Origin of the sequence: Enterobacter sp. SENG-6 (assembly GCF_001605945.1) — a bacterium.
In the GTDB taxonomy this organism is placed as follows: Bacteria; Pseudomonadota; Gammaproteobacteria; order Enterobacterales; family Enterobacteriaceae; genus Enterobacter; species Enterobacter cloacae.
In genome coordinates this window covers 1-168,667 of the sequence record NZ_LOMM01000001.1, presented here as the reverse complement: position 1 = coordinate 168,667, position 168,667 = coordinate 1, and the positions used below count along the sequence as shown (strand labels likewise).

Here is a 168,667-nt window from a genome sequence, read left to right as displayed (position 1 = left end):
TGGTGTTAGTGTTAGACATATATTCAAGCCTATCTCTTATCTGGAGATACAGCTACTGTCTGGTGTTTCAGGGGGCTACATCAAATATCAGGTGAATACATGCGGGTCAGTTAATAGCCTGCAATCTGTCGTTGATGCGGCTCAGGTCGTAAACCCGGCGTTCAATATCCAGCATCAGGAAATTGTGGATCTCGGCCTGCTCAGGATTATCAGACTCTCTGGCCTGTAATAGCAATTCATTGTAACCATGCAAGCCGCCTGAGTTTTCCGCCGGGGTGGTGCCTTTCCCACGCAGGCAGCTAATGGGCTGATTACTCGTATCGTGTGTTTGCTTCTCCAGCACAATGACGCAATCCCACCAGTCGCCAAAGTCATACGTGTAAACCAGCTTGTCACCATCATTCTGGAGCGCTGCCCATAGTGGTGTGATTGCCGCATTACCCATGCTTTCATCCTCACCCCATACGCGATACTCGCTACCGGGATCACCTTTACGCCCTTTCTCGAACATATACAGATGTTCGTCATTCCAGCCAAAAGCCAACTGGATCACCGCGTGAAGTTCACTAAAGGGGATTTGCTCTGGAACCAGCACACGCCGCCATATAGGTGGTTTGCTGTCTCGGATGGTTATCTTTAGCTGGTACATGCAAATCCTGAATAAATGCGAATCGGAAGGATAACGATACTGACGCACTCACAATTCTGTAAAGGTGAATAAAGGAAATTTGCTTAATACGCATAAGTTACATGCGGAATAATCCCGTATCTACCTGCGCGGCGCTGGCTTCCTCCACTGGTAGGCGGGTGATCGCATCATCTCCCCGAACCGTTTGCGCCGGGCTGTATCAGCTTCAATAATGCGCTCCATTTCCCGAACCTCTGCCGGGGTAAGCTGGCGGCCTTCATGCTCCAGTTTAGCGGCTGTCAGTGCTGCTATCTCCTGTGGTGTCACTATGGCAGCTCCTGCTATGGTGGGTAACTGGCTGATTTTACATAATTATGTCAGAAAACCAGAATATCGCTACAACTCCAGCCCTATAGCTCGCGCCGCTTTCCCCGCCTTACGCTCAATCACGCCCGTGATTCTATCTACTACCGGACTGAATGCCTGCCAGTAAGCCACCTCCATTGCTGACAACTCTGCCCGCTTCCTGTCAAACGTAGCCCAGCGCATCCCCTTTGGTTTTGGGAACATGCGAATATCATTAAACAGGTTGTTGGTAAGGTCATTGTTGCCCCATATCGCGTATCGCTGTTGGCGTATCTTCATGCGCATCCTGTCCAGTTTGTCGGCGCTCTGGCTTTTATAGTGAAGTTTCCAGCACGCCCGGCAGCCAATGTCTTTCTTGCCGATATACAGCTTCGCTACCCGTTTCACGCAATGGGGGCAAACGTACCATTCCCGCACGCCATACCCGGCCTGTGTGGTTGTGGTGCGAATCGCCCGCGTCACGCCGTTGATTGTCATGGCGTAGCTGTCGGCTTGCCGGAAGGTATACAACGTTCCGCTTTCGGTCTGGGTATAAAGCTGCGTACCCTGTTCAGCGTCCGCCAGCCTGCTACGCATGTTCGCAAGGAATGGCAAGCCTATACGGGGCAGGTCGGTGGTATAGCTGCGCGTTCTGTCTCTCACTGGCTGGCCTCCTGCGAATTACTGCGCATTAACTACGAACGGTGCGCAAAAATGAATACGAAATAATATGCGTATTTGACTGCGAATTGTGCACTATTTTGCGCACTGTATATCTATAAATCCAGTAATGGAGCGGGTTTCAGGATGGTTTGCGCATTGGTATCCGTTTCGTTTTGCGCAGATTTTTTGTGAACTGCGCAATTCGCAATTTACTGCGCAATATTCGGGTTTCGTATTTGGAGGATTTTTCACTTTGCGTACTGCTTTCGACTGTAGAAACCCAGCGATAATGCGGCTTACAGGCTGGTACGCAACTGCGAATCGGTTTCGTATCACGCAATTTTACGCACCTGTGAACACTGGCAGGAAATAAAGTTTCTCAACCACTCCCTGCGCAATTTACGACGCATTCGCAATGCCGCCGTTAGAATTCGTCAGATGGTACGCACGCTGAATGCGCAGTTTTGCTGCGTACCTGACTGCGTACTGCGAACCAATGGCGCGAACCAGAATATTTTTGACAACCTAAATCACGTTCTGGCTTCCAGCCCACGACTGGCGCGGGTTTAGCGCTACTAGGGTTTAAAATCTGTCAAGAACAGTCCAGAATTTACAGCCGTTCTGGTGCGAACCTTACTGCGAACTGTCGCTCCCGCTGGTGGTCTGTCGTTGCTTCTTACCGCCATTTAACCGGAAGGCGTTACCGTTCGGTTGCGCTATCCCCATGCGGTGTTGTGTCTCAGTGACTGCTTTATGCAGATCGCCGTAATCATCGGTTTTCACTGGCGGGCGCTTCACGTTCGTCAGACACATATCACGGCGCTGCTTTACCCATTCCCGATCATCGTCCTTAGCACAAAGCATCATGACTTCCTGCCAGCGTGTAGCTGCCCTGCGATACAGCCCCTTTGCCTCCAAAGCCCCGGCTTTGCTGTCGTTTACCATGCTTATATCCCTCAGAATGGATCTTCATCATCAAACGGCGGGCGCTGGTCAAAATCATCAGGGGTGTTATATAACTCCCATCCCGGCGCGGATTGTGTTGCGTGGCCTCTGCTGGCTCCGCTTGCTTTGACTGATTCGGCCCGCTTCCCGCCGGGGCGTACCGTTCTGGCGCTGATCACGCTGTCGGCTACTACCTGATAGCCTTGCTGTGTACCGCCATCCTTGCCCGCCCACTGATTGACCTGCATCGCTCCGGCAACACTGACTAAATCGCCTTTAACGTGTCCTGCCAGTGCGTCGGCCTGTTTGCCGAATGCCACCACGCCCAGCCAGAAAGTAACCTCTCCGCCCTCTGCTGCATGGCAGGGCAGTGCCACCGCCAACCGTCCCATCGCCATGCTTGTACCGTTTGCTGTGGTGCGGGTCTGCGGGTCTGCGACTAAACGCCCGTAGGCTGATATCTGTGCTGTCATTTTGCGAATACCTCGAATTATTAGTTTTGCTAATGAAGATTACCCGGCTCCGTCTTATTGTGGGACACCTTCGCCAGATTTTTTTGTATATAAACAAAAAAGTTGGTGGTTCAGGTGGTTCAGTGGTTCAGTATCCCTCTAGGTCGCGCCAGCTCTGGGTTTTGCTGAACCACCTTTTTAATTTATCTGGTGGTTCAGTCGCCCTGCTTGGTGGTTCACTTCCAGCCAGTGAAAATAATCCGTTTCTCTCTGGTGGTTCAAAATACCCGTTTGGTGGTTCAGTGGTGGTTCACTTTCTTACAAAAAAACATTATAAATCAATAATAATTACTTACTGAACCACCTGAACCACCTGAACTACCACAAAAAACCTCGCACGTGAAAAAGATTATTGCTCTGGCTGGCTTTCCTCCCCATCCGGCAGGAATTGCAAAACGTAAACGTTAATCTGCCTCCCCTGAATGCGCGGGCTTTTCCTCTGAAATTTTTTTCCGTCTGCCGAAGGGGTAAGCATCCCCGATTCTTTCAGGACGCGGGCCACCTGCTGCCTGTTAAACCCCTTAGCAATATCCTTATCGAAAGTGTCGGGGAACGTGTAAAACGTTATCGGTGAATCGTCATGATTTCCGCGCTGCCTGTATCCAGCCAGATTATGAATCGGCAGGCTGGCGGGGTCGTAAGGCAGCGGCGCGAATCGACTCAGCCCATAGGCATTTAAAAACGCCTCCGTCTGCTCGATGATCTGCTGGTGCTCTTTGTTCCCCGTGCCGAACTCTTTCAGCCATGCGTTGTAGCTTTGCTGTATCGCATCCCGACACGTTTGAGCATCCCAGCCAGTAACCACGCCACCCATCAGTAAAGCGGCCTCCAGAATGGCAAATCTTGCCCCTACACGGTGAACCTGTTCCCCATAGTCGGCAGGGATTAGACTGCGCCAGCGGGCCTCACACTCACGAACGGCATCAATCGCCTGTTGCTGGTGGTCTGAAAGCCATCTGATCCACTCCCTCCCGGCAGCGCCATGATGGTGCTGATAAGCATCTTTCAGCGCGTCGGCGTGTTCTTTCCCTGTCTGGTGTTCATGAAAGCGCACCGCCTTACTTAACGGGATATTCAGCAAGCGCACCAGTTGCCCCGCTTTTGTCTTGCGTCCTGCGGTGGCGATAAACGTTTCTAAATCCATTTCCCCGGTACTGATTGCCACGGTACGCCAGCGCTTTAGATCCCGGTTGCCGCCTTCCTTTGCTCCCTGCAATTTCCCCACGCCGTTAAAAAGAGCATAGGCAGACTGTGAAACGCTTATCGGGTCTGCGCCCTGTCCGACTTCATCCAGTGGCATCAGCCCGTCATTGTGGGCGGCGGCCTCGTTTATCAGCCCCAGCGCCGTCCCGTACCACGTCAGGCGCAAGGCATCAGGGTTGCCGTAAAGACTGCTCGCCACGTTCTGCGTGGTTGTTTTCCCGGCGCTCGATTGCTCATAAAAATGAATCCCGAATCCGTCACGATCTGCCACCCCGATTAATGGCGCTGCCAGTGCTGCGGCGATGCCTGTCATCATCGCGTAATTACCGTATGCCAGCCGCGCAACACTGTTACGCCAGCTTTCCGGCGTTCCTGCTACGGTATACCCGGCAGCGGCTGAACTGCGCCCGCTGAACAAAACAGGGCGCCCAGGTGTGCCGATAATTTCCCCGTCCGGCATGATGTATGCCCCGCACTGCCAGCCTGTAGCATGAGCAACGCGCCACAATTCACGCGAGCCGCTTCGCTGTAACCAGTCGGCAAGAATCGCCCGTAAGCTGTTTTTCGTTGTGACGTTGACGCCACCAGCTTTCAGGGTGCGCCAGCCTTCACGCTCGCCAATATCAGCCAGCGGGATAGCCGCTGTTGTCGGTATGCCTGCACCGAATGCCAGCCATGAGATAATAAGATACTGATCTTTGTCGTCGCGTCCCGTGCCGATAACCTCCAACGGTGAACATAACCAGCTTTCAGCGTTGATGATCTCCCCGCTTTCCTTGTCCACCTTCGGCGTTACCCAGAAAACGCCATCTTTGCGGCTCTCAATGTGGGGTTTTAGTGGGTCTTTCTCTGGATGGTCAGTTTTACCGCCCTCAATGGCCTGCAATCGTGGTTTCACGGCTTCCCCTTGAATCTGGTACATCGAATCGTTAAACGCAGCCGTAGCGACTTCCAGCCCGTTTTTCTGGTGGTGGTCGTTCCAGTCGGCTTTGTAGTCTGTCGGTGGCATTGATACCCAGCCAGCCACGGATAAGGCGGCTTTCTCTGCGGCCTCCCTGCCTGTATTGGCTTCTCCGTTTTGGTGGTGGTCGTTGTCTGCGGCGATAATAATTTGCGCCTTCGGGTGTTTACGGCGCATCACTTCGGCAACGGGTAGCAGGTTGCCCGCGTCAATTGCTGCCACTGCCAGCGCGTCCGGGCGCATCAGGTGAACTGAAAGGGCCGTCGCCAGCCCTTCGGCAATTAAAACGCTCTGCGGCGATTCTGGCGCGTTTACGGCGTGATATGCCCCGCGCTTTGCTGAACCTGTCAGGAGTCGCTTTTCTCCATGCGGTGTAATGGTCTGCGCTGCTGCCACTGCGCCGGACTCGTCCACCAGCTCCAGCAATAACGAACCATCGGGCATAAGCGGGTATTTAAACCCGGTCAGCCCTTTTGATTGCAGGTACTCAGATTCTCCCTGTATGGATCTCAGGCGCATTCCGGTATACAGACGGGCAAACGTAGCCCTTCGCTGCTCTGCGTCCTCTGCTGCCTGTTTCTGGCGCTCCTGCTCACGCTGCTGGCGGTCTGCGGCTAACTGCGTCTGTCTCTGGCTGGCAGCGTCTGGTGCTGATTCTGCGGCCCGGTAATCAATACCCAGCACATCGGCGGCAAGGTGCGCCGCCTCTGTGGTGTCGCAGTTGTTCACCCGTTTGATTAAGTCCAGCCCGTCGCCAGCGCCGCATTGGTTGCAGATAAAGCTACCGCGCCCGTTGTCGTCGAATCTGAAACGGTCTTTTCCACCACATGCAGGGCATGGGGAATGGCGGCGCGATGAATCAGGCACGTCGATAGACAGGCCAGCCAGTACATAAGGCCAGCGCCCTGCTGCGGCGCTGGTCACTTCGCGGATAAGGTCGATATTACGCATTCGTGTTACCTCCCTCAGTGCGCCGCTGGCATTTCAGGCAAGCCGTTTTCATTCAGATCGGCAATGAATCCATCGTGTAGCTCTGCCAGCGTCTGACGCCCGAACGGGGTCAACTCGCCGCGCTCCGTGTCGATCATGGCCTGATAAAAAACAATGGCGTTCGCTGTTCCCTGCTCAATGCCGTAGCGCTCAATCATTGCGCCCTCCATATTGTTAGCCATCGCCAGACGTTCCGCGAACGGGTAAACCACAATCCCCTCCGTGCCATTTGAATAAAACGTCACCAGCGACGATTTGCCGTCATCCTCCGTGATGGTTGTTGTGCCGTTTTCGCGCTTCATCTCAGAAATGAACGTCGCAGCAACCAGCCATCGCCACATGGTGACGTTATGCTGCGCGGTGAAGTCGAACCAGCCACGCGCCCCGCCATCAGCAACGGCAAAATGAATGGCGTATCCGATATCTGGCTTGTCGTCGTACTCTCCGGCGTCAAGGCCGTTCACGGCGCTCTCGTAGCTGATAAGAGCAACCTGCTCATATCCCCCGGCATCATTGCGGGTCATGATATTGACGCCGTGCGGTGTGGCTTCGGCGTGTAATAAGTCGGCATTTCCCGATTTAATGGTCGGTGCGTTGCTCATGCGCTGCCCTCCGCATCAATTCTGGCTATATCGACAATCGTCAGGACTTTACTCAACCAGCAATACACGATAGCGGCCTGTTCATCGTTTAGTTGAGTGGCTAAATCGGTCATAACGTGAGCCAGCCCATTACGGGCGCGGGTCATACGTTCTGCTGTTCGGTCTGCCAGCGTAAAATCATCCGGGTAAGCCTGCTCGCGGGATAACATCGCTTCGGCTTCAAGCTCGGACGGATGGCGGTATAAGGCGTTAATGTTCATGCTGCCACCTCCTGACGGATACGGCCTGCAAAGAAACAGACGTGATCCCGCGACAGCGTGCGGCGGGCTTCGCGCTCAGATTCAGCAGCGATATGATGGATTTTGGCGGTAATTGTCGGCATGTCGCGGCGAACGGCTGCGATTAACCAGATGAATTGCGGATTTTGGGTAGGGGTAGTAGCCAGCATAGCGGCAGCCTCCATTCGATTTGGGATTAACCCACCACCGAAGAGACCAATCTTGCTGGTGGTGGACTGCGCAGAGTTGGTCTTACCGGCTCGAATGGTCACCGGCGCTTCCGAAGAAGCCCCCACGCAGCCCACCATAATTTTGCGAGCGACACGGATAATACCCGTACCGCTGAAAAAGAGGTGTACTGAGCTAACGGCACAAAAAAAGACGCTAGGCGCGTCGTGTGTCGCCATTCGATTTACCGGGAGACCAATCCCGGCACCAGATTCTGCTGGTGCGCTATAACCATAAACCGGGTTGGCGATAGTCGGCAAGCCCTTTTTTATGGACTCCAGAAACTCACCTTCGCGCACGCGCGTACTTCTCCGAAAACTCACGCCAGTAGAATGATTTCCCCCTGGCGTAGTGATGTCAGAAAAACCTTCCTCGCGTGCGCGTACTGGTGCAAAAAGTCCCGTGCGCGTACTGGTCTCGAAACTCTCCTCGTCACCACGACGAGAAAATGAGGAGCTGGCATTAGCTGGCACTGTTATGCCAGCTTTACCCTCGTGCGTGTGCGCGATCCCGCGCAAGGTACACATCAGGCCAGCCAGGGGAAAGACTTTATTCTGGACGGCGGCATTAAGCATGATTAGCCCCCAGATGTTTAGCTAACCAGCGCTGAGAAAGGCGGATTAGCTCGGCTTTACGCTGGTCATATCCCATACCCATATCAATCAGCGTAATGTTGGTACTCTCCAGGTAGGTGAGGTGTTCCAGTTGCCCGGCGTTCATGCTGTCGCGTGGTTCGCCAGTAATGCTATTCGCCTGCGCCCACTGCTTCGCCGTCATGCCACCCAAAACAATGCGGGCGATCATATTACTCTCGTTGCTGTAGTGGCGAGCCTGCGTCTGTTTACCCTGTTCTGCGCGGGCGCTTTCCAGTGCTACGCACATCGGTTTAAACAGGCTGGCGGCACCGATACGGGCTTTGAGCTGGCGGCGATACTGAGCGGCAATCTCTGGCACGCTGCGCTGTAGGGCTTCTTCACACTGAATAAAGTAACGGCGAACGGCGCGACCTTGTTCGTTTCGCTCAACCATTGCCAGTTCTTTAGCCATTCCCAGAGAAAGGCCATAATCTTTACTGCGACGGTCGCCGCCACGCTTTGTCACCCATCCGGGGCTACCCTGTTCAAAATTTGAACTTTGATTCCTGAAATCTGAGGAATCAAAAACTACGTAATCAGCACTCAGGCTAAAGCCATATTCATCAATGCGTAGTTTGATCCAGGTTGAAAAGTCGTTACCTACTCCGAGCGCTTTATGCAGTGCCTTAGCGCTAACAATACTGGCCTCACGCCCGCCAATTTGACCGGAAATAACGGGAACAATCGCGGCAAAGTCATTATTGCTATGTTCGCCCTGGCAAGCATTGGATTGTGGGGCGGCCTCCGAATTGAATCGGCTTTTTTCGATAGTCATGTTTTCGGCTCCGTTATGCGGCGTTAAATGCGTCCGGGTAGAGGTTCAGAATGTCGGCAATATCCTGCTGAGATAACCCGTGATGTTCATTAATGGTGGCGTTATGGTTCACAAGTTGGATCACCTTGAGAACGTCGCCACGGCAGGAAAAGCGGTAGCGCAGGTGTGCGCCGATACCATCCGGGTTTTTCTCGTCGATACGCTCTAGTTGAATATCAAGCTGGCGCTCCAGTTCAGACGCATAATTACGCCCGGATGAAAGACGGCAGTAGCGCAGAATATCATTTTCTGTCCATCCCTCTACGCCAGTGCGCAGCATATAGACGCGGGCGCGGTGTTTCTTTGGGGTACGCTTAGGTACTTGTACCGGGCTGGTGGTCGGCGTAATATCAGACGTGCGAATATCTGAGTTAGCCGCCTGCTGTACGGGGCGGTTTTTCTTTTCCATTACGCCACCTCGCCACGCGACTCAGCGATGCGCTGATTAATCCACTCGTCAATTTCACTTTCAATAAAAGCGATAGAGCGGGAACCAATTTTAATTGCTGCGGGAAAGCGTTTCTCGCTCATAAGACGGTATAACCACGCCTTACTATAGCCAGTACGCTTTTGTACCTCGGCAAATCTAATTAATGACTGAGACATATTTACCTCGTAACGTCCATTGCGGTTTACGAGATTAATGATGGCATGAAAAAAGCTAAAAAAATCATACCCTCAGGCATGAGGGATTTTTCTTAGTTATAAACCCTAAGGGCTAAGGGTAATCGGCGAATCTATTTGTAATCGTACCCTCAGGGTAAGCCAGGTGCTGCCATGAGGGTACGGATAAAATTTCATTTTCACCCTGAGGGTAAGCATCATGCAGCATAATCCCTGAGGGTGTTAATTGCTTAACGTTTAATTGGGCAGGCGACCATTTCGATTGCTTTGGCCTGGACATTCGAAAAACCCTTATCCTCCAGGTCTTTCACAATCGCTGTTTGGTTGCCTCTTGTTTGCCTATCATTCTCAGGATCGTACTTTGCCCATTCTTGGTTCCGAATTTTAATCGCAAGGTATAGAGGGTCATCTTCCCGATACCTGTTAATTAAAATAGGGCGTTCATTTTCGAGCTTTCTAACCTGCTTTTTAAGTGTGTCAATTTCCATTTTCAGGATCTCAACATCAGCTTCACTAAGTGGTTTTTGCTCAACACCATTCAGTGGTGTGGGCTTAACCTCCTCAAGAGGAGTTGAAAGGTCAATTCCAAGCTTATCCGCTAACTGCTTCAACTCGGAGCGCCTAAAGCCATAAGTATCAAATGCTGGTGCTGACCAATGGTCTTTCACCGGCTGTCCCCATCCCGCCATAACATTAACCTCCAGATCTAGAATGGAATATCATCATCGAAGTCCATAGGAGGCTCAGATGGCGGAGTCACCTCAGGCATATGCCCTTCCTCATGAATAACTTTCAGGAGAGTTACCAATTCTGAATCCTGGTATCCACCATCGGTTCCTTCAATCGTGCTTGCAATACCTTGCTTCACCCACTCAGGGAGCGCTCTATCACTATTTTCAATGTAAAGAAAACTTGCGATATCGGATTCACTGACATGTGGTTGCTGTAGTCTGATACGAGTAATCAATTCTCTTAAACTGATAAACTCATTTTCTCGTGCTTTGAGCACTTCAGCGATATCTAACATAACGCCACCTCGCGCCCTCTGATTTTGGGGGCTATGTCAGCCCGCAGAGGTGTACGGGTTTTCGGGGATCAGCCTAGACATAGCCTATTCTTTGTTCGTCTACTGAAGTCTACCCGCATCAGCTATCACTGTCTATTCATCCAGTCATGAGGATTTACCAAAACGCCCATGAACCACGTTTTCATGGTGTTCCAGCGCATCCATATAGTCGGCATACCATTGAAGCATTTCCCGGCGGCCATCGAGATATTGAGCGTGGTTGTATGTGCCTCGAATAGAGTTTTTATCGACGTGGGCGAGCTGCGTTTCAATCCATGCGGTGTTATAGCCCTGTTCGTGGAGAATGGTACTCATGGTGTGGCGGAAACCGTGGCCTGTTACTCTCCCGGCATACCCGATGCGTTTAAAAACCTGGTTAATGCTGGCTTCACTCATGGTTTTACGCGGATCATTACGCCCAGGGAATATATAGGGATAGCGGCCTGTCATTTCCCGGATACGCATGATTATGGCTTGCGCCTGTAATGACAATGGCACTATGTGTGGGCGGCGCATCTTCATTCGTTCCGCCGGAATCTCCCAAACAGCAGCATCAACGTCGATTTCCTGCCATGTAGCTCCTCGGAGTTCACCTGTTCTTAAACCAGTGATGATCAGCAAACGCGCGGCCAATACCACCAGCTCACTACCTGAGTAACGTGATAGCGCCTCAAAAAATGCGGGAAGCTCAGGCGCATTCAGGAAAGGATAGTGGCTGGATTCATGCCCCTGCATAGCGCTGGTGAGATCTGGCGCTGGATTGTATTCAGCCCGGCCAGTAACAATGGCATAGCGAAAAACTTCACCGCAGCGCTGCCTAACCTTCTTAGCCTTCTCCGTTGCCCCTCTCCCCTCCATTCGGCGAAGCACATTAAGCAATTCTAGCGGTTTGATTTCCGAGATCGGTTTTTTACCAATGTACGGAAAAACATCCTTATTGAATGCTTCCATAATGTCCGAGGCGTACCCCTCAGACCATTTATAGAGCTTGCTGGAATGCCATTCGCAGGCTATTTCCTGAAATGTATTCCTGACATTTAACTCTCGGGATATCTTTTCTTCCCGCTTTGCTTCGCTAGGGTCGATGCCCCCGGCGATCCCCCTTTTTGCCTCATCACGTTTAGCCCGCGCATCTGCGAGGGTAACGTCTGGATATACCCCCAGAGCCAGCAGCTTTTCTTTGCCTGCTACACGATACTTAAGCCGCCAGTATCGTGCACCATTTGGGTTAACCAGAAGATAAAGCCCACCACCATCAGCAAGTTTATAGGGTTTATCTTTTGGTTTAGCGGTATCAACCTGGCGGGCGTTGAGCTTCATTGGGGGTATCTCCACAAGACCTAACAGCACATACCCCCGAATGTACCCCCAGAAGCATGTAGATTTTGGGGTATGTCGGTAGACGTAAAAATACTATCAGGAGCGACACAATGCAGAGTATAAGGGGTTTGAGTGAACTTTAGTAGACGTTAGAAGATGTTTGAATGGTGCCGATAATAGGAGTCGAACCTACGACCTTCGCATTACGAATGCGAAGTTATTATACTTTTACCCCTTTAAAAACCTACTCTTAAAACAATTATTTCATTATAAAACATTAACTTATAAAAAACACCTGTTGATAAAAATTGACAGGTGTTGATGTGTATTTCCCCAATTTACTTACACCAGCCGTTACATTATGGTGATGTAACCTTTCTCATCTGGAGACCAAAAATGGCACTTCCGAGACAAAAACTCACCTTCGAGCGCATTCGAAAATTTGCTTTAACTGAAGGTAAAAACCAAGCATTTCTTTGGGATGCGGATGTACCAACTCTGGCATGCCGGGCAACTCGCGGAACAAAAGCTTTTGTGTTCCAAAGCGTATATGCGGGAAAAACCCTTCGCATGACCATTGGCAACATTAACGATTGGAGGATTGATGATGCCAGGGCCGAAGCCAGGCGGCTGCAAACATTAATCGATACTGGGATAGATCCGCGTATAGCTAAAGCAGAAAAAATTGCTGAAGCGGAATCACAGCAGGCTGAATCTCGTAAAACGAAGGTAACCTTCTCAAGCGCTTGGGAAGATTATCTTCAAGAATTGAGAACCGGAATCAGCGCAAAAACTAAACGTCCTTACTCTGCACGTTATATTGCCGATCACGTGAACTTGTCCAGCCGTGGAGGCGAAAGTAAAAAAAGAGGCCGGGGCCCAACCTCGTCTGGACCATTGGCTAGCTTACTCGACCTACCGTTATCGGAACTAACACCAGAGAACATTGCCGTATGGCTAAGTACAGAGAGACAAAATCGGCCTACCGTCACTGCTCATGCCTACCGTCTGTTGCGTGCATTTATCAAATGGGCTAATTACCAGAAAAAATATCAGGGAATAATCCATGGCGATCTTGCACAAGATCATAACGTGAGAAAAATGGTTCCAGTATCAGCGAGTAAAGCGGGAGATTGCTTACAAAAAGAACAGTTAAAAAGCTGGTTCAGTGCCGTACGTAGCCTCAATAATCCCATTGCATCGGCCTATCTCCAGGTACTTTTGCTCACCGGTGCACGGCGTGAAGAAATTGCGTCACTTCGGTGGTCTGACGTAGATTTCAAATGGTCAAGCATGAGGATTAAAGACAAGATCGAAGGCGAACGTATCATCCCTCTCACTCCTTATGTTTCTGAGCTGTTAAGTGCACTAGTGCAATTCCCAAATTCTGACGTAAATAAGGAGTGTTGGGTTTTCAGAAGTAACAGCAAAAGTGGCAAAATTATTGAACCGCGTTCAGCACACAACAGAGCGTTAGCTCGAGCTGAGTTGCCACATATCAGCCTTCACGGCTTACGCCGTAGTTTTGGAACCCTGGCAGAATGGGTTGAAGTGCCAACAGGTATTGTTGCTCAAATTATGGGACACAAACCAAGTGCACTGGCGGAAAAACACTACCGCCGTCGTCCCTTAGATCTGTTGCGCAAATGGCATGAAAAAATTGAGACTTGGATCTTAGAACAAACCAAAACCAGTAAAAAAAAGAATGTTGAGTTGCGTTGATATTCAATATTATCAATAAGTTAAACGGAGTGTGGATATATTGACAGGAATACAAACTTAGATGAAAATCGACTCATAAACCTCAACCATAAAGGAGATGTATCAGAATGTTTGATTCAAAGACCAGCGCTTTAGACAATGACCAAGAGATTCTGGCGAACATGCTGGGATTAAATAATGCGGCTTTTGAAATCTATTACCATGCCCCATCAGCAGATGCAGGACCACTCGCTCAATGGTTTAAAAATCATTACAAGAAAGTTGCTCTTCATGCAATGAACCTTGCTATGAAACGGAAACACGTAAGAATTAAGTCACTTAGCATTGCATTTCAGAATGTAATTTTTCGGAGTGTGCCTCATACAGGCTCGGCTGCAAGGTCACGTCGCAGCACCACCAAATCAGTTAAAAATTCTTTGTCTTCTAGTTCTAGCGATGGAAGTGATCCCGAACCTGCTGAGGCTTTTGGTTCCATATTCCCTTCTTGTTTTTGTCATATAAATTTCCTCTTTAATTCATTTGCCAACAACTCTTTTACAGAGGTGGCAGCATGAATCAATCTAAAATGTTACACTCATTAGATCTAGATAATATTTCCTTGGTATCTACTACTGAGTTAGCTGATTTTCTAAAGCGCAAACCTCAAACGATAAGAATGTGGTTGCATGAAGATCGCCTTCCCTTCGGTCTAGTCAGACCAATCAAAATTAACAATAGAAATTATTGGTTTGAAGATGATGTTAAAAATTATCTAAAAACGTTAAAAACAGCCAACGTTAAATGTTTGTGAGATATTTATTCATCATTAAAAATGATTCTGGAAATATTTCTTAGTCCATCAACTTGGCTTTTCATTGGTAGGATGGCGGTCCACTTCTATAGATAAGTGGACTGCTTCAAAAACAGTATAATTTTTCTAAAAAAGAGGAGCTATACAATGCATGTCTAAGGAAAAAAAATCTAAGCAAAATAAAGAACTTTGTCTGGAGTTTCATACGCTGCCCACTTTTGCACAGCGATTGATAAGTTACATACATTACAAAACAGGAGCTCCCATTGAGCTTATTTTAATAGTATTACTTGGGGTAATGGCATTTTCCTGTCAGGATAAATTTGATGTTCAGCTTAAAAATGGGAGAACATTTACATCACTTTATCTCCTTTTATTAGCACGGTCAGGTAGCAGGAAGTCAACGGTATTCAAAGCACTGATGGAAACAATCCATCAAATGGAAAAGGGAATGAAGAATATCTTTCTGGAAAAGGAAAAAATTTATGAACTGAAAAAAGTATCTTGGGATACGGAATTAAAAGAACTTAAAAAGCAATTTAGCAAAGCTGTTCGCCAGAAGGTTGATGTAGCTGAAACACGCGAAGCACTGGAGGAATGTCAGAAAAGTGGACCGGTAGCACCGGTTAGAAAGTATCTTACTAAAAATGATTCAACAAGCGAGGGACTTAAAAAGACATTAGCTCTGGGATCTCCGTCCTTGATGCTCGGTTCTGATGAAGCCGGAGGGGTGTTTGACAGTAGCCTTTTTCGCGATATATCAGTTCTCAACTCTCTTTGGGGAGAAGGGAGAATTTCAGACAGCAGAGCATCTCGTGACAGCTACGATGTTGATGATGTCCGGCTGACCATATTGCTGTTACTGCAACCTGCAATATTTAACGATTTCCTAAGCAAGCAAGGAAAAAAATTAAGAAACTCAGGGTTCTTAGCCCGTTTATTATTAATTGATCTGGAGCAAGTACCTGAACCATGCGATATCCCTGATGTATGTTCATGGTCTGATGAACCAGGGCTTGATGGTTTTTTCTCTATTCTTGTTAAGCACTTGCAAGACGGCATACAGCGTAGAGAAAACAATGAAGAACGTATCTGTATTACTTTATCTGAAGAGGCGAAAGCATTATGGGAAACACAAAATAAGCGAATCAGGGAACTTATGCAATCAGGAGGTGAGTTGCATCACTATGATGATTTTGGTTCCAGAATAATGGAACAAGCTACGCGAATCGCAGCAGTAATGCAAATGTTTATTACACCCGACTCACCAATAATTACTAGGGATACTTTTCTGTCAGCAGCTAAAATAAGTGAATGGTGTATTACCCACTTAATTTTAAAAGTAGATTCTACCAGAAAACCTAGCGAGAAAGAAAAGTTGCTATTTTGGCTTGAGGAACATGTTATCAGTAATAAATCTTACGATTTTAGGAGGCACACTATTCGTAGAGATGGTCCATACTCTCTTAGAAACATAGAGCGTCTGATACCCGTTTTAAAGGAACTTGAGAAAGATGGCATAGTGCAGTTATTTAAAATGGACGGCGTTGACTATGTAAAATATATTGGTTCAGACGTGCATCCTTTTGATATGGCTAAAGCATCAAACATACCTTTAATTTCATCTGGATCTGTTGCTTTTAATAAACTACCAAAGAACGAATAACTTCAGAGTAGCTAAGTTTTTCTGGATAATATTTTTTTGTTCTAAAGCTCAATAATCCTGCGGCCTCAACTTAAATGACTAGGGAGGGCAACTCATGATTTTAAGGTGGTATATGTAATATACCTTAATTAAGGTTCTATACCTAATCAGTACTTATCAATAGTAATAATAACTCCCCTACAGGAGTTATATCCAACATCACATGGGTAGCGTGAGGGCTACCCATTAGCCAAAGATTATTATTTACATACTTAAGGATTATTATGGAATCACAATATACACTTACCAACGAAGAAATTGATGACTTGGTAGAAATAGCCTCCAAAAAGTATAGATCACCTATCGACCGCGATATTCTCATCCCACTACTTAACATGGTCTACGGCGCACTAGTGCAGAATAACCGAATACTAGGTATTCGTTCTGATCTGAGATTTGCCCAGTCCCATGTACTGGGAGAGCCTGATCTACCCCTCTGCTTCCAGCGCGATGATACGCAGGCAATCACTCGCTTCTTCGAGTCACTGAAAAGTCAGCTACGGGTAGATCATAACCGGTCCAAGAGACCGGGTGACCCGACATTTCCATCTTATGGGTGGTGTAGAGAACGTGACACAAGTGAGCATCCCCATTACCACCTGATGCTGTTATTTAATGCGGATGTGTATGGATACTTGGGCAATTACCAAGAACTCAATGCTAAAAATATGGCAACCCGAATACAGAAAGCTTGGTGCAGTGCTATAGGGCTTGCTCACGAAGAGTACGCGACATTAGCTGAATTCCCACCTAATGCTGTTTACAGGTTTAGCAGATTCGATGCTTTGGATCGTAACTCAGTCTACTGGGATTTCCTGATTCGACTGGCGTACTTGGCCAAAACCAGAACTAAGGATGTCCACTGCGGTTACCGCAACTTTGGTACAAGCCAATGTCCGCGGTTAAGCGGATTAGCCAGTTGATAGCTCTCTAGCTGAGGTATTTATCCTCATTCTGTCAATTAACATAATTGACACATTTCTCAGTGAAATTTTTATAGTTTGCCTCGGTACCCTGCTACAACCTGCTACATGTAGCAGGTTGTAGCAGTTTCTAGGAAGCGATAAATACCATTACCACATTTGCTTGTTATTCAACAAAGATGCCTACTACCATCACGGTGTTTACAATCATGAAGACAACATAGGAGATATGATTATCGGGGCATGGCACAGCACCCAAGGCTGGAACTCGAAGAGCATTAAGGTCAGGTGCATTTTCCAGATGGTTGCCACTTCGTGCTGGACACCAACAACCCTGACTTCAACAAGCATTTTAAGGGACGCTTGAACGTCGGAATTATCTGTGCACAGCCAAAACCAAAAATTTTTGAGAAGATGTGAGTTTATCTAAGCACTTAATAACTACACAGTCTTCTTAAATTATCAGCAAGCTGAGCTTTAACATCCTTCAGGCTCACCCCCCATAATGCGGCTAACTGAGTCTCGGCTATCTCACTATCCCATGGCATTAGTGGAACATTATGAAACTTACCAAATGGCCCATCGGTTTCTGTAAGAATGCGTGATTTAGGAATTTTCAAAACTAACGCTTTCCCCTTAATTGTTTCGAGCATAGCGGGTCCTACGGAGAACCAACACCCTAAATCAATTGCTCTTTCTAGCTGCTTTGGAGTCCCAGTAAACCAATGTAATATCGCTATACCATCAATATTTTCAATCTCATCAATAGTATCTGATGCACATCCCCGACTGTGAATAGTCATAATCTTACCTCCGGCACGATGCACACTATTAAGTATGTGTCGAAATACCTTCAGCTGGACGTCCCAATGTTCTTTAAACCCCTTACCTCCATCAAGCCCTATTTCGCCAACATACCTGGTCTCCGAAAGTAACGAATCAAACAGCTCTAACTCATGAGATCTTTGATGCGCAATTTGGGGATGAAGCCCAAGAGCAGTTCGGATTCGTTGGCTTCCTTTAGCCAGTAAAGAAGTCCCATGCCATGCTCTCGGTGTCGTTGTAACCGACAGTATATAAGTCCCTCGACGTCTGCACTCCTCAGCCACTTGTTCTGGCTGAGGATATAAGTCAAGATGACAGTGCATGTCGATACTCACACAATGCCCTCACTCAATAAGTAGTTTTCGACCTCATTTAGCCCTTCCATAAACACTTGCTTAAAATTACTGAAAGCGGCCACAGGCAAGGGACCGCTCTTGGCGACCCATGCTCCTATTTTCAAAGTGGATTTCTGGGCGATTGCAATCCTTAGAGCGATAAGGTCATCCCTACGATCAATTTCATTCATTACTTTAGCCAGGGACTGGAAAGTGTAACCAGCGTCTCTATTAATTCCCCCTGCATGAAGCGATGCCCGTCGAATGATGCACGGTACACATACCCCGCACTGCTGATTAGTGCGTTTCCAATGACTGCAAGATACTGTACTTTCTACAATTTCAGTCAATAGTGGCTTGTTCAAACATTGATAAGCCATTTGCCCTTTTGTTTTGAACTGATATGGGTTGATTATTTGGCAAGGAATTCCGACCGCATCAAACAGCTGTTGGATGCTGGCAATAAAATATGGATGTGTTGTTCGTGTGCTCAACGTACCGATCCGGCGTGGGGTTAGTGGTGCATTTAACGAGATAAACCCGTTTTCGGGCACAAAAATATCGACCTTTTTTTGTTGAGATACTTCTTGAATAGCACAAGCGCCCACTGCCGCAAAAGCAAGAAAATTGAGGCTCCGCGTTCGCATCGTAATGTCAGTCACACCTTGATAGTGATGCGGATCAGCATTAATTTCAAACCGTGAATATCGACCATTTAATCTTTCAGCGATTTGATCTTGGCGTGACTTATCTCCTTTATAAGCATGACTAACTAAAAGCGGAGCGCGCCCCATTGTCAGAAGATCTATTGCGCCAATAGCCGAATCTAATCCTCCCGAAAACAAGCAGACACAATCAAGTTCTTTGAGCTTGATTAGGTGAAATCTTGAATGTTGACTATAGGGTTCTGGCGGTGCATAACCACCAGTGCAAAACTCGAAATCCCAGATGTCTCCGCTAAGGAAATGCAAAGCGCTTTCAAGTTCCTTCTTTAGAGCAATCCATCGAGATGGCTCATGAAGGGGAAGTCGTAGCGAGAATTGACGAGTCCAACCATCCTCAGAGCTTTCACGCTGAACGAAGGTATCAGCCGCTGTAACCGCTAGTGCGATGCTCAAAAAATCCATGACCTGAGCTGGAATTTTGACTCCCAAGCGCTTAATTCGCTCAATCGCAGGATTCCCAATAATGGATATATCACCCCGCCCCTGCCCACTTAATCCATAAAGCTGTACGGGCAACAAGTTCTCACTTGCTGGCGGTAAGAGACGATGATCATGATGAAAAACTAAGTGTGTCATTGATAGGCCTCCCATTCTTGCCAAGCCTCAGTAATTACCTGACGCTCGATTTTAACCATTTGGTTTTTCGTAAAAGTCCTAATGTTACCGACAAGTTTTGGAGCCATATGCTTATCAACAACAACTTTGATCAATTCTCGAAGTTCAATTTCTGCATGAATGGCCTTTGAAGGAGTGTCCGCTTTATTCCATGCCTTGTTAGAATCCATGACCATTTGCAGAAAAATGCTTTCAGCTAAATAACAAATCATTGTGTCAACGATCACACTATCAGTTATTTTTTGAGGATCGAAAATTGCCACACCATCGAGAGCTTCCACTAAGGCATGATTCATGGCAGCACAAATCTTTTCTGAATCACCATCCTGTGATGTTAAAGCTTGAGCAATAGCCGATATTGCTATTTCACATGGAAGGCCAGCCAAGCTTCCCAAATCAATGCTTGGTTCTCCTGGAGCCGCTTGCACTCCCGCCAGAGCCCCAAACAATCCGCCCCCAGCCTGTGTGACACTCCCTAGTCGTCGAGCTGCACTACTGCTCCCTCCAGACGCTTTTCGCGCGTAATGCCCTATTGCTTTTCTAAAGTCTGCTCTATTGCCGTTTGAAACTGCATTTCCCAAAGACTCCCTAAAAGGCGCAAACCTTCGTTCTTGTGGCGGGGTTAAGGGTTGCTGTGGCTGATCATCAGCCCATGGTGGAACCAGTGGAGAACCACCACCCGGGCCTATACTTGATTGTGAAGTTCCCATTAAGCGTCCTTATTCCATTGCTCATCTTTCAATGCTGCAGCCATCCATACAGGTGGCTTCGTTCCCTGCTGCAATTCCTGCAAGTAACGAATTAATATACTGGCAGCATCTGCCGAGTGGCGAGCCAAAAGGCATGCACCAGAAAACCCCTTAGGTCTACGAGTCCAATCCGATGCTTGCCTTAACTGGCTAATTAAACCTTCCATTACAGGCACTTGTTCCTCACGAGGAAGCGTTTCCAAAAGAGCTTCTGCTGCGGGAGAACTGGTATTTTTCATTTCAATGAGTGCATTCAGTGCTTCCCGCCCATACGACGATAAACCAACCACATATGCACCTATTGGCATAGTTTCTCTGGACAGATATATGGCGGCTCTCAAATCGATTCCACCAAGGCGCGGTTCAAGCTGAGCCCATTGAGCAATGAAAGCTTTAGTTGTTGGATTATCAGTCCATGTCTTTGGCGCTTCAGTAGGTATTTGACCGTCAGCTTCCTCAAGCTGTTTAAGCAACTGTGGTATACCTTGTTCAATATCCACTAGATGATATAAGTCAGCGGTACCATCTACTCCAACACATCGCTCAAAGATTACTAACTTAGTGATGATTGCTTCATCCAAAGGCATTGCTCGCCGCTTGGCAATTTGAGATCGCATTTTGACAACATTCAACAAGCGCTTAACGATTCTAGGATTGCCATGGATAATTGGCGAATTGGCTAACACAGGAGCAATACGGTCCGCACGAGCAAATGCCAAAGCGAGGTTACTATCCTCAGACTCACCAGTCATTTTCAGAGCGTCCTGGCGTGTAATAGGTTCATCTTTCCAAGATTGCTGTAATGCCTTTTCTAGGCCGTCACGGAGCGTAGTAAGTTTTTCGCCTTTTAAGCCATGTTCAATGGCATAAAGCATGAACAGATATGAACGAATCTCACGAACCCCAGCTTTTGGCACCCGAATAGGAACTTGGATGAGCTTATCAAGATAGTCTATTTGATGCCGCTGTGATGCTCCCTTGAAGTAATCAGCTACTGAAGAACGAATCATGTCCTCATCTGCTGCAATGATAAAGGCTGTATTAGTTAAGAAAAGGAATAACCTGATTGCTTCAAGTGTATGGATAGCATTAGCCGGTAGGCAGCGGTCGAGGTTATCAATTACCACAATGAGTGGCTTACCAAGCTCTTCTAAAATTTCTCCATATTCCTTACGAAATGCATCAATCTGCTGAGGAGGGCTTTTTTTAGCCTCAGGTTTAATCAAACCACCAGCCTTCTCTTTGCCTTCTTTAGCCAGATTGCCCAAAGCCTCATATTCTTCCTGGCTTTGGATACCGTCGGTAACATTCCTAAACGCGCCAATTCCCCTAGAAAGTAAACCGCCAGTAGGGACTCCAGCAAATAAAGCAGCTCCTTCCGCCAGAAGCCCCATTGCTCTAAACCCATCAACTCGGCTCAGAAGTCTCTTCGCTTTTGAGATGAGAGGCGTATTTCCATCAGCAGCTTTTGTCAATGCTGTAGCGATGACTTCAAGTAGAGCTGCTCGCGCATCGTCATAGCCCTGATAGAGCCAGGAGTCAAAGTTAATTACAATCCAATCTTTTTTATCTTGCTCAAGTTTTTGCTCTATCAATTTCAAAAGTGAAGATTTGCCTGCCCCCCAATTCCCAAAAATGCCGATTGATACTGGTAACATGTTTTCGGTAGTAAGCACGTCTACAGCTAACTGGGATACTTCACCAAAATTTAGGTAATCCTCTGATGATTCCTTATCTGACCACATCTATTTATCCTTTTTTCTCTTGGCTGATGGAAGATTCAAATCCCAGGGCAAGGTTTATTAAAGATGTCGCCTCGGTTATCAACTTGTTAAAAATTGCAACTCAACTACCTGATTATATTTTCAATTCTCGGATAAGTGATATGCCCAATGATCGCACAAATCAACCTGTAATCGGCTACATAGAAGACCTCATGGTCCTCAGTACTTTGCTCACCGATGAAGAAAATCTGAGCCCTGTCTTTTAGCTTTTTCTTCCCCGCATCTTTCGCTTCTTCCTGGGCGGCCTCCAACTCGTTACGAAGTGCTGTGCGTTTAGCTTGGGACCAGCCGCTCCATTCCACATGGAGTTTATAACTTCGAGAAGGCTTGAGCTTTCCGGATTCATCTTTAACCCATTCTCCCGAAAGCGGAATGACAATCCGATTCTCATCTTGCTCAAATTTCTGCCACAACAACTGTGAGTAGAAAACTCGCAGTTCCGGATAGGGCTGAATCGGATCTTTAAGTTTTTTAAAGACAGTCATGTAAGTATCGGCATCAATATCCGGTATATGTAGTGACATACCTCGATCATACGGGAAACGAATAAACGCTCTACAAATCTGACGAATAGCATTAACCGGACGACGCGATTGCCGTGTTGGGGGATTGCCTTTACTGGATGTTGATGATGCAGAACGCGTTGTGCTCGAATTGTTTTCACCACCCGTTGTGTCAGGATCAACAACCGGGCGTTTTTCAATCAACTTTAACCCTGCAGGCATCAAACCCGGTGCACTGTCCAAGAGATGGCGGACGCTTTTCTTCTGGCCCTGCTTAACAACAGTGCTCTCAGCATCAGCATCGCAGTTGATGTGTTCTTTTCCTGGCATTTTATTAAACGACGGTCTTTTCTTACTGCCTTTTTGCCAGGCGGAAGGATACATTTCGATTCCGCATCCCCAGCAAACATAACCACTGGTATCAACGATATCCAACAACCAGAGCTCTTCAGCATCCACTTTTTCTCCGGTGCGTTTGTCACGAGCAGATTCCATCCTTTCCTCCTAAAATGAACAGCCCTCGAGTTTTCTCAGGTTGAGATCCTAACAGCCCTGCTTTATCACCTGGCCCAGCGCTGTTAGGTTACCTGGTTATCCGCATCTCAGATGCCGTCACCCCTTCAGGTGTAGGAACGAGTGACCACAAGCGTGCATCAATGCCATCATTTTGCAGTTTGCGCATGAAATAACGCGCCTGAAGGGCATCATGTGTTGCAATTACAACCTGGAAGCCATGATCAACTATGTAATCACGCAGTAAATCGAATACGGACGCTGCGTGGACCAAGTCATGATGCTGTGTTGGGTCATCCAGAAGCAGGCAGCGCCATGAGGACCACTGGTGTTCCAATGCCATGGAGAGCAAGAAGGTAAGCTGTAGATCAGTAAGCTGAGCTTCGCTTGCTATCGCCGGAACCGGTACTGACTCCCCATGTAACGGAACAGATACTTCAGCATGTTCCTTTCTGTAGATACTGCGAAAACCCAAACTGGTGCCAGTAAAGCGCTGTTCTCTGACTACGCGTTTGAGCAAAGCCTGCCACCTTGGAACGACAGAGAGCACATGTTTTTGTACATTCGAGATCTCAGTAGATAGGCATCGATTGAGCGTCTCCATCGCTTCAGATAATTGCAGCAACTGCATCTGATTTGTTCTCTCGTTATCAATTCGCTGGCTAAGACTTGTAGCGAATTCCTGCTCAGATGATGTTCCTCGGCGACGATCTATAAGCCCTTGTGCCAAACGAGTCTGTTCCAGCTTGTTCCAAGTGCCAATCTCAATTTTGAGTGTTTGTAACTGTTCTGAATGTCGGGACAGGTCAGCAACGGATGACTGCAGTTGAATCTCTTTACTGCTCGCCACTTCGAGAGCGGGATCGCCGGGAAAGGACAGTTGTCTCCATGAATACCGAATTGAGGCTAGCTGAGCATGAGCGTCAGTGATCTGCTTTTCGAGGCCATTTATCTTATTATTAACTTCAGCTAAAGGGATATTCTGTCTATCCAATGCAGATTGCCCAGCCTCAATTTTTGATTTTAATTCAGCTAGTTGAATCGTATTTTTGTTTTGTTCAGTGGATAAATCAGCCAACGTTTTTGAAGGGAGTGCCCCTGCTGTTATTGCAGCTAATGCAGCGGTTGTTTGTTCAAGGCTAGCCAAGGCTCCGGCCCGATTATGCCGCGCAGTATCCAGTTCGCGAGTCGACAATTGGTATGCGTTTTTAGACGCTTCCAATATTTCAGGTGTCGGTAAGGGGGCAAGGTTAAGCTGTTTTTCGTCAATCTGCTGTTTCGCTGAAGCATTTGATTCTTCGCGACGTTGGATAGATGCTTTCGCTAGTTGTACCGTATCTCCGTCAAGAAGGATGTTTGTTTTGAGTTGATTGATCTCTGCTACTGAGCGAACGATATCGCCTCGCAATTCAACAATTTTACTCTGGCACGCTTTCAATTCTGTTTCGGTATGCGTCACTGTTTCTATGCATTTCCGCAAGTGATCGGATGCTGTTTTAACGCGCTGTTCTGCTTCGATGACTTTGGGGTCTATAGCCTCTAATGATCTAGTAATGCGTTTATGAAGAACGGCAGCGCCATGTTCCACTCCACATAAAGGGCAGTCCCCGCGATCCTCTGGTAAATGTGCGGCAATGGTGGCTACGGATTGCCTTATAGAGTCAGCAGTAGACGTGAGCATCTCATGGAACTGCTTCGCTGAAAGCTCATCTGTTTCAGCTGATACCTTTAACGAATTCGCGGTATGAAGATGCTCCTGAAGTACACGCTCCTGAATTTCCTCATTGCTAACCAAGTCGGTAATTGTCGCAATGTGTTGAAGAATGTCTTCCCAGCGCTTGATAAGTTGATGAGCAGTGAGTACTTCACTATCTACAAGCTGCAGAGACTTACGCTGTTTATTTATAAGTTCATGTTCAATACGTAGCTGTTCGTTCCCCTCATGTATGTGACGCAAGGTTGATGCCAGAGACTGGGCGTCGGCCAACGCTTTGTCAGCTGACGCCAAGTCAAGCTTACATTGCTCGAAGGCCTCTTTGGTTCGCGCCTCACTATTGAGCCGGTTAAGCTGCTGTATAATTACATCACGTTCTGCTTCAGCTGTGACAAGTTCCTTCTGGAGTTTATCTTTTTTATCAACTAGCTGGGCTCGTTCCTGTTGTTTTTGTGTCAGTTCCTCTTTAGCAGTTATAAGCGCATTGCCAAGCTGCTCAGAACGCGCTTGCTCAGAAACGAACCGGCCAATTAGTCCATCCACTTCCATAAGCGCAGTAATCTGTTCGCGAAGTCGGTTCAGCTTTGCTTGTACTGTTTGCTCTAATGCCTCGTGCATTGTTTCCAGATTGCTGATACCCACTGGCGGAACCAGTAAACCTACTGGCAATTGTTCTGCACTCTGAGTATTGCGAGCTATGTCTGAGATTGATTCTGCGATGTTTTCTTTACTGCGCAGGGCCCCCTGAGATTGTGATGCCGCCTGGTCCCGATCAAGAATCAGACTTTGCCACTCCCCAAACTCAGCTTCGAGCGCCTCAAGGGCTCCCTTTGCTTGCTTCAGCTTTTCAGTGAGAACGCGGCGAATGCCGCCAAGAGCATTACTAACTAGGGTTCCATCTTTACCGATTGGCAAGCGAGCCAGTTGAGCGCCCGCAACTTTTGCATCCGCTTTGACCAGCCATTGGCCCTCGCGCTGATCCAGTAAGTGGGTAAGTCTTAATAAAAAGGGGATGTCCTCCGAATTCGTATCCGGAAAAAGAGAGCTTAAATCACCAGTCCTTTCGACGTCACCTTCGTTGCTCACCTGCGCAGAGGCTTGTACATCCCCAAAATCCAAGACCACCTTAGCGACAGTCTGGCTGTCCCTGATAATGGGTGAAAGATTCTCGCCTAGACGAGAAATATTACCCGTGAGACTAAATTCGATCGCTTCGAAGAAGGCCGTTTTCCCCGTACCGTTAGGGGCCAGTAAAATGGTTGCACCGCCACTGAGCTCAATTTTGGTGTCGGTACCGTATCGGCGGACATTTGAGAGCGTGATAGATTTAAGTTGTTTCATTGAAAGTCCTTCTCTCCAAACATCATATCCCTCAGCGCATTAACAATTTCATCGCCAGATTTCTCAGAGAGCAACAATTCACGCCATGTTTCGAGATGAGGTTCTACCCAAGAGTGTGCTTGCCCCATCGAGTTCAGAGACGCTAGCAGAGGATCGCTGATATCATTCCCACCTCTCGCAGGTGTTAAAGACGCCAGAAAACTTCGATCAAGGAAGGAGTCAATATCTTCCTGCTTTCTGAGCACCACCTTCCTGCAAAATCGATCGTCCGTTTCAAAACGGGCAGCATCTTCTGACTCAACTCCATCGATGAGCATAAACATGTAAAGGTCTGCTGTCTGAGGCTCTGCAAGTATGTCTCGGATATCAGCGGCCCATCGGAAAGCACTCTGGATATTATCCACGTTACTAGGAAATGCTGTGATCAGCACTGTTCGCCATCCAGCATTCTCCCGATTAATGCGTCTGAGTTGTATTGCAGTCATGCCGATATCAATTGAGGGTGAAACCATTTCGTCCACATCTGGAAAATGAACTTCATAGCGGCCCTTAGCACGCTTGGTTATAGCAGTAACGAGTTCTTGGATTGTCGGCATTTCAGGATCCCTTCGCATTCTTCTCAATGGCCGATTCACGAGCGAGCTTTCGATCTTGCCACTGCTTAGTGAAATGTTGGCGTACGGAGTCAAGTGTTCCGTTATGTAAATGACGAAACATACCAGACCGCGTGACGAGCAGGTGAGGTTGACGCTCCGCGGCCATACTGGTCGCAGTCTCTGCGTCGTCAGCCATACCTATATTCAATAATTCTGATGGGGATGTACTCACACCCGATAAGATAACGATGGGATCCGGATTAGGGCCAATAACGTCTATTAACGGATCGTCAGAAAGCTCACGTACTCCCGAAAAACCACCCGCAGGACCAGACCAGTACTTAAGAGCAATGCTCAATACTGGGCCACCTTCCTGAAAAGATTCCCAGTTATTACTGTCCTCAGGCAAACCCACAGCAACCAGTAATAAGGTTTCAACAGCGGTAACAAGAAGATTTAAAGTACGAAGGCCCAGGCGAAGCGCATGTCTTTCATTTTTTTTCTCCGTTTTCGGATAGAGAAGCTGCTCCATGAATTTTCGGCGTTTTTCTGGTGCAGCTGCGAACCCGCTCAGCCATGACTGCCAAACCGTCTCCATCGCATCTGCTAGCGCCGAATCTGAGATTGAGCCAAGCTTTTCTGAAACCCCTTGAAGAAGGCGTTGCCACAGCACGTCGTCCATAGCTTTAGCAAGCGCTTCAGCTTCTCCTCGAGCAGCATTTACTGTCTTAAATTCATAATCCTGTGCACAGGATAGGCGTTCGGCATTTTCAAGCCAAGGTAGGTCGCTGAAGTCATGTTCTGCACAGCCAAGTGTGTGTCCAATTTCATGACCAATGCTACTACGCCACGCTGGTTCACCTAACATCAGCCCCTGACTGCCTTGGGGTAAATGCAAAGCCATACGCACAATGGCAGAAAGAAGAGTCAGATTATCGCCTGCAGGGGGGGAGTAATTGGCATAAACTCTGAGTTTGCGGTTGCCGGGCTCACGACTCCACATGTGCTCAACGACCCCTTTTGCGGACCTTTCTGTTGAACCGGCAAGATCAAGCGTTCCGGCTAATGACCAAGTTTTACCAGCCATAGTAGAACCGTCGCTTAACTGATACTGCACCCAGGTTTCAACATCAGGGCGCAGTTCACTTCGCAGTTCCTGGACGACGTCATGGCATCCCAAGGCTGCTACGTCAGATGTTTCTGCCGCGATATAGGTAATTAAACGGTCCAGTGTACGATTCGGATCGCTGAAGTAACGACCAAGCGAGTGAATTGTCCGATCTTTTAATGTCGCATCGTTACCGATACAATTGATTTTAACCCGGCGAAGTACATTTCGTATCTGACTCCAGTCTTCGAATCCACACCAGGTTGTTAGCCATAAATAAGCCCTCGTGGTTGGACCATCCTGACGCTTAGCTAATTCCTCTATACTGAGTCCATTTTGACGACAAAGATCACAGACTTCTTCTAAATGATTGACTGAAAAACTATCTTTTATTTGTAGATGCAGACCCACGAGGGTGAGTCTAAACTCACGGTTAGGAGATTCATCAAGTTTTCCCGCTTTCGCGATTCTGGCAAGACTGGAAAATGCCGAGTCTAAAACGGAATTGGTCGGGGAGATGGGCGAGGAACCCTTTCTGGGTTTTTTAGCGAGTTGTACAGCTTTATCAGGATCTTTGGTACAAAAGTCAGTCGACTGACGCTTAATCTGTAAATGCTCATAGTGGTCTGCGGTGTGCATGATTACCACATCGTCCCACTCCTCAATGCCACCTTGTTCAGCACCAATCGACAGAGGTGCCAGCCTTCCACTTAAGAATTTCTCAAGCATGTCCGCCAGACGCTGAGCAATTACCAGCTTTTCATAGTCAGACTTCCGCTCTAACCGGAACCTTCTGAGCATTCAGATTTTCCTTATTGCATTTTCTGCCCTAAAAAAATTAGGGATATGCTAACCGAATTAGCAAGGGTTTTATAGTGAGCTTGATTTCATCTTGCAGTAAGAATTAAACGTTTTTTATGGTTCTTGGTGGCTTACAACGCTGATAACTTCTTGATGATATATAAATTGAGTGGAGTACCAGTTGTCAGTGCTACCTTTCTGTGAGGTGTGATAGAAGTTATGCAGGTATCTACGTTGTCGGGTTTAATGATTTAAACTTTTGGGGATACCCTGAATCACTTCAAAGTGTAATTATCAGGGTTCGAATAGCTGTACATCGCTCATAACAGATCCCTCGTTGCTTCAGACGGTTCGCTAGTGCCGTGAGTCCAACGAATGGAAACGCATACCAGCATTATAAAAAACTTCAGACAGATATCACCTCCCTGAACATACCCCTTAACGGCAGAACCTTATGGTTCTGCCGTTTTTGTATTCTTTTTCAGAGGAGCAGTAATGAAACAATTTGACGGTCTGCAGTCACTGCAGCAAACGCTTTCCGGCCTGCCCCAGTGGGTCTCTGAACGCATTCTGCAGCAGATAAATCAGTTAACCCACTACGAGCCTACAATAGGCATTATGGGGAAAACCGGCGCAGGCAAGAGCAGTCTGTGCAATGCGCTGTTTGCCGGGGACGTTTCACCGGTCAGCGACGTGGCCGCCTGCACACGTGAACCTTTGCGCTTTCGCCTGCAGCTGGGAAAGCGCTATATGACCATCGTGGATCTGCCCGGTGTGGGCGAAAGTAGCGTTCGCGATAACGAGTATGCCGCGCTGTATTGTCAACAGCTTCCCCGGCTCGACCTGGTGCTGTGGTTGATCAAGGCCGATGACCGGGCACTGGCGGTGGATGAGCATTTTTATCATCAGGTGATTGGCGGGGCATACCGGCAAAAGGTGCTCTTTGTTATCAGTCAGTCCGACAAGGTTGACCCCACCTGCGGTGGTGAAAAGCTGTCAACAGAACAGAAACAAAATATCAGCCGCAAAATCTGTCTATTGCATGAGTTGTTCCAACCTGTAAACCCTGTCTGTGCGGTGTCGGTACGTTTGCAGTGGGGACTGCGGGTGATGGCTGAACGGATGATTCGTTGCCTGCCGCGGGAGGCCAGTAGTCCGGTAGCGGTACAGCTTAGTGCTCCACTTCGTACCGATACCGTTAATAAAAAAGCCCGTGACGATTTTGGTGAAACGGTCGGCTCGGTACTGGACACAGTAAGTTCCATGCCCCTGATACCGGCCCCGGTTCGGACAGTCATCCAGTCTGTACGCGACATCGTGGTATCAGTCGCTCGTGCAGTCTGGAATTTCTTCTTCTGAAAATTAACCCTTCTAATCTAACCCGTAGTTTCCTGAGCCCTGCCGCGACTTTGCGGCAGGGCTTTTTGTATTTATTTTCCATCATGAGGAGTCTGCTTATGACCCGTCTGGCTTCGCGCTTTGGCGCAGTAAATCTTATCCGTCGCGACCGTCCGTTAACCCGCGAAGAACTGTTTCTTGTGGTGCCCAGCGTTTTCAGCGAGGACAAACACGAATCCCGCAGTGAACGATACACATATATACCCACGATTTCTCTCCTCGACAGCCTGCAGCGCGAAGGCTTTCAGCCCTTCTTTGCCTGTCAGACCAGAGTGCGTGACCCAGGTCGCCGCGATCACACAAAGCACATGCTGCGCCTGCGCCGAGAAGGGCAGATTACCGGCAAGCAAGTCCCGGAAATCATTCTGCTGAACTCTCATGACGGCACCAGCTCGTATCAGATGCTGCCGGGATTATTCCGCGCGGTATGCCAGAACGGGCTCGTCTGCGGCGAGTCGTTTGGCGAGGTGCGGGTGCCGCACAAAGGAGATGTCGTAAGCCAGGTGATTGAGGGAGCGTATGAGGTGCTGGGGATTTTTGACCGTGTGGAAGAGAAGCGGGATGCCATGCAGTCGCTGATGCTGCCGCCACCTGCACAACAGGCTCTGGCACAGGCTGCACTGACGTACCGTTTCGGTGAGGACCACCAGCCGGTGACAGCACCTCAGATACTCTCCCCACGCCGCTGGCAGGATGAGAGCAACGACCTGTGGACCACATACCAGCGTATTCAGGAGAACCTGATTAAGGGCGGGCTCAGTGGCCGGAGTGCGAAAGGTGGGCGAACGCATACCCGCGCCGTGCGTGGTATTGACGGAGATGTGAAGCTCAACCGGGCTCTCTGGGTGATGGCGGAAGCGATGCTGAATGGGCTTCAGTCCTGAGCTTGTTATCAGCATGTTGGGAAGGGACACTCCCTGTCCGTTTTACCTCCATTGGGTTGGGTGTTTTATCACCGTATTCTACGGAATGCCGCGTCGGGCCTGCCTTCGGTGGCAGATAAAAAATAGTTCATTCCATGTCCATACCCTGTCCGCCCCCCTCTTTAGAATCATTTCATATTCAGTCAGTTAATTATTACGGAGATTTAAGATGACACAGGCAGAGCGCCGTCATGACCGACTGGCTGTCAGGCTGTCACTGATAATCAGCCGCCTGGTTGCCGGTGAGACGCTGAACATGGCCCGACTGGCTGCTGAGTTTGGTGTGTCAGTCCGTACCCTGCGACGGGATTTTCGCGAACGGCTGATGTATCTGGACCTGGAGTATCTACGGGGGCAATGCCGCCTGCGCAGCACCGGTGGAGGCGTACAGGGTGAACTGGATGCGCTGACCTTTGCTCACCGGGCTGGACTGGCCGATATTTTTCCGGGGCTGGACCGGCGTCTGGCGGGCATGCTGCTCACTGCAGGAGGGATGCCGTGTCTGGTATGGCAGCCGCCACAGTCAGTGTCACCGGCCAGCTCACTGGTCTTCTACCGTCTTGTCAGTGCCATTACTGCCTGCCAGCGGGTCCTGCTGCTGGCCGAGGGAGAGCGCTGTGACGGGCTGGCCCCGTACCGCCTGATATCACTCGACGGCTGCTGGTACCTCACCGGTGAACTTAACGGGTATATCACCGTGCACCCTCTGGCGACCATCCATGCGGTGACAGTCCTGAACACCACTTTTACCCCGCGAAAACGTCTCAGCCAGTTAACCACACAGGCGGGCTTTATCCGGGCTCTTCCGCACTTCAGTTGTATTCGCGAAGTCCTGTCTTCTGGAGCCTCTGAGGAGGAGCAGGGCAACACACTGATTTAATGACCTCTGTTAAGAAGGAAAAACAATGACCTGGCATTACGAGAAAAATGGCATACGTCACGACAATGTGACCGAAGATGACATCACTGACCTGATTGCGCGCGGTGAACTCACCGCTGCCACGCTGGTGTGGCGACAGGGTATGACGGATTGGCAACCGGTCTCCGCCACCCCGCTTGCTACAGTACTGCAGCAAAGCACCATCCCGCCCGCACTGCCGGGGCACCGCATTCCCGGCGGAGTGGTATGGACGCTGGCATTTGCTCCCTTCATTGGTTATGCGCTTGAGCTGTGGACGGCAGGGTTGAACGGTATGTCCTTTGACGAGGCATATGATGCTGTCTCGGGCGGACAGTACTGGTTTATCACGCTGCTGCTCAATATCGCATTGGGGTATCTCGATGAGCGACGTCTGCGTAAGGCCGGAGTGGACACCATCACGTTCGGCAAACTGGCGTGGCTGGTACCGTTCTATCTGTGGCGACGGGCGAAAACCCTCGGTCAGAAACCGGCTTACTTCTGGGTATGGCTGGCAATGCTGGTTCTGACCGTTATGGCCTGAATCCTGCTCAGACAACAACATGCCTATATGATGCAATAAAAGGATATCACGATGAAAAGAAGACTCACTACTCTGGCTGTTACAGGGCTCCTGCTGCTCACGACCAGCGCACATGCCTACGATGTCACCGGTCGTCTCACCAACTGGTACGACATGAAGAAAAGCGGCTGGACCTCTGCGGATGGCTATGATGATGTGAAAATGCTCAATGCGCTTGGGTTGAAGGCTGACATCATTGGTTATTATCCGTGGACGAATACATTTTTGCTGCGCCAGGCCTATAACACCCCTCTGTATCTAGCTGACAAAAAAACAAAAACCGTCCGTTATCTGAACCTGAAAACGGCTAGCGGATATGCTTCTGATCTTGATGTGGTGTACCAGGGTGAGGATAACGGTAAAGGGTGTTACTTCAGTATCGTCGATACACAGGTGCAGCTTGAGATGGTTAATAAAAAGGCGGAGCCCCGTGTATTGATGGTGCTGCCTGAAAGCTGCACAAATAAACAACAACTGGCTGCCATTAAGGCCAGGCAGACAGAAAAGGATCGCCAACTGCAACAGTGGGCCTCTCAGCAAAGCCTGAAAGAACTGTGCCGCCGTACCGGTAACTGCTGAGCATCTGATTAAAGACGTTTTAAATCACACCAGATGCCCTGCAAATATATCGGGTGTCATCTGGCACCCATTAATTCAGGAAGAATGCCATGTTAAGTATTATCACTTCAGCCATATCCGCCCTCATTCTGTTGCTCGCCACCTTCAGTGCCAGTGCCGCTCAGCTTCCGGCAAACCTGATGGATAAAGACAATCCAGGCCAGGAGTACTGGTGCCAGGGAAACGACATCAATACTTCCATGTGTTCACTGACCGGTGTCAGCGACGACCATAAATTTGCCCTGATTCAGGACCTGCCGGGCCCGGCCTGTGAAGACCTTAGCTTCGGGGTTATCGACCTGGTGCGCCAGACCGGTGTCAATATTCCTTACGATGGTGGTGACTGTAAGGGCGATGTGCAGGCCGGATTTGTGCGCAGCACGAAAGATAATGCCCTGTATGTGAAAATTGTCCGGGGTAGCAAAACCCTGCGGCTGTATAAGGTACAAACCGGTTACTGATTATCACCCCACACCTGCATACACCCACAACCCCTGACGCGGCAGCGTCAGGGGTTTTTGCTTTTAAGGTACATCGAATGCCTGAATCTCACATGCTGCCACCGGGACCTTTTACCCGACAGCAGGCCGAAGCGATTACCCGCAGGTATCGCAACATCAGCATTGAAGACGACCAGGGCACACACTTCCGCCTGGTGGTTCGTGACTCTGAAGGTCGAATGATCTGGCGGGCGTGGTGCTTTGAACCGGATGCCGGTGAAGGGCTTAACCGTTATATCCGCAAGTCAGGCATGCTCAGAGCATCCTCCTCCTGACCACACCCATTCATCATCCCTGTATATCCTTTATTTCCCATACGCCAACCATCGTTGCTGGCGTTTTTATTGACGGAGAGTATCCATGACGACACAAACTCAATGCGAATTGGTACCCGCTAATGAACCTCAATTTGCCCTTACTGCAACACCAGTACCTGACGAACAGCGTCTCGATTTCTGGCCGCAGTACTTTGGCTCTATCCCACGATGGATAACGCTGGAACCCCGCATTTTCGCCTGGATGGACCGCTTCTGTGATGAGTACAGCGGTGGTATCTGGTCCTTTTACACGCTCAGCAATGGCGGCGCGTTTATGGCTCCTGATGCTGACAGTGACGATAAATGGCATCTGCTCAACGGCATGAACGGCAATGGTGCGGAAATGAGCGCAGAAGCCGCAGGTATTGCTATCTGCCTGATTGAATACAGCCATCACGCCTGTCGTACAGAATGTGACGCAATGAACGCACACTATTATCGCCTGCGGGACTATGCCCTGCAGCATCCTGAAGCTTACGCCATTCTGCGCATCATCGACTGACCGGAGGTACAACGAATGAAACAGCTTTCCTTTTTACCCGGCGAGATAACGCCACAGGACCGGCGTCTCATCCAGCGCGCCCTCAGGATTCTGGACCGGCATCTGCATGAGCCCGGGGTAGCCTTCACCTCCACCCACGCCGTACGTGAATGGCTGCGACTGCATATGGCCGCGCTTGAGCGGGAAGAGTTCCGGGTGTTGTATCTGGACAACCAGAATCAGCTTATTGCCCATGAGACGCTCTTTAGCGGCACGATTAACCGCACCGAGGTCCATCCCCGGGAGGTGGTCAAGCGCGCCCTGTATTTCAACGCGGCGGCGGTAATACTGGCGCATAACCATCCTTCCGGCGAGACGACGCCCAGCCAGGCGGACAAAGCCCTTACGCAGCGACTGGTTCAGGTACTTCAGTTGGTTGACATCCGCATCCCTGACCATCTGATTGTCGGTGGCAGGAAAATCTATTCATTCGCTGAACATGGTTTGCTTTGAGGTATGACATGAAAATTATCAGTAAACGCCGGGCGATGACAATTTACCGTCAACATCCGGCCTCCCGCATTTTTCGATACTGCACCGGCAGATACCAGTGGCACGGTAGCGTCTGTCATTACACCGGTAAGGTAGTTCCTGACATTCCCGGCGTGCTGGCGGTATACGCCGAACGCCGCCAGGACCGCAACGGACCTTATACCTGTCTGATGAGTATCACCCTGAACTGACAATAAAGAGGTTATAAATGAGCAACACTACATGGGGCCTGCAGCGGGATATCACGCCGCGCCTGGGAGCACGTCTGGTGCAGGATGGCAACCGGCTGCACTATCTGGCTGACCGGGCCAGTATCACCGGTAAGTTTAGTGACGCCGAATGTCTTAAGCTGGATGTGGTATTTCCACATTTTATCAGCCTGATAGAGTCGATGCTGACCACTGGTGAACTGAATCCCCGTCATGCCTACTGCGTCATCCTGTACCACAACGATTTTACCTGCGAAGCCGATACTCTTGGTAGTTGCGGCTACGTATACATCGCTGTTTATCCCACTCAACGCTAACTAATTTCACGAGAGCAAGCATGAAAACTCTACCTGCTACAATTTCGCGGGCGGCGAAGCCCTGTCTGTTGCCCGTGGCTGTCTGGAAAATGTTACTGACACGCCTGCTTGAACAGCACTATGGCCTGACACTGAACGACACCCCGTTCAGTGATGAAACTGTGATTCAGGAACACATTGATGCCGGTATCACGATGGCTGATGCCGTTAACTTTCTGGTGGATAAGTACGAGCTGGTTCGTATCGATCGCAGAGGGTTTAGTTGGCAAGAACAATCACCTTATCTTCGGGCCGTTGATATTCTGCGAGCTCGACAGGCAACTGGCTTGTTACGACAAAGCCGAAGTGACCTAGAACGCTGAATTCTACGAGCAGCATTCCCAATCTTCATCACCAATATTTCTCCTTTATTTACTCCTTGCATAATGCGTCTGCTACTTACAGTGGACGCAATACATCTTACGGACAAAATATCATGTAAACAGATAGTAAGACCTTTCGTGATCAACTGAGACAGTTTGTCTCAGCCAGCACTAGACAACAAGCTCTGATCAAGATGATGCCCCTAACACTATTAAATGCTACTCATTTGATAAATTGAGGGTTCCATAACAAAGTAGTAGATTGCCTTGTCATACAGTAATCAAGTAACTAAGCTGACCGGCTTAATGGCGGTAGTACTGCTTGTTTTGTACAATTAGTTGCGTAATGGTCTCTGATCAGATAAATATACAACTGTTTTTATATACAGGTTTAATGGCATGTTACAATATACATCTGTAGAGATTTGCGCAGGAGCAGGAGGTCAAGCCTTAGGGTTACATAACGCTGGCTTCGCTCACCGCGCACTAGTCGAGATTGATCCAGCTGCCTGCGAAACTCTTCGCCTCAACAATGAGCTCCATTCTTTGGGTTGGGGAGATATCGTAGAAGGTTGCGTTAAGCATTTTGCTGAACACACTGCATATAGTTTTTCTGATGTTGATTTGGTTGCAGGGGGAGTTCCTTGCCCACCATTCTCAAAAGCAGGGAAGCAACTTGGCAAAGATGATGAACGTGATTTGTTTCCGACGGCGCTCAAAATTGTGAACACCATTAAGCCAAAAGCAGTAATGATTGAAAATGTTTCTGGTTTACTAGACCCAAAGTTTAAGCAATACCGGCAAGAACTAGATCATGCTTTCTCTGCAATGGGCTATAAAACCTTTTGGAAACTTCATCATGCCTCTGATTACGGAGTTCCTCAGCTTCGCCCACGTGTTCTTTTAGTGGCATTGCGTGGTGAATATGCAGCTCATTTTCATTGGCCGAGTGAAACGTTGATACCGCCGACTGTGGGTGATGCCCTCTTTGACTTAATGTCAATGGGAGGTTGGGAAGGAGCTGAAGCCTGGAGAAAGGCAGCAGATAATATAGCTCCTACACTTGTTGGCGGCTCCCATAAGCATGGTGGGCCAGATCTTGGCCCGACAAGAGCCAAAAGATCCTGGCAAGCGCTTGGAGTCAATGGACATTCCATAGCGGATAATGGCCCTGAAAAGGGGTTTATCGGGTATGTTGGAAGAGACGGAAAAATTCGGACTGGTTTTGAAAATATGCCTCGTTTGACTGTAAGAATGGCTGCACGAATCCAAGGTTTCCCCGACTGGTGGAAATTCTCTGGTAAAAAAACAGCTGCTTATCGTCAAGTCGGTAACGCTTTCCCCCCCCCTGTTGCCGAGGCAACAGGAAGGCAAATCCGTAAAGCACTCGAAGCTGTTGACATCATGAAAAAACAACAGTTGGCGTTACCACTCGAGTCAAATGATATTCAGAGCTTGCGTATTGCGTAGGCAACGATTTCGTCTAATGAAATCCCATCTGCATCGGCTAGCTGCTGAGCTTTTCTTAAAGCAGCTTCTGGCAGATGGAGCATTGTTGTTATCCCGAACTTTTCAGGGAATGCCCATGAGCATGTGTAACAATCATCAGTGCATCCCTCACATGCTCTTCTCTTACCTACGTTGCAATTGTGGCAAAGAGCTTGCCAATTGGTTAACTCATTTCCACCACCACGTGACAAAGGTATTTTGTGATCCGCTTGTAGCCCCCTGACCCCAGCAGCAACAGTTTTACCACATGTTGCACATGTGTTGCTGTGGTTAGAAAATAAACCAGATCGTTGTGATTCTGTCAGGTATTCCCTTTCCATTGGTGGGGCAATCATATTTGATTTTAGCCGCCAAGCATGCCCCGAGAACTCCGCAATGTACGAGCTTTCGAGATCACAGCCTAGTTCATCTCGCAATTCTCTTGTTCGTCTATCGAAGTACTTTTGCCCTGTCAGTTCCAGTAGTTCTATTGATGAGACCCAAGGTTTAGGAAAATCAATATCATCCGAGCCCCATAATCTCTTCAGGATAGTCAACTTGACTTCACTCAATCGCTTTTTTTTAGGTAACGTTGACAAATAATTTTCGAATAATTCCATGCTATCTCTCGAAAGAAACCTTAAAATCACAAGGGATTACACCACAGATGGAAGTGTACAGGGAAGGGCTATCTTAAAATCAGGCATACCTAAACAGGCTAAGAACCAAAGCTTCACAATACGTATTTTTCAAAAAAATCGTTCTGATATCACTACTAATGAACATCCTATCATCAATGTGAAAAATCGACAGGAATGAGCCAACCTGAAATTGCATATATCAACTGTTGATGTAGGTCGATGAAAATCACTTACACATACAGTTACACGCGAAAAAATTATAATATAAGCAAAGAGAGTTTTTAACGTAACTAATTGATTTTGATGGTGCCGATAATAGGAGTCGAACCTACGACCTTCGCATTACGAATTAGTAGAATCACATTTAACTAACTGTTTTACATACACATTTCCGCATTCACAAAAGATAACTTAACGGCACATGATGCATGGTGATGAATGCAGCCTTACCATATGTGACACAAAAATGGCACATGCCTTTGATGTAAGCACCCCTTGACCGAAAAGGGTTTTACGCCTTTAATACTGTACATTCAAACAGTATAATGAGGTGCGACATGATCGTCGAACTGGTTTATGACAAACGTAACGTTGAAGGGCTGGCAGGAGCCAGAGAGATTATCCTGGCAGAGCTGACGAAGCGAGTGCACCAGATTTTCCCTGCTGCCGAAGTGAGGGTGAAGCCGATGCAGGCGAATGGCTTGAATAGCGATGCCAGTAAAAGCGATCGGGAAAAGCTGAACCGCATGCTGGAGGAGATGTTTGAAGAGGCCGATATGTGGCTGGTTTCCGAGTTCCCGACAGTTCGCCAGGTTGGACTTTAAGTATTACTCGGGTAACACTCCCTTCGATTTCTCGCGATGAATACTTGGCAGCCAGCCGCAGTCATTTCTTGCATACTCGGGACTGCGGCATCTAAAATATTTACGCTCCACTAATTCAGCCAGAACAAACAAATCAGCAAGAGAAATTATATGAAAGATAGTTTGGCGGGGAATCTAAACAACAGACTCGATTCACTGCATACAATGCGCGGTCTGGCAGCAGTTACAGTAATGCTTTTTCATTTTAGCTGGATTTTAGATTCTGCGTATGATGGGCTAGGTAAGAGTTTAATGAAATATGGTTACCTTGGTGTAGATATATTTTTTATTATTAGCGGATTCGTCATAGCGATGTCTACTAGCAAGGTAAACTATGACATTAATGGTTGCTTTGTATTTGTTAAGCATCGTCTGAAACGTGTGCTGCCTGCATATTATTTTTGGTTATTTATTGCATTCATAACTGGTGGGGCAATGAGTACGTTCCATTATTCAGAAAAAGTAGAAAATTTGATTAGCGCATTCACATTAACACCAGTTACATCTCAGAACGGGCCGCTTTATCTAAACAATGAAAGTATGTACGGAATCAGATGGTCACTGATATACGAAATTTATTTTTACTTACTTGTTTCATTATCTATTTTTATTAAAAACAGAACTTTTGCTTTAGCCTTAATCATTATAGCAATGGTATTTGCCGTTCCTGCAATGATTGGCTTCTCACCAACTTTAAGTGACATTGGTATTGAGTCAGATAACAAATTCATTAATCTGGCAACAAATCCCATAATTATTTTATTTCTTTATGGTGTTATTTTTCAAAAGGCATATAGTCATATAATTATTTTCCCAGCACTCGCCAGAAGAATAATTGGAATTTTATTGTTGATAAGTTCTATAAGCAGTGTCCATTTTTCACAGAGCATTACTCACGGCCCATTATCGGGAGGTTTGTATATGCTATTCCTTTTTGTAGCTTTAACTATAAATGAAGATCTTTTTAAAAACAAAACTCCGAAATTCGCTCTATTCTTAGGTGACATTTCTTACTCTCTTTACCTGATACACACATTAATGAATTCAGGATTAGACAAGCGCCTTACTGAAATAGGATTTCCTAACGGGTGGTTGAAATTTGGTTTGTATTGCTTTATTTCAATCATTCTTGCATATGCTTCATATAATTATATCGAGAAACCTTTTTTTAAAAAGAATGCAAAGCATGCGGTGTCTGGTTAAGTAATAAATGCAGGGGGTTATAGTAATTCCCCCTGCAATCAAAGAATTCTTAATCAGACGGGGATTTCAGGCCAGTCGATGTCCGGTGCCGTTGTTAAATCAAGTCGACGTAATGAAAGGCGATAAGTTTTCCATTTTGCCAGTAATTTTCTTTCATCATCGGTAATTGTTCCATCAGACTCTGCATCCATCAACATATCAATTTCAAGGCTAGCTTTTGCAGTAAGCGTATTACGATTAGCTTCTGCATTTCGTATCAGCAGTTCCTTTGAAGGTTCAGGTGGCGTCACCCATGCAGGAAGACCATCACTACCGACACCTCTGATCATCCCGTTTTCATTCTGGAAGGCAGCAAACTCGTTAAATACATCGTCTGATACCTCTACAGCATCACTAGGCCAGTTCCCCGCTCTGACATATGTAATCAAGTCAGTAATAAGGTAGAAAACATTTTTTGAAGCTGACCATGCATAATTGTTATAACCACTAATGGAATACTGTTTTGTATCTTTATTATAAATCGCCATATTAAACTCCTATTGCCTCGAAATACACGCCCGTATAACTACCCTGAAAATTAGCAGACAGCCCAACACCAAATGTAGTGTTGCTGGTGATTTGCCCATGCGCGGATAGAACATACTCACCCGCAATCCGTCCTGCTGCACTTGGAGTAACGTTAAGACACAAGAAGGAAGAAGGAAACGCTAGCGGTAAGTTTACGCTGACAAAATCATTATCGCTAACAGCAACATATCCCCATTGTCGAATTACACCCGTTTCAAGGTTTTTTTCCCATGAAATGGTATTCAGCGATTTGCTGAATTTATTAGGCGGTGGGTTGTTTGGGCTATAGACACGCTGGCCATTTTCATAAATATTTCGAGATGCCCAGATATCATTTTGTGATACCACATCCTTACCAGCACCTGAGCGAACAAAGCCACCAGCATCGACGTTTCCCGTAACACCAACGCTGCCTCCAACAGTCAAATCAGAACCGACTGAGGCAATGGAGGTCACGCTTAAATTTCGGTGAGCATAGATATCTCTTCCTGCCCATAAATCCTGAGCTGATGAAATATCTTTCCCGGCCCCAGATGTTACGCTGCCCGTAGCGGACATATTGCCGTTAAGAATGCCACCAGTTAAAGGATATGCCCCTACATCACTGGCCGTTGGTTTCCTTTGGTCATGGTAAAGCTCCGTCGTTTCAGGCTGACCTGAATATGATTTGTGAGCAGCAAAAACTCGAATAGCAGCACCATAGGAAACCGCAAACTGCCCCCACTCCTGAGTTGTGGGGCCTGCGGATTCGATGGCAACAACACTATCTGGATAAAGGGTGCCAGGCTGAAAGGGCTCGTAGAAAAAACTACCAACATGCTCTTTGCTGGCCGCGCTCTGGCTATCCCGTGACCCTAACCCATAAGAACCCTTAACCAGGGCATTTTGTAATCCGAGATATTGCACTACCTCGCTGACAGACCCTTTTCCTATAATATTTCTCCCCACTACAGTCAGGTCTGTCAGTGCCGCAATATCCGCGTCCGTAAAATAGGGGACTTTATTAGGGCCAGTTTGCAACCCGGCGAGCGCTGTAAGCGTGGCATCCAGCGGCTGTGAAAGTGCATTAAGGGCTGCAATCAGTTTCGTTTCAAACCCAGACAGACTGCCATCGTCCAGTACATTACTATTGGTTTTGTCACTGATAAACTGAGCGAGTGCAGCTGCAACGAAAGATGCCTGCCGCAGGACTTTGTTAATTTCGTTAGCCTTTGCCACTCCTGAGGTGAATCCGGTTGACAGGGCTGCCAAGACCTCATAGTCAGCCTGTGAAATAACGTTAGCCCCGCCCGCAGTGGAGAAGGGTTTAAACTCGTTTTTTGCCATTTATTAGCTCCAGTATCCGGCGTCATAACCGGCTATAGCGATACTCTGTGTGTCAAAACCGAATAGAGGACGAGCGGGATCAATGACATTGAGGTTTTTAACTCTCACGCCACCGGCTTTGATATTCAGCTCGCCTGCTTTGATAACGGAAATAAGCTCAGCCGATGTGTTTGCTATTCCATTAATGGCGATAGCATTTATCGTGATGCTCATGTCCTGGTTGTCGATGATCTGCATTTCTATTCCGGAACCGGCAAAGATGGTTTCGAGAATGTCCTCAAGATGGCCGATCGTGCCATCCCAGGTGTTAATCGCGATTTGCGCTTTCAGTACCACACGGTACGTATCGTCACTCAGACGGGTGAAACCCGTATCAGGGTCGAATGGCCCTTGCCAGCTACCTTGATCCCATCCAAGCCCTTCAGTGTCCCAGGAGAAATAGACGTCCGCGATAGGTACGCTCACTGTTCTGCCACGCCCCACCCATTCCCCAACGACGTCGAGCTGCACACCCACGGCCCGATCGAGGTCAAACGCAGCTATAAAGCTTTCCTGTGATTTTACGATGTCGGTTAATGGCCGGGTTATCAGGTCAACGTGTTGTTCAAAAAGAGGCTTAGTAGCGTGGTAATTCGTTATTCTTTCCGTGTATTTGCTCATACCGGTGTCACCTTAATGTTGGCAACTTCCCCAGCAGCGGCTTCGTTAAACAGAATGTCCACGTTCGCCGCACTTACCCCGTTGGCCGTCTTACCAATTTTCAGTGAGGTGATATCGTAATAACGGCTGGCCCCTCCACTCATTACCCCGAGGTTGGCAGGTGAATAAATCCGGCTGATGAGTACATTCTCGCCAATACCAAGACTGTTGATGTACTTTGCAATCTCCACCTTCATCTGATCTGCAATCTGCGATGTATAGCCCGGGTAAGTGGTCAGTTCAATATCAACAAATATGTTGACGATTGTTGGCCTGCTGAACCTGATTGTTTTCGGTTCACCGTACTTTCCGGTGATGTCGACGGCGGTAGTACCAAAGGTGAAAGTCCCCTGGTCCTTCTTCTTAGACAGGACAGTGGCTATTTCAGTAGCGTCGCCGCCTTCCACCACTGCACATATCGAGTGTTGTGGCAGACCATTGCTGTCAGTGGTGTCCGTGTCGTTCTCGTAAATACGTACACGTGTTACACCGGAAATATCCAGCAAAGACCCATCCATCCCATCAATGGTCGTCTTGGAAGGTAATGCTGTGCTTCTTGACTGCCTGACACGTAGCTGCGGATCGTTTTCCCCGGGTTGCCCGAGCGTGGCCGCTGCCGGGTTGGTGGCCGTTCGCCAGCCGCGGGTAGGGGTTGCAATGTTCCTGATGGTGCCAGCCAGCGCAGCAACGGCTCCGGGTGTCGTACACGTAGCGGTTACGGTCACGGTCTCCGATGGCGGAATATTGATGTTTGTTGGTAGAGCCCATAGTTTCCCATTTTCATCTCGCACCATGCCTGCAGTGATGAGCGTTCCGGGCTCACCTTCCAGAACAAGATCTGAAGTTGAGTTGGTGGCTCCCTTCCTGACAATACCGTTGATTTTTACGTTGCTTGAAAGTGCGCGACCGATACCTGTTGACGGAGAAAAGGAGTTATAGACCGCTATAGCTGTATTGTTGGCATCGTGAATAGCCAGAGCATATATAGCCACCATCTGGCCGTCTTTGCTGTCTGGCTCCAGATAAGCATCACTGCCGTAAATCTGCTGGAAATAGCTCGTCAGAGTATCGAGTATCGTCTGGTAATCAGGCGCACTGATCCCCTCAGCTGTTACCGTTGCCGATAAGCCGAGTGTGTCCAAATTGAGGGCCATTTATGCCTCGCTGGTTACTGTCGTTGTTCCGTAGATGGTGTCGATTTCAGCGAAGAACTGGACGCGGCGCGTCGTAGTGTTCACTGTCGTATTGAAAGAGAGGATGGATTTAACGCCCCGCGTTTCGAGGATGCGCTTACGGATCGCCAGGTTATAGGTTTCCGGCTTCTGCTTACCGAGTACCGACTGAATCCACGGTGCCCCCTCGGTGGTGTCGAGAAACCATTGCCCATACCACAATTCGAATCGCGTTTTTACAGCCTGCGCCACGGCCTCAGGTGAGTTAATCAGCCAGGTATCATCGCCGCTGCCAAAGGTGTAATCACCGTCGGCGTCTTCACGTCTGTATCGCATCAGTTAGGCGCTCCTGTGTTACCGCCGCCGGTCTGTACTCCGCCGTGCGTATGCGTCATCAGGCTCTTACCACCGGCTTTTACATCGTTAGTCACCGTGACAGGGCCGAGCATCGTCGCGGCACCGCCGCTTTCGCCCATACCCTGAGAGAGGTTCCCGTTTATAGTCACGTTGCCGTTTAGCGTAATGGTGGGTGATGTAATCGTGGTTCCTCCTTCTGCTGTCGCCGTCAACGCGCCGGGGGTTTTAACCGTGATGTTATGGCCTGCGGCCACTTCCACAAACGCAGCGCCATCATCAGTACGCAGTTGCGCGGCGCTGGTGCTGATTCCGCTGATTTTCTGCGCCTGTGACTGCGGCCCGACGATACAGAACGCATCCGATAAGTCATGCACCCGGTCGTCGACAGGCTCCTGCACCCCGCCGTTCTGCCACCAGAAATCGATGCAGCGATCGGCGAAAATCACCAGGCATTCATCACCGGCTTTAACCGGGAACGTTAGCGTGCATCCTCCGCCGCGCGGAAATATCACCGGCACATCCACCAGCAGCGGTAATGTCGTCGACTGGTTGACGCCGTTTGAATCAGGCTCGTAGCCTTTGATAGCGGGTTGGACAACTGCCGTTACAGTGTCTGGATCAAATGACTGAACAATTCCAGGCATAGAAACGCGTAACGCTGACATGATGGAACCTGCGAGGCTTGCATCAGCCTGCTCTTTGCTACCCAGTTGGGAGGAAAGTGAAACTGGCATATTTTCTCCAGACATAAAAAAACCCGCTCGGAGGCGGGTTTGATACGGTTAATTTTCTTTCTATGGAAGTAATGCAAACACCGCTTTAGCATTCGCTATCGCGGTAGCCTTATCAGTGTTGTTGATGGTCATGTTCAGCTTATAATCGGCTTTTGTTCTGAGTTGCTTTGACAGGCTAAGTAATCCTGCAATTTCAAGCTGCACGTCATGACTAATTCCGTTATTTAAGTCACTGCACGCCCCATTGTTCAGGCCGTTAATCAAACGGGCGTGTACACCGCCATTAACTTTAGGAAGCGGCAAATTCAAAGCAACCACTTTTTTATTAACATGCAAATAGCCTGAATAGTAGGCCCTGCTAACAGCATTTCGATTAAGCATTTCATCAGAAACTGGTAGGTCGGAAGCTACAGCAAGAAAATCCCTTGGCGTTACTGGCATTGCAGCATGTCCTCTTTATTATGAGCGACATAAACCCCACCAACACTCCAGTCGGTTAACCCAGAACGTACGCGAGCTGAAATAAGCTCAACATTCATGGCTGCGCATGTTTCTGCATCAGCCTTATTTACATACATTTCAAAAATAAGTTCTGGCTCTTCGCCGTCCTCAGTAACATCAAGAAGGCGAACGGCAGAGTCCAGCTTTTGCACCAAATCCAGTTTTTCATACATCAAAGCTGAGATGTTTTTGATCACATCTTCTTTGTTGTACCGACGGGCTATATTGGCATACTCCAGGCTCCGCAACATATCAGGCTCCTGATCTTGTTCCCTGAATTTCTCGTACATTTCTGTGCGTAAAAGGAACTCGCGCATTTCGAGAAAGTATGAAAAATCCGCAACTGAAGACGAATAGTAATATGCGTCACTGGCAAGAATTGGACTATTGGTCGCATCAAATCCGCGCTTAGCCACATTTAAAGCCTCAACTGCACCGCAACGCCAGAACAGTCCTAAAGTGTAGTGCCGCCATGCTACAGTATCTGTAGGTAGATATTTCAACGTTTCTTCCGCATGAGATTTACCACGTTCGATATCTCCCAGGGTGAAGTAGAAAACGGATAATGCAGAGCATTTTAGCCCCGGGTCCTGTATCTCTTCGATCTGCTTCGCAGTGCGCTCTTTTACGAAAACGGTAATATCCTGTTCAAAACACAAGTAAGGTCGCAGAGTCATAACCACTCTGTTAACTGTTTGAATATCCTTAGATTCTTGTGTTTTTGGTTGCATAGTCGACGCCAGTTTCCATATTTTGACCGGACAATAGTAACACCTATGCAGTTTAACACCAATTGTAGGGCTGCCTAAACAACGTCGAACTCACTTCACCTTCCGGCAGTCATAAGTCCAGAATTCTCGCGGCTCGTCCATGTTCTTACGCACAACTTCGACGTTCAGGATCGGCTTGCCATTTCTGGCTACAAAATCCATACCTAACCAGCGTCCATTCCCCGGTACCATCCATTGGATGTTCACATTGTCATAATCACCCTTTTGTTTAAGAAAAGTGATTTTCTGGGTTTCCGGTTTCAGGCCATTAACCCTTGCGAGTCCATCTTGCGCTTTCCAGTTGATCGTGAATGGGCCGCATCCAGTATCAGCAAAAGAGGCGGAAGACATACCGACGAGCAAAAACGCCAATAATAGTTTTTTCATGTGTATTGCGCCGCATCAATCCCTTTCGAGTTAAGCAATTCTTTGCCACCTTTAGCCAGGCAAAGCAGGTCCATATACCACGCCTGCCCGCGAGTATCGCCAGTATAGTCGATGCTGCCCACAATGTAATCACCATCAGTATTAACGCTGGCAGGTTGCGACATACCAGGAAGACCATTAACGTAGAGATTGCCGTCGCTTTCCGATTCTCCCAATGGTGCCGGGGATTGGGCTATCTGGTCATTGCTCAGAGACGCACGATAAACAGATGCCTGATCCAGGCGGATAAGACTACCCATCTTTATATTCGGGTTAATCAGGCATCGAACGTTTACGCCAGCCCCCATTGTTTGTTGCGGCATGCCGATTAACCCCGTATTGGCATTCAGTACCGTAGCAACGCCAATGTAGTTATTCTCAGGCACGATGTTGACCTGATTGTTCTCATACCACCAGTTGGCCTTACACTGGCCGGCAATGTGATTCATCAGCCTTGCTGTGTTCTGGTACACAACTCGCCCTCGAGGGAAAACTGTCTCGGGCATATCCGGAACTGCGCCGGATTCAATGCCATAAGGACCGAAAGATTTCATGCCCAGACTGAACAGGTCGCTGTACTTCCACCCTGCCGCCACCGTGGTTTTCACACTGGCGTTCAGATGACCTTCCCAACTGTCGATACACTGCAGCATGATCCAGCTGTCAGTAGCATTGTCTTTTCCCGTGATAGTGAAACGAATATCACCGTTAAATATCATGCCAATATTTTCGTCCGGATAATTACCCGTTGCATCAGGCAGCCCCTTATAACCGGCAATAACCTGTATGCGCGAGAATTCCTTCTGCGTAATCCGGTTCTGAGTAGTAGGGGACAGATTATAAACTTTAAAATTACCAACGAACCCATTAAATATGGTTGCTGGCATTTTCTGAATATTGAAAGTAACTTTAAGCTCGGAAATTTTTATTCCATCGCCCTTATCGTCAACAAGCAATAATTCAAAGTGACGCATCCAGTTTTTTGACATTGCTACTCCGTAAAGACGTAAAGATGTGAGAACGTCCCGAGATCAAATTGCGTTGGGTTTTCCTGTCCCGCTACGTCGCAGAGCACCACCAGCGAGAACCCAAGATTCATATACCGATACTGCGCCAGCAGGTCAGCCCCCGTAATCATCGGCATACCGGAGATGATGGTAGCCCCGTTACCATCGGCAAGATCCAGAACCCAGTACACGCCGCGCCAGGTGATAGACAGATGGTAAAGTGCACCATTAATGGTAGTGGCAAACGTCTGATTGTCGGCCACCAGCGGGATTTCTACAGCATTCATCAATCACCCTCCAAGAAATAAATCACTCAGATATCCATCCACGCTGGTAATACCTTTTTGCGCCATCTGTGGCAGTGATTTTAGAATGGAATTATTCGGTGGAACCGTTGTTTTGGTTCCCGTATTCTGCACAGCAGACGTACCTACCCCCTCGGTCATATTGTTTTTCGAGGCCACATTAACCGTCTGCGTAGAGGTAATGATCACTTCCCGCAGAGTGAGGGTCGCCAAAAGGACATTCTCGCTGTTCTTATCAGTCGTAACCTCCAGCGTCTTTATCAACATGTTGTTGTAAATACGCTTGCCGGTTGTCACGTCGAAAGGAATTCGATCTCGCTGCAGATTAAGCAGCTCCTGATACACCTCTTTCGGGCTCAGCCCAAGCGAAAGACCAATAGCTGAGGTATCGGCGAAATCAAGCAACGAACCGCCGCCGGAAAAGCCGGTTTCCATGACAACTTCAGATGGTCGTCTGAAAGCGTGCTCTGATATATAGCCTGCCCCCTCACCACTGGCTCCAGCATTGGTAGGCTGCTCGACAGGATGCTCCGTGATCTCCAGAGCATCGCTATGTTTTTCAGTGATAACCACATCAGGGATGATAATCCCTATCGAGCGGGTTCGCTGTTGCAGCAAAACAGATAAAAAGTCCATTATGCAGGTCCTTTCAATTGCTGTACCGCCCTGGCGTTAACGGCTCCTTGCTTGTCGGCAACCAGATTGGCTGCTTCCTGAGGGCTGTTTACGCCATGGACGTTTATTACTGTCTGCTGGTTGAGGCTTGCCTTCCCGGGCATGTTGCTCATTACTTTGGGGATATAGTTACGCGTTTCCTGAGGCATAAGGGCCATCCCGTGCTTCTGCACGTTCCCGATCCCCCAGTTGTATGAGGCCAGCGCCTTGCTCAGGTCACCGCCGTTCGCCTGCAGCAGCTGTGAAAGATACTTGGCGGCTGCCTTCGCGGCCTTCTCCGGGTCGAAAACATCATTCCCGCGCAGCCCCATATCGCGCGCCGTGCCGTCCATGAACTGAAACAGACCTTTAGCGCCAGCGCCAGAAACGGCGAATTGATTACCGCCCGATTCCGTGATGGCCACACTGCGCAGCAAACCTTCCGGAAGCCGGTAGAGCTGCTCCAGGCTGGAAAGCATCGGCTGCATCCAGCCCAGTAACTGAGATCCCGCCTTTGTTGGCTGTGGTCGTTTAACTGACTGGCCGTACTGTTCTGGCTCTGCGCCGGGGATATCAGACTGGATATTATCCCCGTACACAACGCCATTACTCTGCGCCTGACGGATAACTTTACCAGGCCCGCCATGTAACCAGTCCATCCACGCTGGCCACTCACGAACTTCGCTGACATCTTTATGACCGATGTCGGTTTTAATGCCGACAGCAGCCAGAGTGTCGCCAATAATTCGCTTCGTGTAATTCAATGATGACTGGGCACTGTCCTTGATATTCTCTTTATCAGAGGCAAGATAACCGGCGTAAAGCGCCCACAATTTAAGCCAGGGAGGGATCGGCAGGCCTGATATTTTTCCGAAAGCACCCAAAACTTTGGATACCCACACTCCAGCGATGAATGTACCGAGGATTTCGAATGATTTTTGCCATCCCCCCACGCTGTCTTTCAGTTCGAGTAATTTGTCGCGGAACCAGGTAATCGCATTCTTCGCTTTGTCTATCGCTGGCTGCCATTTTTCCCAGTCAATAAGACTGTTACCACCTTCTTTCCATGTTTTGTAGTCTTCCCACAAAAGACCTAGCGCCACGATCAGGCCAGTAATCAGCCCTATAGGTGACATCCAGAAAGTAGAGTTAAGTATCCGCATGGCGACAACCAGACCACCGATAACCTCTATCAGGGTTTTCGTTTCTTTATCCAGTTTTCCCCACCAGTCGATAATATCCCCTACACCTTCAACAATTCGAAACGCCACGCGCCCGACGATATCCCCCAGCCAGAGAATCCCCTTCACAATCTTTGTGATAGTGGTTTCAATTTTGGGGAAATTTTCGAGTATGCGTTTGCGAAGATTATCGATCGAACCAGCCATTCCTTCAGCAAGGTTAGAGCCGATTTTGTCTCGGGCCATTCCGGCCATTTCGCCGAATGCTTTTAGTGAGGTCATAAACCGATTTGACGACACGGCGGCCTGCTCCGCATTGAAGCCAATCGCCTTTGTCATTTCAGAATACTGAGCGCTGAACTGACCGATCCCGCGCCGCATTGCCATCAGCGTATTTTCATCGATGCCGAGCATTTGGGCATACTGATTCGCCCGATAGTACGGCATGTTGCTGAGCTTCTGGCCGACGCCCGTGAAAATGGCGGCCATGTCGCGCATGTTACCGCTGGCATCACGGGTCTGTACGCCCAGGCGGTTCAGGAATCCTTCTGCACCGGGGTTGGTTCGCACAAATCGGGCCAGGCTTTCCAGTGAGCCTTTTGCCGCTTCAGCATTTCCGCCGACCTGCGAAACCGCATAGCCAATAGACTGAATCCCCTGAACCGTCGCGCCGGTGCGCTGTGACGCCCAGTAGAGATTATCCAGCCCCGAGGCGATCTTAGCCGTGAAGGCCACCACGGTAAGCGCGGCACCTTCGACGGCCAGCCCCATTTTGATAGCGTTTGCGGTCGTACCGGCGAGAACTGAGTCGAATTTTGATGCACCCGCTTCGTCGATATCAAAACCGAGCGAGACGAGGAAATCTTTAATAGTCTCAGCGTTCATTATCCTCTCTCCATTTCTCAATACGGCGCTGGTTGTCTGCCTTAACGGCCAGGTGGTCATTCATCAGCGCGATATCGCACAGATCAACCGATCCATCCTTCAGCGCGTAATAAGGGATTAACCCGGCGTCAACCGGGTCAAGGAGATAAGAAAGCCCGTCAGGCAGGCTGTTAAGGGTTAACCCTGAGGCTGGCCCGGCGTCGCGCTGGTAGGGCTCACGGGCAAAAAATTTCCCAGCGAATCGGCGACCACCCGCGCCACCAGCTGCAGCATGGTCAGCAGGTCGATATCATCGAACATCAGCTGACCGCTGTTGAATACCGGCGTCCATCCGTCCATGTGCTTGCGTGATACCACGGCCAGGCACGGATGAATAATCGCGTTGGTGTCTTCTTCAGTCAGGGAAGACAGTTCCTCAGCGATGCGTGGGAGCAGGGTTTCAAACACCGGTTTCAGCTGATCGAATTTCACGGTGTCGATTTTGCCATCAGCAGGCAGAAGGGAGCGAATGCTCCCGAAATCTGACATCATGCCCGCCAGCACCGGCAGCAGTTTGCGGGTCACTTTCAGCTGATCAAAAACGCTGAGTTTTGCCACGCGGTAATCGTGGCCTTTGATTGAGCATTCCATCTGTTAAAACTCTCCGAGAACCTGGTCGATTTTGCCGCAGTCAAACACCCAGGGCATCGTATTACCGGCTTTAGCATTGGCGTTATCCGGCTGTTTCTGGAACGCCACGCTGCGCGCCGTGATGATGTCTCCGCTCACCTTGTTTCGGATCACAATGACGTTGTTTCCCCAGGTTCCTGAGGACTGACTCTGCGCGTTGTACGCCAGCGACAGCTTTTTGTTTGTCGGTGAGGTCTTCAGCAGGTTGACGGTTACCGTGCCGCTTTTATCCGCGTGCAGGCTGTGCATCACTTCGCCGTCAGCGCCGATGGTCATGGTATTTTTGGGGCCGCCCATTGCAACGGTGATCCCCTCCTCTGAACTGGCGGAACCGTAGCCCAGATCAATCTCGCCGGTCGGGCCGGAGAGGGACGCCGTGACGTCCATAAAAGAATAAGTAGCCATTCATGTTCTCCTTAGCGAACGACGTTGATCTGCACATCAGCGAAATGAACCGCACCCGCCAGCTTACAGGCCACCTGAATAACAGGTGCCTTACGTGCTTCACGGTCAGCCTGCGCCTGCTCGGAAATCGGCTGCGCGTAGACGTAATAGCCTTTTGTCAGCGTGTCGCCGGAATCCAGCTGCCCAATCGGGCCACCGTTCCATACGCCAGCAGCCACCAGCCCGTTCGTGACGGACTGATCCATCGACTGCTCAACATTGGAAAGCAGACGCGTAACGCCAGCATCGGTCTGTGGGACTTTGGTTGTGCTGGTGTAGAGCAGGTTGTACAAGTTGGTCTGAACGTAGTTCTGCAGCCAGTCGAGCCCGTGGCGTTCGTCGAAGAAATCACCGCTGGACATGACGCCCTGCTGCAGGATGGCCGTATCGTTCTGGTAGTACACAAATACGTTGCAGTTTTTGGCATCCAGCGCCGCCGCCTGATTGGTGGTCAGGGTTTCATAGGTGATCCCCGGCTCCTGCTTGAATTTCAGGGTAATGGTGGTGTTGCTGCCGTTGAAATTCACCGTGAACGCGCGACCGAAAGCTGAAACCGCTGCATAAGAGCTGCTGGTGGAATATTGAATAAAGGTACGGGCATACTTGCCAGCCTTTAATTTCGACGCAACATCGGTCGTCGAAGTCGTGCTGATAATATCGGCGTCGGCAGAAGTTACCCCGAAAATGCGGCTCAAACTGGACGCTTCGATGAGTTTAGCAACCTCAATCACGTCGTCAGCATCAAGCACATCAGCGCCATCAGCAACATCATCAGCGACAATCAGCCCATACCAGTTGGTATATTGCAGGCAGGCATTAACAGCTTGCACAATGGTTTCCACGCTTCCACCCTCGGAAGAGGTCAGAGTCTTCGCCCAGCGGCCAACATAAACCTGCGTCGGCTTCGGCGACTGGCTGAAGAAAACCTGCGCCGCTTCATATTCCGGGCTGTCGACTCCGAAGTCCTCGCCAATGTCCTCAACGGACGCATAAAGGCGAACGCGCTCCTGCACCGGAATGACAGTGGAAGAACCGAGAATCAGCAGCGCGCCGAAGTTACGACCAGTAGCCGCTTTCGGCGAGATGATCACATCAACGTTTACAACGTTGGATACAGGTAAGCCCTGCGTCATAGTTTATTCTCCAAAAAAGGTGACTGGCGCTTCCACCAGCGATTTGATGCCGTACTCGCGCACAACCTTCCGGCGCAGGCGCACCGTCATGTCGTAGCGGCGAACCCATTGCTGGTTGATAAGCTCGGGGAAAGGGGTCAGACCGGTATAGTCGCCCAGGGATAAACCGAGCGCGTTCAGCTCAGCATTATTTTGCGGGACAGATATGCCATCGCGAAAACGGGACGCATAAGACATACCCGCCGGGCCATAGAACGACGCCATGCACTCGAACGTTTCATGCCGCCAGAGCTGAGCGCCCTCGTCGGTCTGCCTGGTGAATGCAGGACTGTTATCAATGGGCCATCCGGTAACGCCGAACGCGCACCAGTTCGTTTCAACTGGTGGAAGTGGCGGCTGGTCTTTCTGCCAGCGCGGGCGAACCACCCCAGCAGGCAAGCCGGAAACGTTGCGCACCCACTGGCTTAATAGCCTGTCGAGCGCTTCGTCATAATCCGGATCGCCGCTGGTGGGTGTCAGCCATCCGCGCTCTGTGCTGGTGTTATTGCTCAACGGGATTACCCCCATCAAACGGCAACAGTTCACAATGTGCCTGGACGAAGCCAGCACCGTAAGCGGTATACGGGTCGACGAACGTCACACGATAATCACGGTTCTGATACGTCACGATATCGGCATCACGGCCAGTATGCCCCTGCGTGAGTCGCTCAGTCGTCACGATAAGAATCGCCCCGCTGATAACCTGCCCGGCCTGCATGCGGCGGTTTTCAAGAGAGCGGTCAACGGTAACAACCCCTGCAAACTGCGTTTTAACTTCGCTGTCGCTGCCGATCCCGTCCTCGTCCACCGTTTGTGCGCGACGCGTTACCCACAGGTTGAAGTCGCAAAAATCGGGGTCAAAAAGCACATCTGTTACATCAAGAGTCGGCATCTTTATCCCTCACAACGTGGGTAATGGCTCTGCGGTACTGCCCGGTGTCGATTAGTGGTTTTACCAGATCGGTTCCGGGCGGCTCGCCAGCAGCGCGGCGGGCAAGCTCCGCTTTAGCCCCTTTACGCCCGCGACGCGCGCGTGCTTCAACGGTGCTATCAGCAAGCGGCGTAAAGCCGGTAATGGTCATATAACGCCTGACACCATTAGCGGCCAGCATGCCAGCCTGGTTGAGGGCTCTTTCCGCGCCATCTGTATTACCATCAAGCGCAGCCTGCGCCGCTGCTTTGAGCTGCGGCACAGTCTGTTCCTCTACCGATTTAACGCCGGGGATCAGGTGCGGGCGTGGGGGGATGTTTTGCGCCGGTGAGCCGTATTCATTGACATAACCGATCCCGGCATTACCAAACGGAACATCTTCACGATCGCTGTCTTCCGAAGGAATGCCGACCAGTACATCCTTTTTGGTTAAAGACTTGAGTGCTTCGAGAATGGACTGAGCATTATCAACCCGCGTGGTTACGCCGCTTTTCATAGCTGGCGGCCGCCAGCGCCGAACATCGTGATCAGCTGATAGAATTCAGCGCCATATCGGGTGTTATTCCAGAAGCCCGCGTCAGGATTCAGCGTCATGCTGGTGTCATAGCTGACGCTTACCTTGTCAACGGATTTGGAGGACTGCACACCATTGGTTGAACCACCCGGACCGCCAACCAGCATCGCCCGGCTATCTGCCGCCCAGAGCGTCATGTAGTGAGCCACGAACAACTCGGCAAAGTACGGAAACAACTCTTTTCCGGTGACGTTTTCGCTCAGCAGCACATCGGCCAGATTCAGACGAAACTGGATTTGCGCTTCGGGATATTTGGCAGGGTCAGCAAACTGCGGGAAGTCGCGGCGAAAATCACTTACTGTTGGCAGGCTTTGATTCTTTGGCATCTTTCGCCCCATTACCGCCAGTCTGGGCGGCAGCAATCTGCGCTTGCAGGCTGTCGTTCTGCTCTTGCAGCTTGAGCAGCGCTTCTCGCAGATCGGCAATCAACTGATCTTTATCGATAATCTGCTTATCTTTGTCGGCAATCTGAGCTTGCAGGCTGTCGATAATGGGTTGCAGATCATCGGTGTCGCTAATCACGCTTTCGGAAAGCTCGGAGTGCGCCTGGGTGAACCAGTGCGACGCGACCTCTTCCGGTACGTTATGCCGTCCCCGGCCAAACTCCCTTTTTGACTGATCGCCGAGCGTCAGCGTAAACGGGGTGTGAACATGGATGGTAACCAGCTTTTCTTTCGCCATTTTCAGTTCCCTTCTGGCCCCTTTCGGGGCCGTTCTGGTTATCAGATACCGTCCACGTAGGACAGGGTTTCTTTGTACACTGGCTCAACCGCACCGAGCTTGCCGTAGTAGGTCGCAATCTGATACAGACCGCGATACTGGACAGGAACGCTCTGCAACGGCACCAGCGGATAGCGCACGTATTTCTTGTCGTTGGTGTAGGCGATCATACGGTCTTTACCGCCAACCCCACGCCCTTTCAGCCATTTGACCGCTTTGATTTCAAGCGGAACGCCGTTCTGGTGGAAAGCGATAGTGTTCACAGCCAGATAGGTCAGCAGTGACTGGTTACCCGCTTCGGAAACCTTACGGCTCGCCAGCAGTGAATACTGCTCTGGCGGAATGCGCAGATCAGAAGGCACGATGGAATAACCGGATGCTGCCCAGGCATTAGACAGAATGCTGTTCACGCTATCGAGGATCTCGTCGTTGGTTGAGTTCGCCCAGGTCTTCGGCGCGTTGTTCAGCGTCACACCGACGAGGTTTGCCAGACCTTTCAGGCCGAGTGCGTCATCACCGATGTAAACCTGCTCGTCGTTGTCCATCTGCCATTTGAGCTGCATCCCGTCGTACTTCTGGGTATCAATCGGGCGGCCTACCTGCTGAGCAGCTGCCAGCTCTACAACGGTCCAGCCCAGTTCCATACCCCAGAGGTTCAGTGGATTGCCGTCTTTGCTGATATCCACGTTCACGCCAGCAATAGCGGTGGAGTCTTTGCCTACCCAGTTTTTACCGTTCGGATTTGCGCCAGTACCCGCAGCGCCAAAACTGGTGTTAGTCCAGCTGGAAATGTCATCTGCGATAGAAACGTCTTCACGCAGCTGAATATCGCGGGTCCAGGTGTAACCCACCAGCGGCAGGTTCAACGTCTGGTCGAGTCGCTCCAGCTCCCCGATGAGAAAGGCACCAGAGCCATCAACGGTTGCCTGATCAAAAGTAATCATTCGTCTGTTCCTTAAATCTTCCAGGAGATTTCTACATTGCCGTTAGCGTCACCGGCCCCTGTGAATTCGGCGTTGGTCAGCGCCACGTTTTTGCCACTGACAGACGTGGACATGAAACCGCCCAGCGGCACGTCAATGGTTGAGTCGAGCGAAACAACCACATAGACAGGTGCGCCTTTTTTGATGGTGCTGGCATCGAAGCCAGATCCGAGGTTAACGGTCATGTAGCCACGCTTCATGGCGTCGCCCGGGAAATTCTTATCCGTCCCCACCTGGCGAATCATGTCTGGCTGCGATGTGGTCGGATACGGACGAACGTAGATCCCCTTCACCTTGTCGGCGGTGTCACCGTCCGCCAGCGGCACGAAAAAGCCGTCAGCGTCGTATTTGCCAGCCAGACCATAGGCAGCGAAGGCGTTAGCGGATTTAAGGATCACCGGTTCGACGGTTAAGTCCTGCGGGCGAGAGATAGCCCCGGCAATGCCAACAGGCATCCGGTACAGATATGCAGTCATTGGATTATCCTTTGCGGTTAGACCAGAAGTCGGCGTTTTGTTTGTTCAGGGAAGCGATGCTGGTCATGCCCATATTTGGACGGTGTGCATCGCCCGTGGTGCTGCGGGTGTTTCGCCCTTTTGCAATCTCAGACACGGCGTTAAACGCCATATCTACCGATTGCTTGGGCAATTTGCGGATATCCGCATCACCGACAACCTGGCGAACCAGTGTTTTGTCAGCGGCAGCCAGCACATCACGTTTGAACGCGGTCGGTTTCACCTTACGGCTCAGATCGATACCCGGGACGATAACCTCGGCACGCCAGGCAGAGTCACCGGTAATCGTGGTTTCCACTTCGTCGCCCTCGCCGTCGCAGGTCGGATCTTTTTTGTCTTTTTCATCAGGCTTATTGTCGTTATCGCAAGTCGCATTTCCTTCCAGCTTAGCCAGCAGGGCTTTGAGCAAGGTTTTGATATCGTCCTCGCCGTCGCCGGTTGGCTCTCCGCCCATTTCCGGCTTTTTGTCCGGCAATGGTTGCTGCGGTGAAAGGTTAATGTTGAGGTTAACGCCGCTCGGCAGATCCCCTTCGTCACCCGTTACCGCCGCTGGCGCAGAGTCCAGCAGTTCGTTCATGGTGTCAGCGTCACCCGTTTTGATGGCCGTGCGCATGCGGGTCCACCAGCTTTTCTTTTGATTTGCCATTGTGTCTCTGTCTCCAATTGCACAACGATTTCCGGCTCTGCCTTTAGGGACAAGAGCCACATGGTTTCCGGTAATATCGACCTGCTCGGCTTTACCTGGCTCGGTCTGCTCGTACTCCGCGTCATAGCCGCACGACACTTCACGCAGGCCATCTTCGATAAGCTGAATGGCGTTTTCGTCTTTGACGATAAGGTCAGCCAGCATCAAATCAGACTGCTCACCCGTCCCGCGCCGGACATTCTGGAGGTGCCCGACAGCAAGCTCTTTCCAGTTCTCGGGATTTACCAGCCGCACATTCCCGTTTTCATCTTCAGGATGCAGGATCGTGATGCTCATCCCTTCGAATGAGGCGAGCGTGGCCGGATGGAATACCTGCTCAGGAGAGCGCGTTACGACTATCTCGCCGAGCTTGTCGGGTTTGAGGTTTGGCAGATCGGCAGCGCCGTAGAGCTGTTTACCCGTTCGACCTATCGGCACGTCTTTACACAACAGAGAGCCGTCAGCCAGCTGATAGCGGGTTTCCCCCAGCCGGGTATTGAAAAAATATTTCATGGTTTACCTGCGATTCAGGCGAGATAAGAATGAGGGTTGGGGAAGACGATCTCTTTGTAACAGCGGCAGTTCGGGAGCTCGCCAGCATGACCGGTCATGCCGTCAAGCGTTGGAGGTCGGCCCCATTCGACAAACTTGCCCTCCATCTCACGATGAGAGTGCCGGACGTCGCCATCTTCGGCTGTACGCCAGATATAACCATTCGAACCAATTGACAGCGCACGCGCCTGATCGAGCGCGCCGGTTGCACGTCCAAGCTCGGTACGGGCGATAAGGTTCGCTCGTGAGCGTGACACGTCACCGGACGCTGCTATCTCTTTCGCGAATGGCTCAGCGCGGCCACCAGTCACAACGGCCTCGATGGCTTTGTTCTGAATGTCATACACCCGATCGGCGGCCTCAAGAGGTAGCGATTTGATGTACTTAATCTGCTCGGCAACGATGGATTTCATCACCTGGCCTACCGGGGCGCGGTCAACCATGTTGCGCAGCTCTGCGCTGATGTTCCGGCTGTGCTGACGCCACTGCTTTTCATTCTGGCGCGCAATGTCTGCGGTGAAGTTCTCAGCAACCTTCGTCGCCCAAGGGGTGATGATTTCGCTGTAGCGCTCCAGCGCATCCATTATCTCGGTGACGCTATCATTTGAACCATCGTAGCGCCCATTTACGATATCCCCGACCGCCCGCGCTATCTGCCGTAGGCTCGTTCGATATCGGATCTCCGCCTGGCGACTCTGGCGGTTTGTTGCCAAGTTCGCCGATGCCTGGCGGCGCTTCGTCTTCGGCATTCTCGATATCCTCGTCGGTAATGGATGCCCCGATGCCAGTGACGTCAGAGTTTTCGCGCAGGTCGGTCATCGCCGCCTTACGCGTCATTAATCCGTCGCTCAGCGCGGTGCTGATCGCGTTTGTGGTGTTTACGGCCACCGTTGAGCGGTCAACGTCAGACATTTGCCATAGCGGGTTAAACTCAAACGTGAAATCGTCCGGCAGCGGCTTACCGAGTTCCGAGCGGTGCATAATGTCCAGTATCCGGCGCATCGGCAGCCGTAAGCGGCGCTCCTGCAATGAGCTCACCCGGTCGTAATAGTTGGCGAGGTCTGCGTCACCAGTAGAGAAGCCTTTCGGGGACTGCCCGAACAGGCGCACCAGCGGGATACCAACGGCACCGCTGATCTGCTCAGCGAACTGCGAAAGAATGTCATCCAGACCGCTGAAGCTGTACTGATGGGTTTCGAACTTATCTCGCGAGTCCATGAGCGTCATGCCTTCATTACTCTGGAACTGGCGGATCAGGTCGAAGTTCTTCAGCAGCGCTTCGAACGCGGGGCCACCAAGCGCGATAAGCTCGCGCAGCTTCTCCACACTGTAGGTACGCAGATGCGCTTTGTAGACCAGTTGCGCCGCGCCGACAGTGGCGCTGTCGAACGCAGTAAGCCGATCCCAGATACGCTCTACAACCGACATTCCCCATTCGTTTTCGGTCATCTTCTGCTGGAATGGCAGCGTGACGCCATCAAAGCGGATCAGGCGGCTGTGATGGATGCGCCAGGCCGGAATGCCCGTTGCGGTGGTCACCACGTCGTAAAACTCAGGCTTGCCGAGGTCCGGCCCCATCTCTTTAATGCGGCGTGTCAGCACCGGGTTAATCATCCAGCGGTCGAGCGGGAGAATGCCCTTAAACTTGCCCTCGCCAATGGTTTCGAGCCGCAGCGGGGTCATTGGTGCCTGCCCCTCAATCATGATGAAGCCAACCGCGCCGCCGTAGAGACGCGACCATTTCAGCACGTCGTTCAGCGCATCCCAGATCTGCAACTCATCCAGCTGCGCTTCGAGGGTGCCACGGTCTTTGGCGTCAATCTCCGAGGTGATGCGAATGCCTTTGCGGGTCATATCGTCCGGGATAGCGTCGACCGCTTCGCCGATAACCCACGAACCGCGATAGGACCATTCCACCAGCATGCGGTTGCGGCTGGTGAAGTTCGCCCGGTAGGTCGATGCTGAGTGCTGGTTAGGCGTCTGCATCCCCACGCGGGCGACAAAGTTCTCGTAGCCATCAGCGGTGGCCTGCGCCGTTCGCTGAGAGGCTTGCTTGTTTCGTGCCATCAGGCCTGTCTCCCTAGCAGCTCCCAGATGTTCAGGGCTGAATTCATTGGCGCGTAGCTGATCATCACCGAGTCGGCGAGGTTCGGCGACTTGGTGCCGTCAGGCTGTTTATCAACAACGATTTTCCCCACACCGTTAATGGAGTAGGTCGGCTGCGACAGCTCGATGATGAGTTTGTCTTTGTTCGCCATAGTGCCGCTGATTGAGATGATTTCGTCCGGGTTGTAAGCCATCTTTTCAACCACAGCGCGATAGGTGTTCTGGAAAAGTTTGCGCAGACGCCACCAGCTCTGAGCCTTGGCGTTAGCGAAGAAGTCCTTGTTAAGGCGGGCGGCCTGTCCGTTGTCGCCGCGCACCGCTTCGTCGTCCGGATCAAACACCGCGCCGCTACCGCGAAACGGTGTGGCGAGTATTGACGGTCGGCGCGCAGCGTTACGCAGTTCGTTGATAGCGCGCGCATCTCCGCGAACGCCAGCACCCAGACCGTCCTCGTCGAAGCGAAACTCTTCGAGGTTGTCCTGTTCACAAAAGCCGAAGACCTTCTCAACAGACTGGTAAATGTCGCTGCCCACGCCGGACCATTCCCGCACGTTCTCCAGGAGGAAGCCGTGACGGGTCGAAAAGGCGTTTTTGTCCCGGCCTTCGTCGGCGACGTCCATCGCGCCCAGCCGTTTGCCCGTTGGCTGAATGCCCAGCTTGATATGCGCGTCGACGGCAGCCTGTACCCAGTCGGACGGGATCAGGACACCTTCCGCTGATGCGCTGTAGTTCAGGTCAAGTTCCTGCGCCACCACCACCGGATTGTCGATTTTCTCGCATTCCCTGCGATACCACTCTTCATCCTTGCGCGGGTCGTTTCGCCAGTGGAATGTGAATACCGGTATCTTCCCGCCGTGACGCTTCTGCGCGAACGGGTTCGCCATGCCGTTAACCGAGCTCAGGTCGATACGGCAGCGGGTGGTTTGCGACAGCGCCGCGTCAATCAGCAGAGGACGCTGGAGGAATGCAGCCTCATCCACCAGGTAGAGGGTGGTACGGTCACCACGACCGATATTGTCGCCAGCCTCGCCTTTGATGACCGCGCCAGTATCGGGAAACTCAACGCGCATGTACGGCGCGTGCTTCTTCTCGTCCCACGAACCGCGAAACTCGACGGGCAGCGTTTCCACGAACTTGCGCGCCTTCCAGAACAGCGCCTTCGGGTCTCCGGTGCTGTCGACGTATTCCTCTTTACGGGAGCCGAAGCCGATGACCATTTCTTTGTTGAAGAGGCAGAGCGAACAGGCCAGCCCGATCGCCGTCCAGCTGAGCCCCATTTCGCGGCTCTTTTCGGTGATGCCGTTCTCCAGCCGTTCGCGCCGCTCAATGATCCAGTGAATCCACTCTTCCTGTTTCGGAAACAGCAGAAAAGGGATGGTGACCGGCAGGCCATAATCGATGTTACGCGGGTCAGTAGTCATCCCCCAGTCGATGATGAACTGTGCCGGGTTGGTGCGGTAAAACTGCTTTAGCGCTGGCAGCATTTCAGGGTTCTGGCGAATGCGCTGTAAGCGCTCCATCCGCCATTCAAAAACCATCTGGTAATCAGGGTTTCTGAAATCGAATTCAAACGGGAGAGGCATGATCACCCCATCATCTTGCGGTAAATCTCTGCGGCCTGATCTGCGGTGAGGCTGGTCGTCTCGGTCTTGATCGGGCCGCCATCCTTGCCAGTGCTTTCAACCTTCAGCTTATTGGTGTAAGCGTCTCCAACCTCTTTCGCGGCCTGTTCAATCAGCTGCGCCGTCAGGGAGAAGTTTTTCATCCCCTCGGTTTTGGTTGCCATGCGGTCAAGCACGCGGAGCCGATAGGATTTGTTCGCTATCGGAATGTCACTGGTTTCGGTCAGGAATCGTTCGCGTGTCGCGTGGAACATCTCGATCCACTTCTTGGCTAAACCTTTGCTACTAGCCTTGGTTGGGTCGTGTGCTTCGGCTTGCTGGCGAGAAATAGTTAACCCAAACTCTTTCTTGACGGATTCGACAACTTGAGAAGGAGTATCAAAGCACGCAAGCGATTGAATGATGAAGGCTTTTACTTCCGGTTTTAAAGCAGCCATATTTCACCATCCGTCCATACCAGTCTAGAATTCACGCCAGCTTTAACATGCACGTCCCGCACGCTCTGGCAATATCGAGATGAGCAACCTCCGCTGGCTGATTCGCCGCATCAATCATTTCCTGCACGTCCCGGCTCGCACCGTAACGGCGAACCACGCCCACAAACTCTTCCACGTCATGGCCGCGCAGCTTCAGCTTTGGCTGCCCTTCCTGCGTGAACTTCGGCGCGCCAAATTCATCTGTCGCGTGGCAGATGTGATAAAGCTCGTGCTCTATCAGCGCGCAGAACTCCAGATCGGAACATTGCGAACAGTAATCGGCGGCGAGCGTGATGATGAACTGCGGCACCCTGCCGAACCATTCATACATCTGCTGCTCCATCCGCGCTTTCTGCCAGCCTCCAGCCCGCATTGCCACTTCTTCCGCCTGCCCCAGCACGGAACGCCCTTTCTTCTCGAAAGCGTTCGACGCCCAGAGAAAGCACAGATCCGCTTCAAGCAAATGCCGGTGATCAGGGTTGTAGAGGTCACCCTCATCGCTCAGGATGTGCTGATTCAGCCACTCGCCAACGTCATTAGCGGGCATAATGCTGATGTACGGCTTCGGGTCAGGTGGCATCGTAAAATGCGCTGGTGGGTGTGGTCTGTTCATGAATAATTCCAGTGCTCCATTATCGAAGCCCCTCAATGAAGGGCTTCTGTAATGCCGCGATCAGCCAATAAGTAATTCCGGCTGCGTTACCTGCATGATGTGCTCATGTTCGAGCTCCAGGACGCGCTTCTCTTTCTTCCGCTCGTTCATCAAACGGCTTCCGATCGTGCCTTTCAGCTTTGAGCGCGTTTCTTTGATGGCGTAGCGATGCTGCAATTCTTCACCCATCGCCATGCGCCGGTTTAGCTGCTCGGCCATCCAGTTGAAGGCATTGATGTAACACTCCTTCACTGCGGCAGCTGTTTTGCCAGTGAATCCCATCACTAGCATCATGCATCCGTCGCGGGTGATGTTATACATAGGTTGAACATCACCATTTTTATCAATGAAATCAATGGGCGCAAAATTGCGCTGGGTGAAGTCTTCGGAGCATTTCAGGTTACGTATGGCGCGCAAAACGTCTTTGTGTCGCTTACCAAAGTAGTCCGCTACCTTGAGTGATGTGGTGATTATCTTGTTATCGAAAGTCGTGACCATTTCACGAAAATCGAAAGCCGGAATAACTGACGGATTATTCATAGCGTGTACCTTTCTTTGAGATGAACCTTTGCCGCATAGGAAATCAGCCCGTCGAGGCTCGCCAGCACTAACTGACTTCCTCAAAGGCTCATTTCAAAGGGTATGGTTCGACGTGGTTTGAATGCGCTGCGGTGCGCGGTTTACTGCGGGCATAAAAAAGCCCGACCGAAGTCAGGCTCTGTTATTTGGGTAACGAATCATTTAAGACACTGCTCTTTGATGTAGTCCTGCATGCCGCGAATCATTTTGTCAGCGGTTGCGATTCCGTCCCGGTGATCGAAATAATTCCGTCGAGCGTCTGGAGTAAGTTCGGGGGATCCTGCATCATCCACGCCGGAGGCGGAGGTGGCTTTGGACACTCCAGGGCAGGTTGCAGCGATGCGCAGCCGTTTAGCGCCAGAATCGACATCCCGACGCAAATCGTTAATGGTTTTTTTCGCATCGGACAATTCCTTCGTGTATTTGGCATCCAGTGCAGCGACATCACGCTGACGTGTCTGCATGTCTTTGATGGTAGCGTGAGCCAGGCTGAGTTTCTCAGTGGCTTTATCGCGCTGGTCTTTATAGGTGATGGCGTTGTCGCGGTAGTGGTTAACGAAGAACGCCAGCACGCCGATTACCGACACCACAATCAGTTGCAGCCAGTAACGCTTAACCAGCGCGCCAATCATGATAGGAACAGAGTCCGCTCTGCCTCCCGCCGACGAGTCAGCCCGTTAAGGACCTTACCACCCGCTTTATTCCAGCGCAGGAACTCATCGGCAGCGCCAGCGTAATCTCCGGCGTTGAGTTTTCGCAGAAGAGTCGATGTCGACAGTGACCGGGCTCCGAGGTTGTACGTGAACGACACCAGGGCGTCGAATTGCCCCTGAGTCAGGCCGACTTTAACCAGGCGGGAAACGTCGCTTTCGTAGCTGACCAGTCCTGTCTTCAGCAGACGCTCTGCCGTTTCCTGCTTGATAGTCATCCCGGCGCGGATTGGTTTTCCATCCACAGGTTGAGTCCAGCCATAGCCGATCGTCCATACGCCCACGCTGTCCTGGTAAGCGGTGAGTCTACAGCCTTCGAATTCTTTGATTAGGGCAATGCCCTTTTCGCTGGTTTGCATGGACTACTCCGTTATAACGACCTTCGCCAGGTTCCCACGCGCCAGCCACACCGCCATGCAGATGACGGAGTTAAGCAGCAGATCGCCTAGATTAACCTGAACGTAGTGGCCGAGAAGAATGTTGAAGGCGTTGAATCCGGCGGCAAGGATGACCAGATAGGCCAGTACCGCGACACTCAGGCGATGACGCTTTCCCTCCTTACGGAAAAACATCAGCCTGACCATTATTAACAGGCAAACTATGGCGTTTGCATCCATCAGAAGAAGCTGCCATGTCATTTATCTTCCTCCCCCAGCCCCGGCATCTTCCCGCTTTTGGATTTGCGGAGAATGCGCAGCAGGACTGCCACGGAAATGGAAGCAGTGACAATTGCACCGACAGCTGGCGATACTTCAATGCTGGCCGGTGGCTTCATCAGGCTTAACGGCGTGTTGATGATTCCGGCCATGATTTTCGCCATGGGCACGGAGAAGAACACTCCACTGATAAACGATATCAGCGCAAAGATAGCCTGCTTCCAGAGTTGATGGGGATCTGATGTCAGAACGTATAGCGCCGTTCCGGCGAGTGATCCGAGCATCACTGCTGGAGTCGCCTCCGGAAACAGCGTGGCAAAGGTTACACCGACTGATGACGATGTAAGACCAACGCCTACGATAGTGAAGGTCTCAGACATATTTATTCCGTGTGTAGTTGATTCAGGCCCTCGGGACGATTTAACAAGTAGGCGTGTCGATGATGGTTCCCGGAGCCTGAAATAAAAAAGCCCACGGCGCGGTGGGCAATAGAGGGTAGTGCGTTGAGCTTTTGCTCTTATGGTCCTGGTAGGTATTTGGCGGGACAGGAAGGATTCGAACCTTCGACCAATCGGTTAACAGCCGATCTCACAACCTCTGTGCTTCTGACCCTGAATGCAAAAAGCCCCTGCATTTCTGCAAGGGCTTAAATGTGGTTCACACCGCTCCGCGCAAGGCATCTCCGCTGGTGGGTAAGCTCTTTCGCCTTTGACGTCCGAGCATATCTGAATTATGCAGTTTCAAAACTCGTTTTCAAGTCTTTTTCGCAAGTTTTTGCATTTTCGAAGCCAAATTCATCTTTTAACGTGAAGAAGACAGCAGAATTAAACAACTCAATACACCAGCGCACGCGGTCAATACATTGCTTTTCGGTCAGAAACGGCGCGTAGTAATATTGCATCCACCGTGCCATGTCATTAATGGTTTTCCTCCAGGTGTAATAGTCCTTCCCTATCTCATACACGGGATTCCCCGGCTTGAAGGACTTCATGATGATAGCCTCCATGAATGCAGCTTCCTCTTGATCCCCGGCGTTGCCGATCAGGTCAGAAAGTAATTTCTTCGGCCAGATGATGGCTTTAGCCTGCTCAAACAACGCATCTCCGGTATAGCCAATTTTACGCAGACCAGACAGTACGGTAGCGATCCGCTCCTGCTGTTCGCCAGTCCAGCCGGTCAATATCATTGACCACATACCACCGCCACCAGAAAGGTGCTCTGTTCCGCTGCCCCCGTACATGCCGCCCCAGTGGTTCAGCAACGAACGAACCCAACGACTTTGCGATGGTGTCAGTCGACGGTATTTCCCCAGGTAAGATCTGCGCGGTGCTGCTGCCAGCGTCACCCAGGCGTTTTGCGGGTTGGTACGCTCAACAGACGCTTTCTGGTAATTGTTAATGTCGTTGCGTGTCATTCTGCATTCTCCTGGATAATGATCTGGCCTGTCTCTCCCCATCGTTTCGTTACCCTGCCGTCCCATATCCGACAGTCATCATCGAATATCGCATCCAGTAACGCTTTCTCCAGATTGTCCTTATCCGGCTTGGTCTGGTGTGGCTGTCCGTCATGCTGCTGACGCTTCTTCTTGCTCCAGCTTTTCGGCATGGGCAAAACGAATGTTATGTGGTAACCGGATTCCGGGAGGGTTATACCGAGACGGCGAACCTGAGCTTTAAAGAACCAGTAAGCGGAGGTTTCCGGCCTGCTGCGCCAGCGATCGCTCCGAGTCATGCGGGGCTTGCCGATCGGCGTGATATCGTAAATTTTCATGCTGGCACCACCAGCCCAAGGCGGGCGATCTGGATAACGGTCAGAACGATAGCGCGGTCCATCAGCTGGCGGCGTTCGTCGCGCGATAGCTTGCTCCCGTTGTCGATGCTGTCGTGGCAGCAAACGCAGATCGCCGCCGTGGCGCAATCATCGGCTTTCAGGCCCATGCCTTTACCTTCATTGCGATGCGCTACCTGCGTCCCCCACGAGCCGCATAACACGCACTGTTCGATCTGCCCGACAGCAGCGAGCCATTTTTTGCTTCGGTAGGTTCTCTGATTGGGGTTATTTCGCATTGCTTTCCCCCCAGCGCTTTGCCCACTCGATTTCATTGCGGGATTGTTCGCTGAATGTGACGCCCTGCTGGGTGCCGAACCAGTAAATTGCCTCTATGACTTCTACCATCTGGGGGATGGTCATTTTGCTGGTGCGTTGGCCGAACATCACGACGCCGCCATCAAGCCCGGGGGCCATTCGCTGTTCCTGCTTTTTGGTCTTCGCCACCAGCGCGGTGATGAGGTCTTTCCAGTCGTCGGAATCGTATTTATTGCCGAACCAGAGAACCTGGTCGGAAAGGTCTTTCAGTAGCGGCCACATCTTGCGGTTTTGAATGGCGGTGCGCGTCGATTCTTTCACGTCCAGAATCAGCGGGCGCTTGCTGTCGACCGGCAACTGACGAATGTAGTTGATAGCGTTCTGCTTAACGCTTTCATTAACGAGGTGGAATTGTTGGCTCACGCGTCACCCCCGAAGAGGTTAAGCGACAGATACGACAAATCGCTGACGTCGGATAACGTCAGGCGATTGTGTTTAAGCTGGTGGTGCTGCGCCATGGTGTTCTCCGTGGCGCGAATGTCCGGGTGTCAGTTGTTCAGGCTGACAGGGATATTATGGCTGGGCATTGTGGCAAAAGCAATTTAACGCCGACAAAAAAAGCCTCCGAAGAGGCTTGTATGTTATTGATTACATTGTGACATGTCACACCGATAGTTTAGTTTCATGCCAGCCACGCGTAAGCCAGCATTGCGAATCACCGTCGCACGGACACGACTTAACCGGCAGGCTGTCACCACACTTCCCGCACCGGTTAGCACTGATGGCTTTAATGCGACCGCGCACCCGGGCATCATCCTGGCGGATCAGAAGCGCAATGTATTCGCTCAGTTCGTATGGGTCACGACCCGGGCGCCGCCCAGCGCAGTTCCGCGCCAGCATCTCCAGTTCCTGCGTATCAAGCATGAGCTAAAATTTACGACCACCAGCAGCAGCTTGCCGGGCTCGCTGGGCGGCTTTGCGTTCAGCGGCAGATTTAGCCATGACCGGACTCCTGAATAGCGGCACGACAGGCTTGTTCAACATGTGTGCGTACCATTTCCCGGCAATCTTCCGCATTGTCGGCATAAGTTGCCATAATTCCATTTACTGCTGCGCTGATCACAGAATCAGGCACTGTCTGCGGCGCTGGCTTAAGATGCTGGCGCGGCTCTCCGTCCTTCGGCTCCGGCCACTGGCGCGCCATGTTCACTTTCAGCTTTTCTTCCATCGCAGCTGTGATTTCACCGTCACTGATACCGGCGCGCCGCTGGGCGTCCCATAACAGGAACTGCATGTCAGCCCACTCGCTGAGGTCGTCAGGTTCTGCGGCAGCTTCCAGCGCCTCTTTCGACAGGTGTTTAAGCGGGCCAACGGGACCAACATCGCCGAAAGTCTTATCTGACCATTCAGCGTGTTCACGGCGAACCTGTTCGCGCTTACTTACAGGTTGGCTACCCTGAAGCATGGCGGCGTGGCAGGCATCCTCAACGTTCTTCACTGCATCTGCGCAGTAGTTATAGCGATTGCATTCCACTAACTTCTGCTTGAGATTTTCAATTGCTTGCGCGACATCAGCCTGTATTGGCGGAACGGCTGTCTGCTGCTCTCGAACGTCATTAGTCGCTATCGGTTCTGCTGCCAACTGACTGGCATATTTGTTAATGGTAACGATAAGCTCTTGCTCGGCCTCATCCAGACAATCACCGATACCTCGTCTGTCGCCGTCGAAATGATCGAAGTCTGTGCGAATTCTGGCGACTTTACGGATTGCTGATAACACCTCATCAGGAATCACCGGAGAGTTGCCACCCTGAACAGTAGGCATATCCGGACCTTTGCGAATCGCCCTGGCAAGATCGATTGGGTCATCGTACAACCAGTCACCTGTTTGCGGATGATTGGCTTCTGCCAATTGTGCAGCCCACTCCAGGCCGTCTTTGTGTCCTTGCAGATAGTCCAGCGGTAACTCATCACTATTACTTACAGGTTCGGCCTGAAGCATGGCTGCGCGATAGGCGTTCCAGCCGACAGCTTTTCCGTGTTCAAACGCGCTGTCAAAGTCATCATCCATTTCCATCGCATCAGGCACAGATACCGGCGCTGGCGGGGCGGTGTAAAAATACTCATCCTCAATCCCATCAACGGGCTTTGAGAAGCCGATAAAATCACCATAATGCCAAGGATAGGGGCCGTATGGTTCAGAGGTCACCCGACGCCAGCGGTGAATGGCAGGCTCCGCTTCGAGCGATGCCAGCGCGATACGCGCATTATTAATCAGGAGGCTATCAGCAGGAGATAAAACAACATGAGCGTTACCCTCCGCATCAATTTCAGAATTCGTAATTTTTCTGAACAGCTTTGCCAGTTCTCTGGTAATAGTGCTCATGGGCGAATCTCCGTCCTGCCACCAAGTAAGCGGATTGCCACTCGTTCCCGGAAGGTAAGCGGTCGATGGTGTCCGCGGGCATTAACAATTTCAGGCTTTCCATTAGGCGGATAATTGACCCTGACCGATTGACCATCTAGCGCGTGAGAAGCCTCGAGTAGTGCTGACTTTAAGTGCGCAGGGCACTCTTTCTGCACCCGCTCGCCGTCTGAAATGACACCTGCAATCCCCTGAAGCATGCTGGCTAAATTGCTGAGATAATTTTTCACATTCACTCTCCTTTACCGGTGCCATAGGCAGATAAGCACTCTTCAAATCCAGCCTGATTATCCGTTTGACCTAAACTGAAGCCATGCTGAAGACCATGACGAAATGCGCTATCTTGCAATTTATCTGCGCTATCGAGCTTCGCTTCCAGCTCAGCAATCCGCTTCTCTGCGGCTTCCAGCTCATCCAGCAGCGCCAGCACGGTGGCGGGGTTGGCTGCGGCGATAAATGCAGCATCACGCGCTTCGTTTTCACTGAATACCATGGCTATTTGCTCATGGTTCACGCCGTCAGTGGAGTAAATCTCATCGTCGAACTCAACAGCCCACCGGCCTTTCGTCGCCTTCTCCGCTGCTTCCCGTAATCCACGTTTGTCGATGTTGCTCATTGGGCGGCCTCCTGAATAACAGCACCTTTGGATTCAATGCGCTTATGGCGCTCACGAAACCACTGGTGAAGATCCATCAGCTCTTTGTCGAGTGGCGCGTATTCGCGGTCAAAATAGGCCTGAGCGTCTTTCTCGTCCTCGTTGGGTAGCTCGCCGGGACCAAGCAGGGTGTTAAAAATCCAGGCCATCCCGTTCTTGGCGTCGCCGGTGGTGCGCCAGTCGATAACAGCCGCTTGCATGACAAGCAGGTTCTTACCGAACATCCGATCAAGCTCTTTGAAGCGATTGCGGATGTACTCATTCTCGTCTTTCAGCTCGGTGTTCTGCTTATCTGCGTCAGCCAACACATCAGCGCGAGCACGCTGCACATCCAGCTGCGTCGCCAGTTCGCGCACCAGCGCGGCAGACTCAGCGCAATGCAGCTCTTTCGCCAGCGCATGCCCGGCAGCTACGAGTTCTTTGGTTTTGTTGGTCATACCGCACTCTCCTGATGAATGATTTCCAGATCCAGCTTTTGAGCCAGAGCGTGTTCCGCTTTTGCGCCTGCGGAGTTCTGCCAGCCGGACAGCAGGAAAATGCCGTCAGCGCAGCGGAGCATAGCGAGACAAATATCCATGTACTCTGGCTGGCTCAGGCCATCGGGAAGCGTCGCGGGGTTTAACACCACATGGCCTTCCGAAGCCAGGCGCAAAGCCTCAAAATGGAACGCAGGGCGGTTATATTTCGGGATGCCGGTCATTGGCCCAGCAATGTAAATTTTCATCAAAATTCCCTCTTTTTGTTGGGTCTGGCATCATTCGCGCGGCGTTTCTGCTCAGCAGCAGCCTGGTCACAGTCGTAGATCGCACCGTTGCGCTGGTCGCAATACACAACGCCGGTCGGACCGTGGCGGTTCAGTCGCAACAGCAATTCGGTAGCCGCCTGATCTGCGTTTTCGTCGTATGCGCCTTCGCGGTAGATGCCGATCCAGTAATCGCAATCCTGCTCAATCTGCCCGGTGTCGCGGGAATCACTCGGCATCGGGCGTTTGTTGGTGCGCTTCTCCAGATCGCGGTTCAGCTGGGTAAGCAGCACCACGATGCAGTTCAGTTCCTTCGCCAGGTTCTTCAGCCCCTTAGTTATAATCCCGTAGGCCAGGTCGTTACGGTCTGCCTTGTCGGCTGTCATCAAGGTCAGGTAGTCCACCAGCACCATGCCGACAGCGCCGCGTTCGCGTTTAATGCGTCGTGACTCTGCGACAATGTGCGCCAGCGTGATCCCGGGAGTGTCGTCGACGTACAGATTCCCGGTCTGGGCAAGACGTCCACCAGCGGCAAAAGCCATTGCCACCTGCGCGTCGTCGTACCGATCGCCATAAAACACGTCGGTATTCACGCGGCTTACCTGCCCGATCATGCGCTCCACAATCTGCTTATCCGGCATTTCGAGGCTGAACATCAGCGCGGGGAGCAGCTCAACCTCGGCACAGTTGACGGCCAGCTGGCTATACAGCGTGGTTTTACCCATCTTTGGACGTGCGCCGATCACCATCAGAGCGCCTTTAACCAGCCCTTTCGGTTGCAGCAGGTCATCCAGCGAGCCGATCCCCGTCGACAGTCCACGCGTTGCGTCTGAGTCGCTCCAGCGAGCTTCCACCTCGTCCACCCAGTCGCCCATCACTTCCGAAAATTCGCGGAGCCCCCGACGATTACCGGTTTTCGCGTAGTCAGCGATATCGGTGAACAGGGTCTGAATAGCGTCAAACTTCTGGCTGGTGGTCATCCCGTTGCGGGAGAACAGCAATTCAGTGGCGCTGGTCAGCTTGTCAATGCCGTAACGCTCCATGGCTTTCTCGCGCACCAGCATGGCGTAGTGAACGATGTTCGCCGCGCTGGGAGTGTTTTTGGATATCTCGGCCATGTAAGCGAAGCCACCAGCCTGCTCGCCAAGCCCTTTCGACTCCAGCGACTCAATCAGGGTGATCAGGTCGATAGGCTTCTGGTTGGCTACCAGCTCCCGCATCTCGGCGAAAATCACCTGGTGGGGGCGGATGTAGAACGATTCTGGTTTGAGCATAGACATAGCGGTCTGGCAGCGATCGCTACCGCTATCCAGCATCATGCCGCCCAGCACACTTTGTTCGGCTTCGATGTTCTGAGGGATCATGTTCATGTCGGTCATAGCGCCTTCTCCCTGGTTTTCAGCAGGGTGTCAGAGCGCAACAGATAATCGAAACTGGCGCGCCAGCCTCTGTCGTTCTCACCGAAGTAAAATTTTGGTGCTCGTTCAGCGAAAGCCGCGAAGTAATTCTCCACCGCCTCGACGGTTGGCTCTTTCAGTTCGGTCAGCAGGCGTTTGATAGCACGGCGACGTTTGTCGTTTAGTGCCTCTGCCTGAGGAAGGCGGTCTCCCAGGGTGGTGTTGTATGCAGACAGCACTGCCTGGTAGTCGATCGGGGTTTTCTTTGAGACAGATTTTTCTTCCTGCCCGACACACTCCCCCTCTGGGGGTTGGGGGGTATTAGTATTTAATGTATTTATATGTCTTTGGTGTTCCCCTGAATTGAGGGATTCTTCTTCCCCTGATTTAGGGGATTTTCCCTCATTTTGAGGTATACCCTGATTTGAGGGATTATCCCCTGAATTGAGGGATTCTTCTTCCTCGTTATTTATCCCTTGTTTTGAGGGATTTCCTGTATCGCAGCTTTCACCGGCTGGTAGTAACCATTCGGCGGTGTTTTTATTCGGTCCAATGCTCCTTCCCACCTGGGTTAGCAGGTTCATTCCGACGAGCTGGACGCGCGCTTCACTCACGCGCTTTTCTGGCAGCTTTGCTATCTGAGCAATCTGAGAATTGGCAATCCTGTCCATGGGCTTATTCCACCCATAAGTCAGGCGCAGAACAGCAAGCAGGACTTTGAATTGTCGCTTCGTCAGGTCAGCGCCTGCGTATTCTTCCAGAAGCATGTTTGCCAGGCGCGTAAAACCATCATCAAGATCTGCCACCCGACGCTCCACGACCGTAAGAGCCGGTCTGATTGGTATGACTGTTGCGAGATTACCCACGGCTTTCCTCCTTACGCTTCAACTCCTCCAGGATGGCGCGCATCTTCTCGGCCACTACCGGATTAATCGAACGCACGAAGCGGTCGCGGGTATTGTTTTTATGTACAGCGGTCTGGTAATAGCGGTTGTTTTTTGCCATTATTCCTCCTGCAATTGGTCGAACATTTGCACCTGAGAGCCGCTTGTGTTCGTGCACAGCGGCTTTCGCCTTTTCAGAACAGGCCCGGCTGGGCGTTCCGTTTAACTTTTCGCTTCTCAAAGCGGTCAGCAGGTAACTGCTGCTTCTCCGCCCACAGCTTTGCGTGCCGTAAAACATCATCAAAAATCTTCCCCTTTCTGCTTGCCTGGCTCATGCGCTTGTACATGTCGATAGCCTGGAACGCCCCCCCTGAGCCACTCCCAGAGAGAAACCGAGCTTCAGCAGTTCTTCACGGACATGCTTTTCGATGAATTCGATATGGTTCATGGCTTAATCCCACCCCAGCGGCCCCGGCCTTGCTCGTTCGGCTTTCAGCCCGATATCAGCGAGCGTTTCGACTGATGCCAGGTATTCACGCGATACCAGCACTGCTTCCGGGGGCGCAGCCTGAATCCCAAGGAAGGCCAGTTCTTTCGCCATAGTGCTGAAATGCCCTTCGGCTTTACGCCTGCTGGCTGTCGACTCGCTGATGCCCATATGCTCGGCGTAAGACTTCTGGCCCACTGATGCAAGCCGGTTGAGCAAGACGCTTTCGATCTCAACCGGATTGATTACTGGCGGGTCTAACTTTCGTGCGATTGCGTTCTCCATTGGTAACAATCTCCTGGTGTTAATTGGAGGCCGGGAATTAGACGGCTTTCGGTTTGCTCACTTCGAGTATCTGGTCAGCGGTAAATTGCCCATCAGATGCCTGTGCGATTTTTTCTGCGTATTTGGTTTCACCGGTGTAATCGGTACGCGGAAGGCTGCCACTTCCAATCCACTTGTAGATCGCTCGTGGTGTTAGTTCGCAGGCTCGCGCAACGACAGGTACGCGGATTTTTTTGATGATTTGACCGAGGCTGGTAGGTTGCATTTTCAATCCTCTAAATTGAACTGTAGGTACATATTATGTCGGAACTGATAGTTCACGCAAGTGGTATTATGATTGAACCTATGGTTCAAGAAGAAAAAGCGCGTATTGATTTCTCCAAACGGCTAGCGCTGGCCTGTGATAAAGCTGGTATGCCTGCTCATGGTCGTCAGGCTGAAATCGCTAAGCGAATGAAGCTCACGCCAAAAGCGGTAAGCAAGTGGTTCAATGGGGAAGCCATTCCTAGACGTGGGAAGCTGCAAGAATTAGCGGCTATAATTGGCACATCTTCGTCACATCTGTTAGGTGATAGTGCCATTGATGGAATATCGGAGGGGCATTTGATAATGAGGGACGACTCTTATCGTGTGGATGTGTTTGATATTCAAGCCAGCGCCGGGCAAGGAGTTCTCGTGCGAGATGAATTTATCGAAACCATAAAATCCATTGAATACTCCACTGAAGAGGCGCGAGCTGTCTTCGGTGGTCGGCCCGCAGACCACATAAAAATGATCGCTGTGAACGGAGATTCAATGTCAGGGACATTTGAACCGCGTGACCAGATCTTCGTCGATGTCAGTATTGATTGTTTTGATGGTGATGGAATCTACATCTTTGTATTAGATAATGATCTCTATATTAAACGCCTCCAGAAGCAGCATAAAAAGCTGGCCGTCATCTCTGATAACAAAAAGTATGAGACATGGTACATCGAAGACGGGGACTACACTTCGCTTCGAATCTGCGCGAAGGTTCTTGTTAGCCAGTCAAGAGCGTATCGTTTCCATAGTTGATGAAGTTCGACTGCCAAGCCCAGCACAACAAATCCCTCACAACGTCTCTCACGTAAAATAATTAACCTTAAAGTTCATATAGATAACTAAATATGAACTTTCCATTCTTAAAAATTGTACTTTTGGTACTTTACATATTTGAACCTTTAGTACATTATCACCTCATCCAAACAACGCATTCAAACGCGAATGCCCGGGTAAAAGTTCTGGCAGCCGGGAAGACGGCAAGGGGATGAGATGAAAACTAACCACGCAGTACCAAACAACGGTCGTGCAGTCGTCATGCGCAACAGTCGCACCGGCGCAGCATGGCGGGTTTCCTACGACTACCGCGACGGCACCTACTGGCACGAACCGCAGGGAAACCTGCGCAACATTCGCCGCCCTTATGCCTCACGCACCATCGAACCAAATCTTGTGCCTGCGGGGACTCACTGATGGGAGCCCTGTACGCATTAGTGCTGACCATCACCATGACGAACGGTGATTACCAGGATGCTGTCGTCGGTATTTTCGACAATCAGCAGCAATGTGAAGCGGCAGCGAGTGAGCAAATGGGCATCACTAACTGCTATCCAGTCGAAGGCATCATTCACGCTGACGAAACGCCAGCGGGTTATGACGCGAAATTTTGAGGGGTAAGGGATGTGCAACTGTATGAATGAAGTTGGTGCTCAAATCGAAGCACGGCTTAAAGAGAAGGTTCCGGAGGGCGCTGAAGTGAGTGAAAGCATCCTTGATCGCGGTTGGGAAAATCAGGTTCTTTCTCTTTCTGATGGCGGCTCACACGTCACGCTGAAATACAAACTGGCGTACCGGGCCAAAAAGAAAAACGGCGAAATGGCTAAAAACCTGAACCGCCTGGAAACCAATGTGAAAATGAGTTTCTGCCCGTTCTGCGGCGAATCTCAGGGCTAACACCACCAGCAAAACCGAATTTAGCAAATGGTCGGCTTATACAGCGACGGGATTCTTACAACCTTTTTTCAGAGGAATGGATATGCAGGCTACGACCAAACAGCAGCAGGCGATGAACCTTATCGCGTTGCTGTGCCTGATGTACCACTTATCGCCAGCTGATCTTGAGGCCATCGCCCACCAGCTCGCGCACTTCGATGCAGTTTGTGATTACAGAACACAGGGGACTAACAATGTTGCGTGTCATTGATACCGAAACAACTGGGCTGGAAGGCGGCCCGGAAACTGTGGTGGAAATCGCCAGCGTCGATATTGTCGATGGCGTGATCTGCAACCCAATGAGCGACCTCGTTAAGCCAGGCGTGGCGATCGGTTTTGAGGCCATGGCTATTCACCATATCACCGAAGATATGGTGGAAGGCGCGCCTCTGCTCAGTGAAGTAATTGGCCGCTATATGGGCGCTGACGCATATGTCGCCCACAACGCAAAGTTCGATAAAGCCAAACTTCCTGCAATGAACGCCCCGTGGATCTGTACCGCTAAGCTGGCGCGTTCGCTCCTGCCTGATCACAAGAGCCACAGCAACCAGTACCTGCGTTACAGCCTCGGGCTGAAACCGGAAGTACCTGAAGGGCTTTACGCTCACCGCGCGCTGTATGACTGCTACGTCACCGCCGAATTGCTGCTCTATATGGGCCGCCTGGCGAAATGGACGATGGGCGAAATGCGCGCCATTTCCAATAACCCTTCCCTGCTGCATGCGCTCCGCTTCGGTAAGCATAAAGGCGTCTCGTTCGCAGAGCTGGCAAAAACAGAACCGGGTTACCTGCGCTGGCTCGTTGCCAACAGCGACGACGAAGACGTGCTGTTTACGGCTGAACACTGGCTGAACGGGGGTAAATGATGGGTACTCCAGTGCTGATCCTCGGTGACTCTGGCGCGGGCAAGTCCTACAGCCTGCGCAACTTCAATCCGGACGATGTGATGCTGCTCCAGTGCATCCCCAAAATGCTGCCGTTCAAGTCTGCGGGCTGGAAACTTCACGGCAAGCTGCTGCCAGACGGAAGCAAACAGCGCGGTAACGTTCTGCGCTCGGATAACTGGGAAACTGTGCTGGACACCATCTATCGCATGGTGCAATCGAAAACGCGCCGCGTCCTGATCATCGACGATTTCCAGGTGGTCATGCAGCACGAAAACATGAACCGCGCGTACCAGACCGGCTATGCCAAGTTCACCGAAATGGCAGATCACATCTGGCGAATCATCATGGCGGCCACCGAGCTGCCGGACGACTTCCGCGTTTATTTCCTGGCTCACACCGAAGAGACCGAGGGAAAGATCCGCATGAAGACCACCGGGAAGATGCTCAACGAAAAGCTGACGCCAGAGGGCTATTTCTCCATCGTGCTGCGCGCCATCAAGAAGGACGGCAAACACGTCTTTCTCATCAAAGGCGATGACAACGACACCGCCAAAGCACCGCCTGACCTGTTCCCTGATCAGACGGAAATGGACAACGACCTCCACGCCGTAGACGTGGCTATCACCGAATTTATGACCGAATTGTAACTTTGAGGATTTAACGATGAACCAACCAATGACTTTTATGTGGAACAACGAAACGGCTGAGATGGCGAAGAAAGCTGGCGCAACAGGCGGGATCAGCGAAACCGGCGCTTACGAGGGCGAAATCGTTTCTGCGGTGTACACCTTCGGGAAAGACGGAAGCCAGTCCCAGGCGCTCGAACTGAGCCTGGATTCCAACGGGCTTAAGGCGAATTTCCTGCGCATTAACTTCCTCGGTAAAGACGGCCAGCAGACGTTCGGCATGGGGCTGGTATCAGCGCTGATGTGGGTCGCCCAGGTCAAACAGGCGCAACCGCAGCAGGTACAGGGTCAAAACGGCATCGAATGGCACTGCCCGGCACTGGTTGGCAAAAAGGTGGGCCTGTTCCTCCAGAAGGTGCTGTACACCAAAAACGACGGCGGCGACGGTTACAAGTTCGAAGTGCGCCACGTTTTCCAGCCGGGAACGCGTAAGACCTACGCCGAACATGCTGAGAACGCTCCAGCGGAAGCGATAGCCGCGCTTGAACTGTCGATGAAGGATAAAGACGAACGTATGCACGGCGGCGCGCAGTTCTCTGGCCCGCGCAATGCCCAGCATAGCGGTAACCCTTATGCAAATCAGACTGGCGGCGCACCACAATCTCGCTTGCAGCAGAACAGCGGTCAGCCACCGGTCGACTTTGACGACGATATTCCGTTTGCTCCGATCGGTCTTCCGTTCCCTTCTCACTCTATCTATGCGTTATGACGCACGCACAGGACGAAATCAGGGTTGGCGCGGTGCGCCTGCCCTGGCTCAAAGAGAAAAACGGATGGTTGCTGCCGTGGGGTGATGTCGTTACCAACCCACTTAAGGCACAACGACTGACTGAAGAACTTAACGATAAGCAGGTGGCGGCATGAGTGATTGTGCTGAGATGTCGACTCAAGAGGCAGAAACAGCGCCGCGTAGCTGGCAGCGCCCGTTCCTTAAATGGGCTGGCGGAAAATATTCGCTGCTGCCGGAACTGGATCGCCTGATCCCCGCAGGGAAACGCCTTATTGAGCCTTTTGTAGGTGGCGGATCGGTGTTCCTTAACTCAGACAAGCACGAACGCTTCCTTCTGGCTGACGTCAACGCTGACCTGATTAACCTGTATCAGATGCTGGCGGTGGTCCCCGACTCGGTGATCTATGAGGCAATGAAAGCATTCAGGCATCTGAATGATGCCGAAAACTACACGGTAATTCGTGAAGCGTTCAACGCGCAGCGGCTGGATGCGGTTGAGCGCGCAGCAGCATTCCTTTACCTCAACCGGCACTGCTTCAACGGCCTGATCCGTTACAACCTGGACGGTTTTTTTAACGTCGGCTTTGGGAAATATAAAGCGCCATATTTCCCGGAAGAAGAGATCAAGGCATTTAAGCGGAAGGCTCACTCATGCGTATTCATGAATGCAGGCTTCAGGCGCACGCTCGCGCTGGCAGGTGCTGGTGACGTCGTTTACTGCGATCCGCCTTATGAACCGCTGCCAGGCACCGCTGGTTTCACTAACTACGCGGCTGGTGGGTTCTCATGGGATAGCCAGGTGGAGCTTGCGGAAAGCTGTGTGGCAGCCCACCAGCGGGGGGCAAAAGTTGTGATCAGCAATTCTACCGCACCGCGAGTAATTGAACTTTACGAACAGCACGGCTTCACTCTGCACCACGTCAGTGCTCGCCGGGCTATATCCAGCAAAGGCAGCACCCGCGAAACAGCGAGTGATGTCGTAGCCACTTTGGGAGTGAAGTGATGATGAGGCTGATTAATCGCAGTAAGCAATCACCTATCGGTCGCCGCGCTTGCGATGCTGCGCTGGCGGCGCACCACGAAAAATATGGCGATTACGGCAGGCAGAAGCACCAGACAAATTACACCGTTGAGGTGGATGGCATGAAGGTCACCGTCGAAGTCGTCAACCGGGCCACCAGCTATGTCGCCACAGCAATGATCGGCGTTCGTAAACTTCGAAACCTGCCAGCACAGGCACACTGATTAACAACGACGGCCCCGGATGGGGCTACTGGAGAACATCGATGGACGAAGAAGTATTTACCAGAGATGAGGCCGCCGCCTTCCTTAAAGTGGATAAAGGCACGATTGCCCAGTGGATAAAGTCCGGTCGCCTGGCTGCCACCCGAAAAAATCCACATAAGAAAAAAAGCCCATACCTGATCTGTAAAACAGACTGTATTGCGGCAGTGAAGAACCCGATCCACAATCAACCCGTGAATGCGGTTGATGTGCAGGAGGATAAAGCATGTCAATCAAACAACGTGCCGGTACGTGGCACTGCGACTTCGTTACGCCTGGTGGAAGTCGAATTAGACGGTCTCTTGGGACAACGGACAAAAGGCAAGCGCAGGAGCTCTATGATCAGCTGAAAGCTGAAGCATGGCGAGTTGATAAGATGGGGGAGTATAAGCCGCGAACGTTTGATGAAGCGTGCGTTCGCTGGCTTAACGAAAAGCAGCACAAGAAAAGCCTGGACGATGACAAAAGCCGGATCGGATTCTGGAGGATGCACTTCAAAGGAATGGACTTGTCAGCAATTACGGAAGACAGGATCTTGTCGGCGGTGAGTTCGATGGTTAATCGCAAACATCGAATGAACTGGGAGGCTAAGCGGGACAGCCTGCTGCGAAGAGGTAAGCCGGTTCCTGAATTTAAGGATAAACCAGCGTCGCTGGCGACGAAGGCAACGCACCTTGCATTCATCCGGGCGCTGTTACGATGCGCGGCCAACGAATGGCGATGGATAGCCAAAGCGCCGAACATCAAATGCCCGGTGCCAAAAAATAAGCGTATTCGCTGGCTAACCAAAGAGGAAGCGGCGAACCTGATCCGGGAGCTTCCCGAGCATATGAAGCCAGTTGTTATTTTTGCACTGGCGACGGGGCTGCGCAGGTCGAACATCACAGATCTGGAGTGGTCGCAAATTGATATGCAGAGGAAGGTCGCGTGGATTCACCCCGAGGACGCGAAAGCAGGAAGGGCGATTGGGGTCGCCCTGAACGAATCGGCCTGTAAGGTGCTGCGGGAGCAGCTGGGGAAACATAACCGGTGGGTCTTTGTTCACACTGAATCATCAGTTCGCCCGGATGGAACGAGAACAAAGTCAGTGCGCAAAATGCGGTCTGATGCTAACACGGCATGGCGCGCAGCGTTAAGGCGGGCGGGAATAGAAAATTTCCGCTTCCATGACCTGCGGCACACCTGGGCGAGCTGGCTTGTTCAGTCCGGCGTACCACTCAGTGCGCTACAGGAAATGGGCGGTTGGGAAAGTATCGAGATGGTACAGCGTTATGCACATCTGGCACCGAATCACCTGACGCAGCATGCCATGCAAATCGACTCATTCCTGGCGGGGAATGGCACAAATATGGCACAAGGAGCTTTTGCTGAGCTGGTGAATATCGCGTGAACCCGCGTGGTTAGTGGTGCCGATAATAGGAGTCGAACCTACGACCTTCGCATTACGAATGCGCTGCTCTACCAACTGAGCTATATCGGCCCTGAGAGGCCGGTTACGAGCGTAACCACGGGGCAAAAGGTTAGATCTATCCGGGTGATGCGTCAATGCCCTTTTGAATCAAACGGCTATTTTTGCATCACCCGTGATTATTTACGCACGAATCGTATCGTCGCCGATGCCAATCCACTTGTAGGTGGTCAACGCTTCCAGGCCCATCGGACCACGCGCGTGCAGTTTTTGCGTGCTGACGGCCACTTCCGCGCCCAGACCAAATTGTCCACCGTCGGTGAAGCGGGTTGATGCGTTCACGTACACGGCAGAAGAATCCACTTCGTTTATAAAGCGGTCGGCATTGCGCAGCGTGCGCGTCAGGATGGCGTCAGAGTGCTGAGTACCATGCTCACGGATGTGCGCGATAGCGTCGTCGAGATCGGCCACGATCTTCACATTCAGATCCAAAGACAGGAACTCGTCGTCATACTGCTCCGCGTTTACCGGCACCACCGTCGCCGGGCCGTCTTTCAGCAGCGCCAGCGCCTTCTCGTCCGCGTGCAGCGTGACGCCACTCTCGGCCATCTGCTTGCTCAGGGCTGGCAGGAAGGTGTTTGCGATACCCTGATGCACCAGCAGCGTTTCCACCGTATTACAGGTGCTTGGACGCTGGGTCTTGGCATTCACGATAATCTTCAGCGCCGGTGCAATTTCGGCGCTCTCGTCCACCACGATATGGCACACGCCGATACCGCCGGTGATCACCGGGATCGTCGACTGCTCGCGGCACAGCTTGTGCAGGCCCGCGCCACCGCGTGGGATCAGCATGTCGATGTATTTGTCCATGCGCAGCATCTCGTTCACCAGCGCACGGTCCGGGCTTTCGATAGCCTGCACGGCACCTGCCGGTAAACCGCACTCCTGCAGCGCCTGCTGGATGACTTTCACCGTCGCGGCGTTGGTGCGCCAGGTCTCTTTCCCACCGCGCAGAATGGCGGCATTACCGGTCTTCAGGCACAGGGAAGCGACATCCACCGTCACGTTCGGACGGGCTTCATAAATCACGCCGATAACGCCGAGCGGCACGCGGCGGCGTTCCAGACGTAAACCGCTGTCGAGCAGTCCCCCGTCAATCACCTGCCCGACCGGGTCGGCCAGGTTACAAACCTGACGGACATCGTCGGCGATGCCTTTCAGGCGTACCGGGGTCAACGCCAGACGGTCGAGCATGGCTTCGCTCAGACCATTGCGGCGCGCTTCCAGCAGATCCTGTTCGTTGGCGAGGAGGATTTCCTGCGACTGCGATTCCAGATAATCAGCGATTTTTTCCAGCACGCGGTTTTTCTCGCGGCTGGAAAGGAGCGCCAGTTTGTAAGAGGCGGCCTTGGCGGCTGCACCCATTTGTTCCAGCATTTTCTGGCTCCTTAACGAATAATCATGTCATCACGATGCACGGCAACCGGGCCATACTCGTAACCCAGAATGGCATCGATCTGCTGCGAGTGGTGACCCGCAATGCGGCGCAAGGCATCGCTGTTGTAGCGGCTGACGCCGTGGGCGATGTCGCGACCTTCAAGGTTACGGATACGGATCACTTCACCACGGGAGAAGTTGCCTGTCACGTTTTTAATTCCTTTAGGAAGCAATGAACTCCCTCTTTCCAGAATCGCCGCGGTCGCCCCTTCATCCACGGTCAGTTCACCTGCCGGCGGCGCGCCGAAAATCCAGCGTTTGCGGTTTTCCAGCGGGGATTCCTGGGCGTGGAAGCGCGTGCCGACGGAAATGCCTTCCATCACGTCGCCAATGACGCCAGGACGGCTTCCCGCCGCAATAATGGTGTCGATACCGGCACGGCAGGCCACATCCGCCGCCTGCAGTTTAGTGCCCATGCCGCCCGTTCCAAGGCCAGAGACGCTGTCGCCGGCGATGGCGCGCAGCGCATCGTCAATGCCGTGGACATCGGTAATCAGTTCAGCTTCCGGGTTGGAGCGCGGGTCTGCGGTAAACAGCCCCTGCTGGTCGGTCAGGAGCAAGAGCTTGTCGGCACCGGCCAGGATCGCCGCCAGCGCAGAGAGGTTATCGTTGTCACCCACTTTAATTTCAGCGGTAGCCACGGCGTCGTTTTCGTTAATCACCGGGACGATATTGTTGTCCAGCAGCGCGCGCAGCGTATCGCGGGCGTTCAGGAAGCGTTCTCTGTCTTCCATATCCGCACGCGTCAGCAGCATCTGCCCGACGTGAATGCCATAGATTGAGAACAACTGTTCCCAGAGTTGAATGAGTCGGCTTTGTCCCACGGCGGCCAGCAGCTGTTTAGAGGCGATCGTCGCGGGGAGTTCGGGGTAACCCAGATGTTCACGCCCGGCGGCAATCGCCCCGGAGGTCACGATAACAATACGATGCCCTGCGGCATGCAGCTGAGCGCACTGACGTACAAGCTCAACAATGTGGGCGCGATTTAGGCGGCGCGATCCGCCTGTTAAAACACTGGTGCCGAGTTTTACCACCAGCGTCTGGCTGTCACTCATGATTCTCTGCCGTTCAACGATAAGGGAAAGTGATGTCGAACGAACGTTTTAACAGGTGTCAGGCCCGTTGCCAACTGCCACAGCACATCGCGAAACACTTTGTTGCGCGGGATCAGGAAGCGTAGCGGCGGATTTTGACAATTTTATTACCGAAATAATAAATCACAGTTTTTTAAAATTAATCTTAATTTGTCATAAAAGTTTCATTCCGTAACGTTAAAACCCTTTCTGTTTTTTCACGGGACTTAAGCATGAGCTTATCGTCCAGCGAATTTTTAAGCGCGTTTATAAGACAGGATCGAAAATGAAAAAGAGCACTCTGGCATTAATGGTTATGGGCGTTGTGGCTTCCGCATCTGTTCACGCTGCCGAAGTTTATAATAAAAACGGCAACAAACTGGACGTGTACGGCAAAGTTAAAGCAATGCACTACATCAGCGATGACGATTCAAAAGATGGTGACCAGACATACGTGCGTTTCGGTTTCAAAGGTGAAACTCAGATTAACGATCAGCTGACGGGCTATGGCCGTTGGGAAGCGGAATTTGCGGGCAACAAAGCAGAGAGCGATTCCACTCAGAAAACGCGTCTGGCATTCGCCGGTCTGAAGCTGAAAGACTTTGGTTCTCTGGATTACGGTCGTAACCTGGGCGCGCTGTATGACGTGGAAGCCTGGACCGATATGTTCCCTGAGTTTGGCGGCGACTCTTCCGCGCAGACCGATAACTTCATGACCAAGCGTGCAAGCGGTCTTGCCACTTACCGTAACACCGACTTCTTTGGCGCGGTTGATGGTCTGGATATGACCCTGCAATATCAGGGTAAAAACGAAAACCGCGACGTCAAAAAACAGAACGGTGACGGTTTTGGTACGTCTCTGACCTATGACTTTGGCGGCAGCGATTTCGCGGTAAGCGGCGCGTACACCAACTCTGACCGTACCAACGCGCAGAACCTGCTGACCCGCGGCGAAGGCAAAAAAGCCGAAGCCTGGGCAACCGGTCTGAAATATGATGCGAACGATATCTACCTGGCGGCGATGTACTCCGAAACCCGCAATATGACCCCAATTTCTGGCGGCTTTGCCAATAAAGCGCAGAACTTTGAAGTGGTCGCACAATATCAGTTCGATTTCGGTCTGCGTCCATCCCTGGGTTATGTCCAGTCTAAAGGCAAGGATATCGAAGGCATTGGCGATGAAGATCTGGTGAAATATATCGACGTCGGCGCGACCTATTATTTCAACAAAAATATGTCCGCGTTTGTTGATTATAAAATCAACCAAATTGATGACGATAACAAACTGGGCGTGAGCAGCGATGATATCGTTGCCCTGGGTATGACCTACCAGTTCTGAGTCGGCAGTAATAAAAAAACCGGCATTAAGCCGGTTTTTTTGTGCCCGGTGGCGCTGCGCTTACCGGGCCTGCGGGATCATCACCCGGCATTATTTCATCTTTACGCCCTCAATTTCGCCTTTTCACTGGAAAAATCATCGGCGGGCTCAAGCTTCAGGTCCAGCGTGGCCAGTAAATCGCGCGCCTTGTCGTGGAACTCTTTCAGGGTATATTCCAGGCGGTCAATCACTTCCTGATCTTTGATGGTGGTGGCCTGCCAGTTGCCGTCTTTATTAAACAGGCCAAACTGGTAGCTATAGGTAAAACGTTTCTCTTCTGCTTCCATTTCCATCCACCAGCCCCAGAATTCACGTTTTTCGGGTGCAGGCTTCACGTTGACGCATACAGCCAGGCAGTCGAAAAAAAAGCGATTCTCTTCACACTGCTCTTCTCGAATATACGGGCCAAGAGCCATGAACTTCTTAATCAATCTACTTTTCGGGTGTCCACTCGGTAACGTCATTACGATCTCCTTTTGTGAAGCCACTGTTTTACCAAACCATCAAAATTTAGCAATCTATTAACACAATCTCTGGGCGATCCAACGCGTAATCTCTTTTAATGCTTTGTCAAAATTCTGATACACCGGGCTGAAGGGAACTTCCAGCAATTTGCCATCCGCAGATGACGATGTGATTAAGCGTGACTCCTCTTCCGGGCTGAACGGATCGTTTTTCCAGAAGCCGGACAGCATCGGCGTTGGACACCGGCGTCCCAGCAGGCCCTGCGTTTTTAACGAATAGCGATTGAGTTCCACGCGCAGCGCTTCGTCTGAAGCATCATGCATGCCAAGGCGGCTGGCCAGTACGTCGAGGTACATTTCCGGCACGCTGCCCTGACGGGCAGGATCGCTGAGCAGAGCGTGAACCACCGGCCCAAGACAAGCTACGGCCTTCAGGCGTGACGCCTCAAGATAGGCCAGTCGCACGGCCACGTTCGCCCCAAAGCGGAAACCAAACGCCGCGACGCGGGTGTGGTCGACCCAGGGAATGTTTTCCAGCGCTTTCAGCGCATGCTGGTGCAGAAGACTGGAATCCTGCGTCAGTTTCCATTTAGAGGAAAAACCGATAGAGGGCATATCAAGCGTCAGCATCGCGATCCCTTTTGGGGCGAAGTAACGCTCATACAGGCTGTAATAGTCGATTTGCAGCGAATCCAGCCCACCGCACATCAGCACGGTCGGAAACGGGCCGTCGCCTTCAGGCATATGCAGGAATCCGGTCACGGGCGCGCCGCCGGGGATGGTGAACTCAAGCTCGCGCATCCGGCCCGGCAAGCGTTGGGCAGCCTCTTCATAGGCACGGTTTGCCAGCGCCTGCGCCTGCTCTGCCAGCTCATCCCCTTTTAAGTGCGGATAGGCGGCAATGGCATAAAGATTGGCTGCGTGCAGCCAGTGCTTGCCGCTGAGGGTGGCGTCCTCTTCCTGGCTGGCTTTTTGCTGCCAGAGCATCGCCTGTTTCGACCATTCGTAGATCCAGTTGCCGCCGCGGTAACCCACCACCGTATCGTAGAGTTCGCTGTCGGTACGCTCGGCTTCACTCATGACGATACGCGCCTGCACATCGAGGATTTCACGCGGATCAATACCACGCCAGATCCACATCAGGCGGTTAATCATGCGATACCAGTGAGGCACGTTTTTACCGTCTAATGCAGACTGGACGGCAGGCTGGTTCCCCGGATTGAAGCGACGCACCAGCGTCGAGGTTTCAGGGTGCTTGAAACGGGGTTTGAAGAGTGTCTCGGTGAGATTCGCCTGCGTCATTGCGTTGCCTCCATGGATACGTCATATAGTGTCCATTGTAACGCGTGGCAGAATAAAAAGAACAACGCCCGGCATAGCCGGGCGTGTAAAGTTACGTACGGAAATTAACGGCCGGAAATAGGCGGTACGAAGACCACGCCCATGTCCCATGGCTGTTCAATCCAGGTATCCTGTGGGATATCAATCACGTAATCATCAACCAGTGGGCGGCCCGCTGGTTTCGCGAAGATGGTGACGAAGTGCGCTTTTGGGTACATTTCGCGGATAGCCACCGCGGTACCGCCGGTATCCACCAGGTCATCAATAACGATGAAACCTTCACCGTCGCCTTCCGCGCGTTTCAGCACTTTCAGCTCACGCTGGTTGTCGTGGTCATAGCTGGAAATGCAGACGGTATCGACATGACGAATACCCAGCTCACGCGCCAGCAGCGCCCCCGGTACCAGACCGCCACGGCTAACGGCAATAATGCCTTTCCACTGTTCAGAAGGCATCAGACGCGCGGCCAGTTTGCGTGCGTGGATCTGCAACATGTCCCAGGTGACGACGTATTTTTCGCTCATGTGAAGTGTCCCAGCCTGTTTTTATACGGCTTAAAAAGTGTTCGAGGGGGAAATAGGTTGCGCGAGATTATAGAGATCTGACGCACTAAAAACCAGTGTTTAGCGCCCTCTGCCTGAGTTTTTACATGCTTTATGCTACCAGCCATCGGAGAAAGTGGTATTCTCAGTTGCATCTCGCAAGCCTGACTTGTGGTAACTATTAACCTGCTAACCCTGTGACCTGCAACTCGCTTTGCAGGGCATCGACAAGGAGACTTATCGTGTCTGAACTGTCTCAATTATCTCCCCAGCCGCTGTGGGATATTTTTGCCAAAATCTGCTCCATTCCACACCCGTCTTACCATGAAGAACAGCTTGCCGAACATATTATGGGTTGGGCGAAGGAAAAAGGTCTGCACGCTGAACGCGACCAGGTTGGCAACATTTTGATCCGCAAACCGGCGACCGCAGGCATGGAAAACCGTAAACCGGTTGTGCTGCAGGCGCACCTGGACATGGTGCCACAGAAAAACAACGACACCGTTCACGACTTCACGAAAGACCCGATCCAGCCGTACATCGACGGCGACTGGGTGAAAGCGCGCGGCACCACGCTGGGTGCAGATAACGGTATCGGTATGGCCTCTGCGCTGGCGGTACTGGCGGACGACAGCGTTCAGCACGGTCCACTGGAAGTGCTGCTGACCATGACCGAAGAAGCGGGCATGGACGGTGCGTTTGGTCTGCAGGCGAACTGGCTGCAGGCGGATATTCTGATCAACACCGACTCCGAAGAAGAAGGCGAGATCTACATGGGCTGCGCGGGCGGGATTGATTTTATCTCTACCCTGCCGCTCTCCCGTGAAGCGGTGCCTGCTGACTTCCAGACCTTCAAGCTGACGCTGAAAGGGCTGAAAGGCGGCCACTCCGGCGGTGATATTCACTTAGGCCTGGGCAACGCCAACAAACTGCTGGCACGCTTCCTGGCGGGCCACGCGGCTGAGCTGGACCTGCGTCTGGTCGATTTCAACGGCGGTACGCTGCGCAACGCAATCCCACGTGAAGCGTTCGCGACGGTAGCCGTTCCAGCTGCCAAAGCAGACGAGCTGAAAAAGCTCTCCAGCGTCTATCTGGATATCCTGAAAAACGAACTGTCCGCGAAAGAGAAGAACCTGACCGTAGTGCTGGAGTCCGTGTCCACGGATAAAGCCGCGCTGACCACCCAGTCTCGTGACACCTTTATTCAGTTGTTAAACGCGACACCAAACGGCGTGATCCGCAACTCAGACGTCGCGAAAGGCGTGGTTGAAACCTCTCTGAACGTGGGTGTGGTCACCATGGGCGACGACAGCGCAGAGATCATCTGCCTGATCCGATCGCTTATCGACACCGGTAAAGAGTACGTAGTGAGCATGCTGGAATCTCTGGGCACGCTGGCCGGAGCGAAAACCTCTGCCAAAGGCAGCTACCCAGGCTGGCAGCCGGACGCAAGCTCTCCGGTGATGGCACTGGTGCGTGAAACATACCAGCGTCTGTTCAACAGCACCCCGAACATTCAGGTGATCCACGCGGGTCTGGAATGTGGTCTGTTCAAGAAGCCGTACCCGAACATGGATATGGTCTCCATTGGGCCAACCATTACCGGACCACACTCGCCGGATGAGCAGGTTCACATTGAAAGCGTGGGCCATTACTGGACCCTGCTGACTGAACTGCTGAAAGCGATTCCTGCTAAGTAATACCCTCACCCCAGCCCTCTCCCAAAGGGAGAGGGTGAACAACGTCGCGCCACCGGCCTTTTTACAATCCCAATACCAGCTGACGTTCCAGCTGCGGATCCAGCAAGGTAACGTGTAACCCCACCAGCCTGACCCCTCGCCCGCCCCGACGTTCATCCCAGGCCTTTTTCGCCGTCGCGATGAGATCCTCTTTATTCAGGCGCGGCCAGACATGCTCCTGAGTCGTCTGCTGAAAATCATTGAACTTAAGCTTCACGCCCTGACGGGCAATCAGCAGGTCCGGTTTGACCTTGATTAAGCGCCGTTCCAGCTCAGGATAGAGCTGCTCCGTAATGATGGTTTCGCATTCAGACCAGTCATGAATATCTTCAATCAGTGTGCGTTCAACCCCGACCGACTTTCGCAGCCGCTCGCTGCTGACACTGCGCTCGTCTATCCCCTGACTGCGCTCCCACAGCACGCGGCCAAATTTTCCAAAGCGTTTAAGCAGCATGGCTAAATCGCTGCGCTGCACATCTTCGCAGGTTCGCAGCCCCATGCTTTCCAGCTTTGCCGCAGAGACTTTGCCTACGCCCGGGATTTTGCCGAGCGGCAGCGTTTTTAAAAACGCCGGGACCTCTTCCGGGGTAATAACGTACTGGCCGTCGGGCTTGTTGAGATCGGACGCTATTTTGGCGAGGAATTTCACCGGTGCGACACCTGCCGACGCGGTCAGATTCAGCTCCTGGAAGATAGTCCGGCGGATCTCCTGCGCCATCAGCGTCGCGGAGCCGTGACAGTGCACGCTGTCGGTGACATCAAGATAAGCTTCGTCCAGCGACAGAGGCTCAATCAGTGAGGTGTAGCGAGAGAAGATTTCGCGGATATGCAGGGACGCTTCTTTGTACGCCTCAAACCGACCGGGTAAAAGCGTGAGATGAGGACAAAGCTTAAGCGCCATGGCGGTAGGCATGGCGCTGCGCACGCCAAATTTGCGCGCAGGATAGTTGGCGGTGCTGATTACACCGCGCTGGACACGGCTACCGCCAATGGCAATAGGAATATCCCGCAGCGCCGGGTTGTCACGCATCTCCACTGCGGCAAAAAAACAGTCCATATCGACATGGATTATTTTGCGCATTACGACCACCACACATGTATTTATATACAGTATATCAAAGTCTAAAAAATGCGACAGCAGATTTACCTTCTCTTATTTGTCATAAAAATATGATACAAAAAACAACACGTAACCTGTTGTATATATTAATTTTTTATGTGAATAAGGATATAAATTCATGAGAAAAATACTCGCGCTCTCTCTGCTGCTCGTGACGGGAACGAGCTTCGCTGGCCCACAGATCGTTGCCCACCGGGGCGGAACAGCCGATGCGCCAGAAAACACAGCACAAGCGATCAAACTGGCCTTAGAGAATCAGGCTCAGGCAGTCTGGATAACCGTGCAGCTCAGTAAAGATGGCGTTCCGGTCCTGTATCGTCCTTCTGATTTAAAAGCGCTGACGAACAAAACAGGCAAAATCTCGGACTACACGCTTGCGGAGTTATCGGCAGTTGACGCTGGCTGGAGCTGGGGCGGTGAAACCCATCCGTGGCGTGGCAAAGGGGTGACGATCCCCACCCTGAAAAGCGTGCTGGAAACCTGGCCACAAACCCGGTTTTATATTGATATCAAATCACCTGACGCCGATCCGGCCACGATGGGAAAAGCGCTTCTTGCGGTGCTTAATGAGACCCAGAGTCTGGGGCGGGTGAGGGTTTATTCTACTGAGGACCGTTATCTTGCCTCGCTTCCGGCAGCAATCCCACGCTTTGTTACCCGCAGTGAAACGCGCTCCCGGCTGGTAACGGTATCGCTGAGCCACCAGTGCCTGCCACCAGAGCAGACGATGCAGGAGTACTGGTACGCGCTAGAGCTGAACAGAACCGTTGACGTGGTTGAGAAATTTACCCTTGGTGAAGGGGTGTCCCGCTCAACCCTCACCTGGGATAAAGAATCCATGGACTGTTTCCGCTCGCAGGGCAACAGTCACGTTATCTTGCTGGGCGTGAACACCGCCGAAGATTATAAAAAGGCAGAGGCGCTGCAGGCGGATGCGGTGATGGTCGACTCGCCCGCCGCCGCAAAAGCGTGGGCTAAATAAGCCAGCAGGCCGCAATAATGCGGCCTGCTGTTATCGTTACGTCGCGATTTACAAAATTCGGCGCTGCTGCTCCCGCGCCATCCTTTTTTTACGGGCATCGCACGGTTCCGGGCAGTCGCAGACTTTTTCCATGCCAATGGACGAGATCCCACCGCAGCTGCCCTGAATGCTTTTGCGCTTGATGATCCAGCCTAACGACATGCCGAATATGACCAGTACAAAGACCGCGAAGGTTGCCAGAAACGTCAGCATCATCAGCCTCCAAAATCATCCAGCAGGATGTTCTCATCTTCCACGCCCAGATCTTTAAGCATCTTGATCACGGCGGCGTTCATCACTGGCGGACCACACATATAAAACTCGCAGTCTTCCGGCGCAGGATGCTGTTTGAGGTAGTTTTCATACAGCACGTTGTGGATGAAGCCCGTATGGCCGGTCCAGTTATCTTCCGGCTGCGGATCGGAGAGCGCCACATGGAAGGTGAAGTTAGGGTTTTCACGCGCCAGCTGTTCGAACTCATCGTCATAGAACATCTCACGCAGCGAACGCGCCCCGTACCAGAAGCTGATTTTACGCTGACTGCCAAGCCGCTTGAGCTGGTCGAAAATGTGCGAACGCATCGGCGCCATACCTGCACCACCGCCGATAAATACCATTTCGGCATCTGTTTCTTTCGCAAAGAACTCGCCAAACGGGCCGGAGATGGTCACCTTGTCGCCCGGTTTTAATGACCAGATATACGATGACATGATGCCCGGCGGTGCATGCGGTACCGCTGGCGGCGGCGTGGCGATACGCACGTTAAGCATGATGATACCCTTCTCTTCCGGGTAGTTCGCCATGGAGTAAGCACGAAGCGCGGGCTCTTTAACCTCAGAGACAAAGCGGAAGAGGTTGAATTTATCCCAGTCGGCACGGTATTCATCAGGCACGTCGAAGTCAGCATAAGCTACGGTGTGCTCCGGACATTCAATCTGGATATAGCCCCCCGCCCGGAACGGAACGCTCTCTCCTTCAGGCACCCGCAGTTTAAGCTCTTTGATAAACGTGGCTTTGTTATCGTTGGAGATAACTTCGCATTCCCATTTTTTAACGCCGAAAATCTCCTCCGGCAGTTCAATTTTCATGTTCTGGCGCACCGCGACCTGGCAGGCCAGACGGCAGCCCTCTTTCGCCTCACGCTTGGTGATGTGCGACAGCTCAGTGGGCAGAATATCGCCACCGCCCTCTTTCACCTTTACGCGGCACTGCCCGCAGGAGCCACCGCCACCGCAGGCCGAAGAGACGAAGATGCCGTTGCCGGCAAGCGTATTCAGCAGTTTATCGCCGGCTGGCGTGCGGATCTGGTTTTGCGGTTCATCGTTGATATCGATAATGACATCGCCGGAATTCACCAGCTTCGCGCGCGCCACCAGAATCAACCCCGACAGCACCAGTACAATCAGCGTGAACATCGCCACGCCAAGCATAATTTCCATCAGTTAGCCCTTATAGCTGCACACCGGAGAAGGACATAAAGCCCAGCGCCATGAGACCGGTGGTGATAAAGGTGATCCCTAAGCCACGCAGGCCTGCAGGCACGTTGGCATATTTCATTTTTTCGCGGATCCCCGCCATGGTGACGATAGCCAGCATCCAGCCGATCCCGGAGCCGAAACCATACACAATTGATTCGCTGAAGTTGTAATCACGCTGAACCATAAACGAGACGCCACCGAAGATGGCGCAGTTCACCGCAATCAACGGCAGGAAGATCCCCAGTGCGTTGTAGAGTGACGGGAAATACTTATCAAGGATCATCTCAAGGATTTGCACCAGCGCCGCAATCACACCGATAAAGGTAATGAAGTTCAGGAAGCTGAGATCCACCCCCTCCACCAGCGCGCTGTCGCGCAGGACAAAGTTGTACACCAGGTTGTTGATCGGCACCGACAGGCCAAGCACCACGGTAACCGCTATGCCCAGGCCAAATGCTGTCGATACCTTTTTGGACACGGCAAGGAACGTACACATGCCGAGGAAGAACGCGAGCGCCATGTTTTCAACAAACACCGCGCGCACAAATAAACTCAGGTAATGAGCCATTGTCGGTTACTCCTTTTCCTGCTGTTCTGGCTTCAGGGTACGAATCAGCCAGATCAGCAAACCGATAATGAAAAATGCGCTTGGAGCCAGCAGGAACAGGCCGTTTGGCAGATACCAGCCGCCGTTCTGTACCGTGTCCAGCACCGTGATGCCAAACAGCTTACCGCTGCCAATCAACTCACGCAGGAACCCTACGGACAGCAGGATCACGCCGTAGCCGAGGCCGTTGCCGATGCCGTCCATAAAGCTCGCCAGCGGGGGCATTTTCATGGCATAGCCTTCTGCACGTCCCATCACGATACAGTTGGTGATAATCAGGCCCACAAATACCGAAAGCTGTTTCGATATTTCATAGGCAAAGGCTCGCAGCAGCTGATCGACCACGATCACCAGCGAGGCGATGATCGCCATCTGCACGATGATCCTCACGCTGTTGGGGATATGGTGGCGGATCATCGAGATAAACATGCTGGAAAACGCGGTAACCAGCGTTACTGCCAGCGTCATCACCACCGCCGTTTCCAGCTTGGTGGTCACCGCCAGGGCTGAACACACACCCAGCACCTGCAGCGTTATCGGGTTATTGGCTAAAAGTGGGCCAATCAGCACCTTTTTAACTTCTTTCAGTTCACCCGTATCAGCCATGGTTCAGCGCTCCTTCACGTACATTTTTCAGGAAAGGACCAAAACCGAGTTCGCCCATCCAGAAATCAAAACTGTGCTGCACCCCTTTGGAGGTGAGCGTGGCCCCGGATAGCCCGTCAACAGCATAGACATCGTCAGGACGCGCAGACCCTTTCATCACCTTCAGCGCAGGCGCTCCGCTGTCGTCGAGCACTTTCTTCCCGACAAACTGCGCGCGCCAGTTAGGGTTCTCCACTTCACCACCAAGCCCCGGCGTTTCGCCCTGGTCATAGTAGGTGATACCTTTCACAGTGCGGCCATCCGTATCAAGCGCCACAAAGGCGTACATCATTGACCACAGGCCGTTGCCGTAGATGGGCAGCACCACTTCCTGCACCTGTTTTTGCTCATCACGTACGAGGTAGATTTCGGCCAGATTGCTGCGACGCTTAATGCCCGCCGGATCCTGAGATGCGTCCAGCGTCATGCTCATCTGCGGGTCTTTTAATGCCAGCGCCTGGTTATATTTCGCCGGATCTTTATCCAGCAGTTGACCCGTTTTTAAATCCACCAGACGCGCGGTGATGCGCTCAGCAAAGACGGCCGACACATCGTCTGCACTCATCCCTTCCTGCATCAGCCCGGCGACGGCCAGGATGTTGCGCTGTTTATCCAGCGCGCGCTGCTCCTGCTGTCGCGGCTTTAACCCCACGGCAGAACCAGCCACCACAATGGAACAGACCAGACACAGCACCAGCACCACCAGCAGCGTTTTGCCGATGCTGTCGTTATTTTTGATTTCAGCCACGTGCCTTCCTCCGCTTAATGTTGGCGCGCACGACCAGATAATCGAACAGTGGTGCAAACAGGTTGGCAAACAGAATGGCCAACATCATCCCTTCCGGATAGGCCGGGTTGACCACACGAATCAGGACACACATCACCCCGATGAGCACGCCATAGCTCCATTTCCCTCTGTCAGTAAAGGAAGCAGAGACCGGATCGGTGGCCATGAACATCATGCCGAAGGCGAAACCGCCCAGCACCAGATGCCAGTACCAGGGCATGGAGAACATCGGGTTGGTGGCGGAACCGATAAGGTTGAACAGTGTGGCAGTCAGCACCATGCCGATCATGACACCGGCGACAATCCGCCAGGAGGCCACGCGACCAAACAGGATGATCGCCCCGCCAATCAAAATCATCAGCGTGGAGACCTCCCCAATGGAGCCCGGGATGTTGCCCATAAACGCATCAAACCAGGTGACGGGTTGGCCTGTCGCATTGTTCACCAGCGTTTCACCGCCGTGCGCTGCCCATTGTGAAAGCGGTGTCGCCCCAGAGAAGCCGTCCGCAGCGGTCCAGACCAGATCGCCGGAGATTTGCGCCGGATAGGCAAAGAACAGGAACGCACGCCCTGCCAGCGCAGGGTTGAGGAAGTTACGCCCGGTTCCCCCGAAGATCTCTTTCGCGATGACCACACCAAAGCTGATCCCCAGCGCGGCCTGCCAGAGCGGTAACGTTGGCGGGACAATCAGGGCAAACAGAATGGAAGTAACAAAGAAGCCTTCGTTGATCTCATGTTTACGAATAATGGCAAATAGCACTTCCCAGAATCCACCCACGATAAATACCGTGATGTAGATCGGCAGGAAGAACACCGCCCCCAGCGTCATCATGCTGATCCAGCCCGCGTCTGGGGCAAAACTCACGCCAAGCGACTGTGCCAGACGGTAATGCCAGTCAGACTGGATCACCTGCGCCAGTTGCTGAGCATCGTACAGATGATGCAGCGCCGGAATGGTCTGCAGCCCCACGTTGTACATGCCCCAGAACATTGCCGGGAAGACGGCAAACCAGACCAGAATCATCATTCGCTTCAGGTCGATGGCGTCACGAACGTGCGCCGCGCCTTTCGTCACCAGACCTGGCGTGTAGAAAATGGTCGTCGTCGCTTCATACAGCGGGTAGTACTTCTTCAGTTTACCCTCGGTAAAATGCGGCTCTATTTTTTCAAAGAGGTGTTTTAAGCCCATGGTTATCCTTCCTGCTCAATGCGGGTTAACACCTCGCGCAATACCGGTCCATATTCGTATTTTCCCGGACAGACATAGGTACAGAGCGCCAGATCTTCTTCGTCCAACTCCAGGCAACCCAGCGCCTGGGCGCTGTCGGTGTCCCCGGCAAGCAGATCGCGCAGCAGCACGGTGGGCAGAATATCGAGCGGCATAACACGCTCGTAGTTGCCAATCGGCACCATGGCGCGCTCACCGCCGTTTGTGCTGGTGGAGAAGTTGAACAGCTTATGACGCAGGAAGTGGCCGAGCGTGGTGCGGGTGACGGAATACTTTTCTGCACCTGGCAGCACCCAGCCGAAGAGCTCTTTCTCACGCCCTTCCAGCACAATGCTCACCTGCAGATGGAAGCGTCCCAGATAGGCCTGCGGCCCAACGGCATGACGGCCGCTGAGTACCGAACCGGAAATCAGACGGTTTTCACCCGCTTTGGTTTCGTCGTCCAGCAGTTCATTGATATCCGCACCCAACAGCGTTGTCACCAGGCGCGGGTTTGCCGCCTGCGGCCCGCCAATCGCGATCACTCGCTCTGTGCAGAGCTTACCGGTGGTAAAGAGTTTGCCGATGGCAATCACGTCCTGATAGTTAAGGTGCCAGACCTGTTTTGTCAGGCTGACCGGCTCAAGGAAGTGAATATGCGTTCCCGCCAGCCCCGCCGGATGCGGGCCTGCAAATTCATTAAACGTCACCTGTCCCTGCGGATGGCCGCCAAGTTTACCGGCACTGGCCTGGCACACGTGGACTTTCCCGGACGTCAGCCGCGTGAGAACGGTCAGCCCGGCATCAAAGGCCTGACGTTGTGCCAGAATAACCGGCTGCGGGTCTGCACTGAGTGGGTTGGTGTCGATTGCCGTAACGAAGATAGCGGCCGGAACCGTGCCAGGCACAGGCGTTTTGCTGAAAGGGCGTGTGCGAAATGCGGTCCACAAACCGGCGTCCAGCAGTTGCGCCTGAACGGTTTCACGGCTCAACGCCGTGAGGTCTGCGGCCTCATAATGGGCAAACTCACGCTGTTCATCCCCTTCAATGCGGATAACCACCGACTGCAACACGCGGCGTTCGCCACGGTTGATCGCCACAACGGTGCCGCTGGCAGGGGCGGTAAACATCACGCCGGGATTTTTTTTATCTTCGAAGAGCGCCTGCCCTTTAATGACGCGATCGTCCTGCTGGACCAGCATTGAGGGGCGCATCCCCACGTAATCGTCGCCCAGAATGGCAACATGGCGAACGCTTGCGCCTGCCGAAACGTGCTGTTCGGGCACGCCTGCGATGGGCAGGTCAAGTCCTTTTCTTATTTTAAACATGTGGTTAGCAAGTTTCCGTGAACAACTATTCTGAGGGCGTGAAGTGTACCATTTCCGGCGTTTTCCGGGCAGATAAAACTCAGCTGCAGGTGTCAAATTGCGAACTGATACGCAAAGTTCCTGGAGCCAGCGCGATTTTGATGGGTTATAAAGTAAAACTAATTTGTAAACTAACAGCTCCGCTCTTGCGAAAATCTATAGCGGTGCTAATGTGAGCGCTCCTAACAGATTAATCTGATTTCGGGTCTCTTTTGCCGTTCTGGCAAGTTGGTCTTAGTTTTATCAAGGAACTTGTAGTATGCGTAAAATCGCATTGTTCATTGCGATGCTCCTGATTCCGTGCGTGTCGTTTGCCGGGCTGCTCAGCAGCAACAGTTCAACCACGCCTGTGAGCAAAGAATATAAACAGCAGCTAATGGGATCCCCCGTTTATATTCAAATCTTTAAGGAAGAACGCACACTCGATCTGTTTGTGAAAATGGGTGAGACATATCAGCTGCTCGACAGCTACAAGATTTGTAACTACTCCGGTGGTCTGGGGCCAAAACAGCGTCAGGGCGATTTCAAAAGCCCGGAAGGGTTTTACAACGTTCAGCGTAACCAGCTAAAACCGGATAGCCGTTTCTATAAAGCGATTAATATCGGCTTCCCGAATGCCTTTGACCGTGCGCACGGTTACGAAGGTAAGTATCTGATGATCCACGGTGCCTGTGTGTCCATCGGCTGTTACGCGATGACCGATTCCGGCATTGATGAGATTTTCCAGTTTGTCACGGGCGCACTGGTCTTTGGTCAGCCAAACGTTCAGGTCAGCATCTATCCGTTCCGCATGACCGATGCCAACATGGCGCGTCACAAGTACTCTTACTACGCGGATTTCTGGAAACAGCTAAAACCGGGCTATGACTATTTCGAGCAGACGCACAAGCCGCCTGTCGTCTCGGTTGTGGATGGCCGTTATGTGGTCAGCAAACCGCTGAGCCACGAAGTTGTCCACCCACAGCTGGCATCAAATTACACGGTCCCCGAGACAAAATAACACCCACTCGCCTGGCATAATCTTCTGCCAGGTCTCGTTGCCGGTCAGCGGTTGCGTGGCGATAACAGTGACCACATCATTTGGTGTGGTCTCTTTCTGAAAATCAATTTCCACATCCTGATCGAGCAGTTTTGCCACGCCAAACGGTGCACGGCGGGTGATCCAGAACAGGTTCGTCGAGCAGAACGCCATCACATAGCGCCCGTCAGACAACAGCATGTTAAACACGCCCTTCTCGCGCAGTTCAGACGCCAGCGACGCAATATATTTAAATACCGCCGCCATGTTGCCAGGGGTGCGCGGATAACGCTCTGTTAGCTTATGCAGCAGCCAGCAAAAGGCTTTTTCGCTGTCGGTTTCGCCAACCGGGCGAAAATTACCGGTCTCCAGCGACTTATAGCCCGTAAGTTGCCCGTTATGCGCGTAGGTCCAGTTACGGCCCCACAGCTCACGGGTAAACGGATGGGTGTTTTCGAGCGCCACTTCGCCGCGGTTTGCCTGACGAATATGGGCGATTACCGAGCAGGATTTAATGGGGTAATCCTGCACCAGTTTGGCAATCGGTGAGTTAAAGCTGGGTTGTGGATCCTTGAACGTGCGACACCCTTTGCCTTCGTAGAAGGTGATACCCCAGCCGTCTTTATGCGGCCCGGTTCCCCCACCGCGCTGTACCAGCCCGGTGAAACTAAAGCAGATATCGGTTGGCACATTCGCGCTCATCCCGAGCAGTTCGCACATAGATTACCTCCACTCCACAACTGCGGGGGGCACCGGTGCCCCCCAGCGAAGCCTTACTTAACCATCTCTTTTTCGATCAGCTGGATCAGGATGTGGATCACTTTGATGTGAATTTCCTGAATGCGGTCAGCATAACCGAAGTGCGGAACACGGATTTCAACGTCCGCGGTACCGTCCATCTTACCGCCATCTTTGCCCGTCAGGGTGATGACTTTCATCCCTTTTTCACGCGCCGCCGCAATCGCTTTGATCACGTTACCAGAGTTGCCCGAAGTGGAGATACCCAGCAGCACGTCACCTTCACGACCAACCGCTTCAACGTAGCGGGAGAAGATGTAGTCGTAACCGAAATCGTTGCCCACGCAGGAGATATGGCTCACGTCGGAGATCGCAATCGCCGGGTAGCCCGGACGGTTTTCACGATAACGCCCGGTCAGCTCTTCTGCGAAGTGCATAGCGTCGCAGTGGGACCCCCCGTTACCGCAGGAGAGCACTTTGCCACCGGCTTTGAAACTGTCGGCCAGCAGGACCGCCGCGCGCTGAATAGCGTGAATATTGGCATCATCTTTCAGAAAGTTAGCCAGCGTTTCCGCCGCTTCGTTCAGTTCGTTACGAATAAGATCCTGGTACATGAGGATAATCCTTCAGTATTGATGAGATAACACAGTGGAGTGTACCGGATAGCAATAAAAGCGAGAAGCTAAAGGGATGCGAATCGTCTGACGTTTTGCGTTTTCGTGCCGGCAAACAAACGAACAATGTGAACCAGGTTGTAATTATTTTGTAAACACATTGCTAAAGGAAATAACATCAACTACAACCATATCATCACAAGTGGTCAGACCTCCTACAAGCAAGGGAGCTTTTCTTTATGATGATTTTGAGCATTCTCGCAACCGTTGTCCTGCTCGGTGTGCTGTTCTATCACCGTGTAAGTTTATTCCTGAGCAGCCTGATTCTTCTGGCCTGGACGGCTGTGCTTGGCGTCGCAGGTCTCTGGAATATCTGGCTTTTAGTGCCGCTGGCCATCATCCTTCTGCCGTTTAACTTTGCCCCGATGCGTAAGTCGATGATCTCCGCGCCGGTATTCAAAGGTTTCCGCAAAGTGATGCCACCGATGTCGCGCACCGAGAAAGAAGCGATTGACGCCGGTACCACCTGGTGGGAAGGCGATCTGTTCCAGGGCAACCCGGACTGGAAAAAACTGCATAACTACCCGCAACCGCGTCTGACGGCGGAAGAACAAGCCTTTATTGACGGCCCGGTAGAAGAAGCCTGCCGTATGGCCAATGACTTTGCCATCACCCATGAAATGGCCGACCTGCCGCCGGAGCTGTGGGCATACCTGAAAGAGCATCGCTTCTTCGCGATGATCATCAAAAAAGAGTACGGCGGTCTGGAATTCTCCGCGTACGCTCAGGCTCGCGTGCTGCAAAAACTGGCTGGCGTCTCCGGGATCCTGGCGATCACCGTGGGCGTACCTAACTCCTTAGGCCCGGGCGAACTGCTGCAGCATTACGGTACAAAAGAGCAGAAAGATCACTATCTGCCGCGTCTGGCACGCGGTCAGGAAATTCCATGCTTCGCACTGACCAGCCCGGAAGCGGGTTCCGATGCAGGCGCCATCCCGGATACCGGTGTAGTCTGCATGGGCGAATGGCAGGGCGAACAGGTGCTGGGTATGCGCCTGACCTGGAACAAACGCTACATTACGCTCGCGCCTGTCGCTACCGTGCTGGGCCTGGCGTTTAAACTCTCCGACCCGGAAAAACTGCTGGGTGGTGAAGAAGATCTGGGCATTACCTGTGCGCTGATCCCCACCTCTACCCCGGGCGTTGAAATTGGTCGTCGCCACTTCCCGCTGAACGTGCCGTTCCAGAACGGTCCGACCCGCGGTCAGGATATCTTTGTCCCGATTGATTACATCATCGGTGGGCCGAAAATGGCCGGTCAGGGCTGGCGTATGCTGGTGGAATGTCTGTCCGTTGGTCGCGGCATTACTCTGCCGTCGAACTCAACCGGCGGGCTGAAATCGGTGGCGATGGGGATTGGTGCCTACGCGCACATCCGTCGTCAGTTCAAAATCTCCATCGGCAAGATGGAAGGGATCGAAGAGCCGCTGGCGCGTATCGCAGGCAACGCCTACGTGATGGATGCCGCCGCATCGTTAATTACCTACGGCATTATGCTGGGTGAAAAACCGGCCGTACTGTCCGCGATTGTGAAGTACCACTGCACCCACCGCGCACAGCAGTCGATCATTGATGCAATGGATATCGCAGGTGGTAAAGGCATTATGCTCGGCGAAGGCAACTTCCTGGCGCGTGGCTATCAGGGCGCACCGATCGCCATCACCGTAGAAGGGGCAAACATCCTGACCCGCAGCATGATGATCTTCGGCCAGGGGGCGATTCGCTGCCATCCGTACGTGCTGGAAGAGATGGCCGCCGCGCAGAACAACGACGTGGATGCCTTCGACAAGCTGCTGTTCAAACATATCGGTCACGTAGGCAGCAATAAAGTGCGCAGCTTCTGGCTGGGTCTGACCCGCGGGCTGACCAGCGCCACGCCAACCCATGATGCGACAAAACGTTATTACCAGCATCTGAACCGGCTGAGCGCCAACCTGGCGCTGCTGTCCGACGTCTCCATGGCGGTGCTGGGCGGTAGCCTGAAGCGTCGCGAGCGCATCTCTGCCCGTCTGGGTGATGTGCTGAGCCAGCTCTACCTGGCTTCTGCGGTACTGAAACGCTACGACGACGAAGGCCGTCAGGAAGCGGATCTGCCGCTGGTGCACTGGGGGGTGCAGGATGCGCTGTATCAGGCCGAGCAGGCGATTGACGATCTGCTGGTGAACTTCCCGAACCGTCTGGTGGCAGGTGCCCTGCGCGTGACGATCTTCCCGACCGGTCGTCATCATCTGGCGCCGTCTGACAAGCTGGATCATAAAGTGGCGAAGATCCTGCAGGTACCGAGCGCAACCCGCTCACGTATCGGCCGCGGTCAGTATCTGGCGCCAACGCCACATAACCCGGTGGGTCTGCTGGAAGAGGCGCTGCTGGACGTGATGGCCGCCGACCCGATTCACCAGAAGATCTGTAAACAGCTGGGCAAAAACCTGCCGTTTACTCGCCTGGATGAACTGGCGAAACAGGCACTGGCGGGTGGCATCATTGACAACAGCGAAGCCGCACTCCTGGTGAAAGCCGAAGAGAGCCGTCTGCGCAGCATTAACGTCGATGATTTCGAACCGGACGAGCTGGCGACACAGCCGGTAAAGCTGCCGGAGAAACACCGCAAACCTGAAGCCGCTTAACGCGTTTCGTCCTGAAAAACCCCGCCACGTGCGGGGTTTTTTATTGCCATCTTTTCTCTTTATGTCGTGCTACAGTGTCAAAAAGGGTCGTTTGAGGAGTCTGAATTGTGCCTGGTCTGAAGATTTCTATTTTGCAGCAACCTTTAGTGTGGATGGATGGCCCTGCCAACCTGCGCCACTTTGATCGTCAACTGGAAGGCATTACCGGGCGCGATGTGATTGTCCTGCCGGAGATGTTCACCACGGGCTTCGCGATGGAAGCCGCACAACAGTCGATGCCGCAGGATGAGGTGGTCGCCAGGATGCACGCCAAAGCGCAGCAGACCAACGCGCTGATCGCCGGGAGTGCCGCCCTGCAAACGGAACGCGGCCCGGTGAACCGCTTCCTGCTGGTTGAGCCGGAGGGGAAGGTCCATTTTTACGATAAACGCCACCTGTTCCGCATGGCCGATGAACATCATCATTATCAAGCCGGCAACGAACGCGTGGTGTTTGAATGGCGCGGCTGGCGTATTCTGCCGCTGGTCTGCTACGACCTGCGCTTCCCGGTCTGGTCGCGCAACCGCAACGATTACGACCTGGCGCTGTATGTCGCCAACTGGCCTGCGCCGCGCTCCCTGCACTGGCAGTCGCTGCTGGTGGCACGCGCAATTGAAAACCAGGCGTACGTGGTGGGGTGTAACCGCGTGGGAACAGACGGCAACGGACATCACTACCGGGGCGACAGCCGGGTGGTGAATCCGCAGGGCGAGATCATCGCCACCGCCGAACCGCATCAGGCGACGCGCATTGATGCCGATCTGTCGTTGACGGCGCTAAAGGAGTATCGCGAGAAGTTCCCCGCATGGCAGGATGCGGATCCGTTTAGTATTGGGTGACATTTTCCCCTCACCCCAACCCTCTCCCAAAGGGAGAGGGAGGATAAAAGATCAACTCACCAGCGCCTGCCCGTCTTTGCGGCTCTCCGTCGCGGCCACGTAGTGCCCTTCCGGCATCCGGTAAATCACCTGCGCACCGCCAAAGTTATACTCCTGGAGCGGATCTTCCACGACGATGTGGTGGCCACGTTCACGCAGGGCAGCAATGGTGTTGCGATCGAACGTCGCTTCGACGATCACCTCCCGGCCCTGCACCACGCGCCAGCGCGGGGCGTCGATTGCCGCCTGCGGGTTTTGCCCGTGCAGCATGATCCGCAGCGCCATCTGCATATGCCCTTGCGCCTGCATTGGCCCACCCATCACACCAAAAGACATCAGCGGCTGGCCGTTGCCGTCCATCGCAAAACCCGGAATGATGGTGTGGAACGGACGCTTGCTGCCCGCCAGCGCGTTCGGGTGCTTCGGATCCAGCACAAATCCGCAGCCGCGGTTTTGCAGGCTGATGCCGGTATCCGGCACCACAATTCCTGAACCAAAGCCCATATAGTTGGACTGGATAAACGAAACCATCATCCCGCTGGCATCCGCGGTGCTGATGTAGACCGTGCCGCTCTGCGTCGGCGAACCGTACTCAAAATCCGAGGCTTTATCAGGGTCGATAAGCGCCGCGCGCGATTTCAGATAATGGTCGCTCAGCAGCTCTTTAGCCGCAAACTCCATGTGCGCTTCATCCGCCACGTAGCGGTCGAGATCCGCCAGCGCCAGCTTCATCGCCTCAATGGATAAATGCAGGGATTGCACGGAGTCCGGATGATGGTGCTCAATGCCGCACTGCTCCAGAATGCCGAGCGCAATCAACGTGGCGATCCCCTGCCCGTTCGGCGGCAGCTCCTGCACCGAACCGCCGGCAAAGTCGCGCGACAACAGATCCACCCAGTCCACACGATGGTTCGCCAGATCCTCAGCCGTCAGATGTGCGCCGTGCGCTTTGGCGAAGGCGGCAATTTTCTGCGCCAGCTCGCCCCGATAAAACGCCTCGCCGTTGGTTTTTGCAATCAGCTCCAGCGAGTTCGCCTGCGCCGGGTTACGGAAGATCTCCCCTACGCGCGGGGCGCGGCCTTCCGGTGCGAAGCAGGCGCTAAAGCCCGGCTGGTCTTTGAGTTTGTTATAACCGCGCTGCCAGAGATGGCCAATCAGCGGCGAGACCGGGAAACCGTTACGCGCATACTCAATGGCAGGCTGCGCCAGCGTGGTCAGCGGCAGCGTGCCAAAACGTTCCGCCAGCGCCACCCAGCCCGATACCGCACCGGGCACGGTTACCGCATCCCAGCCGATTTCCGGCATCGCCGTTTTACCAGCGAACAGATCCGCATGCCAGCTCGCAGGCGAGCGGCCAGAGGCGTTCAGGCCGTGGAGCTTTTCACCATCCCAGACGATGGCGAAGGCATCGCTGCCAATCCCGTTACCGGTGGGTTCAACCACCGTCAGCGCCATCGCGGTGGCGACAGCCGCATCAACGGCGTTGCCGCCCAGCTGCAGCATCTTCATCCCCGCCTGCGCCGCCAGCGGCTGCGAGGTGGCAACCGCGTTATAGCCCATCATCGGCGGGCGTCGTGAAGCGTAACCGGACGTAAAATCAAGCGCTTTGGTCATCATGACTCCTTAGTCGTGGCGCGGATCGAGCGCATCGCGCAGCCCGTCGCCGAGTAAATTAAATCCCTGCACGGCAAGGAAAATCGCCACGCCGGGGAAGACGGACATCCAGGGCGCCTGCTCAAGGAAGCCTTTGGCGGTGTTAAGCATTGAGCCCCAGGAGGGGTTTGGCGGCTGCTGCCCCAGACCCAGAAACGAGAGACTGGCTTCGGCGATAATCGCCGAGGCAATGGCCAGCGTGGCCTGCACCAGAATGGGTGACATGACGTTCGGCAGGACATATTTGATGATGATCCAGCGATCCGGCAGGCCTATCGCCCGCGCGCCGTCGATGTACTCTTCGTTGCGAATGGCGATCACCTGGCCGCGCGTGAGACGGGCGAAGATCGGCATCGCGGAAAGGCCAATGGCGATCATGGCGTTGGTCAGGCTTGGCCCTAAAAACGCCCCGAGGGCGATCGCCATGATCAGAAACGGACAGGCCAGCAGCGCTTCGATAACGCGTGAGATCACCCCATCCCACATCTTCTGAAAGTAACCAGCCACCAGCCCCAGCGGCACGCCGATGACCACGGCGATGACTACCGACATACACCCCGCCATCAGCGAGGTTCTGGCTCCCCAGATAATGCGGGATAAAATATCGCGCCCCAGCTCGTCGGTGCCGAACCAGTACATCGCCGAGGGCGCTTTACGCACCGCCAGGAAATTCGCCTTCACCGGATCGAACGGCGCGATCCACGGTGCAAGCAGCGCCACCAGCACAAAGAAGCCCACAATCACCGCGCCGATCACCGCGCTTTTATTGGCGAGAAATTTCTTCAGCACCCGGTTCTGCGCGCGGGGCAGAACCGGCGCAACGGTTTGAGTTGTCAGTTCCGCCATGGTTAACCTCGCATTTTCGGATTGATGAGAACGTACAGCACATCGGCCAGCAGGTTCAGCAACAGGAAGCCAATCGCCACGATCAGCACCACGCCCTGCACCACCGCGTAGTCGCGGTTAAACACCGAGTCGACGATCATTTTGCCAAATCCCGGAATGGTGAAGACCTGCTCGGTCAGCACCGCGCCGCCCAGCAGCTCGCCGAACAGCAGCGTGGTGAGCGTGATCACCGGCACCAGCGCGTTGCGAAACGCATGCTTGATAATGACGGCTTTTGGCAGCAGCCCTTTGGCCCGCGCGGTGCGGATGTAGTCAGCTTTGAGCACGGCGATCATGGAGGCGCGGGTATGGCGCATCAGCGTGGCCGCCAGCCCGGTGCCGAGCACGGCGGCAGGCAGCAGCAACGTCCGCAGGTTCTGCACCGGATCTTCACTAAACGGCACAAACCCGGACGCTGGCAGCCACTGCAGATTGACCGAAAAGACCAGTATCAGCAGGATCCCGAGCCAGAAGTGCGGTATCGAGATCCCGGAGATCGCCACAAAGTTCGCCCCGTGATCGACCCAGCTGTTTTTGTTCACCGCCGCGAGGATCCCCATGCTGATGCCGAACACCAGGGCGATGATCATCGCCAGCAGCGACAGCTCCAGCGTGACCGGCAGTTTGCTGGCGATAAGCTCGGTTACCGGTTCGTGCGTGCGTAAGGAGACCCCAAGATCGCCCTGCAGCGCGCGCGTCAGCCAGTGGAAATACTGCACCGGGATGGGCGCATCCAGATTGAGCTCAGCGCGCAGCTGGGCGATCACCGCCGGATCGCGCTCCTCGCCCGCCATGGCGATGAGCGGATCGCCGGGCAGCAGCTTCTGCAGCCCGAAAACCATCATACTCACCAGCAATAGCGTCGGAATGGCCAGCAGCAGACGTTTGCAAATCAGTTCCAGCATGGTCTCTCCTCGGGACGGTTATTTCGCCAGCGTCACACCGGCCAGACGCACGATGCCGTCCGGGTACGGCTTAAAGCCCTGCACGCTTTTGTTCAGGCCGAAAATACGCGGCTCAAAGTAGAGGTAGGCAACAGGCATGTCGGTTTGCAGCTGCTTCACTACCTTGTCGTACAGCGGCTGGCGAACGGCTTTATCGTTGCTGAGACGCGCCTGGGTCAGCCACTCATCGACCTGCGCATTGCTGTAACGGCCGTCGTTAAGCGTCCCTTTGCTGTGGATAAAACCGTAGATGCTGCCATCCGGGTCCGGGCGTCCTGACCAGCCGGAGAAGCTCAGCTGGTAATCACCGCTCTGCTGGCGATCGAGCAGCGTGGCGAACTCGGTCATCTGCAGATTCAGGGTAAAGCCCGCTTCAGCCACCATCGCCTGCAATACCTGGCCGACCTGCTGCGAGGTTGGGTTGTTCGGCACCAGCAGATTCACATTCAGCGGCGTCGCGACGCCTGCGGCTTTAAGCAGCGCTTTCGCCTTGTCGACGTCACGCGGGGGCACCGGCAGGTTGACGTGATACGGGCTTACCGTCGAAAACGGCTGGTTGGCAGGCGTATACAGCCCCTCAAAGACCACCTGATTGAGCGCATCGCGGTCAATGGCCTGAGAGAACGCTTCACGCACGCGGGCGTCCTTGAACGGATCGTTCGCTGGCACCTTGCCATTATTGATATTGAAGGTGATACCCTGATACCCGAGGCCGGTCACCTTCGCCAGCGCCAGCTTGCTGTCGGCTTCGACGGTTTTAACGTCGCTGGCAGCAATGCCCTCGGTCAGATCGAGATCGCCCGCGCGCAGGTTCGCCAGACGCACGGAGGCATCCGGGATCGGCAGATAGATGATCTTGTCGAAGTGGTAAGCGTCTTTATTCCAGTAGTTGTCGAAACGAGTCAGAACAATGCGATCCTGGGAGACGCGGCTGTCGAATTTATAAGGACCGGAGCAGACGGGATGGGCGGCAAAGTCCGGCTTTTTCGCCGCTTCGGGGGCCATCATCGCCCCGGCGCGGTCGGTGAGCTGCATTAACAGGGCAGCATCGGGGGTTTTCAGGTGCAGGGCGATCTGCATCGGGCCGGTGACCTCAACGGACTCCACGGACGATATTTCACTTTTACGCAGAGAGCCTTTTAAGGTCAGCGCCCGGTCGAGGTTGTATTTTGCCGCTGCCGCATCGAATTTTTCGCCGTCATGGAAGGTGACGCCCTCACGCAAATTGAAGGTCAGGGTTTTGCCATCCTCGCTCCAGGTCCACTCTTTCGCCAGACCCGGCACCACTTTCAGGTTTTCGTCCACATCCACCAGCCTGTCGCACAGGGAGGCAAAAACGAAGCGGCCATAATAGGTGCGCGCCAGATGCGGATCGAGCATGTCCGGGTCTGCACCCAGCCCTACTCGCAGCACGCTTTCAGCCTGGGCGGGCAGCGCCGCGCCGAGCAACATAACACTTCCCAGTACGGTCAAAAGAGAATTACGCATTGTCATTATCATGAGTTCCTTGAAGGAAGGGAGGAGTGAGAGGCCGCGTGTTCAAACAGCGCGCGGCGGCGCAGAAAGGCGGCAGACGGCGGTGCTATCTGGATAACACTGCGATCGCGGTTAATCTCCTGCCAGCGGTGGCAGGCAATCTGGCGTCCGCCTTCCAGCACCTGGTTAATGGGCTCGGCAAGGCGACATTCATCCGTGGCATACGGACAACGGGTATGGAATCGGCACCCGGACGGGGGATCGGCCGGGTTCGGTAAATCCCCTTGCAGCAACGGGGCAGCACGTCGGGCGCCCGGCTGCATCTGCGGTGCAGAGGCGATGAGCGCCTGGGTGTAAGGATGGAGAGGCGCGTCAAAGATCTCGTCGACACTGGCAAGCTCAACGATCTGCCCGAGATACATCACTGCCACGCGGTCGCTCATATGGCGGATGACCGCCAGGCCATGGGCAACAATCACCATTGTTAGCCCCAGTTGATGCTTCAGGCTTTCCAGCAGATTGATCACCTGCGCCTGCACGGAAACATCCAGCGCCGAGACGGGCTCGTCACCCAGCAGCAGTTTTGGCCCGGAGGCCAGCGCACGCGCAATACCAATGCGCTGGCGTTGCCCACCTGAAAACTCGTGCGGAAAACGCGCCGCCCAGGCGGCAGGCAGACCCACGGTTTTAAGCAGTTCCGCAACGCGATAGTGACGATCGGCTTTTTTCATCTCCTGATGCAGCCACAGCGGCTCACCCACAATCTGCTCAACCGTCATGCGCGGGTTTAGCGACGCAAAAGGATCCTGAAAAATAATCTGTAATTCCCGGCGCAGCTGGTTGAGACGAGCTCCTGAGGCGTGTGTGATCTCCTCCCCCTGATAAAACACGCGTCCTTCGCTGGCGGCCAGCAAACGCAGCAGCAGACGGCCGAGCGTGGATTTGCCGGACCCGGACTCCCCGACAATCGCCAGCGTTTCACCGGGCATCACGGAGAGGGAGACGCGATCCACCGCCGTCACAAAGCGGGCTGGAGTAAACAGTTTCTTCGGGCCGGGGAAGCGCTTGCTCAGGTCACGGGCTTCAAGAATGGGCGTGGTCATGCGATCTCTCCCAGCGCAATGTGTTGTTCCAGCGGCACGCGGAAGCAGGCGACCAGATGGTCAGCCCCCTGCGCCGTGAGCGACGGTTTTTCGTTATGGCAGCGCGTTTGCGCGAAGGGGCAGCGGGTCGCAAAGCGGCAACCTTTCGGCATGGATTCCGCCAGGGGAACCGCGCCGGGAATGGTGGCGAGCGGCCCTTTACGCGCGCCCGCGGACGGAATAGAGCCCATCAGACCAATGGTGTACGGGTGCTGCGGATCGGCAAAGATGGCCTCGACGCTCCCCTGCTCCACCACCTGCCCGGCATACATCACCGCCACCTGCTGCGCCACTTCCGCCACCACGCCTAAATCATGGGTGATCATCAGCACCGCCGTACCGGTCTCCTCTTTTAAGGTGTTGAGCAGCGCGAGGATTTGCGCCTGAATGGTGACGTCCAGTGCGGTGGTCGGCTCGTCGGCAATCAACAAACGCGGATGGTTAATGAGCGCCATCGCAATCATCACGCGCTGGCGCATGCCGCCGGAAAGCTGGTGCGGATACGCTTTCAAACGCATCTCTGCCGCCGGGATCTGCACCTTCTCCAGGATTTGCAGCGCGGTATTCATCGCCTGCGCACGTGAAACGTTCTGATGGCGCATAACCGCTTCGCTGAGCTGGTCCCCAAGGGTAAAGGCGGGGTTGAGCGACGTCATCGGCTCCTGGAAAATCATCGCCAGCTCGTTACCGCGGAGATCGGCATATTCCCGCGGGGAGAGCTTTCGCAGATCGTGGCGACGAAACTGCATATCGCCGCTGACAATCTGCGCGCTGGCGGGCAATAGCCCCATCAGCGCTAAGGAGGTGATACTTTTCCCGCAGCCGGACTCCCCCACCAGCGCCAGCGTTTCACCCGCTTTGACCGTCAGCGAGATACCGTCAAGCACGCTCACCGGCGATCCGGCGAACTTAACGTTGAGGTTTTGCAGGCGCAGTACCGGAGTGGCTTCCTTAAACGGAATCGTCGTCATAGCGTGATGTCGTCCTCAAGGTGGATCGCCTGTATCAGGGCGTTTTGCAGGCTAAGCAGATGTTCGCGCATGGCGGCCGCTGCTTCGTTGGGCTGGCGATGGATAATCGCGGACATGATTTTATGATGATGGTCGTTGTAGACATCGACCCGTTCGGGGGTTCGGGCAAGCTCACGCAAATGCTGCCAGCCTGGCTCACGCCTGACGGCATCAATGGCATCAAAAAGACCGAGCATCAGGCGATTGCCTGCGGCCTCCGCAATGGCGCGGTGAAAGGCGCTGTCCCACAGTTCATTCAGATCGCGGTCGTCCGGGCTGACCTTATCGATGCGTTCCAGCATGCGCTGCATGAGCGCGAGGTTTTCCCTGGTGGCACGCAGTGCCGCAAGCCGGGCTAAGCCGGGTTCGAGCTGTAGACGAGCTTCCATCACTTCCAGAAGGTTGGTTTGCTGAACCAATCCCTGAAGGGCCAGCGGTTCCACAGGCGCAGCAGGACCAATAAAGGTGCCTTTGCCCTGCTTACGCCAGATCCGCCCCTCTTCTTCCAGCACATCCAGCGCACGACGTACTTCACGTCGTCCTACGCCGAGAGTTTCCGACAGCTCACGTTCCGTGGGCAGCGGAAGGCCTGGTGTTGACTCGTGCTGGTGAATAAGACCGCGCAATTGTTCAAGCGCGGTGCTGGAATTTGCCAGAAACCGTGACGGTTTTTCCATATTGGTTCGCTCGCTTTCATCATGACTTTATTGTTATTAACGATAAGTTATTGATATGAGGCGCTACTTATCGTGCTAATGATTAAGCAATAAACGAACCAATTTTATATTGGTTCAAAATTTCGCAGTGTAAAGGGTGATAACCTGTTAATTTATAAGCAGAACATCAAAAACGAATTGGCCCGTCAAACGTTGCGCCAGTACATTAGCCATCCCGTTCATTGCACAAAAATAGTGCGACAAATGCACCAAAAACGATCAAATGTTAAATAAATGCACTATTTATGTATATTCTTTGTTAACCAAAGATTATGTAACCGATAAAACAGGCAACGATGCCGCCGGTTGGTAACGCCGGGCACTGATATAACGGACGACGAGTCACAAGAAACAGGTAAATAATACGCTTTATAAACAGGACAACTATTTTCTGCGGCTATATTTAAATGCGTATTTTATTGCTCCACGCCGCTTACTTTAGTTAATAAAGTCCGTGCTTTTTCGGCTTATTAAACCGTGTCTTTCACCCGGTATTTCAGAAAGTAAACGACTCTGCCAAAAATTAACCTAAAAACAACAATTACAGCATTTTAGATAAAAATAAATGAATCTCACTCTCATTTAAGAACTTATACAACCCCTTGTTTTATATAAAATTATTTCTTAAATCGCATTCATAATAGTCAGTTCAGACTATTTAATTAAGATTATTGCCTGGTCCAGCATATGATTATTCCTAAAGAACGACGGCGTTTGTCAGACTCCGGCTTAATATCATTAACGTAAGAAAACATCGCGTGTGAGGTATAATATGTACTGTGCAACTAACAATCCTGGCTATTTATCTCATACAGGTGGACAACCCGTTTGTCATACCCCTGACATGCGTTGTTATGGTTGCGAAAAGCAATGCCGCTTTAATACGTCTGAAGATGGCCAAAACCGTGATTGCCACGCGCTTGAATATTATATCTGGCCTGATAATAACACCTTTTTGGTTGAAGGCATTCGTCATCACTTTGGCGAGGTTAATGATAAATATATTTCGCAGCCGGTTGTCATCATCGACTTCAGTCATAAAAACATCAATTATTTTTTATCTGAAAACTGGTTAGATCAGTTCAAAAACATGAGACTGATTCTTGTCACTGATAAAAAGATGACGGCAATTGCGCACTACTGGTTTTACAACGACACGTTAGAAACCACTATCAGTTCAATTATCTTTTATGACGATAGCGCAGAAGAAGTCTCGACGAAACTGAAAAAAACGTTCCTGGCAAAAACGATTAAACCGACAGGTAACAGACCCAAACTGAGTCAGAATGAATACAGCCTGTTTTCATTCCTCTTTAATGGATGGTCGCCAAAGAAAATCGCCTACCGGAACGGCACCAGTGTTAAAAACACCTACGCCATGAAGAACCGCATTGAACGCAAGCTGGGCGTGTCCATCACACGGCTTGCAAGTTAGTGTAAAACTGACAATACGCTCTGTCGAAAATTCCTGGACAAACAGAGCGTATTCTTACTGTTACTCGTGTTTTTCCGTAATGCATAATTTATCTGATTGTTGATATATTACATAATATTTTACATATATTATATGGACGCGTAGCGTTTGATCACATGAACATTATTACTATTAAACAAAATGAGAATGACAACTACACTATGCGTTGTTACGGATGTGTGCATAAATGTGCCTATGCCTCCATTCGCAGCACAAAGTGCGATGAATGTTCAGGAACAGAATTTTATATTTGGCCAGAAAATAACTCATTTCTGATAGAAGGCATTTTACAATACTTTTCTGATATTAATTCAAAAATAATTTCACAACCCATTGTCGTGATAGACTTTAATTACAAAAACATAAATTACTTCTTATCAAACAATTGGTTAGCTCAGTTCAGAAACTCACGCCTGATTCTGATCACCGATAAAAAAATGGCGGCCATTGCCCACTACTGGTTCTACAACGACACGGCAGACACGATCATCAGCACGGTCATTTTTCATGATGACCTGGCCGAGGATATCAAAATGAAGATCAGCCAGTCCTTTATGGGAAAAATAATACGGCCTTCAGAAAAAAGAGCCAAACTTAGCGCAAATGAATATGCACTCTTTTCTGAACTTTATAAGGGCCAACTGCCTAAAAAGATTGCCATGAAAAATGCCACGAATGTCAAAAACATTTACGCCATGAAAATAAGAATTGAAACAAAGCTGGGCGTTCCCATTTCAAGACTGGCGAGCTAATACGTCCATGTTAGAAAGAGACGTTAAAACATCAGCATAGCAAATATGACGTAGAGTATTCTTAAAGGAACAGTTACTTTTCCTTATTGTGTGTAAGAGGGATAAAACCCTACACTACGATATTACCAGTGCTTGTATTTTTACATAATCCACCCGCGTCACCCGTTGTATTTACGGATGCCCCTGGTCATTTTTAAATAACATATTCTTTACTTTTTAATTCTAAGTGAGGAACGCAACTACAGGTCTGAATTCAAAATGAATACGCATCTTTCCACGGTAAAAATTAATTCAGAGCATACTCTTGATGATATTGAAGCCCCTGAAAAAGATTCTCTTCTGTGGGGCGTTGAATGGCTTTGTGGGCATCATTCTAAGTATGCCAGCAAAGAGGTGCTGTATGCAGGCCTGCCAAAAAGCGACAAGCTGGAGCCTGGAATGGCATTACGTATGCTTGAGCAGATGGGCATATCCGCCGGTTGGGTTAAGCGCGATCTGAATTCGCTTTCCTCCTGGCTGTTCCCTTTGCTTATTGCACGCAAAGACGGGACATACTGCATTCTTACCGCGCGCAAGGGAAAGCGCGGGCAACATACGTATCAGATTGTGGTACCTGAAAACGACGGAACGCTCCTCGTTGCAGAGGCGGATTTACACGAGGCTTATGGCGGTTATGCCCTTGTGACGACGCCAAAACCCACGCTGGACGCGCGTGCTGAAGACCAGCTGTTACCGAAAGCCAAGGATGAAGGTCACTGGCTCTATTCCACGCTGTGGCGCTACCGGCATTACTTCTACAGCGCGGCACTGGCGGCGCTGCTGGCGAACATTCTTACGCTGGCCGGTACCTTCTTCACCATGAACGTCTATGACCGCGTGATCCCCACCCAGGCGTACGTCACCCTGTGGTCGCTGGCGATTGGCGTGGTGATTGCCATTATTTTTGAATTTGCCAGCCGACAAATCCGCGCCTATTTGATCGACATCGCCGGTAAAAAAGCAGATCTGATCCTCGGGGCGAAGCTGTTTCGCCAGGTGATGTCGATGCGCATGGAATACAAGCCGCAATCCTCCGGAACCTTTGCGAACCAGTTACGCGATTTTGAGGCCGTCCGCGACTTTATCACCTCTGCGACCCTCGCCACGCTGTCCGATTTGCCGTTCTGTCTGCTGTTCATGTTCATCATTTACATGATTGGCGGTCCACTGGCCGTTGTACCGCTGGTCGCCATGCCACTGATTTTGATTGTCAGCGTCATTATCCAGTGGCCGCTGGGTCGCTACATGGAAGAAAACGTCCGGGAAATTTCGCTTAAGCAGGGTCTGCTGATCGAGAGCATCGAAGGGCTTGAGGCCTTAAAAGCCGCTCAGGGCGAAGGGGTGATGCAAAAGCGCTGGAATGATTTCAGCGCACTGGCTGCGGCGTCCTCGATGAAAACCCGCTATCTCTCCATGCTGACCACCAACTTTGTCTCTTTTGTGCAGCAAATCACCACCGTCTGCATCGTGGTGCTCGGCGTCTATTTAATCCACGCCGGAGAGCTGACCATGGGGGCCATGATTGGGGTGGTGATCCTCTCCAGCCGTTCGCTCGCGCCTCTGGCCTCTGTGGTCGGTCTGGCGCTGCGTTATCAGCACGCCAAAACCGCGCTGAAATCCCTTAACCAGCTGATGGAAACGCCGACCGAGCGCGACGCGCTGATCAATTATCTGCCGACGCCCAATTTCACCGGCAGCCTGCGTCTGAAAAAGGTGGGATTCACCTATCCGGTACCGGGAATGATGGTCGCGCCACGCATTCTGGACAACATCAATATCAACATCGAGGCCGGGGAGCAGGTGGCCGTGCTGGGCAAAATTGGCAGCGGTAAGTCGACCCTGCTGCGCGTGATGGCGCGCCTGTACCAGCAGAGCAGCGGACAGCTTTTCATTGATGGTGTGGATGCGACACAGGTTGATCCCGCCGACTGGCGCGCTGCGGTGGGTTACGTCGGGCAGGACTGCCGCCTGTTTTACGGCACCCTGCGCCATAACATCATCATTGGCAACCCGGGCGTGAGCACGGAAGAGTTTCTGCGGGTGGTTCGCCTGACCGGGCTTGATCACGTGGCGGCCAGACATCCACTGGGTTTTGACATGCCTATCGGCGAAATGGGCAATTGCCTTTCCGGTGGACAAAAACAGCTCGTCGCCCTCGCCCGCTGCCTGTTGCTACGACCAAAGATTTTGCTGATGGATGAACCCACCAGCTCAATGGATGCGATGACGGAAACCCTGTTCCTTCGTCGGCTCAAAGAAGCAACGCAAGGACAAACGCTGGTCATTGTGACCCACCGCATGTCCGTACTGAGCCTGGTAGAGCGTCTGATCGTCATGGAAGACGGACACGTAGTGAAAGACGGTCCCAAAGATCAGGTGATGGCCAGCCTGAATGAGAATGTCATCAAGAAAAAGCAAGCAATGCATTCAGTCGAAGAGAAGCAACAGAAACAAGGTGTGAATGAATGATGAACGAGGACGAAGTGAATCATAACGCCTCAAAGGGAGAGGCCGAAACGGATGCAGGCGTACCCTCAACGGCACTGGAAAACGTGAACGCTACGCAGAGAGCGGGCACCGGGCTGGCATTACACCCTGCACAGCCAACGGGGAAAGTGAAAGCCGACGATCTGAAATTCATGCACGACCTGCAGGGCGCGCTGATCGCACAGAAGACCCCTTTCAGCATGATCATGCTCTACACCATCACCCTGGTTGTGGTGGTGGCGCTGGTCTGGGCGCATTTCGCCCGGGTTGAGGAGATTACCCGTGGCGACGGGAAAGTGATCCCCGCCAGCCGCGAGCAGCTCATTCAGAGCCTGGAAGGCGGCATTCTTGAAGAGCTGAATGTGCAGGAAGGCGACATCGTCGAGAAAGGCCAGATTCTGCTGAAGATTGACCCGACTCGCGCCGGGGCCAGCTATGGCGAATCGTTGTCTAAAGTGCAGGGACTGAAAGGCAGCATTGCCCGTCTCAGGGCGGAAGCCTACGACACGCCACTGACCTTCCCGCCGGATATCGCCGGGATTGAGTCAATCGTGCGTGATGAGACCCAGGCCTATAACGCCCGCCTGAAAACCCTGAATGAAAGCGTAGAGGCCTTAAAACGGAGCCTGACGCTGGCGCAAAACGAGGTCAGTCTGTCGGAGCCGCTGGCGCGCAGAGGGTTAATGTCGGATGTCGAAATCCTGCGCCTCAAGCGCCAGGCGAACGAATTCAGCCTGCAGATCACCGAGCGTACCAACCGCTTCCGCTCTGATGCCAACAGCGAACTGAACCGTCTGGAATCTGAGCTGGCGCAGGCGGAAGAAATTCTGCGCGGACGCCAGGACGTAATGAACCGTACCACGGTGGTGGCGCCCGTGCGCGGCACCGTCAACAACATCCGGGTGACAACCCGTGGCGGCGTCATTCAGCAGGGGGCGGAGATCATGACTCTCATTCCGCTTGAAGATAACCTGCTGGTTGAAGCCAAAATCAAACCCTCTGATGTGGCCTTTATCCATCCGGGCCTGCCCGCCACGGTAAAAATTACCGCCTACGACTATGCCATTTATGGCGGATTAAACGGTGTCGTTGAACACCTCAGTTCAGACACCCTGATCGATGAAGAGAAAGCCCGTCAGGGGCGTGGAGATTCTACCTATTACCGGGTGTTCGTCCGCACCGACCGTGCCGCGTTACAGGTAAAAGACAAGTCGTTCCCGATCATGCCGGGAATGGTGGCAAACGTAGAAATCAGAACGGGGGAGAAGACCATTTTGTCTTACATCCTCAAACCGATACTGAAAGCGCGCGAAGCCTTCAGGGAGAGATAATTATATGGTTAAGGCACGTAAAGAGCGTCGTTGGGCAAGGGTAGCAACCGCAGTTGCACTCTGCTTGCCCTGCTCTTCTTTTGTCATTCCGCTGCACGCGGCTGACATTGCTCAGGCTAAAAGCAGCCTGGCGTCATTGCCGCCGATGCGCACACAGTCACAGCTCAACCGCGAAGTGCAGCCTGTGCAGCGGACGGTGTCGCACAGTGCGGCATCGTCGCGTTCGCTGCCCGCCATGCGTACCCAGTCGCAATACGTCAGTACGCAAAAGGCGATGCCAACGCAAGCCACTGCGCGCCCTGAACGTTACGCCTCTGCACCAACAGCCAGGGAGTTTGCCCCCGCCCCGTCAAAACAGGCGGAAAGCCGGGCTGCGCTGAAGAAAAACGCAGATTTCTTCCCGCCCGTCACCGAGTATTACAAACCGGACCCGGCGTACGCCGGGGTGCGTCGTGACGGCAGTGCGCGTCAAGCCATCAGCGGCATGTCGCAGGGCTACCGTGCCGGCAGTCAGGATTCGCTTGTTTTTCTGCGCAGCATGGTGGCCAGAGCGCTGGCGTATAGCCCGGAACTGCGGGCCGCCTCAGCAGAGGTGATGGCGTCTGACTACATGGTCGATCAGGTAAAAGGCCAGCGCATGCCCCAGGTACGTCTGGGCGTAACCTCGCCGCTGTCGACCGTGGGCGGCGATCGCCAGTCGTCATCCAACAATAGCCATATCAGCGACTCTAGCGGCACGGTCTCCGTTAATACGCCGATTATTGACTGGGGAAGGATCAGTAACCAGGTGGACAACTCTCTGGAAACGGCAAAAGCAGCCCGTTATTCAAAAGAGTATTCCCGCGAACAGCTGGCCTACAACACCGTGTCCGAACTGATGAATATGGGGCGCTACCAGCACAGTAAGGTTGTGGCGAAACAGTATGTTGGCCGCATGAAAGAGCTGGTCACCATGCTGTCGCAAATTACCCAGGCAGACCGCGGCAGAGAGAGTGAACTGGTGCAGGCAAAAGCAAAACTGATGTCGGCCCAGGCGAGTCTCGACAACATTGAGCATCAGCTGAGTGCCAGCAAAATCAAACTGGTGCGTCTGCTGGGGATCGAGCCTGAATTACCGGAAGGCATAAGCTGGCACGACACGGTCATTCCGGCGTCGGTGGCGCTTTCTGGGCTGGATAAAAACCCGATGATGCTGAACCTGCAGTCCAAAGTCCGGGCGGCGGAGTATGAGGCAGAAAGCATTAAATCGTCGGCCCTGCCGCAGGTGAACTGGGTCATCTCCAAAAGCACCGCCAAAGACAGCAACGGCAACGAAGCGGGTTGGTATACGGGCTTAAACGTCGAGTGGGAGGCGTTTAGCGGCGGCTCTCAGCGTGCCGCTGAGATGTCGGCACGGGCGAAAGCCAATATGGCGCAGCAGCAATATGAAGTGAGTTACAAAGATCTGGAGTATCAGATTAACTATCAGATTCAGGTACGTGACTCCTCTTTCCTGCGCGCCGATGATTACGATCGCCTGACAAGTGAAACGGATCGGGTGCGTCGTATGTTCTACGAACAGTGGTATCACCTTGGCAAACGCACCTTGCTCGACGTGCTGACGGCAGAAAACGATCATTTTAATAATCAGCTTTCTGCCATTAACAACCGCTACGACGGCTATATTTCCAACATTAACGTCATTGCCAGCGCCTCCATGCTGCTGTCATGGATGAAAATGAGCTAAGCGAAACAGACGTAATAAAAAGCCAGACCGTCAGTGATGAGGGTCTGGCTTTTTTATGCCTGTCAGAAGGCGACTACCAGGGGGTGTCCTCTCTGCTGATCTCCGCCCAGCGCAGATACATATCGCTCGACATCATAAAATCGGTATGCCATTTCCACCAGGTGTGCAGCGTGTAGTACACCAGACATGGCAGATAGCAAAGCAGGAAATAGACCTCAAACCAGACCTGCCATCCCGAAAGCGTAAGCAGCACGCCGATAACAGCCGACCAGACACATTCCACGCCCACCAGCATAACCAGCCGCAGCCATAATGGTTTCTCTGACAGCGTCCTCCACGGGATTGACGGGGAGAAATAGAGATCAATCTCGTTAAGGAACAGATGGCCCAGAAACACATAGCGTCGGGTAAAGCGCAAGAACAGCAGATTGATTGCCAGCACCACCACGCAGAGCACCACCATGGTAATGATGGCGGTTAAGGTGAAGTAGCGCCCATAGAGATCAAACTGCGCACTGTTGCGTAAGGGGCTGATGGTCAGGAGATTCATCACCACACTCATCACGACAGCAACGGCCACATACTGTGAAAGCTGCGTGTATTTTGCCTTGTCTCTGGCTGAGGCAACGACCTGCTGAATATAGACATGACGCAGTGCGGCAAAGATCCCCCAGATAATCAGCGGCGCCACGAAAACCATGATCAGCAGCGTGATGCCTGGCGTGGTCAGCGCAAGGAAGAGCCCCGTGATGCCCGCGAAAATCAGGATCGAGACGGCAAGCACAACGAACGGTTCGAAGATGATCGAATTCGTTTTCGGGCTCTCTTTGCCGACAAATACCGACAAATCAACATTCTTGACGACGCATTTATAGGCCCAGAAGGCCTTAAGGTCGGCAATGAAGCTATACCCGATCAGCGCGAAAATACCGCTCGCGACCCAGGCATCCTGCCGGGAAAAAGAGAAACCGGCATTTTTCCAGTAAAAGCCCAGCAGGATAAACGTCACGATATAGATAAAAAGCACGTTCCTTTTATCCTGATAGCGGATGAAGGTTAAATAATCTGGAATCATAGCTCGGCCATTACATCCCTAACACTTTTCTGCAGTGCAGGACACGCCCGGCAGAAAAACCGGAAAAATCATTTAGCATCTGTCCCAGATAGGGTTTGTTGCTCATCTCCAGGAACAGCGGCTGGTCTGGATGATGGATGAATCTGGCCATGGAATCGGCCCATTTCACCGTCTGCGTCAGATGCAGGGAGAGGTTCTCTTTGATATTGTCCGGCACCGTTTCGACTCTGGCGGTCACATTCATCAGCACGTCATAGGCTGGCGAGGTGAAAGGCTGTCCCGCCAGGAAGTCACGCATCAGCTGCACGCCCTCAGCCATTAAACGGGTATGCCAGGCCCCGCTGACGCCGAGCTTGATCGGCTCATAGCCTTCATCGACCAGCACTTTGGCAAAATCACTCAGCGCAGACGGGGTCCCGCCAATCACCTGCTGACGCGGGGTGTTGTCGCAGCTGATATCCAGCGCGATCCCGGAACGGGTGATGATGTCACTCAGCGTGGCAAAATCGGCCCCCTTCAGCGCCAGCATCGCGCCTTTCTGCTTTTTACTCACCGAATCCATGGTACTGGCGCGAAAATGCAGCGTACGGAACAGGGTCTCCAGCGAGATCGCGCCTGCCGCGTACAGGGCACTGTATTCGCCAACGCTATGGCCGCAGGCACCCACGACGCGCAGCGCGGGGAAGCGCTCGCGGCAGAGGCTATAAAGCGATACGTTGATCGCCGTAACGGCCAGCTGTTGTACCGTGGTCTGGATCAGCCTGTTCATCGGCCCCTTAAGGCAGAGTCGGCGCAGATCGAGGCCCGACACATCGCTGGCACAATCCCAGATCTGTTTCGTCGTTGCATTGAGATCCCACAGATCGCTGCCCATACCAATCACCGGGTTTCCCTGGCCGGAAAACAGCAGCACCACAGGCTGCGATGGATTATCAAGCGTCATAGTCATTTCCTTATAAGTAATACTTAAAGCCAACATAGCCACCGGCAACATCGCCGAAGAAAGCAAACTCAGAATTTGCGCTACCCAGTGCTGAATAGACGCCGGTATACGCTTCCAGCTGGTCATCAATAAAGGTCAGCGGTGCGCTGATGTGGAGCCCCGACAGGGTGCTTTTATCCATCAGATTGACGATAAAATAAGGCTGCACGGCGATCTGATGCGTGAGCTGCACGCTGGACCAGGCGTTGAGATAGTGTTTCCCCTGCAACATGCCTTTGTTGCCCGTATTGCTGATTTCAGACGCCATCAGGTACTTATAGGAATCAAACGCCCTGTCGAGCGGCGCATAGCCTGTCGGCGTATTCAAAAAGGTCATCAGCTCGCGCTGTTTGCGCCATTCCGTGCGGGAGTAGCCTTCGCTCTGGTAATAATATTCCAGGCCGAAAACGTTAAAGGTATCAGTGGTATATTGCCCGCCCACCGCCAGCTCTACGCCATTTTTGTCCTCGGTGTCATACAGCGATGAAGGAAATGCGTAGTTCTGGACTTCTGCACTTTTCTCCTCAGAGAGATGACGCCAGCGCTGCTCCCGGTGCCAGGCCATCCCGGCATTCAGGGTCAGCTGTGGGGTGTAGTGATAGCTGTCAGAGACGGCAACCGACTGCGAGTCTCCCAGCAGAATGCGCATCCCCGGCGTATGTTGACGGAAGGCATGTGAGGTATAGCTCAGAAGCCAGGCCTCGCTGCTGTTGCCACGCTGGTTCGCGGACCAGTTGCTGGAGGTCAGATAGTATTTATCGATCGTCGCCAGCTTCGGAATCATGATCAGCGAGAGCGACTCATCCCGGTAGTCCATTGACAGCGTCGCGGCCCAGGACGAGGACTGATACGCAGTGCGAAGCGCGGGATCGTAAAGCCGCGTCGGTTTGAACCCGGCGTAGTAATGCGGAGTCAGATCGGAAGGTGAGCGCAGGAAAAAGAGACCCTGCTTCGCCTGAAGTTTTCCCACTTCAAGCTGCACGCTGTCTGAAACGGCGTAAACCAGTCTCAGACGCTCAATCAGCAGCTGAGAGCGGCTGTCGTCCTCTTCAAATGCTCCCACCTTGCGCGGTGAGTACCAGGTGAGCCCGTAGAGAGACAAATCCAGATCCAGCGCATTATCAACGATCGCGCACTTGCTGGTGAGATTCACGCCCGCGTCATTGTAGATATTGTGTCTGGTATACGGATTTCGGCCGTTAATTCGCCAGTCTGAAATTTGTTTTTTGACCAGCGACACCTGCTCATACAGCGTGACAGTGCTGTTTTTTGCAAAGTCGGAACCGGACAGGCAGTCCGCCAGTGCGCTCACGGGCAGAGCGGAGAGTGCCAGGGTTAACCCCAGTAATGTGCGTTTCAATTGGCACCTCGCTGAATAGACTCGCGAGTAAAGTGGGATTCAGGCAAGGACTCCAGGCGAACATCGCTGTACTCCATCACCGAGTAGCTGTTGCCGTGACGGGCCTCCTTCACAATAATTTTCATCGGACGCATCTTCCCTAATACCATCTGAAAATCCTGGTACAGCACTTCTTTCATCAATTTATTATCCAGAGAGTAATACGACGCTTTAAAAGGACGGTTCTCCCCCTCTTTTTCGACGTAATAGATGACTTTTGGCCACGTGACGTCATCCGTTTTGCGCACCAACTCCAGCTTATAGCACTGCGTATAGCCGCATGCTTCCTCGCCCAGCAGCGTGGCGTGGTAGGCATACTCAAAATTGGTGACAATGACGTCGCCATTGGAAATTTGTCCAATCAGGCGCTGCTGGCGCGAAACGGGAACCGGTCGACGCAGTTCTGGCGTGTAGAACCAAAGATCGTACCAGTCAGAGAGCAGCACTTTGCCTTTGTCCCGCGGGGGATAAATAAAACGCGCCAGCGAACGGGCATCGGCTTTCATTCCCCCTTCGGGTTTCATAAAGCGCATGGAAATATCCAGCACCTGCTTATTGTCAGGCTGCGATGCGCCCGACTTATATTCATGAATGGTCAGGGTGTAGCGAAAAGGTTTATTCGGGGAACGAACCTCATCGGCACGACGAATAATCTCTGATGCTTTGTTATCCACCGGCGCTGATAATACCGCCGAGGAAAACAGGCACAGACAAAAGAGCAGTTTTGTGATGACAACGCGTTTCATATCGCTTCCTTACGAAAATTTAAAAGCATCTGAAATATTCAGCCGTGAAGCACGTAATGCAGGCAGCACAGAGGCGCCGGTTGCGGCCAGGATCGGTAATACGAGGGTTATCCAGGTCAGTGCTACGCTGTCGGTTTTAATAAAGGCCGTATAGCCCAGCGATTGCCCCGGTGACGGCGGCATGGCAATACCGTAAAGATTGATGGCAGAGGCAATGGCATAACCTGTCGCCAGACTGCCAAGGGCGCCGATAAGACCAATGAAAATCCCTTCCAGTAAAAACAGCCTGGTGACGTGCAGGGGTTTCAGGCCAATCGCCCTGAGGGTGGTTATTTCCCGGGTACGTTCAATAATATTCATGGTCATCGAATTGCCGATCATAAAGATCACGATCAATCCGACGATGAGCTTAATGAAGAAATAGATCCCGGATAATAAGCCTTCGACTTGCTGATAAAAGATCGAGGTCTCTTTCCAGTCTTTGACCAGCAGCGGTAAATGATGCTTCGCAATAAACTGGCGCAGTTTGGCGCTAAAGACGGCGGTATCGTCGTCCTTCAGCAGGATTAATACCTTACTGACGCTGTTGGTTCCCATGATGCGCTGTGCGGTATCAAGCGGAATTTTCATCGCCACATCATCGTAATCCTTAATACCGGACTCAAAGATGCCGCGAAGCTTCATCGATAACGCGCCCTGGCCGCCCTCGGTATTCACCACCAGCACATCCAGCCAGTCGTCGTAGTGGGCATTGAGCGTTTTCGCCAGCCCACTGCCCAGCGTGATTTCGTCGGTACGCATCCGGGAGAGATCGCTGCCGGAAATTAATTTATCAAACGATCCCAGCTTTAACGCGGGCAGCGGCTCCACACCCAGGGCGGAAAAATAGCTGGACGTTTCGCTTTCATATTGCGAAATCACCCCGGTAAATTCCAGCTGACCGGACAGCGTCGAAATATGCGGTGCAAGATCCGGATCGTTGAGAATCGCCTTTTTCAGGGATGCATAATCTGCAATCAGGCTTTTGTTTTTATTCGACGTCTGGAAATAATTTTCATTATAAATTTGCACGTGACCAATATTGGTTCGAATCGTTTGCTCTTTCAAAATCCAGAAAGAGTAATCGATAAACCCGCCATACAGAAAAATCGACACGCCACCGAGCATAATGGCGGCAATGGTTGAATAAGATCGTCTCTTGTGGCGAAAGAGGTTTAAAAAAGCAAACTTCACATCCCGCGAGCGGAATAATACGCACCAGAGGACAAAAATCAGAATCAGTACAACAACACTATTCGCTAACACCATAACCCCGGACATTTAGTTCCCTTTCACCAGCGGTAACAAGACCTCTGTCACTTCGTTGATATCCCACTCTGGCGCGTCGCCAGAAGCCAGTGGTAATGCAGAGTTGGCGTGACGCAGTTCTGTTTGCGCCAGCAGCGCGTCTGCCTCGGCGGTACGGTTACAGCTCAACAGCGCGCGATAACGCATTTCGTCAATGTGCTTCATCAACCCGGCATTGAATACGTCAGGGCTTTTCGCCATCTGTTCCGTATCTTTTAACGTCACCACACAGCGGCCAATATCGGCTGGCAGGTACGCGTCCACACGGGCACGCATGTAGCGCACACGTTGATTGCCCTCGTAGAGGTCCACCGCTTCATCGAGATAGAAAAAGCCCGTTTTGCCATACTCAGACGCCCGAATGACGTCATTGGTATTGAGGGCATTTTCCGCCTGGCGCAGCATGCCGTAGGCATAAAAAACCAGCGACAGCGCGTTATCATTGGCCTTGTATTCGGTAAACAACGCACGGGTGATATCGGCTAGCTTATCGGCCTGCGTCGGGAAGCCATTTTTTATCACCTGCTCAGCCACGGGGGCCGCGGCGGCTTTAACGCTCCCGGCATAGGCCATGCAGATCAATAGCCAGCAGAGAATGAAGAAATTACGATTGTGAATCATGAACTAATACTCCGTCCTTAATTTCAACCACACGCCGCGCGCGCTCTTTCAGCTGGCTTGAGTGCGTCGAAATAATGAAAGTGGTGCGCGTCTCCCGGTTGATTTTCATCAGCAGATCGAGAATGGCCTCACCGGTGACCAGGTCGAGGTTTCCGGTTGGCTCATCGGCAATCACGACCTGAGGGTCATGCGCCAGTGCACGGGCAATAGCCACACGCTGCTGTTGTCCACCCGAAAGCTGGCCCGGCTTACGTTCGGTATATCCCGCCAGTCCTACGCTCTCGATAAAATGCAGCGCCCGCTCTTTCGCCTCTTTTTTGCCAATGTGCCCATTCAGCACCAGCGGGTAAAAAACGTTATCAAATACGCTCAGCACGGGGATGAGGTTAAAAAACTGAAATATGAACCCCAGATGCTTGCCACGAATTTCTGCTAATTGTTCTTCCGGTAAATTGTTGAGTAATTTTCGTAAAAACATCACCGAACCAAATCCCGGCTTATCAATACCCGACAGGATATTTAACAGCGTACTTTTACCGCTGCCGGAAGGACCGCACAGTGCCAGAAATTCGCCTTTCTCTATTTCAAGATTGATATTTTTCAGGGCATCGACTTTGCCTTCGCCCGAGCCATAACTCTTATAGATATTGTTCAGCGATATCATTGGGAGTTCTTTAATCATTCCGCTCATGGGGGTGTCGTTATTCCTTGCAATAGTCAATGTCGAAATAGCTGTAACCGAACTGTTTATCGGGAACGACAGTTCTTAATTTTCCCGCAAAATGAGGAGCCTGCTGGAGATACGCAAAGCTTAATGCTGGCGTCAGACAGCCGCTGGCACCAAAGGTATCGACCAGATCTAGCGTCTTTTGCGGCGCAACGGTTGAGCGAGACAGCATCTCTTTACGCAGACCGGCAAACGCCACGCGATCCGCTGCCTGCGTGTCCTCAAGGGTATCGGCCATCACGTATTGTCCGCCGTTCACCCGGATTGCACTTTCATGCTGACTAAAGATGAAACAGCCCGCGCGCTCAACGGTTAAATTGACATCCTGGGCTTTCCCCCTGCGCTTCTCTCCCCACTTCAGCGCGATATCTTCGTCCGAAAACACCAGCACCGGGATCGCACGGTAGGCGGCGCAGATCACCACGTAATCAAACACATCCCAGCTCAGATAATCCTTTGCCAGACTCATGGCCTGGATGAAGGATTGCCTTTCACCCCGGATTTTGCACGTCGGTGAATTCACAGAGAATTTCTTCACCAGGTTTTTTGGCAGCGTATCAATCATTGAGATGTGTAATGCGCTGGAGATATTTTCAAACGGCCCGGATTCCCCCCAGGAGTCGACATAAATAAATGCCGTACGCTGCTTTAGCAGCTTCATTCGCTCTTTCGCCGGCAGCGCCATGAGCGCGTCATCCGCCGCTTGCTCCATCGCATCCAGGTATTTTTGATACTGAGGATTGCGGATCATCTCACCGGCATATAACTCCGGCTGCGTACCAAAACGTTTCAGACCCCAGCCGTTTGCATGGGTTGATTTGAGCGCTTTATTAAATAAATGCGACTCCCACGCGTTTAGCCAGCTGGGCTGATAGAAATAAAATTTATCTTCCGGCTCAATGAGCGAAAATGAGGATAAATACATGTTACTCTCCATGATCGTTCAACAGCCTGGATGACCCGTAGACATGACGGCGCCAATAATGGATCCGTCCACGCCAACCCCAACTTTAAGCAGGTGGTTTTTGTGATGACCAATAACGCCACGGTCAATCAAAACATGCTGAGCAACGGCATCAATAATGGTGTCATTACCAACGGGGGAAATAAGCTCCTGCTGGGTGAGCGAATGATGACCAATAATTAAATCGACAATCCCAGAGCCGGTGGCGGTATAGCCAATCTGGCCTTTATAAGCCAGAACCGGAACCGGATGTCCTTCCGTCAACATCGCTATTGCTTTGGCTTCCGCTTTATCGCTGACGGATGAACCGTTACCGTGAGGGATAATCGCGCACAGTGCCTCAACGTCCAGTTCGGCTTTTTTCATTGTGGCCTGCATCACTTTTAAAATATTGGTGCTGAGCCATGAGCTGTCGTTGCTTCTGCCTGCGCTGATTTGGGTATAGGTTGTTTGCAACCGCACGCCGCCCTTCGCCTTTCTGGCGCGACGGTGGCGGGAATTTTCCAGCAGAATGGCGCTATAGCCTTCCGCAAAAAGCACCCCCTGGCTGTTTTCACCAAAGGGCTGAACAAGATGGCTATCCAGCATGGATTGCGTATCCAGAAACCAGATATCCTGCGTTTTAATTTTTGAGCAGTTCACCACCAGGACAATATCTACGCCGCCATGCTCGATGGCCTGGCAACCTAAATGCACGGCTGTCATTGATGAATTACTGGTGCAATTCATATTCGGGGGTAAATACTGCAGGTTATATTTACGCGCAAGGTGACCGGCAATACGATCCTGCGACATATTATCCACATGCAGCTGCATTAATGATTTTGAAAGATAAATATCTTCCACATCATTTTTGTTATAGAAACTCTTAAAGGCCATGCCATCGACCCGCGGGCCGATACCGGTTAAATAAACCCGGGCATTGCACCCGGCCAGCCATTGAACATCCAGGTCGGCCTGGTCGAGTGCATCGTCAATCAGACGATAAAGCAGATCTAATGCGCTATCATCCGTATGATCCAGCGTGGCAATATGTTTATTGCCATCGAACCCACATTTAATTGCCTCGTCGTCGGATTTAAACCAGGGCTTTCTTTCAACGCGTTTGCCCAGCTTCAGATTTTGAATAAGCTGAAGACTGTCTTCGGCAAACGGCAGACAAGAACTGAACCCCGAAATGATAGCGGCATTATCCACAATATTATCCTTTAATCACAAACGCGTAGTAGTTACCGCCTTCCGTCGCACCCACCAGCAATACGTGCTTCAGGGCAAGTTTTAACGGTTCACGAACGAAGTTAATTCGCTTATCGAAAAACTCGACGGTATGAGGAATAGCGGGAACCGCCTGCGTCTTAAAACAGTCAATGATGACGGCCAGGTTAAGCAGTCCGGCAGCAGACGCGACAAAGCCAAAGCAGGCGTTGTAGTTCACGACCGGTACGTTCGGTTTTGCCTGGGCGAAGGTGGCGTAAATCGCATCGATTTCAATGCGTGAGCTTTCATCGCTACCGTTGCTGGTACCACAGACCAGGTCGATCTCCTGCGCCGTTACACCGGCATCCGCCAGCGCACGGGCGATAGCCAGCGCCATTGAGGAGGATTTCTCGTCCCGCTGAGAGGCATCAAAATAGCTGTTGCTACAGGCTTTACCGTAACCGGCCACTTCCGCCAGCACTTCTGCACCACGCGCGGCGGCACGCTGCGGATCTTCCAGCAGCAACATGCAGGCACCTTCGCCAGGAATGTAACCCTTCGGATCGTTACCGTAGATCTGATATTCCCTGGCGTCGGAGGTCATATGCAGCTTGCGGGTAACGGCGTCCATATAGAGTGACATGGACGGGAAATACTCGTCCGCGCCGCCCACCAGCACCTGCGGCTGCAGATCCTGACGCACGATTTCGTAGCCGTAGGTTAATGCGCCTAATGCCGCATTCTCGCCGGTCGCCAGCGTAGTGGTGTAGCCCTTGATCCCTTCCGAAATGCCGCAGAACGTCGGGATGGAGTTCATCAACGATCCCGGGAATTCAGAGGTTCTGACTTTACGTGGGTCTGGCTTAAGGCTCTGCAGATATTTGTAGGTCGTCTCCTGCGGGCCACTGGACATTCCCATGACCATGCCAAGCTCATCGCCATCACGCTTGATTTTACGCTTCGCCTGCTCCAGCGCTTCGGACAGGGCAATCAATGCGAACGTACCGCCACGCGTGGCCTTACGAGGGTCAAAGCGGCGCAGATGTTTACGCGGTTCCAGCCCGGAAACCTGGAAGGTTTTAAAGTGTTCATTCGCTTCCGGCAGCGTTTCGGCCAGCGCGTTGAAATCGTCACCAAACAGCGCTTCGAACTGACGGGTGGTTTCCAGCACATCCAGTAACTCTTTTGCCTCTTCCAGCGTGTCTTCCGGGAAGGTGACGCCGCCCAGCTCAACGGTATGGTTCTGTTGCCATACGTTGTCGAGGATCTCGTGAACGGTGTGACCAATCGCGGAAACGGCACCCAGGCCGGTGATCGCCACGCGCTTTTCGTCGTAGGTACTGACCGGGATCGAACAAGGCTCCATGCTGATAATCATGCTGCAGTTGTTACCGCCGAAGGCATAATTGTTCTTCATGAAGAGGTTGATTTTCTGGTCACGGAAGTCGTTTGGCACGTAATCCAGATCGCAGTTTGGACGCGCGTTGGTGAAGTTCAGCGTCGGCAGAACGCGGTTATCCGGCAGCGTGACCAGGCAGGCGATCAGTTCGACGATCCCCGCAGCGCCGATGTTATGACCAAAATAAGACTTGGTAGAGCTCACCAACAGTTTCTCATTGTTGGCAAACACCTTTTTCATCGCCAGCGTTTCGATACGATCGTTGGCTTCTGTTCCGGTACCGTGGGCGTTGACATATTCGATCTGATCCGGGGTGACGCCGGCATTTTCCATCGCCTTATGCATCACCTGTACCGCGCCGCTGGCGCGTGGATCCGGTCCGGTTTCGTGGAACGCATCGCAGGAGGTGGCATAAGAGAGAATTTCACCGTAAATGGTGGCGCCACGTGCGACAGCATGTTCGTACTCTTCAAGCACGATCGCCCCGGCCCCTTCACCGATGGACATACCCGAATTGCCGGAGAACGGCGTGCAGGCGTCCGGATGCATCACGTTCAGGGCATAAAAGCCCGCGAAGGTGGGCAGGTAGATAGGTTCTGTCCCGACGGCCAGCATGGTTTTGCTTTTGCCGTTCTGGATGTAGTCAAACGCCATGCCGACCGCGTTAGGGCTGGCCGTACAGGCGGTCGCGACCAGTTCAACACCGCCCTGTAACCCGAGCAGCGTGGAGACGCTGGAACAGCAGGAGGAGAAACCGCCAGAGAACAGCGCCTTACGCAGGGAAAAGTCTTCCATGCGTTGCTCAAACAGCGGCAGAAATGCCTCGGTCCCGGCAGACGACACGCCAACAATTAAACCGGTTTCTTTGAGGTGCGCTTTGTTCTCAGCCAGCCCCGCCTGATTCAGCGCATCTTTACCCACTTTGTAGGCCCAGAGTGCGGCATTATCCAGGGAGGCGATAACGTCGTCCGGTAATTCCGAATAGTCAATGTCATGCAAGACTTCAGCGGCTCTGGCGTTTTCAAACCATTTTGAAAAACGCACGCTGTCCGTGACGCCATTTTTTTTATTCAGTAAGGCGTTTCTGAAATCCTGCAGGTTTTCAGCCAGCGAAGAGAGAATACCGATCCCGGTAATGACAACCCGTTTTCTGTTTGTCTTCATAAATATATGTACCGCCATGTACAGGCAATGAGCAGCGAAAAGGATCCGTGGTGTTATTCCCACGGATTCGCTTCTCGCTGTTTCGATTAATAATTACAGTGCGCTTTTCGCTTTAGAGGCATCCACAAAACTGTGTTCAGTTGGATTAACCAGCATGCTCAGGTTATAAATAAATGGCATACCTTTGGTTTTCGCAGCTACCGTTTCAGAGCGCGTTTGAATAGCAAAGCCGCTAATATCAGACCATGCATATTCATTGTCGATCAGCGCCAGGGCAATAAAGCACTGCAGGGCTGGAGAATAGATAGCCTTAGCGACTTTCCCTACCACCTGACCCTCGACCAGTACGTTATCGCCGGATTCAATGCCCGAACATTCGCCCTCGACAATCATGCCGATCACCTTGCGTGCGCCTTCGCGGTGAGACAGCTCTTCGGCCGCGTCTTTACCCACAAAGCCCTCTTTGTCGTACTGCACAGCCCATTGCAACTGCAGCTCTACCGGATTGAGGTTGTACTCAGCCCACAGCGCGTCATCCCAGCCTGGGTTTTCGATACGTACAATTTTCTGGTAGTCCAGCCCACCGGTCTGAAGCAGGTATTTGCCGCCGTGCTCCAGCAGTTGCTGCCACTGATCCAGCAGCTGTTCCTGCTGGCCAATAACCATATAGGCGAATTCACCGTGTTTACCGCAGCGGAATACCATCAGCTCGTCGTCGGTATTCATGTACTCGTAGTAAGGCAGACCAATCACGTCGAAACCGTGGATCTCAGACATCAGCTCCCAGGAGTACGGCCCTTCTACCATGATCGCGCCCCAGTTCTGCTCGCGCATGTCAGCTATTTCAGGGGTTTCCTGGATATCCAGTTCGTCGGCTTTTTCCAGAAGGGCGTTCAGGCCAGCGATAATTTCCACCGCCGGAATGTTCTCGGACATGATGTAGTAGCCGTCGGATGAGCAGAGCACATACACATCACCGCGCACCGTACCGTCTTCATTCAGTACCAGCGAGTAGATCCCTTGCTCGTCACGGATAATTGAAACATCGGCAGAGACATAATAATTCACCAGTGCCCAGGCATCATCACCCATCACGCTGACAATGGACATGTGTGAATAGTCCACCAGCAGGGCATTTTCACGTACGGCTTTATATTCCACCATCGGATCGTGATAGGCAGAAGGAACGTTGGCATTGTTGTAAATGCCCATTTTCGCATTGTTTTTTAAATGAAAATCATAAAGAGACTTCATAACGTGATCCTGTTATTCGCAATGATAAATTAAGCTTTTTTCTTCTGGATGATAAACGTCGCCAGATTGTTGATACTTCTCATATAAGAAGGATCATCGCTTTCGCTCACTTTGATATCGAAAACTTTATCCAGCATGACCACGATTTCCGTTGCATCAACGGAGTCCAGTTTTAAACCATTACCAAACAGGGCGGTATCATCATCAATTTGAGACTCATCGCGCTGAATATTTAAACGCTGAATAATCTCAGTTTTAATTGTCATCAGCACGTCCTTGCGCTGGTCAATTTCGTTTTTCATTGTAGACATGGTTTTAACTCTCTCAGGGGTTTACTTTGTTTCGCGGAAATTAATAATGGTGCCATGGCTGATTAACCGCTTGCCGACGTTAGCCGTCACGGAATAATGCTTAAAGCCATGGGCATCAGAAAATGCCAGCTTGCTGGTCACTTCAATCGAATCACCTGGGTAGGCAATATCTTTAAATTTCAAATTCTGGGCCGCCAGAACACCGCGAACCTGCGCGCGGCGCGTGCGAATGATCTCCCGCATCTCGTCACGCTGAATGAGCGCATGAATATCGCGTAACGATTTCAGTTCCGTGCCGTATGTCTGGTTGTAGATATCGCAAATATCGGTGAGGAACGAGAGATACTCGCTGGCCTGACCAAAAATCTCAGAAATAATAACCCCAGGCATGATCGGATCGTCAGGGAAATGCCCGAGCAAATAGGGCTCGTTGTAGGTAATGTGTTTGGTCACCTTCACAAAGCCATTTTCGCCATATTTGAAGTCATCAATTCTGTCGACCATCAGCAGCGGCTGACGCCAGCCGCCCATTTCCAGAAAGATCTTCGAGGGGATAACGTATTTAGACATAAATCACCGCATCACCAGGCCGCCATCGATAACGATGGTTTGACCCACAATGTAGCTGGAGGCAGTGGAGCCCAGATAAACGACGGTATTGGCAACCTCGTCGCATTTACCCAGACGACGTAATGGAATAGATGCCGTTACGCCACGCACCACCGTGCGGGATACTTTTTTCACCATTTTGGATTCAATCATCCCCGGCGCGATGGCATTTACGCGCACGCCATACGGCGCCAGTTCCGCCGCCAGCGTGCGGGTGAATCCCAGGATTGCGCCCTTCGACGCGCTGTAGTTCGCCTGCCCGACGCTTGGGATAATGGCCGCAATGGAGGCCACATTGATGATGGCCGGGTTTTCTGCGGAGCGCAGCAGCATTAAGGCTTCTTTCGTCAGACGGAAAATGCTGAACAGGTTGGTGTCTACCACCTGGCTGAAGTCATCAAAGCTCATCGAGGCAAACAGGCTGTCTTTTACAATCCCGGCGTTGTTAACCAGCACATCAAGCTTGCCCGCTTCCTCGGTCAGGCGTGAACAGAGTGCAGTGACACTCTGCACATCGGCGAGATCGCACTGAATGACAGTGAGCTTGCTTCCTGCCGGATGCGTTTCTTTCAGTTCCGTTAATTGCGTGGCATTGGATTTATACAGCGCATAAACATCGCAATTCTGGTCAAGAAATTTAGCGCAGATCGCCAGGCCAATATCACCACTGGCACCGGTGACCAGAACCGTCTTTTCCTTAAGATCATTATATTGATACATAATATTCACAATTAGTTAGGTTAATAAAGTATGACAACGGCTGTCGCATAGTGCTGACAATGCGAAATACTGAGCGAGGCATTCGCCATCTGCTTTTCAATAAGCAGCTCTTTGACTCGCCCGGAGAAAATCAGATGGGGACAACCCAATTCGTCATGGTTTATTTCAATATCCTTAAAGGTGATGCCGTCGCGATATCCACAGCCAAGCGCCTTAACAACCGCCTCTTTTGCGGCCCAGAAACCTGATGCGCGCTCATAGTTAGGATCTTCCCGGTTAATTTTTATATTTTCTTGCGGGGTAAAGACGCGCTGTAAAAAATCGCTTTGCCAGTTTGTTATCGCTCGCTGTATGCGCGAAACTTCCACAATGTCCGTGCCGATACGCATTTATCGTGCTTCCCTTTCAAAGCTGATAAGAAAGATTCAGATTAAAATTAAATTTATTCACGTCCATGCTGCCAGGATATTTAACCGGCATGGAGACTGATGAATCGTACGCCAGGCTTTTCACATTCCCCTGAATACCCAGGGTGCTGCCGACGATAATCTCTTCGCCATAGACACTGTCCCGTCTTATATGACCGGCATCTACGCCAACGTAATAGTTTGCGTTCATTCCTCGCACCGGGCGATAAAATGTATTTTGCAGGTAGTACCCGCTGTTCCCGGTCAGGCCAACGCTGTTTTCAAACCCGCGCACGCTCCAGCGATCGCCCATCGTCATTTGATCCTGCAGCGTCAGCTCACGCGGTGCGTATTGCGCCAGAAAAAGCGCTATAGGCAGTTTGAGAAAATTGTCGGGTATAGCGACTTTCCACATTCACCAGCTGACTGACGGGACTGACATTGCCATACACCATATCCGGCGTTTTTTCGGCGCCGAACCAGGTGACAAAACGCTGCCAGGATACCGTTGAATCCCAGTGTGCATTTGCCAGCTGCTGCGTGTAATTCACGCCAAACCTGACGTTATCCATGTCACGCTTCTGTAAGACAAGTTCCTCGCCATTAAGGGTATAGCTGGCTTTTCGACGGATCAGCTCGGCATTCCCCGTCACCTTCCGGCTTTTATCCCGGTAGACCGTGCGCGTCGCCTTCACGCTGCCGTACTCACTCTTACCGGCGTAATCCACCGTGGTGTAATAGAGCGGTATCGCCTGACGCGACTTGCTGCTGCTATAAAACAGCGAATAGTTCCAGTAGCCTACCGGCAAGGCATAGTAACCACTTACACTCTGATACTGACCCGTTGTGCTCTTCGTTCCGGCGAGATAAAACAGATCGCTAAACCGGGCGATGTTATAGAGATAGCCCACCACAGAGGTCAGGTGTTCACCTGTCGCTTTATCGCCCCAGTTGTTATAGCTCGCCCGCACGCTCCACTGTTTTTCCCGGTTGGTGCTGATGCGAATGGTGCTATACCCGTGCTTTGTACCCGGCTCGATATTGATCTTCACATCCACGCCGGGTTCTTGCTGCAGGTTTTCCAGACCCTGCTCGATATCGCGAATATTAAGGATGTCCTCTTTCGCAAACGGCAGCATCCATGGATTAATATCATTATGCTCGACAATAATTTTTTCTATTTTCCCCGCATTGACGTCAAGCTTCAGCGTGCCAGACGAAATATTCTGCGAAGGGATCGTAATGCGGGTCGTGATGTAACCGGCATCGATATAAAAATCCTGTAACGCGGCGGCGATTTTCACCACACCGATGCTGCCCACGCAGCGTCCGACGATCTCTTTTTTTATCGCCTTTTCGGTTTTACGTTTCAAAAAATCATTATCAAGAACAAGTGCTTTAAGGGTAAAACAGTTTTTCTCCTCAGGTAATTTGTCCAGTCTAAATACTTTACGTTCGGTGCTGGAGAAAACATCCTGCCGATACACCTTGTGTTCTTTGAAAGTATTTAGATCTGCATTTTGCTGCTGTTTAATCAGGGCATTAATATCGTCAACTGCAAACGTTTGAGACGACATTACCAGCAATGACAGTAAAAATTTAAATCGCAGTTCCATTCACTTTCTCAGAAAAAAAGGCAGCAGGGTCTCGTGCTGACTTTGCGCTATCAGACAATAGCTGCTGCCTTTTGTTACACCTTTAGATTACATACCAACAATCGTGCCGGTATTGGTCACTTTATTGGTAATCAGTTCCATACCGTATAAGCCACCAAATACTGCATCCTGACCGCTGTTTGTCACGTTATTCGCCGTGACACCCGCAACGCCATAAGTCAGCATATTGAGGTAGTTATAGATATTCCCTGCTGTTTTCACAGACAGCGTATAATCGCTCACAATATTACCGCGGTTGTTAATGTCGGCACCGGCATTAATCACGATATTCTGTGCAAGGATGTTGCCGTTGGCATTATTGGTAACATGACGCTGAGTATCAATTTTCGCGCTGGCCACACCCACGATGTCTTTAAAGTTCTCAACACCGTTCAGGGCATTAATCGCCAGAGCGTTACCTGAAGAGATTGCATTGCGGTTAGTCAGTGCACCTTTCAGGATAGTGAAGTTCAGATCGCCTTTACCGCTGATCCAACCGTAGTTGGTGACGTTGTTATCAACCGTCAGATTGAGATTCTTATCTGACGCGATAACGCCGGTCGCCGTGTTGCTCTCCATGCTGCCATCGCTGTAGTTGTTCAGCGTACCTGCAGTGATGTCCAGGTTGCCTGCACTGTAGGTGGTGGCATAGTTGTTATAGAACGTACCGGCCGCTTTGATGATGGCGTCAGCGCCGCTTACCAGCATAGCGCGGGTGTTGTCCAGCGTCCCTTTAGACAGCACGCTCAGCGCACCGTTATCAGCGATGATGCTACTGTTGTTGTTGTAGACGTTTTGACCGGAAACAGCGACACCTTCACGGCCAATCATGCCACCCACATCGCCAGTCACACCGAAGGTTTCGCCATGATTACGTACGAAGTTGTTACCGTCACGGTTTTCAACATTCCCTGCCGCGTTCACGGAGAGCTTTTTGTCCGCCACGATCATCGCAGTGTTGTTGTAAACCGCACCTTTTGACTCGACGGTGACATTCTTACCGGCAATCAGACCGTTGTTGTTATCAACGGTGTTGGCAGCCAGTTTGATATCACCCGTCTGAGAAAGGACGGAACCACGGTTGCTGTCGTAATACCCCGTCAGCGCCAGATCGATATTGCCGTAAGCGGCAACCCGACCGTAGTCGTTGTTCAGACGGTTCGCTTTCAGCGCAATATCGCTACCGGACAGGAGCTGGCCGTAGTAGTTATCTACGGTGCCACCCGCATTGATAGTGATATCGCCAGTCTCAGAGCTGATTTCGCCGCGGCTGTTGCTCACATTCCCGGCCGCTGTCAGCGTGACATCACCCACCGCTTTGATTTTACGCGAGGCGTTATCAATGTTATTGGCACTTAACGCAATGTCGCCATAGCTGATCATATTCAGATCGTTATAGATATTGCCTTTAGCGCTCATCGCCAGGCTGCTGTCAGCCACGATATTGCCACGGTTGTTAATATCATAGACCGCAGAGATCGTGACCTTATCACCCACCATATTGCTGTTGGAGTTGTTGGTCACACCACGCTGGCTGTTCACCACCAGATGCTCGCCCGCGGCGATATCTTTCAGGTTTTCAACCCCGGTCTGTGCAGACACGTTCAGAGACTTCTCAGCGGAGAGCGTATTACGGTTAGTTAAAGAACCGTTCAGAATATTGAGAATGGCATCACCGAGGCTGCTGATCCAGCCATAGTTGGTGAAGCTGTTCTTCACATTCATGGTCAGTTTTTTATCTGCCGCGATAACGCCAGTCGCGTTGTTATCTTCCAGCGCACCGTTGCTGTAGTTGCTCACGCTGTTCGCATCAATCAGCAGGTCGCCCATGCTGTAGATGGTTGCGTAGTTGTTCGTCAGGGTGCTTCCCGCTTTGATGGAGGCATCCCCGCCGCTGACCAGCAACGAACGCGCGTTATCAATGCTGCCTCGTGCCTGCATTGTAAGCGGGCCATTTTCAGCAATGATGCGGCTTTCGCCGTTATAGATATAGTTCCCGGACAGCGAGACGCCTTCTTTACCAACCATCCCGCCGTTCTGCTGCGGCATGCCGAAGTAGGTACCAAATGTGGATCCGAAATCGATACCGTAACGGTTTTCGATGTTATCGCCTGCAGTGACGCTCAATACCTTACTGGCAACGATGAACGCGGTGTTGTTGTTCACCCCTGCGTTGGCATTAATGGTGACGTTTTGTCCCATAATGAAGCCACCGCGGTTGTTCAGGGCATTCGATGCCAGGGCAACATCCCCTTCTTCAGAGCTGAAGACGCCGATGTAGTTGGTGATGTTTCCACCCACTGCGGCACTCACACCGGTACGACCCGCAACACCGCCGTTGTCGTTACGCATAGAGGCCGCTTTGGCAATAACCTTGCTGTTTGAGTTCAGTTTGCCCGAGTAGTTATCAATCGCGCCGGCACTTTCAAGGGAGATATCGCCATTTGACGCCATCTGCCCACCGTTGTTATTGATGCTGTTCGCAGCAATCTGCACGCCCTTCTCAGCGATAATGCCTAACGAGTCATTACTGGCGGTATCTGCGGTTTTGGTCGCGCCGTTGTTAATCGTACCTTTCGCGGCAATCTTGGTGAAACCGCCCGCAGAACGGATCATGCCCCGGTTGTTATCGACGTTACCGCCGCTCACCACGTTCACATCGCCCAGGGAGTCGACTAAACCGCTGTTGTTGTTCACAGCAGCAGATTCAAGACCCACATACCCGCCCTTGATCTGGCCGTTGCTGTTATTCAGGATACCGGTTTTTAACGCCACGATACCGGCTTCAATACCGACAGTATTCCCTTTACCGTAGTTGGTTAAGGTGTTGCCGTTGGTATCCGCAGCCAGCATGCCTGCCGCCGCCATTTTGCCGTTGGTGTTATCAATGGCGCCGCTATTAACATAGAGGTCTCCCATTGTCGAAATGTTGCCTGAACGGCTGTTGTTGAGGCTGTTTTTATTGGTGTCCAGCGCGATGGTACCCACAGAGGTAATATCCCCGGTGACGTTGCTCAGTGCGCCGTTGGTTTTAATATTGATCTGACCAGAGGACTCAATGCGCGCAGTGTTGTTCAGCAACTGACCGTTAGCGTCAATATTTACGCCGTTGATGCCACCCGCAATAATGCCCTGGTTACGCACGCCGACACCGCTTTCGGTGCTGACGAGGTTAATCTTATTGGCATACATACCGCCCAGTGCAGCAACGTCAATGCTGTTGGCATTACGCGTTCCGGCTGCGGTTACTGAACCGGTCACCTGACCTGCAGCGTTAACGTAGTTATTACCGGCGACAACGTTCAGCTCGTTAGCTGTCACTTTATCGGTCACGACAACATTGCGAGACAAAATTTCCGTCGGGCTGGCGTTATTCAGTTTACCCAGCGTAATGGTGCCACCGTTAACAGAATAACCGGCTAACTGATCGTTTTGAATATCCGGCGTACCGGTTGTCAGGGTCAGTTTACTGGTGTTAATGGAGCCGCCACCGTTAATGGTAATACCGTTCGGGTTAGCAATAATTAAATCGGCTTTATCGCCGGCCACTTCCATCATGCCGTTAATCGCAGAGGCATTTTTAGACGTGACTTCGTTCAGGATGACTTTCGCCGTCCCGGACGTCAGATTACTGTTCCCCTGAATCTTACCCGCCAGAACGGTATTTGATTCAGTCATGCTGTTATTGAAGATAAGCCCATTCTTATCAACGTTTAAGTTGTCATAGACATTATGAGAAAGCCCCTTATCGTTGGCTTTATTAATGTTAATGACAGGCACATTCCCGGCAGTATAAACCACGCCGTTCTTGATGTTGATCTCTGCTGAGTGCGCAACAATTGGCAGAGCGAGTAGCACAGAAGCGGCAACAGGATGCCACTTCAACTCTAGTTGAAAGACTTTATTTTTATTACTATTCATTTAATCGACTCTTTATTTCGGAATTATTACATTTTTTCAAAATATAACATCACCACTCTAAATAACTACTTCACATCCGTTGATTACTGTTTATCCCCCCTTGTGGTTCCCTGATGGTTCATTAATTTAGATTTTAAGAGCATTACTTGATATTAATTCTGGCATTTTTATCTGGAATTAGCATTCAGACTGCATAACATAAAGGGAACTTTTAACCAGGAACAAGTCCACAGGCATTAGGAATATTACACATTCCCGGCCTGTCAAGACTTATTCCTTATAAGAAGAGAGATGAATTACTCCTGATATGAGTAATCGCCATAGCTATAGGTGGCCGAAGCGCGTTTTTCAACGCCGTTGAATATGACCCCCTGGATGGCAATCCCGTTTTGATTGAATCGACGCAGCCCTGCTTCCACCTCCTGGACCGAGTTCTGTTCGAATCTGACGACCATCAGAGACGTTGAGGCGAATCGGCCAATAATCGCGGCATCCGTAACGCTCAGAATTGGCGGTGTATCGAGAAGAATGACATCGTATTGCGCTGAACAGGCGTCAACGAGTGTCTGGAATTTCTCCGTCATAAACAGCTCGGCGGGATTATTGACCATTCTTCCCCGGCCAATGAAATCGACGCCCTGGTACTCTGTCTCTTCTATCACCTGGGACACCGCCGCATTCGCAGAGAGATAATCGGCAAGCCCGGCATGGCCTTCCGACTGCGAGAAGATGCTGTGCAAATACCCCCTTCTCAGATCGCAATCAATCAGCAGCACCCGTGAGCCGGCCTGCGCCATCAGCACCGCAAGGTTTGAACTGACGAAGGATTTACCTACCCCCGGAGAGGTGCCTGAAATCATTAATATTTTATTTTCTGACTTCAGCATGGCGAAATGAAGGCTGGTCCGCAGCCCTCTTATCGCTTCGACCGCCAGCGAGGTTGGCGACGATTTCACTAACAGCTCATCAGACTGATAGGTGGTAATCGCCCGGCAGCGTCTGCTCTTTGTCAGTTCAGGTGCCAGCGGTACGACGGCGTGGACAGGGATGCCCCGTTTTTCCAGCTCCGCGGGTTGTTTGATCCCTTTAATTAACATGTTGCGTAGCAGAATCACACCGGAGGCGAACAGGAAGCCCAACAGCGCCGACAGGATGACAATCAACGTTTTTTTCGGTTTAATCGGCTTATGCTGCGTGACGGCATTGTCAATAATGCGAACATTGCCCAGCGTGCTGGCCTTATTGATATTGAGTTCATGCTGCTTATTCAACAGCACCATATAGATATCATTTCCCATCTGCACATCACGGGTCATGCTCAAAATTTCTTGCTGAGTCCGCGGCATCGTACTGATACGTTGATTGAGCTTCTCTTTCTCTTCCTGCAGTACCGCACGTTTTTCTGATAGCGCTTTATAAGCCGGATGCGAACGTTTATAGAGCTTTGATATTTCAGCTTCTTTAAAGGTTAATTCATTCAGTTGGGTATCAATGGACACTACATTGTCTAAAATGAATTTCGCTTCAAGGGATAAATCCACCGACTCATTATTCTTCCTGAAATCATTGAGTTTCGTTTCTGCCGTCACCAGATTGTTTTTGATTTGCAGTAATTGTTCGTTCACAAAGGCCAGACTCTTGCTGGCCTCTTCTGACTTACGCTCAACGTCCTGGGCAAGATAATTGTGGCTGATGGTTTCAAGGATTTTGCTGATCATGACCGGATCGGTGCCGGTCATGCTCAGATGCAGCATCCCATTGCCACCGGATTTTCCATCCACGGCAATATTGTTTTTGATCTCATCAATTACCGAATATTCATTGTGCTTACGTAAAATGAACACGGTGTCCTGAGTCAGTTCGGCACGTTCAATCATAAAATCAATGCCGTGTGCGTGAAGAGGAACCCCCACTTTACCGTGCAAAACGGCCTCGCCGACCTGCAGGGTGTACTCACCCGCAGCTGTTATCGTCAGGATCAACGCTTCGTCCAGGAACTCCTCTGGCACAGATAAGGTTGAAACCTCAATGTTACCCGTGGGTTTACCAAGCAGGCGCAGGAGCAGGCCATTCGCAAACGGATAGCGTTTTTCAGTCACGGAGATATCCAGCCCCAGATCGCGCACGGTTTTACCGATCACCATCCGCGATTTAATTAACGAAATTTCAGATTCTGAAGCGACCCCGGAACCTTCAGGCAGCATCGTAGAGAGCTTATTCAACAGCCCCGTAGATGCATTTCTCTCAACCTGAATTAACGCATCGCTTTTATAGACCGGCGCTAAGGTGTAAGCAATAACGATACCGAACGCGATAAACAGTAATGTCGTCGCCGCTATCCAGACCTTACTGTAATATAAGACTTTGAGGAGTTGAACGATGTCAATATCCTCCTGCCGCGGAACATTATCGGTTTGCGAATTGCTAATCTGTTTGTCAAACATGCTCTAATCAGCCCTGATTATTTAACCTGCTGGAAAACCTTGACCCATTCTTCGGCAGCGGAAAAAAGTTGTTGAAAAATAACACCTGAGATATCTCGACCCCGACGATAAGGATCAGGAATTTCCATTTGCTGGAGCCAATATCCGAATAAAAATGTCTTTCCCCGGGCTTCCATTGCCAGGCGGGTCACGGCTTCAATATGGTTTTGCTCCATGGCCAGAATCAAATCATATTCACGACACATCAGCGGTGTAAGTTGTTTGGCACAATGCCCCTCTAACGAAAGGCCATTCTCACGTGCAGTGTTAACCATTACGGGATCTGCCGCTTCACCCGTTAACGCAGCAATCCCGGCGGAATCTACGATCATATTGGGCAAGCGTGAACGCAAAATGCGTTCCCCTACCGGGGAACGACAAATATTGCCTGTGCAGACGACAAGAATGGACTGATACCTGCCATTCATATCAATTACTCCAGTTTCTGATGAAGCGCGTCGTTTCAGTCAGGCTGTAGACACCACTAATGGTTGGCATTAACTGATTAATGACTCTGTTCCAGCGCGCAATCGGTGCGGTCGTCACATACACAATATCGTACGGCTTGAGCCTGAATTCGGTGCCAAGCACCAGCGCCGTCGCATCCCTGGCATCAAGCTGATAAATATTTGCCTGTTTTCCCTTTGACGCATCCGGTTTGTTTTCCGAACGGATCACAAAAATACCGCTGGCATCACTGGTTAATTGATTCATGCCCTCCGCATTACCCAACGCTTCGGTCAGCGTCATACCTGAGCGATCCATTTTCATGGTGGTTTGCTTCACCACATCGCCCATAACAAAGACTTTTAAATCATCATTACGCGGGATATACAGAATATCGCCGGAATAGAGCAGCCTGTTCTGCTGCAGGTCGCCATACTGCATAAGCGCTTGCAGCGAAATGATTGATTTTTTACCCCCCTGGGTTAAAACAGCATTCCCCCAGTCTGCGTTTTCAGTCAGCCCACCCGCCAGATTAACCGCATCAATGATGGTCAATGGAACGTTAGTGATGGGCTGCTGCCCGGACTGATTAACTTCACCAGAGACATACACTTTCTGAGAGCGAAACGCGGCAATCCCCACATCGACCTGTGGGGACTCAATGTATTTCGCCAGATGTTCGGTAATCAGCTCTCTGACTTCAGTGACCGTTTTATCCTTAACATGGATTTTCCCGATGTACGGATAAAAAATAGTGCCGTCTGAATGGACCCAGTTTCCCGTATCGCTGGCGCTACGATACTGACCAGACGGGGTGGTAAGCTCAGGATGTTCCCACACCGTGACCATAATGATGTCACCAACCCCAATACGGTACTCATACGCTTCGAGTCGTTTATTCAGCTCCGCATTGGCGTGGGCGACCACGACGTTTTCACGTAATTTCTCAATCAGCGCCGGCGTAACGGGGTAAACATTCACCTTTACGTCATTGATATTATCGGGGTCGGGCGTTTCGACAACCGTTTTTCCGTCGGTATCAATATGGCTTCCGGGGGTTATCTGACACCCTGCCAGTAAAAATAGCGTGGTGAAAATAAACAGAGCTGGCAATTTTCTCATACTTTTCTTTATGCCATTTCGGTGAAATGACATTTCCTTATAATTAATCAATCACCCATGGTGGTGCAGAGAGAATGAAGCGTGGCATTCCACAATTGATTAAATGATAAACCTTAAAAGTATGCATGTCCTGTAGACGTGGAGTAATCCTAACCCCTGACATCTCTTTCTTATCATTAATATAGAAAGCGGTCCAATCATCAGGCACGTAAACAATTCCCATTTATGCGGGGACTATTCTCACATATTAACCCTGAGACATCGTGTAAAATGAAAATATATACATACCGTATCATAAGATCGTTAGCATGCAAATCTTACACCCAAAAGAGGCGTGCAGAATACATTAACCAAAGGGATAAAAATGGATACGTCGCGGGTCATATTATCAAGATGTCATTTCAGCAACATCGGATTGCGCCATTTACTTTCCAATACGTTCAAAAAAGAAGAGATTCTCTCTTTTTATAATCAGCACCATTTACACGACTGGGTAAAAGGTATGAAAAAAGAGAGTTTTTTTACCTTGTACCTGGTGCTTCCTGACTCTATTTATAGCAACATCATCTACTTTCAGTGGCTTATCTCACTAAAACAGAAAACAAACCTCCACGCCATTGAAGAGATCATCATCGCTTACCACTCGGATATCTTTCCGGAGCTTTTCGCCTGCATCTGCTCGCATTACAAACATCGTCTCGTGAATATCAATAATTTGACCAACGATGAAATTGTCAGGAAAATGCATACCCAGCGTCACCCCAGCAAAAGCGGGATCGTCAAAAAACATATCGAACTGACGCACATGGAGTTCTGTGTCCTGAAGTTAATGATCTCAGGCTACACGATTGACGACATCAGTACCTTATATAACATCAAGCCAAAAACCACCTATACCTACAGCAACAGCATAATGAAACAGTTGGGGTTTAACTCTTTAAAGAAAATCTATTCCTGCGGCGAAATCATTAAATCCTCGATTGACCATGACATAATCAGAGAAAAGAAAAAGTACTACAGCATTGCCCACATTAAGATGTACGAACCACAAACTGCTTAATCCCTCTCCACCTCTAACACGTCACCCGTGTCTCCATAACACCGTCAAATTATTCACAAAAAAAATACGGAAAGCGTCTCCGCAATCCGTATTTTTGTATCGATGCTGACTTAGTGGCTTTTCACTAAAATTTCTACGCGACGGCTGTTGACGTTACATCCTGCCGCTTGCTGGCTGGCAGAGGTACCGCAGCCTTCAGCGCTTTGTGCTATTCCCTTACCCGTCGTGTTATTGATCAGCTCCGGTTTAATCCCTTTCTCGATCAGCAATGAACGAACGGTATCGGCACGTGCTTCAGACAGGCGCTGGTTAGCCTCACGGCTACCAATTGCGTCGGTATAACCCACAATCTGGATCTCACTGACGTTATTCGCCTTTTTGGTGAATTTCACCACCTCGTCCAGCTTATTGCGGGATTCAGCAAAAATCCCTGCCGCATTACTTGCCGCAAAGCGGAACAGGACTTGCTCCTGAATAAGCACCACACCGCTGTTATTAACGTAATCACAGGTTTTTACCTGCGATGCACGGTTAATAATTTTGGTCTGCTTATGCATCTTACTCAACAGGGCTTCAGCCCGGGAACGCTCTTCCAGGGCCGCCGTATTTCCTGACGTACCTGGATTAACCTGAATAAAATAGGTTTGCGCACTCTCGGCATTGAGCTGTTGCAGAGGATTTTGTTTCCCCTGATAAGCAGGGTGATCGTTGAACCAGGACTCCACTGCATGCGCGCCTGGCGCGGCGCACAGGACGGTAAATTGCCCCGGCAGCAGTACCGACTGCAGCTCGCGGTCGACGTAGATCGTCGCGGGTACGCTCCCCTCAGGGTAATAAACCACAATTTGTGCCTGTTCCGGTGTCACATCCGCGACCGGACGGTAGGGCTGTGGTGCCGTCTTCCCTGAAGCGGTTTTGACGTCTGCCGGTATATCGATGACGTGCTTCACTCGTTCTGCTGAATATGCAGTGCTGGATATCAATACGCTGAGCGCGGCAGTAATCGCACACGCCAGGTTTATTTTTTTAAACTTATTAAGGGTTACTTTCATTTATCAAATTCCCGATTAACCCAGTGAATGACTGTGTAACAACGATTGGTAGATGCGTGCAGAAAGCCCGCCATCCGAAGATGGCGGGTATTTACTGGGTTACATCATGATTTGGTTATTCTGTAGCAGCGTCACCAAATCCGTTTGCACGTCAGCCAGCGTGACAACCTGCGTAAATCCATGCTGTCCGCCCTGACCGTCGATATCGACACTGATCACGGTGTCGTTACCTACCACATCTACTTTCAGGTAGTCCTCCAGACCTTTTGATTCCGCGTCCAGTTCCATCTTCCCGTTGTTCTCGAAGAAGGTTACCGGACCGCTGTAATCGACAAGGTCGCTGAGGTTGAGCGTATCGGCATCACCGTCTTTCTCCACGTTGCCCACTTTAAAGCCGTGAACCGTGTCGTGACCGTTGCCGCCGGTCGCATCGTTTTCCATCCCTTCCAGCACGTTGTACATCAATACATCGTTTCCACCGTTCATCAGGTAGAAGGTGTCATTTCCACCCTCTCCTGCAATCACGTTGCTAAACGAGTTATCCGTAATGGTGTCGTCCGTCTGGGTACCGACAATCTTCACGATGTCTTCCAGCTTACCGCCCGCAGAGGTGAATCCAGTCCACATGTTGACGGTTACCCCTTCGTTCAGTGCGCTGTAGTTCATCGTTGAGACATCCGGGCCTTTGATAACCAGCTGATGGTTAGCCAGCAGGGTTTCAAGGTCAACTTTGGTATCCGCGATGGTCAGCACCTGACTTGCGCCGAAACCGGAACCGCTGCCGTCACGGTCAATGCTCAGGATGGTGTCCTTACCGTTGTAGGTGACGGACAGATACTGAGCAATTGCATCACCCGCATCGATGGTAGCAACACCATTGATATAGTGCGCAGCACCGTCAGCATCACCTGCATAGCCGACCAACAGGCTGCTGATATCGATGATATCCGCTTTCCGGGTCGCTTCCACGGTACCGACAACAAAGCCATGGACCACATCGCTGCCATTACCGCCGGTGCCGTTGGTTCTACCATTCTCCTGGACCTGGTATTTCAACGTATCCTGACCACCGCCTTTCCCGTCATTGTCGAGATAGAAGGTGTCCGCACCCGCACGGCCTTCGAAGGAGTTGTTAGCCGCATTACCGGTAAAGGTGTCGTTTCCACTACCGCCAGCCAGACCTTCGACATTCACAAACTGTGCGCTACCGAAGCCCGTATTCTGCATACCGGTCTTATTCAGATCGATATTCAGAGGCGTGCTTCCCGCCAGTTTGTAGTCAACAATGTCCAGGCCACCGGTATTGTTCCACGACTTCACGCCGGAAACGGTTTCTGTACCACCTGCCCCGTTGTAGAGGTCATTGCCCAACGTTGCGAAGAAGGTGTCGTTATAACCCGTTCCCACGATACCTGTGGTATTGGTGCCACCCGATGCGCTGGCGTTTGCCACGTTATTTTCTGATTCGGTCGTCAGCACATACGCGTGGTTACCTTCCGCCGCGGTCAGGCCGCCCCAGGCCTTGTTCACATTCTGAACGGCCTTGCCGTCTACCGTAGCAACCCCACCAACGTTAGATACGGCTCCTCCCGTAGAACGCAGAATGACCGCGCTGTACGACTTGGTCGCATCCAGATTGTAGAAGTCCACGATAGCGGTACTGTCGTTCGTCTGGTTACCTGACTGGGCGTTGATGATCTGGGTGGAAACCACCTGACCAGTCGCTTCATCAATCAGCTGTACGGTGTTACCGAACAGGGTGTTGATGCCGCCTTCGTCAAGAATACGCAGATGAATCGACGTACCGTGCGCCACCTCGTTCTTGTTCTCGATGTAGGTTGTCGTGCCACCGCTGGTAAAGGCCAGCAGATCGCGATCGCCATCCCAGTCGACGTCAATCGCGATTGCGCCAGTCACCTGCTGAGCCGTAGACGAACCACCGATGGTGCTCTTACCGACCTGCGTTAACAGGTTGGAGGTCGTGAAGCTCGTGTTACCGTTCACCGAGGTGTTGGTATACAGGTTGATTGGCCCTGTCGCCGCCGCATCGTTGATACCGCCAGAGGAAGACTCCATACCCGGCAGCTCGATGACGTCCATCTTACCGTCGTGGTTCCAGTCCAGCGCCAGAGAGGCACCACCCGCCAACGTATCGTTGAAGGTATACATACCCGTCGGGTTGCCGATACCGTTATTGTCTCCATCATCGGACAGTAACTTGCCGTTGCCATCGTTGAAGTGAATACGGCTGGCATATTCCCCGGCGTTGTTGCCCGCACTCGAATCGGAGGTTGTGCTTTCGCTTCCTCGGCCCAGGAACAGGTCCAGATAACCATCGCCGTTGTAATCACCCCAGGTCATGGCCACACCGTTACCGATATCCGGGTCACTGTCGGAACCACGCTGGAAGACGTTGTCAACAATCTGCGTGACCTTCCAGTTGCCGTTGTTGGTACCGTTAACCACGACCAGACGCGCCTGGTTAGTACTGCGCGCAGCCGAACTGTCGGTCGCACCATTGGCATCGATACGCGAACCATCCGCAACGATGTTTTGACTGTGCATCACAAAGTCAACGATACCGTCGTTGTTGATGTCCACGCCGGACAGTTCCATATCCGGTTGCGACTGATCCAGACCAATTGGATCGTAGCCAGAATCTGCCGCATAGTCGGTCGCGAAGGTCCCGTCTTTGCTCATACCGACAACGGTACCATCGTTGTTCAGTACGATTTGCGAACCATAGCCACCGCGGATAGCACTGTCGTTAGGCGTCTGGTCACCGTTGATCATATCAACGTAACCGTCACCGTTCTTATCGATAGCAACAATACCGCCGTACCAGCTCCAGGTGTTCGCACTGCCGTCCGTGTTCGCATCACCGGCAAACTCGCCGGTCTGCGGAGCTCGTTCAAAGGCCCCCACCTGGTAGGCGGTATAGGTCGAACCGTTGTAGTAGAACATCTGCTGGCCGTCGTCATAGTTACTGTCAACGGTAAACAGATCCATCATGCCATCGCGGTTATAGTCGATGAATGTGGCGTTCTGCACATAGTTGTTCGAGCTGTAGCCCGTGCCGGAGTTACTCTGCAAGCGGGTTGTAGAGAAATCGCCCAGAGAAGACGACGACGTTGCCGTCGAATCCAGCATGGTCTGGTTAGAGTGAATACGCCATACGCCGTCTTCACTCAGGGTTACGGAGGTCGCTTTCTGATCCGGATCGCCGCCACCTGCACCGACACTCACCTTCGGTGTTGGAGAAACGACCAGCTCGTTCGACGAATCATCCGCCGCGATCTGCACACCTGCAGCGTCGAACAGCACAGCCTTAACGTCATATGTCCCCACGTTCAGCGCATCAGCATCCGGGATTTGTACATACCAGGTGTTGTTACGCATATCGACCACAACCTGCCCGTTCTGGGAGCTGTAGGTCTTACCGTTTACGGTGACTTCAACGTATTCACCCTGCTGGATCTCAAAGCCCGTAGAGCCAGAAACGATTGGCGTTGTGTCCAGCGTATCCTGCTTATTCACGAGGAGATTCAGGTCGACAGTGATCGCAAAGTCACTGGACGGCGTCCCTTCGTTGCCGACGTTATCCGCCACAACCGCACGGAAGGTGTGGGTCATGTTGTCATCCAGCGGCGGCAGCTCGAAGCTCCAGGTGCCATCAGAGTTAACCGTCGCGGTGCCCAGCATGGTGTTGTTGCTCACATCATAGATGCGAACTTCATCCCCGGCTTCCAGCGGCGTGCCCGTTACCTTACCGTTCAGGACAGGCTGACGGTCATCCGTCGAGGTGTTGCCCGGCATGTTACCCGTTACCAGACCCACATCATCGGTGTAGCTGGTGATGCTCACGGTCTGAGTCGGCGCGTCCTGATCGATGGTCAGCGCGAACTCAGCAGAAGGCGCTGATTCGTTGCCCGCCGCGTCCACTGCCACAACAGTAAACTTGTAGGTATTGGCATTGACCAACCCATTTACGGCCATCGTCCAGGTATGGTTAGCGCGATCCAGCACGGCCAGGCCGAGCAGAATGCCATCCTGATAAACACGGATAGACTCTGTGGTTTCAAGATCGCCGCTCCAGCTACCCTGCAGGATCGGGGACGTATCGTCAGTACTGGTACCGCTACCCAGGATCAGGCCGGTATTCGTACCCACATCATCGTGATAGCCATCGATTGACAGGGCAACCGTAGACCCCTGCGTATCAACCGTGATGTTCACCACACCTGTTGGTGCGCTGGTGTTACCCGCTTTATCCGTAACGGTTGTCGTGAAGGCGTGATCGCCATCCGCCAATGCCGTACCTGGCGTCCAGTCCCAGTTGCCAGTGCTGTCAACCGTGGTGCTGCCAATGACTTTGCCGCCATCAAGGATGTTGACCGTACTTCCCGCCTCAGCTTTACCGCTAAAGGTAGGTTTATTGTCATCGGTCACATCACCGTCTTGCAGATTACCCGTAATCGGTGACACATCATCCGCGATCAGGATATCCGTGGCAGGATTTGGGGCTGTTGCATCAACATCAATGCTATAGACCTGGCTCTTCTCACTTTCCTGACCGGCCGTGTTGGTCACCGTCACAGTAAAGTGATAGCTGCCATCTGCCAGTGCCGTACCCGGCGTGAAGCTCCAGTGACCATTCGCATCCAATGTTGTGGTGCCCACAACCTGGCTGCCGTTGTAGATTGTAACGGTATTACCCGCAACGCCGGACGCCGTACCGTGCAGTGTCGGTGTGGTGTCTTTGGTCAGGCCGCCATTACTCAGCTCGACGTTTGCGCTGCCCGCATCATCCGTAATGCCATCAATCACAGGCATACCCGGCGCAGAGGACAACGTGACATCGTAGCTCGTAGACGGTTTCGCGGTGTTACCCGTCGTATCCGTTTCCGTTACGGTCAGTTTGTTCAGGTCGGCATACAGCGCATCCGATACCGTCAGCGTCCATGTACCATTGGCATCGACCTTCGTCGTACCCAGTACTTTCGTCACGCCGCTGGCATCCGTGGTGTAAACGGTAATCACGTTACCGATTTCAGCCCCGGTACCTTTAATGACAGGACGACTGTCATCCAGTACACCGCCGCTTTCCACTTTACCGGTGACGCTGCCATAGTTATCGATCACTTCCGTGATCGCCACTTTGCTCTCATCCGGCGCGGTGTAGTCGGTGGTCAGAATAAAGTCCGCAGACTTGTCACTGACGTTGCCGGCTTCATCCGTGGCCGTCACGTAGAAGGTGTTTTTGCCTTCCGGTAACTTGCTGCCCGGTTTGAAGTTCCATGCACCGTTGCTGTTCGCGGTGACTGAACCCAGCAGGGTGCCGTCAACGGTGTAAATATTGACGGTGCTGCCCGCTTCAGCCGTACCGTGCAGGATTGGCTGCGGATCGTCAGTGACATCGTTGCTGTTCAGATCGTCCTTGACCGTCCCCACCTGATCTTCCGCGTAATCGATACTCGGACGGTTCGGTGCTTTACTGTCAATTTCGAAGCTGAAGGTGCTGGAGGTATCCTCTTTACCCGTCAGATCTTTCGCGGTTGCCGTAATGTTATGTACGCCATCGCCCAGATCGCTGGTAGGCGTAAATACCCAGGTGCCACTGGCATCGGCCTTGACGCTGCCCAACACCACGTTGCCATCCATGATGGTGACAGTGCTGCCTGCTTTCGCCTTACCGCTGATTTCCGGACGCGCGTCGTCAGTGACGTCGTTCGCCTTCAGTTCACCCGTGACGCTGCCTTTATCATCCATTACGCGGACGATGGTGACCGGAACGCTGGAGGTATCAAGCGTGACGGTAACACCGGCATTTTCAGCTCCCAGGTTGCCTGCTGAATCTTCAGCACGCGCGGTGAAGGTGTATTCTCCATCCACCAGAGAACCGGTGGTGTAAGTCCAGTTACCGTTCGCGTCTGCAACCGCAGTACCGTTTTCCTGGCCGTTCACATAGATGTGAACAACGCTGCCTGGCTCTGCTTTACCGCTGATCGTCGGTGTCGCATCGTCAGTGGTATCGCCATTGGACAATGTACCGGTCTTCGGACCTTCGTTATCGCTCACGATAAAGCCTGTGACCTCACCCGGCGCGCTGGTATCTACCGTGATTGGGAAGCCGCCAGTCTGCGGGCTTACCTGGCCAATGTCGTTAATCGCTTCCGCAACAAACGTATGAACGCCGTCCGCCAGTTTCGGCGTATTGAAGCTCCATTTGCCCTGGGTATCGGCCTTGGTTTCACCCAGCAGAGTGGTACCGTTCGGGCCACCATAAATGCGAACCGTGACACCGGCTTCAGCCGTACCCGTCAACAACAGGGTGTTGTCGTTGGTTGTCGCATCCTTTTGTAATGGGCCGGTATGCGGCGCAACATCATCTTCTACACTGCTCAGGGTCGGTGGCAGCGGCTGACCGCCTGCATCGATCTGAATAATGTATTCCGGTGATGCCGCCGTGGTGTTACCCACGCTGTCGGTCTCTTTCACCGTCAGGTTGTACGTCCCGTCAGGCAGGGCTTTCGTGACCTGAAGTTCCCAGGTGCCGTCAGCCTGTACTTTCGCGGTGCCGATCACCTTGTCGCCGTTATAGACGGTGATGGTGTTGCCCGGCTCTGCGCCCGTACCCTTGATCAACGGCGTGTTATCGTCCGTCTTACCACCCGAAGCAATCGATCCGGTGACGGAACCAAAATCATCCACCACATCGGTAATGCTCACTTTGCTCACGTCCGGGGCGGTGAAGTCCAGGGTCAGGACGAAGTCGTCCGATGCCACACTGGTGTTACCCGCCTTGTCGGTGGCCGTCACGTGGAAGCGGTGCTCGCCTTCCGGCAGTTTCGCCACCGGCGAGAAGCTCCAGGTGCCGTCAGCTTTCGCCGTCACTTCGCCCAGCAGGCCGTTCTGATCGTAGATCTTCACGGTGCTGCCCGCTTCCGCCTTACCGCTCAGGGTCGGGGTCGGATCGTCGGTGGTGCCGCCGTTCGCCAGGTTACCCTGCACGCTGCCCACGTCGTCCAGCGCCGCGTCGATGGTCGGTTTCACCGGTGCATCGGTGTCGATGGTCACGGTCCAGCTGCTGCTGCTCGACTCATTGCCCATCGGGTCCTTCGCCGTGGCGGTGAAGGTGTGGTCGCCGCGGCCCAGGTCCACGCTCGGCGTGAAGCTCCAGGTGCCGTCCGCGCCCGCGGTGGTGGTGCCCAGCACGTTGCTGCCGTCCATGATGGTCACGGTGCTGCCCGCCTTCGCCGTGCCGCTGATTTGCGGACGGGTGTCGTCGGTGAGCGCGCCCTGCGACAGGCTGCCGGTCACGCTGCCGGTGTCGTCGGTCACGGCGGTGATTTCCACCTTGCCCGGGACCACGTCAACGGTGATGACCACGTGCGAGCCTTCCGGCCCGGTGTTGCCCGACGGATCGGTGACGGTGGTGGTCAGGTCGTGTGCGCCGTTCGCCAGCGGCTGGTCCGGGGTGTAGCTCCAGGTGCCGTCCGGGTTCACCTTCGCGGTGCCGATGACCTGGCCGTTGTCGATGATGTTCACCGTGCTGCCCGGCTCGGCCCTGCCGCTCAGGGTCGGGGTGTTGTCATCGGTGGTGTCGCCGCTCACGACCGGGCCCTGGTAGGCGCCGACGTTGTCGGTGACCAGCAGGTCAGAGGCCGCGTCCGGGGCTTTTGTATCGATAACGATACTGAAGCCGCCGGTTGGCTCACTGGTACGGCCCACGCCGTCGGTGACGGTGGCGGTGAAGTTATGGCTGCCGTCTGCCAGCGCCGTATCCGGCGTGAAGCTCCAGCTGCCGTTGCCGGCCACGGAGGTGGTGCCAATCAGACGACCGTTGTCGTAGATACTGATGGTACCGCCCGCCACGCCGCTGCTGCCGCTCAGGGTCGGGGTGGTGTCGTTGGTGACATCGCCCTTCTGCAGGTAGTCCGCATGCGGGGCCACGTCGTCATAGACGGTATCCAGCGTCGGTGCCTGCGGCGGTACGGTAGCCACGTTGATGATGTACTCACCGGACGGACCGGAGACGTTGCCCACGCCGTCGGTCTCTTTCGCCGTCAGGGTGTACTTCCCGTCCGGCAGCGGCGTGGTCGGTTCGAGGGACCAGGTGCCGTCGGCCTGCACTTTCGCGGTGCCAATGACCTTGTCGCCGTTGTACACGGTGATGGTGTTGCCCGGCTCTGCGCCCGTCCCCTTGATCAGCGGACGGTTGTCGTCGGTTTCCCCGCCGGAGGCAATCACGCCTGCGTTGTTCACGTCGTCGTAGACTTCGGTGATCGCCACTTTGCTGGCGTCAGGCGCGGTGTAGTCGGTGATCAGCACAAAATCATCTGATTCCGGACCCGTGTTACCGGCCTTATCGGTTGCGGTAGTGGTGATATGGTGCTCACCCTCTGGCAGCGCGGTGGTTGGCGTAAATTGCCAGCCGCCATTTTCGTCCACCATGGTAGAACCAATCAGCTCCCCGTTATCATAGATATCGACACGGCTGCCCGGCTCTGCGGAACCTTTAAAGGTTGGGTTCGCATCATCGGTGGTGCTGCCGCTGCTCAGATCGCCACGGCTGGAGCCGACGTCATCAGTCGCAACACCAATTACCGGTTTTTCCGGTGCCACGGTATCGACAGAGATATCAAAGGACGGAGAGGTCACGTCGTTTCCGGCCGGGTCTTTGGAAATCACGGTCAGGCTGTGATCGCCATCGGCCAGATCCTGTTCAGGAGTGAAGGTCCAGTTGCCGTCCGGATCCACCACGGTGGAGCCCAGTACATCGTCGCCATCCATGATGGTTACGGTGCTGCCCGGCTTACCTTTACCGCTCAGTTCAGGACGTGCGTCATCGGTCACGGTGCCTGGCTTCAGGTTGCCCACGATCGGCCCCTGATCATCCACCACTTCACCCACGGTCACCTGGTTTGGATCCGGATCGACGGTGAAGGAGATCCCCGGCGACGGTTCACTGGTGTTGCCAGACGGATCGGTCACGGTAGTGGTGATCTCATGATCGCCTTTAGCCAGAGGCTTGTCTGGCGTATAGGACCATTTACCTTCGTCATCAACGATGACGGAACCGATCTTCTCGTCGTTATCGTAGATGTCCACCACGCTGCCCGGCTCGGCTTCGCCGCTCAGGGTCGGGGACTGATCGTCGGTGGTGTCGCCTGGACCTACAGGCCCCTGCTTGTCGCCCACGTTATCATTGATAACGATATTTTCTGCCGGAGACGGTGCCGCAGTATCGATCACGATCGGGAAGCTGCCGCTGGTGCGCGCGTTGCCCGCTGCGTCAGTCGCCGTGACGGTGAAGGTGTGCTGACCATCCGCCAGCGCGGTATCCGGGGTGAACGACCACTTACCGCTGCTGTCCGCCTTGACGGTGCCAATCACTTTCCCGTTGTCAAGGATAGACACAACGTCGCCCGGTGCAGCGCTGCCGCTCAGGGTTGGGGTGGTGTCGTTGGTGGTTTCGCCTTTCTGCATTGGGCCGACGTGCGGCTCGGCATTGTCCACAACGCTGTTGATGGACGGCTCGGTGCTGACCGGGATCAGAACGGTAATGTCGTAAGACGGTGCTTCACCCACTACGCGGTTGCCTACTGCGTCCTGGGTTTCCAGCGTCAGCTGATTAAGCCCTTCCACCAGCGGTGTATCGAGCGCCAGCGTCCAGGTGCCTTCACTGTTGACCACGGCTGAGCCCAGCAGATGTTTGCCGTTAGCATCCGTGCTGTAAACAAAGACGGTGCTTCCCGCTTCACCAATACCATTGATCACCGGTTTGCTGTCATCGGTGATTTCACCGCTGGCCACGTTACCCTGACGGCCGCCGACATCATCCATTACGGACGTAATGTTCAGTACATCGCTGCTTGCCACTGGTGGGGTGTAGTCGGTCACCAGCACAAAATCATCCGATTCCGGACCGGTGTTGCCCGCTTCATCCGTTGCGGTGGTGGTGATATGGTGCTCACCTTCTGGCAGAGGTGTAGTTGGCGTGAACTGCCAGGCCCCGTTATCGTCCGCAATCGTCGAACCAATATGCTCACCGTTGTCATAAATATCGACACGGCTGCCCGGCTCTGCAGAGCCGTTGAAGGTTGGGTTTGCGTCGTCGGTGGTACCACCGTTGCTCAGATCGCCACGAATTGTTCCTACATCATCCGTTGCGGATCCCAGTACAGGTTTTTCCGGGGCGGTCGCATCAACGGTAATATCAAAGGACGGAGAGGTCACCTCGTTTCCGGCCGGGTCTTTGGAAATCACGGTCAGGCGGTGATCGCCATCGGCCAGATCCTGTTCAGGAGTGAAGGTCCAGTTGCCGTCCGGATCCACCACGGTGGAGCCCAGTACATCGTCGCCATCCATGATGGTCACGGTGCTGCCTGGCTTACCTTTACCGCTCAGTTCAGGGCGGACATCATCAGTCACGGTGCCTGGCTTCAGGTTGCCCACGATCGGGCCCTGGTCATCCACCACTTCACCCACGGTCACCTGGTTTGGATCCGGATCGACGGTGAAGGAGATCCCCGGCGACGGCTCACTGGTGTTGCCTGACGGATCGGTCACGGTAGTGGTGATCTCATGATCGCCTTTAGCCAGAGGCGTGTCTGGCGTATAGGACCATTTACCTTCGTCATCAACGATGACGGAACCGATCTTCTCGTCGTTATCATAGATGTCCACCACGCTGCCCGGCTCAGCTTCGCCGCTCAGGGTCGGGGACTGATCGTCGGTGGTGTCGCCTGGACCTACCGGCCCCTGCTTGTCGCCCACGTTATCATTGATAACGATATTTTCTGCCGGAGACGGTGCCGCAGTGTCGATCACGATCGGGAAGGTGCCGCTGGTGCGCGCGTTGCCCGCTGCGTCAGTCGCCGTGACGGTGAAGGTGTGCTTGCCATCCGCCAGCGCGGTATCCGGGGTGAACGCCCACTTCCCGTTGCTGTCCGCCTCGACGGTACCAATCACTTTCCCGTTGTCGAGGATAGACACAATGTCGCCCGGTGCAGCGCTGCCGCTCAGGGTTGGGGTGGTGTCGTTGGTGGATTCGCCTTTCTGCATTGGACCGACGTGCGGCTCGGCGTTGTCCACAACGCTGTTGATGGACGGTGCAGTACTCACCGGGATCAGCAGATTGATGTCGTAAGACGGCGCTTCACCGGCAACGCGGTTGCCCGCCGGGTCCTGCGTCTCCAGGGTCAGCTTGTTCAGGCCTTCCGTCAGTGGGGTTTCTGGTGTCAGGCTCCAGGTGCCATCACTGCCTACTACCGCTGTGCCAATCAGGTGTTTGCCGGAAGAGTCGGTGGTGTAGACAAAGACGGTGTTCCCGGCTTCACCGATACCACTGATGAGCGGTTTGCTGTCATCGGTGATGTCACCGCTGGCTACATTGCCCTGACGATCGCCTACGTCATCCGCAACGGCGGTAATATTCAGAACATTTGCTGAAGCATCAGGCGCGGTAGTGTCAACTTCAAACTCCAGCGCTTCCGAGGGGTCGCTGGTATTGCCCGCCTTATCCGTCTGCGTAACGGTGATGCTGTGATCGCCTTCACCCAGCGGTTTCTCTGGTTTCAGCGTCCAGTTGCCTTTATCGTCAATAACGGTTGTGCCAAGCACCTCGTCACCATCATAAATGGTCACGGTGTCGCCCGGTTCGCCTTTACCGCTGAATACCGGACGGGTTTCATCCGTGACGTCACCGCCTTTCAGCTGGCCCGTAATCGGCCCGGTATTATCCTGGGCATCGGCCATATCCGGTTTGGCTGGCGGCGTGGTATCCACAATAATCTGAATCGGATCGGAAGGATCGCCTTCATTGCCGAGCGGATCTTCCTCAACGACCACGACATTATGTTCACCCTCGGCAAGTTCATCCTTAGGTGTAAATGACCATTTACCTTCGTCGTCGACGATAACCGAGCCGATCTCTTTATCATTGTCTTTGATAATGATGGTATTGCCCGGTGTTCCCTCTCCACTGAAAGAAGGCTGACTGTCATCCGTCACATCGCCCGGTTTGAGCGGACCGGTTACCGGACCGGTATTGTCAATCACCTCAGGCGTTTCTGCTTTTCCCGGAGATTCAGTCAATACAATAAAATCACGCTCATCAGACGGTTCGCTGACGTTACCCGCTTTATCCGTCTGGCTGACCGTGATGCTGTGGCTACCGTCAGTGAGGTTCTCGGAAGGTTTGAAATACCAACGGCCATCCTCGTTAACGGTGGTTTCGCCGATCTTTTTACCGTTATCGTAAATCGCGACTGTTGCGCCAGCTTCACCGGTGCCGCTCATTTCCGGTTGAGGATCGTCGGTGTAAGCATCATCATGAATTTCACCGGTGGTTTTACCCACTTTGTCCATGATGTGTTCAATCGTCGGCGCTTTTGGCGCAACCGTATCAACAACGATGACAATCGGGTCTGATGGAGGACTCGCGTTGCCGTCAGGATCTTTTTCCACGACGGTCAGCTCGTGCTCACCTTCACCCAGTGGCTTATCAGGCGTATAGCTCCACTCGCCTTCATCATCGACGATAACGGAGCCGATCTCTTTGTCGTTATCGTAGATATGGATGGTATCACCAGGCTTACCTTTACCGGTCAGCGTCGGCGTTGAGTCATCGGTCGTATCACCTGATTTTAACGGGCCTTTGATTGAGCCTTCATCATCCATTGTGGTGCCGATGCTCGGCTTATCAGGCGTGGAGTGGTTATCGCCGTCGTCCTTGTCCATCTCAGACAGCGCGAAAGCAGCCCCTACACCCGCCGCCGCCAGTGCAAACCATCCCAGCATGCCAAACAGCATGTCGTTGTCGTCATCCGGTGCCGTCAGAAGAGGCCCACCCGCGCCTAACGGTTCTCCGCCTAACGCCACAGGAGACATGCTGCCGTCAGCCATCAGATAGCCGGTGTCGTAGCTTTCGCCCGACAGAGGAACATAGGCGTAGAGTAATCCATCTTCCGCCATGCCCATCAGCACCGGGTTGTTAGGATCACCATTGAAGTAATCTTCAATAATTATGCTTGGCTGTGTATCGCCTTCCTGGATAATGTGCAGAGCCTTGTCTACGCGCTGCAGCGTAATATTTTCTGGAGCGAAGTCGTCGTTAATATTCTTCAATAAATATTTATTGCCGGGGATAAGTTTTACCTTAACCGTCCGGCCTGCATCTGCGGTCAACAACCGAGTTTTTCCGTCTCCGTTATTGACCGCTAAAATGACTTTATTGTCCGTCATACTTAAAGTCCTTGGTGAATTTCACTCACTAAATTGTGGATATATAAACTTTTTTGTTGATACACCCTGAACTACCTTACGTTGAAACCTTTCTGAGATAATTCATGTCCACAGGGTTCATCGACATGATGCTTAAAACTATCATGTCTGACCTCTTTATATGGGTAGGAAAAAACCACGCAACGCTCTACGCCGCATTAGGAATAGTTGACATCAAACAGCTATTAATGAAAGAACAAGGAAGGAGGAGGAAAAGAATAATTAACGGTTAAGAACTTACACGAAAAGAATAATAAATCAAATTGATTATTTTAATAAAAATAACAGAATGCGATTTTTAATTAAAAATCAATTAAACAGGAACTCAGCCATTCACCGCGTGACGACAGCAACGGGCCGGGTAGACGAGAGAAATTCAGGATTGAGGAAACGCAGAAATGAAAAAGGCCCACGTTATAAATAACGTGGGCCTGAATAGTGGCGGAACGGACGGGACTCGAACCCGCGACCCCCTGCGTGACAGGCAGGTATTCTAACCGACTGAACTACCGCTCCGCTGTGTTCCCTTGGGAACGAGGCGCATATTACGGTTTGCCTCTGAACTCGTCAACGCTTTTTCTCACGTTTTGAATCGTTTGCTGCAAAAATCACCCGAACGGTGATTTTACAGGCGTTCTGGCATGCCTTACGCACGCCACATACAGCTTCCGCCCTTCTTCTGGACCAGATCCAGACGAGATTCGTGGTTGAGAAGCTCTTCATCACTCGCTAAAACAACCCGCAAGCGGCTGGCCTGGCGAACAACACGCTGAATTCCCGCTTCGCCCTGCGTCTGCTGAGATTCATTCTCCATGCTGAACTTCATTGACGTTTGACCGCCGGTCATCGCCAGATAGACATCCGCCAGGATCTGGGCATCGAGCAATGCCCCGTGCAGCGTTCGCTTGGTGTTGTCTATTTCATAACGTGAACAGAGCGCATCGAGGCTGTTACGCTTGCCGGGGAACATCTTCCTGGCCAGCGCCAGGCTGTCAGTGACCTTGCAGAAGGTGTTCGTTTTGGGGATATCGCGCTGGAGTTTACTAAACTCGTAGTCCATAAAGCCGATATCGAACGAGGCGTTGTGAATGACGAGCTCTGCGCCTTTGATGTAGTCCAGAAATTCGTCCGCCACCTCCGCGAAGGTCGGTTTATCCAGCAAGAACTCATCGGCAATACCATGAACGCCGAACGCTTCGGGATCCACCAGCCGATCGGGTTTGAGATAGACGTGGAAGTTGTTCCCCGTCAGACGACGGTTCACCACTTCAACAGCACCGATCTCAATGATCTTGTGCCCTTCGTAGTGCGCGCCGATCTGGTTCATACCGGTGGTTTCGGTATCAAGAACAATCTGGCGAGTAATTGCAGTGCTCATAGCGGTCATTTATGTCAGACTTATCGTTTAACTGAACGTTTCAAATACAGGAAGTCTACCAGAGATGCGTAAACAGGTAGAAATTTTCACCGATGGATCTTGTCTCGGTAACCCAGGGCCTGGCGGCTATGGCGCGATTATGCGCTATCGTCAGCACGAAAAAACTTTTAGTGAAGGGTATTTCCTGACCACCAACAACCGCATGGAGTTGATGGCGGCCATCGTGGCGCTGGAAGCCTTAAAAGAACATTGTGACGTGGTGCTCAGTACCGACAGCCAGTACGTGCGCCAGGGGATCACCCAGTGGATCCACAACTGGAAAAAACGCGGCTGGAAGACGGCAGATAAGAAGCCCGTCAAGAATGTCGATCTCTGGAAACGGCTGGATGCGGCGCTGGGCCAGCATAATATTAAGTGGGAATGGGTAAAAGGCCATGCCGGCCACCCGGAAAACGAGCGCTGCGATGAACTGGCGCGGACGGCGGCCGCTAACCCGGCACATGAGGACGCAGGCTATCAGCCTGAATCCTGATTACGGTTTTCTGTACTGCCGCGTGGCCCCCACCGTCTGGCGGATCGGCGTTTTGGTTTTGCTCTGCTTCATCGGGTTAAGCGTCAGGGGAATGGTTCGCTTACGCGCAACGATAAACTGCATGCAGCCTAATGCGGGCAAATGGGTACTCAGCAAAACGCCCCCTTTTCTGGCCCAGGGCAGTACCTGAAATCCGCCGTAGCTGAGCACTTCAAAATTCAGCAGCGAAAGCCAGTCCAGCTGGCGCATCATGGTGAACATCCGGCTGTTATAAGGGGGAGTGCGGCGTAATACGGGCACCAGCTTACGCAGCCCCATCAGGCTCAGCGGATTAAACCCGCTTATCACCAGCCAGCCGTCATCTATCAGCACGCGATCGGCTTCACGCAGCATGCGATGAGGATCGCTGCACCAGGGTATCGTATGCGCCAGCAGGCACGCATCAACCGACTTTTCCGCAAACGGCAGATGTAAAGGGTCTGCCTTCACCTGAACGGGCGATCCGCCGAGAGAGACATGGACCTGATGTGAGATAGCGCAGCTTTCGGTATTGATTTCCGCGCTGAGATTGCCAATCTTAAGCAGGTGAAAGCCATACATTTTCGCGAGCCAGGGCTTAAGCTGTAGTTCTAATGCTTCGCGATAGTATTCACCCCAGGGCAATTCCGCCCAACGTTCCGGTGCTGCGACAGTCTGAGGTATCCTTGCCGGTTTCATCAAAACACCCGCCACGCTATAAGAGGTAATGTATGAATCTTATCAGTATTCCTGCCTTTGAGGACAATTACATCTGGGTTTTAGTCGATGACGCGCGTCGATGCGTCATTGTCGACCCCGGAGAGGCCGCCCCGGTTCTGCAGGCAATAAAAGAGAACGGCTGGCAGCCTGAAGCCATCCTCCTGACCCACCATCACCACGATCATACCGGCGGTGTGCCTGAGCTGCGCGCCAGGTTCCCGCATCTGGTGGTTTACGGACCGGCAGAGGCACAAGATAAGGGAATCACGCAAGTAGTCGAAGAAGGCAAAAATATCCTCATACGTGAGTGGGAGTTTTCCGTATTTGCTACACCAGGTCACACTTTGGGACATCTGTGTTTCTACAGCAAACCTTATCTGTTTTGTGGCGATACGCTGTTTTCTGGCGGCTGTGGCAGACTGTTTGAAGGCACGCCAACCCAGATGTATCAATCTTTACAAAAAATTAATGCCCTGCCTGACGATACTGTAATTTGTTGCGCGCATGAGTATACATTAGGAAATATGAAGTTTTCTGCCAGCATTTTACCTCAGGATCGTGCGATTCAGGATTACTATCAGAAAGTGAAGGAGTTACGTGCAAAAAACCAAAAAACACTACCCGTAATTCTGAAAAACGAGCGTAAAATTAATTTATTTCTTAGAACAGATGACATTGATTTAATTAATAAAATTAACCAAGAAACAAAATTGCAACAACCAGAACAGCGATTTGCATGGTTAAGGTCAAAGAAAGATAACTTCAGATAATTGCGGGTTGCCTTTTCAAAATTTCGCCGTTATCATCGCTCGTCTTTTAAGCAACTATTGACACACACATGAAGGCAAAAGCGATCTTACTCGCCTCTGTCCTGCTTGTTGGTTGCCAGTCGCAGAACGGCAGCAACGTACAACAGCACGCACAGAGCCTTTCTGCAGCTGGTCAAGGGGAAGCAGGGAAGTTTACAAGCTCAGCGCGTTGGTTGGACGATGGGACATCTTTCGCGCAGGATCAAAACTTGTGGACCTCTATTGGCGACGAGCTAAAGATGGGAATTCCGGAAAACAGCCGGATTCGCGAACAGAAACAGAAGTATTTAAGAAATAAGAGCTATCTCCACGATGTAACGTTACGGGCAGAGCCGTATATGTACTGGATAGCCGGGCAAGTTAAGAAACGTAACATGCCTATGGAGCTTAGTGGAGAGCGCTTTTGACCCACACGCGACGTCTGGTGCCAATGCCGCAGGTATTTGGCAGATCATTCCGAGCACGGGGCGAAATTACGGTTTGAAACAGACCCGTAACTATGATGCGCGTCGCGATGTTGTCGCTTCCACGACAGCCGCTCTCGACATGATGCAACGTCTGAACAAGATGTTTGACGGCGACTGGTTGTTAACGGTTGCGGCGTATAATAGTGGCGAAGGTCGTGTACTGAAGGCAATGAAAGCGAATAAAGAACGGGGTAAATCCACCGATTTTTGGTCGCTCTCACTGCCACAGGAAACGAAGATTTACGTACCGAAGATGCTGGCATTGAGTGATATTCTCAAAAACAGCAAGCGTTACGGTGTACAACTGCCAACACCAGACGAAAGTCGTGCACTGGCGCGCGTTCGCCTCAGCAACCCGGTTGATATTCAACAGGTTGCCGATATGACGGGTATGTCGGTAAGTAAACTGAAAACCTTTAACGCGGGTGTTAAAGGCTCAACGCTGGGGGCGAGTGGCCCACAGTATGTGATGGTTCCGCAGAAACATGCTGAACAGTTACGTGAGTCTTTAGCGTCTGGTGAAATTGCCGCCGTTCAGTCAACGCTGATTGCGGATGCATCATCACTCAACAGCCGCAGCTATAAGGTTCGTAGCGGTGATACGCTTTCGGGCATTGCATCACGTCTTGGCGTGACAGCAAAAGATCTGCAACAGTGGAATAACCTGCGCAGCTCAGGCCTGAGAGTGGGTCAGACACTGACGGTGGGTGCGGGTAGCAGCGCACAGCGTCTCGCCAATAACAGCGATAGCATTACCTATCGCGTGCGTAAAGGCGATTCACTGTCCAGTATCGCAAAACGACACGGCGTGAACATTAAGGATGTGATGCGCTGGAATAATGATACTGACAATCTGCAACCAGGCGACCAGCTGACACTGTTTGTGAAAAACAGCGCCACGCCAGACTCCTGATTACACGATACAAAGATAAAAAGGCACCGATTCCCCTCGGTGCTTTTTTTTTACTTCGCTTTTTGCGCTTCAACCATGATGGTATCGCTGGTAAACGAACCGTCATCCTGCAATTCAAAGTAGGCCTTCACCTCTGAGGAAGCACTGTCCTGATACAACCGTATGGCCTGGCTTAACGCGTCCGGGGTGCGCATACGGGCGATCCACGAACTAAATTCCAGCGGTAAGCGATCGGTTATCAGTGAACGTGAAATTAAACCGGCCTCAGTAATAAACGTTAACCACTCCCCACTGGAATAATCCTGCACGTGCGAGGTGTCACGCAGCGCTTCAACCGTCTGCAGCCAGATGTTCCGTACAGGGTGACCCGGGGACATGACGTCCATAATGATGACGGAACCACCCGGCTTCAGCACGCGTTTGACTTCCCGTAATGCCTGGCCGACATCATGCCAGTGGTGCGCGGAGTAACGGCTGATCACAACGTCAAACGACGCCTCTTCGAAAGGTAAGGATTCGGCATAGCCCTGGCGCGTATCGACATTGTTGAGCCCTTTGGCTTTTGCCGCCTCCGCCACTACCTCCAGCATCTGGCTGGATAAATCATACGCCGTAACCTGAGCCACATGCTGCGCTGCAGTAAAGCTGGCATGCCCTGCTCCGCAGCCTAAATCCAGCACCGTCGCCTGCGGAAACGCCGAGAGACGCTCGCCGAGACGCACCAGATCGCTGCCAGAAGCATGTACGGCGCTGGTCAGATAGGCGCTTGCCTGGGAACCAAACTGTTTTTCGACGTTGTCGTGATGAGAGTGTGTTGTTGTCATTGTACTGTCCTTGCGTTGGTTAAAGTAAAGGGCAGCACTCAACCGGCCTGCCCCACGGCAGACCTGACTCACCGTGTTAATCAGGTTTGCCGGGACTGAATTCCACTAGTAGCGGGTTGTGATCGGAGGCGCGAGTGACCAGAACAGAGGCATCATGCACGCTCAAACCACGATAGAAAACGAAATCGAGAGGACGACCGAACGCTTTCTTGCGCTGGTCATCACTAAAACGAACTTCACGCAGCGACATCTCCCGCGCAAAGCGATACAGCGCGTTCATGCGTGGACGGCTCCAGGCATTGAAATCCCCGGCCATAATAATAGGCCCACTGTGATGGGCTATCTGGTCACCAATAGGAAGTAACTGCTTACTATACACATCCACGCCCAGACTGAAGTTTACCGCATGGATGTTCACGACCATCAGCAGCCGCGTGTCAGGCAGTGGGTAGACCGTCACCAGCGCCGATTTTGCCAGTCGCAGGATAGGCTCGCGTTCGCGCAGCGGGCAGCAGTAAACCGGATGCGCGGCAGAAAGGGTCATCACGCCAGAGGGATGTTGCGGCAATACAAATGCGGGCACCTGGTCGGCGGCGAGATAGTTAGTGGTCGCAAACCTTACCAGCTCAGGCGTGGTTTGCGCCTCCTGCAGCAGAACCAGATGGGCATCTTTACCAAAGTTCTTGAGGACGGATAACCAATCCGCGCGCTGCTGTTTAAAGATATTCCATACCAGCACCCGAATTTTTTCATCGCTGCTTAACGGTGTACCGGCAGGTAATGCCTGGCTGATGCTCGCAAACGACCCGGGAGGCAAGATCCTCTCCGCGGGCATTCCGGCAACATAACGCATGGCATAGGTATTTTTTCGCACTTTTGGAAACAACCTCTGTAACATGAACCAGCCCGGAAAACGGACTGGTTCTAATGTTATAGGGATTTTAGGTCACACTTTCAACGCAATTACTGAGAAACCTCTTTCCAGTTTTGTAAGCAAGCACTTACTGAGATTTAACCAAGCGCTACGCGAGAGGGTTTATCAAGGCGTCCGCTCAGACCAATCAGCAGGAAGGCAACGAGCACAATAACGGCACCAATCCACGGGGTTTGGGTTAATCCAAAGTGCTCCACCGTCTGCCCGCCAACGATGGAACCGATCGCGATACCGATGTTGAAGGCGGCAATGTTCAGACCAGAAGCCACGTCCACCGCATTTGGCGTATAGCGTTCGGCTTTTTGTACCACGTAGACCTGCAGGCCGGGTACATTACCAAAGGCAAAGATGCCCATGACCAGTACCGTTACCAGTGCGGCGTACTGAATCGATGCCGTGAACTGGAAGAGCATCAGCAGAATCACCAGTGCCGCGAAGATAAACTTAAGCGCTGGTACAGCACCATGCTTATCCGCGAGCTTACCTCCCCAGATGTTGCCAATCGCCACAGAGATACCGTACCCCAGTAAAATCCAGCTTACCGCTGCAGGAGAGAAGCCGGCCAGATCCTGCATCATTGGAGCGAGGAATGTGAATGCCGTGAACACGCCGCCGTAGCCCAGCGCCGTAACGGCATAGATGAGCAGCAAACGAGGATGTGTGAGCACCTTAATCTGATCGCTCAGTCTTGCACTTGTACGGCCGGGAATATTCGACGGTACCAGCAGCAGACTGGCCACCAGTGCAATCACGCCCAGTAAAGAAACGGCGAGGAAGGTTTCACGCCACCCGAAATGTTGCCCGATGAACGTCCCTAATGGTACGCCGGTGACCAGTGCGACGGTCAATCCGCCAAACATAATGGCAATGGCTGATGCGGCTTTCTCTTTGGGTACCAGGCTGGTTGCAATGGTGGAGCCAATCGAGAAGAACACCCCATGAGCAAGGCCAGTCAGCAGGCGGGCAATGACCAGCGTCGTGTAGTCCGGCGCCTGCCAGGCCAGTATATTGCCGGCCGTGAAGAGCACCATCAGCGCGACCAGCAGTTGCTTACGCGGGAATCGCCCGGTTAACGCCGTCAGGACGGGCGCGCCGACAGCGACACCCAAAGCATAGATGGAGACCAACAGCCCGGCTGAAGGTAATGAGATAGCAAGCTGGTTAGCGATGGTAGGAACCAGTCCTACGATAACAAATTCGGTCGTGCCAATTGCAAAGGCACTGATCGTCAGGGCAAGTAGCGCCAGTGGCATAAAATACTCCGTATCATCAGGATTAAGATGACAGGCAGTATGCGCCAGTGGTTAAATAACAAAAATGGTCAAAATATCAATAGAATTTTGCAGGTGGTGCAACAATGAAAGCAACCTCGGAAGAGCTGACAATCTTTGTCGCCGTCGTCGAAAGTGGCAGTTTTAGCCGCGCGGCAGAGCAGTTAGGGCAGGCAAACTCTGCTGTAAGCCGCTCGGTGAAAAAGCTTGAGATGAAGCTTGGGGTGAGTCTTCTCAACCGCACGACGCGGCAGTTGAGCCTGACGGAAGAAGGTGAACGGTACTTCCGCCGGGTGCAGTCTGTCTTACAGGAGATGGCTGCAGCAGAGACCGAGATCATGGAAACGCGCAGCACACCACGTGGGCTATTGCGTATTGATGCGGCCACACCGGTGGTTCTGCACTTTCTGATGCCGCTGATTAAACCTTTCCGTGAACGCTATCCGGAGATGACGCTCTCTTTGGTCTCCTCCGAGACCTTTATCAATCTTATCGAACGTAAAGTCGATGTGGCGATCCGGGCGGGAACCCTGACGGACTCAAGCCTGCGCGCGCGTCCTCTGTTTGCCAGCTACCGTAAAATCATCGCCTCACCACAATACATCGCTGAACACGGCAAACCTGAAACCGTTGAAGAGCTGAAGCAGCATCTTTGTCTGGGTTTCACCGAGCCGGTATCACTGAATACCTGGCCTGTCGCCTGCCCTGACGGTCAGTTGCATGAGATCACCTGCGGGTTGTCGTCCAACAGCGGGGAAACGCTGAAGCAGCTGTGTCTTGAAGGAAACGGGATCGCCTGTTTGTCTGATTACATGATTGATAAAGAAATTGCGCGCGGTGAGCTCGTGGAGTTAATGGCGGACAAGCGTCTGCCGGTAGAGATGCCCTTCAGTGCGGTTTACTACAGTGACAGAGCGGTGAGCACGCGTATCCGTGCCTTTATCGACTTTCTGAGCGAGCATATAAAAACAGCTCCCGAAGGAGCTGTGTGAGGGTTAAGCGTACAGAGGGTAGGTCAATATTAATCCCAGTCTGGCGCTAAACCTTCAGGGCTCACCAGGCGATCGTTGCACTCCAGGGCAGCGATCGCTTTTTTGTCTTCTTCATCCAGCTGGAGATCCACAGCTAACAGGTTGCTGGCCAGGTTTTCACGCTTCGTTGAAGATGGAATAACGGCATAACCTTCGCCCATCGCCCAGGCCAGGATCACCTGTGCAGCCGTTGCGTTATGTTTATTTGCAATACGTGCAATGACCTCATCTTTCAGCGCCTTACCGTATGCCAGCGTCATGTAAGAAGTGATGTGAATCCCGTGCTGTTTGGCCCACGCCACCACATTGCGGTTTTGCAGATAAGGAGAGAGCTCAATCTGGTTGGTCGCAATGTTCTCTGCGCCAACGGCAGCGATGGCTTTTTCCATCAGCGGAATGGTGAAGTTCGAAATACCAATTTGACGGGTTAAGCCCTGCTTTTTCGCTTCCAGCAATGCATGCATGAATTCTTCTACAGAAACGGCATCATTCGGAGATGGCCAGTGGATCAGGGTCAGATCGACATAGTCAGTACGCAGCTTCTTCAGGCTCTCTTTCAGGCTTGGGATCAGCTTGTCTTTACTGAGGTTCTCGATCCAGATTTTGGTGGTGATAAACAGTTCGTTACGCGGTACACCGCTTTCTTCAATCGCCTGGCCAACCGCAGCTTCATTTTCATAAATCTGCGCGGTATCAATTGCGCGATAGCCAAGCTCAAGGGCGGTTTTGACCGATGCGATAACAACGTCGTCTTTCAGGCGGAAAGTGCCCAGGCCTAATGCAGGGATAGTCATGTCATTCCTCGTTATTCGTAATGTTCGTTAACTGAGGAAGATTATCGCTGCTGGCGTTATGCTGAAAAAGGTCGTAAAACGCAGAGGATTTTTGCTGATTTAGCAATAATTGGGAAGCAGATAAGAAAAAAGCCCTGAGCGTTAACTCAGGGCTTTTAATAAGTGGCGGAACGGACGGGACTCGAACCCGCGACCCCCTGCGTGACAGGCAGGTATTCTAACCGACTGAACTACCGCTCCACCGAAGACTGCTGTAACCACCGGATTTATGCACCGGCTTACTACTTAATTTGATGCCTGGCAGTTCCCTACTCTCACATGGGGAGACCCCACACTACCATCGGCGCTACGGCGTTTCACTTCTGAGTTCGGCATGGGGTCAGGTGGGACCACCGCGCTACAGCCGCCAGGCAAATTCCTGTGCTCTGTCCTGTGTCTTTTGGGCTGATACTGCGTTGGCTGCTCTCGTAAAGTCAGTCACATACCTCAGTATGCTCCTTCCTTTCCTTCGCTTGCCGCCTTGTCTCAGCGCAAAATCCTTCGGACTCTGAATCAAAGCTGAAAATCTGTCTCTCTTCGCCAAAACATCTTCGGCGTTGTAAGGTTAAGCCTCACGGTTCATTAGTATCGGTTAGCTCAAC

At 52.2% G+C, this 168,667-nt stretch carries 173 protein-coding genes, 4 tRNA genes, 1 rRNA gene and 2 pseudogenes; 51 read left to right on the top strand and 129 right to left on the bottom strand.

The window, feature by feature from the left end:
* Window positions 1–106: 106 nt before the first annotated feature.
* From AX755_RS00870 to AX755_RS00850, 4 genes are all read right to left on the bottom strand, one after another.
* Entirely contained in the window at window positions 107–649 is a 543-nt protein-coding gene (locus AX755_RS00870) for a plasmid pRiA4b ORF-3 family protein (RefSeq protein ID WP_021548888.1), read from the bottom strand.
* A 375-nt stretch (window positions 650–1,024) separates the two neighbouring features.
* Window positions 1,025–1,636, bottom strand: coding sequence for a hypothetical protein (locus AX755_RS00860; protein ID WP_062856135.1), 612 nt, complete (start codon window positions 1,634–1,636; stop codon window positions 1,025–1,027).
* A 633-nt stretch (window positions 1,637–2,269) separates the two neighbouring features.
* On the bottom strand, window positions 2,270–2,581 hold the full coding sequence (locus tag AX755_RS00855; protein ID WP_062856134.1) for an ANR family transcriptional regulator: 312 nt from the start codon (window positions 2,579–2,581) through the stop codon (window positions 2,270–2,272).
* An 11-nt stretch (window positions 2,582–2,592) separates the two neighbouring features.
* Window positions 2,593–3,054 carry a single-stranded DNA-binding protein gene (locus tag AX755_RS00850; protein WP_062856133.1) on the bottom strand — a complete coding sequence of 154 codons (462 nt, stop codon included), beginning with the start codon at window positions 3,052–3,054 and terminating at the stop codon, window positions 2,593–2,595.
* Window positions 3,055–3,113: 59 nt separating this feature from the next.
* Between AX755_RS00850 and AX755_RS25250 the strand changes: the two genes are divergently transcribed.
* On the top strand, window positions 3,114–3,392 hold the full coding sequence (locus AX755_RS25250) for a hypothetical protein (protein ID WP_146095403.1): 279 nt from the start codon (window positions 3,114–3,116) through the stop codon (window positions 3,390–3,392).
* Window positions 3,393–3,442: 50 nt separating this feature from the next.
* Here the strand turns inward: AX755_RS25250 and AX755_RS00845 are convergent, their stop codons facing one another.
* From AX755_RS00845 to AX755_RS00800, 10 genes are all read right to left on the bottom strand, one after another.
* The gene (locus AX755_RS00845) at window positions 3,443–6,208 is read right to left on the bottom strand and encodes a TOPRIM and DUF927 domain-containing protein (RefSeq protein ID WP_062856132.1); all 2,766 of its coding nucleotides are present in this window, start codon (window positions 6,206–6,208) and stop codon (window positions 3,443–3,445) included.
* A 14-nt stretch (window positions 6,209–6,222) separates the two neighbouring features.
* Entirely contained in the window at window positions 6,223–6,849 is a 627-nt protein-coding gene (locus AX755_RS00840) for a hypothetical protein (protein WP_062856131.1), read from the bottom strand.
* Entirely contained in the window at window positions 6,846–7,109 is a 264-nt protein-coding gene (locus AX755_RS00835; protein WP_062856130.1) for a hypothetical protein, read from the bottom strand. Before AX755_RS00835 ends, AX755_RS00840 begins: the two co-directional genes overlap by 4 nt.
* On the bottom strand, window positions 7,106–7,654 hold the full coding sequence (locus AX755_RS24155) for a host cell division inhibitor Icd-like protein (RefSeq protein ID WP_331710269.1): 549 nt from the start codon (window positions 7,652–7,654) through the stop codon (window positions 7,106–7,108). The genes AX755_RS00835 and AX755_RS24155 overlap by 4 nt, the downstream gene beginning before the upstream one ends.
* A 268-nt stretch (window positions 7,655–7,922) precedes the next feature.
* Window positions 7,923–8,765 carry an antA/AntB antirepressor family protein gene (locus AX755_RS00825; protein WP_058685478.1) on the bottom strand — a complete coding sequence of 281 codons (843 nt, stop codon included), beginning with the start codon at window positions 8,763–8,765 and terminating at the stop codon, window positions 7,923–7,925.
* A gap of 13 nt (window positions 8,766–8,778) precedes the next feature.
* Entirely contained in the window at window positions 8,779–9,213 is a 435-nt protein-coding gene (locus tag AX755_RS00820) for a hypothetical protein (RefSeq protein ID WP_062856129.1), read from the bottom strand.
* Window positions 9,213–9,410, bottom strand: a complete 198-nt coding sequence (locus AX755_RS00815) for a helix-turn-helix transcriptional regulator (protein WP_048241341.1) — start codon at window positions 9,408–9,410, stop codon at window positions 9,213–9,215. Before AX755_RS00815 ends, AX755_RS00820 begins: the two co-directional genes overlap by 1 nt.
* A 248-nt stretch (window positions 9,411–9,658) precedes the next feature.
* Window positions 9,659–10,117 carry a hypothetical protein gene (locus tag AX755_RS00810; RefSeq protein ID WP_062856128.1) on the bottom strand — a complete coding sequence of 153 codons (459 nt, stop codon included), beginning with the start codon at window positions 10,115–10,117 and terminating at the stop codon, window positions 9,659–9,661.
* Between the two features lie 17 nt (window positions 10,118–10,134).
* Window positions 10,135–10,455 (bottom strand): hypothetical protein, encoded by a 321-nt coding sequence (locus AX755_RS00805; protein ID WP_062856127.1) that lies wholly within the window; start codon window positions 10,453–10,455, stop codon window positions 10,135–10,137.
* 144 nt (window positions 10,456–10,599) lie between these two features.
* The gene (locus AX755_RS00800; protein ID WP_062856126.1) at window positions 10,600–11,814 is read right to left on the bottom strand and encodes a tyrosine-type recombinase/integrase; all 1,215 of its coding nucleotides are present in this window, start codon (window positions 11,812–11,814) and stop codon (window positions 10,600–10,602) included.
* A gap of 321 nt (window positions 11,815–12,135) precedes the next feature.
* Between AX755_RS00800 and AX755_RS00790 the strand changes: the two genes are divergently transcribed.
* From AX755_RS00790 to AX755_RS25985, 6 genes are all read left to right on the top strand, one after another.
* Complete coding sequence (locus AX755_RS00790) at window positions 12,136–13,536, top strand: tyrosine-type recombinase/integrase (RefSeq protein WP_077781699.1); 1,401 nt, start codon at window positions 12,136–12,138, stop codon at window positions 13,534–13,536.
* Window positions 13,537–13,643: 107 nt separating this feature from the next.
* Window positions 13,644–14,090 (top strand): hypothetical protein, encoded by a 447-nt coding sequence (locus tag AX755_RS25245; protein ID WP_039026482.1) that lies wholly within the window; start codon window positions 13,644–13,646, stop codon window positions 14,088–14,090.
* The gene (locus tag AX755_RS24150) at window positions 14,087–14,326 is read left to right on the top strand and encodes a helix-turn-helix transcriptional regulator (protein ID WP_064753720.1); all 240 of its coding nucleotides are present in this window, start codon (window positions 14,087–14,089) and stop codon (window positions 14,324–14,326) included. Before AX755_RS25245 ends, AX755_RS24150 begins: the two co-directional genes overlap by 4 nt.
* Before the next feature lie 151 nt (window positions 14,327–14,477).
* The gene (locus tag AX755_RS00785; RefSeq protein ID WP_039026481.1) at window positions 14,478–15,992 is read left to right on the top strand and encodes a YfjI family protein; all 1,515 of its coding nucleotides are present in this window, start codon (window positions 14,478–14,480) and stop codon (window positions 15,990–15,992) included.
* Between the two features lie 263 nt (window positions 15,993–16,255).
* Window positions 16,256–16,954, top strand: coding sequence for an inovirus Gp2 family protein (locus AX755_RS00780; protein ID WP_039026480.1), 699 nt, complete (start codon window positions 16,256–16,258; stop codon window positions 16,952–16,954).
* Between the two features lie 163 nt (window positions 16,955–17,117).
* Entirely contained in the window at window positions 17,118–17,321 is a 204-nt protein-coding gene (locus AX755_RS25985; protein ID WP_072038564.1) for a hypothetical protein, read from the top strand.
* A 67-nt stretch (window positions 17,322–17,388) separates the two neighbouring features.
* Here AX755_RS25985 and qatD read toward each other — a convergent pair whose 3' ends face one another.
* From qatD to AX755_RS00740, 8 genes are all read right to left on the bottom strand, one after another.
* The gene (gene qatD / locus AX755_RS00775; RefSeq protein WP_039026486.1) at window positions 17,389–18,102 is read right to left on the bottom strand and encodes a Qat anti-phage system TatD family nuclease QatD; all 714 of its coding nucleotides are present in this window, start codon (window positions 18,100–18,102) and stop codon (window positions 17,389–17,391) included.
* An 8-nt stretch (window positions 18,103–18,110) separates the two neighbouring features.
* Window positions 18,111–19,430 (bottom strand): Qat anti-phage system QueC-like protein QatC, encoded by a 1,320-nt coding sequence (gene qatC, locus AX755_RS00770; protein WP_181033768.1) that lies wholly within the window; start codon window positions 19,428–19,430, stop codon window positions 18,111–18,113.
* On the bottom strand, window positions 19,412–20,164 hold the full coding sequence (locus AX755_RS00765) for a hypothetical protein (protein WP_039026478.1): 753 nt from the start codon (window positions 20,162–20,164) through the stop codon (window positions 19,412–19,414). Before AX755_RS00765 ends, qatC begins: the two co-directional genes overlap by 19 nt.
* Window positions 20,164–21,948, bottom strand: coding sequence for a KAP family P-loop NTPase fold protein (locus AX755_RS00760; protein ID WP_039026477.1), 1,785 nt, complete (start codon window positions 21,946–21,948; stop codon window positions 20,164–20,166). The genes AX755_RS00765 and AX755_RS00760 overlap by 1 nt, the downstream gene beginning before the upstream one ends.
* Window positions 21,949–22,052: 104 nt before the next feature.
* Window positions 22,053–22,985 (bottom strand): hypothetical protein, encoded by a 933-nt coding sequence (locus AX755_RS00755; protein WP_039026476.1) that lies wholly within the window; start codon window positions 22,983–22,985, stop codon window positions 22,053–22,055.
* A gap of 88 nt (window positions 22,986–23,073) precedes the next feature.
* Window positions 23,074–26,058: an AAA family ATPase gene (locus tag AX755_RS00750; protein WP_062856125.1), complete on the bottom strand. Its 2,985-nt coding sequence runs from the start codon at window positions 26,056–26,058 to the stop codon at window positions 23,074–23,076.
* Window positions 26,055–26,654 (bottom strand): ABC-three component system middle component 1, encoded by a 600-nt coding sequence (locus AX755_RS00745; protein ID WP_039026475.1) that lies wholly within the window; start codon window positions 26,652–26,654, stop codon window positions 26,055–26,057. Before AX755_RS00745 ends, AX755_RS00750 begins: the two co-directional genes overlap by 4 nt.
* 1 nt (window position 26,655) lies before the next feature.
* Window positions 26,656–28,563 carry an ABC-three component system protein gene (locus tag AX755_RS00740; protein WP_039026474.1) on the bottom strand — a complete coding sequence of 636 codons (1,908 nt, stop codon included), beginning with the start codon at window positions 28,561–28,563 and terminating at the stop codon, window positions 26,656–26,658.
* A gap of 495 nt (window positions 28,564–29,058) precedes the next feature.
* On the opposite strand from AX755_RS00740, the gene AX755_RS00735 reads away from it, so the two are divergent.
* The 13 genes from AX755_RS00735 (at window position 29,059) to AX755_RS00675 (ending at window position 37,191) form a co-directional block, all read left to right on the top strand.
* Window positions 29,059–29,922 (top strand): GTPase family protein, encoded by an 864-nt coding sequence (locus AX755_RS00735; RefSeq protein ID WP_062856124.1) that lies wholly within the window; start codon window positions 29,059–29,061, stop codon window positions 29,920–29,922.
* 98 nt (window positions 29,923–30,020) lie between these two features.
* The gene (locus tag AX755_RS00730; protein WP_062856123.1) at window positions 30,021–30,845 is read left to right on the top strand and encodes a DUF932 domain-containing protein; all 825 of its coding nucleotides are present in this window, start codon (window positions 30,021–30,023) and stop codon (window positions 30,843–30,845) included.
* A 208-nt stretch (window positions 30,846–31,053) separates the two neighbouring features.
* On the top strand, window positions 31,054–31,764 hold the full coding sequence (locus AX755_RS00725) for a DeoR family transcriptional regulator (protein WP_039026471.1): 711 nt from the start codon (window positions 31,054–31,056) through the stop codon (window positions 31,762–31,764).
* Between the two features lie 25 nt (window positions 31,765–31,789).
* Window positions 31,790–32,326, top strand: a complete 537-nt coding sequence (locus AX755_RS00720) for a DUF4339 domain-containing protein (RefSeq protein ID WP_039026470.1) — start codon at window positions 31,790–31,792, stop codon at window positions 32,324–32,326.
* 51 nt (window positions 32,327–32,377) lie between these two features.
* Window positions 32,378–32,944, top strand: a complete 567-nt coding sequence (locus AX755_RS00715) for a hypothetical protein (protein ID WP_062856122.1) — start codon at window positions 32,378–32,380, stop codon at window positions 32,942–32,944.
* 89 nt (window positions 32,945–33,033) lie between these two features.
* Window positions 33,034–33,444, top strand: a complete 411-nt coding sequence (locus tag AX755_RS00710) for a hypothetical protein (protein WP_039026468.1) — start codon at window positions 33,034–33,036, stop codon at window positions 33,442–33,444.
* Between the two features lie 77 nt (window positions 33,445–33,521).
* Entirely contained in the window at window positions 33,522–33,758 is a 237-nt protein-coding gene (locus AX755_RS00705; RefSeq protein WP_039026467.1) for a DUF905 domain-containing protein, read from the top strand.
* A gap of 85 nt (window positions 33,759–33,843) precedes the next feature.
* Complete coding sequence (locus AX755_RS00700; protein WP_039026466.1) at window positions 33,844–34,302, top strand: antirestriction protein; 459 nt, start codon at window positions 33,844–33,846, stop codon at window positions 34,300–34,302.
* Between the two features lie 15 nt (window positions 34,303–34,317).
* Window positions 34,318–34,794: a JAB domain-containing protein gene (locus AX755_RS00695; protein WP_039026465.1), complete on the top strand. Its 477-nt coding sequence runs from the start codon at window positions 34,318–34,320 to the stop codon at window positions 34,792–34,794.
* Window positions 34,795–34,802: 8 nt separating this feature from the next.
* On the top strand, window positions 34,803–35,024 hold the full coding sequence (locus AX755_RS00690; protein WP_039026464.1) for a DUF987 domain-containing protein: 222 nt from the start codon (window positions 34,803–34,805) through the stop codon (window positions 35,022–35,024).
* A 17-nt stretch (window positions 35,025–35,041) separates the two neighbouring features.
* On the top strand, window positions 35,042–35,359 hold the full coding sequence (locus AX755_RS00685; RefSeq protein ID WP_039026463.1) for a type IV toxin-antitoxin system YeeU family antitoxin: 318 nt from the start codon (window positions 35,042–35,044) through the stop codon (window positions 35,357–35,359).
* A 20-nt stretch (window positions 35,360–35,379) separates the two neighbouring features.
* A complete protein-coding gene (locus AX755_RS00680; protein WP_039026462.1) occupies window positions 35,380–35,721 on the top strand; it encodes a TA system toxin CbtA family protein in 342 nt (113 codons plus the stop codon).
* Between the two features lie 399 nt (window positions 35,722–36,120).
* Window positions 36,121–37,191, top strand: coding sequence for a DNA cytosine methyltransferase (locus tag AX755_RS00675; protein ID WP_039026461.1), 1,071 nt, complete (start codon window positions 36,121–36,123; stop codon window positions 37,189–37,191).
* Here the strand turns inward: AX755_RS00675 and AX755_RS24140 are convergent.
* Complete coding sequence (locus AX755_RS24140; RefSeq protein WP_039026460.1) at window positions 37,170–37,829, bottom strand: HNH endonuclease; 660 nt, start codon at window positions 37,827–37,829, stop codon at window positions 37,170–37,172. The two genes, AX755_RS00675 and AX755_RS24140, sit on opposite strands and share 22 nt — an antisense overlap.
* Window positions 37,830–38,407: 578 nt before the next feature.
* On the opposite strand from AX755_RS24140, the gene AX755_RS00670 reads away from it, so the two are divergent.
* Window positions 38,408–38,674, top strand: a complete 267-nt coding sequence (locus AX755_RS00670) for a DinI family protein (protein WP_047063921.1) — start codon at window positions 38,408–38,410, stop codon at window positions 38,672–38,674.
* 150 nt (window positions 38,675–38,824) lie between these two features.
* On the top strand, window positions 38,825–39,916 hold the full coding sequence (locus AX755_RS00665) for an acyltransferase family protein (RefSeq protein ID WP_062856121.1): 1,092 nt from the start codon (window positions 38,825–38,827) through the stop codon (window positions 39,914–39,916).
* A gap of 53 nt (window positions 39,917–39,969) precedes the next feature.
* Here the strand turns inward: AX755_RS00665 and AX755_RS00660 are convergent, their stop codons facing one another.
* The 51 genes and pseudogenes from AX755_RS00660 to AX755_RS00415 form a co-directional block, all read right to left on the bottom strand.
* Window positions 39,970–40,443 (bottom strand): tail fiber assembly protein, encoded by a 474-nt coding sequence (locus tag AX755_RS00660; RefSeq protein WP_047063917.1) that lies wholly within the window; start codon window positions 40,441–40,443, stop codon window positions 39,970–39,972.
* 1 nt (window position 40,444) lies between these two features.
* Window positions 40,445–41,809, bottom strand: a complete 1,365-nt coding sequence (locus tag AX755_RS00655) for a gp53-like domain-containing protein (RefSeq protein WP_062856120.1) — start codon at window positions 41,807–41,809, stop codon at window positions 40,445–40,447.
* Window positions 41,810–41,812: 3 nt separating this feature from the next.
* On the bottom strand, window positions 41,813–42,469 hold the full coding sequence (locus AX755_RS00650) for a DUF2612 domain-containing protein (protein ID WP_045399576.1): 657 nt from the start codon (window positions 42,467–42,469) through the stop codon (window positions 41,813–41,815).
* Window positions 42,466–43,662: a baseplate J/gp47 family protein gene (locus AX755_RS00645; RefSeq protein WP_062856119.1), complete on the bottom strand. Its 1,197-nt coding sequence runs from the start codon at window positions 43,660–43,662 to the stop codon at window positions 42,466–42,468. The genes AX755_RS00650 and AX755_RS00645 overlap by 4 nt, the downstream gene beginning before the upstream one ends.
* Window positions 43,663–44,016, bottom strand: coding sequence for a hypothetical protein (locus AX755_RS00640; RefSeq protein ID WP_062856118.1), 354 nt, complete (start codon window positions 44,014–44,016; stop codon window positions 43,663–43,665).
* Entirely contained in the window at window positions 44,016–44,771 is a 756-nt protein-coding gene (locus AX755_RS00635) for a Gp138 family membrane-puncturing spike protein (protein ID WP_062856117.1), read from the bottom strand. The genes AX755_RS00640 and AX755_RS00635 overlap by 1 nt, the downstream gene beginning before the upstream one ends.
* Window positions 44,772–44,831: 60 nt before the next feature.
* Complete coding sequence (locus AX755_RS00630) at window positions 44,832–45,212, bottom strand: hypothetical protein (protein ID WP_062856116.1); 381 nt, start codon at window positions 45,210–45,212, stop codon at window positions 44,832–44,834.
* Window positions 45,203–46,003: a hypothetical protein gene (locus tag AX755_RS00625; protein ID WP_062856115.1), complete on the bottom strand. Its 801-nt coding sequence runs from the start codon at window positions 46,001–46,003 to the stop codon at window positions 45,203–45,205. Before AX755_RS00625 ends, AX755_RS00630 begins: the two co-directional genes overlap by 10 nt.
* 90 nt (window positions 46,004–46,093) lie before the next feature.
* A complete protein-coding gene (locus AX755_RS00620) occupies window positions 46,094–46,429 on the bottom strand; it encodes a hypothetical protein (protein ID WP_062856114.1) in 336 nt (111 codons plus the stop codon).
* Window positions 46,426–47,457 (bottom strand): hypothetical protein, encoded by a 1,032-nt coding sequence (locus AX755_RS00615; protein ID WP_062856113.1) that lies wholly within the window; start codon window positions 47,455–47,457, stop codon window positions 46,426–46,428. The genes AX755_RS00620 and AX755_RS00615 overlap by 4 nt, the downstream gene beginning before the upstream one ends.
* Before the next feature lie 2 nt (window positions 47,458–47,459).
* Window positions 47,460–47,762 carry a phage baseplate plug family protein gene (locus AX755_RS00610; protein ID WP_062856112.1) on the bottom strand — a complete coding sequence of 101 codons (303 nt, stop codon included), beginning with the start codon at window positions 47,760–47,762 and terminating at the stop codon, window positions 47,460–47,462.
* A 3-nt stretch (window positions 47,763–47,765) separates the two neighbouring features.
* On the bottom strand, window positions 47,766–48,416 hold the full coding sequence (locus tag AX755_RS00605) for a phage baseplate protein (protein ID WP_062856111.1): 651 nt from the start codon (window positions 48,414–48,416) through the stop codon (window positions 47,766–47,768).
* Window positions 48,416–50,500: a transglycosylase SLT domain-containing protein gene (locus AX755_RS00600; protein WP_062856110.1), complete on the bottom strand. Its 2,085-nt coding sequence runs from the start codon at window positions 50,498–50,500 to the stop codon at window positions 48,416–48,418. Before AX755_RS00600 ends, AX755_RS00605 begins: the two co-directional genes overlap by 1 nt.
* A complete protein-coding gene (locus tag AX755_RS25645; protein ID WP_024131618.1) occupies window positions 50,490–50,666 on the bottom strand; it encodes a DUF6889 family protein in 177 nt (58 codons plus the stop codon). The genes AX755_RS00600 and AX755_RS25645 overlap by 11 nt, the downstream gene beginning before the upstream one ends.
* Before the next feature lie 11 nt (window positions 50,667–50,677).
* Window positions 50,678–51,130 carry a phage tail assembly chaperone gene (locus AX755_RS00595; protein WP_016247451.1) on the bottom strand — a complete coding sequence of 151 codons (453 nt, stop codon included), beginning with the start codon at window positions 51,128–51,130 and terminating at the stop codon, window positions 50,678–50,680.
* A 3-nt stretch (window positions 51,131–51,133) separates the two neighbouring features.
* Window positions 51,134–51,574, bottom strand: coding sequence for a DUF3277 family protein (locus AX755_RS00590; protein WP_000257260.1), 441 nt, complete (start codon window positions 51,572–51,574; stop codon window positions 51,134–51,136).
* Window positions 51,575–51,585: 11 nt separating this feature from the next.
* Window positions 51,586–52,746, bottom strand: coding sequence for a DUF3383 family protein (locus tag AX755_RS00585; protein WP_062856109.1), 1,161 nt, complete (start codon window positions 52,744–52,746; stop codon window positions 51,586–51,588).
* 3 nt (window positions 52,747–52,749) lie between these two features.
* A complete protein-coding gene (locus tag AX755_RS00580; RefSeq protein WP_442856003.1) occupies window positions 52,750–53,298 on the bottom strand; it encodes a phage neck terminator protein in 549 nt (182 codons plus the stop codon).
* Window positions 53,288–53,677, bottom strand: coding sequence for a hypothetical protein (locus AX755_RS00575; RefSeq protein WP_062856107.1), 390 nt, complete (start codon window positions 53,675–53,677; stop codon window positions 53,288–53,290). The genes AX755_RS00580 and AX755_RS00575 overlap by 11 nt, the downstream gene beginning before the upstream one ends.
* Window positions 53,664–54,212, bottom strand: a complete 549-nt coding sequence (locus AX755_RS00570) for a hypothetical protein (RefSeq protein WP_047063835.1) — start codon at window positions 54,210–54,212, stop codon at window positions 53,664–53,666. The genes AX755_RS00575 and AX755_RS00570 overlap by 14 nt, the downstream gene beginning before the upstream one ends.
* A complete protein-coding gene (locus AX755_RS00565) occupies window positions 54,209–54,616 on the bottom strand; it encodes a DUF4054 domain-containing protein (RefSeq protein ID WP_047063833.1) in 408 nt (135 codons plus the stop codon). Before AX755_RS00565 ends, AX755_RS00570 begins: the two co-directional genes overlap by 4 nt.
* Window positions 54,582–54,971: an STY1053 family phage-associated protein gene (locus AX755_RS00560; protein ID WP_001040703.1), complete on the bottom strand. Its 390-nt coding sequence runs from the start codon at window positions 54,969–54,971 to the stop codon at window positions 54,582–54,584. The genes AX755_RS00565 and AX755_RS00560 overlap by 35 nt, the downstream gene beginning before the upstream one ends.
* Window positions 54,972–55,012: 41 nt before the next feature.
* Complete coding sequence (locus tag AX755_RS00555; protein WP_062856106.1) at window positions 55,013–55,954, bottom strand: DUF2184 domain-containing protein; 942 nt, start codon at window positions 55,952–55,954, stop codon at window positions 55,013–55,015.
* 11 nt (window positions 55,955–55,965) lie between these two features.
* Window positions 55,966–56,469, bottom strand: coding sequence for a structural cement protein Gp24 (locus tag AX755_RS00550; protein ID WP_062856105.1), 504 nt, complete (start codon window positions 56,467–56,469; stop codon window positions 55,966–55,968).
* A gap of 4 nt (window positions 56,470–56,473) precedes the next feature.
* Entirely contained in the window at window positions 56,474–57,706 is a 1,233-nt protein-coding gene (locus tag AX755_RS00545) for a DUF2213 domain-containing protein (protein WP_062856104.1), read from the bottom strand.
* 14 nt (window positions 57,707–57,720) lie between these two features.
* Complete coding sequence (locus tag AX755_RS00540; protein WP_001435593.1) at window positions 57,721–58,329, bottom strand: phage head morphogenesis protein; 609 nt, start codon at window positions 58,327–58,329, stop codon at window positions 57,721–57,723.
* Between the two features lie 16 nt (window positions 58,330–58,345).
* Window positions 58,346–59,812 carry a DUF1073 domain-containing protein gene (locus AX755_RS00535; RefSeq protein WP_062856103.1) on the bottom strand — a complete coding sequence of 489 codons (1,467 nt, stop codon included), beginning with the start codon at window positions 59,810–59,812 and terminating at the stop codon, window positions 58,346–58,348.
* Complete coding sequence (locus AX755_RS00530) at window positions 59,812–61,434, bottom strand: hypothetical protein (RefSeq protein WP_062856102.1); 1,623 nt, start codon at window positions 61,432–61,434, stop codon at window positions 59,812–59,814. Before AX755_RS00530 ends, AX755_RS00535 begins: the two co-directional genes overlap by 1 nt.
* Before the next feature lie 2 nt (window positions 61,435–61,436).
* Complete coding sequence (locus AX755_RS00525; RefSeq protein ID WP_062856101.1) at window positions 61,437–61,910, bottom strand: DUF2280 domain-containing protein; 474 nt, start codon at window positions 61,908–61,910, stop codon at window positions 61,437–61,439.
* Between the two features lie 31 nt (window positions 61,911–61,941).
* The gene (locus tag AX755_RS00520) at window positions 61,942–62,562 is read right to left on the bottom strand and encodes a putative metallopeptidase (RefSeq protein ID WP_062856100.1); all 621 of its coding nucleotides are present in this window, start codon (window positions 62,560–62,562) and stop codon (window positions 61,942–61,944) included.
* Window positions 62,563–62,622: 60 nt separating this feature from the next.
* Entirely contained in the window at window positions 62,623–63,141 is a 519-nt protein-coding gene (locus AX755_RS00515; protein ID WP_062856099.1) for a Rha family transcriptional regulator, read from the bottom strand.
* 197 nt (window positions 63,142–63,338) lie between these two features.
* On the bottom strand, window positions 63,339–63,812 hold the full coding sequence (locus tag AX755_RS00510) for a lysis protein (RefSeq protein WP_016245436.1): 474 nt from the start codon (window positions 63,810–63,812) through the stop codon (window positions 63,339–63,341).
* On the bottom strand, window positions 63,809–64,249 hold the full coding sequence (locus AX755_RS00505) for a lysozyme (RefSeq protein ID WP_062856098.1): 441 nt from the start codon (window positions 64,247–64,249) through the stop codon (window positions 63,809–63,811). The genes AX755_RS00510 and AX755_RS00505 overlap by 4 nt, the downstream gene beginning before the upstream one ends.
* A 3-nt stretch (window positions 64,250–64,252) precedes the next feature.
* The gene (locus AX755_RS00500; protein ID WP_001514184.1) at window positions 64,253–64,528 is read right to left on the bottom strand and encodes a phage holin family protein; all 276 of its coding nucleotides are present in this window, start codon (window positions 64,526–64,528) and stop codon (window positions 64,253–64,255) included.
* Window positions 64,525–64,926, bottom strand: coding sequence for a putative holin (locus AX755_RS00495; protein WP_001514183.1), 402 nt, complete (start codon window positions 64,924–64,926; stop codon window positions 64,525–64,527). Before AX755_RS00495 ends, AX755_RS00500 begins: the two co-directional genes overlap by 4 nt.
* Window positions 64,927–65,083: 157 nt before the next feature.
* A tRNA-Asn gene (locus tag AX755_RS00490) sits at window positions 65,084–65,158 on the bottom strand.
* Between the two features lie 118 nt (window positions 65,159–65,276).
* On the bottom strand, window positions 65,277–65,960 hold the full coding sequence (locus AX755_RS00485) for a hypothetical protein (protein WP_082824513.1): 684 nt from the start codon (window positions 65,958–65,960) through the stop codon (window positions 65,277–65,279).
* Entirely contained in the window at window positions 65,957–66,316 is a 360-nt protein-coding gene (locus AX755_RS00480; protein WP_062856097.1) for a RusA family crossover junction endodeoxyribonuclease, read from the bottom strand. The genes AX755_RS00485 and AX755_RS00480 overlap by 4 nt, the downstream gene beginning before the upstream one ends.
* A complete protein-coding gene (locus tag AX755_RS00475) occupies window positions 66,313–66,612 on the bottom strand; it encodes a DUF1364 family protein (protein WP_045399500.1) in 300 nt (99 codons plus the stop codon). Before AX755_RS00475 ends, AX755_RS00480 begins: the two co-directional genes overlap by 4 nt.
* Window positions 66,602–67,054, bottom strand: coding sequence for a recombination protein NinB (locus AX755_RS00470; RefSeq protein WP_045399496.1), 453 nt, complete (start codon window positions 67,052–67,054; stop codon window positions 66,602–66,604). The genes AX755_RS00475 and AX755_RS00470 overlap by 11 nt, the downstream gene beginning before the upstream one ends.
* 240 nt (window positions 67,055–67,294) lie before the next feature.
* Window positions 67,295–67,633: pseudogene (locus tag AX755_RS00465) on the bottom strand (hypothetical protein).
* On the bottom strand, window positions 67,626–69,017 hold the full coding sequence (locus tag AX755_RS25640) for a DUF550 domain-containing protein (RefSeq protein WP_231883344.1): 1,392 nt from the start codon (window positions 69,015–69,017) through the stop codon (window positions 67,626–67,628). The pseudogene AX755_RS00465 and the gene AX755_RS25640 overlap by 8 nt, the downstream one beginning before the upstream one ends.
* Window positions 69,018–69,288: 271 nt before the next feature.
* A complete protein-coding gene (locus tag AX755_RS00445) occupies window positions 69,289–69,672 on the bottom strand; it encodes an ead/Ea22-like family protein (protein WP_062856096.1) in 384 nt (127 codons plus the stop codon).
* A complete protein-coding gene (locus AX755_RS00440) occupies window positions 69,669–70,148 on the bottom strand; it encodes a hypothetical protein (RefSeq protein WP_014640941.1) in 480 nt (159 codons plus the stop codon). Before AX755_RS00440 ends, AX755_RS00445 begins: the two co-directional genes overlap by 4 nt.
* The gene (locus AX755_RS00435; protein WP_062856095.1) at window positions 70,145–70,435 is read right to left on the bottom strand and encodes a DUF4406 domain-containing protein; all 291 of its coding nucleotides are present in this window, start codon (window positions 70,433–70,435) and stop codon (window positions 70,145–70,147) included. Before AX755_RS00435 ends, AX755_RS00440 begins: the two co-directional genes overlap by 4 nt.
* On the bottom strand, window positions 70,435–71,832 hold the full coding sequence (locus tag AX755_RS00430) for a DnaB-like helicase C-terminal domain-containing protein (protein ID WP_062856094.1): 1,398 nt from the start codon (window positions 71,830–71,832) through the stop codon (window positions 70,435–70,437). Before AX755_RS00430 ends, AX755_RS00435 begins: the two co-directional genes overlap by 1 nt.
* Window positions 71,829–72,656, bottom strand: coding sequence for a replication protein (locus AX755_RS00425; RefSeq protein ID WP_231883343.1), 828 nt, complete (start codon window positions 72,654–72,656; stop codon window positions 71,829–71,831). Before AX755_RS00425 ends, AX755_RS00430 begins: the two co-directional genes overlap by 4 nt.
* Window positions 72,657–72,708: 52 nt before the next feature.
* Window positions 72,709–72,855, bottom strand: coding sequence for a hypothetical protein (locus AX755_RS25525; protein ID WP_178328224.1), 147 nt, complete (start codon window positions 72,853–72,855; stop codon window positions 72,709–72,711).
* Between the two features lie 73 nt (window positions 72,856–72,928).
* The gene (locus AX755_RS25520) at window positions 72,929–73,081 is read right to left on the bottom strand and encodes a hypothetical protein (RefSeq protein ID WP_000278093.1); all 153 of its coding nucleotides are present in this window, start codon (window positions 73,079–73,081) and stop codon (window positions 72,929–72,931) included.
* A gap of 104 nt (window positions 73,082–73,185) precedes the next feature.
* The gene (locus AX755_RS00420) at window positions 73,186–73,506 is read right to left on the bottom strand and encodes a CII family transcriptional regulator (RefSeq protein WP_000426372.1); all 321 of its coding nucleotides are present in this window, start codon (window positions 73,504–73,506) and stop codon (window positions 73,186–73,188) included.
* Window positions 73,507–73,543: 37 nt separating this feature from the next.
* On the bottom strand, window positions 73,544–73,771 hold the full coding sequence (locus AX755_RS00415; RefSeq protein ID WP_045399468.1) for a hypothetical protein: 228 nt from the start codon (window positions 73,769–73,771) through the stop codon (window positions 73,544–73,546).
* Between the two features lie 35 nt (window positions 73,772–73,806).
* Here AX755_RS00415 and AX755_RS00410 point away from each other — a divergent pair, with 35 nt between their 5' ends.
* The 13 genes from AX755_RS00410 (at window position 73,807) to AX755_RS00360 (ending at window position 80,496) form a co-directional block, all read left to right on the top strand.
* Complete coding sequence (locus tag AX755_RS00410) at window positions 73,807–74,562, top strand: LexA family transcriptional regulator (RefSeq protein ID WP_045399463.1); 756 nt, start codon at window positions 73,807–73,809, stop codon at window positions 74,560–74,562.
* Between the two features lie 237 nt (window positions 74,563–74,799).
* Window positions 74,800–75,000 (top strand): hypothetical protein, encoded by a 201-nt coding sequence (locus AX755_RS00405; RefSeq protein WP_045399460.1) that lies wholly within the window; start codon window positions 74,800–74,802, stop codon window positions 74,998–75,000.
* Window positions 75,000–75,197, top strand: a complete 198-nt coding sequence (locus tag AX755_RS00400) for a DUF1482 family protein (RefSeq protein ID WP_058690033.1) — start codon at window positions 75,000–75,002, stop codon at window positions 75,195–75,197. The genes AX755_RS00405 and AX755_RS00400 overlap by 1 nt, the downstream gene beginning before the upstream one ends.
* Window positions 75,198–75,219: 22 nt before the next feature.
* Window positions 75,220–75,480 carry a hypothetical protein gene (locus AX755_RS00395; RefSeq protein ID WP_224776435.1) on the top strand — a complete coding sequence of 87 codons (261 nt, stop codon included), beginning with the start codon at window positions 75,220–75,222 and terminating at the stop codon, window positions 75,478–75,480.
* An 82-nt stretch (window positions 75,481–75,562) separates the two neighbouring features.
* Window positions 75,563–75,730 (top strand): hypothetical protein, encoded by a 168-nt coding sequence (locus tag AX755_RS25515; RefSeq protein ID WP_181014056.1) that lies wholly within the window; start codon window positions 75,563–75,565, stop codon window positions 75,728–75,730.
* A complete protein-coding gene (gene exoX, locus AX755_RS00390) occupies window positions 75,714–76,385 on the top strand; it encodes an exodeoxyribonuclease X (protein ID WP_062856092.1) in 672 nt (223 codons plus the stop codon). The genes AX755_RS25515 and exoX overlap by 17 nt, the downstream gene beginning before the upstream one ends.
* Window positions 76,385–77,053, top strand: a complete 669-nt coding sequence (locus AX755_RS00385; protein WP_000537165.1) for an AAA family ATPase — start codon at window positions 76,385–76,387, stop codon at window positions 77,051–77,053. The genes exoX and AX755_RS00385 overlap by 1 nt, the downstream gene beginning before the upstream one ends.
* A 16-nt stretch (window positions 77,054–77,069) precedes the next feature.
* Window positions 77,070–77,801, top strand: coding sequence for a hypothetical protein (locus AX755_RS00380; RefSeq protein WP_062856091.1), 732 nt, complete (start codon window positions 77,070–77,072; stop codon window positions 77,799–77,801).
* A complete protein-coding gene (locus AX755_RS00375) occupies window positions 77,798–77,956 on the top strand; it encodes a DUF1317 family protein (RefSeq protein ID WP_062856090.1) in 159 nt (52 codons plus the stop codon). The genes AX755_RS00380 and AX755_RS00375 overlap by 4 nt, the downstream gene beginning before the upstream one ends.
* Entirely contained in the window at window positions 77,953–78,825 is an 873-nt protein-coding gene (locus tag AX755_RS00370; RefSeq protein WP_062856089.1) for a DNA adenine methylase, read from the top strand. The genes AX755_RS00375 and AX755_RS00370 overlap by 4 nt, the downstream gene beginning before the upstream one ends.
* A 2-nt stretch (window positions 78,826–78,827) precedes the next feature.
* Complete coding sequence (locus tag AX755_RS00365) at window positions 78,828–79,067, top strand: DUF4060 family protein (RefSeq protein ID WP_062856088.1); 240 nt, start codon at window positions 78,828–78,830, stop codon at window positions 79,065–79,067.
* A 41-nt stretch (window positions 79,068–79,108) separates the two neighbouring features.
* A complete protein-coding gene (locus AX755_RS24130; RefSeq protein WP_072011928.1) occupies window positions 79,109–79,456 on the top strand; it encodes a helix-turn-helix domain-containing protein in 348 nt (115 codons plus the stop codon).
* On the top strand, window positions 79,339–80,496 hold the full coding sequence (locus AX755_RS00360) for a site-specific integrase (protein ID WP_231883345.1): 1,158 nt from the start codon (window positions 79,339–79,341) through the stop codon (window positions 80,494–80,496). Before AX755_RS24130 ends, AX755_RS00360 begins: the two co-directional genes overlap by 118 nt.
* Before the next feature lie 14 nt (window positions 80,497–80,510).
* On the opposite strand, the gene AX755_RS00355 is transcribed toward AX755_RS00360, so the two are convergent.
* The 3 genes from AX755_RS00355 to proB form a co-directional block, all read right to left on the bottom strand.
* Window positions 80,511–80,586 (bottom strand) — tRNA-Thr (locus AX755_RS00355).
* 111 nt (window positions 80,587–80,697) lie between these two features.
* Window positions 80,698–81,951, bottom strand: coding sequence for a glutamate-5-semialdehyde dehydrogenase (gene proA / locus AX755_RS00350; protein ID WP_062856086.1), 1,254 nt, complete (start codon window positions 81,949–81,951; stop codon window positions 80,698–80,700).
* Window positions 81,952–81,962: 11 nt separating this feature from the next.
* A complete protein-coding gene (proB, locus tag AX755_RS00345) occupies window positions 81,963–83,066 on the bottom strand; it encodes a glutamate 5-kinase (protein WP_013095745.1) in 1,104 nt (367 codons plus the stop codon).
* A gap of 304 nt (window positions 83,067–83,370) precedes the next feature.
* On the opposite strand from proB, the gene phoE reads away from it, so the two are divergent.
* A complete protein-coding gene (gene phoE / locus AX755_RS00340) occupies window positions 83,371–84,423 on the top strand; it encodes a phosphoporin PhoE (protein ID WP_013095744.1) in 1,053 nt (350 codons plus the stop codon).
* A 101-nt stretch (window positions 84,424–84,524) separates the two neighbouring features.
* Here phoE and crl read toward each other — a convergent pair whose 3' ends face one another.
* From crl to gpt, 3 genes are all read right to left on the bottom strand, one after another.
* Window positions 84,525–84,926: a sigma factor-binding protein Crl gene (gene crl, locus AX755_RS00335; protein ID WP_062856085.1), complete on the bottom strand. Its 402-nt coding sequence runs from the start codon at window positions 84,924–84,926 to the stop codon at window positions 84,525–84,527.
* 57 nt (window positions 84,927–84,983) lie between these two features.
* Window positions 84,984–86,228 carry an esterase FrsA gene (gene frsA, locus AX755_RS00330; protein WP_023620942.1) on the bottom strand — a complete coding sequence of 415 codons (1,245 nt, stop codon included), beginning with the start codon at window positions 86,226–86,228 and terminating at the stop codon, window positions 84,984–84,986.
* A gap of 104 nt (window positions 86,229–86,332) precedes the next feature.
* Window positions 86,333–86,791 carry a xanthine phosphoribosyltransferase gene (gpt, locus tag AX755_RS00325; protein ID WP_003863205.1) on the bottom strand — a complete coding sequence of 153 codons (459 nt, stop codon included), beginning with the start codon at window positions 86,789–86,791 and terminating at the stop codon, window positions 86,333–86,335.
* A 260-nt stretch (window positions 86,792–87,051) separates the two neighbouring features.
* On the opposite strand from gpt, the gene pepD reads away from it, so the two are divergent.
* Complete coding sequence (pepD, locus tag AX755_RS00320) at window positions 87,052–88,509, top strand: cytosol nonspecific dipeptidase (protein WP_058681077.1); 1,458 nt, start codon at window positions 87,052–87,054, stop codon at window positions 88,507–88,509.
* A gap of 61 nt (window positions 88,510–88,570) precedes the next feature.
* On the opposite strand, the gene dinB is transcribed toward pepD, so the two are convergent.
* Window positions 88,571–89,629 carry a DNA polymerase IV gene (dinB, locus tag AX755_RS00315; RefSeq protein ID WP_013095738.1) on the bottom strand — a complete coding sequence of 353 codons (1,059 nt, stop codon included), beginning with the start codon at window positions 89,627–89,629 and terminating at the stop codon, window positions 88,571–88,573.
* A gap of 157 nt (window positions 89,630–89,786) precedes the next feature.
* Here dinB and AX755_RS00310 point away from each other — a divergent pair, with 157 nt between their 5' ends.
* Entirely contained in the window at window positions 89,787–90,650 is an 864-nt protein-coding gene (locus AX755_RS00310; RefSeq protein ID WP_062856084.1) for a glycerophosphodiester phosphodiesterase family protein, read from the top strand.
* A 48-nt stretch (window positions 90,651–90,698) separates the two neighbouring features.
* On the opposite strand, the gene nqrM is transcribed toward AX755_RS00310, so the two are convergent.
* From nqrM to AX755_RS00275, 7 genes are read right to left on the bottom strand one after another with little or no spacing between them, the layout of a single operon-like run.
* The gene (gene nqrM, locus AX755_RS00305) at window positions 90,699–90,905 is read right to left on the bottom strand and encodes a (Na+)-NQR maturation NqrM (RefSeq protein ID WP_020686315.1); all 207 of its coding nucleotides are present in this window, start codon (window positions 90,903–90,905) and stop codon (window positions 90,699–90,701) included.
* A complete protein-coding gene (gene nqrF / locus AX755_RS00300; RefSeq protein ID WP_013095735.1) occupies window positions 90,905–92,128 on the bottom strand; it encodes an NADH:ubiquinone reductase (Na(+)-transporting) subunit F in 1,224 nt (407 codons plus the stop codon). The genes nqrM and nqrF overlap by 1 nt, the downstream gene beginning before the upstream one ends.
* A gap of 10 nt (window positions 92,129–92,138) precedes the next feature.
* The gene (gene nqrE / locus AX755_RS00295) at window positions 92,139–92,735 is read right to left on the bottom strand and encodes an NADH:ubiquinone reductase (Na(+)-transporting) subunit E (RefSeq protein WP_013095734.1); all 597 of its coding nucleotides are present in this window, start codon (window positions 92,733–92,735) and stop codon (window positions 92,139–92,141) included.
* Between the two features lie 6 nt (window positions 92,736–92,741).
* Window positions 92,742–93,380, bottom strand: coding sequence for an NADH:ubiquinone reductase (Na(+)-transporting) subunit D (locus tag AX755_RS00290; protein WP_013095733.1), 639 nt, complete (start codon window positions 93,378–93,380; stop codon window positions 92,742–92,744).
* On the bottom strand, window positions 93,373–94,167 hold the full coding sequence (locus AX755_RS00285; RefSeq protein ID WP_013095732.1) for a Na(+)-translocating NADH-quinone reductase subunit C: 795 nt from the start codon (window positions 94,165–94,167) through the stop codon (window positions 93,373–93,375). Before AX755_RS00285 ends, AX755_RS00290 begins: the two co-directional genes overlap by 8 nt.
* Window positions 94,160–95,395, bottom strand: coding sequence for an NADH:ubiquinone reductase (Na(+)-transporting) subunit B (locus AX755_RS00280; RefSeq protein WP_013095731.1), 1,236 nt, complete (start codon window positions 95,393–95,395; stop codon window positions 94,160–94,162). Before AX755_RS00280 ends, AX755_RS00285 begins: the two co-directional genes overlap by 8 nt.
* Window positions 95,396–95,397: 2 nt before the next feature.
* Complete coding sequence (locus AX755_RS00275; protein WP_062856083.1) at window positions 95,398–96,741, bottom strand: Na(+)-translocating NADH-quinone reductase subunit A; 1,344 nt, start codon at window positions 96,739–96,741, stop codon at window positions 95,398–95,400.
* Between the two features lie 298 nt (window positions 96,742–97,039).
* Here AX755_RS00275 and dpaA point away from each other — a divergent pair, with 298 nt between their 5' ends.
* Window positions 97,040–97,780 (top strand): peptidoglycan meso-diaminopimelic acid protein amidase, encoded by a 741-nt coding sequence (gene dpaA, locus AX755_RS00270; RefSeq protein WP_013095729.1) that lies wholly within the window; start codon window positions 97,040–97,042, stop codon window positions 97,778–97,780.
* On the opposite strand, the gene AX755_RS00265 is transcribed toward dpaA, so the two are convergent.
* Window positions 97,751–98,518, bottom strand: coding sequence for a class II glutamine amidotransferase (locus tag AX755_RS00265; protein WP_013095728.1), 768 nt, complete (start codon window positions 98,516–98,518; stop codon window positions 97,751–97,753). The genes dpaA and AX755_RS00265 overlap by 30 nt on opposite strands.
* Window positions 98,519–98,571: 53 nt before the next feature.
* Window positions 98,572–99,150 carry a D-sedoheptulose 7-phosphate isomerase gene (lpcA, locus tag AX755_RS00260; RefSeq protein ID WP_013095727.1) on the bottom strand — a complete coding sequence of 193 codons (579 nt, stop codon included), beginning with the start codon at window positions 99,148–99,150 and terminating at the stop codon, window positions 98,572–98,574.
* A gap of 239 nt (window positions 99,151–99,389) precedes the next feature.
* Between lpcA and fadE the strand changes: the two genes are divergently transcribed.
* Both fadE and AX755_RS00250 read left to right on the top strand, forming a co-directional pair.
* Window positions 99,390–101,834, top strand: coding sequence for an acyl-CoA dehydrogenase FadE (fadE, locus tag AX755_RS00255; protein ID WP_062856082.1), 2,445 nt, complete (start codon window positions 99,390–99,392; stop codon window positions 101,832–101,834).
* A gap of 107 nt (window positions 101,835–101,941) precedes the next feature.
* Window positions 101,942–102,712: an amidohydrolase gene (locus AX755_RS00250; RefSeq protein WP_062856081.1), complete on the top strand. Its 771-nt coding sequence runs from the start codon at window positions 101,942–101,944 to the stop codon at window positions 102,710–102,712.
* A gap of 51 nt (window positions 102,713–102,763) precedes the next feature.
* Here AX755_RS00250 and AX755_RS00245 read toward each other — a convergent pair whose 3' ends face one another.
* From AX755_RS00245 to AX755_RS00215, 7 genes are read right to left on the bottom strand one after another with little or no spacing between them, the layout of a single operon-like run.
* Window positions 102,764–104,365: a gamma-glutamyltransferase family protein gene (locus AX755_RS00245; RefSeq protein ID WP_062856080.1), complete on the bottom strand. Its 1,602-nt coding sequence runs from the start codon at window positions 104,363–104,365 to the stop codon at window positions 102,764–102,766.
* Window positions 104,366–104,374: 9 nt separating this feature from the next.
* Window positions 104,375–105,250: an ABC transporter permease gene (locus AX755_RS00240; RefSeq protein WP_013095723.1), complete on the bottom strand. Its 876-nt coding sequence runs from the start codon at window positions 105,248–105,250 to the stop codon at window positions 104,375–104,377.
* A gap of 2 nt (window positions 105,251–105,252) precedes the next feature.
* The gene (locus tag AX755_RS00235; RefSeq protein WP_013095722.1) at window positions 105,253–106,194 is read right to left on the bottom strand and encodes an ABC transporter permease; all 942 of its coding nucleotides are present in this window, start codon (window positions 106,192–106,194) and stop codon (window positions 105,253–105,255) included.
* A gap of 18 nt (window positions 106,195–106,212) precedes the next feature.
* Window positions 106,213–107,727: an ABC transporter substrate-binding protein gene (locus AX755_RS00230; RefSeq protein WP_013095721.1), complete on the bottom strand. Its 1,515-nt coding sequence runs from the start codon at window positions 107,725–107,727 to the stop codon at window positions 106,213–106,215.
* Window positions 107,728–107,729: 2 nt separating this feature from the next.
* On the bottom strand, window positions 107,730–108,812 hold the full coding sequence (locus tag AX755_RS00225; protein WP_029882426.1) for an ABC transporter ATP-binding protein: 1,083 nt from the start codon (window positions 108,810–108,812) through the stop codon (window positions 107,730–107,732).
* A complete protein-coding gene (locus AX755_RS00220) occupies window positions 108,809–109,822 on the bottom strand; it encodes an ABC transporter ATP-binding protein (protein ID WP_020686305.1) in 1,014 nt (337 codons plus the stop codon). Before AX755_RS00220 ends, AX755_RS00225 begins: the two co-directional genes overlap by 4 nt.
* Window positions 109,819–110,538 carry a FadR/GntR family transcriptional regulator gene (locus AX755_RS00215; protein WP_013095718.1) on the bottom strand — a complete coding sequence of 240 codons (720 nt, stop codon included), beginning with the start codon at window positions 110,536–110,538 and terminating at the stop codon, window positions 109,819–109,821. The genes AX755_RS00220 and AX755_RS00215 overlap by 4 nt, the downstream gene beginning before the upstream one ends.
* 811 nt (window positions 110,539–111,349) lie before the next feature.
* Here AX755_RS00215 and AX755_RS00210 point away from each other — a divergent pair.
* The 5 genes from AX755_RS00210 (at window position 111,350) to AX755_RS00190 (ending at window position 118,386) form a co-directional block, all read left to right on the top strand.
* The gene (locus tag AX755_RS00210; protein ID WP_038418730.1) at window positions 111,350–112,012 is read left to right on the top strand and encodes a helix-turn-helix transcriptional regulator; all 663 of its coding nucleotides are present in this window, start codon (window positions 111,350–111,352) and stop codon (window positions 112,010–112,012) included.
* 155 nt (window positions 112,013–112,167) lie between these two features.
* Window positions 112,168–112,803: a hypothetical protein gene (locus tag AX755_RS00205; RefSeq protein ID WP_062856079.1), complete on the top strand. Its 636-nt coding sequence runs from the start codon at window positions 112,168–112,170 to the stop codon at window positions 112,801–112,803.
* Between the two features lie 258 nt (window positions 112,804–113,061).
* Complete coding sequence (locus AX755_RS00200) at window positions 113,062–115,311, top strand: type I secretion system permease/ATPase (RefSeq protein ID WP_062856078.1); 2,250 nt, start codon at window positions 113,062–113,064, stop codon at window positions 115,309–115,311.
* The gene (locus AX755_RS00195; protein WP_013095714.1) at window positions 115,308–116,660 is read left to right on the top strand and encodes an HlyD family type I secretion periplasmic adaptor subunit; all 1,353 of its coding nucleotides are present in this window, start codon (window positions 115,308–115,310) and stop codon (window positions 116,658–116,660) included. Before AX755_RS00200 ends, AX755_RS00195 begins: the two co-directional genes overlap by 4 nt.
* 4 nt (window positions 116,661–116,664) lie before the next feature.
* Complete coding sequence (locus AX755_RS00190; protein WP_062856077.1) at window positions 116,665–118,386, top strand: TolC family protein; 1,722 nt, start codon at window positions 116,665–116,667, stop codon at window positions 118,384–118,386.
* Window positions 118,387–118,459: 73 nt separating this feature from the next.
* On the opposite strand, the gene AX755_RS00185 is transcribed toward AX755_RS00190, so the two are convergent.
* The 21 genes from AX755_RS00185 to AX755_RS00090 all read right to left on the bottom strand — a co-directional run bounded on the left by AX755_RS00185 (window position 118,460) and on the right by AX755_RS00090 (window position 142,936).
* On the bottom strand, window positions 118,460–119,413 hold the full coding sequence (locus AX755_RS00185; RefSeq protein WP_396001134.1) for a hypothetical protein: 954 nt from the start codon (window positions 119,411–119,413) through the stop codon (window positions 118,460–118,462).
* Window positions 119,414–119,471: 58 nt separating this feature from the next.
* Entirely contained in the window at window positions 119,472–120,404 is a 933-nt protein-coding gene (locus tag AX755_RS00180; RefSeq protein WP_062856075.1) for an ACP S-malonyltransferase, read from the bottom strand.
* A 10-nt stretch (window positions 120,405–120,414) separates the two neighbouring features.
* Window positions 120,415–121,803, bottom strand: a complete 1,389-nt coding sequence (locus AX755_RS00175; RefSeq protein ID WP_062856074.1) for a hypothetical protein — start codon at window positions 121,801–121,803, stop codon at window positions 120,415–120,417.
* Window positions 121,800–122,588, bottom strand: a complete 789-nt coding sequence (locus AX755_RS00170; protein ID WP_062856073.1) for an outer membrane lipoprotein-sorting protein — start codon at window positions 122,586–122,588, stop codon at window positions 121,800–121,802. The genes AX755_RS00175 and AX755_RS00170 overlap by 4 nt, the downstream gene beginning before the upstream one ends.
* 9 nt (window positions 122,589–122,597) lie before the next feature.
* Window positions 122,598–123,908 carry an ABC transporter permease gene (locus AX755_RS00165; protein WP_062856072.1) on the bottom strand — a complete coding sequence of 437 codons (1,311 nt, stop codon included), beginning with the start codon at window positions 123,906–123,908 and terminating at the stop codon, window positions 122,598–122,600.
* Window positions 123,909–124,556, bottom strand: coding sequence for a hypothetical protein (locus tag AX755_RS00160; RefSeq protein WP_062856071.1), 648 nt, complete (start codon window positions 124,554–124,556; stop codon window positions 123,909–123,911).
* Window positions 124,540–125,247 (bottom strand): ABC transporter ATP-binding protein, encoded by a 708-nt coding sequence (locus tag AX755_RS00155; RefSeq protein ID WP_062856070.1) that lies wholly within the window; start codon window positions 125,245–125,247, stop codon window positions 124,540–124,542. Before AX755_RS00155 ends, AX755_RS00160 begins: the two co-directional genes overlap by 17 nt.
* A gap of 10 nt (window positions 125,248–125,257) precedes the next feature.
* On the bottom strand, window positions 125,258–126,208 hold the full coding sequence (locus tag AX755_RS00150) for an ATP-binding protein (RefSeq protein ID WP_073971382.1): 951 nt from the start codon (window positions 126,206–126,208) through the stop codon (window positions 125,258–125,260).
* Window positions 126,209–126,226: 18 nt separating this feature from the next.
* Window positions 126,227–127,444 (bottom strand): beta-ketoacyl synthase, encoded by a 1,218-nt coding sequence (locus AX755_RS00145; protein ID WP_029882413.1) that lies wholly within the window; start codon window positions 127,442–127,444, stop codon window positions 126,227–126,229.
* Between the two features lie 4 nt (window positions 127,445–127,448).
* Window positions 127,449–130,007 carry a beta-ketoacyl-[acyl-carrier-protein] synthase family protein gene (locus AX755_RS00140; protein WP_062856137.1) on the bottom strand — a complete coding sequence of 853 codons (2,559 nt, stop codon included), beginning with the start codon at window positions 130,005–130,007 and terminating at the stop codon, window positions 127,449–127,451.
* 93 nt (window positions 130,008–130,100) lie between these two features.
* Window positions 130,101–131,261 carry an aminomethyltransferase family protein gene (locus AX755_RS00135; RefSeq protein WP_062856068.1) on the bottom strand — a complete coding sequence of 387 codons (1,161 nt, stop codon included), beginning with the start codon at window positions 131,259–131,261 and terminating at the stop codon, window positions 130,101–130,103.
* A gap of 29 nt (window positions 131,262–131,290) precedes the next feature.
* Complete coding sequence (locus tag AX755_RS00130; protein WP_013095701.1) at window positions 131,291–131,572, bottom strand: acyl carrier protein; 282 nt, start codon at window positions 131,570–131,572, stop codon at window positions 131,291–131,293.
* Between the two features lie 21 nt (window positions 131,573–131,593).
* Window positions 131,594–132,142, bottom strand: coding sequence for a 3-hydroxyacyl-ACP dehydratase FabZ family protein (locus tag AX755_RS00125; protein WP_013095700.1), 549 nt, complete (start codon window positions 132,140–132,142; stop codon window positions 131,594–131,596).
* Between the two features lie 3 nt (window positions 132,143–132,145).
* A complete protein-coding gene (locus tag AX755_RS00120; RefSeq protein ID WP_062856067.1) occupies window positions 132,146–132,901 on the bottom strand; it encodes an SDR family oxidoreductase in 756 nt (251 codons plus the stop codon).
* A gap of 20 nt (window positions 132,902–132,921) precedes the next feature.
* A complete protein-coding gene (gene acpS, locus AX755_RS00115) occupies window positions 132,922–133,290 on the bottom strand; it encodes a holo-ACP synthase (RefSeq protein WP_014830751.1) in 369 nt (122 codons plus the stop codon).
* Between the two features lie 16 nt (window positions 133,291–133,306).
* On the bottom strand, window positions 133,307–133,627 hold the full coding sequence (locus AX755_RS25925; RefSeq protein WP_258858736.1) for a ShlB/FhaC/HecB family hemolysin secretion/activation protein: 321 nt from the start codon (window positions 133,625–133,627) through the stop codon (window positions 133,307–133,309).
* Between the two features lie 19 nt (window positions 133,628–133,646).
* On the bottom strand, window positions 133,647–134,681 hold the full coding sequence (locus AX755_RS00110; RefSeq protein WP_269446800.1) for a ShlB/FhaC/HecB family hemolysin secretion/activation protein: 1,035 nt from the start codon (window positions 134,679–134,681) through the stop codon (window positions 133,647–133,649).
* Between the two features lie 330 nt (window positions 134,682–135,011).
* Entirely contained in the window at window positions 135,012–138,884 is a 3,873-nt protein-coding gene (locus AX755_RS00105) for a two-partner secretion domain-containing protein (protein ID WP_104668921.1), read from the bottom strand.
* Window positions 138,885–139,180: 296 nt separating this feature from the next.
* Complete coding sequence (locus tag AX755_RS00100; protein ID WP_062856066.1) at window positions 139,181–141,328, bottom strand: polysaccharide biosynthesis tyrosine autokinase; 2,148 nt, start codon at window positions 141,326–141,328, stop codon at window positions 139,181–139,183.
* 17 nt (window positions 141,329–141,345) lie between these two features.
* A complete protein-coding gene (locus tag AX755_RS00095) occupies window positions 141,346–141,795 on the bottom strand; it encodes an arsenate reductase/protein-tyrosine-phosphatase family protein (RefSeq protein WP_013095697.1) in 450 nt (149 codons plus the stop codon).
* A gap of 1 nt (window position 141,796) precedes the next feature.
* Complete coding sequence (locus AX755_RS00090; RefSeq protein WP_013095696.1) at window positions 141,797–142,936, bottom strand: polysaccharide export protein; 1,140 nt, start codon at window positions 142,934–142,936, stop codon at window positions 141,797–141,799.
* Between the two features lie 364 nt (window positions 142,937–143,300).
* Here AX755_RS00090 and AX755_RS00085 point away from each other — a divergent pair, with 364 nt between their 5' ends.
* A complete protein-coding gene (locus tag AX755_RS00085; protein WP_013095695.1) occupies window positions 143,301–143,996 on the top strand; it encodes a helix-turn-helix transcriptional regulator in 696 nt (231 codons plus the stop codon).
* A 110-nt stretch (window positions 143,997–144,106) separates the two neighbouring features.
* Here the strand turns inward: AX755_RS00085 and AX755_RS00080 are convergent, their stop codons facing one another.
* The 4 genes from AX755_RS00080 to dnaQ all read right to left on the bottom strand — a co-directional run bounded on the left by AX755_RS00080 (window position 144,107) and on the right by dnaQ (window position 159,713).
* Complete coding sequence (locus tag AX755_RS00080; RefSeq protein WP_023622340.1) at window positions 144,107–145,048, bottom strand: OmpA family protein; 942 nt, start codon at window positions 145,046–145,048, stop codon at window positions 144,107–144,109.
* A 99-nt stretch (window positions 145,049–145,147) separates the two neighbouring features.
* Complete coding sequence (locus AX755_RS00075) at window positions 145,148–158,296, bottom strand: Ig-like domain-containing protein (protein ID WP_062856065.1); 13,149 nt, start codon at window positions 158,294–158,296, stop codon at window positions 145,148–145,150.
* A 478-nt stretch (window positions 158,297–158,774) separates the two neighbouring features.
* Window positions 158,775–158,851 (bottom strand) — tRNA-Asp (locus AX755_RS00070).
* A gap of 130 nt (window positions 158,852–158,981) precedes the next feature.
* The gene (dnaQ, locus tag AX755_RS00065; protein WP_013095690.1) at window positions 158,982–159,713 is read right to left on the bottom strand and encodes a DNA polymerase III subunit epsilon; all 732 of its coding nucleotides are present in this window, start codon (window positions 159,711–159,713) and stop codon (window positions 158,982–158,984) included.
* Window positions 159,714–159,777: 64 nt separating this feature from the next.
* Between dnaQ and rnhA the strand changes: the two genes are divergently transcribed.
* The gene (gene rnhA / locus AX755_RS00060) at window positions 159,778–160,245 is read left to right on the top strand and encodes a ribonuclease HI (RefSeq protein WP_013095689.1); all 468 of its coding nucleotides are present in this window, start codon (window positions 159,778–159,780) and stop codon (window positions 160,243–160,245) included.
* Here rnhA and AX755_RS00055 read toward each other — a convergent pair whose 3' ends face one another.
* Window positions 160,246–160,962: a class I SAM-dependent methyltransferase gene (locus tag AX755_RS00055; protein ID WP_013095688.1), complete on the bottom strand. Its 717-nt coding sequence runs from the start codon at window positions 160,960–160,962 to the stop codon at window positions 160,246–160,248. It abuts the gene before it with no gap.
* 32 nt (window positions 160,963–160,994) lie between these two features.
* Here AX755_RS00055 and gloB point away from each other — a divergent pair, with 32 nt between their 5' ends.
* Window positions 160,995–161,753, top strand: a complete 759-nt coding sequence (gene gloB, locus AX755_RS00050; RefSeq protein WP_062856064.1) for a hydroxyacylglutathione hydrolase — start codon at window positions 160,995–160,997, stop codon at window positions 161,751–161,753.
* A gap of 68 nt (window positions 161,754–161,821) precedes the next feature.
* Window positions 161,822–163,172 (top strand): annotated as a pseudogene (mltD, locus tag AX755_RS00045) (murein transglycosylase D).
* Window positions 163,173–163,222: 50 nt separating this feature from the next.
* Here mltD and AX755_RS00040 read toward each other — a convergent pair.
* The 3 genes from AX755_RS00040 to AX755_RS00030 all read right to left on the bottom strand — a co-directional run bounded on the left by AX755_RS00040 (window position 163,223) and on the right by AX755_RS00030 (window position 166,183).
* Entirely contained in the window at window positions 163,223–163,996 is a 774-nt protein-coding gene (locus AX755_RS00040) for a class I SAM-dependent methyltransferase (protein ID WP_062856063.1), read from the bottom strand.
* Between the two features lie 76 nt (window positions 163,997–164,072).
* Window positions 164,073–164,870 (bottom strand): endonuclease/exonuclease/phosphatase family protein, encoded by a 798-nt coding sequence (locus AX755_RS00035; protein ID WP_013095684.1) that lies wholly within the window; start codon window positions 164,868–164,870, stop codon window positions 164,073–164,075.
* A 137-nt stretch (window positions 164,871–165,007) separates the two neighbouring features.
* On the bottom strand, window positions 165,008–166,183 hold the full coding sequence (locus tag AX755_RS00030) for an MFS transporter (RefSeq protein ID WP_029882849.1): 1,176 nt from the start codon (window positions 166,181–166,183) through the stop codon (window positions 165,008–165,010).
* A 104-nt stretch (window positions 166,184–166,287) separates the two neighbouring features.
* Here AX755_RS00030 and yafC point away from each other — a divergent pair, with 104 nt between their 5' ends.
* Window positions 166,288–167,193 (top strand): DNA-binding transcriptional regulator YafC, encoded by a 906-nt coding sequence (gene yafC, locus AX755_RS00025; RefSeq protein ID WP_038982956.1) that lies wholly within the window; start codon window positions 166,288–166,290, stop codon window positions 167,191–167,193.
* Between the two features lie 29 nt (window positions 167,194–167,222).
* On the opposite strand, the gene dkgB is transcribed toward yafC, so the two are convergent.
* From dkgB to rrf, 3 genes are all read right to left on the bottom strand, one after another.
* Window positions 167,223–168,026, bottom strand: coding sequence for a 2,5-didehydrogluconate reductase DkgB (dkgB, locus tag AX755_RS00020; RefSeq protein ID WP_062856062.1), 804 nt, complete (start codon window positions 168,024–168,026; stop codon window positions 167,223–167,225).
* 163 nt (window positions 168,027–168,189) lie between these two features.
* Window positions 168,190–168,266 (bottom strand) — tRNA-Asp (locus AX755_RS00015).
* A 55-nt stretch (window positions 168,267–168,321) separates the two neighbouring features.
* Window positions 168,322–168,437, bottom strand: a 5S ribosomal RNA gene (gene rrf, locus AX755_RS00010).
* Window positions 168,438–168,667: the final 230 nt, after the last annotated feature.

What these genes read in the sequence shown, in the direction of transcription:
- AX755_RS00230 (WP_013095721.1), bottom strand. Translation starts at nt 107,727, where the DNA reads ATGACAATGCGTAATTCTCTTTTGACCGTACTGGGAAGTGTTATGTTG.
- AX755_RS00420 (WP_000426372.1), bottom strand. Translation starts at nt 73,506, where the DNA reads ATGGAGAACGCAATCGCACGAAAGTTAGACCCGCCAGTAATCAATCCG.
- AX755_RS00165 (WP_062856072.1), bottom strand. Translation starts at nt 123,908, where the DNA reads ATGTCCGGGGTTATGGTGTTAGCGAATAGTGTTGTTGTACTGATTCTG.
- AX755_RS00485 (WP_082824513.1), bottom strand. Translation starts at nt 65,960, where the DNA reads ATGACACGCAACGACATTAACAATTACCAGAAAGCGTCTGTTGAGCGT.
- AX755_RS00195 (WP_013095714.1), top strand. Translation starts at nt 115,308, where the DNA reads ATGATGAACGAGGACGAAGTGAATCATAACGCCTCAAAGGGAGAGGCC.
- AX755_RS24130 (WP_072011928.1), top strand. Translation starts at nt 79,109, where the DNA reads ATGGACGAAGAAGTATTTACCAGAGATGAGGCCGCCGCCTTCCTTAAA.
- AX755_RS00265 (WP_013095728.1), bottom strand. Translation starts at nt 98,518, where the DNA reads ATGTGCGAACTGCTCGGGATGAGCGCGAATGTGCCAACCGATATCTGC.
- nqrM (WP_020686315.1), bottom strand. Translation starts at nt 90,905, where the DNA reads ATGATGCTGACGTTTCTGGCAACCTTCGCGGTCTTTGTACTGGTCATA.
- AX755_RS00395 (WP_224776435.1), top strand. Translation starts at nt 75,220, where the DNA reads ATGAATGAAGTTGGTGCTCAAATCGAAGCACGGCTTAAAGAGAAGGTT.
- AX755_RS00665 (WP_062856121.1), top strand. Translation starts at nt 38,825, where the DNA reads ATGAAAGATAGTTTGGCGGGGAATCTAAACAACAGACTCGATTCACTG.
- AX755_RS00730 (WP_062856123.1), top strand. Translation starts at nt 30,021, where the DNA reads ATGACCCGTCTGGCTTCGCGCTTTGGCGCAGTAAATCTTATCCGTCGC.
- AX755_RS00640 (WP_062856118.1), bottom strand. Translation starts at nt 44,016, where the DNA reads ATGCGATACAGACGTGAAGACGCCGACGGTGATTACACCTTTGGCAGC.
- AX755_RS00610 (WP_062856112.1), bottom strand. Translation starts at nt 47,762, where the DNA reads ATGAATGCTGTAGAAATCCCGCTGGTGGCCGACAATCAGACGTTTGCC.
- AX755_RS00405 (WP_045399460.1), top strand. Translation starts at nt 74,800, where the DNA reads ATGAAAACTAACCACGCAGTACCAAACAACGGTCGTGCAGTCGTCATG.
- AX755_RS00650 (WP_045399576.1), bottom strand. Translation starts at nt 42,469, where the DNA reads ATGAGCAAATACACGGAAAGAATAACGAATTACCACGCTACTAAGCCT.
- dinB (WP_013095738.1), bottom strand. Translation starts at nt 89,629, where the DNA reads ATGCGCAAAATAATCCATGTCGATATGGACTGTTTTTTTGCCGCAGTG.
- AX755_RS00725 (WP_039026471.1), top strand. Translation starts at nt 31,054, where the DNA reads ATGACACAGGCAGAGCGCCGTCATGACCGACTGGCTGTCAGGCTGTCA.
- AX755_RS00520 (WP_062856100.1), bottom strand. Translation starts at nt 62,562, where the DNA reads ATGAACAGACCACACCCACCAGCGCATTTTACGATGCCACCTGACCCG.
- AX755_RS00525 (WP_062856101.1), bottom strand. Translation starts at nt 61,910, where the DNA reads ATGGCTGCTTTAAAACCGGAAGTAAAAGCCTTCATCATTCAATCGCTT.
- AX755_RS00225 (WP_029882426.1), bottom strand. Translation starts at nt 108,812, where the DNA reads ATGACCACGCCCATTCTTGAAGCCCGTGACCTGAGCAAGCGCTTCCCC.
- AX755_RS00790 (WP_077781699.1), top strand. Translation starts at nt 12,136, where the DNA reads ATGTGTATTTCCCCAATTTACTTACACCAGCCGTTACATTATGGTGAT.
- AX755_RS00645 (WP_062856119.1), bottom strand. Translation starts at nt 43,662, where the DNA reads ATGGCCCTCAATTTGGACACACTCGGCTTATCGGCAACGGTAACAGCT.
- dnaQ (WP_013095690.1), bottom strand. Translation starts at nt 159,713, where the DNA reads ATGAGCACTGCAATTACTCGCCAGATTGTTCTTGATACCGAAACCACC.
- lpcA (WP_013095727.1), bottom strand. Translation starts at nt 99,150, where the DNA reads ATGTACCAGGATCTTATTCGTAACGAACTGAACGAAGCGGCGGAAACG.
- AX755_RS00800 (WP_062856126.1), bottom strand. Translation starts at nt 11,814, where the DNA reads ATGAAGCTCAACGCCCGCCAGGTTGATACCGCTAAACCAAAAGATAAA.
- AX755_RS00745 (WP_039026475.1), bottom strand. Translation starts at nt 26,654, where the DNA reads ATGCCGACAATCCAAGAACTCGTTACTGCTATAACCAAGCGTGCTAAG.
- AX755_RS00545 (WP_062856104.1), bottom strand. Translation starts at nt 57,706, where the DNA reads ATGAAATATTTTTTCAATACCCGGCTGGGGGAAACCCGCTATCAGCTG.
- AX755_RS00190 (WP_062856077.1), top strand. Translation starts at nt 116,665, where the DNA reads ATGGTTAAGGCACGTAAAGAGCGTCGTTGGGCAAGGGTAGCAACCGCA.
- AX755_RS00500 (WP_001514184.1), bottom strand. Translation starts at nt 64,528, where the DNA reads ATGACATGGCAGCTTCTTCTGATGGATGCAAACGCCATAGTTTGCCTG.
- AX755_RS00435 (WP_062856095.1), bottom strand. Translation starts at nt 70,435, where the DNA reads ATGAAAATTTACATTGCTGGGCCAATGACCGGCATCCCGAAATATAAC.
- AX755_RS00540 (WP_001435593.1), bottom strand. Translation starts at nt 58,329, where the DNA reads ATGGATGCGCTGGAGCGCTACAGCGAAATCATCACCCCTTGGGCGACG.
- AX755_RS00120 (WP_062856067.1), bottom strand. Translation starts at nt 132,901, where the DNA reads ATGTATCAATATAATGATCTTAAGGAAAAGACGGTTCTGGTCACCGGT.
- AX755_RS00660 (WP_047063917.1), bottom strand. Translation starts at nt 40,443, where the DNA reads ATGGCGATTTATAATAAAGATACAAAACAGTATTCCATTAGTGGTTAT.
- AX755_RS00220 (WP_020686305.1), bottom strand. Translation starts at nt 109,822, where the DNA reads ATGACGACGATTCCGTTTAAGGAAGCCACTCCGGTACTGCGCCTGCAA.
- AX755_RS00385 (WP_000537165.1), top strand. Translation starts at nt 76,385, where the DNA reads ATGGGTACTCCAGTGCTGATCCTCGGTGACTCTGGCGCGGGCAAGTCC.
- AX755_RS00555 (WP_062856106.1), bottom strand. Translation starts at nt 55,954, where the DNA reads ATGATTACTTTTGATCAGGCAACCGTTGATGGCTCTGGTGCCTTTCTC.
- crl (WP_062856085.1), bottom strand. Translation starts at nt 84,926, where the DNA reads ATGACGTTACCGAGTGGACACCCGAAAAGTAGATTGATTAAGAAGTTC.
- AX755_RS00825 (WP_058685478.1), bottom strand. Translation starts at nt 8,765, where the DNA reads ATGACTATCGAAAAAAGCCGATTCAATTCGGAGGCCGCCCCACAATCC.
- AX755_RS00870 (WP_021548888.1), bottom strand. Translation starts at nt 649, where the DNA reads ATGTACCAGCTAAAGATAACCATCCGAGACAGCAAACCACCTATATGG.
- AX755_RS00370 (WP_062856089.1), top strand. Translation starts at nt 77,953, where the DNA reads ATGAGTGATTGTGCTGAGATGTCGACTCAAGAGGCAGAAACAGCGCCG.
- AX755_RS00750 (WP_062856125.1), bottom strand. Translation starts at nt 26,058, where the DNA reads ATGAAACAACTTAAATCTATCACGCTCTCAAATGTCCGCCGATACGGT.
- nqrE (WP_013095734.1), bottom strand. Translation starts at nt 92,735, where the DNA reads ATGGCTCATTACCTGAGTTTATTTGTGCGCGCGGTGTTTGTTGAAAAC.
- qatD (WP_039026486.1), bottom strand. Translation starts at nt 18,102, where the DNA reads ATGCACTGTCATCTTGACTTATATCCTCAGCCAGAACAAGTGGCTGAG.
- rnhA (WP_013095689.1), top strand. Translation starts at nt 159,778, where the DNA reads ATGCGTAAACAGGTAGAAATTTTCACCGATGGATCTTGTCTCGGTAAC.
- AX755_RS00560 (WP_001040703.1), bottom strand. Translation starts at nt 54,971, where the DNA reads ATGGCGAAAGAAAAGCTGGTTACCATCCATGTTCACACCCCGTTTACG.
- AX755_RS00720 (WP_039026470.1), top strand. Translation starts at nt 31,790, where the DNA reads ATGACCTGGCATTACGAGAAAAATGGCATACGTCACGACAATGTGACC.
- AX755_RS00150 (WP_073971382.1), bottom strand. Translation starts at nt 126,208, where the DNA reads ATGTATTTATCCTCATTTTCGCTCATTGAGCCGGAAGATAAATTTTAT.
- AX755_RS00380 (WP_062856091.1), top strand. Translation starts at nt 77,070, where the DNA reads ATGAACCAACCAATGACTTTTATGTGGAACAACGAAACGGCTGAGATG.
- AX755_RS00700 (WP_039026466.1), top strand. Translation starts at nt 33,844, where the DNA reads ATGACGACACAAACTCAATGCGAATTGGTACCCGCTAATGAACCTCAA.
- AX755_RS00570 (WP_047063835.1), bottom strand. Translation starts at nt 54,212, where the DNA reads ATGAAAAGCGGCGTAACCACGCGGGTTGATAATGCTCAGTCCATTCTC.
- AX755_RS00765 (WP_039026478.1), bottom strand. Translation starts at nt 20,164, where the DNA reads ATGGGAACTTCACAATCAAGTATAGGCCCGGGTGGTGGTTCTCCACTG.
- AX755_RS00130 (WP_013095701.1), bottom strand. Translation starts at nt 131,572, where the DNA reads ATGTCTACAATGAAAAACGAAATTGACCAGCGCAAGGACGTGCTGATG.
- AX755_RS00275 (WP_062856083.1), bottom strand. Translation starts at nt 96,741, where the DNA reads ATGTTTAAAATAAGAAAAGGACTTGACCTGCCCATCGCAGGCGTGCCC.
- AX755_RS00505 (WP_062856098.1), bottom strand. Translation starts at nt 64,249, where the DNA reads ATGCAAACCAGCGAAAAGGGCATTGCCCTAATCAAAGAATTCGAAGGC.
- AX755_RS00245 (WP_062856080.1), bottom strand. Translation starts at nt 104,365, where the DNA reads ATGACCAAAGCGCTTGATTTTACGTCCGGTTACGCTTCACGACGCCCG.
- AX755_RS00235 (WP_013095722.1), bottom strand. Translation starts at nt 106,194, where the DNA reads ATGCTGGAACTGATTTGCAAACGTCTGCTGCTGGCCATTCCGACGCTA.
- AX755_RS25925 (WP_258858736.1), bottom strand. Translation starts at nt 133,627, where the DNA reads ATGACGATGGGCGATCGCTGGAGCGTGCGCGGGTTTGAAAACAGCGTT.
- AX755_RS00105 (WP_104668921.1), bottom strand. Translation starts at nt 138,884, where the DNA reads ATGAATAGTAATAAAAATAAAGTCTTTCAACTAGAGTTGAAGTGGCAT.
- AX755_RS00655 (WP_062856120.1), bottom strand. Translation starts at nt 41,809, where the DNA reads ATGGCAAAAAACGAGTTTAAACCCTTCTCCACTGCGGGCGGGGCTAAC.
- AX755_RS25525 (WP_178328224.1), bottom strand. Translation starts at nt 72,855, where the DNA reads ATGGCAAAAAACAACCGCTATTACCAGACCGCTGTACATAAAAACAAT.
- AX755_RS00785 (WP_039026481.1), top strand. Translation starts at nt 14,478, where the DNA reads ATGTCTAAGGAAAAAAAATCTAAGCAAAATAAAGAACTTTGTCTGGAG.
- AX755_RS00680 (WP_039026462.1), top strand. Translation starts at nt 35,380, where the DNA reads ATGAAAACTCTACCTGCTACAATTTCGCGGGCGGCGAAGCCCTGTCTG.
- AX755_RS00480 (WP_062856097.1), bottom strand. Translation starts at nt 66,316, where the DNA reads ATGAAAATTTACGATATCACGCCGATCGGCAAGCCCCGCATGACTCGG.
- AX755_RS00530 (WP_062856102.1), bottom strand. Translation starts at nt 61,434, where the DNA reads ATGCCTCTCCCGTTTGAATTCGATTTCAGAAACCCTGATTACCAGATG.
- proA (WP_062856086.1), bottom strand. Translation starts at nt 81,951, where the DNA reads ATGCTGGAACAAATGGGTGCAGCCGCCAAGGCCGCCTCTTACAAACTG.
- AX755_RS00615 (WP_062856113.1), bottom strand. Translation starts at nt 47,457, where the DNA reads ATGTCAAAAAACTGGATGCGTCACTTTGAATTATTGCTTGTTGACGAT.
- AX755_RS00575 (WP_062856107.1), bottom strand. Translation starts at nt 53,677, where the DNA reads ATGCCGACTCTTGATGTAACAGATGTGCTTTTTGACCCCGATTTTTGC.
- AX755_RS00030 (WP_029882849.1), bottom strand. Translation starts at nt 166,183, where the DNA reads ATGCCACTGGCGCTACTTGCCCTGACGATCAGTGCCTTTGCAATTGGC.
- AX755_RS00605 (WP_062856111.1), bottom strand. Translation starts at nt 48,416, where the DNA reads ATGGACTTTTTATCTGTTTTGCTGCAACAGCGAACCCGCTCGATAGGG.
- AX755_RS00240 (WP_013095723.1), bottom strand. Translation starts at nt 105,250, where the DNA reads ATGGCGGAACTGACAACTCAAACCGTTGCGCCGGTTCTGCCCCGCGCG.
- AX755_RS00090 (WP_013095696.1), bottom strand. Translation starts at nt 142,936, where the DNA reads ATGAGAAAATTGCCAGCTCTGTTTATTTTCACCACGCTATTTTTACTG.
- AX755_RS00760 (WP_039026477.1), bottom strand. Translation starts at nt 21,948, where the DNA reads ATGTGGTCAGATAAGGAATCATCAGAGGATTACCTAAATTTTGGTGAA.
- AX755_RS00365 (WP_062856088.1), top strand. Translation starts at nt 78,828, where the DNA reads ATGAGGCTGATTAATCGCAGTAAGCAATCACCTATCGGTCGCCGCGCT.
- AX755_RS00080 (WP_023622340.1), bottom strand. Translation starts at nt 145,048, where the DNA reads ATGAAAGTAACCCTTAATAAGTTTAAAAAAATAAACCTGGCGTGTGCG.
- AX755_RS00690 (WP_039026464.1), top strand. Translation starts at nt 34,803, where the DNA reads ATGAAAATTATCAGTAAACGCCGGGCGATGACAATTTACCGTCAACAT.
- AX755_RS00780 (WP_039026480.1), top strand. Translation starts at nt 16,256, where the DNA reads ATGGAATCACAATATACACTTACCAACGAAGAAATTGATGACTTGGTA.
- AX755_RS00815 (WP_048241341.1), bottom strand. Translation starts at nt 9,410, where the DNA reads ATGTCTCAGTCATTAATTAGATTTGCCGAGGTACAAAAGCGTACTGGC.
- AX755_RS24140 (WP_039026460.1), bottom strand. Translation starts at nt 37,829, where the DNA reads ATGGAATTATTCGAAAATTATTTGTCAACGTTACCTAAAAAAAAGCGA.
- AX755_RS00310 (WP_062856084.1), top strand. Translation starts at nt 89,787, where the DNA reads ATGAGAAAAATACTCGCGCTCTCTCTGCTGCTCGTGACGGGAACGAGC.
- AX755_RS00565 (WP_047063833.1), bottom strand. Translation starts at nt 54,616, where the DNA reads ATGCCAAAGAATCAAAGCCTGCCAACAGTAAGTGATTTTCGCCGCGAC.
- acpS (WP_014830751.1), bottom strand. Translation starts at nt 133,290, where the DNA reads ATGCGTATCGGCACGGACATTGTGGAAGTTTCGCGCATACAGCGAGCG.
- AX755_RS00685 (WP_039026463.1), top strand. Translation starts at nt 35,042, where the DNA reads ATGAGCAACACTACATGGGGCCTGCAGCGGGATATCACGCCGCGCCTG.
- AX755_RS00180 (WP_062856075.1), bottom strand. Translation starts at nt 120,404, where the DNA reads ATGACGCTTGATAATCCATCGCAGCCTGTGGTGCTGCTGTTTTCCGGC.
- AX755_RS00400 (WP_058690033.1), top strand. Translation starts at nt 75,000, where the DNA reads ATGGGAGCCCTGTACGCATTAGTGCTGACCATCACCATGACGAACGGT.
- AX755_RS00850 (WP_062856133.1), bottom strand. Translation starts at nt 3,054, where the DNA reads ATGACAGCACAGATATCAGCCTACGGGCGTTTAGTCGCAGACCCGCAG.
- AX755_RS00055 (WP_013095688.1), bottom strand. Translation starts at nt 160,962, where the DNA reads ATGAAACCGGCAAGGATACCTCAGACTGTCGCAGCACCGGAACGTTGG.
- AX755_RS00740 (WP_039026474.1), bottom strand. Translation starts at nt 28,563, where the DNA reads ATGCTCAGAAGGTTCCGGTTAGAGCGGAAGTCTGACTATGAAAAGCTG.
- AX755_RS00440 (WP_014640941.1), bottom strand. Translation starts at nt 70,148, where the DNA reads ATGACCAACAAAACCAAAGAACTCGTAGCTGCCGGGCATGCGCTGGCG.
- AX755_RS00075 (WP_062856065.1), bottom strand. Translation starts at nt 158,296, where the DNA reads ATGACGGACAATAAAGTCATTTTAGCGGTCAATAACGGAGACGGAAAA.
- AX755_RS00710 (WP_039026468.1), top strand. Translation starts at nt 33,034, where the DNA reads ATGTTAAGTATTATCACTTCAGCCATATCCGCCCTCATTCTGTTGCTC.
- proB (WP_013095745.1), bottom strand. Translation starts at nt 83,066, where the DNA reads ATGAGTGACAGCCAGACGCTGGTGGTAAAACTCGGCACCAGTGTTTTA.
- AX755_RS00840 (WP_062856131.1), bottom strand. Translation starts at nt 6,849, where the DNA reads ATGAGCAACGCACCGACCATTAAATCGGGAAATGCCGACTTATTACAC.
- AX755_RS00100 (WP_062856066.1), bottom strand. Translation starts at nt 141,328, where the DNA reads ATGTTTGACAAACAGATTAGCAATTCGCAAACCGATAATGTTCCGCGG.
- AX755_RS25245 (WP_039026482.1), top strand. Translation starts at nt 13,644, where the DNA reads ATGTTTGATTCAAAGACCAGCGCTTTAGACAATGACCAAGAGATTCTG.
- AX755_RS00095 (WP_013095697.1), bottom strand. Translation starts at nt 141,795, where the DNA reads ATGAATGGCAGGTATCAGTCCATTCTTGTCGTCTGCACAGGCAATATT.
- AX755_RS00215 (WP_013095718.1), bottom strand. Translation starts at nt 110,538, where the DNA reads ATGGAAAAACCGTCACGGTTTCTGGCAAATTCCAGCACCGCGCTTGAA.
- AX755_RS00630 (WP_062856116.1), bottom strand. Translation starts at nt 45,212, where the DNA reads ATGCCAGTAACGCCAAGGGATTTTCTTGCTGTAGCTTCCGACCTACCA.
- AX755_RS00085 (WP_013095695.1), top strand. Translation starts at nt 143,301, where the DNA reads ATGGATACGTCGCGGGTCATATTATCAAGATGTCATTTCAGCAACATC.
- AX755_RS00715 (WP_062856122.1), top strand. Translation starts at nt 32,378, where the DNA reads ATGAAAAGAAGACTCACTACTCTGGCTGTTACAGGGCTCCTGCTGCTC.
- AX755_RS00835 (WP_062856130.1), bottom strand. Translation starts at nt 7,109, where the DNA reads ATGAACATTAACGCCTTATACCGCCATCCGTCCGAGCTTGAAGCCGAA.
- AX755_RS00635 (WP_062856117.1), bottom strand. Translation starts at nt 44,771, where the DNA reads ATGCCAGTTTCACTTTCCTCCCAACTGGGTAGCAAAGAGCAGGCTGAT.
- AX755_RS00695 (WP_039026465.1), top strand. Translation starts at nt 34,318, where the DNA reads ATGAAACAGCTTTCCTTTTTACCCGGCGAGATAACGCCACAGGACCGG.
- AX755_RS00735 (WP_062856124.1), top strand. Translation starts at nt 29,059, where the DNA reads ATGAAACAATTTGACGGTCTGCAGTCACTGCAGCAAACGCTTTCCGGC.
- AX755_RS00590 (WP_000257260.1), bottom strand. Translation starts at nt 51,574, where the DNA reads ATGGCTACTTATTCTTTTATGGACGTCACGGCGTCCCTCTCCGGCCCG.
- AX755_RS00140 (WP_062856137.1), bottom strand. Translation starts at nt 130,007, where the DNA reads ATGAAGACAAACAGAAAACGGGTTGTCATTACCGGGATCGGTATTCTC.
- phoE (WP_013095744.1), top strand. Translation starts at nt 83,371, where the DNA reads ATGAAAAAGAGCACTCTGGCATTAATGGTTATGGGCGTTGTGGCTTCC.
- AX755_RS00600 (WP_062856110.1), bottom strand. Translation starts at nt 50,500, where the DNA reads ATGAACGCTGAGACTATTAAAGATTTCCTCGTCTCGCTCGGTTTTGAT.
- AX755_RS00675 (WP_039026461.1), top strand. Translation starts at nt 36,121, where the DNA reads ATGTTACAATATACATCTGTAGAGATTTGCGCAGGAGCAGGAGGTCAA.
- AX755_RS00205 (WP_062856079.1), top strand. Translation starts at nt 112,168, where the DNA reads ATGAACATTATTACTATTAAACAAAATGAGAATGACAACTACACTATG.
- AX755_RS25515 (WP_181014056.1), top strand. Translation starts at nt 75,563, where the DNA reads ATGCAGGCTACGACCAAACAGCAGCAGGCGATGAACCTTATCGCGTTG.
- AX755_RS00705 (WP_039026467.1), top strand. Translation starts at nt 33,522, where the DNA reads ATGCCTGAATCTCACATGCTGCCACCGGGACCTTTTACCCGACAGCAG.
- exoX (WP_062856092.1), top strand. Translation starts at nt 75,714, where the DNA reads ATGTTGCGTGTCATTGATACCGAAACAACTGGGCTGGAAGGCGGCCCG.
- fadE (WP_062856082.1), top strand. Translation starts at nt 99,390, where the DNA reads ATGATGATTTTGAGCATTCTCGCAACCGTTGTCCTGCTCGGTGTGCTG.
- AX755_RS00040 (WP_062856063.1), bottom strand. Translation starts at nt 163,996, where the DNA reads ATGACAACAACACACTCTCATCACGACAACGTCGAAAAACAGTTTGGT.
- AX755_RS00410 (WP_045399463.1), top strand. Translation starts at nt 73,807, where the DNA reads ATGTCGGAACTGATAGTTCACGCAAGTGGTATTATGATTGAACCTATG.
- AX755_RS00805 (WP_062856127.1), bottom strand. Translation starts at nt 10,455, where the DNA reads ATGTTAGATATCGCTGAAGTGCTCAAAGCACGAGAAAATGAGTTTATC.
- AX755_RS00290 (WP_013095733.1), bottom strand. Translation starts at nt 93,380, where the DNA reads ATGGCTGATACGGGTGAACTGAAAGAAGTTAAAAAGGTGCTGATTGGC.
- frsA (WP_023620942.1), bottom strand. Translation starts at nt 86,228, where the DNA reads ATGACGCAGGCGAATCTCACCGAGACACTCTTCAAACCCCGTTTCAAG.
- AX755_RS00515 (WP_062856099.1), bottom strand. Translation starts at nt 63,141, where the DNA reads ATGAATAATCCGTCAGTTATTCCGGCTTTCGATTTTCGTGAAATGGTC.
- AX755_RS00620 (WP_062856114.1), bottom strand. Translation starts at nt 46,429, where the DNA reads ATGAAAAAACTATTATTGGCGTTTTTGCTCGTCGGTATGTCTTCCGCC.
- AX755_RS00595 (WP_016247451.1), bottom strand. Translation starts at nt 51,130, where the DNA reads ATGGAATGCTCAATCAAAGGCCACGATTACCGCGTGGCAAAACTCAGC.
- AX755_RS00375 (WP_062856090.1), top strand. Translation starts at nt 77,798, where the DNA reads ATGACGCACGCACAGGACGAAATCAGGGTTGGCGCGGTGCGCCTGCCC.
- qatC (WP_181033768.1), bottom strand. Translation starts at nt 19,430, where the DNA reads ATGGGAGGCCTATCAATGACACACTTAGTTTTTCATCATGATCATCGT.
- dkgB (WP_062856062.1), bottom strand. Translation starts at nt 168,026, where the DNA reads ATGACTATCCCTGCATTAGGCCTGGGCACTTTCCGCCTGAAAGACGAC.
- AX755_RS00755 (WP_039026476.1), bottom strand. Translation starts at nt 22,985, where the DNA reads ATGGAATCTGCTCGTGACAAACGCACCGGAGAAAAAGTGGATGCTGAA.
- AX755_RS00820 (WP_062856129.1), bottom strand. Translation starts at nt 9,213, where the DNA reads ATGGAAAAGAAAAACCGCCCCGTACAGCAGGCGGCTAACTCAGATATT.
- AX755_RS24150 (WP_064753720.1), top strand. Translation starts at nt 14,087, where the DNA reads ATGAATCAATCTAAAATGTTACACTCATTAGATCTAGATAATATTTCC.
- AX755_RS00170 (WP_062856073.1), bottom strand. Translation starts at nt 122,588, where the DNA reads ATGAAACGCGTTGTCATCACAAAACTGCTCTTTTGTCTGTGCCTGTTT.
- AX755_RS00125 (WP_013095700.1), bottom strand. Translation starts at nt 132,142, where the DNA reads ATGTCTAAATACGTTATCCCCTCGAAGATCTTTCTGGAAATGGGCGGC.
- AX755_RS00855 (WP_062856134.1), bottom strand. Translation starts at nt 2,581, where the DNA reads ATGGTAAACGACAGCAAAGCCGGGGCTTTGGAGGCAAAGGGGCTGTAT.
- AX755_RS00155 (WP_062856070.1), bottom strand. Translation starts at nt 125,247, where the DNA reads ATGAGCGGAATGATTAAAGAACTCCCAATGATATCGCTGAACAATATC.
- AX755_RS25520 (WP_000278093.1), bottom strand. Translation starts at nt 73,081, where the DNA reads ATGTACAAGCGCATGAGCCAGGCAAGCAGAAAGGGGAAGATTTTTGAT.
- AX755_RS00510 (WP_016245436.1), bottom strand. Translation starts at nt 63,812, where the DNA reads ATGATTGGCGCGCTGGTTAAGCGTTACTGGCTGCAACTGATTGTGGTG.
- dpaA (WP_013095729.1), top strand. Translation starts at nt 97,040, where the DNA reads ATGCGTAAAATCGCATTGTTCATTGCGATGCTCCTGATTCCGTGCGTG.
- nqrF (WP_013095735.1), bottom strand. Translation starts at nt 92,128, where the DNA reads ATGGAAATTATGCTTGGCGTGGCGATGTTCACGCTGATTGTACTGGTG.
- AX755_RS00200 (WP_062856078.1), top strand. Translation starts at nt 113,062, where the DNA reads ATGAATACGCATCTTTCCACGGTAAAAATTAATTCAGAGCATACTCTT.
- AX755_RS00415 (WP_045399468.1), bottom strand. Translation starts at nt 73,771, where the DNA reads ATGCAACCTACCAGCCTCGGTCAAATCATCAAAAAAATCCGCGTACCT.
- gpt (WP_003863205.1), bottom strand. Translation starts at nt 86,791, where the DNA reads ATGAGCGAAAAATACGTCGTCACCTGGGACATGTTGCAGATCCACGCA.
- AX755_RS00475 (WP_045399500.1), bottom strand. Translation starts at nt 66,612, where the DNA reads ATGCGAAATAACCCCAATCAGAGAACCTACCGAAGCAAAAAATGGCTC.
- AX755_RS00625 (WP_062856115.1), bottom strand. Translation starts at nt 46,003, where the DNA reads ATGCAACCAAAAACACAAGAATCTAAGGATATTCAAACAGTTAACAGA.
- AX755_RS00280 (WP_013095731.1), bottom strand. Translation starts at nt 95,395, where the DNA reads ATGGGCTTAAAACACCTCTTTGAAAAAATAGAGCCGCATTTTACCGAG.
- AX755_RS00585 (WP_062856109.1), bottom strand. Translation starts at nt 52,746, where the DNA reads ATGACGCAGGGCTTACCTGTATCCAACGTTGTAAACGTTGATGTGATC.
- AX755_RS00160 (WP_062856071.1), bottom strand. Translation starts at nt 124,556, where the DNA reads ATGATTCACAATCGTAATTTCTTCATTCTCTGCTGGCTATTGATCTGC.
- AX755_RS00445 (WP_062856096.1), bottom strand. Translation starts at nt 69,672, where the DNA reads ATGAGCAACATCGACAAACGTGGATTACGGGAAGCAGCGGAGAAGGCG.
- yafC (WP_038982956.1), top strand. Translation starts at nt 166,288, where the DNA reads ATGAAAGCAACCTCGGAAGAGCTGACAATCTTTGTCGCCGTCGTCGAA.
- AX755_RS00845 (WP_062856132.1), bottom strand. Translation starts at nt 6,208, where the DNA reads ATGCGTAATATCGACCTTATCCGCGAAGTGACCAGCGCCGCAGCAGGG.
- gloB (WP_062856064.1), top strand. Translation starts at nt 160,995, where the DNA reads ATGAATCTTATCAGTATTCCTGCCTTTGAGGACAATTACATCTGGGTT.
- AX755_RS25640 (WP_231883344.1), bottom strand. Translation starts at nt 69,017, where the DNA reads ATGAGCACTATTACCAGAGAACTGGCAAAGCTGTTCAGAAAAATTACG.
- AX755_RS00550 (WP_062856105.1), bottom strand. Translation starts at nt 56,469, where the DNA reads ATGACTGCATATCTGTACCGGATGCCTGTTGGCATTGCCGGGGCTATC.
- AX755_RS00535 (WP_062856103.1), bottom strand. Translation starts at nt 59,812, where the DNA reads ATGGCACGAAACAAGCAAGCCTCTCAGCGAACGGCGCAGGCCACCGCT.
- AX755_RS00135 (WP_062856068.1), bottom strand. Translation starts at nt 131,261, where the DNA reads ATGAAGTCTCTTTATGATTTTCATTTAAAAAACAATGCGAAAATGGGC.
- AX755_RS00210 (WP_038418730.1), top strand. Translation starts at nt 111,350, where the DNA reads ATGTACTGTGCAACTAACAATCCTGGCTATTTATCTCATACAGGTGGA.
- AX755_RS00430 (WP_062856094.1), bottom strand. Translation starts at nt 71,832, where the DNA reads ATGACCGACATGAACATGATCCCTCAGAACATCGAAGCCGAACAAAGT.
- AX755_RS00495 (WP_001514183.1), bottom strand. Translation starts at nt 64,926, where the DNA reads ATGTCTGAGACCTTCACTATCGTAGGCGTTGGTCTTACATCGTCATCA.
- AX755_RS00670 (WP_047063921.1), top strand. Translation starts at nt 38,408, where the DNA reads ATGATCGTCGAACTGGTTTATGACAAACGTAACGTTGAAGGGCTGGCA.
- AX755_RS00810 (WP_062856128.1), bottom strand. Translation starts at nt 10,117, where the DNA reads ATGGCGGGATGGGGACAGCCGGTGAAAGACCATTGGTCAGCACCAGCA.